Source organism: Pseudomonadota bacterium (assembly GCA_016195085.1).
In the GTDB taxonomy this organism is placed as follows: Bacteria; Pseudomonadota; Alphaproteobacteria; order SHVZ01; family SHVZ01; genus JACQAG01.
In genome coordinates this window covers 1-175,613 of sequence record JACQAG010000006.1, presented here as the reverse complement: position 1 = coordinate 175,613, position 175,613 = coordinate 1, and the positions used below count along the sequence as shown (strand labels likewise).

Below are 175,613 nucleotides of genomic sequence, written 5' to 3'. Positions count from 1 at the left end.
GGGATGCTCCTGTGCTGAGGGTGGGTCGAACAACCCGATCCTCAGACAAGACGCTCCTTGACCGTTATTGCCCCGCTGATCGCCTCAGGCACACGCCTGCGTGCAGCGCTCTACCGCGAAAGCGGTTTAGTCCCATGGCACAAAGCGGACTTAGCGGAACTCATCACTCTCGCGGTGGGAAACCTGCCAATTTCTCAGCTAACGGGTCGAAAAGGTCCGTGCTAAGCGGCTGGTGGATGGGGTGGGATTCGAACCCACGAGACCCTTGCAGGTCTGCCGGTTTTCAAGAACGAATCAGACCGGCGGAAACACTAGGGCAGGGGCGGCAAAGGTTAACAGGATCAGTGCAGAACGGTGCTGATCGATGCAGAGCGATGCAGATCAATTCACGCCGCACTGTCGCAAGACTGTCCCAAGAGCGCTTAATGCCGGGCATAGCCGCTCGGGCTTTCCGGGTTGCGCAAGCTCCTTCAGTAGTTCGGTGTGCTTTTTCCAGAAGCCGGAATAGATTGACCACCGCCGAGAGTGGTGTTGCTTCGCCGCGCTCGTAGCGTGATCGCGCCGTCGCTGGCGGGAACCTGCCGCCTCATCGGCTATGTCCTGCAAGGGGCACGGCCGAAGCGCCAAGCCACGCGGCGAGGAGCGCGCAATCTAGAGCTTCGTAGGGCTCTGTCAGGCGGCATATTGCATGATGCGAGTCGACGACGCCGAGGCCTAGTGCCGATGCCACACCACCACTGCTTTCGAGCGCCTGCAAGGAGGGTAACGCCATGACGCTCAAGGACAAGTCGGCCATCATCACCGGCAGCTCGCGCGGCATCGGGCGGGCGGTGGCGCTGCGCTTTGCCAGCGACGGTGCGAGGGTGGTCGTGAACTGCGTGGCGAACCGGACGAAGGCAGATGCTGTCGCCCAGGAGATCCGCAACCTCGGCGGCGAGGCCATTGTCATCCGGGCCGATGTCTCCAGACGCCGTGACGCCGAGCGGCTCATCAAGGGAACCGTCGATGCATTCGGCAAGCTCGATATCCTCGTCAGCAACGCCGGCATCATCATCGATAGACCCTTCATGGAAAGTACGGATGAGGATTGGGAGCGGGCCATCGGTACCAATCTCACCGGCTTCTTCAACGTAACCCGGGCGGCGCTTCCGCACATGATTGAGCGTCGCACAGGTCGCATCATTGCGACCGGTTCCTGCATCACCGAGATCGCCGACTTCGGCGGCAACAAGTACTCGGTCTGCACAGCATCGAAGGGCGGTATCACAATGATGCTGCGGCCGATCGCTGCCGAGGCTGCGCCGTTCGGGGTGACGGTGAATGCCGTATCCCCGGGATACATCGCGACGGAGATGCTCGGAGCGATCGATCAGGCCGGCCTCGCCGCCGCGCTCAAGCTAGTGCCGATGCAGCGCTACGGCAAGCCGGAGGAGATCGCGGCCGCCATGGCGTTCCTCGCCTCCGATGAAGCCGCGTACATCACGGGCCAGACACTCAGGGTCAATGGCGGTCTATCGATGGGCTGAGCCGGCCCAATGAGAGTGCTCTTCAATTGTCCCATCGATGATCCTGCGGGATGGATTCCGGAGCTTCGCGCGCAGCAACCGGAGATCGAGGTCGAGGTGTGGCCCAAGAACCGCTGGGTGATGGAACGGATCCACGAGGCGTTGCGGCCCGATGCCTAGCGCGGCGCTCGGCTCAATGGTGCCCCATCGCCGGCGGATTTTCCATCATCAGAGTTTGGCCGCAGATATAGCCCCAGGTCATGCAGGGGCCAATCGTGGTGCCGGCGCCGACCGCGCGCGTGCCGATCGGATTGGCCATGACGTTGCCGGCGGCAAACAGGCCGGCGACGACGCTGCCATCCGGTCGCAGAACCTGGCCGCGCTCATTCGTTCGCGCCCCGCCCTTGGTACCAACGGTCGATCGGTTGAAGGACAAAGCGACGAACGGGCGCTGCTCGATCGGCCCCAGCGTCGGATTGGGCGCGTTGGGGTTGTCCCAGCCGGACTTGTAGCGCTGCCACGTAGATTCGCCACGCTGGTAGTCAGCGTCTCGGCCGGCTGCGCAGAAGGCGTTGAACCGGGCGACGGTTTCAGCAAGCGCATCGGCCGGCACGCCGATCTTCTTGGCAAGCTCGGCCAAGCTCGAGACTCTATGAATCCATGACGGCTCGTTGCGGGCATACCAGCGCAGCATTGGCGAGCGGCTGAGATAGCGACTATCCCCGATCACCCAGCAGGGCAGATGCATCGGCTCGCCGCTCGCCGGGTCGCGTCGATCGATCGCCTCGCCGATGTTGTAGTCGTATTCACTGATGAAGCGCCGGCCGTTGCGATCCACCAGGATGGCATGGGGCTCGGCCTGAAACGTCGCAGGCATGCCGTGGCGCCGGCCCTCGTAGCGCGCCGGAATATTGGGGTAGATGTTGGCCTGGTCCATGCGATCGAGCCTGGCGCCGACACTCTGCGCCAACCGCTGCCCATCGCCTGTATTGCTGCGCGGGCTGCCGATGCGGTCGATAGGCCCGGGAAAATACCGGGTAAACAGCTCGTGGCTCCATTCGAAGCCGCCCGTCGCCAGGACGACGCCGCGACGCGCGGTGAACCGGGTCCGCACCTCCTGCTGATCGACGACGACGCCAACGATCCGGCCGCCTTGCGTCTCGGTTATCAGTTCGACGACACGGGCGCCGAGCTCGATGCGGCAGCCAAGGTCGAGGCATCCTTTGAGCAGGCCGACGACCAGCGAATTGCCCTGGGCGGCGCTGCCGGAGAGCCAGCGCCGGGCAAGCTTTGGAAGCAAGCGCAGCACGACGGCGATGGGGCGATGATAGGGATCGAGCTCGATCGTTTCGCGATAGGTGAGGAGGTGGGGAAGCGTCGAGCGGCGGATCAGCGCGCCGTACCGGCCGACGATCCGCCGCGACAGCGGCAGGGTCGAGAGCATGCGCCCTCTGAGCTTGCCGCCGGGGCGCTCGGCGATCGGATCAGGTTCCGCAATGAGTTCGAAACGCAGCGGCGTCTCCCGTTCCACGAACTCGAGCAGGCGCGGCGCGTTATCAACAAAGGCTCGCCAGAGGGCGTCCTCCGCGGTCTGCCATCCCTTCGGGGCGGTTGCCCGGAGATAGGTCAGCGCTTCCTCGGGGCTGTCCGCGAGTCCGGCGGCCTTCGCCAGATGGTTCGCCGGAATCCAGGTGCCGGCGCCGGACATGGCGCTGGTGCCGCCAAGCTTGTCGCTCTTTTCGAGGATCAGCACTGAGAGCCCGCCACGGGCGGCGGTCAGTGCGGCGGCGAGTCCCGCGGCACCGGACCCCGCCACGACGACGTCGAACTCCGTAGCCGATGCTGGCGCGCCTACCACGGGACTCCACCCAGCGATGCCGAATTTCATCGATTTTACCGCGAGATTCAGCCGGGCAATAGGCGCGCATCGCCACGCGAACCTCGCGCCCCACTACTCCCGCATCGGGCAGGGTCGAGATTGGCGGATGGGGTGGGATTCGAACCCACGAGACCCTTGCAGGTCTGCCGGTTTTCAAGAGCGAATCAGACCCGCGGAAACCTTGGGGCAGGGGAGGCAAAGGTTAACGCGATCAGTGCAGTACGGTGCAGATCGATGCAGATCGATGCAGATCAATTCGCACTGCACTGTCCCAGATTTGTCCCAAGGCGGGGCTCAAAAGAGCGTGTCCTAAGGAACTTCCGGGGCTTCAGGTCCGCTTGCTGAGCCAAGGGAAATGTTGACGCCCATTGCTTTGCGGTGGCGGACGTTCTCGGCGGTGTCGATCGGGCGTCGTCTCAGGTACTGATTGCGTCGACGATTTTAGAGTGACGGAACCGGCACACTTCATGAAATGCGTAACGCTGCAATGGAACGTGCACGCCATTTGGCAATTTCAACGTTCCGAGGAAGTAACCGCATCCCGAGAAATCGCATTCCGCCGCCACCTGGCCCCCGGCTGCATGACGCTGCAACAGCCCGGCCTTCAGCACGCATTCACACGGATGAAGCTGAGCCTCGCGTCTAGTATCGATGCCTGATCGCGCGGATTGATCGGACGAAGGAGCCACTTGCCCCACGAAAGGCTACTGCGCCGGCAGAATATGTCCTTGAACATAAATTGGAAGGATGGCTTTTGGGCTCGGAGCACAGTGCCCAACTAGAGTGGCGCACTCTGCGCGCGAGACCGCGGCGTATCCGGTGCGAGGAGACGATGATGACCAAGCGAATCGTGACGGTACTCGGTGCCACGGGCTTACAGGGTGGTGGCGTCGTTGACGCGCTCATGGGTGCGGACAGGTTTTCTGTGCGTGTTGCCAGCCGCAATCCCACGGGCGATGTGGCGCGGGCACTGGCGGCGCGCGGAGCCGCGGTGGTCAAGGCTGATCTCTTCGACCAGAGTAGCCTCCGCTCTGCGTTCGAGGGGGCGTATGGCGCCTTCGTCGTGACCAATTTCTGGGATCCAGCGCAGATGCCGCGTGAGACCGAGATCGGCACCGTGGCCGTGCAGACCGCCCGTGCGGCCGGGGTCAAGCACCTCATCTGGTCGACATTGCCCGACTGCGGGACGCTGACGGCCGGGCGCGTCAAGGTCGCGCACTTCACTGGGAAGGCCCGGGTCGACGCAGTCGTCGAGGCGGCCGGATTCCCGCGCCACACATTCGTAATGCCGCCAATGTACTACCAGAACTTTGTCACGATGATGCCGCCCCAGCCGCTGCCGAACGGCGGCCGCGGCTGGGCGTTGCCCATCGATCCGGCCGCGCGCGTGATGCATGCCGGCGACGCCACCGAGGTTGGTCGCGCCGTTGCCGCCGCGTTCGCAGCAGGTGACCATTTGCCTGACGGCAGCTATCTGGGCGTATGCGGCGGCGTTTACTCCTTCAACGACTTTGTCGGCACCCTGAACGCGCAAGGGCACAAGCTGCAGGTGTCGCGAGTGCCCCCCGACGTCTACGACGGTCTCTATGATGGCGCCCATGAAATGCGAGAGATGTTCCAGTACTTTGCGGAGCACACCTATTTCGGCCCCGAGCACGAGCGGTACATCGCTGCCGCCAACGCCCTGGTACCGGGTGGCTTTACGAGCTTCGCCGACTGGGCGCGGGTGCACATGAAGGCGGTCTGAGGCGCAGCGTCCGACACAGGGACGTCGTCTTCCGCGTGGGTCCCATGGGCACCTCGTGCAGAGACAACGTCGGCAATTCAGCAGAGCGATGCGGGACTACTTCCGAAGGGTGCGGCGGCGGCGATTGCGGGGCTCTGGGCGCGTAGAGGCCTGTCCACGACCATCGATGGTCCCGTCTTCGCTCCACCCGCCCAATTGAAGAGCCGTCTTCCTCGCGGCGGTGCGGATCGCGTCGGCGAGCGCGGCACTCTCGACCGAGCGTGCTACGACCATCCCGCCGACGCAGATCCCAGCGATCGCAAGCGCGCGGTTGCGATCGGCTCGCCCTTCGCGTTTCAAACTCTCCTTGAAGAGATCGGCCATAGACTTGAAAACGTTCTCGAAGGCGCGTCGAACGGTCTTGCCGCTGCGAGCCACGTCACCCGGAAGCGTGACCATGGGGCAGCTGCCCTCGACATCGCTGAAGTGCTCGCGGGATAGGTACGCATCCACGACCTGCCTTGCCGCATCGCGTGCGGCGAAATCGACACTCACTCCGTCCCAGCGCGACCACGGTGTCACCGCCAATGCGAGGGCGACAGCCTCCGCGTACAGCTCGCTCTTCGTGCGGAAATAGCTATAGAAGCCACCGCGCGTGAGGCCGGCATGCTCCATCACGTCGTCAATCGAGACACCGGTGAAGCCATGGCGATTGAAGAGTGCCTGGGCGCTCCGTATGATTCGCGCTCGAGTCTGTCCGCGGCGCTCCGGTGGATACGGCATGTGTCCCCCTGCTCGCAGACGTCGCTTCCGTCGGTCGACACCCCTCGAGAAGACTGTCTGAACAATGACGATTTGTCGACGATTAGAGCGGATCCGGTCGCTTGCGCCGCGGGTGCTCTGCCGGAGGGTCCGGTACCCGGCCGGCTCATTGAGCCGATACGGAATGCCGGCGCGATTCCAGCGGGTTGAGGCGGCATCGTGAGGTCCAGACCGCGGCGAAAGGAGGTTGCCGAGCCTCGGCGGCGCCTCGAGCAGGGCGAGCGCGAGGCGAAGATCCTGGCCGAAGGCGCAGCCTTCTTTGCGGAAGCCGGCTTCTCCGGCACCACGCGAGCGCTCGCCGAGCGTCTCGGAGTCACCCAAGCTTTGCTCTACCGCCACTCCCCATCCAAGCAAGCCATCATCGATCGGGTGTTCCAGGTCCGTATCGGAGACAGTCGGAACGCTGAGTGGGATCGATTGATCGCCGATCGCAGCCTGCCGCTCGCCGACCGGCTAATCCGCTTTTACCAAGCCTATCGCGCCCGCTCGCTCGCCAATATTCAATGCTCGTTGAGTCGAGGGAGAGAACATCTATGCCAAGCGTTACTGCTGCGCTGAGCGTTCGTGCCGACTTGACGGCCGCGCATGCGCGTGCGTGGCGGCGTCTGGCGCGCCCGGGCACCTGGTGGACCGGCAGCGAGCGTATCGCCATTGCCGCCGAGACGCGCCACGCCGATGACTGCCTTCTATGCCGCAAGCGGAAAGCCGCGCTGTCGCCGGACGCTTTGCTGGGCGCCCATGACCATCTGGGCCAGCTGCCTCTAGCAGCGGTGGATGCCATTCATCGCATCCGGACCGACCCAGCCCGCCTCTCGCGCTCATGGATGCAGAGGTTGTCGGCTTCGGGGCTGACTATGGAGCGCTACGTGGAGCTGATCGACATCGTTGCCGAAACGGTCGCAATCGATACCTTCGCGAAGGGTGTCGGAACGAGACAGCGAGAACTCCCAATCCCCGTCGCAGGCGCACCCACGCAACGCCAGCCCGAGGGTGCAAGGGCCGGCGGCGCGTGGATCGATTGGGTCGAGCCCGAGGATGCCAGCGCGGAGGAGGCGGGGATGTATCCCTCCGATCGGGCTCCTGCGAACATTCATAAGGCGATGAGCCTGGTCCCCGATGCGGTGCGTGGCTTCTTCGACCTGGTCGAGCATCAATATCTCCCAGGGCCGGCGATGCGCGATTTTGGACGGGAATACCGCGCCATTACTCATACTCAGATTGAGCTCCTCGCCGGTCGCGTATCGGCTCTCAACCGATGTCTTTATTGAACGACCAACCATGGCAACTTGCTCCGTGCGAGCAGCGAGCATAGCGGCGAATCTTACGATCTGAGCCTGTTGCTAGGTGCCGGCGAGGGCGATGGCGGCGTGCCCCATGGCCGCCTTCTCGTCGACCTCGCCGAGGCGGCGCTCGGCCAGGATGACGCCAGGCTGAACGATCTGCGCGGCAAGGTCCTCAACCGTTTGGGCCCCGAGGCCTTGGTCGATGCTGCCGGCGTGATCGGCTTGTTCAATGCCATCGATCGCGTCGCCGATGCGACGGGAATTCCCCTCGAGGCCGAGAAAGCCAAGATTTCGGCTGATTACCGAGCCGAGCTCGGCCTCGATGCGTTTGCGGCCGCGCGGGAGTAGCGACGCCAATCAAGAGTATTTGATGACGCGAAGGCCAGGCGCGGCGCTAGGCTCCACCCGCGGCTGAGATCCCGAGCGGCATGCCACGTTCATTCGCGACACTTCTCGTCATAGGGGTGCTGCTCTTCGCGGTGAAGGTCGGCCATGTCGCTGCGGAAGGCTCGGCTGTTTACACCCATGCTCGCCAGGCGATCGGGCTGACCGCCGGCGATCGCGCGGGCGCCATCGCCTGGCTCGTGGAAAATGGCGGCCCGGGCGCGATCGCGCCGCTCGTCCAGATTTTGCGGTTCGTGCCGGCCGCCCGCTATGCGCTGGTCGTGGACGGGCTCGCCAAGCTTGCCGGAGAGCGCGCCGGAGACGATTGGTTTGACTGGATGATTTGGCAACAGGCACACCCGGAAATCGCTCCGGACCCGAGCTATGGCCTATTCCTCGCCGACGTCCTGCAGGCGATCAACCCGGATTTTCTGAGTTTTCTTACGGCCGATAGTCCCCATACCATCCGCCTGGAGGAGATCGCCTGGGGAGGCGTCGTCCCGGACGGCATTCCTGCCCTCGATCATCCGACCATGATCGCGGCCGATGCGGCGAGCTATCTCAATCCCGACGATCAGGTCTTCGGGGTCGAGCTGAACGGCGAGGAACGGGCTTATCCGCTTCGCATCGTCAACTGGCACGAGATGGTGAACGACGTCGTCGGCGGCGTTCCGGTGAGCCTCGCCTATTGCACGCTCTGCGGCGCCGGCATCCTGTTCGATGGGAGGGTGAGCGGTCGGGAGCAGCCGCTCACATTCGGCACCTCCGGTCTGCTCTATCGCTCCAACAAGCTGATGTATGACCGGGACACGCGCTCGCTTTGGAACCAGTTCACCGGTCGGCCCGCCATCGGTCCGCTCGTTGGCTCGGGCGTCGTGCTTACCGTTCTGCCGTTGGTCACGACGTCATGGCAGGAATGGTATCGGCGGCACCCGAATACGACGGTGCTCGCCCTCGACACCGGCTTCGTAAGGGACTATGGGCCCGGCGTCGCTTACCGCGATTACTTCGCGAGCCCGAAGCTCATGTTTCCGGCGCTCGTGCCGGACGGCCGCCTCAAACCCAAGGACCGCGTCTTCGGATTGCGGGTTCCCGGTGGGTCCATGGCGTGGCCTTTGTCTCGATTCTCAGGCGGCGCGGTCGTGAATGATTCCGTCGGCCTTCTGGACCTGGTCATCGTCGGCGAGGCCGACGGATCCGGCGCCCGCGCCTATGAATCGGGCGGCCGTCGCTTCATCGCCGGCGCTGATCATGACCACCTCATTGCCGGCGACGAAACCTGGCTTGCGACCGAAGCGGCATTGCTCGGGCCGGCCGGGCAGAGCTTGCCGCGGCTTCCCGGTCATCTCGCATACTGGTTTGCCTGGACCGGGTATTTTGCCGACGCTCCGCTGGGCGGAAGTCCCTGATCGGCGACCAAGCATGCGCCGGATGAACGTCGCCTCAAGCACGCATCGGCACATCGGTGGACCATCTAGGAGCGCGTCGACCGCCCTTCGACCGGTACGGCCGGACCAGTCGTGAGAAAGTAGCAGCGGCAGCGAGCTAGACGACGGTGGTGCCGGCCCTTCACGGGGCAGATGTCCCATCGTGAGCAATTGGGTCGCCGATTGGCGCAGTCGCAAGCCACCGCGGGAGGTTTGCCAATATCCTCACGCGCGCAATGAACAATAGAGTCCGCGTTACGCAATTGGCGGATGGGGTGGGATTCGAACCCACGAGACCCTTGCGGGTCTGCCGGTTTTCAAGAGCGATTCAAGCCCGCGGAAACCCTAGGGCAGGGACGGCAAAGGTTAACGCGATCAGTGCAATACGATGCTGATCGATGCAGACCGATGCAGATCAATTCGCACCGCGCTGTCCCAGATTTGTCCCAAGCCCCCTGGGGCATAGGGGCGATTTTGTTCGCTTACGCACCGAGTCGCAGTCAGCCGTGGGTCTCTTGAGGCAGGTGGTCGCCGCGCCAGTGCCCGCCTCGGAGCTCGCCGCGGCCGACGCGGCCATACAGCACCTTGAAGCTTTCCGGCAACGGCCGGCTGTTGGGCGTCGATATCCAGATGCGGATCAGGTGCCGACGCTGCTCGTCGCTGTTGCCGTCGAAGAATTCCGTTCGGGAGTGCAGCAGCGTGTGATTGCAAAAGAACTCGATGTCTCCAGGCTGCAAGGCGAAGTGAAGGCAGCACTCCTCCGCGATGGCCGCATGCAATTCGAGCGCTTCGGCCTGCTCGGGTCGGAGGCGCGGGGCCTCAGGGAACTCCTGTGCGGCTCGCACCAGGCGGCGCGAAATGTGCGAGGCGAACCACCCATCCCTCATGCCGAAGACGGGCATCGTATAGTAGCGCGGCTCGCCGGGCCTCTCTTCGGTGTTGCGGGAGCTGTGATAGGGCTCGAACAGCAGCTCGAGTAAATCCGGACGGCGCTTCAGCATCTCGTTGTGGATCGTGATGGAGCTTGCGACCTTGCTGATACCGCCCTGGCGAGCGGTACTCAGACACAGCAGGCCGGTGATGTCGGCGGTGTCCGTATGGAACATCAACTCGGCCCGGGTTCGATTGCCGCGCGAGAACGGCGTGCCCGGCTTATCACCGAAATCCATGACGTCGTCGAACTTCGCGGCCTGCTGGGCGAAGGGCACCGCGGTCCCGAGATAGAGGGACATGCCCCAAAACATCTGCCGAAGCTCGTCTTTCGAATAGCGACGTGCCTCGATGCCGCGCAACAGCAACAGCCCTCGACCATTCTCGATCTCCTCGCCGATGAGCGCCAGCTGCTCTGCGGCTCGATCGAGGGGGAAATCGGTCTTGGTCGCAGCGTAGAGCGGAATGCCGCGGTCGATCACCTGCTTGGTGGCGCGGTGCAGCTCATCCAAGGCGGCGGGCGTGAAGGTGCGAATCCAGCGATCGTCGCGGCCGAGCTGGGCGCCGTGCCAGGCGGCTGGCGAGGAGGCGGCCCGATAGGCCATGAACATCTCCCATTCCTGGAACTCTCTGGCGACATTGTTGCAGATTTGCCGATTGTCGATAAGCTGTCCTGCTGCAAAATGCCAGGCGACCGTAGCATGATGCGTCGGCAGGGCCGAATAGGGAGAGGGGGCGCCTGAAACCGATGGGCCCCTCGGAGGATGTGCGCCAGGCACGATCTCGAGCAATCCAATGTGGGAGACGAGCGATGATTGCTAGAAATCCGTCCAATCCCGTGCTGGCGTTCGCAGCCGGCGTTCTGGCCACGTCGATCATGCTGGTGCCCTTTGAGGCAGGCGCGGCGGGCGAGCGGGTGCGCTCGCTGGAGCTCACGGCCGATACTAAGGATGCCAATCCGAACGCCAATCAGGCCGCTTATCTTCTGGCCGACATGTGGAAGAAGATCGGGCTCGACGTGAAGGTCAAGGAGACGCCCTACAAGCGGAAGCTGGACGTCGTCTACTTCGACCGCAGCACCTGCGAGGGCGCGGCCTGCTTCGACATGGCGATGTGGTCGATCGTTGGCAGGCCGGAGCGCAGCGACCCCGACGAGGTCATCTATAACATGTTCCACTCGTCGACCGCTGACAAGGGCTACAACTACCCTGGCTATCGCAATCCGGAATACGACAAATACGCGGCCGCCCAACAGGTCGAGACCGATCCGGCGAAGCGGCGCGAGCTCGTGTACAAAGCGCAGGAAATCCAGGCGGCGGATCCGTCCTACGTCTTCTTCGTCAACCCGATCGTCGACTACGCGCTTCGCAAGGATCTGTTCGACGAGAAATCCGTCGTCGAGCAGTCCGGCCTAGGCATCCTCAATTTCTGGACTCATGTCAATTTGCGGCCGTTCGGCGCTCAGAAGGACATCATCCTCAACACCTCCGACAACTTGCTCAATCTGGTGCCGCTGGCGATCGGTGGCGCAGCGGCGTCCTGGATCACCGACCTGGTCTGGGATCGGCTGCTGCGCATCAGTCCGAAGGGATTGCCGGAACCATGGGCGGCCGAGTCCTACAAATGGATCGATGACAAGACCATCGATGTGACGCTGCGTGTCGGCATGAAGTGGCATGACGGCAAGCCGGTGACGGTCGATGACGTCGTCTTCACCTTCGGCGAGGTGAAGCAGATGGCGCCGATGTACGCGCCCTTCCTCAGCATCGTGGCCAGCGTCGAGGTAGTGGGCGAGCGTACGGTGCGGATGCACCTCACGAGCGCCTCGGCGCCGTTCCTCACCTCGACCCTGGCCAAGGTAAACCTGACGCCCGCGCATATCTGGCGTCCGATCGGTCGGGAGCTGAAGGCCAAGGGGCAGACCTTCGACAACTACCAGCCGGAAGAGCTGATCGGCTCCGGCCCCTACAAGTTCGTTCATTGGCGTCGTAACGCCGAGGTGCTGCTGGCGGCCAATAAGGAGCACTGGTCGCCGCCCAAGGCGGAGCGCTGGATCCTCCGCATCGTGCCCAACCTGGAGGCGACGCTCGGCATGCTGAAGAATGGCGAGATCAACTTCCTCAGCGAGTACCGCGGCGACCACGATCCACTGCTGCAGGCCGCAAAGGATGGCGGCACCATTGCCATCAAGAGCGGCGTGACCATCGGCGTCGAATATATGGGGTTCAACCTGAAGCGAAAGCCGATGAACGACCGCGCCTTCCGCAAGGCGCTCTCGCTCGCCACCGACCGTGCGCTGCTGGCGGCGGCCGCGTGGAAGGAGCAGGGCGTGCCGACCAACTCGATCGTCTCGACCGTGCTCGACTACTGGCACAATCCGGCGGTCGAGAAGGGCATGTTCGACTTGGAAAAGGCGCGCCAGGTGCTCAAAGACGCCGGCTACACCTGGGTCGGCGGGAGGCTGCATTACCCGGACGGCGTCAAGGACACCGTCATGGCGCAGTAGGCCCGAGAGCGGTCTTCGGCGGCGGGTTAGCGACGCTTCTTTGGCCGGACGCCCGGCAGCGCCTCGCTCCCGTCGAGATCACCGACCATGTAGCCGTAATCGCCGGGTTCGACCAGATTCGCCGTCAGATGCGTGAGGATCATAACGCCGCGCTTGACCGGGTTGCAGATGACCTCGAGCTCTTCGAAGGTGTAGGGGCTGACCACGCGGCCGAGCACCGCGCCGCCGGCGATCTCCTCGCCGAGCGGCGGGGACTCCGTGTAAAGGAATCCGCCCTGGGTCGGGAAGATCGTCGGAATGGCGCCGAGCACCGTCTGCGTGATCGGCGGTGCGGGGGGCTCGTCGACCATATTCAAGGTCCGCATGATGTTCTTGATCCCTTCAACGCCGCGGGCGATGTAGGGCGCCTGATCAACAACGCCGCCGCCGAGCTCGATCGTGACCGACGGCACGCCGCGCGCCGTCGTCACCGCTTTCGACGTGCCGTTGAACACCGGGCCCTCGCGTTCCGCTTGCGGGCGGAAGAGGTAGCGCGTGCCGAACGCACGCGAGAGGTCGAGGGCATTGTGGATATAGGTGTAATCGACCGTCGGACGGTCGGTGCCGGTGTGAAAGTCGAGATAGACCTCGAGATGGTCGAGGAAATCGCCCTTGATCTTGGCGGCGAGCAGGTCGGTGAACATGCCCTGGGCCTTGCCGGGAAAGACCCGGTTCAGGTTTTGGCCGTCGACCGGCGTCACCCGCTTGTTGGCCTGGAAGGCGAGCGGGTTAGCGACCGGGAGGAGCCAAAGGCGGCCGCGGAAATTGCCGTCGGCATAATGCCGGGCAATCTCGCGTATGACGTAGGTCCCTGTCGGCTCGTTGCCGTGGATCGCCCCCGAGATCCCCAGCAAAGGCCCCTTGCCCTTCTTGCCGGCGATCTCATGGATGTAGAGGCAGACCTCTGCGCCATTGCTGAAGTGGCTCACGGCAACGCGTCGAATCTTGCTCATCGGCCGGTCTCCGCCTCGCTCAGGTTTTCTTGTTCTGCGCCGCCTCGCGGGCCGAGCGTTCGGCCTCGGCCGCCGACTTGATCTTGTCGGTGAGGCCCAGGCGATCGGCTGGCTTCTGGCCTTGGCGCATCCGCTCGAAATTGGCTGGCTGCCGATCCTGTCTGTCGAGCGCCATTTCCGCCAAGTAGCGCACGTCCTCGGGCGGCAACACGATGACGCCGCTCTCATCGGCGAGCACGGCATAGCCGGGGAGGACAGCCGCGCCACCGACGCAGATCGGGATGTTGATGGCTCCGCCGCTGCCATAGGGATGGCAGGTAATCGGCGAAAAGCCGCGAAGCCATGCCGGGAAGTCGAACTCGCGGAACCGCGAAGCTCCGGTGGAGGGCCCGTCGATGACGACCCCCGCCGCTCCGGTCAGCTTGGCCGCGAGCGTGGTACCGCCACCCCAGCAGGCGTTGCGATTGTCGCCCAACCTGTCGATCACCAGGATATCGCCGGGCCTCAGCATGCCGATGGCATAGGGGATCATGCTGGAGTCATGACCCGGGCAGGCGACGGTGACGGCGGTACCGACCACACGTCGCTCAGGCATGACCGGCTTGATCGAACCATGCACGCACCCCCAGTGACGATGGTGCCCGATGGACTCGGTTCGGCATTTCCTCAGCAGCTCAAGCAGCTCAGGTGCCACCGGGGCCGGCAAATCGTTGATCTCGTACATGAGACAGTTAGCCTCGCTTGCGTCCCCGCGCCTCGTCTTCGGCTGCTGCGGCCGCAGCGATGCGAGGCCCAAGACCGGAAATGTCAGCCATCTTCTCGCCAGCCCCGAGGCGGGCGTGCATGGCGGGATAGCCTGCCTGGCGCTTGATGGCGCCCTCGGCGAGATAACGCACATCGGCGGGCGGAACGAAGATCACGCCGCTTTCGTCCGCCAGCACGGCATAACCCGGTAGCACGACCGCGCCGCCGATGCAGGCCGGCACGTTGATCGCCCCGCCATTGCCGTAGGGGTGGCAGGTGATCGGCGAATAACCCCGAATCCAGGCCGGGAGGTCGAACTCGCGGAATTTCGACGAGCCCGTCGATGGTCCGTCTATGACCACGCCCGCGGCGCCGGCAACCTTGGCCGCGAGCGTGGTGCCGCCGCCCCAGCAGGAATTGTGGTTGTCGCCGAGCCGATCGATGCAGATGACGTCGCCCGGACGGATCATGTTCATGACGTAGGTGACGAGGCCGGAGTCGTGTCCGGGAATAGCAAGGGTGACGGCGGTTCCAACCACGCGCCGTTCCGGCATCACTGCCGAAATGGAACCGTGCACGCAGCCCCATTCGCGGTAGTGACCGATCGACTCCGTCCGGCATTGCGCCAGCAGAGCCAACAGCTCCCGGTCGACCTGGGAGGGCATCTCGTTGATCTCGTACATTGCCGTTCTCGCCCCTTGACCGATCGAAAGACATCCGTCAGTTCTGAATGCGCACCGTCGAGGCGCCGTCGATGACGAGATTGGTACCGGAAGTGTAGCCGGAGAGCGGGCTCGACAGGAACACGACTCCGGCGGCGATCTCCTCGGGCTTGCCGAACCGGCCGAGCGGATTGAGCGCGAGCATGCGCGCGTAGCGCTCGGGTTCGTTCTTCTTGCGCTGGTCCCAGACGCCGCCTTCGAAATAGATCGAGCCGGGAGAGACCGCGTTGACGCGGATGCCCTTCGCTGCGACGTCGTGGCTGAGATGCTTCATATAGGCGAGGAGCGCCGACTTGACCGATGGATAGGGCTTGCGGGGGCCATAGACCTGCACCGCGCCGGTCGTTGCGATGAAGACGACCGAGGCGCAGCTGGATCGTTCCAGCACCGGCAGCGCTGCCTCGACACCATTGATCGAACCCATGATGTCGACGTCAAGCGCATGCCGCCACCCCGCCTCGTCGGCACCGGCGACACTCAAGGCGCTGACGTTCGACACGTAGACGTCGAAGCCGCCAAGCGCCTTGTCCATGTTTGCGACCCAGCGACGTATGGAATCGCCGTTGGCAACGTCGACCGCCTCGCCGACCGCCTTCACCCCCCTCGCTTCGAGGGCGGTCACCGCAGCCTTGACGCCCGCCTCGCCGCGGGCGCAGATGCCGACATCGCAGCCCTCGTCTGCGAAGAATTCGGCGATGGCGCGGCCGATCCCGCGCGACCCGCCGGTGACAATCGCCTTCCGTCCTTTGAGCTTCAAATCCATGCCGCTCGCCTCCGGCCGCGTTCGGGGGGAAGTCTAGTGCAGATGCGGCGCGCGCGGGAATGCAGAATGGGTCACGGATTCAGGCTCTCCTTTTTGGTGTTCATGGCCGATGGCTAGAGCAAATGGCAGGCAGCCCGATGGCCGGACGCGAGCTCGCGCATCGGCGGCTCCTCCTCGGCGCAGCGCGCGAAGGCATATGGGCAGCGATCGCGGAACCGGCAGCCGCCCGCGGGCGCCTGTGCGCCCGGCAGGCTGCCCTTGATCGGCAGCGGGTCTCGGGATTGCTCGACATGCGGTACTGGTACGGCCTTCACCAGCGCCTGCGTATAGGGATGCAACGGCCTTCTAACGACCTCGGCGGAGGGACCATCTTCGACCATCTTGCCGAGATACATGACGACCGTGCGAGCGCAGACATAGCGGACCAGGGAGAAGTCGTGGGAAATGTAGACAGCCGTCAGGCCCATGGTCCGGTGTATCTCGCGCATGACGTTGAGGATGCCGGCGCGGACGCTGACATCCAGCATCGATACGGGCTCATCGGCGACGATGAAGCGCGGCTCCAGGACGAGCGCGCGGGCCAGGACCACGCGCTGAAGTTGGCCGCCGGAAAGCTGATGCGGGTATCTGTCGTAGTAGGATCCGACATCCGGCAGGCGCACCCGCTCCATGGCGAGGCGAATGCGCTCGGCCTGCTCCGCCTTCGGAACGCCGGCGTTCCGCAACGGCTCCCGCAGCGCCCGGAGCATGGTGAAGCGCGGGTTGATGGCATCAAAGGGATTCTGGAAGACGAGCTGGGCCTGCTGGCGGAAGCGCTGCAGCGCCGGCCCCCGGAGAGCGGTCAGGTCCTCGCCGGCGAACCGGATCGTTCCAGCCGTCGGCGTGGTCAGCTTCAGCAGAAGTCGACCGGTCGTGGTCTTGCCGCAACCGGATTCGCCGAGAAGGCCGACGGTCTCTCCTTCGGCGATGGCAAGATCGATGCCGTCGACGGCGCGAGCCACCGGCCATTCGCCGCGCAGGATCTCTGGGATTCCCCGCGTCGCCGGGAAGTGCTTGGTGAGGGCGGTTGCGTCTACAAGCGGAGCCATGTCGTGGGCTCTCCAGCCTTCAGACGCAAACGCTCCGCTTCCGGTGCCCTGAGACAGGCGGCTTTGCCGCCATTGCCGACATCGAGCGTCGGCGGCCGGCTCGTCAGGCAGTCCGACAATGTGAATGGGCAGCGATCGGCAAAGGCGCAGCCGACCGGCGGCTTGACCAGATCGGGCGGGCTGCCCTCGATCGGCACCAAGGTCCCGATCACCTCATGCAGGTCTGGGAACGCCTTGTAGAGTCCCATAGTGTAGGGATGGAACGGCCGGCCCAGCACTTCAGAGGTGGCGCCCGACTCGACGACCTCGCCCGCGTACATGACCACGACCCGGTCGCTCGCATAGGCGACAACGCTTATGTCATGGGTGATCAGGATGACCGACAGGCCGAGCTCAGTTTGTAGGGTCTTGAACGTATCCAGGATCTGCCGCTGGATGATGACGTCGAGCGCCGTGACCGGCTCGTCTGCGATCACTAAGCTCGGTCTGAGCGCGAGGGCGAGCGCGATGGCGGCGCGTTGGCGCATGCCGCCGCTGAATTGGTGCGGGAAGTCGCGGAGGCGAATGGGATCGAGACCGACCATGTCGAACAGCTCGGCGGCGCGACGCTTGGCCGCGCGCTTGTCCATGCCGCCGCGGTCGATCAGCACCTCCTCGACCTGGGTGCCGAGGCGGTAAACCGGGTCGAGCGAGTTCATGGCGCTTTGCGGAATGAAGGCGATGTCGCGCCAGCGCCGCGATGCCAGTTCGCTCGGGCTGAGCGAGAGAAGATCGACGCCTTGGAAGATCAGCCGACCGCCGGCGATCCAGGCGGCATTCGGCAGCACGCCGATGATGGCGCGCGCCAGCGTCGTCTTGCCGCAGCCGCTCTCGCCGACGACGCTGACCACCTGGCCTTTCGGCACCTCGAACGTGGCGCCGCGCACGGCCTCGGCGACGCCCCGGTCGCTCCGATAGTGAACTCGCAGATCCTGGACCGAGAGCACAGACATGGGCGTCAGTCCCGGAGCCGCGGAAACAGAACCTCCTCGAAGCCGCGGCTCACGAAGAAGCCGGCAACGACGACGAGGATGATGCAGAACCCCGGCGGCACGAACCAGTGATACCAGCCTCTGGACAGGGCCTGGGAGACATAGGCGTTTTGCAGCATCGACCCCCAGGAAACGGTTTCGCCGCCGCCGAATCCCAGAAAGCTGACGCTGGCCTCGGTCAGGATCGCCCATCCGACCGAGATCGAGCCGTAGACCAAGGAAAGGGGCAGCACGTTCGGTGCTACATGCACGAAGAGGATGCGCAATCGGCTCGACCCGGTGACGAGGGCGGCTTCGACGAAAGTGCGTTCACGCAGGCTCAGCACCTGGCTCCGGATCACCCGCGCCGTCGACGGCCAGACCAGGAGCGCCATGCCGATCACCACGTTCCACATGCTGGGCTCGAGGAAGCTCGCCAGCACGATCACGAACGGCAGGAATGGAATGCCGAGCGCGACGTCGGCCAAACGCATCAGTAGCAGGTCGGCCAGCCCGCCGAAGAAGCCGGCGACAAGGCCGATGAGGGTGCCGGTGAGGACGACGGCGACTGCGGCGGTCACACCGATGACGAGGGCGCTGCGGGCGCCGAAGACAAGCTGGGAGAAGATGTCGCGGCCGAGACTGGTGGTGCCGAGGAGATTGCCGGATCGCGGCGACAGGTTCGCCAGCACGCGGCCGTTCGGTTGGTAAAGAATTTGCTGAGGATCGTGGCTTGCGAGCTGTTCGGCGAAGACTGCGACGAACAAGAAGGTAACGTAGATCGCGATCCCGGCAATGGCGAACGGATCACGTCCGAGCCAGGCGAGCATCCACCACGCCTGCCGTCTGGCCGGCCCGGCCTCAGCGGCGGCTTGCATGGGAGATCCTCGGATCGAGCAGGCTGTAGAGCAGGTCGGCGACGAAGTTCATGGTTACGAGCGTGGCCGCGATCAGCAGGAACGCGCCCTGGGCCAGCGGATAGTCGCTGGATGCGACAGCGTCGACTAGCATGCGGCCGAGGCCGGGCCAGCTGAAGACGGTCTCGACCACGACATTGCCGCCGACCGACTGGCCGATGCCGAGAGCGAAGGCAGTGGCGACCGGCAGGAGCGCGTTGCGCGCCGCGTGACGCATGACGATTGCCCAGTTCGACAGGCCTTTCATGCGCGCCATGGTGACGAAATCCTCCTGCATTACCTCCAGCATGTTGGTACGCATCAGCAGGAGTGGCAGGCCCTGCAGGTAGAGCGCGAGCGCCGCGGCCGGCAGAAGCAGATGGCGGAGGAAATCGATTGAGAACAGCCGCGCCCATTCGCTGGTAAAGGACTGGCCCGCCGAATTGGCCCCGCCACCGGGAAACCAGCCGAGGCCGAAGCTGAACACCGCGAGCATGACCATACCCAGCCAGAACTCGGGGGCGGCGCGCGTGACTAGAACCACCGGAATTCCCACGCCTTCGATCCAGGTGCCGCGCTTCCAGGCGAGGAATGCCCCGGCGAGGGCACCGAGCAGATAGGCGACGAGCAACGAGCTGAGGGTGAGCGCCATGGTATTGGCGAAGGCAGTCATGACGACCTCGCCGACCGGGCGACCGTAAAAGAACGATTGGCCGAGATCGCCCCGCAGCAGGTTGCCGATGAACAATACGTATTGGTCATGCAGCGGTCTATCCAGGCCAAATCCTCGGCGCAGCGACTCCTGCTGCTCGGCCGTGAAGGTCGGGCTGACGAAGGCTGCCAACGGGGTTCCGGGCATCAGCCGGAACATCAGGAAGAGGATTGTTGCCACCGTCCAGAGTACGAGCAACGTCAGCAACAGCCGGCTGATAAGTCGCGACGCTCCGTGCATCCGACACCTTCTCCCAGTCGCCTCAAGCTGCGATGAAGCGGTCCAGCCCTAGGGCGAGATCATCAAAGTGCCGCGCCGTGCCGCGCACATTCCCCAATGTTGCGACGAGAGAGAGGCGATGTTCTTGAGGCTTGGGATCGCGGGAAAGGCATCACTCTTGGTTACAGGCGACCGTGATCTGTTGGCAACCGGTCTGGCCTTGAACGTGCCGATTGTCTCGTCGACGGAGGCTTTGCGCGCGTCGGCATGACGTGTGTGCTGAAGCGTTTGCCGCTTCGCTCTGTCCCAGGATCGTCCCAAACGAGCGCCTCATCTCTGTGGCCGGATTGTACGTCGGCGAAGCAGGCCGTTGCTCAGTATACGCTTTGGCGGATGGGGTGGGATTCAAACCCACGAGACCCTTGCAGGTCTGCCGGTTTTCAAGAGCGAATCAGACCCGCGGAAGCGCTAGGGCAGGGGAGGCCGGGGTTAACGGGATCAGTGCAATACGATGCTGATTGATGCAGACCGATGCGGATCAATTCACACCGCACTGTCCCAGATTTGTCCCAAAACGCATCCGCGCCGGGTCTACTGACTGGGTCGCGGAAATTGAAGCGCCAGGCCGTTCAGTCCCGCGGCACTCATTTGGGACGCCGGAAGGTGTAGTTCAGCCTCGGTGGTCGTTGCGTTCACGCAGATGCATGTCGCCTGCACCAGCAGCGGCGCCACCACATTCGGCAGAATGTCATTCCCCATGATGCCGATCGGCCGGGTTCCAGAAGCGATTGAGGCCTTTTCATAGGGCAGGGGGCCCAGGCCCCGTCCTCGCTTACCACCGCCCAAACGATGTAATTCGACCGCTGTTGACAAGGTCCAGACCTGGATCCATGCTACGGCTGAAATTTAAAATTTCAGAGTTGCTCGTGGCAATCATCCGGGAAACTCTTGCTGTTCAAAGCTATGCCGAGCTGAGACGCCGTATCCTGGCGCTCGAGTTTGAGCCCGGTCATCGCCTCGACGTCGATCGTCTCGCCGAAGAGCTGACGGTGAGCGTCTCCCCGATCAAGGAGGCGCTAAAGCAGTTGGAGAGCGAGGGCCTGGTCGAAGTGCTGCCGCGCCGCGGCACCGTCATCCGCGAATTCGATCCGGCCGACGTAGCCGATCTGTACGAGGCGCGCGAGATCGTCGAAACCGCCGCCGTGCGGCGTGCCATGGATCGGGGAGCCCACCGTGCCCTCCTTGGCGAGCTTTCCCGGACCATCGCCGATTTCACCGCCGCCTGCGATCGCGGGCGCATCGTGCGCGCCGACAAGGCGCTCGCCGCCGACAACCGCTTCCATGTCCTGATCGTGTCGGCGACCGGCAACCGCCGGCTTGCCGCCATCCATGCCGCGCTGATCGATCAGGCGCACCTGGTCCGCCGCTTCTCCATGCGGCTTGACCGGGCGGAGGGGACGATGGCCGAGCATCAATCGATTCTGGCCGCGCTGTCCGCTGGCGACCAGGACGAGGCGGAGCGTGCCATGCGTCGACACCTCGTCGAGGCCCGCGATGCGATCGTCCAGGAGACGCTCGCTCGATCCGTCGAGAAGACGGCGCCTGGGGCAAGCCGCCTCAGCCCGAAGCGACGAGGGAGTTGAGGCAAAAGCAAGCAGATAGGTTGACGCTAGGGTTGAAGGTGTCTTTAACTTGGACAATCGTACGCCAACTGAAACACCGACCACTCTTCATCGGGTGGCATCCAGCTGTTCGCGCCAGCGCGAAGCTTCGAGGCAACAGCCCGAGGCTGAAATGGTGATTGCAGCAAGAGGGAGGAAAACGTGAAACGTACTCGCAATCTTTGTCGCATCGCGGCTGTCGCCGCGCTCTTGACCGCCGTCAGCATCCTGAATTCCGTATCATCGCTGGCCGGTCCGAAGATCGTGGCTGGTCCGTCGGCGGATCCAGGTTGTTTCGTGCCATGGGCCCAGCAGACGAAGTTCTTCCAATATCCGGCCAAGAAGGGGCCGTACCGCATCGCACTCGCCAACGGCTTCATCGCCAATACCTGGCGCATCCAGATGATCCAAACGGCCAAGGCCTATGCGGCGCAACCCGAAATTGCCGCCAAGCTCAAGGAATTCAAGGTCGTCTCCACGGGCGAGGACGTCGCGGCGCAGATCGCGGCGATCAACAACTTCATTGATTCCGGCTTCGATGCGATCGTCGTCAACGCTCAGAATCCGGCCGCCTTCAAGCCGGTGATCAAGCGGGCCAATGACGCGGGCGTCATTCTCATCGCCTTCGACAATATCCTCGACACCGAGGATGCGATCAACGTCAACGTCGACCAGAAGGGCCTGGGCGTCTATTGGGCCGACTGGCTGATCAAGAATGTGCCGAATGGCGGCAAGATCCTGGAAGTTCGCGGTGTGGTGGGCACCTCCGTCGACCGCGACCGCCATGACGGCATCCACGAGACGCTCGGCAAGTCGGGCAAGAAGTGGGACGTCATCGAGGTCGTCGGCAAGTGGGACGATCCAACTGCGCAGAAGGCTACCGCCGACGCGATCGCGGTGCAGAAGCATTTCGACGGCATCACCGCGCAGGGCGGCGACACCGGCGTCGTGCAGGCGATGATCGACGCCAAGCATCCCATGGTTCCCTTCGGCGGCGAGACGGAAAACGGCTTCCGCAAGTTCTGCGCGAAGCTTTCGTCCGGCGGCCTGAAATGCGCTTCGGCGGGCACCGGGCCGGCACAGGTCGCGGTCGCCATTCACACCGCGATCGTGGCGCTGGAAGGTCAGGTGGTACCGCAGTCGGTTAAGCTGCCGCTGGCAAAGGTTGAGGATCCAAACCTCAAGGATGGGCAGGATTACTATTCGGCTCAGTCCGACAATTTCTTCGTCGGCAACTCGTTCCCGACGTGCCACATCAACTTCACCGCCCAGGAGATCATGGGCCAGTCAAAAGAGAACAAGTAACGACATCTGCTAGGATCGGCGCCGCGGGAGAGGGGATCCCGCGGCGCTTGTCTTAGAGGGAGAGGATGGAGCCCGTCGCAGTCCCGCTATTCCGCATGGAAGGCACGTCCAAGAGATACGGCGGCGTCAAGGCGCTGGAAAAAGCCGATCTGACGGTCGAAGCGGAACAAATTCACGCGATTCTCGGCGAGAACGGCGCCGGGAAATCAACGCTCATCAAGATCATGTCGGGGGTCGTCGAGCCCGATGAAGGCCGCATGCTGCTCGATGGACGCGAGATCAAATTCGCCTCTCCCGCGGCGGCCAATCAGGCGGGCATCGTCTGCATCTTCCAGGAGCTCTCGCTGATTCCCGACCTGTCGGTCGCAGACAACATCTCGATCAGCAATCCGCCGACAAAATTTGGCCTGATCGACAGGCATGCCCAGCGCAGGATCGCGGAAGAAGCGCTCGCCCGGGCTGGCGCCGAGGACATTCATCCTCTCGCGCCGGTTAAGGACCTGCCGTTGTCGCGCCGACAGATGGTGGAAATCGCCAAGGCGCTGGCGCGCGATCCGCGCGTGCTCATCCTCGACGAGGCGACCTCGGCGCTGACGGCGGCCGATGTGGCCAAGGTGTTCGTGGTGCTGAAGCGGCTGCGCTCCGAGGGCCTGGCGCTGCTCTATATCTCGCATCGCATGCATGAGATCGCCGAGCTCGCGGATCGGTGCACTGTCTTTCGCAACGGTCGCAATGTCGCGACCTATCGGGCCGGCGAGAAAAGCGACAATGAGGTCGTGGAATTGATGATCGGGCGTGAATACAGCCATGTCTTCCCGCCCAAGCTGGCACTCGCCGCAAGCGACAAGCCGCCGGTCCTCGAGGTGCGCAATCTGTCCTGGTCCGGCCGGCTGAAGGACATTTCTCTGGCCGTTCGCGCGGGCGAGGTCGTGGGTCTGGGCGGCCTCGACGGGCAAGGGCAGCGGGAGCTTCTGCTCGCGCTGTTCGGCGTGCTGCGCGGCATGTCGGGCGAAATCCTGATCGACGGCGTGCCGACCTCCATTTCGAGCCCGAACGCCGCCAAGGCCAGGAGCATCGGCATGGCGCTGATCCCGGAGGACCGCAAGATTGAAGGACTGGTTCTGCCGATGTCGGTCAGCGTCAATCTTTCCTTCGCCGCGTTCGACAGCATTGCCTCTCGCGGGGTCGTCGATCGCGCAAGGGAGCGTCAGCTGGTCGAGGAAATGATCAAATTGCTCGCCATCCGAACCGATGGGACGGATGTTCCCGTCGGTTCGCTTTCGGGTGGCAACCAGCAGAAGGTGGTCATCGCCAAGTGGCTGATGGTCAAACCGCGCATCATCCTGCTGAATGATCCCACCCGCGGCATCGACGTCGGCACCAAGGCGGAGATATATCCGCTCCTGCGCAGGCTCGCCGCGACCGGCGCCGCGATTGTCTTCTATTCGACCGACTACGACGAACTGATCGGCTGCTGCAACCGCGTGCTTGTCCTTTATGATGGCACCGCGAAACGCATGCTTGTCGGCGAAGAGATCACCGAGCGCGCGCTGATCAGCAGCGCCCTAAACATGGCAACGCACAGCGAGGGGGGCGATATGGTGTCGGCGATGAGAGGGTGAGGGACTGGCGCTATCGGCTGGGCGAACATCGGGGAACGCTGCTCGCATTCGTGTTCTTCATCCTCATGTTCGCCGTTTACGCCAGCAACCATCCCGCCGGCTTCACTGCCAATGTCGTTCAGACGGCGGCCAACAAGGGCGTACTGCTGGCGCTGATCGCGATGGCGCAGACATTCGTGGTCCTGACCGCTGGAATCGATCTGTCGGTCGGCATGATGCTTGTTCTCACCAATTGCCTCGCCTCCGCGATCGTGCTCGGTGCGCCCGCGATGGTCGGCTTGGGCGTCGCAGGTGTGCTGCTCGCGGGATTGGTCTGCGGCGCGATCAACGGTGCAATCGTGATCTATGGACGCCTACAACCGATCGTGACGACGATCGCCACCGGTGCGATCTATTTTGGGGTCGCGCTGGCGATAAGGCCGGTCCCCGGCGGCGATGTCGACTCGGACCTCGCCGACGCCTTCACCGGCCGCATTTGGGGCGTGGTCCCGGCGAGCCTGGTCGCGCTCCTCGTCGTCGTCCTTGTGATCTGGATTCCATTCCGGCGTTCGGCGATCGGGCGAGCGGCCTACGCGGTCGGCTCATCGGCAGCGGCCGCCTATATGTCCGGCGTGCCCGTCCGCGCTGCCAGCTTCCTCGTCTATGTCCTGTCCGGACTGATCGCGGCGGTCGGCGGCCTCTTCCTCACCTTCATCACCGCCTCTGGCGAGGCCTCGGCGGCGAACGGCGGATCCTACACGCTGTTTTCGATCGCCGCCGCCGTGCTTGGCGGCGTCTCATTGTTCGGGGGATCGGGCAGCGCGATCGGCGCGATATTCGGAGCCCTGATGTTTCGGACCATCGGCGACCTCTTGTTCGTCTTCGATCTCGAGCCTCTGTGGCAGCCCCTGTTCCAAGGCGTCGTGCTTCTGGCGGCCGTATGCCTTGGTTCGGTACGGCTGTTTCAAATCCGCAATCGTCTCGACCTGTTCTAATGAAGCCGCCCCCGATGACGACCCGAGGCGCACAGTGGCGAAGGGTCGATCCGGCGGTGGCAACCGCCTTCGGATGCATCATCCTGCTGTTGTTGCTCGGCAGCCTCTATTCCTCGCGCTTTCTGTCGCCCGAATATCTGCTGCAACAGCTCAAGGTCGCCTCGTTCCTTGGCATTATCGCCACCGGCATGATGCTGGTTATCCTGCTCGGGCAGATCGACCTGTCGGTGCCTTGGGTGGTGGCCGTCGGGGGCATGATGTCGACGGCGGCGACGGGATGGGGCCCGATCGGCGAAGCGCTCGCCATACCCTTCGGCGTTCTTTGCGGCGTGGGACTCGGCCTCGCCAATGGCATTGGCGTCGCCTACCTCCGCCTGCCCTCGATGATCATCACCCTGGCTGTGAACGCGGTCGCGCAAGGACTGATGGTGGTCCACACCGGTGGGTTCTCGCCGCAAGACTCGTCGTCGGCCGCAATGCGCTTCATCGCTACCGGAGATACGCTGCTTGGCGTGCCCAATGCACTCGTCGTCTGGGTGGTGGTCGGCGGCGCGACGGTCTTCGTGCTTTCGCGTACGACGTTCGGGCGCGCGATCTACGGCATCGGCAATGGCGAGCGCGCCATCTATCTCTCGGGGATCCAGACCCAACGCGTCGTTCTCGTCACATTCGCAATCGCGGGCGGCCTTTCCGCGTTCGGTGGCATATTGCTGGCAGGCTATGCGAGCAAGGCTGCGCAGGCTATGGGCGATGCTTATCTCCTGCCCTCGATCGCCGCCGTTGTACTGGGCGGCGCCTCGATCCTTGGCGGGCGCGGCAAATATATCGGCACTGTCGCCGGTGTCATTCTGATCACGCTCCTTCAGTCGATACTGTCCGTCGTTCAGATGGAAGAGACGGGACGGCAGATCATCTACGGCCTCGTCATCATCGCGATGCTGCTTTTGTACGGGCGAGAGAGGCTCGCGCGGTAGGAGAAGGGGCTGGCAGGTGGCCCAATGAGCACACAGAGCAGTCATCAGGGCTCGGCGCTCGTAATTGCTCGATGAGCGTATGGCGGCTGGCGCAAAGCGGACATCTGTGGAGATCGGTCGTATTGGCGGATGGGGTGTGATCCGAACCCACGAGACCCTTGCAGGTCTGCCGGTTTTCAAGAGCGAATCAGGCCCGCGGAAACCCTAGGGCAGGGGTGGCAAAGGTTAACGGGATCAGCGCAGGACGATGCAGATCGATGCAGGCCGGTGCAGATCAATTCACACCGCGCTGTCCCAGATTTGTCCCAAAGCGGGGCTCCGAGCCGCACGGCCCTTTTCTAGCTTAGCGGTCACGGAGTTGCGGCGCCCGGCGCTCCAGGAAGGCGCGGACAGCCTCGCCGCCATCGGCGCCCGTAGCGAGCTGAGCCGACGGTGCCTGGGCATCGAGGTAGGCTTCCATCCAGCTGCGCCCTTCGAGCCCGAGCGAGGCCACCTTGCGTGCCCGGATCGCCGGCAAGCTCTTGGCGGCGATGGCGATGGCGCTGGCGAGCTCGAGGGCATTCGGCACGACCTCGGCTTTTGGCATCACGTAGTTGAAGTAGCCAGTCGGCTCCAGCTCGCGTGCCGTGAACTTGCGGCCGGTGAACAGGATCTCTCGCATCTTCGCCTCCGGCATCTTCAACATCGCGAAGAGGCCGGCACCGCCGGTGACCAGCCCATAGTCGATCTCAGGACAAGAAAATTGCGCTTCCTCGGACGCCACGCGCATGTCACAGAGGCCCGCGAGAACCATGCCGATCCCGATGGCGTTGCCATTAATCGCCGCGATGACCGGCCGATCGAGGCGAGCAAAGCGAGGGATTGTGGCATTGATGAAGCCGTAGCGTTCCTTCCAGCGCTCCGGATTCATCCCCTTGAAGTCACGAAGATCAGCACCGCCGCACCAGGCACGCGATTCCTCCGGCGCCGTGAGAACAACGACCCGGATACTTGTATCGGCCTCAACCGTGTCCGCGAGCTTTCCGATGTCTTCGTAAACCGAGAGTGAGACGGCGTTGACCGGCGGACGGGAAAAGAGGACGGCTGCGACGCCATCTTCTTGCACCGTCACCTCGAACGATCCAATAGTGACAGACATGCAATCAGCCTTTCCGGCCAGCTGCCTTCTTCATCCGCTTCCCGGGCCTGAGCTCGTTCGTCGGCAGCAACGTCATGACGCGCTCGATCATTGAGTCGACCGCCTTCATTAGGTTCGATGGCTTTCGATAGAGCAGCCAGGTGATGATGACCTGGTTAACGCTGCCGGTGAGGATCGCAGCCATCTCATAGGGATTCCGCTCGGCCTGCCATTCGCCGCCGGCCGCGCCCTGGCGCAGTAGATAGACGATGACGCGGACGTAGTCGTCGAGCGCCTTGCGGACCGGTGTCTGTCCGATCATGACGCTCGGCCAGATCTCAAGGTAGAGCATCCGTGCCCATTCGGGGTTGCGCCGGGCGAAGTCGGCTGCGAGCCAGAGATAAAGGCGAAGACGCTCCCACGCGGTCTTCTTCCCGACCGCGGCTTCAGCATATTCGCTGAAGAACCGGCCGAGATGCGAGGCCGGCACCGCATAGGCAAGGTCTTCCTTGCTCTGGTAGTATTCGTAAATCGAGGAGACCGGCATGCCCGCCTCCGCGGCGACGTCGCCGATGCGGGCGCGAGAGATGCCGTCTCGGGCAAAAACCCGAATGGCGGCTCTCAGGATCTCCTGCTCACGCCGCTTGCTGCGGTCCTGCTTGCGCTCGCTGGTGTCCTCCCGGCAGCGATCGGCGGCGGCGGTGACGAAGCTTCCGAAATCGTCGCCCGTAATCCGGGCCTGCAGCGCCGTCTCGCGAAAATCCTTGGACATCGATTAACCCTTTAAAACCCGAAACATATTCGGATCCATTAGTATATTGCCTCTCCCGGTCACGGCGCAAGATTCCAGTAAAAACGCGGCTAATCACCGTTCCAACGTCTCCGTCGGTTTTCGCGTTCCCGATAAATTTTCGACTTTTGTGCTTGACAGCCTGCCTATCCAGTGGGCACTGTGCGTATCGCGAATGCAGCGCCGGACCTGTTGATTGTGCTGATTGCGGCGTTTGACGGTCCGGCTGGCCACCTATAGATGCGGAAATGAAGGCATGACGCCCAGCAAGGTAGCGGTGATTTCCTCCGCACAAACCGAACTTCGTTCGGCTTGGAGCGAGGCCCAGCACATTGATCTGATCTCCTCGGTGGTGGCGGGCGTGTTCAAGGGAACCGGGCTCGACCTGGACGACGTGGACTTCATCATCGACTCCGGCAGTGACGTCCTCGACGGCCGCAGCATCTCCAATTGCGGCTTCCTCGGCGCCATGGGGGCGCATCACAAGGAAGAGTCGCGGGTCGAGGAAGACGGTCTCTGGGCGGCGCTCTACGGTGCCACCAAGATCGCCGCCGGCGGCGCCGATATCGGCTTGATCATCGCCTATTCGAAACCGTCGGAATCCGACTTCAACGCCTTCTACGCGACCCAGTGCGAGCCGTTCTATCAGCGTCCGGTCGGCTTCGACCACCGCGCGGCCAGCGGCATGCAGGCGCAGCGCTATCTGGCCAAGCACAAGCTCGCGCCCAAAGATCTCGCCGGTCTCGCCGTCAAGCGGTGGTCCGACGCGTCGCGCTACGCCAAGGTTCAGATCCCGAGCGTCCCCAGCGAGATGGACGTGCTGGCTTCGGTCAACGTCGCCCGGCCGCTCACGAAGCTGATGATGTCGCGCCCGGTCGACGGCGCGGTCGCGGTGCTGCTGGTCTCCGAGGAGATCGCGCGTCGCATCAACCGGACGCCGGTCTGGATCACCGGGCTTGGCGCTTCGGCCGACCGCCATTCTTTCGCAGCGCGCAGCGCCGGCGCCCTTGAAGCCTGCGAGAAGGCGGCGAAGACCGCCTATGCGCGCGCCGGATGGAAGAGGCCGGAAGCCTCGCTCGCCGAACTTGGCGCGTCCTCGGCTGTCGGCGAGCTCATGGTCATGGAGGCCTTGGGCTTGGCCAAGCCGGGCCACGGCATCGATTTGCTGAAGAGCGAGGGCGGGACCGTGGTCAACCGCTCGGGCGGTTCACTGCCGGCCGATCCGATCATGGCGACCGGGCTCGTGCGTCTTGCCGAAGCGTCGCGTCAGCTGCTTTATCCGGACACTTACGACTTGCGGAACCCCTCCTCGGCGATCGTCCATGGCTGGGGCGGCGTCGGCATGCAGACGCATTGCGTCGTAACCCTGGAGGCCTGATCCATGGGTCGTCACGTTGGTATCGTTGGTCTCGGCCAGACGCATCACTCGCGCCGCCGAACCGATGTGAGCCAGGCGGGTCTGGTGCGCGAAGCGGTCGACCGCGCGCTTGCCGATGCGAAGCTTGCGATGGAGGACATCGACTCTGTCGTCGTCGCCACGGGTCCGGTGCTGTTCGCTGCGGTCAATCAGCCGGAGAAGTGGGTGTGCGACGCGATCGGCGCCTCGCAAAAGCCGCTCGTGCGCATCACCAGCGGCGGCGGCACCGGTCTCGCAGGGGCGCTTGCCGGCTACTACCAGATCGCCGGTGGCTTCGCCGAGCGCGTCCTCGTCGTGGCATACGACAAGCTGTCGGAAGGCGCCCTGCAATACTCGATCTCGACGCTCTACGATCCATTCTGGGGTCGCGAGTTCGCCGTCGGCATCATGGGATTTTCGGCTGCCTACTGGCGGGCGCGCATGGATGTGCTCGGTCATACCGAGGAAGCGGCGGCGATGGTTGCGGTCAAGAACCGTAAGAACGCCATGCGCAACCCTCATGCTCACGTAAAGAAGGAAGTCACGGTCGAGGAGGTGCTGGCCTCCAAGCCCTTGGCCTGGCCGATCAAGCTCCTAGACGTGCCGCCGATCTCCGACGGGGCCGCGGCGATCGTGCTGTCCTCGGAAAAGGCGGCCGCGAAGTCGACGGACCGGCCAGCCTGGATCCGCGGCATGGGCTATTTCTGCGAGGCGGACAACGCACCGTCGCGCTCGATGGTGGTCTCGGAGCCGCTGGCGATCGCGGCGCGCCGCATCTATCGCGCGGCCGGCATCACCAATCCGCGGCGGCAATTCGACGTGGTCGAGGTGCAGGAGCCCTATACCTGCTTCGAGCTCAGCTATTACGAGAGCCTTGGGCTCTGCGCACCGGGCGAAGCGGCCGCACTGATTAAGTCCGGCGCGACCCAGTTCGATGGCGACATCCCGGTCAATCCCTCGGGCGGCTGCGCCGGCGCAAATCCAATAGGCGCCGCCGGCCTGATCCGCGTGATCGAGGCCGCTTCCCAGGTGATGGGCAAGGCAGACCAGATGCAGATCCCCGGCGCCAAGCTGGCTCTTGCCCAGTCCGGCGGTGGTTGGGCGAATCTGCGCGGGCTTGCCGTGCTCGCGGCTTAAGGAGACCTGGCGATGCTACCGATCCCGAGCGCTCATCCGATCGACATGCCGGCGTTCAAAAGCGTCCTGTCGATGCCCTATACGCTGACGCCGGGCAAAGCGGTTGGGAGTTTCCTCGCCGAGATCGGCCGCCGTCGCATCGTCGGATCCAAGTTCAAGAAGAGCGGCAAGGTCGTGGTGCCCGCGCAGGATTTCTGCCCGTTCTCCGGCGACTCCGAGTTCGAGCTGATCGAGGCGCCCACGACCGGAGCGCTGACCGCATTCACCGAAACCGACGCCGGTATGATCGGGCTCATCCGCATCGATGGCTCGGATGTGGATTTCCCGCATCGACTGGTCGGCGCGGCCTATGGGGACCTTTCGGTCGGGATGCGGGTCGAGGCGGTTTGGGCGCCCGACGTCGAGAAGAGCATTCTCGGTATCGAAGGCTTCCGCCCCGCACCGAACGCGCCGGTCGGCAAGATCCGTTCCCTGGAGGCGCCCGCCGCGCCGATCGAGGTCGTCCCCTACACGCTCGACCTGCACTACGAGCACGCCTTCGGGCCGTACTACGGCCGTCTCTTCGACGAGATCAAGACCAATCGGCGCATCATGGGGGTGCGCGCACCGGATGGTGATGGCGCCTTCCTGCCGCCGCGCGAGATCTGCGACATCACGCACAAGCCGACCGGCACCTGGGTCGAGGTCAAGCAGACCGGCACGGTGCGCGCCATGTCGGTGATCTATCTCGAGTTCAAGGGGCAGAAGCAGCCGCCGCCCTATATCTATGCGGAGATCATGCTCGACGGCGCCACCACGCGGCTCATCCATACTGTGGCCGGCCTCGACATGAAGCGCGCGAAGGAGCTGGTGAAGCCGGGTACGCGGGTTCGTGCGGTTTGGCGCGACAAGCGGACCGGCTCGCTCGACGACATTTCCCATTTCGAGATCATCGACGACAAAGCAGGATAACTGCGGAAAACCGCAGCGCTTCGTGTGGGAGGAACGGCAGATGTTCGAGATCCACTCGCTCAGACTGGGAGAGCTGTTCATTCCCCAGGGTGGCGGCATCGTTCGCGAGCCGATCCACACGTGGTATGCGACGAACGGGAAGGTTCGGCTGCTCGTCGACACCGGCATGCCCGATCCGCCGGAGGTGAAGAGGCGCCTCAACATCGAGAGTGAGGGCGGTGGCCACGACGCGCTCCGCCGAGCCCTGGGGACGGTGGATGCGAAGCCCGAGCAGATTGACATCATCATCGTGACCCATCTGCATTTCGATCATGCCTGGAACCTGGATCTCTTTCCGCAGGCCTGCGTCGTCCTGCAGCGGGACGAGATGTTCCATGCGATCGATCCGGCTGCGACGCAACGGATCTTCTATCTGAAGGAAACCGTGATCGGTCTCCTCAACCGCAAACGACCTTCGCAACTCCGGCTCGTCGACGGAGATCTCGAGCTGATGGACGGCGTGCAGCTGCTCAAGGTGCCGGGGCATACGTTTGGCATGCACATTCCCGTCATCACCACGAAGAAGGGAAGAGCGGCGATAGTCACTGATCTGGGCGACCACTACTCGAACTGGTATCCGGCCGATCCGCGGGCGACGAAGAAGCCCATGCGGTTCCTCACCGGCACCTTCCTGCCGCCCTCGATCCGCAGCGAAAGCGAGCGCATGACGATCGCCAGCATGCAAAAGGTGCTGGATGCCTCGGATGTCATCGTGCCGGCGCACGACTTCCGCATTCCCAGGCACATGCCTGAGGAATGGTTCGACGTGCCGGACTCCACCGAGGGCGACCTGAAGCACGTTCCGCCGCCGCCGCGCGCGGCGGCGGAATAAGAGGCCACATATGGCCAATATCGCCGACCACCTATTTCGCCAGGCGCGGGAACGAGGTTCGAAGACGGCGCTCATCTTCGAAGAGCGACGCTATAGCTTCGCCGATATCGCCGAGCGCGTGCGCCGGCTTGCGGGTGGTCTTGCGATTTTGGGGGTCGATGTCGGCTCGCGTGTCGGGATCATGGTGAACGCGCGGCCCGAGTTCATCTTCTTCCAGCAGGCAGTCTTCGCATTGGGCGGAATCGTCTCCCCACTCAACATCTTTTATCGCAAGAACGAGATCGCGCACGCGATCCAGAGCTGCGATCTCCAGTTCCTGGTGATCGGGCGCGAGTTCCTGCCCAACCTCCCGGAGCTTGGTCGGGCGGGCACCGAGACGATGAGGCGTGTGGTCGTGATCGATCTGCCGCCGCAGGAGGAGTCGGGCATTCTCGTTTCCGCGGCGCGCCTGGAGAACGCCGGCAATCCGATTGCCGAGCCGGTCGATCTGGCTAGCGATGCCATCGGGCTGCTCCTCAACACCAGCGCCACCACCGGGAAAGCCAAAGGCGTGATGCTCTCGATCGCCAATATCCGGGCGAACTACGACCCCACACCAGCCTGGCTCGGGCTCGACGGATCGACCGTCACGCTTTGCGCACTGCCGCTCTACAACACCTTCGGTCTGAACCAGGGGATCAACGCGCTGATGGCGACCGGCGCCACCATGGTTCTGATGCGGAAGTTCGACGCCGGCCTTTGCCTGAAGGCCATTCAGGACCACCGCTGCACCTTCTTCCCCGGCGTGCCGACCATGCTGCAGAAGCTCTTCGACCATCCGGAAGCGCCCAGGTACGACTTGACGTCGATCCGTCGGGTCATGACCGGCGCGGCGCCGGTACCGGCGGCTCTCCTGGAGCGGATATACGCGTCCATGGGGCGCGATACCGTGGTCATGACCGGCTATGGCCTCACCGAGGCAACGGCAATCGTCTCGCTCGAGCACATCGAGCTCGGCCCTGACGGTCGAGTATTGCGACCGAAGTCGATCGGCAAAGTGCTGCCTGGCATCGAGATGCGACTCGTGGCCGAGGACGGCCGCGAGGCTACGCCGGGCGAAGTCGGCGAGATCTGTGTTCGTGGTCCAAACGTCATGCAGGGCTACTACAAGATGCCTGACCAAACCGCGATCGCGATCCGCGACGGCTGGCTGCATACCGGCGATCTCGGCCTCAGGGATGTGGACGGACACGGCTACATCGTGGATCGCAAGAAGGACGTGATCATCCGCGGTGGCCAGAATATCTACCCGGTCGACATCGAAGAAGTGATCTACCGGCATCCCGGCGTGAGAGAGGTCGCGGTCATCGGCGTACCGGATGACACCCTGGGCGAGACGCCCGTCGCCTTCGTGGCCCTGCAGACACCGCAGTCGACGACAGCCGAGGCGATCATCGCATACTGCAAGGAAGAGCTCGCCTATTTCAAGGTTCCATCCGCTGTCCATTTCCTGCCTGAGCTGCCGAAAGGGCCGACCGGCAAGATTCTGAGACGCGGTCTGAGGCCGCAGGGATGATTGGGGAGAACGATTTTGTCCTTTGAAACCCTGCTTTATGACGTGTCCGAAGGTGTCGCGACCGTCACCTTCAATCGTCCCGAGGTGTTGAACGCGACCAACGACCAGTTCTACAAGGAACTGTCCAGCCTCATCCGCGAGATGGCGGAAGACAAAAACGTCGTCAGCATCATCATCACCGGCGCCGGCCGGGGCTTTTGCGCCGGCGCCGACGTCAAGTCGATGAACCCGGACATGAAGCTCTTGGATCGGCGGAAACGGCACCGAGGAATTCTGGCTGACGTGCTTCGCCCTCTAGTCATGCTGGAGAAGCCGGTGATCGCCGCCGTCAACGGCCCGGCGGTCGGTGCTGGATTCAACCTGGCGCTGGCAGCCGACATTCTGATCGCCAGCGAGGCAGCCGTCTTCAGCCAGATCTTCACGAGGCTCGGACTCGTGCCCGATCTCGGCGGCTTCTACCTGCTCACCCGCGTCGTTGGGCTCAACAAGGCGAAGGAGCTGTGCTTCACCGCCAAGAAGATCGGCGCGGAAGAGGCGCGCTCGCTTGGTATCGCCAACCATGTTGTCCCGGCAGCGCAGCTGATGGACGAGGCACGGAAACTCGCCCGCGAAATCGCCGCAGGTCCGCCGACGGCGCTGGCGATGACAAAGTCGCTGCTTAATCGCTCGTCGACCTCGACGCTCGAGCAGATGCTTGACTACGAGAGCTACGCGCAGACGCTGGCCTATACGACGCCGGAGCATCGCGAGGGGGTCGCGGCGTTTCGCGAGAAGCGAGCCCCAAATTTTCGTCAGAGCGAGGGCTGACGATGGACTTCGCTTACAGCGCCGAAGACCTCAAGTTCCGCGACGACCTCCGTCGATGGCTGACAGCGAACCTGCCCGCGGGCTGGGGCAGGACCGTGTTCGAGCCAAAGGATGAGGATGAGCGCGCCCGCTTCCGTCTCGACTGGGAGAAGAAGCTCTTCAAGGGTGGCTGGAACGGCATCGCCTGGCCGAAGCAATACGGCGGTCGCGGCGCCACGCTGATCGAGCAGGGGATCTTCGCCGAGGAAATGGCGCGGGCGCGGGCACCCGAAGGGCTCAACATCATCGGCCGGAACCTGACCGGCTCGACCCTGCTGCATCACGGGACCGAGGCGCAGAAGCAGCGCTTCCTGCCGAAGATCCTGTCGGGCGAGGAGGTCTGGTGCCAGGGTTTCTCCGAACCGAACGCAGGATCCGATCTCGCCTCGGTCAAGTGCCAGGCGGCCCGCGACGGCGATCACTTCGTCGTCAACGGCCAGAAGATCTGGACCAGCTTCGCGCAATACGCGCAGTGGTGCATCCTGTTGGCCCGCACCGATCCGTCGTTGCCGAAGCACAAGGGCATCAGCTTCCTTCTCGTCGACATGAAGACACCGGGCATCACCATTCGGCCGCTGAGGCAGATCTCCGGCGAGAGCGAGTTCAACGAGTCCTTCTTCGATGATGTCCGCGTGCCGGCGCAGAACCTGGTCGGCGAGCTCAATGGCGGCTGGAAAATCGCCATGACCACGCTCGCCTATGAGCGGGGACCGGAGGATGCGCTCGGCCGCCAGATACGCTTCAAGCTCGAGCTCGATCAACTCCTCGAGACAGCGTCGACCCTGAAGCGCGGCGGCAAGGCAGCCATCGATGACCCGGTGCTGCGTCAAAAGCTGGCGAAGTCCGTGGTCGAGATCGAGCTGATGCGCCTCAACTGTCTGCGCAGCTTCAGCAAGTCGTTGAAGGGCGAACCGCCGGGCCCAAGCGCTTCGATGCTGAAGCTCTACTGGAGCCATGTGACGCAGTCGATGTACGAGACTGCACTGGAGACGCTGGGTCCGCTGGCGCCGCTCGGCGAAGGGGATTCATTGTCCCCGGCCGACGGACGCTTTCAGCTGAGCTTCCTGCAGTCGCGTGCCTTCACCATTTACTCGGGCTCATCGGAGATCCAGCGCAACATCATCGCCGAGCGCGTGCTCGGCCTGCCGAAGTAGCGCCCACCATGGATTTCGATTTCAGCTCCGAGCAGTACATGTTCCGAGAATCTATCCGCGGTTTCCTCGAGGAGAGCTACGATCTGAAGAAGGTCAGCGCCTTGATGGCGGGCGAAGGCCGTGATCCGCGCTTGTGGTCGAAGCTGGCGGAGCTTGGGTGCTTCTCCATGTTGGTGCCGGAAGAGCATGGGGGACTCGGCCTATCCTTCGTCGACCTGGCGCTCGTGATAGAGGAATTCGGCCGTGCCCTCGTTCCGGCGCCGGTGGTGGAGACCATCGTCTCGACCGACGCCGTCGCGCGCTTCGGCACGGAGGCACAGAAGGCGCAGCTACTGCCGTCGATCGCCGAGGGCAAGCTGACGATGGTGCCGGCGATCGCCGAGGCGGAGGCCGGTTTCAGCCCCGACGATATAGCGATGACAGCGGAAGTGGCCGGAAACGGCTGGAGCGTGAGTGGACGGAAGATCCTGGTTCCCCATGCGAAAACCGCCGATGTCCTCCTGGTTGCGACGCGCTTTGGTACTGACGGGAAACTCGGCCTCGTGCTGTGCGAACCGAGCCGCAGTGGCGTGAGCCTCCGCCGGCATGAGGCTTTCGACCCTGCCGGCCGCTTTTACGAGGTCTCCTTCGACAGGGTGCGGATCGTCCGCGACGAAATCCTCGGCGGCGATCCCTCCGGCCGATCGGTTGAACGGCTTTTGGATGCGAGCGGTGCCGCCGCCGCGATGCTGATGACCGGTGTGGCCGGCAAGATGCTGGACCGGTCCATCGACTATGCGGCCCAGCGCATACAGTTCGATAAGCCGATCGGCTCGTTCCAGGCGATCAAGCACAAGTGTGCCGACATGGCGGTGGCGATCGAGGCCAGCCAGTCCGCCGCCTATTACGCCGCCTGGGCCCTCGCCGAGGAGGCGCCGGAGCTGACCAAGGCCGTTTCGATCGCCAAGTCCTTCTGTGGCGATACCGCGCGCCAGGTCTGCAACGAGGGTATCCAGATCCATGGCGGGATCGGCTTCACCTGGGAGCTGGGCCTGCACCTCTACCTTCGGCGCGCCAAGGTGCTCGAATACTCCTATGGCGATGCTGCCTATCACCGTGAGCGCGTGCTCGCCTCGGCGCTGGCCGAGATCCAGAGGAGAGCCTAGCCATGCGCGCCGTGGTTCTTCCAAGGTTCGGCGGGCCGGACGTCTTTACCTGCGAAGAGGTGGCACGACCGATTCCCGCACCCGACCAGATACTGATCCGGGTGGCGGCCTGTGGCGTCTGCGGCCACGACCTGCTCAACCGTGCCGGCCACTTCCCGCACACCAAGCTGCCGGCGGTAATGGGTCACGAGATCGCCGGAACGGTGGTCGAAACCGGCGCGCTGGTCACGCGGTTTAAACCAGACGACCGCGTCGCCGTGATCCAGCGCCTGGCCTGCGGCCTCTGTGCACTCTGTCGGAGCGGGCGGGAGAATTTGTGCGTGTCGGGTCCCGGCTTCTATGGCGAGGGCATTTCCGGCGGCTATGGCGAGTTCGTCCTGGCGTCCGAGCGGAACGCCACAACGGTGCCGGCAGGCATCCCGCTGCATCTTGCGGCGATGGTGAGCTGCGCCATCGGCACCGGCTACCACGCCCTGCACCGTGCACGCCTCGCGCTTGGCGACACCGTCGTGATCACGGCGGCCAGCGGCGGCGTCGGTATCCACACGGTCAAGCTCGCCAAGCTCATGGGGCTTCGGACGATTGCGGTCTCCAGCTCGGCCTCCAAGGTCGAGCGATTGCGCGAGGCCGGTGCGAGCGAGGTGGTGGTGTCGGCGGACATGGCGTTTCACAAGGACGTGCGGGCGCTAACCAACGGCGATGGCGCGGACGCGGCCATCGAGATCGCTGGAACGCCCACCTTCAATGCCAGCGTACGGTCGTTGAAGGCCGGCGGTCGGATGGTCATCGTCGGTAACGTCGATCCGGGCAATGTTGCCATCAACCCGGCAATGGCGATCCTGAAAGAGCTCGAGTTCATCGGCAGCGCGCATGCGACCTTGTCCGACCTCAAAGCGGTCCTGGGTCTGGTGGCGAGAGGAGAGATCACGCCGGAAGTGGCCGCGAGCTTCCCTGTGGCCGAAGCGGCCGCGGCGCACAGCCTCATGGAGGCACGCAAGGCTGCCGGCCGCGTCGTCCTGATGCACGACCATGCTGGCTGACGGTAACGATCAGGTCCCGATTTATTCGACGCGACGGCCATCGCGCTGCGAACGGCTGTCGATTCGCGGTGTCGGCTACAACCTGCGCCGATGGGGCCGGGCCGACGCGCGACCGATCCTGTTCCTGCACGGGGGGAGGGACAGCTCCATCACCTTTCAGTTCGTAGTCGACGCGCTGACGCAGGACTGGTCGGTCATCGCCCCTGATTTCCGCGGGCATGGCGGCTCTGAATGGAGCACGCAGGGCTATTGGTTGCACGAGGTCCTCGCCGATCTCGACGCGCTTTTTCTCCAGGTTTTGAGCGACCGCCCGACTGCGGTCGTAGGTCACAGCATGGGTGGCAACCTTGCCAGCATCTATGCCGGACTGCGTCCCGACCGCGTGAGCAAGCTCGTCTCCCTGGATGCGTTCGGGCCGCCTCTGCACCAGGTGCCGGCGGACATGAGCGCCGTGCTGGGCAGGTATTTGGATCGAATAAGGCAGCCACGTGAGCCCATCGCCTATCCCTCGATTGCCGCCATGGCCCAGCGGCTGCGGCATGCCAATCGCAGGCTCGAACTCGACAAGGCGATGTTCCTTGCCGAGCATTCGAGCTCGCGGCAGGCCGATGGGAGCTATCGATGGCGCTTCGATCCCAGCTATCAGGGCTCACTGCCATCTCTCCATCACATGGATGAGTGGCGCGCTATTTGGTCGCGAATTCGTGCTCCGGTGCTGTGGATCGCCGCTGGCGATCACCGCGCCAATGCGCCGGGAAGCGATCCCGAGGTGTTGGCGGCGCGGCGGGAGATGATGCCGTCGCTGGCCTTCGAGCGAATACCCGATACCGGGCACAATCTTCACCACGACGCGCCGGCGACGGTCGGCCAGCTGATCGAGCGCTTCCTGTGCTAGCGCAACAGCTCGCCAATGGTCTGGTGCTCGGTGGCATCTACGCGCTGTCGGCGCTGGGATTCACGCTGATCTTCGGAGCCGCGCGCGTCGTCAATTTCGCCTATGGCGAGCTGCTGATGCTGGGGGCGTTCTTCACCTTCACCATTATGAGCTATCTGGACGTGCCGTTCTTTGCGGCGCTCCCATTCGCCATGGCCGGCATCGCTCTGGTCAGCGTCATCATGTTCTACACGACGCTGAAGCCGCTGATGCAAGGGTCTTTCACGTCCCTCCAGGGCGAGCTGCAGATCATTCTGGCCACGCTCGGTCTCCTCTACGTCTTCCGCGAGGCGGCGATCATCACCTGGGGTACGGCACCTCGCCAGATGAGCGCGGGCATTACCGGGATCGTCGAAGTCGGCGACGTCGTGATGACCAACCATCGCCTCGCGGTCCTCGGCATTACGGCGCTGCTCGTCGTCGGCCTCTATCTGCTGCTGTACAAGACCAAGATCGGGAAGGCGCTTCGCGCCATCGCCCAGAACCGCCATGGCGCCGAGGCGATTGGCCTCAACGTCGACCGTATCGTGGCCGTGGCCTTCGCCATCTCCGGCGCCATGGCATGCGCCGCCGGCGCGCTCCTCGGTACGCTTTATGCCGTCGAGCCGTCGATGGGCGGCTCGCCTCTGATCAAAGCCTTCATCATTGTCATCTTCGGCGGCCTCGGCAGCGTTCCCGGCGCCGTTGCCGGCGGTCTCGCGATCGGCCTCTTCGAGAACCTGACCGGTGCTTACATCAGCTTTGCCTTCAAGGACGTCTTCACCTTTTTCCTGTTGATCGCCATCCTACTCGTTCGCCCTTCCGGACTGTTCGGGAGGGTGCACTGAAGAAGGTCCTGATCGGCGGAGTGGTGCTTCTGCTGGCGGCGGCCCCGGCCGCGCTCGGCGATTACCAGATCTATCTGCTCACGCTGACCCTGATCTGGGCGATTCTCGCGCTCAGCATGGGGCTGGTTCTTGGCTTCGTCGGACAGATCAACCTGGGGCAAGCGGCGTTCGTTGCGATCGGCGCGTACGTCTCGGCCCTGTTGCGGATCAAGCTCGGCTTCGACTTCTGGCTTGCGGCTCCGATTGCGCTCGCAGCCGTGGTGATCGTCGCCGCGCTCGTCGGACTCTTGACCCTCCGGCTCCGGGGCCCGTTCTTCATCCTCGTCATGTTGGCCTTCGCCGAGATCGTCCGTCTCGTCATCGCCAACTGGCAGGATATGACCAATGGACCGCTCGGCTTGCGGCCGGTAGCCCCGCCGGAGCCGATCCTGGGGCTCAGCTTCGATACCAAGACGTCGTTCTACTACCTCGTGCTCGTCGTCCTGGGCGCGAGCCTGCTGGCACTCTGGCGGCTGGTGCTGAGCCGCACCGGCCGCATGCTGATCGCGGTGCGCGAGGATGAGATCCTGGCCGAATTCGTCGGCATCCCGGTCATGCGCCACAAGGTGATTGGGCTCTGCATTGCCGCCTTCGTCTCGGGATTGGGCGGGCTCTTGCTCGGGCCGTTCCTCACCGTGCTGGCACCGAGCCAGTTCACCATCTCCGCCTCGGTCGACATGATCGTCATGGTGGTGGTCGGCGGCGTCGGCACCCTCATCGGCCCGCTGCTGGGAGCAGTCTTCTTGGTCTATGTGCCGGAGCTGCTGAGCTTTACCACTCACTACCGCCCGGCGATGATGGGCGTGCTTCTCATCCTCGTCACGCTGTTCGCACCGCAAGGACTGGTCGGTCTCGCTCAAATCGCCCGTGCGAAATTGACTCCCTGCAAGCCGGCCAACGGAGCCAAGGAGCAGCGCCATGCCGGCTGATGCTCCGTTTCTTTCCGTCGACGCGATCGCCAAGGAATTCGGCGGCGTTCGCGCCGTCAACGGCGTTTCCTTCGATGTTGCCGCCGGTGAGATCGTCGGTCTGATCGGGCCCAACGGGGCCGGGAAGACGACGACCTTCAACCTGATCTCCGGTCGTTTTCCTGTGAGCGGTGGCGAGGTTCGACTGGAAGGCAACCGCATCACCGGCCTCCGGCCGGACCGCATTGCTGCGCTCGGCATCGCCCGCACGTTCCAGGGGACGCGTATTTTCCCCAAGCTCACCGTCGAGGAGAATCTTCGCACCGCGCTCCTGGCCGGCAACAGGGTCGGCTTCTGGGCGGACTGGCTGCATCTGGCACCGGCTCGCGCCGTCGAAGGGGAGACCCGCGGGCGCCTGCGGACGGTCCTGGACTTCGTGGGCCTCGGCTCCCAGGCGGCAAACCTGGCCGGCTCGATGGCCTACGCGCATCAGAGCCTGCTCGGCATCGGCTTGGCGTTATCGCTGAATCCGCGCCTGCTGCTGTTGGACGAGCCGTTCGCCGGCATGAATCCGCGCGAGACCATGGAAGCCGCTCAGATGGTGCGACGCATCCGCGATACCGGAGTCACTGTGCTTTTGGTCGAGCATGACATGGCCGCGGTGATGGGCGTCTGCGATCGCATCGTTGTCCTTGACCAGGGGCGGAAGATCGCCGAGGGCAAGCCGGCGGAGATCCGCACCGACCGCACGGTCATCGAGGCCTATCTGGGAACCGACGACGATGCTTAAGATCGAGAACCTGCGCGTCGCCTACGGCCCGGTGCTGGCTCTCCACGACATCTCGATCACCGTCGGCGAGGGTGAGATCGTCACCGTCATCGGCGCCAACGGCGCCGGCAAGTCGACGCTCCTGAAGACCATTTGCGGGATGCTGCAGCCGGTCGGTGGGACGATTTCGCTGCGCGGCAACGCGACCGCCGGCCTGCCGTCCTCTCAGCTGATCAAGCGTGGCGTCGCATTGGTGCCCGAGGGCCGCCACGTTTTCCCCGATATGACGGTTCGCGAGAATCTGGACCTCGGCGCCTACTACCGCACCGACAATGCGGTGAAGGCGGATATGGAGCGGGTGCTCGACATTTTTCCGATCCTGCGCGAGCGCTTGCGTCTGCCGGGTGGCAGCCTGAGCGGCGGGCAGCAGCAGATGCTCGCCATCAGCCGCGCCATCATGAGCCGGCCGAGCCTGCTCATGCTGGATGAGCCATCCCTGGGCTTGGCACCGGCGATCGTGCAGCAGGTCGGCCGCATCATCCGCGAGCTCAACCAGGCAGGCACCACGATCCTGCTGGTCGAGCAGAACGCGCGCATGGCGTTGAAGCTCGCCAATCGCGCCTATGTCCTGGCGACTGGCCGGTTGGTCAAAAGCGGCACCGGCAGGGACCTGCTCGATGATCCTGCCGTCCAGGAGAACTACCTCGGAGGGCTCGCCGCGTGATGCCCTCGGTCGCCTACACGCTTCAGTCGCACGCCGGCGCGACCGAAGCGCTGTCCCATTAAAGCGCGCACACCGGCAGATCTCTTACCAAACCCAGACTGATGGAGAAGGAAACGTCATGACCAAACGTACGAGATTCACCAACCCGATCGCGGCCACGCTGGTCGCCGTCGCGGCCCTGACAGCGCCTGCATCGGCTCAGGAGACCCTGAAGCTCGGCTCTATCTTCGCGCTCTCGGGTCCCAATGCGTCGATCGGCAAGGAGTCGCTCGGCGGCACACAATATGCCGTGGACAAGCTGAACAAGGCGGGCGGAGTCGAGATCGGCGGCAAAAAGTACAAGATCGAGCTCGTCAACGTCGACGACGAGTCGAAAACCGAGCGGTCGGTCGCCGCCGCGGAAAAGCTGGTCGGCCAGGACAATGTGCCGGTGATCTTCACCCCTCCTTCCAGCACCACGACCTTGGCGGTCCTGCCCATCGCCGAAAAGAATAAGCGCATCGCCATAAGCTTCGTTGCCGCCGCGCCACAGGTCGTTTCGCCCGAGTTCAAATACAGCTTCCGCACCACGCTCACCTCGATCATGAACGTCAGCCCGTCGGTCGAGTACCTGATCAAGGAGAAGGGCGCGAAGTCGATCGCCTATCTCGGGCGCAACGACGACTGGGGCCGTGCCGCTGGGCAGGCGATCGCTGCCAAGGCGACCGAGCTCGGCTCGAAGGTCGTGGTGGCGGAGTACTTCGACACCGGCTCGACCGACTTCTATGGTCTGCTCACCAAGGTGCGCGCCTCCAATCCGGATGCGGTCGTCGGCGCCGCCTTCGTCGAAGACGGCGTTTCGATGATCAAGCAATACCGCGAGCTGCAGCTGAAGCCGGCGTTCCTCAGCGTCGCCGTGATCTGGGCATCGCCGACCTTCATCAACGCCGCCGGTCCGGCCCTTGACGGCGTCTACATCTCGACCGGCCCGACCACCTCGACGTCGCCGGAGCTTGCCGCGTTCAAGGATGAGTTCAAGAAGGCGACGGGCGGCGAGGCGCTCCCGTTCGGCATCACCGGCTATGACAATGTGATGATCGTCATCGAGGCGATGAAGAAGGCCGGCACGACCGATCCGGAGAAGGTCGCTGCGACTCTCCGCAACTTCCAGCACAAGGGTCTGCTGCAGACCTATAAGTTCGACAACTCGCAGCAGTCTCAGGTCGTCATCAACGTGAACCAGATCAAAGGCAAGGACGTGAACGTGATCTCCTCGCTGGTCACGAATTGACGGCCTAAGCCAGACCTCGATGGAAAGCCGGTGCGGGCTACAGCTCCGGCTTTCTCATTGAGCGTTTACGACGATGACCAACCGCGAACCACTGCAGATCTCCATCGAGAATGGCTTGGCGGTCCTCACGCTCAACCGGCCGGAGGTGCTGAATGCGATCGACGTGCCTTTGGCTCAGGCGCTTTTGGCCGCGGTGGAGAGGATCGAGACGGGCGCCGGCGTTAGAGCCATCCTACTGAGAGGAGCAGGGCGAGGTTTCTGCGCCGGCGGCGATGTGTCCAAGTTCACCGGCATCGACGGCCCGCATGCCGAGGTCGCAGACCGAACCATGCGGCATTTCCACCCGGCGATCCGGGGCTTGGCGCTTTCGCCGGTTCCGACGGTCGCCATGGTGCATGGCGCGGTGGCCGGCGCGGGGATCGGGCTGATGCTGGCCTGCGACTTCGTCGTCGCCGCCGACACCGCGCGCTTCTCGCTGGCTTATGCCAAGATTGGCGCGTCGACCGATGACGGCGCGTCGTGGATCCTGCCTCGGCTCCTGGGCTTGCGGAAGGCCAAGGAGCTGGCGATGCTTTCCGACCGCATCGATGCTGCGGAGGCGTTGCGGCTGGGTCTCATCAATCGCGCTGTCGCAGGCGAGCGGCTCGAAGACGAGGCGATGGCTCTTGCGCGTCGCCTCGCTGCCGGCCCGACCACGGCCTTCGGCATGATCAAGCGCCTGATGGATGACTCCTTCTCGCGCGACCTCTCCGCTCATCTGGAGATCGAGTGCGAGGCCTTCGTCAAGACCGCGCGAACAGCGGATTTCGACGAAGGCCTTGCGTCCTTCTTCGGCAAGCGAGAGCCGAAGTTCAGCGGCCGATGATCAGGAGGGCGGCGGAATGCCGGTTCGAAAGCAGTTCAGGAAAATCGCCTTCCTCACGCCGCGCCCGGGCCTGTCTCTCGATGCGTTCTACAGCTATTGGCGCGGGACGCACGGACCCACCGTCGCCAATTCGCCCGGATATGCCGCCTATCGGACGCGGTATGCGCAGAATCATAAAATCACGGACGGACCGGTCGGCAATCCCTTCCCGTACCCCGGCATCGCCGAGTTCCACATCCCCGGCGACGGCTCGAACGAGGAAGCGTTTGCCCAGACGTCGATCTACCGCGACCGCATCCGCGTGGACGAGCTCAACTTCATCGACATGAACAACACCGTGTCCATGACCGCGGTCGAGGATGTGCGGCGCGTGGGCAGGGGCAAGGCCAAGCTCATGATCATTTGCAGCCGGGCGAGCGGGGTCAGCCGCGATGAGTTCGATGCATGGCTGACGGGCGCCTATGCAGAGGCGATCCTCAAGACTTCGAAATGTTTTTCCGGCAAGCTGAAGGGCTGGACCCTCAATCACGTGGTCGAGGGCTCGTTCCGGCTGCCGGGAGCGCGGCCGGTCGAAACGGGCGCCGTCGATTGCGTGCAGGAGCTCAGGTTCGACTCCGCATCGGAGATGGCTGAGGCCTACGCATCCCCAGGATATCGCGCCCTAATCGAGCCATTGTGGCGGCGCATCCTCTCAGACGGCCACACCTTCTCGTTCCTTGCCGAGGAGGTCGTCTTCTTCGATCAAGGCCGGTCACTGGTTGGTCGGCAATGACCACCGTGCTTCCCCTTTTGTCGACAGGTTGCTGACCGCCGCGCGGGTTATTGGCTCCAGCAACACGGGTAAATCCGAACGACATCCAGAGTTCGCGGGGCGGAGACCTGAACACCCTTGTCGGCTTCGACGAAGTCATCCTTCGGCGCCAGTGACGTTTGGCGGATGGGGTGGGATTCGAACCCACGCGACCCTTGCAGGTCTGCCGGTTTTCAAAACCGGCGTACCCGCAAGGGTACCGTGGGCACGTGATAGGATGTTGGGATCGCCGTGCTACGTCGATCGGCGCTTGCGCTTGGCGCTGGGCTCAAGCTTGGCGCGAAAGGACTCAAACTCCAGCGTGCCGAGAAACAGCGTCGGCTCGGGGCTGCTGAGCGGCTCCTTTAGATACTTGTGGCGCAGCATGGCCTCGAACTCAGAACGGTTTTTGTGGAAGAGCTCGACGCGTTGGGCCTGCGTAAACTTGTCGGCGCCGTAGCGGTCATCGAGTGTTTCACGACTGATGACACAGAAGATTGGATTGCCGTCCTGGTCACGGGCAGTAAAGACGACGCTTGCGCGTTCCAAGTCGTAGCGAGGACGGATGTCTTCAAAGTGAAGTGCCGCACCAGGCACAAGCGCACGGGGGGCACCAATGCGCTGGAGTAGCCGATCGCGGACCGCAAACCCCAATGAGGCGAGAGAATCAAAAAGTTCCTTGCGCCATTTGGGCCCGCGCTCATAGGCCTCGTTCCAGGCCGTGAGAAGACTGCCGTTTCGATCGGGCAAGATAGCATCGACGAGGGCTTCGGCTTGGATGAGGTCTTTCACGACCTTTCCCGAGCCTGTGTGTCGTCCTTGCGCGACGATGAGCTTGTGAATTGCATATCGGGCTGGGTCAGGCACCGTGACCCGGATGCCGGCGTCATAAAGAAGGACAGCGGGGACGGGCTGATAAATGAGATGGTCTAAGTGACGCAACGCGGTCGCATGCGTGCCGAGCGCGGGCAAAAGTTGTGGCGTATCGGTGTTAGGACCACGGTTAGTGGTTAACACGTCGACCTGAATTCCGGCCGCCGTGTAGGTAGTTGTAGCGGTCTTGCTGGCGCGGTGTGGATTGGCTCGCGCCTTCGGGTCAACACGGCGCAGCACGTCGAGAAGATTGAGATGTTCATCTTTCAGCGCAAGCGAGATTGCGGCGTCTTGCGCAATATCGAGATCATTGGTGGCGAAGGATTGAATTGGAAGGCGAACGCCGAGCATGGCGCCGTAGGTTTGATAGGCGATGGTGCCGACGAGGACACCGCGCAGGCGGAAGAAGCCCGCATCCGCCAGTGCCATCATGATCTGTGCAACCGCGTCGGTTGGTTTGACGAAATATCCCGACCTAAGAAGGGTCGAGACTAGATTCTTGCGTTCGGCAAGGTCGTCGCGGCGCTGCTTGTGATTTGCAATGCGCGTGAGCAGTTCATCGGTTTCGGGCCCGACATAGATCTGTTTGCGAGCTCCGTCTTTGTCACGTACCTGTCGGTACCAGTAGGTTCGATCTTTGATCCTCTTTGAAATGAAGGTGCCGGTTTCATTTGGAGGAAATTGTTGGTTGAAATCGGCATCGGATGTCCGTTGCAGCAACTCAGCGTAGGCGAGCTGAAGGATTTGGGGGACTGGTGATCGCATGGTGTGGTTATACTTAGATTCAGAAATGAGTATAACTCTCTAAGGTTCCCCATCGTCTAGCTAGTTATACGCAGGAATCCCTCTGCGTATAACAGAAGGTTCCCAAAACCGGCATTGGGGCAATCCAACCGCGGCCTCCTATGCACACCTTTTATACAGCGCGCCGCACTCACCTCTTGTTCCTGCAATGTTCTCGCGGTAGGCTTGATCCTATGGAGCTTGAGCCGCCGCCCCGCGATGACGTCATCTCCTTCATCCGCATGGCGCTCCGCTGCTCCCCGATGTTGACGCGCAAACAGCGCGAGCAGGGTGCGCTCGAGATTATCGCCAAAGACATTGCGGAGCATTTCGAGCTCTGCGGCTATCAAGTTTACGGCCGGAGGAGCCAGCATCCGGCGATGATCCGACATTAACCACCATAGCGTCGCGACTGGTAACGCTGATGCGCGTAAATCCATATCGGCGACGGTCGTTGTTTTGCTCGCAACTCTCTACCTTCTCTTAATCAGCATCGAGGCCGACGCCATGACACTCGCAGCAACCCGCCATCAGATCGCAGTTGTGCCGGTGCACCACGCGATCGCGCGACTGTCAGCAGCGCTCGAGCCGGAAAAGCGGGGCAGGGGGTGGTTGCGGTTGGGCATTGTTGCAGCCGTCGTCAGCGTTGCGCTCGTGGCCGCGTGGTGGCGCTTCTAGCCTAGCTTCCGCGCAAGATCCGTCGCCCGCAAATGCGTGTAGCGCTTCAGCATGACGAGCGTCTTGTGTCCGGTGATCGCCGCCACCTCCATGATACCGAGTCCCTTTTCAAAGAGCCTGCTCGTCGCTTCATGGCGGAGATCGTGGAAGGTGAGATTCTTGATGCCGGCACGTCTCACGGCATCTGAGTAGGCTTGTTTCAGCATATCGGGCGTGATGGGGAATACCTGTCCGTCGATAGAGCGCGGAACGCCCTTTAGGACTCGGACGGCCTTCGTCGAAAGCGGCACGTCTCGTGGACTGCCATTCTTTGTGTCTGGAAGCCGCGCAACACGAGCATCGATATCGACGTATTCCCAGCGCAAGTTCAGTATTTCAGACAATCGCATTCCCGTCTCAAGCGCAATTCCTACAACACCTTCAAGCCATGGGCTGCGGCTGGTGACGCAAGCTTGGAACAGCTTGGGTTCCTCTTCGCGCGCGAGCCTCCTCTCGCGTCCCTTGGGCAAGCTCGGCTTCCGTATCGTTGAAATCGGATTGACCAGTCCTTCTAGGCTCCATTCTCCGGCTGCGATCGTGAAGAGATGCGAAATCAGATTGAGATGATTTCGCACTGTGCTGGCGGCGAGGCCATCTTCGAGCTTCTTGTCGCGCCACTCGGCGAAATCCGCGCTGCGGAGAGAGGCGAGGGCGCGTTTCGCTAGCGGATCCGCTCGCCACTGTTTGATGCGATAGGTCTCCTGTCGCCAACCCTTCTTCTTGCGTGTGATCTCTTTCTCGTAGCGCTGTAGTGCGTCGCTCAACGATGTGCGTTCCGCTTCGATGCGCGACACGAACACGCCGCGATCCATCTCGTTCTCGACGCTGCGCGCCCACGCTTGCGCTTCGGCCTTCGTGTCGAAAGTTTTCGACTGCGATGGATATCCATCGCGTCGGATTTTCGCCTGCCATTGCCACGCGCCGCGCTTCGTGATGCTCGCCATCTTGGGACACCAGAGTGCGTTTTTACTGTCCCAAGTGTCCCAAAACTGTCCCAAAAAATCAAATCGCCGCCGGATGGTTTTTGGCGGCAATCTGTTAACATATTGATATTATTTGTAATTGGCGGATGGGGTGAGATTCGAACTCACGGTACCCTTGCGGGTACGCCGGTTTTCAAGACCGGTGCCTTAAACCACTCGGCCACCCATCCAATGCCAGGCGCCGGCCGATGCTATCCGCCGAGGGGTGCCGAGGGAAAGCCGCGCCTGCGCCGGCCGGCGCCCCGAGTCGGTTGCGGATGGACGCGGATCGGCCCGGCTGTCATGGGTGTGGCGGGCGCGCCTTGGCTCTTGTATAGAGCGGCTTCCCATCGCCCGGCTTGGCGAGGCTACCCTTCGTGGTGAATATTCCTCGCATGAGACCGAGTTCGCCTCTGTCGCTCTGGGTCGCGGTTGCATTTTCGAGCTTGGTTGCGATTGCCGCCTCGGCCATGCCCGTGCGGGCCAACGAGCTGTCCTTTGCCCAATGGTTGGACGGCTTCAAGCGCGAGGCTGAGGAGAAGGGCCTGTCTCCCGCCACCCTCGATCGGACGCTTGCCCGGGTGCAGCCGATTCCCCGCGTGCTCGAGCTCGACCGTCGCCAGCCCGAGGTCACGCTCACCTTTCAGCAATATATCGAGCGGGTGATCAATGACCGACGGGTAGAGACGGCAAGGCGGCTCTTGGGCGAGCACCGTCCGCTCTTGGCGCGTGTCAGCCAACGCTATGGGGTGCAGCCGCGCTTCATCGTGGCGCTCTGGGGTATCGAGACCGATTTCGGCCGGTTCACCGGCGATTTTTCGGTGTTTGCCGCCTTGGCGACGCTCGCCTATGACGGCAGGCGCAGCAATTTCTTTCGGGGCGAGCTGATGCAGGCGCTCCGTATTGTCGAAGCGGGCTATGCAACCCCGGAGCAGATGCGCGGCTCCTGGGCGGGTGCCATGGGCCAAAGCCAGTTCATGCCTTCGAGCTTTCTCAAATACGCCGTCGACTATGAAGAACGCGGCCGCCGCGACATCTGGACCTCGCTCCCCGACGTCTTTGCCTCGATCGCCAACTACCTGAAGGAGAATGGCTGGCAGGGGGATCAGACCTGGGGGCGGGCGGTGAAATTGCCCCAGGGCTTTGATGCAGCGCTTGTCGGTCTTACCGTCGCCAGGCCCCTGCCGGAGTGGCACGCGCTCGGCGCTAGACGGCCCGATGGCGGGCCGCTACCGGCGCGCGAGCTGCCTGCCTCGCTGGTGCTTCCCGGCGGCCCGGAGGGGCCGGCTTTTCTCGTCTACGGCAACTACCGTGCGATCATGCGCTACAACCCCTCGATTTTCTATGCAACCGCCGTTGGACAACTTGCAGATCGAATAGAGGGCGGTTAATCTACTAAATCTGCTATTCAGGCGGCCCGAGACCACTACATAATGCGTCGAATTCGATTTGCTGCGGTGCTCGCGGCGCTTCTCACAACCCTCCTCGGCGGCTGCGCCGAGACCCAGCTTGCTGCCCAGGCGGTCAAGGGCATTCCCAGCTCCGGCAAGGGCCAGGGCATCTACAAGGTGGGCGATCCCTATCAGATCGGCGGCGTCTGGTACTACCCGAAGGCCGATTACGGCTTTGACGAGACCGGGATCGCCTCTTGGTATGGCGAGGATTTCCACGGCAAGCTCACCGCCAATGGCGAGCTCTTTGACTTGAACCGGGTGAGTGCCGCGCATCGGACCTTGCCGATGCCGAGCCTGGTTCGAATCACCAATCTCGAAAACGGCCGCTCGCTGGTGGTGCGGGTCAACGACCGCGGGCCGTTCGCCCGTGGCCGCATCGTCGATGTGTCGCGCCGGACGGCACAGCTCCTCGGCTTCGAGCGCCCCGGCACCGCCAAAGTGCGGGTCCAGATCCTCGCCGATGAGAGCCGGCAGATCGCCGAAGCCATGACCAAGGGACAGAGCGAGCCGCAACTCGTCGCCTCGGCCGGCAATCCCATCGCCGATCCGGTGCAGAGCCGTCCTGATCTGCCGGTGGCGGCCCCCCGCTCGGCGGTCGCCGTGCAAAGCCTGCCGCTTCCCGGTGTGGCGGTGCCGGTGGCGCCGCCGCAGCTGCCGGCAGCGCCGCGAGGCGTGCTCACCGGGCCGGCACCGGCCGCCCCGGGGCCATCGGCCTCGGCGCAACCGACCTTGCCCGGGGCCAGCGAAACTGCCGTCACCATGGTGCCGGTCACCCCGACGCAGATCTTCGTGCAGGCCGGCGCTTTTCAGAATGTCGCCAACGCCGTCAGGTTGAGCGCGCAGTTGGCAACCGTCGGCCGCTCGATCGTGGCGCCGGCGACGGTGCGGGGCCAACAATTCTATCGGGTCCGTTTCGGTCCGTTCGACACCTCCGATGAGGCCGATCGGACGCTCGACCGCGTCATCGGCGCCGGTTTCCCCGATGCGCGCGTGGTCGTGGAATAGCGCCCCCGTTTCGGCGCTTTTGTCGGCTATTGCGAAGTGCCTAGGAAGAGCGAGTGTGATGCCATGAGCATGTCTTTCGCGATGCGTCCCATCGTCCTCGGGTTGCTGGCCTGGTGCCTCGCTACCGGGGGCGACGCGTTGGCCCAGACGCGCCGGCAGGCGCCGGCGCAAAAGCCGCCGGCGCAGGGTCAGGCGGCGCAGCCGCAGTCCTCGGCTCCCGCTTCCAGCGCTTTTCCGACGATCGAGACCCAGGCCCGGCAGGCCTTCATGATCGATTTCCAGACCGGAACCGTGCTCTTGGACAAGAATGGCGACGAGCTCATGCCGCCATCCTCGATGAGCAAGATCATGACCGCGCTCATGGTCTATGAGCGCCTGAAGCGCGGCGAGATGGCGCTCACCGACGAGCTGCCGGTGAGCGAGCGCGCTTGGCGCATGGGCGGTTCCAAGATGTTCGTGATGGTCGGGACCCGCGTCAAGCTCGAGGATCTGCTACGCGGCATCATCGTCCAATCCGGCAATGATGCCTGCGTGGTGGTGGCCGAAGCGATCGCCGGCAACGAGGAAGCCTTCGCCGAGATGATGACCAAGCGCGCCCGCGAGCTGGGCTTGACCAAGAGTGTCTTCAAGAACGCCTCGGGCTGGCCGCATCCTGAGCATCTGATGACGGCGCGCGAGCTCGCCATGCTCTCCAAATACCTGATCGAGAACTTCCCGGAGTACTACCACTACGATTCCGAGATCGATTTCACCTACAACGGCATCAAGCAGGGCAACCGCAATCCCTTGCTCTATCGCGGCCGCGGCGCCGACGGCCTCAAGACCGGACACACCGATGCCGGCGGCTACGGCGTCACCGCCTCGATGCAGCGCAGCGGCCGCCGGGTCATTTTGGTGGTGAACGGTCTGCCCTCGATGAAGGCGCGCGAGAGCGAGGCCGAGATGCTGATGGAATGGGGATATCGCGAGTTCGAGAACTACACCCTGTTCAAGGCCGGCGACACCGCGCAGACCGCCGCCGTTTGGCTGGGCGGCGCCAAAAGTGTGCCCATGGTCGCCGCCCAGGATCTGAGCGTGACCTTGCCGCGCCGCGCGCGGCGCGACATGAAGGTGACGGCGGTCTATGAGGAGCCTATTGCCGCTCCGATTGCCAAAGGCCAGGAGATCGGCAAGCTGGTGGTGACCGCGCCGGGCATCGAGAGGCGGGAGCTGCCTCTGGTCGCCAGCGCCGCAGTCGACAAGCTCGGTCCGATCGGGCGCATCGGCGCGGCGGTTTCCTATCTGATCTGGGGTGCTGCACCGATCAAGCAGTAGCGCCAAGCGGTTTCCGCGGCCAAGATCCGGAAGGTCTTCCCTCGGGATTGCGGTCTCCCCTGTTGTAGACTGCGGGAGATATGCGCGCACGTTTCATCAGCTTCGAAGGCGGGGAGGGGGCCGGCAAGACCACCCAGGTCCACCGCCTGGCCGAGTGGCTGGGCGCCCAGGGGATTGCCGCCATCGCCACGCGCGAGCCCGGCGGCTCTCCGGGAGCCGAGGCGATCCGGGCACTCCTCGTCTCCGGGGCGACCGGCCGCTGGGACGGCGAGACCGAGGCGTTGCTGATGACGGCGGCGCGCCGCGACCATGTCGTTCGCACCATCGAACCGGCCCTGGCGAGCGGGCGTTGGGTCGTCTCCGACCGCTTCACCGATTCCACCACCGCCTATCAAGGCTATGGGCGCGGCGTGAAGCTGGCGTCGATCGAGGCTCTGCATCGCTTCGCGGTCGGCGATACCAGGCCCGACCTGACCCTGGTGCTGGATTTGCCGGTGGAAGTGGGCCTCGGCCGGGCGCTCGCCCGCAGCGGCGAGGAAACGCGCTTCGAGCGCATGGATCGCCGCTTTCACGAGCGGCTGCGCCAGGGTTTCCTTGCCATCGCCGCGGCGGAGCCTCAGCGTTGCCGCGTCATCGATGCCTGCCTCGACGCCGAGGGCGTGCACCGGCGGGTGATCGAGGCGGTCGCGCGCACCTTCAGCCTGGCTTTGACATGAGCCAGACGGCGCGCGGCGCATCGGCCTCGGGACCGCCCGAGCCCAGGAACAATCCTGACCTGATCGGCCATGACGGCGCCGAGCAGAGCTTGCTGCAGGCTTGGCGCAGCGGGCGCATGCCGCACGCCTGGCTCATCGAAGGCCCGCCTGGCATCGGCAAGGCGACCCTCGCCTACCGCTTCGCCCGCTTCGTGCTGGCGCAGAAGCGAACCCAGCCCGCAACCGCGCTGTTCCAGATGGAAGCAGCCGGTCTCGGCGTGTCGAAGGTGGATTCGACCTTTCGTCTGGTTGCGGCCAACAGCCACCCCGATCTCCTGGTCGTGGAGCGCCAATACGACGAGAAGCGAAAGCGCGACCGCCGGGTCATTCGCGTCGATGAGACGCGGGAGATCGCGCAATTTCTGCACCTGACGCCCTCCCAGGGCGGCTGGCGGGTGGTCATCGTCGACGGCGCGGAGGAGATGAACCGCAACGCCGAGAACTCCATCCTCAAAGTGCTCGAGGAGCCACCGGCGCAGGCGCTCATTCTCCTGGTCTCGCACGCTTCGGGACAGCTCCTGGCGACCGTGCGCTCGCGCTGTCGCCGCCTCCAGCTAAGGCCGCTGCCGCCGTCCGCCGTCGAAGGCCTGCTCGCCCGCTACGCCCCCGATCTGCCCGAGGCCGAGCGCCAGCCCACGGTGCGGCTGGCCGCCGGCAGCATCGGCCGGGCGTTGGCGCTCATCGAGGGCGGCGGACTCGAGCTCTATCGGGCGGTCGTCGGCCTCCTCGAGCGGATTCCGGGCATGGATGTAAAGGCGCTGCACGGCCTCGCCGACAAGACCGCGCGCGCCGGGGCCGAGGATGTGTTCGCCACCGTGACCGAGCTGTATTTCACCCTGCTGCGCCGCGTGATGCTCGAAGCCGGCGGCGCTGCCGAAGTCGGCGAAATCCTGCCCGGGGAGGCGGCGCTCTTGCGAAGGCTCGCCCGGCGCCGCAGCCTTGATCGTTGGCTCGAGCTGTGGGACAACAGCCGGCGCCTCGTCGCCCGAACCGACAGCATCAATCTCGACCGCAAGCAGGTCATCCTCAACGTCTTCCTGGCGCTGGAAGACGAACGGGCATGAATTGGCGATCGGCGAGCGGGTTCGTGACGGGGGTATTTGAGGGAAGGGGTGGCAGCCCCGGAGTGAAACCATGACCGCCCCGCGGCGTTATTACGTCACGACCCCGATCTACTATGTGAACGACGCGCCGCATATCGGGCATGCCTACACGACGCTCGCCTGCGATGCGCTCGCCCGCTTCATGCGCTTGGATGGTTGCCAGGTGCGCTTTCTCACCGGCACCGACGAGCACGGGCAGAAGGTGGCGCAGGCGGCGGCCGCATCCGGCATGGATCCGCAGGCGCTCACCGACAAGGTGTCTGAGAATTTCCGCGATCTCTGCGGTCTCATGAACTATTCGAACGACGATTTCATCCGCACCACCGAGCCCAGGCACATCAAGGCCTGCCAGGCGCTCTGGCAGCGCTTGGTGGAGTCGGGCGACCTCTATCTCGGCCGCTTCTCCGGCTGGTATGCGGTGCGCGACGAGGCCTTCTACGACGAAAGCGAGCTCATCGACGGCAACGCGCCCACCGGGGCGGCGGTGGAATGGCTGGAGGAGGAGAACTACTTCTTCCGCCTGTCGGCCTGGCAGGACCGCCTGCTGAAGTTCTACGAAGCGAATCCTGCCTTCATCGCTCCCAGGACCCGTCGCAACGAGGTCGTGAGCTTCGTCTCCGGCGGCCTCAAGGATCTCTCGGTCTCGCGCACCAGCTTCACCTGGGGCATCCCGGTGCCGGGTGACCCCAAGCACGTGATGTATGTGTGGATCGACGCGCTCACCAACTACATCGCCGCCTTGGGCTATCCCGATCCCGCGGCACCCGACTACAAGACGTTTTGGCCGGCCGATCTGCACATGGTCGGCAAGGACATCATCCGCTTCCACTGCGTCTATTGGCCGGCCTTCCTGATGGCCGCCGGGGTCGAGCCGCCGCGCCGCGTGTTCGCCCATGGCTGGTGGACCAATGAAGGGCAGAAAATGTCGAAGTCGCTGGGCAACTTCATCGTGCCCAGCGATCTGGTGAACCGTTTCGGGCGCGATCCCGTGCGGTATTTTCTGTTGCGCGAGCTGCCCTTCGGCGCCGACGGGAATTTCAGCCACGCCGCCCTCATCCGGCGGATCAACACCGACCTTGCCAATGATCTCGGCAATCTGGTGCAGCGCGTGCTGACCCAGGTGAACCGCAATTGCGAGGGCAGGTTGCCGACCCCGGGCGCGCTCAACGATTCCGATCGGACCTTGCTCGACGCCGCGGGCGGGCTCTTGGCGCGGCTCCAGGCGGAGTATCGCGAGCAGGCCTTCCATCGCGCACTCGAAGCGGAGTGGGAGGTGGTTGGCGCGGCCAACCGCTACGTCGATGAGCAGGCGCCCTGGGCGTTGCGGAAGACACCCCGAGCGCATGGCGACCGTGCTGTGGGTGCTGGCGGAGACCATCAGGCACCTGGCGGTGCTGGTGCAGCCGATCATGCCGGAATCGGCGGCGCGCATCTTGGATCAGCTTGGCGTGCCTGAGGATCGGCGCAGCTTCGCAGTACTCACGCCCGCGCACGCGCTGGTGCCGGGGACGGTCCTGCCGAAGCCTGAAGGAGTGTTCCCGCGCTATGTCGAGGCCGGCGAGGAACCGAAGAGCGCCGAGGTCAAAACCAAAGCGAAGGGGAAGGGGGCTGGCTGATGCTGGTGGACAGCCACTGCCATCTGGACTTCCCCGAACTCTACGCCGAGCTCGACCAGGTCATCGCCCGGGCCCGCGCCGCCGGGGTCGGGCGCATGGTGACGATCTCGACCAAGGTGACGGAGTTCGACCGGATCATCGCCATCGCCGAGCGGTTTCCGGAGGTCTATTGCTCGGTCGGCATCCATCCCCATGAAGCCGGGAGCGAGCCGGCGGTGGATGCGGCGCGCCTGGTCGCTCTCGCCCGCCATCCCAAGGTCGTCGGCATCGGCGAAACCGGCCTCGACTTCTATTACGAGCACAGCCCGCGCGATGCCCAGGAGCGCAGCTTCCGCGCCCATGCCGCCGCCGCCCGGGAGACCGGCTTGCCGCTGATCGTGCACAGCCGCGACGCCGACGCCGAGACCGCCGGCATCTTGGCCGATGAGCAATCGAAGGGAGCCTTCACCGGCCTCTTGCATTGCTTCAGCTCTGGCCGCGAGCTTGCTGAAAAAGCTGTGGAACTTGGCTTTTACATCTCACTTGCCGGCATCGTCACCTTCAAGAAGGCCGAAAATCTCCGGGACACGGTGCGCGGCGTGCCCTTGGATCGCCTCTTGGTCGAGACCGATGCGCCCTATTTGGCGCCGGTGCCGCTTCGCGGCCAGCGCAACGAACCAGCCTTCGTCGTGCACACCGCCGCGACGGTGGCTGGGCTCAAGGGGCTGGGCAGCGCCGAGTTCGCCAAGGCCTCGACCGAGAACTTCTTCCGGGTATTTGCCCGCGTCCCGAGCTGATCCATGCGCGTCACGATCTTGGGCTGCGGCAGCTCTGGCGGTGTGCCGCTGGTGGGCGACCAGTGGGGCAACTGCGATCCCAAGAACCCGAAGAACCGGCGGCTGCGCGTGTCCATCCTGGTGGAGGAGGGCGACACCAAGGTCCTGGTGGACACCTCGCCCGATCTCCGCGAGCAGCTCCTGCGGGTGGGCGTGGGGCGGTTGGATGGCGTCGTTTACACCCATGGCCATGCCGATCACCTGCATGGGATCGACGATCTCCGCGGCGTCAACCAGATGATGCGGACGCATTTGGACATATGGGCGACCGAAGCGACCCTCGAGACCATTCGCCAGCGCTTCGGCTACGTGTTCAAAGAGGTGGGCACCGACTTCTTCTACAAGCCGGTGCTGGTTCCCCGTGTCATCGACGGGGCCTTCGAGATCGGATCGGTCGCTGTCGTCCCGTTCCGCCAGGATCACGGCTACTCCGAGACGCTGGGGCTCAGGTTCGGCCGCATCGCTTATTCCACCGACGTGCACCGCCTGGACGAGGCGGCCTATGTCGCGTTGGCGGGCATCGATACCTGGATCGTCGATTGCGTGCGCGAAGAGCCGCATCCGACCCATAGCCATCTGGCGCAGACCCTCGAATGGATCCGGCGGGTGCAGCCGCGGCGCGCGGTCTTGACCCATATGGGCCAATGGCTCGACTACGAGGAGCTGAGGGCGAAGCTGCCGCCCGGGGTCGAGCCGGGCTATGACGGCATGGTGCTGGAGGCTTGAAGAGCAATGGTCGAAACCTGGCGCCGTAGCGATGGCACTGAGGTGTCGGATGATCCGGCCCGGCTCGACCGGGAACTGATCCATCGTTTCCTGGCGAACGAGGCCTATTGGATCACTTCGATATCCCCTGAGCTGGTTCAGCGGATCATCGATGGCTCGCTATGCTTCGGGGTCTACGCCGAGGGCGGGAGCCAGGTGGGCTTCGCCCGGGTGGTCACCGACCGGGCGACCAGGGCCTGGCTCGCCGATGTGTTCATCGTCAAGGAACAGCGCCAGCGCGGGCTCGGCCGATGGCTGATCCAATGCATCATGGCGCATCCGGATCTTCAGGGGCTCCGGCGATGGATTCTGTCGACCACGGATGCGCACGAGCTTTACCGGTCCTTCGGTTTTGCCGAGCTGGCGGAACCGGAGCGGATGATGGAATTCCGGCCTGCGTGAGGCAGCTAAGCCCACGCCGCATTGTTGCGCAGAGTTATCCAAGGGAGACGGAAGTGGCCACCAGAACGCTCCGCATCACCGAGCCGGTCCAAGCGCTTGGGCAGCTAACGAAAGCCATCGCCGATCTTGAACGCGACCGCCAGCAGGTGACCGGCTTGGTCATTCCCAGATCGTTCAATGTTCGCTTGGGCGTCAAGCACGACAAGATCGAGATCCAGGGCAAGAGCTATCGGACACGGCCGCAGATAGACCTCGCCAACACCGAGATCGTCATCGAGTACGGACCGAAGGGCTGATCGGCCATATATCGTGGGTCACTGAGCCAGTTACGTTATCGCCAATGAATTAGCGATGTTCGACTTCCCATACCCAGCCGCAAGGGGTATGTTGAGTGGGTTTGTTTCACCCCTCTCAATTGGTGAGTCTCTTGGATCTTCTTCGAGACTATGCCGCCAGATATATCCATCTCGGACGCCGCATTGAATATGCGATGACCGTCTTTTACATGGCTAGCAATACGACCGTTAAGATGGATGAGTCGGCCGGCATTCAGGCCGGACTGGGGCCCGCTCCGGTTGGGCTAGGAGCTTTGGCTCAAGCCGCACGGTCAAAGGTCATCACCGAATATGAGGAGTTGTCTGCGTCTGAGAAGGAATCGTTAAAAAGCAGCCTCACAGAAATGAGCAAAATCTGCGGCAAGCTGGGACTCGAAACATCTGCCGAGCTGTTGGTGGAAAGGCTCGATGATCTGCCGCAAACAGAGCGGGAATTTCAGATCCTTGTCGATGCAATGATGGGCGAGCTGCGAAGCACGCTGTTCTTATTCGTGCCACCCCATCGAACCCAATTTTTTGGGGACCGCCTGAAACTGGGTGAGGGATTGAAGACGAAGTTTCCGGTCGCGTCGAAGGAGATAGCGGCGTCTGGAGATTGTTTGGCTGTTGGTAGTTATACAGCCACGGTGTTTCACGCCATGCGAGCGGCCGAAATCGGCCTAAGAGCCCTGGCAAGAACCCTCAAAGTATCCTTTCCATCATCGCTGGATCTCGAAAACTGGAAGAACATCATCGACCAGATCGAATCCAAAATTAAAGGCATGGAACAGCTTACGAAATCGAAAAAGAAAGTGGCCGATCTCAAGTTCTATTCAGAGGCGGCGGCTCAGTTCAGATACTTCCGAGAGGCATGGCGCAACCACGTCATGCACACGCGCGAGAACTACCAAGAGGGACAAGCTCTAGACGTCTTCAACCACGTCCATGGGTTTTTCCTGACCCTTTCGACGCGGCTCGAAGAACCGAAGCGGTCCCCTTAATGGGAACAATCTTTTTGAACACCCGATCAAACGCCTCTGGACTTTCGTCCGTCCCGAGTTCGCGGGCCATCTTTATGAACCGCTTGGACTGTTCGGGGTCATCGGGCTTGGGCGCAGGCTTCCGTGCCATGCGCGCCTATATAGGCTCGTCATCGTCAAACGGCAATTCCAACTGCGCCCGCTCCGCTTTCCAGCGGCGCCAGTACCGCATGAGCCAGCGTCGATCAGGCCCCTTGGCTACCAGTCGTTTGATAGGTCAGGCGCTTGCCTTTGGCGCCCTGGATCGCGCGGCGGGTCCGCTCCGCGTCATCAACCCCGAGCTTGGCCCGGTTGTTCTGCCGGAAATCGAACTCGGCCAGGTAGCGGTCGAGATGCTTGGCGTCCATGTGCTGGTAAACGCCGATCATCCCGCGCTTGAAGATCGAAAAGAAGCCTTCGAGGGTGTTGGTGTGAACGTCGCCGCGGACCCATTCCTTCTTGGAGTGGTCAACGCTCTCATGCTTCGCCACCGGCGCACCCTTGTGATAGGCGGCGGCGTCGGTGACCAGCCGGGCCTCAGGGCTAACGTGCCGGTAGATGCCGGCCCGAACGCTGGTCATGTTGCTATGGTCGATGAACATGGACCGGGTTTCGCCATCGCGCTCGACCAGGCTCAGGACCTGCATATACCGTCGCTGGCCGTCCGCCCGCTTGCGGGTCTTGGGCGAGTTGGTCAGATACATCTCGTCGGCTTCCACGGTCTTGCCGCCGGACCCGAGCGGGCCGGAAGCCTCGGGGAGGGGCTTCATGGCCTCGCGGATGCGGTGGCCCATGAACCAGGCGGTCTTCAGGCTCACGCCCAAGGTTCGGTGAAGCTGGCGGGTCGAAATGCCCTTCTTGGACGAGCACAGAAGGTGCATGGCCTGGAGCCAGGTCCGCAAGGGGGCGTGGCTGCTCTCGAAGACGGTTCCCATGCGCACGGTGAAAGGCTTCCGGCACTCGTAGCACTTCCGCAGGCCCGGACGGGTAGTCTTGCCCTGGAGGCGCCCAATCCGCGCCGCATCGGCGTTGCCGCAATGCGGGCACACAGGGCCGGTAGGCCAAAGAAGCGCCTCGACGTATTCGAAAGCGGCTTCTTCAGTGTGGAAACGAGCGGCAGAAAGAATGGGCGCCATGGCGGAAACTCCTTATGGCGCAACACTAACTGAGGTGTCTGGGTATGTCAAGTCAAACATCGCGAATGAATTTTCCATAATATACATTATGCGATAAATGGACGGATCCGCTTTGGTCGGATCCGCTCGGCTCGGCTACCCTCGCCGCCCTCCCTTGCCCGTCACTCGAGTGAGCCCATGACCGACCAGCTCGACCGTCTTCTGCAGATCATGGCGAAACTCCGCGATCCCAAGGGCGGCTGTCCCTGGGATTTGGAGCAGACCTTCAAGACCATCGCGCCCTATACCATCGAAGAAGCCTACGAGGTTGCCGATGCGATCGAGCGCGGCGACGTCGGCGATCTCAAGGACGAGCTGGGCGATCTCCTGCTCCAAGTCGTCTTCCATGCACAGATGGCGCGCGAGGCCGGGCAGTTCGACTTTGGCGAGGTGGCCAGCGGCATCGCCGACAAGATGGTCCGGCGCCACCCGCACGTGTTCGCCGACGCTAAGGTCGCCGGCGCCGAAGCCCAAACCGCGTCCTGGGAGGCGCAGAAAGCCGAAGAGCGCACCGCCAAAGGCAAGGATAAGGATGCGGACATGAGTGCGCTGGCCGGCGTCGGCCTCGCCATGCCGGCCTTGGTTCGCGCCGACAAGCTGCAGCGTCGCGCCGGCCGCGTCGGCTTCGATTGGCCTGAGGCAAACCAGGTTGTCGACAAGATCGAGGAAGAGATCGCGGAGCTGCGCGCCGAGCTCCCCGAAGGAGATCCGGATCGCCTGGAGGATGAGATCGGCGATCTGCTCTTTGCCGTGGTCAACCTGGCGCGGCATCTGCAGGTCGATTCCGAAGCTGCCTTAAGGCGTTGCAACGGTAAATTCGAGCGGCGCTTCAGGAGCATCGAGGCTCGCCTGGCGGCCTCGAAGCGCAGCCCCAAGGAGGCCAGCCTGGCCGAGATGGAAGCCCTCTGGGAGGCGGTGAAGCGCGACGAAAGGCGGGCGAATAGAAACGCGTAAGTGCCGATCCCGACCTTACGTCTTGGCTTCCGTCGTCTCCGGCAGGGCGATCTCCGCGACCGCGGGCTTTACGATCTCGAGATAGGAGCGTGTGGCGAGAAACATCGAGCGATCGAGGCGCCCGGCATTAAAGGCGATCTCATTGTGCTCGAGCAGCTTCGGGTCGACCAGGACCGGGAGCTCCGCAGAAAAACTGAAAGGCGGCACGGCTCCCATGTCGCATCCGGTGAGGCGCCGCGCCTCCTCGGGTGCCGCGAAGGAAGCCTTCGTGCCGCCGAATTGCCGGGCGATCGCGCCGAAGTCGACCCGGCGATTGCCCGGCAGGATCGCCAAGGCGAAGCGCCGACCTTCCCGGGTCTTGACCGCAACCACCATCGCTTTCGCCGCCTGCGAGGGCAAATTGCCGCGGATCCGGCTGATGTGCTCCGAGCGTCCTTCAGGTGGGTGCTCGATCACCCGGTAAAGAGCGCGGCCGGAGTCCAGGAGGGCCACGATGCGCTCGAAGACGCCGGTCTCGGCTTCCCCTGCCCGTGCCTCTGCCATTCGCATGGTGCGAACGAAGCTCCTCAGATATTGGCCAAGAGTTGGATGAGGCTGGAGGTATCCCAGCGCCCGCCGCCGCGCCGCTGCACATGGTTATAGAACTGGTCGACGAGGGCGGTCATCGGCAAGAGCGCTCCGTTGCGGTTGGCCTCGGCGATGCAGATGCCGAGGTCCTTGCGCATCCAGTTCACCGCAAAGCCGAATTCGAACTTGCCTTCGAGCATGGTGTAGCCGCGGTTCTCCATCTGCCAGCTCTGCGCCGCCCCCTTGGAGATCACGTCCACCACCCGCTTGCCGTCGAGCCCGGCCCGCGCGGCGAAGTTCAATCCTTCGGCCAGGCCCTGCACGACGCCGGCAATGCAGATCTGGTTCACCATCTTGGTGAGCTGCCCGGCGCCGGCCGGGCCCATGAGGGTGACCGCGCGGGCGTAATGCGCCATCACCGCCTCGGCATTCTTGAAGGTCGCCGGCTTGCCGCCGACCATGATGGTGAGCTTGCCGTTGACCGCACCGGCCTGACCGCCGGAGACAGGGGCATCGAGGAAGCCCACCCCCTTCTTGCCGGCAGCCGCCTCCAGCTCGCGGGCGACCTCGGCCGAGGCGGTGGTGTGGTCGACGAAGATGGCCCCCTTCGCCATGCCGGCGAAGGCGCCATTCTCGCCATAGACGATGCTGCGGAGATCATCATCATTGCCGACGCAGGCCAGCACGATCTCCGCACCCTTCGCGGCCGCGGCGGGCGTGGCCGCGGTCTTGCCGCCGTATTTCTTCACCCACTCCTTCGCCTTGGCGGCGGTGCGGTTGTAGACGGTCACCCGGTGGCCGGCGGAAGCCAGATGCCCCGCCATGGGAAAGCCCATGACGCCCAGGCCCAGAAACGCCAGGGAACGCGGCTTGGTGGTCGTGGCCTGCTCGGACATGGGAACTCCTCGGCTGTGCGGATTTGTGATGGCGGGCTAGAGCTATAGCCGCCGTCGCCGTCACGGGCAACGGCGGGTTAGGTCGCGAACAGGGTCGCCTTCAGCCTCTGCCAGCTCTCCGGGTCGGGCGCGAACAGGATCGGGCCGTGGATCACCGCCGGATCATAGGGGCTGCCATCGAGGCGACGGCCGAAGCCGCCCGCCTCCTTGTGCAAGAGCCAGCCCGGCGCATGGTCCCAAGGGAAGGTGCGGTTGTAATGGGCGAAGTGGATGCGGCCCTCGGCCAGAAGCAGATATTCGTGGGCGACACAGCGCAGGCTCAGATGCGAGGCGACTTTGGGCGTGTTGCGCGCAACGGTCTCCGCCAGCGTCCGCTCTCCGGTGCGGAAGGTGAGAATGCCGCTCATACGTTCAGGCTCGCGTGCGGGCGCCACTTCGAGCCGACGGCCGTTCAGCCGGGCCCCCGCCCCCGCCTCGGCGATCGCCATGCGTTGGCCGGGCGCATCCCAGATCCAGCCGGCGACGACGCTCCCGCGACGGATGAGCCCGACCATGACCCCGAAGAGCGGAATGCCGGCGGCGAAATTGGCGGTGCCGTCGACGGGATCGATGACCCAGACCGGCGCCTCCCCGGAGAGACGGGCGAGGATGCCGGGATCGCTCGCCGCCGCCTCCTCGCCCACCACGACCGAACCTGGCAGGAGCTCTGCCAAGGCGGGGCCGAGACGCAGCTCGGCCGCCCGGTCGGCGACCGTCACCAGGTCGCCCGGCCCCTTTTCCTCGATCTCGCCGGCCGCAAGCCGGTCGAACCTGGGCATGATCTCGGTAGCGGCGACGTCCCGGATGAGACGACTCACGGCATCGATATTGACGCTCATGAGCAGGGTCCGAGGCATGCAGGCTCTCTCAAAATCGAAGGGCCGCGAATTGGCGGCCCTTGGGATCCTTGGGACAAAGCGGGCGTCAGCCCACGATTCCCATGATGTCGCTCTCCTTCATGATGACCAGGTCTTCGCCCCCGACCTTAACCTCGGTGCCGGACCACTTGCCGTAGAGAACGGTATCGCCGGTCTTCACGCCGGGCGGGACGAGCCTGCCATTGGTGTCCCGTGCGCCGGGCCCGACCGCGATCACCTTGCCCTCGACCGGCTTTTCCTTGGCGGTGTCGGGAATGATGATGCCGCCCCTGGTCTTGCTCTCCCCCTCGGCCGGCTTGATGACGACGCGGTCATGCAACGGTTTGATCTTCATCGATGACATCTCCAGCAGCAGCGGTTTCGGACGGTCCGATCGAACTCCGTCGGGACCCGACGGACCGATCGACCGCAACCCTATTCAACGTAAAGAGAACCTGTCAACGAGGCTGGGAGGTTTCATCCGCGCGGCGCTTCTCAAAGCGCTGCCAATCGGCCGGAGCCATCCCCACCGTCAGATGCGCTCTGGTCTCGCCATCGGTGCGGTTCAGCACCTGCCCATGCCGGTAGAGCCAGGCGAGCGAGGCGCCATCGGCGAGATCGACATCGACCTCGGCCACCCGGCGCTGCAGGGCCAGCAGGCGATCGATCTCGGCCAAGAGCCGGTCGATCCCCTCCCCGGTCGTCGCCGAAACCGGGATGAAATGCGGTGCGCGCCGGGCTTCGTTCATGACCGCCGCACGCCCCTCCCCGTCAAGCCGATCGATCTTGTTCAAGGCCTCGACCAGCCCGTTTTCGACCCGCTGTTCCAGACCGAGCTCGCGTAGCACCGCTTCGACATCGGCTTTTTGCGCGATCGTCTCCGGATGCGAGACGTCGCGGACGTGCAAGATGATGTCCGCTTCCGTCACCTCTTCCAAGGTGGCCCGGAAGGCGGCAACCAGATGGGTCGGGAGACTGGAAATGAACCCGACGGTGTCGGAGAGGATGATCGAGCGGCCGGACGCGAGATCGACCCGGCGCATGGTCGGATCGAGGGTCGCGAACAAGAGATCCTTGGCCATGACCGCCGAGCGGGTCAGGCGATTGAACAGCGTCGACTTGCCGGCATTGGTGTAGCCGACCAAAGCCACGACGGGATAGGGCACGCGCCGCCTGGCCTTGCGATGCAGGCCGCGCGTGCGCTTCACCTCTTCGAGCTCGCGCTTCAGCTTGACGATGCGCTCGCCGATGAGCCGGCGGTCGATTTCGAGCTGGCTCTCGCCCGGGCCGCCCAGGAAGCCGAAGCCGCCGCGTTGCCGCTCGAGGTGGGTCCAGGATCTGACCAGCCGGGAGCGCTGGTAGGTCAGATGCGCCAGCTCCACCTGCAAGCCGCCTTCATGGGTGCGGGCACGGGCGCCGAAGATCTCCAGGATGAGGCCGGTGCGGTCGATGACCTTGCACTTCCAGGCGCGCTCGAGGTTGCGTTGCTGCACCGGGCTCACGGTCGCGTCGACGACGGCAACGCCGACCTCCTCGGCCAGGATCAGCTCCTTGTAGCGCTCGACCTGTCCCATGCCGAAGAGCGTGCCGGGTCTGGGCGCCAAGAGCTTCACTACCTCGCCATGGGCCACCTCGAGGTCGATCGCCCGCGCCAGCCCGACCGCCTCCTCGAGCTTGGCTGCAGGCGAGCGCGGGTCGTCACCGCGCGAGCGTCCTGCCGGCTCCAGGACCAGGACCCGACCGTTGGACGCTCGCCCGTTGTTGGCCCCGCGCTCGGCCGTGGCGCCGCTCAAGCTCAGGCCTCGACCGCCTCCTTCGCCGGCTCGAAGAGCTGGACCGGCTGCGCCGGCATGACGGTGGAGATCGCGTGCTTGTAGACGAGCTGCGAATGCGCATCGCGCCGCAACAGCACGGAGAAATTATCGAACCATGTGACGATGCCTTGGAGCTTCACGCCATTGATCAGGAAGATCGTGACCGGCGTCTTGTTCTTGCGGATGTAGTTGAGGAAGACGTCCTGGACATTCTGGTTCTTTTCGGTGGACATCGCGTACCCCTTTTCATTGGTGTTGTTGGAGCCCTTCCGGTGGCCCGCCCTCGTCCGGCTTATATGGTTCATGGGCGCCCTGCCATGGAGGCCCAAGTGCAAGAAATTTACATCCTGCCGTGCCGGGGTCAATCGAAGCGCGCAGCATAACGCGCTAAGTCACTGAACGATCATGCTGTTGCCGGGATCTCAGCGGTGTAGGCGTCATAGGCCCGCCTGAGGCGCATGCTCAAGGATCCGGCCTTGCCATTGCCGATGACATCATCGTCGATCTGGGTTACCGGCAGCACGAACGAGGTGGCACTGGAGATGAACGCTTCCCGCGCCGTCTTCGCTTCGGCCACGCTGAACGTCCGTTCATGGAAGCGGAGTCCCTCTGCCTTGGCGAGCTTCAGAATCGTCAGCCGCGTGATGCCGTTGAGAATGGCGTTGGAAGCCGGTCGGGTGACGAGCTCGCCGTCCTTGGTCACGATCCAGGCGTTGGTCGATGTGCCTTCCGTCACCGCGCCCGTTCGGTCGACCTGCCAGGCTTCATAGGCACCGGCTTCGCGCGCCTGCTGCTTGCCCAGCACGTTCGGAAGCAGGCCTACGGATTTGATGTCGCAGCGCTCCCAGCGAATGTCGGGAATGGTGATCACCCGCACACCGGCATCGACCGCGTCGGCCGACGGCAGCGCCAGGCGCCGGGCGGTGACCACGAGCGCCGGGGTCGCATGCTTGGGAAACGGGTGATCGCGCCGGGCGACACCGCGGGTGATCTGCGTGTAGATGTGACCCGTCCGGATCCGGTTGCGTCGGGCCACCTCGCGCAAGATGAGCTTGAGCGCCGTCCGCGTCATCGGCATCTCGATGCGCAGCTCGCGGAGACTGCGCTCGAGCCTGTCGAGATGCGGCTCCTCGTCCACGGTTCTGCCGTTGATCAGCGCCACCACCTCATAGACACCGTCGGCAAACTGGTAGCCGCGATCCTCGATATGCACCGAGGCGTTGCGATGCGGGAGGTAGCGGCCATTCACATAGGCGATGCGAGACATCCTGGCTTAGGCCCCAACCTTGATCGGTGCGCGATCGATCGGCCGGTCGAGCGGTCGATCCATGCCGGCGACGCCCAGCGACTTCAGCTTGCGATGCAAGGCCGAGCGTTCCATGCCGATGAACGAGGCCGTGCGGCTGATATTGCCGCCGAAGCGGTTGATCTGGGCCAAGAGGTATTCGCGCTCGAACAGCTCGCGGGCATCCCTGAGCGGCAGGCCCATGATCTCTCCGCCCTTGTCCCAGCGTAGCACGGCGGGTGTGATGGCGCCGATCTCCGGCGGCAGCATGTCGGCGCGGATCGGCATGTTGGGATCGCCTGGCGTCATGATCAGGAGCCAGTCGGCGACGTTGCGCATCTGCCGGACATTTCCCGGCCATTCGTAGGATTGCAAGGCCGCCATGGCGTCCTCGCCCACTTCGCGCATCGGCAGTCCGGCGGCATCGGCCGAGCGGACAAGGAAATGCCGGATCAGCATCGGAATATCCTCGCGGCGCTCGCGCAACGGCGGCACGCGAACCGGAAGAACGTTGAGCCGATAATAGAGATCCTCGCGGAATCGCCCGGCGGCGATCTCCAGAGCGAGGTCGCGATTGGACGTGGCCACCACGCGCACGTCCACCTCGACGGGCGTGTCGCCGCCCACCCGGCGGAAAGTCTGCTCCTGCAGCACGCGCACGATCTTGCCCTGGGTCTCCAGCGGCATGTCGGCCACTTCATCCAAGAGCAAGGTACCGCCGTGGGCTTGCTCGAAGGTGCCGATCTTGACGCCGGTGGTGCCGCCCGGCTCGCCGTTGGCGGGCCTGGCACTCTCGACGCCGAAGAGCTCCACCTCCATGCGCTCGGGCTGCATGATCGCGCAGTTGAGCACGACGAACGGCCCATGGGCGCGCCTGGAATTCGCGTGCAGCATGCGGGCCGCCACCTCTTTGCCGACGCCGGCGGGCCCAGTGATGAGCACGCGGCGGCCGGTCGGCGCCACCCGCTCGATGGCGCTCCGGACCTGCTGGATCGCCGGCGAGGACCCCATGAGCTCGCTAAGCGAGCCGGCGCGCTGTCTCAGCTCTTCGTTCTCGCGCCTGAGCCGCGCCGTCTCGATCGCGCGTTGAACCACCAGCAGCAGGCGATCGGCCTGGAACGGCTTCTCGATGAAATCGTAGGCGCCCTTCTGAATCGCGGCGACCGCCGTCTCGATGGTGCCGTGGCCGCTGATCATGACCACCGGAACCGGCGGCATTTCCCGGCGCAGCAGATCCAGGAGCTCGAGGCCGTCCAGGCGGCTGCCCTGCAGCCAAATGTCGAGGATGACCAGGCTCGGCCGCCTTGAGCGGATGGCGACGAGCGCACTGTCGGCATCGGCGGCCAGCCTCGTGTTGAAGCCTTCGTCATCGAGCACGCCCGCGAGTTGCGCGCGGATATCGACTTCGTCGTCGACGATCAGGATGTCAGATGCCATGCGCTGCTGCCCGCTTTTCTGATGCTTTCAATACCGGATCCGATGGTTCCGCAAAGCCGCCGCCGGGGAGCGTCATGCTTACCTGGGCGCCGCCGCCCTCGCGATCGGCCAATTCAAGCCTTCCGCCATGGTCCTCGGCAATCTTGCGGACGATCGCCAAGCCAAGGCCGGTGCCTTTCGTACGGGTGGTTACATAGGGTTCGGTCAGCCGATCGCGGCCTTCCGGAGGCAGCCCTTTGCCGTTGTCGGCGACGGTGATGACGACGGAACCATCGAGAAGACGCGCCGACAAGTGGATGCGGCCGGGCGGAAGCGTGGTGCCGGGCTCGGCTTCGCGGCTTTCGATCGCATCGGCGGCATTCTGCAGCAGATTGGTGAGCGCTTGGCGTAGCTGGCGCGCATCGCAGGTGAGCAAGAGCGGCCGCTCGGGCATGTCGAGGTCGACCCGCGAGAGCCGCTTGCCGGCGTTGCGCTGCAGGAACACCGCTTCCTCGGCGATCGACTGCACGACCATCGGCCGCAGCACGGGGGCAGGCATCCGCGCGAAGGCGGAGAACTCATCCACCATGCGGCCGATATCGCCGACCTGGCGGACGATGGTGTCCGTGCACGCCTTGAAGGTTTCCGGGTCGCTCTGGATCTCCTTCAGATAGCGGCGCTTCAGCCGCTCGGCCGACAACTGGATCGGCGTCAGCGGGTTCTTGATCTCGTGCGCGATGCGCCGGGCCACGTCTGCCCACGCGGCCTGCCGCTGCGCCGTCAACAGCTCGGTCACGTCGTCGAAGGTGAGCACGAAACCGGTCGCATCCTCGCCGCGGCGCTCGGCGGCGAGCCGCACGATGAATGTGCGGCTTCGTCCCTCGCGCGTGACCGAGATCTGCGTCTCGACCAGCCGCTCCGGACGCCGTCGCGCGGCGCCGACCAGCTCCGCCATCTCCGGCACGGCCTCATCAAGGTGCTTGCCGATGAAGGCTTCGAGCTCGACGCCCAGCAAGGTCGAGGCATGGCGATTGGGCAGGTGTACGCGACCCTCGTCATCGAGCCCGATGACACCGGCGGAAACGCCGGCCAGAACCGCTTCGGTGAAGCGGCGGCGTGCGTCGAGCTGGCGGTTGGCCTCGATCAGCTCCGAGCGTTGCGCTTCCACCTGGTCGGTCATTCGGTTGAAGGCGCGGCCGAGCGTGGCGAGCTCATCGTCGCTGGGACCTTCGACGACGCGCGCCGCCAGATCGCCGGCGCGCACGCGTTCGGCCATGGCGATGAGATGGCTGATCGGCCGGGCGAGGCTGGTGGCGAAGGTAAGCCCGGTCCAGATCGCGGCAAGCAGCAGCAGGAGAGCGACCACGGCGAACAGCAGCACCGAGGTGATCTGCATTCCCGCAGCCTCGATCTCGGTCTGCTGGTAGGCCTTGACCGCCTCCTCCGCACGTTGCGTGTGGGCGAGCACCAGCGGCTCGACCAGACGGCTGACCAACAGGAACGCATTGGGGAAGACATCAAGGCGCACCAAAGCGCGAACGCGGTCTTCGCGGCCGCTCGTCAGGATCACGACCTCGCCAGGCTGTGCCTGTTCCATCGCCCATTCCGGCGCGGGATTCTCGAACTGGATGCCGAAGCTGAACATCGAATGGGCGAGCAGCTGCCCATCGGGCGTGAACACCACTGCTTCCGCGAGGTTGCGGAACGCCGCCTGTGCAGAAAGCACGCGGTCGAAGCCAGCCGGGTCATCGATCAGTCTGGCGAAGGCGCGGTTGATGTCGTTCGCCATCGCCAAGGCTTCGTAGCGCACCGCCTGTTGGTGCTCGTCCAAATAAGCACGGGCCACCACCAGCGACTCGTTGACGGCGGTCCTGACTTTGTCGGAGAACCAGCTGTGAATGCCGAAATTGAGGAACAGCGCGGCGAAGATCGTGACGATGATCGTCGGCGCAACGGCGACCAGGCTGAACAGCAGCACCAGGCGGCTGTGCAGTCCGGAGCCGGCCAGACCGCGCCGGCGCTCGACCCAGACCCGCACCAACCGGCGCGCGACCAATGCGCCGAGCGCCAGCAGCAGCACGAGATCGGCATTGAGCAGCAGCAGCACCAGGCGCGGGTCCCGCGCCAGCGGGCCGGCGCCGGTCAACGCCGCATAGGTGGCGATCCCCGAGGCGAGCGCCGCACCGGCGAGCGCAACCGCCAGCTTTCGACCCAAATCCACCCGGACCGCCCAGCGGGACAAGGCTCCCCACAGGCCGGATACCGGGCGTGCCAATACGTCACTCATAGATGCAAGACTGTCACAGCTGTCGCATTACTGCGACACTGATTTTGCGAAGTGAGCTATTTCAAGACGCTGAGACCACGCACAACGTGGATTTCGAGCTCGCGAATCTTCTTGCGCAGCGTATTGCGGTTGAGTCCCAAAAGCTCGGCGGCACGGATCTGATTGCCCCTCGTCGCTGACAAGGAGAGGGTGATCAGCGGGCGTTCCACTTCTCGTAGGACACGGTCGTAGAGGCCGGAGGCCGGCAAACCATCCTTATGGGCCGCGAAGAAACCGCGGAGATGGCGCTCCACCGCCTGGCTCAACCCCTCATTCTCTGGGGCCCGCTCGCTCTCTTGCGGCGGCCGCGATTCCGCGAGCTCGGCTTCGATCACTTCGGCGCCGATCACCGCCTGGGCATAGAGGGCCGCCAAACGCCGCACGAGGTTTTCGAGCTCGCGCACATTGCCCGGCCAGCGATAGCTCTTGAGGCGCTCCATCGCTTGCGCGTCCAGCGTCTTCGGCGGCAGCCCCTCGGCTGCGGCTTGCGCGAGGAAATGGCTGGTCAGAGTCGGAATGTCCTCGGTGCGCTCGCGCAAGGGCGGCAAGCGGATCGGCACCACGTTCAGGCGGTAGAACAGATCCTCGCGGAACAGGCCTTGGCGGGTCAGTTGCCGCAAATCGCGATGCGTCGCGGCGATGATGCGGACATCGGCTTTGATCGGCGTGCGCCCGCCGACCGTGTGGTATTCGCCTTCCTGCAGCACCCGAAGCAGCCTTGTCTGTGCCTCGAGCGGCATGTCGCCGATCTCGTCCAGGAAGAGGGTGCCGCCTTGGGCTTGCTCGAAGCGGCCGGTCGAGCGCGTGGTGGCGCCGGTGAAGGCGCCGCGCTCATGGCCGAAAAGCTCGCTCTCGATGAGCTCGCGGGGGATCGCCGCCATGTTCACCGCCACGAATGCGCCGCCGCGGCGCTTGCCGTAGTCGTGGAGCGCGCGCGCTACCAGCTCCTTGCCCGTGCCCGACTCCCCGGAGATGGTGACCGTGAGATCCGTCCCCATGAGCCGGGCCAGCACGCGGTAGATCTCCTGCATCGCCGGCGAGCGGCCGATGAGGGGCAGCGCTTCTTCGCTTTGGCCGTCCGGCGGCGGCGCGTTCGCACTGGGGCCATGATCGGCGAGCGCCCGCTGCACGACACGCACCAGCTCGCGCAGATCGAATGGTTTCGACAGATACTCGAAGGCGCCGCGCTCAGTTGCCTTCACCGCCGTGAGCAGGGTGTTTTGCGCGCTCATGACGACGATGCGCAGCTCCGGCCTGGCTTTCTTGATGCGAGGAATGAGATCGAGGCCGTTGCCGTCCGGCATGATCACGTCGGTGATCACCAGGTCGCCCTCGCCGTCCTCGACCCAGCGCCAGAGCGTGGCGGCGTTTCCCGTCGTGCGAACCTCGTGCCCGAGCCGTGCTAGAGCTTGGGTCAGCACGGTGCGGATCGCCCGATCGTCATCGGCCACGAGAATGGTGCGAGCGGTATCCATCATTCGCTATGCCCCTTGGCGTGCACCGGCAGGAGCACGCGAAAGATCGTTCGCCGCGGCTGGCTGTCGAACTCCACCACCCCGCCATGGTCGCCGATGATCTTGGCGACGAGCGCCAGGCCGAGCCCGGTGCCGTTCACCTTGGTGGTGACGAAGGCATCGAAAAGATGCGTTCGCAGATCCTCCGGGATTCCGGCGCCATTGTCCTGCACGGTTGCCACCAGCGGCAGATGCAGCCGCGTCGAAGCGCCGGGCACGGCCAGACGCACCCCCTGCTGGTAGGTGGTCGACAGCACGATCTCCCCACTCTGCTCCGGCACTGCCTCGGCGGCGTTCTTGATCAGATTGAGGAACACCTGGATCAGCATGTCGCGGTTGCCATGCACCGGGGGCAGCGAGGGATCGTAGCGTTCGATGAAATGCACGCGCTGGGCAAAGCCGTTCTCGGCCACCTTGCGCGCGTGCTCGATCACCTGGTGGATGTTGACGGCTTCGCGCTTCAGCGGACGTGGATCGGAGAACGCCTCCATGCGATCGACCAATGCGCATATGCGGTCGGTCTCATCGCAGATGAGGCGGGTGAGCTCGCGGTCTTCGGGCTTTCCCGACTGCTCGAGGAGTTGGGCCGCGCCGCGAATGCCGGACAGCGGGTTCTTGACCTCGTGGGCCAGCATCGCCGCCATCGCCGTGACCGACCGGGCGGCATTGCGGTGCGTGAGCTGGCGATCGATCTTGTGCGCCATAGAGCGCTCATGGATCGAAAGCACCACGGTATCGGGCGCTTCGGCGAGCGGGGCCACCTCCACGGTGACGAGATGCGTTCCGATTCGCGGCGTCTCCAAAGTGACCCCATACTCCGAGATGCTGGCGCCGCTGGCGCAGACTTGTTCGATCAGCGCGAAGACCGGACTGTCGGCAGGAATGAGATGGTTCAGCATGCGGCCGATGAGGTGGCTGGCGCCGAGCTCGAAGAATTGCTCGGCCGCGGGATTGGCGGCGCTCAGCCGGCCGGCGGCGTCCACGACGATCACCGGGTGCCTAAGCGCATGCAGGATCGCCAGCGGATCGATCTCGACTTTGCCGCGGTGACGTCCGAAGGGAACGGTTGCGCTCATGCCAACGCTGCCCGGCGCGCCAGGAGGGGCTCATAGAAGCCCCGAATGAGCTCGTGAACTTGGCTGGGATCGAGGGAGCGATTGATTTGGGAGCGAAACTCGGCCGAGCCATCCAGACCCTTCGAATACCAGCCGATATGCTTGCGCGCGATCTTGAGCCCGGTGGCGATTCCATAATGCTCCAGCATCGCCGCCATATGCTCGTAGATGAGGGCGAGCTGTCGGGCGAGCGGCGGATCGGGCAGGCGCTCGCCGGTCTTGAGATAGTGGCTGACTTGGCGAATGAACCAGGGCCGCCCATAGGCGCCGCGGCCGATCATGACGCCGTCGGCACCCGACAGCGCCAGCGCCCGCTCGGCCTCTTCAAGGCTGGTGATGTCGCCGTTGACGACGACGGGAATGCGGACGGCTTCTTTGACCCGGCGCACGAAGCTCCAGTCGGCGCTGCCCTCGTACATCTGGCAACGGGTGCGGCCATGCACGGTCACCATCTGGATGCCGGCGTCCTCGGCGATCTTCGCCAGCCTGGGGGCGTTGCGGTCGGCGTCGTCCCAGCCTGTGCGCATCTTGAGCGTGACCGGCAAGCTGACCGCCTTGACCGTCGCCTCAATGATGCGCTGGGCATTCTCCTCGTGGCGCATCAAGGCCGAGCCGGCATAACCGTTCACCACCTTCTTCACCGGGCATCCCATGTTGATGTCGATGATGTCGGCGCCGAGATCGGCATTGAGCTTGGCAGCCTCGGCCATCACTGCGGGCTCGCAGCCGGCAAGCTGCACCGACATCGGATGCTCCTCGGCGGATTTCGAGACCATGTGCAGAGTCTTGCGGCTCTCGCGGACCATGGCCTCGCTGGCGATCATCTCGGAGACCACCAGCGCCGCCCCGCAGCGCTTGACCAGCCGTCGGAACGGCATGTCGGTGACCCCCGACATCGGCGCCAGGATCACCGGGTCGGGTAAAGAGATCGTGCCGATGCGAATGCCTAACATTTAGGCAGGGACCTTCTGTGCATAAAATACAAGCATATTGGCAAAGGACGGAGGCCGATGCAACTCTTTTGCTGCATTGCAGCAGAATCGGCAGGTTACGCCATCAAGACCCCGGTTACGAACTTCACTCCGGGATAGGCAAGGGTGAGCAGCAGCCAAGCCAAGAGGACGAGCCGGGCGGCTCTCCTGCCGCGAAGCCCCACCCGATAATGGGCAACCAGGAGTACGGCGATCAGCACGAAGGTGGCCAAAGACAGCACCGTCTTGTGATCGAACGGGATTAGCCGTCCGGTTGCCAGGTAATAGACGCTGATACCGGTGGCAAGGCCGACCCCCAGGACGATCTGGGAGGCAACCAGGAGGCGAACCTGCAAGGCTTCGGCATCGGCCACGGCGGGCAGCAGCCGGACGAGCCAGGACGGCCGTTTCCGCTTGAGGGCCCGCTCCTGCAGGAATACGGCGAGGCCGGCGACGGCGGCCAGATTGACGAGCCCGTAGGTCACCACCGAAACGAGGATATGGACGACGATCCAGGCGCCATGGCTGCCTGAGCTCAGCATCGGTTCCGGCAGGCGCTCCCATATGGTGGCGAGCGTTCCCAAGACCAGGAGGTAAGGCAGCAGCAACGTCGTCAGCCGCCACGCCGCTTCCGTGACCATGGTGAGACCGGCAAACAGCAGCATGGTGACCGCAATGGTGACCCACAGCGTCACCGCCAGTCCGGTGCGCCAGGCATCGTCGACTTGCAAGAGCGCCCAAGCCGACGGGCCGAGAACGGCGAGCGCCAGCGCTGCCCAATAGCGGGTGTTGCGCGCCTCGCCTCGCAACGCCAGCACGGTCGCTGGCACCAATGCAAAGAGCGCCAGGAGGCTCGGCAACACGGTGTGAGGCATGGGCAGACTATAGTCGTTTCTCGGTTGCTGGCGGAAGGTGCCCTAGACTAGCGTTCGCCCGATGACCGACATCGCAGCGCTCGTGGTCGCAGCCGGACGTGGGACTCGCTTCGGCGGCGAGGCGCCCAAGCAATACCAACCGCTCGCCGGCCAGCCGGTGCTGCGCCACTCCCTCAGAGCGTTCTCGGAGCATCCGCGCATCGGCGCGGTGCGTGCGGTCATACACGGCGACGATCGCGAACGCTATGAAAGGGCGGCCTCCGGCCTCGATCTGCTAGCGCCGGTAATCGGCGGAGCCTCGCGGCAAGAGTCCGTTCGCCTCGGGCTCGAGAGCCTGGCCGCGCAGCCGCCTTCCCTGGTGCTGATCCATGACGGCGCCCGCCCCTGCATCGCGGCCGATGTGATCGACCGGGTGATCGACGCGCTGGCGACCGCAGCCGGCGCCATAGCCGCGGTTCCCGTGGCCGATACCCTCAAGCTCGGACGCGATGGCTACGTCGCCGATACCGTCGATCGGGCCGGGCTGTGGCGCGCGCAAACCCCGCAAGGATTCCGCTATCCGGATATTTTGGCCGCTCATCGTTCCGCGTCCGACTTGTCGCTCACCGACGATGCGGCGGTGGCGGAACATGCCGGTCTTGCCGTGGCGCTGGTGGCCGGCAGCGAGGAGAATCTGAAGATCACATCGAGCGGCGACCTCCTGCGCGCGGAGCAAGCGCTCGGCGCCGGCGAGACGCGGGTGGGCACCGGCTTCGATGTGCATCGCTTCGGCGCCGGCGATCACGTGATGCTCTGTGGCGTGCGTGTGCCGCACGAGCACGGCCTCATTGGCCACTCCGATGCCGATGTGGGGTTGCATGCGCTGACCGACGCCGTGCTGGGCGCCATTGGTGCCGGTGATATCGGCGAGCATTTCCCGCCCTCCGACCCGCGTTGGCGCGGCGCCGACTCGGCCGCCTTCCTCGCCCATGCCGCGGGGCTGGTCGAGGCGCGGGGGGGCCGCATCCTGCATGTGGACCTAACGATCGTGTGCGAGCGGCCGAAGGTCTCCCCGCATCGTCAGGAGATGGCAGAGCGCATCGCCGCCATTCTTGCCATCGAGCGCGGCCGCGTCAGCGTGAAGGCGACCACGACCGAGGGCTTGGGCTTCACCGGACGACGCGAAGGCATCGCCGCCCAAGCCGTGGCGACCGTTCGCGTGCGATGAAGGAGCTCGGCTTCTGGCACCCGGCGACGCTCATTGCCACGTGGTTCGGCGTCGGTCTCATACCGCTCGCACCCGGTACCTGGGGCTCGCTCGCCGCGCTCCCCTTCGCCTGGGCGATCGAGCGAAGCTTCGGCGCTCCAGCGCTGCTGGCCGCTGGTGTCGGCGTGTTCCTGATCGGCGTTTGGGCGACGGACCTCTTTGCCAAGCGGTCGGGCATGGCGGATCCGCCCCAGGCTTGCGTCGATGAGGTGGCGGCGATGTGGCTGGTGCTGGCTTCGTTGCCGCAGACCTTGCTCGGCTATGCGCTCGGATTCTGCGCCTTTCGCGCCGCCGATATCCTGAAGCCGTGGCCGGTGAGCCTGGTCGACCGCCAAGTGACCGGCGGGCTGGGGATCATGCTCGACGATGCCGTCGCCGCCCTCTATGCGATCGGCGCCGCACGGCTGGTGCTGTGGATCATGAAATGACCAAAACCTTTCATCGCGAGGCCGAGGAGCTGCTCGCACGCTGTCGGGCGAACAAGCTCAAGCTGGCGACGGCCGAAAGCTGCACCGGCGGCCTCATCGCGGCGAGCCTGACGGAGATTGCCGGCTCTTCCGATGTGGTCGAGCGTGGCTTCGTCACCTACTCGAACGAAGCCAAGATCGAGCTGTTGGGGGTTGCCGAGGCGCTCATTCGCGCGCATGGCGCGGTCAGCGCCGAGGTCGCCCGCGCCATGGCCGAGGGTGCGGTTGCCCGCAGCCATGCGGATATCGCCGTCGCCGTCACCGGCATCGCCGGCCCGGGCGGTGCTACGGCGACGAAGCCGGTCGGATTGGTGCATCTCGCCGCGACACGTCGCGGCGGCGCCACACGGGATGTCCGCGCCGTCTTTCCGGGCAACCGACGGGCGGTGCGCGAGGCGAGCGTGCTGGCGGCCTTCGCGCTCATCGGCGACCTGATCTCTCATCCATAAGAGACGCCGCTAGGAGCGCTCCGGCGCCGATGCCGGTGCGTCCATGGCGCCGTAGAGCTGACCTGCCCGCGCCTCGAAAGCGGCGACCATCCGGCGGACTGCTTCGTTGAAGAGCACGCCGATCAGCTTCTGCAAGAGGCTGCTCTTGAACTCGAAGTCGACGTAGAAGTCGATCAGGCAGCCGCCATCTTGGGTCGGCTCGAAGCGCCAATGATTGGCCATGTGCTTGAACGGGCCGTCGGCATAGGAGACGTTGACGGTCCGCCCCGGCCGATCGAGGACGACGCGGGACGTGAACCGCTCCCGTACCATCTTGAACCCGATCACCAGATCGACAAGCAAGACATCGCTTTGGCGCTCGCGAATGCGGGCGGCCAGACACCACGGCAGGAATTCCGGATAGCGCAGCACGTCAGCCACCAGATCGAACATCTGCTCGGGCGAATAGGGAACGAAGCGCTTTTCCGCGTGCGTCGGCATGCGTTGGCTATAGGGCGACCGAGCCGAAGCGGCAACCAACCTCGTGCGTTCGGCGGGCCCCGCGATGCCTCACGGCGTTTGGGCGAGCTTCTGGGTCCGGGCTTGCCGCAGCCGATCGAAATCCTGACCGGCATGATAGGAGGAGCGGGTCAGAGGCGAGGATGCGACCAGGAGGAAGCCTTTGCCTTCGGCCATCGCCTTCAAGGCCAGGAATTCCGCGGGCGTGACGAAGCGCTCGATTGCGTGGTGCTTCGGCGTCGGCTGCAGATATTGACCGATGGTGAGGAAGTCCACATCGGCTGAACGCAGATCGTCCATCACCTGATGCACTTCTTCCCGACTCTCGCCCAACCCCACCATCAAGCCGGACTTGGTGAACAGCGCCGGGTTCAACTGTTTCACCCGGTCCAGGAGCTTAAGCGAGGCGAAATAGCGGGCCCCCGGCCGCACCGTGTGATAGAGGCGGGGCACGGTCTCGAGATTGTGGTTGTAGACGTCGGGGCCGGCCTCGACCACGGTCTCGATCGCTCCGTCCTTGCGCAGGAAATCCGGCGTCAGCACTTCGATCGTGGTGCCTTGCGCCCGGGCGCGGATCGCCTTGATCACCTTGGCAAAATGTCCGGCACCGCCATCGTCGAGATCGTCGCGGTCGACCGAGGTCACGACCACATGGGCGAGGCCAAGCTCGCCCACAGCCTCGGCGACGTGCTCGGGCTCATGCGGATCGAGCGCCAGCGGCTTGCCGGTCGCCACGTTGCAGAAGGCGCAGGCCCGCGTGCAGATGCTGCCCAGAATCATCACGGTGGCGTGCTTCTGCTGCCAGCACTCGCCGATATTGGGACAGCCGGCTTCTTCGCACACCGTGTTGAGATTGAGCCGGCGCATGAGCTGGCGGGTTTCCTGGTACTCGCGGCTGACCGGCGCCTTCACCCGAATCCAGGCGGGCTTCCGCAACATCGGCTGGTCGGGCCGGTGCGCCTTCTCGGGGTGTCGAAGCGGCGTCGAGGTCATGGGCCCCTGGATTCCACCGGCATCGCCGGCCGGCACGCGTCGAGGACTGTCTAGAAGTGGAGCGCCTTGCCATAGGCGTCAAGCACGCTTTCATGCATTGCCTCAGAGAGTGTCGGATGCGGGAAGATCGCGTGCATGAGCTCGGCCTCGGTGGCTTCGAGGGTGCGGGCGATGGTGTAGCCCTGGATGAGCTCGGTCACTTCCGCCCCGATCATATGCGCGCCCAGAAGCTCGCCGGTCTTGGCGTCGAACACGGTCTTGACCAGGCCTTCGGGCTCGCCAAGCGCGATCGCCTTGCCGTTGCCGAGATAGGGGAAGCGACCGACCCGGACCTCAAAGCCCGCCGCCTTCGCCTTGGCCTCCGTCAGGCCGACGCTCGCCACCTGGGGCGAGCAGTAGGTGCAGCCCGGTATCAGGCTCATATCGAGAGGATGCACATCGTTGAGCCCGGCGATCTTCTCGACACAGAGGACGCCCTCATGCATCGCTTTATGGGCCAGCCAAGGCGGGCCCACGAGATCGCCGATCGCATACACCCCGGGCTCGCCGGTCTCCATGTAGGGTCCGCTCATCACATGCGTCTTCTCGACCTTCACCTTGGTGCCTTCAAGGCCGATATTCTCCACGTTGCCGACGATGCCGATGGCAAGGATCACCCGCTCGAAGGAAGGCTCGCTCGCTTTGCCGCCGACCTCGATCTGGGCTGCGACCATATTGCTGCTCTTCTTCAAACCCTTCACCGTGGCCCCGGTGTGGATCTTCATGCCTTGCTTCTCGAATGCCTTGCGCGCGAAGAGGGATATCTCCTCGTCCTCGACCGGGAGCACCCGATCCAGCACCTCGACGACGGTCACCTCGGCGCCGAGGGTGCGGTAGAAGCTGGCGAACTCGATGCCGATGGCGCCGGAGCCGACGACCAGCAGCGACTTCGGCATGCTCTCGGGAACCATGGCCTCCTTGTAGGTCCAGATGAGCTTGCCGTCGGGCTCGAGCCCGGGCAGCGATTTCGCCCTGGCGCCGGTCGCCAGGATGACGTGCCTTGCCGTGAGATCGGCGACCGGCTTGCCGTCCTTGCTCACCGCGACCTTGCGCTCGCCTCCGGCCATTCCGGCGAGCCTGCCGTGGCCATCGAACACGGTCACCTTGTGCTTGCGCATCAGGTGCTTGACCCCGGCCGATAGCTGGCCGGCGACGGCGCGGCTCCGCTTGATCACCTTCTTGATGTCGAAGCCGACATTGGTGGCGGTGAGCCCGAACTGATCGAGGTTGTGCAGGAGGTGGTAGAGCTCCGACGTGCGCAGCAGCGCCTTGGTCGGGATGCAGCCCCAGTTGAGGCAGATGCCGCCCAGGTGCTCGCGCTCCACCAGGGCGGTCTTCAGCTTGAGCTGGGCGGCGCGGATGGCGGCGACATAGCCGCCGGGTCCGCCGCCGACGACGATCACATCGAAGCTGGTGTCAGCCATGCCTCAGATCCCATGCTATCCCGGCGTTATTCTCTTGATCGCCTCGGTCCCGGCAAGACCCTCGGCGTCGTCCCTGGCATGCACGCAATGAATGGGAAATCGGGTCAACCCCAAAGACGCGATGACGCAGGTTCGGCCGGCATTCTTACAGGAGCATGCTGATGGGATCTTCCACCAGCTTCTTGAACGCCTGCAGGTACTCTGCGCCGACCGCGCCGTCGACCACCCGGTGATCGACCGACAAGGTCGAGGTCATGACCGTGGCAATGGCGATCGCACCCGCCTTGACCACGGGGCGCTGCTCGCCGGCGCCGACCGCGAGGATGGCACCCTGGGGCGGATTGATGACGGCGGCGAACTCGCGAATGCCGTACATGCCGAGATTGGAGATCGAGAAGGTGCCGCCCTGGAATTCTTCCGGTTTCAGCTTGCCGGCGCGGGCGCGAGCGGCCAGATCCTTCATCTCGGCCGAGATCTGCGCCAATCCCTTCTGGTCCGCCTTGTGGATGATCGGCGTAATGAGGCCGTCGGGGATGGCAACGGCCACCGAAATGTCGATATCGGTGTAGCGACGGATCGCTGCTTCGGTGAAGGAGGCATTCGCCGCCGGCACCTTTTTCAGCGCCAGCGCGGCGAGCTTGATCACCATGTCGTTGACCGAGATCTTGATGCCGTCCTTCTCGTTCTTGGCATTGAGCTCGGCACGCAGCTTCAGGAGCTGATCGATCTCGCAGTCGATCGTCAGGTAGAAATGCGGCGCGTGCTGCTTCGATTCGGTGAGCCGCCGCGCCACCACCTTGCGAATGTTGTTGTTCGGAAACTCGACATAGGCGGGACCGCCCGGGAACGCCGCCGCCGCGACCGCCCGCGGCGACGGCGCGCCGGCAGGAGGAGCGGCCGCGGCTGGGGCGGGCGCCGGCATGCGCCCACCGCCGCCGAGCGCGCGCTCGACATCGGCTTTGACGATGCGGCCATGGGGACCGCTGCCCTGGAGCGGGCCCAGGTCGAGCTTGGCTTGAGCGGCCATGCGCTTGGCGAGCGGACTGACGAAGATGCGGCTCGCGGGTGCCATCTGGTTTACCGTCGAAGCCACGGCGGTCGGGGCGGGTGCTGCCGGCGCCGGCTGCGGGGCCAGGCTCGGTGCCGGCGAGGCGGATGGCGCCGGCTTGGCGCCGTTCGTCGACTGGCTCAGCGCCGAGGGGCTCTCGCCTTCGGCCAGCATCAGCGCGATCGGCTCGTTGACCTTCACCGCCTGGGTTCCCTCTGGAACGATGATCTTGCCCAGCACTCCCTCATCGACCGCTTCCACCTCCATCGTCGCCTTGTCGGTCTCGATCTCGGCGATCACGTCGCCCGGCTTGACCGGGTCGCCCTCGCGTTTGTGCCACTTGGCGAGGTTGCCTTCGGTCATGGTCGGTGACAGCGCAGGCATTAGGATCTTGATCGGCATGGGGGCGGTTCCGAGGTCAGGACCGATAGAGAGCAGACTTCGCCGCCGCGACGACGCGCTGCGGCGACGGCAGGACCAGCTTCTCCAGGTTCGCTGCGTACGGCATTGGCACATCGAGGCCGGTCACCCGCACCGGAGGGGCGTCCAGGTGATCGAACGCGCGCTCCATGATCATGGCCGAGATTTCCGCGCCGATGCCGGCATAGGGCCAGCCCTCCTCGACCGTGACCAGGCGGTTCGTCTTCACCACCGATTGCACGATCGTATCCGTGTCGAGCGGACGCAGCGTTCTGAGGTCGATGACCTCCGCCTCGACGCCTTCTTTGGCCAGCAAGTCGGCGGCGTCGAGTGCGAACTTCACCATGAGCGAGAAGGCGACGATGGTGACGTCCTTGCCCGGACGCACGACCCGCGCCTTGCCGATCGGCACGAGGTGATCGCCTTCGATCGGCACCTCGAAGCTGTGCCCGTACAGGACCTCGTTCTCGAGAAAAATGATGGGATTGGGATCGCGGATGGCGCTCTTCAGCAGTCCCTTGGCGTCGCCGGCGCTAAACGGCGCCACCACCTTGAGGCCGGGACAGTGGGAAAACCAGGACGCATAGCACTGGCTGTGCTGGGCGGCGACGCGCGCTGCGGCGCCATTGGGGCCCCGAAATACCACCGGGCAAGCCATCTGGCCTCCGGACATGTAGCGGGTCTTGGCCGCGGAATTGATGATTTGGTCGATCGCCTGCATGGCGAAGTTGAAGGTCATGAACTCGACAATCGGCCTCAGGCCGAGAAAGCCGGCGCCGACCGTTAGGCCGGTGAAACCCTGTTCGGTGATCGGCGTGTCGATGACGCGCCTGGCGCCGAACTCTTGCAGGAGCCCTTGGCTCACCTTGTAGGCGCCTTGATACTCGGCAACCTCCTCGCCGATGAGAAACACGGATTTGTCGCGGCGCATCTCCTCCGCCATGGCATCGCGCAGCGCCTCGCGGACCGTCATCGGCTGGGTCTTGCCGGTATACTCCTTCTCCACCGGCGCCGGCGGCGGCGAGGACGGCCGGGGCGTTGCCGCGACCGCGGCGGCCGGCGCCGGTTTCAGCGTCGGCGCGGCGGATGCCCCGCCATTCGTCAGCTTGCTCGCATCCTCGCCGTCGGTCACCAGCACGGCGATCGGGGTATTGACGGCCACTCCCTCGGTCCCCTCGGGCACGAGAATCCGTCCGAGCGTGCCTTCGTCCACCGCCTCGACCTCCATGGTGGCCTTGTCGGTCTCGATCTCCGCCAGTACGTCGCCGGAGCGAATGGGATCGCCCTCATGCTTGAGCCAGCGCGCGATCTTGCCTTCCGTCATGGTCGGCGACAGCGCCGGCATCAACACCTGGATCGGCATGCGTTCCCCTTAACCTTCGGCCTCAGGCTTCGACCAATACATCAGTCCACAGCTCGGATTCTGGCGGTTCGGGACTCGTCTGGGCGAAGTCAGCGGCGTCCGCGATGACGTCGCGGATCTCCTTGTCGAGGCGTTTCAGCTCCTCCTCGCTCGTCCCGGCCGCCTGCAGGAGATCGCGCACGCGGCTGATCGGATCGTGCTCGGTGCGCATCTTCTCCACTTCTTCCTTCGAGCGGTATTTCGCCGGATCCGACATGGAGTGGCCCCGGTAGCGATAGGTCATCATCTCCAGGATGTAGGGCCCGGCTCCGTTCCGCGCCTGCTCGACCGCCTCGTCGCCCGCTTCCTTGACGGCCAGCACGTCCATGCCGTCGACCTGCTTGCCGGGGATGCCGTAGGGATGCCCCCGCTCGGCCAAGGCGGCACCCGCCGCCGCGCGCTGCACCGATGTGCCCATGCCGTACTTGTTGTTCTCGATGACATAGATGACGGGCAGCTTCCAAAGTGCCGCCATGTTGAAGCTCTCATACACCTGGCCTTGGTTGACGGCGCCGTCGCCGAGATAGGTCAGGGATACGCGTTTTTGGTCGTTGTACTTCTGGGCGAAGGCGACGCCGGTGCCGATCGGGACCTGGGCGCCGACGATGCCATGGCCGCCATAGAAGTGCTTCTCGCGGCTGAACATATGCATCGAGCCGCCCTTGCCCTTGGAATAGCCGCCGATGCGTCCGGTGAGTTCGGCCATGACCCCCCGCGGGTCCATCCCGCAGGCGAGCATGTGGCCGTGATCGCGATAGCTGGTGATGACGGCATCATCGGGCGTGATCGCCGACTGCATGCCGACGACGACGGCTTCTTGGCCGATATAGAGATGGCAGAAACCACCGATGAGGCCCATGCCATAGAGCTGTCCGGCGCGTTCTTCGAAGCGCCGAATCAACAGCATTTGTCTATAATATTTCAACAGTTCGGCGGGCGCAGGCACCGCCGATTCCGCGGCGCGTGCGTCGCGCTTGGTCTTCGCCATCAGGAGTCTCCCTCTTCCTCGACGGACGACGTGAAAATCCGCCGAGGGCGCTCGCGCTTAGACCTACCGCGAAAGGTCAGGCGATACAAGGCTAGCGCAAGTATTCATTGTGCGCTGCACAATAGAACACTCGGGCATTCCTGCATAATTTCTGCGCAGATGTAGGTAAATTTCGAAGCAGTTGGACACGCCGCAAGGAATGGAAAGCTTCGATGGCGCGAACGCATTGCCGACGTCGCTCCGACCTGAACCATAGCGCTGTGCTGTTGCAGCAAAGTGAAGCTTCTGTGGCCCAGCCACGAAGATGGCAGGTGTCGCCGGAACCCTCGACGGGAGGGTTTTTGGCCATCCACGAACCCTGCGGCGAGGGCAACGGCGATGAAAGTAGACCGATCGGTCTAGGGGAGTGATCCGGATCGGCGGCTGAGCCGGACGGTGGTGGCGTCGGCGGCGTTAGTTCCGCGCCGGTGCTCGAGGCGAAAGGATGACGACCTCGTCGGGACGCGAGAAGTTGAGGATGGCGCGCGCGCGCTCTTCCAGCATGTCGGGATCGAGATTGTCCGGGCGCAGCAACGAGACGCGATGCTCCAAGGTCTGGCGCTCTTTGGCGACGACACCGAGGCGGGCCTCGGCCTCAGCGATCTCGACACCCATCCGGCGCCAGGCGAGCAGACCGCGGTCGCCTTCGACAGCGTGATAGGCGAAGTAGCTTGCGACCAGGATGCCGAGCACCGGTCCGACGACATGACGCGCACGACGGCGCAGCTCGCGAGCGATCGACATGGCGGAAAAGAATCATAGCGATCCGCCATGGTCAACGAAATCTGCGGGTGAGTCAGATGCTTATCACCCGAATTTGGCGGAATGACTCAGATTCGGGCGCTAAATTCATTTCGCAAAGCGGGCGAAAATCGATCGTCCGGCATAGCGCGCATCCGGCCCAAGGATCTCTTCCACGCGAATCAGTTGGTTGTACTTGGCCGTCCGATCCGATCGGCTGAGCGATCCGGTCTTGATTTGTCCGCAGTTGGTGGCGACGGCAAGATCGGCGATGGTGGCATCTTCGGTCTCGCCGGAACGATGCGACATGACCGCGCCGTAGCCCCGGTGCATCGCCGTTTCCACCGCCTGCAGCGTCTCGGAGAGCGTGCCGATCTGGTTGACCTTGATCAGCACCGCATTGGCGACACCATCGGCGATGCCGCGTTCGATGCGTTCCGGGTTGGTGACGAAGAGATCGTCGCCGACGAGCTGGACACGGCTGCCGATCGCCTCGGTCAGCGCCTTCCATCCGGCCCAATCGTCTTCCGCCATCCCGTCCTCGATCGAGACGATCGGATAGCGCCCCACCAGCGTCTCGTAGAGCTTGACCATGCCGGCGGCGTCGAGGGTCTTGCCGTCGCCTTCCAGCCGGTACTTGCCGTCGCGGAAGAACTCGCTGGCGGCCGGGTCCATCGCCAAGGCCACATGCTCGCCGGGCTTGTAGCCCGCCGCTTCGATCGCCTTGACGATGAAGCCGAGGGCAGCGTCGGCATTCTTGAGGTTGGGAGCGAAGCCGCCTTCGTCGCCGACATTGGTCGACTCCCCGGCATCCTTGAGCAGCTTCTTCAGCGCGTGGAAGACCTCGGAGCCGATCCGCACCGCCTCCGCCATGCTGTCGGCGCCGTAGGGGACGATCATGAACTCCTGCATATCGAGCGGATTGTCCGCATGCGCGCCGCCATTGATCACGTTCATGAGCGGCACCGGGAGCGTGCGCGCATGCACCCCGCCCACATAGCGGTGCAAGGGCAGCTTCAGGTCGTTCGCCGCCGCCTTGGCGACCGCGAGGCTGACCCCGAGCAGCGCATTGGCGCCGAGCCGCGCCTTGTTGGGCGTGCCGTCGAGCGCAATCATGGTGCGGTCGATCGCTTCTTGCTCGAACGCGCTCAGCCCGGACAGCGCATCGAAGATCTCCCCATTGATCGCCTCGACGGCCTTGAGCACGCCCTTGCCGCCATAGCGCTTCTTGTCGCCATCGCGGAGCTCGAGCGCCTCGTGGGTGCCGGTGGAGGCGCCGGACGGCACGCCGGCCCGTCCGCAGGCTCCCGATTCGAGCACGACATCCACCTCCACGGTCGGATTGCCGCGGCTGTCGAGGATCTCACGCGCCTTGATGTCGACGATGGCGGACATGGGGATGCACCGGCTCAAGATGAGGGGGAGCCGGACAGATAGCGGCGCTTGGCCCGCTTGGCAAGCAGGCCTGCCGTCACCGCAGTTTCACAAACCGGCTCCGGCCGCTACCCTCGGCCCCCCGCCTGCCTGTTGGATCCATGGAAACCGCAATCCAAACCGTGCTGCCGATGTTCGGCCTCGTGCTCACCGGCTATGTCGTGGCGCGGCTGCGGGTCATCGCGTCCGAGGGGGTCCGGGGGATCGGCAGCTTCGTCTATTACCTGGCGATCCCAGCCCTGCTTTTCCGCACGATGGCCGAAGGCTCCCATGGGACCAGCCTCGATCTCGGCATCCTCTGGGCGTATTTCGCCGGCGCCTATGGGTCGTTTGCCCTGGCGATGGCGGTAGGCCGCCTCGCCTTCCGCCTCCGCCTCGAGGAGCAAGCGATCCTCGGCATGGGAGCCGCCTTCGCCAACACAGTGCAGATCGGCATTCCGCTCATCTTCACCCTGTTCGGCGAGGCCGGCGTCGTGCCGATGACGCTCTTGACCAGCTTTCACTCGATGACGCTTTTCCCCATCACCATGATCATCATCGAGTTCGCAAGGGGCGGCCACTCCGGCGGCTTGCGGGTGCTGCTGGCGACGGCGAGGGCGCTGGCGCAGAACCCGATCATTGTGGCGGTTCTGTTGGGGCTCGGCTGGAGCCAGCTCGGTCTTGTGCAGCCCCGCGCGCTCGACACCTTCACGCGGCTCCTGAGCGGGGCGGCGACGCCGTGCGCGCTCTTCGCCTTGGGCGCCAGCCTCTCCGGGTATAGTGTCGCCGCCAATCTGCCGCCGACCCTGACGATGGTCGCCTTCAAGCTGTTCGCGCATCCGCTCTTCGTGTGGCTGCTCGCCCGCTTTGTCTTCCACGTCGATCCGCTCTGGGCGGCGATCGCCACCATCACGGCGGCGCTTCCGGTCGGCGCCAATGTCTTCATCATGGCTCAGCGCTACCAAGCGCTGCTCGGGCCGACGACGGCCGCGATCGTGATATCGACCGCCGCTTCGATGCTGACGGTTGCCCTGCTGATCGCCGCTCTGGTCCCCGTCGGATAAGGGCCATGGCACGCATCCTTTGCCTCGGCATCGTGACCTGGGATTTGCTGTTTCGCGTGGATGCGATCCCGACGACGCCGACCAAGGTGCAGGCTCTCGACTGCCTTGAAGTCGGCGGCGGCATGGCTGCGAGTGCCGCCGTCGCGGTGGCGCGTCTGGGCGGCGAAGCGCATTTTTGGGGACGCTGCGGCCAGGACGAGCTCGGCCGGCGCATCATCGCGGAGCTTCGCGGCGAGGGGGTCGATGTGTCGCGGCTGCGCCAGGTGGCGAACGGTCGTTCGCCGATCTCTGCCATCTTGATCGACCGCCGGGGCGAGCGCCTGGTCGTTCCCTATTACGACCCGCATCTCGATCCCTCGCCGGACTGGCTGCCGATCGAGGAGATCGGCACGTTCGATGCGGTTCTGGTGGACGTCCGCTGGCCACCCGGGGCCGAGCGCGGCCTCAGCGCCGCGCGTGCGGCCGGCAGGATTGCGATGCTGGATGCCGATTTGGCACCACGCTCCGTATTGGCGGCGCTCATCCCGCACGCCTCCCACATCGTCTTCTCCGAGCCGGCGCTAAAGGACTACGCGTGCAAGCAGGACCTCGCCGAGGCGCTCGACGTCGTCAGCCGCGAGGTGACGGCGATGCTGGGCGTGACCGCCGGGCCGGCGGGATTCTATTGGCTGGAAGCGGGCGTCCTCCGCCACGAGCCGGCACCGCTTGTCGAGGCTCAGGACACCCTGGCGGCGGGTGACGTTTTCCATGGCGCCTTCGCGCTCGCCCTGGCCGAAGGCAAGAGCCTCGCCGCGGCTGGTCGCTTCGCCACCATCGCGGCATCGATCAAATGCACGCGCTTCGGCAGCCGCCTGGGTTGTCCCACCCGCGCCGAGGTGGAAGCGTTCAGCCCTGGCTGACGGTCGCGCGGGCGAGCGCTTCGATCGCTGGCCAATCCCGGGCCTCGACCAGCTTCGCCGGCGTCATCCAGGTGCCGCCGACGCACACGACATTGGCGAGCGCCAGGTAGTCGCGGAAATCCTCGGCCGTCAATCCTCCGGTCGGGCAGAACGCCACATCCGGAAATACCGGCGCCAGGCTCTTGAGCGCGGCCGCCCCGCCGGCGGTTTTGCACGGGAAGAACTTGAGCGTGTCAAAGCCCCATTCGCGTGCCGCCATGACCTCGGAGGCGGTGACGGCGCTGGGCAGGTAAGGCATGCCGCTCTCCGCACCGGCGACCGCAAGCCGCTGGGTGAGGCCGGGGCTCACGGCAAAACGCGCCCCGGCATCGCGCGCCCGTTGAAACTCCTCGACTCGGGTGAGCGTGCCGACGCCGACGACGGCATCGGGCAAAGCCCGGGCGATGGCAGACACGGCGTCCAGCGCCTGGGGGGTGCGCAAGGTCACTTCGAGCACCGTGAGGCCGCCGGCGAAGAGCGCGCGGCAGAGCGCGACGCCAGCGGCGACGTCGGTGACCGTCAGCACCGGGATCGCGGTCGATCCTTCTATCAGCTCGCGAATGTTCATGGCCGCGCCTGCTTGGCCACGCGGTCGAACTCGATCAGCGTCTGCAGCAGCCGCGGCATGTCCTTTAGATGCACCATGTTCGGGCCATCGGAGGGCGCGTTGTCGGGATCCTGATGCGTCTCCATGAATACCGCGGCTACCCCGACCGCCACGGCGGCTCGCGCCAACACGGCCACGAATTCCCGCTGGCCCCCGGAGCGCTCCCCCTCACCGCCCGGCTGCTGCACGGAGTGGGTGGCATCGAAGACGACCGGGCAACCGGTCTCGGCCATGATCGGCAAGGCCCGCATATCCGAGATCAGCGTGTTGTAGCCGAAGGAGGCGCCGCGCTCGCAGACCAAGACCTTATCGTTGCCGGCGGACTCGATCTTCTTCACCACGTTCCGCATGTCCCAGGGTGCCAGAAACTGCCCTTTCTTGACGTTGATCGGCCGACCGGTCCGGGCGGCGGCGACCAGGAGATCCGTCTGGCGACAGAGGAAGGCCGGGATCTGCAGGACATCGACGGCCTCGGCGACCGGACGGCACTGGTCGGGCTGATGCACATCGGTCAGCACCGGACAGCCATAGCGCTCGCGCACGTCTGCCAGGATCGGCAGGCTCTCTTCCAGGCCGAGGCCGCGGTCCGAGCCGATGGAGGTGCGGTTCGCCTTGTCGAAGGAGGTCTTGTAGATGAGCCCGATACCGAGCTTGCCGGTGATCTCCACCAGCGCGTGCGACATCTCCAGCGCGTGCGCCCGGCTCTCGAGCGCGCAGGGCCCGGCAATGAGCGCCAGCGGCCGGTCATTGCCGACGAGCACGTTGCCGATGGCGACGGAGCGCGGGGCGACCATCGACGGCTCAGACCAGCCGCGAGCGGTCGACGGCGGCCTTGACGAAGCTGGTGAACAGCGGATGCGGGGCGAACGGCTTCGATTTGAGCTCGGGATGGAACTGCACGCCGACGAACCAGGGATGGCTCGGTATCTCGACGATCTCCGGCAGCTCGCCATCGGGCGACATGCCGGAGAACCTGAGGCCCACCTGTTCCAGGCGATCTTTGTAGTTGATGTTCACTTCATAGCGATGGCGATGGCGTTCGCTGATGCGCTCGGCCCCGTAGATCTCGCGCACTTGGCTGCCTTCGGCGAGCACGGCTTCATAGGCGCCGAGGCGCATGGTGCCGCCCATGTCGCCATTGGCGTTGCGGCGCTCGATGGTGTTGCCGCGCGTCCATTCCGTGAGCAGGCCGACGACGGGATGCGCGCAAGCCCCGAATTCGGTCGAGCTGGCGCCGTTCAAGCCGACCAGCGAGCGTGCCGCCTCGATCACCGCCATCTGCATGCCGAAGCAAATGCCGAAATAAGGAACCGCGCGCTCGCGCGCGAAACGGGCGGCGGCGATCTTGCCTTCCGAGCCGCGCTCGCCGAAGCCGCCGGGCACCAGGATTCCGTTCACGTCCTCGAGGTGGCGGACGGCATCCTCGCGCTCGAACACCTCGCTGTCGATCCAGTCGAGCTTGACCCGCACATTGTTGGCGAGCCCGCCATGGGTGAGCGCCTCGGCAAGGGATTTGTAGCTGTCCTTGAGCACGGTGTATTTGCCCACCACCGCGATCGCCACCTCCCCCTCGGGATGGCGCGCGCGGTTGACGATGTCGGTCCACCGCGCGAGATCGAGCTGGGGATCCGCGGGCAAGCCGAAATGCCGGCAGACCTCGGTGTCGAAGCCTTCTTCGTGATAGCTGATCGGCACCTGATAGATCGTGTCGACGTCGAGCGCCGGGATGACGCCTTCCTTGCGGATGTTGCAGAAGAGCGCAATCTTGCGGCGCGCATCCTCGGGGATCGGTCGATCCGAACGGCAGAGAACCATGTCGGGCTGGATGCCGACGCTCTGCAGTTCTTTCACCGAATGCTGGGTAGGCTTGGTCTTGAGCTCGCCCGCCGAAGGGATGTAGGGCACCAGTGTCAGATGCACGAACAATGTCTGCTCGCCGCCGAGCTCGTTGCCGAGCTGGCGGATCGCCTCGAGGAAGGGCAGGCTCTCGATGTCGCCGACCGTGCCGCCGATCTCGCAGAGCACGAATTCGGCATCGTCGGTCTCGGCGCCGATGAACTCCTTGATCGCGTCCGTCACATGGGGAATGACCTGGACCGTGGCACCCAGATAGTCGCCCCGCCGCTCCTTGCTGATGACGGTCGAATAGATCTTGCCCGTGGTCACGCTGTCGAAGCGACGTGCCGGCACTCCGGTAAAGCGCTCGTAGTGCCCGAGATCGAGGTCGGTCTCGGCACCGTCGTCGGTGACGTAGACCTCCCCATGCTGGTAGGGGCTCATCGTGCCGGGATCGACGTTGAGGTACGGGTCGAGCTTGCGCAGGCGCACCTTGTAGCCGCGCGCCTGCAGCAGCGCGCCCAGCGCTGCCGATGCCAATCCCTTGCCTAACGATGACACGACGCCGCCGGTGATGAAAATGAAGCGCGCCATGGACCTCGGTTCTACACCAACAAGCCGTCCCGACCCAAGCACGCTAGGCGACAGGCCGCGCCCGGAGGGTCCGACGCCCGGCGAGCCGGGGAATCGGTCGCGCGTCCCCGGTAAATTGCGTCAGCGCGTGGGAGGAGCGGGACCCTGCCCCTGGGGCGGCACCGGCTGCGCCGGAGTGGTCGGGATCGGCTGCGCCGGGGCCGCCGGTGCCGGCACCGCGGGGACGCTCAAGGGCGTGCGCAGATCGTCGACGATCGAGCGGGGGCGGCCGGACTGGCTGCCTAGCACCACCAGCAACAGGCTGGTGGCCATGAAGCAGGTCGCGAGAATCGCCGTCATCCGCGTGAGCAGATTGGCGGTTCCCCGCGTGGTCATGAAGTTGCCGCCGCCACCGCCGCCGCCGAACCCGAGCCCGCCGCCTTCCGTGCGTTGCAGCAACACGACGCCGATGAGGGCGATCGCCATGAGGATATGGATGAGCAGCAGCACGGTCAGCATGTCGGTCCTCGGAGCCAAACCTTCGCCGGCAGTGCCGCGAAGGGGGCGGTTTTAGCCTGTGGCGGCGGGCGTGGCTAGCGGCAACTGCGGCAGATCGCCCAGAACTCGTCCAGCTTCAGGCTGGCGCCGCCCACCAGCGCCCCGGCGACGCCCGGGATCGCCAGCAGTTCCGCGGCATTCCCGGCCTTGACCGAGCCCCCGTAAAGCACCCGCAGGCGGTCCCCCCGGGGACGCCGGGTCAGCCTATCGATGATATAGGCATGCACCCGGGCGACGTCATCGTTGGTCGGGGTACGGCCGGTGCCGATGGCCCAGATCGGCTCATAGGCAATGACCGTGTTGTCGGCCCGGGACCCCTCGGGCAGCGAGCCGCCGAGCTGCGCGTCGACCACCGCCAGGGCGGTACCGGCCTCGCGCTCGGCCGCGCTCTCGCCCACGCAGACGATGGCCGTGAGGCCGGTGGCGTGGGCGGCCGTCACCTTCGAGCGCACCACGGCGTCGGTCTCGCCATGGCCGACCCGGCGCTCGGAATGGCCGAGAATGACCCATCGGCAGCCCAAATCGGCGAGCATCGGGGCGGAAACATCCCCGGTGAAGGCGCCAGCGGGCTCGGCATGGCAGTCCTGCCCGCCGAGGCCGATCCCGCTCGAGCCCAGCCGGCCGCCCACCAGCGATATCAGCGTCGCCGGCGGGCACAGCACGATCTCGGCCGCCAGGTCGGGAGCCGCGCGCTTACGGTCGGCAAGACCGCCCGCAAGCGCGATGCCGTCGCTGCCGAGCCCGTTCATCTTCCAATTTGCGACGATCAGAGATGCCATCGGCCGGACCTCAAGCTTGGTTTGCATCTAACATGAGCATGGATCCAACACCATTTCTGCGTTGCGGCGGCGTTCCGCCCGCCCCTATCATGCGCGCCATTTCGCCGGGAGCGGTCCGGGCCCCTGCCCCTATCCACGCTCCCCAAGGTTCCGATCATGTTGAAAGCCCTTCGGTCCAGCGTCGGCTCCTATCTTGCCAAGATCATGTTCGCGCTGCTCATCGGCAGCTTCGCGCTCTGGGGCGTGGGCGACATGGTCACCCGCTTCGTGCGCCCGGAACGCCCGGTCGCCACCGTCGGCGGCACCGAGATCGCCGGCCCCGAGGTCATCCAGAGCTTTCAGCGGCGGATGGCCCAGCTCCGCACGCAGTTTGGCGGCAGACTGACGACCGAGCAGGCGATCCAATTCGGCCTCTTGGACCAGACGGTGCAGGAGATCGTCGCCGAGCGCCTCTACGACCTGGAATCCCGCCGCGTCGGCATCTCGATCGGCACCGATCTTATCCGCCTGCGCATTCGCAGCGAGCCGGCGTTCCGCGACATCACCGGACAGTTCAGCCCGGTGCAATTCGAAGCCGCATTGCGCAACGCCGGTTTCAGCGAGGCGACCTACGTCAGCTTGCTGCGCCACGATCTCGCCCGTGAGCTGATGGCTGGCGCGGTCGTCGCCGGCTTGACCGTGCCGGCGCCCTTGGTCGACCAGCTCTACCGCTACCGCTTCGAGCGCCGCGTGGCGGAGCTCATGACGGTGACCAGCGCGTCCATCGCGGATATTCCGGCTCCGAGCGCCGAAGATCTCGCCAAGTACCACCAGGACAATGCCGGCCGATTTACCGCGCCGGAATACCGGCAGGGCTACTACGTATCCTTGAAGCCTGGCGATCTCGCGGGCGAGGTCACCGTGGATGAGGCCAAGCTGCGCGAGGAGTACGACCGGCGTCAGGCCGAGTTCGTCACACCGGAGCGGCGCGAGATCTCGCAGATGCTGGTTAGCGATGAGGCGACGGCCCGCAAGGTCGCCGACGCGATCAAAGCCGGCGGCGAGTTTGCGCAAGTCGCCAAGGATGTGGCCGGCCTTCCCGCCGATGGCTTGAGCCTCGGCCTGGTGTCGCGGGGCGATCTCTTGCCGAGCCTGGCCGATTCCGTCTTCGCGCTTCCGCTCGGCGGCACCACCGAGCCGCTGCAGAGCCCGCTCGGTTGGCATGTGCTCAAGCTCGACCGCACCGAGCCCGGCTCAACCCGGGAGTTTGCCGAGGTGCGCGAGACCCTGAGGCGCGACGTCGCGATCGAGCAGGCGAGCGAGCTCGCCTACAAGCTCTCGACCAAGCTCGAGGATGAGATCGCCGGCGGCGTCAGCCCCCGCGATGCGGCGGCGAAGCTGGCGCTCAAGATTGTGGAGCTTCCCCAGATTGATCGGCAGGGCGTTGATCCGGCTGGCAAGGTCGTCGACGCCGTCAAGGCGGACAAGACTCTGCTCGATGCGTTCTTCCAAACTTCCGAAGGCGCAAACAGCCGGCTCACGGAGACCCCCGACGGCGGCTACGTCATGGCGCATGTCGACAGGGTGACCCAGCCGGCGCTGCGCCCCTTGGAGACGGTGCGGAGCGAAGTCGAGGCGGCGTGGAGGGCCGCGCGCCAGGCAGAGGCCGCCACAGCGAAGGCGCAAGCCCTGGCGGGGCGCCTCAAAGCCGGTGAGGATTTCGCCAAGGTCGCCCAGGATGCCGGCATGTCGATCACGACGACGACGCCGGTGACCAGATCGGCCGGTCCTCGGGCCGATGCGCCGCCCGCCCAAGTCGTCGCCCGCATGTTCCAGCTGAAGCCCGGCGAGATCGGCGACACCGCCACGCCTGAAGGTCATGTCGTGCTGAGGGTGACCGAGATTCAGCCGGCGGACCCCGCCCAGGCCAAGGACGAGGTTGCAGCCCTCTCCGACCAGCTCAAGCGCACGATCTCCCAGGAGACGCTCGAGGCCTATGGCGCGGCGCTGCGTCAGCGCTATCCCGTGTCGATCGACCGGGATGTTATGCAGCGGCTCTTCTAGTCCTTCGCGATTGATGCAGCTTCAGCCCGGCTTCGAGCAATTCGCGAAAGTGTATCGGTCCGGACGTCCTCAGGTCGTCTGGACAACGCTGGTGGCGGACCTCGAGACACCGGTATCGGCCATGCTCAAGCTCGCCGACGGACGGCGCAACAGCTTTCTCCTGGAGTCGGTGGAAGGCGGTGCGGTGCGCGGCCGCTACTCCTTCATTGGGCTCAAGCCCGATCTCATTTGGCGCTGTCGGCGCGACCAGGCGGAGATCAACCGCCGCGCCAGGACCCAACCCGATGCCTTCGAACCCTGCTCCGACGGGGCGCTCGTCTCCTTGCGCGCCCTTATCGAGGAGTCCAGCATCGAGCTCCCGACGAAACTGCCGCCGATGGCCTCGGGCCTCTTCGGCTATATGGGCTATGACATGGTCCGGCAGATGGAACGCCTGCCGGACGGCAACTCCGACCATCTCGGGATCCCCGACGGCATGTTCGTCAGGCCGACGATCGTCGCCGTGTTCGATCGCCTGGACGATGTGGTGACGGTGATCACGCCGGTTCGACCTGCGGCCGGCGTCGATGCCGGTGCTGCCTATGACCAGGCCGGCGAGCGCTTGGGCGAGGTGCTGGCGGACCTCGAGCGCAATCTGCCCTACCGTCGCGAGGCGCCGACCGTGGTCGCTGACTTGCCGCAGCCAACCTCGAACACCACCCGCGACGAATATCTGACCATGGTCGCCAGGGCGAAGGAGTACATACGGGCCGGCGACGTCTTCCAGGTCGTGCCCTCGCAGCGCTTCGCGGTGCCGTTCAAGCTGCCGCCATTCGCCCTCTACCGGTCCTTGCGGCGACTTAACCCCTCGCCTTTCCTGTTTTTCCTCGATTTCGGCGGCTTCGCCATCGTCGGCTCCAGCCCGGAGATCATGGTTCGCCTGCGCGACGGCATCGTCACCATTCGGCCGGTCGCCGGCACGCGCCGTCGGGGTGCCACCGATGAAGAGGATCGCGCACTCTCCGAAGAGCTGCTGGCCGATCCGAAAGAACGAGCCGAACACCTCATGCTGCTGGATCTCGGGCGCAACGATGTCGGCAGGGTCGCCACCATCGGCAGCGTGCGTGTGACCGAGCAATACGCAATCGAGCTCTACTCGCATGTGATGCATATCGTGAGCAACGTCGAAGGCACGATCCGGCCCGGGCTCTCCGCGCTCGACGCGCTTATCGCCGGGTTTCCCGCCGGCACCGTCTCGGGCGCGCCCAAGGTCAGGGCGATGGAGATCATCGACGAGATGGAATGCTCGCGCCGCGGCATCTATGGAGGTGCGGTCGGCTACTTCTCCGCCAATGGGACGATGGACACCTGCATCGCGCTGAGAACCGCTCTGGTGAAGGACGGGGTCATGTATGTGCAGGCCGGCGGCGGCGTCGTGGCCGACAGCGATCCAGATGCCGAATATGAGGAGACGCGGGCGAAGGCACGGGCGCTCATTCGCGCCGCCGAGGAAGCGGTCCGCTTCGCTCAGAGCGGGGCTTGAGTGGGTCCCTCCGTTAGCCCGCCGGTCACAGCCAAGCCGGCGCGCATGCGCTCGAAATGGCTCACGACCTCCCTCACCCGTGCCTCGGTGAGGCGCTCGCCCTCGAACGCCAGGTGCCGGTAGAGCGCTCCGGTCAGCCATTTGCTGGCGAAATAGAGAATGTCCTGGACTTTGACGAGCTCCAGCGCTTGGTCTGCCTCGACATTCGAGGCGCCGGTGTCATGCGCACCGCGCGCGGCGCCGACCACGTGCACACTCCAGCCGCGGGCCCTCGCGGTGAAGCAGTAGTCGCTGTCCGAGCCGAGAAAGCGCATGTTGCTGTCGAACAGCCCGATGTCCCGGATTGCGTCCACGCGCAGCAGCATGCAGGCGCCGGAGACCCAATGGACCTCGCGATCGCCAGTGAAGGCTTCGGGCGGACCGTTTAGGTAGAAGCCAAGAGGAAAGGCATCTTGGCCTGCGGCGAAATCAACATGGTTCGGCTGCGCTGTCGAAAGATGCAGGGGCGCTGCGATGCCGGCTCGCGGAGTGGAATCGAGAAAGTCGGTAAGGCGCTCCACGGCGTCAGGCTCCAGATACATGTCCTGGTTCAGCACCAGCGCGTAGGTCGCCTCGGAAGCGAGCACCGTGCGTAGCCCGGAATTGACCGCTTCGGTGAAGTAGCGGTTGACGACGTTGTTATCGATTACGACCGGCCGCACCGGCCGCGTTTGGCGCTGGAGATGCGAAAGGCAGCGTTCGAGCTTCTGGCGCTCACGATAAAACGGGATGATGGCTGGGGTCATCGCCTGCACGCTCGAGCCACTGGGGGCCTCCGGGTCGGTCCGGCGGTTCGCACGGACTAGTCCGCCTCGGCGGGCCTGCCGATGCTGGCCGGCACGCCCCGGTCTGAGGCCGAGCCGTCGCGCGGCAGCATGAGCGCCGCTGCCACCGCCACGCCGGCGAGTCCGGCCATCGTCGCAAACAGCCAATCAAACCCGCCGGTGAACGCATAGATAAATGAGACGAGCGGCACACCCGCCGCGCTCACCCCGATGGAAAGCACGAATTTGGCGCCGAAAGCGGTCGAGCGCCACTTTGCCGGCGAATAGCGGGCGAGCAAGCTCGACTCCGCGGGAATGCCCAAGGTCTGCGTGACCACCAGCAACGCCGCGGTGCCGGCGATCGCCGCACCGCCGAGATCGGCGGCGATGAGGAAGAGCGGCGCCTGGAGCGCGAAGGTGGCGATATAAACCATGCGCAGGGGATAGCGGTCGGCCAGATGCCCGCCCAAAAGCTGACAGGCGCCCGACAACAGATAGATGACCGAGACCACCGCTCCCACGCCCATGGCGCCGTGGCCCAGGAGTCCGTGGCTGCGCTCCTCGAACAGCTTGGGCAAAGCCAAGGAGGTGCATTGATAGATCAGCCCAGCCGCCGCCATGGTGACGGATAGGATGATGAAGGCACGCCACATATCGGCCCGGCTCGCATCCGCTTCAGGCGTGATGTCGGCCTTGCTCCGCATCATCGTGCCGCCGCGCACCAGCAGCATCATCGCAAGCCCGATCGCAAAACACACCACTCCCGGCACGATGAAGGCGGCGCGCCAGCTGATGAGATCGGCAAGCGCGCCGGCCAACAGCGAGGCGAGGCCGACACCGAGCGAGCCGAAGACGCCGTTGAGTCCGAGGGCCTTGCCGCGGTTCTTGGCGTTCTGCACCAGCCAGGCGATGCCGACGGGGTGATAGATCGAGGCAAACAACCCGGTCAGCGCCAAGCCAAGCCCGAGCTCGAAGGGTGTGTTCGCCAGACCCGTATAGATGGCCGAGGCGCCGGAACCCAGGAAGAACACCACCATCATTCCGGCAGCACTCCACCGATCGCCCAGCCATCCTGCCGGCAGCGCGCCTACGCCGAAAAGCACCGAACCCGCCAGAGCCAAGGCCAGGAGCTGGTCGTAGGGCATGCCCCACTCGTGCTCCAGCACCAGCACGACGGTGGGATAGAGCAGCGTCAAGACATGCGAGAAGCTGTGGCCGACGCAGGAGAATCCAAGCGACAAGCGAGCGGAGCGGTCGGTGAGCACGGGAATGGATGGCCTCGTCGCCGAGATTGGTGTTGCAGAATGCCAGCATCGTCATATGCCGGCAATGCATCGTCCTGCACAATATGCATGTGGACGCTTGGCGGCATGCGAGCCGGCTTGGCGAAGCTGCCGCATTTCCCTAGAGTGTCGGCCGAGCCAATCGGAGGGCGGTTCATGGGGCGCGCAGCCGAAACGGTCGAGACTGTCGAAAAAGCGGTGCTCGGCGCCAAGCCGACTTCGGCACAGCTCGGCTGGCTGAGGCGCGGCCTTAGGCAACCCGGCGGCAAGCTGCCGCTGTTCGATGAGCAGGGACAGCGGATGAATCTGCGCACCATTCGCGCCTGCCTGGAGCAAGGCTGGGCCGAGCCCTGGTTCGACAATCCGGTCAAGCCCGACTGGCTCGTTTGCAAGCTCACCCAATCCGGTCGCCGCCTGGTGGAAGCCGTCCCGGGCTGATCCGATCCTACATGCCGCGGGGAAGATAGCGGGCGAGCGCCGAAGCGCCGAGCGATGCGACCCCGCTCGCCAAGAAGACCGCAGGCAGATCGAAGAAGGTCAGCAAGAGGGCGAACACCGCCGAGGAGATCAGATCCGCGCCGTCGAGATTGGTGCGGTAGACGGTCGTCATCTGCGGGCGCTCATAGGCGTGGACGGAGCGATAGAACGGGATGCTGCCGACGCCGTCGAGCCCGACCGCGCAGAGTGCCGCCAGCAGCAGAATGACAGCCGCGAGATAGGGCTGGGCCGCCGATATCCCGGCGATGAAGGTGGCTAGGCCGAGAACGACGAAGGCGCCGAAGATGACTGGGCGCAGGCCAAGCCGGGCGGCGAGCTTGCCCCAGAAGCGCGCCAGCAGCAGGAGGCCATTGCCCGCGGCGACCAGGAGCGCTGCCCAGAACGGGTCCACTCCGCCCCGCACCATGAGCAGCGGCGCATAGACCATATAGACGCCCCACCAGCTGCTGCGGGCAAAGGCGATGGCCCAGGCAAGCCGCAACCTCGGCTGCGCCGCGAAGCGTCCGATGCTGGCGAGCGGGCTTGGCGGCGGACGGGTCGCCGGGGCAACCGCGGGGTTGTCGCTGAGCCTGAGCCGCCAGAAATTCGCCAAGGTCAAAACGGCGAAAAAGGCGCTGAAGGCGCAGGCCGACCAGAGACCGTAGCGGCCGGTGAGCCAGACCCCGAGCGGCGGCCCGATGAGCCAAGCGGCGGCGCCGAACAGGAACTTGCGCGGTTCGGAGACCACGAGGTCGCGCCGGTGGATGTAGTCCATGACGTAGAGCGACAGCGTGATGTTGAGGCATGCTCCGCCGAACACCCGAACCAGCATCCCGCCGACCTGTCCGAACGCAGATTCGGTGACCAGCAGCAGCGACGTCAGGATCAGGAGCCCGGCGCCGAGCGTGTAGACCCAGCGGCGGCGGATTTGGCGGATGAGCCAGGGAATGAGGAAGCTCGCCACCAGGCCGGTGCAGCCGACGGCGAGAAAGGCGATGCTGACGGCGCGCGCTTCGTGGAACAGCGCATAGGCCTGGAGCGGAATGACCGTGGCCAGCGTTGCCCGGGCCATCGACTCGACCGCGTACATGAAGGCAAAGACCGTCGCGCCGGGCCGGTCGGCGGTCTTGATCCAGGCTGGACTTGCGATGCGCATGCGACCAATGCCGCGAGGCGGAATCTAGCCTTGCGGAGCATCCTTCTCGAGAGTTCCTCCCGGGACCGGCCAACATTCCGGGATTGCTGCCGACGGGTTGGAGGAATTGGTCGGGGCGGCGGGATTTGAACCCACGACCTCCAGTCCCCCAGACTGATGCGCTACCAGGCTGCGCTACGCCCCGATCCTCGCCCGCCGTCGCCGGGTGTCGGCAGGAGCGCGGCACTATAGCCATCGTCTTTCGGCGAGGCAACGAGAGCGGGCATGGCTGGCGATGCCAGGAACATCGTCTGCCTCGTTCCTGCCGAGCGCTCAGCGCCGCTTGCGCGCCTCCGCAAGGAGCCGCTTCATTTGCGCCAGCTCCTCGAGCACGGTCGCCAGCGTGGCGCGCGGCCGGGCTTCGGGTTGCTGGGCCGCGCTCTGGGGGGCGGCCGTCGGCAGCGGATGCGGGCCTGGATCCTCGCCATCCCCAGCGAAACCGAGTCGCCCGTTGCGTTCGCGCAAAAGCCGCTGCACGCCCTTGATCGTATAGCCGTCGCGGTACAGGAGCTCACGGATCCGCCTGAGCAGGTCGACATCCTCGGGCCGGTAGTAGCGGCGGCCGCCGCCACGCTTCAACGGGCGGATTTGGTTGAATTTGGTTTCCCAGAACCGCAACACATGCGAGGGCACGTCGAGCTCGTCAGCGACCTCGCTGATGGTGCGGAACGCCGTCGCCGACTTACCAGCACGCCGTATCGGGTTGGATCGCCCGGCTTCCAACGTCATGCCTTAGCCCCCCCGTTCGGCAGCCCTACCCTTGCGGCTTCCCGGCCAGTGCGGCGTTGATGCGGTTCTTAAGCACATGCGAGGCGCGGAAAACGAGAACCCGGCGCGGCAGGATCGGAACCTCCTCGCCGGTCTTCGGGTTGCGTCCGATGCGCTGGCCCTTCTGGCGCACGGAGAAGGTCCCGAAGGACGAAATCTTCACCATTTCGCCCTTGGACAACGATCCCGCGATCTGATCCAGCACAGACTCGACGAGGTCTGCCGATTCGTTTCGCGAGAGCCCGACCTCCTGGTAGACGGCTTCACTCAGCTGCGCGCGCGTGACGGTATTACCGGTCATCTTCGCCTCCCTTAAGAGGAAAGATTAACCCAGCTTAAGAAGTCGGTCAAATACAGAGGGATGAGGAATTTTGTTAATTGATCAATTAACTCCGGCTCGGACGCGCATCTCAGATTCGCAGAAGACCGGCGCCCCACGCCAGGCCGCCGCCGATGGCTTCGAGCAATACGAGGTGCCCAGGGCGGATGCGGCCGTCGTCGATGGCCTCGGCCAGCGCCAGCGGAACCGATGCGGCCGAGGTGTTGGCATGGCGGTCGACGGTCATCACCACCTTCTCCATCGGCATTTGGAATCGCTGCGCCATCGCCTCGATGATCCGCCGGTTGGCCTGGTGGGGCACCAGCCAGTCGAGATCGGCAGGACTGAGCGCGTTCGCCGCCAGCGCCTCCTCGATCACGTCCACGAGCTTGGTCACCGCGTGGCGGTAGACCTCGCGGCCGTGCATGCGGACATGGCCCACGGTGCCGGTCGAGGACGGGCCGCCATCGACATAGAGGCAGTCGTGGTGGCGACCGTCGGAGTGGATATGGGTCGATAGGATGCCGCGGGCTTGGCCATTGGCGCCCCTGGCCTTTTCGGTGCCGAGCACGATCGCGCCGGCGCCGTCGCCGAAGAGAACGGCGGTCGACCGGTCCTCCCAGTCGAGGATCCGGCTGAAGGTCTCGGCGCCGATGACCAAGGCCCGATCGGCCTGGCCGAGCTTGAGGAAGTTGTCGGCAATGGCGAGCGCATAGATGAAGCCGGCGCAGACCGCCTGCACGTCGAAGGCCGCTCCCCGGGTCATGCCGATTCCGGCCTGCACCCGGGTGGCGGTCGCCGGAAAGGTTTCATCGGGCGTGGTGGTGGCAAGCACGATGAGGTCGAGGTCGGAGGCGCCGATACCGGCCGCCTTCAACGCCCGGTCGGCGGCCTTGGTGGCGAGATGGGAGGTGAACTCGCCGTCGGCCGCGATGTGGCGCTGGCGGATGCCGGTCCGCTTCGCGATCCACTCGTCGGACGTATCCATGCGGATGGCGAGGTCGCCGTTCGGCACCACCCGTTCGGGCAGGTAGGCGCCGCAACCCAGGAGCACCGAGCGAGTCGTCATCCCGATGCCGCCGCCGGCTGCCTTCCCCCTTCGCCGGCGAGCGGACCGGCGGTGGAAATCTGCTCCAGCTCGTCCTTGACCCGGTGCAGAAAGCCATGGGTCGCCATATCGACGGCAACACCGATTGCATTGGCGAAGCCAAGCGCGTCGGTGCCGCCGTGGCTCTTGACCGCGATGCCGTTCAAGCCGAGGAACACCGCACGCGGCTCAGGAGGTAACCGAGGCGCGCCAGCACCGAGCTCTTGAAGGCCTCGCGTACGAAGTTGGTGTATAGCCGCGCCGTGCCTTCCGCGGTCTTGAGCGCGATGTTGCCGGTAAAGCCGTCGGTCACCACCACATCGACCGTGCCGGCGGGAATATCATCGCCCTCGACGAAGCCATAGAAGTGGATCGGCACCGCACCTTCGCGCAGCAGCTGTGCCGCCTTCTTGACCTCGTCATGTCCTTTCAGATCCTCCGAGCCGACATTGAGGATGCCCACGGTCGGCTTCTGGATGGCAAGCACCGCACGGGCGAAGACATCGCCCATGATGGCGAATTGCACCAGGTTGCGGGCATCGCATTCGATATTGGCGCCGAGGTCGAGCATCACGCTCTCGCCCCGCTCGGTCGGGAAGAACGAGGCGATTGCCGGCCGGTCGATGCCGGGGACCATCCGCAGCACCAGCTTCGACATGGCCATGAGCGCGCCGGTGTTGCCCGCCGAGACCACGCCTGCCGCCCGCCCGTCGCCCACGGCGTCGATGGCAAGCCGCATGCTGGAATTGCGGCCCGCCCTGAGCGCCACCGACGGCTTATCCTCGTTGCGGACGATGTCGTCCGTATGGTGCAGCGTGCACCCTTCGCTAAGCCGCGGCATCTTGTCGATCAGCGGCCGAACCTGGCTCTCGGCACCAAAGATCAGAAAGTCTACGAACGGAAAACGCTCGCGGGCCATCGATGCCCCGCGCACCACCGTTGCCGGCGCCCCGTCCCCGCCCATGGCGTCCAGTGCCACTGTCATGCGCTGGGACACGGGGATCAATCCCTCGAGCGAGGACTCCTCGGCTTAGGCCTTGGGCGCGACCACTTCGCGCCCGTCATAGTAGCCGCAGGCGCGACAGACGTGGTGCGGCCGCTTGAGCTCGCCACAATTGGGGCACTCGACCATCGCGGCGGGCTGCAGCGCGTGGTGCGATCTGCGCATGTCGCGCCGCGACTTCGAGGTCTTCTTCTTAGGAACCGCCATGACACTCAACCTTTGGTGGGGGTGCGGCGCTGCCCACGGCCTCGCGGCGCCCGAAAAGAGGCGCCTTGTTAGCCAAAAAGCCGGGTTGCGGCAAGCCGATAGATTTTTAGTCTTTTTTCCGCAACGGCGCCAGCGCGGCAAAGGGGTTAGCCGAGGCCTCGGCGTCGCCCAGGTCGCTCACCCCAGCCTCGAGGCTGGCGCCCGGCTTCCGCGGATAGGGATCGAGCGCCAGAGCCAAGCCCTGAGCCACCGCCTCGCCCATATCGATATCGCCGCTAACGATGGGCTCCGGGGGATCCTCCTCATCGATTGCGATGTCGATCTCCGTCGCCTGGGCGCCATCGGCGGCCGTGGCGCGGCCGAATTGCAGCACGATGCGGTCTTTGACGTGGCTCTCGATGGGCTCGAGCGTCACCACGCAGGTCTGCACCAGTTCTGCCTCGAAGCACGCTTCGAAGTGAATGAGGCCTTTGGAGTTGGGACGCTGCAGCCGGACCACGGCGAGGAGGGATTTGAGCTCGGCCAGCTCGAAGCGCTCGGCCAAGGCACGGCGCTCGGCGGCGCTCGCCTCGATGCGATGCTCCTGGACCTGCGGACCGATGAGGTCTGCTGGAACGGTTCGCGAAAACTCCGGTGCCGGATCGACCATGGCCGTCTCGTCGCCCCCTGCCTAATATAAAGGCGCCGTCTCGAAATGCACGTCTCCGGCAAGCAAGAGAGCGGTCGCCTGGCCTTTGAGACCGACCGCGGCGCGGCTCACATAATCGGCCATCAAGCTGAGCTGCGGGGCGCTCGGTTGCGCCGTGCCGAATAGGTTGCGGCCGAGTGCGGCCTCCAGCACCGTCAAGGAGCCCTTTAGCCCTGCATCATAGGCCGCGACCCGCCCGTAGAAGCCGCTGGCCATGCGCTTGATCCTGGGCGCGACGCCGAGGTCGCCGGCGCCCAGCTCGCGCAAGGACTGATCCAGATTGGCGAACATGAGATCGATCAGCGCCTGCGCCGTGGCACCGCCATCCTGGGCCTCGCCCTTCAGTCGATGCAGCAGAAAGAAGACGTGCAGCGACACCATCTCGAAGCGGCCGTCGACGGTGTCGGGCACGCCGCCGAGGCTATAGAAGGTCGGTTGGCGCGCTTGCGCCACCGCAGTCTCGAACAGCCTTCGCGCCGCCTCTTGCTGCGGCTTCCTCAAACTCCGAAAAAGATGTCTCAGCAACGGGTTCTTCCCCCTGGCGAAGGTCGATGTTGACAACAGGCGCCGGGCGGATCAACTAGGGCTGAAAATGGGCGCATGGACAGAGGGGGTCAATCCGATGCCCGGCGCCCCCCGCGAGTCCCAGGGGGATCGATGTCGTTCAACGCGTGCCGCAGGATTTTTTCGATTGCGGCAGTTCCAGCACTGGTCATGGGCCTTGCCTGTTCGGGTTGCACGCCCCTCGTCGATGCGCGCGGCAATCTGCCCGATGCGCAGTCCCTCGACAGCATTCAGCCCGGAATCGCCACCAGGGCCGATGTGACGGGCACTTTGGGTTCGCCATCCAGCATGGCGACATTCGATCCCAACGTCTGGTTCTACATCTCCAAGCGCACGGAGACCGTCGCCTTCTTCGACCCCGACGTGCTGGACCAGAACGTGGTGCAGATCACCTTCGATGGAGACGGCCGGGTCGCCTCGATCAAGCGTTACGGCATGGACGATGCCGAAAACGTCCGGATCGCCGAGCGCGTCACGCCGACCGCGGGACAAAGCCTCACGCTGCTGCAGCAGCTTTTCGGCAATCTCGGGCGCTTCGTCGGCAACAACTCCTCGACCGGCGGGCGCAGCGGCCCCTAGGCGGGGCTGAACCGCGGGAGCGGCCGGATTCCCGTAGATCGAACCTCCGCGATCCTGGCGCCGCCGCCCTTAGCCGTGGGCGAGCGCCGCCAGCAATAGCAAGGCCACGATGTTGGTGATCTTGATCATCGGGTTGACTGCCGGCCCGGCGGTGTCCTTGTAAGGATCGCCGACGGTGTCGCCGGTAACGGCGGCCTTATGGGCCTCGGAGCCCTTGCCGCCGAAATGGCCCTCCTCGATGTACTTCTTGGCGTTGTCCCAAGCGCCACCGCCCGCGGTCATCGATATGGCCACGAACAGTCCGGTAACGATGACGCCGAGCAGCATCGCGCCCACCGCCGAGAGCGCCGCGCCCTTGCCGCCGATCGCGCCGATGACGATGTAGAGCGCGATCGGCGAGAGCACCGGAAGCAGGCTTGGAACGATCATCTCCTTGATCGCCGCCCGCGTCAGCATGTCGACGGCCTTGGAATAGTCGGGCTTGGCCTTGCCTTTCATGATGCCCGGTATTTCCTTGAACTGCCGGCGAACCTCGATCACCACCGAGCCGGCCGCACGTCCGACCGCGGTCATCCCCATGGCGGCGAAGAGATAGGGCAGCAATCCGCCCAGGAGCAGGCCGACGACGACATAGGGATTGGAGAGCGAGAAGTCGAGCTTGACGCCGACGAAGCCGGGAAACTGGCTCGGATTGGCGATGAAGAATTTGAGGTCTTCGGTGTAGGCGGCGAAAAGCACGAGCGCGCCCAATCCTGCCGAGCCGATCGCGTAGCCCTTGGTGACGGCCTTGGTCGTGTTGCCCACCGCGTCGAGGGCGTCGGTGGTCTTGCGCACGTCCTTCGGCAGATCGGCCATTTCGGCAATGCCGCCCGCATTGTCGGTGACCGGTCCATAGGCATCGAGCGCGACGATCATGCCGGCCAGCGCCAGCATGGTCGTGACCGCGATGGCGATGCCGAAGAGCCCGGCAAGCAGGTAGCAGGCGATGATGCCGACGCAGATAATGAGCGCGGGAACCGCCGTCGCCTCCAGGGAGATGGCAAGCCCTTGAATGACGTTGGTGCCGTGACCGGTACGCGACGCCTCGGCGATGCTTCGAACCGGGCGGTAGGCGGTCCCGGTGTAGTATTCGGTGATCCACACGATGAAGCCGGTCACCAGCAGGCCGACGAGCCCGCAATAGAACAGGTATCGCCCGGGGTAGGTCATGCCGCCCGAGCTGAAGGTCGTCCCCATGCCGATGACCCAATCGGTCACCGGCCAGAGCACGATGGCGGACAGTATCGCGCTGACGATGACGCCCTTATAGAGCGCCCACATGATGTTGTTGGACGCATCCAGACGCACGAAGAAGGTGCCGATGATCGAGGTGATGATGCAGGCCGCGGCGATCGCCAAGGGATAGGCCATCATCTGCAGCTGGTTGGCGCCCGGGAAGAAGATGGAGGCGAGCACCATCGTCGCCACCACGGTGACGGCGTAGGTCTCGAACAGGTCGGCGGCCATGCCGGCGCAATCGCCGACGTTGTCCCCGACGTTGTCGGCGATCACGGCGGGGTTGCGGGGATCATCCTCGGGGATTCCGGCCTCGACCTTGCCGACGAGGTCGGCGCCGACATCGGCGCCCTTGGTGAAGATGCCGCCGCCAAGGCGGGCGAAGATCGAGATGAGCGAGGCACCGAATCCGAGCGCGACCAGCGGGTCGACCAGCGCGCGGCCGGTGGCGCCCGAGCCGAGCAGCACGAAGTAGTAGCCGGAGACGCCGAGCAGCGCCAAGCCCGCCACCAGCATGCCGGTGATGGCACCGGAACGGAAAGCGAGGCTGAGCGCATGAGCGAGGCCCTGGCGCGCGCCCTCGGCGGTGCGCACATTGGCGCGCACCGACACGTTCATGCCGATATAGCCGGTCGCCGCGGACAAGACCGCGCCGATGAGGAAGCCGATGCCGACCATGATTCCCAGGAGCGCGGTCAGCACTAGGAAGATCACCCCGCCGACGATGGCGATCGTGGTGTATTGGCGGTTGAGATAGGCTTGGGCGCCGATCTGAATCGCCTGGGCGATCTCCTGCATGCGTGCATTGCCGGTGCTCGCCGCCAAGACGCCGCGAACGGTATAGGCGCCATACAGCAGGGCCAGGCCCCCACAGGCAATGATGAACACGTAGAGACCGGTCATGGCACCTCACCCCTCCAGGAAGATCTCCGAACCAGGCGGTTAAGATACCGCCCGGCGACGAAGCGGGCGGAACATAGCAGATAAATCCTCCTGCGCAACCCGCTGATCGGACTTGGATCTCGGCTCTTCGCCGGGATGGTCGACAGCCAGCACACCGGCGCCGGACCGGCTATTGCAACGGGCGCTCGAAGGCGTTCTTGAAGAGGATATCGCGGACGACGCCAGGCCCGGTCACACGCTCGCAGACGATGAGCAGCCGCTGCTTGACGAAGTCGAGGTCGGTAAGGCCGGGCTCGATGGAGAGCTGCGCCAGGGCGTGCAGGTAGAGCACGAAGGCATCGACGATCCGCGGCCTGAGCCGGGTTGCCGTCTGCAGCCCCTCGGGCCCGGCCACCACCAGGACCATCTCCAAGATGAGAAAGCGGTCGGGTTGCCCGTCCTTGAACAAAGGCACGGTAACCGGTTCCAGGAGCAGTTGCAGGCTCGGCGGCTCTTTCGCCTTCAGCAGGTTCTCCACCACACCCTGCAGCGGTGCGCGATAGAAGGTCCAGGCGACGAACCCGCCACCGCCCAGAACCGCCGCCAGGACCACCAGCAGAATCAACAGCCGCATGGCAGCATCTTACCAGGCCGCCCGTGCGAGCGGAGCGGATTGGGGCGCTTAGAAATGCCGGTACCCGCTGGCCGTCAGCCGCAGGGGCCGGCCATCGCCGTCGAGCGCCTGCACTCCATCCCCGCCACGGATATGGCCGATCGCGGTGACGGCGACGCCGGCCCGCTTGCTCGCCGCCTCGATCGATTGCTCCGCTTCCGGCGGGGCGGTGAACAGGAGCTCGTAATCGTCACCGCCGGTGAGCACGCGTTCGATCGCCGCCGGCCGCCCCGCCAGGACCACCCTCGCGGCCGCCGAGAGCGGGATGCGGTCGGTGTGGATCTCCGCCCCAACATGCGAGGTCTCAGCGATATGCCCGAGATCGGCGACGAGCCCATCGGAGATGTCGATCGCGGCACGGGCATGGCCGATGAGCGCTTGGCCCAGACCGGGCCGGGGTCGAGGTAGCCAATAGCGGTCCTTCAGATAGGCGCCGTGAACGGCGTCCAAGCCGGCGAATTCACCCTCGAGGACGGCAAGACCGAGCGCGCCATCGCCGATCGTGCCGGAGACGTAGACGACGTCGCCGGGCCTGGCCGTCGAGCGCAACAGCGCCCGGCCTGCCGGCACACGACCGAGAGCGGTGATGGAGAGCGTGATCGGCCCCGGTGTGGCGGTCGAGTCGCCGCCGATGAGATGCACCGCGAATTCGGCCTGGTCGGCCGCCAATCCCAGCGCAAAGCCTTCGAGCCAATCCTCGCCGACGCGCTGCGGCAGAACCGCGGCCAAGGTATAGGCGAACGGTGTCGCACCCTTGGCGGCGAGATCGGAAATATTCACGCGAAGCGCCTTGCGGGCGATGAGATCTGCGGCGTCGGCGCTGCGAAAATGCACGCCTTCGACCAAGGCATCGGTGGTGACCACCAGATCCTGACCCGGCACGGAAGCGATGAACGCCGCGTCGTCGGCAAGATCCAGCGCGCCGGGGAATCCGGTGGCAAGGGGCGCATAGAACCGGGCGATGCGCCCGAATTCATCCAGCCGTTCGGGTTTGTTGGGAGCGATTGTCGTTGTCCAGCTCTTGCGGGCGCAGCTCGCGGGCGATGCGGTCGAGCACGCCATTGACGAACCCCGGCTCCTTGCCGGCGTAGAAGGCGTGCGCGACGTCGACGTATTCATTCAAGGTGACGCGCGGCGGCACGTCCGTCCGGGCCAAGAGCTCGAAGGTGGCGGCGCGCAGGATCGCCGCCAGGACCAGCTCGAGGCGGTCGAGTGCCCAGCTCTCGCTCAGGTGCCGGGTGAGCAGGCTGTCCAGCTCCGGGCGCCGGGAGGCAACGCCGCGCACGAGCTCGGCGAAAAGCGCCTTGTCGACGGACGCCGCCTCGGGCTCGGCCGTAGCGGGGCTGAGGCGGTGGGCGAGGAATTCGCCGACGACCGCCTCGACCTCGGCGCCGGCAAGCTCGATCTGGTAGATCGCCTGCACTGCGGCAAGCCTGGCGGCGCTTCGGGTCCGCCTGCCGAGATTGCGATCGGGCCCGGTCATCGTGGGCTCCTGCGAAACTGCCGCTTGAGCGCCACCATCGCCAGGCAGGCGCGGGCTGCATCGCCGCCCTTGTCGAGGCGGTCGACCTTGGCTCTTTCCCAGGCTTGCGCCTTGGTATCCACGGTCAGGATGCCGTAGCCGATGGCGAGCCCGTGCTGCACCGCCAGGTCCTGCAGCCCGCGCGCGCTCTCGCCGCAGACATAGTCGTAATGGCTGGTCTCGCCCCGGATGACGCAGCCCAACGCCACATAGCCGTCGAAGCGCCGCCGCCGCCGCACGCTGGCGAAACGCAGTGCGGCTGGAATCTCGAAGGCGCCCGGCACGGTCGCCATCTCCCAGCTGGCACCCGACGTCGCCAGCACGGCGGTGGCACCCCGGACCAGTTCGTCGGCGATGTCGTCATAGAAGCGCGCGATCGCCACCAGCACATGCGCTTTGATGCGGACGGTCTGGATCGAGACTTTGGCTGCGCGCTTGACCATGGGCGCGCCCCTCAGACCTTGCGGCGCGGGATCGGCCGCTGCTCGACCAGGTTCAACCCATAGCCGTCCAAGCCGACGATCGTGCGCTTGGTGTTGGACAGGAGCACCATGTCGCGAACGCCGAGATCGATGAGGATCTGGGCGCCGACGCCATAGTCGCGGAGATCGGTTTCGGGCCCCTTGCCGGGTGCCTGGCGCGCGCGGACCCGATCGGAGAGGCTGGTGCGATGCGGCTCGCGCAAGAGCACGACCACGCCCCTGCCCTCCTGGCCGATGAGATCCATGGCCGCTTGCAGCTCGCCGCCGCGATCGCGCGAGCGATCGTTCAGCACGTCATCCAGCACGTTCAAGGCGTGCATGCGCACGAGCACCGGACCGGATGCCGCCACGTCGCCTTTGACGAGCGCGATATGCTCCGCATAGGCGACCTTGTTCACGTAGATGATCATTCGGAACGTGCCGCCGTGATGGCTGTCGAGCACGCTCTCCATGAGCCTCTGGATGGTGGATTCCGTGCGCCGGCGATGGGCAATGAGATCGGCGATGGTGGCGACCTTGAGCCCATGAAGCTGGGCGAAGCTCACCAGGTCGGGGAGCCGCGCCATGGTGCCGTCGTCTTTCATGATCTCGCAGATGACGCCGGACGGATTGAGGCCGGCGAGGCGGGCGATGTCGACGGCTGCCTCGGTATGGCCGGCGCGCACGAGCACGCCGCCGTCGCGGGCGACCAGGGGAAAGATGTGGCCGGGGGTGACGATGTCATCGCGACCCTTTGCCGGATCGGTTGCCACCTGGATGGTGCGGGCGCGGTCATGCGCCGAGATGCCCGTCGTTACCCCTTCCCGCGCCTCGATCGATACGGTGAAGGCGGTCTGATGCCTGGTCGCGTTCTGCCGCGGCATCAAGGACAGATCCAGGCGTTCGACCCGTTCGCGCGTGAGCGCCAGGCAGATGAGGCCGCGGCCATAGCGGGCCATGAAGTTGATGGCCTCCGGCGTGGCTTTCTCGGCCGGGATGATCAGGTCGCCCTCGTTCTCCCGATCTTCATCGTCGATAAGGATGAACATGCGGCCTTGACGTGCCTCCTCGACCACTTCCTCGATGTTGGAGAGCGCGCCCTTGTAGAGCGTGGCCAAGGCGGCGGACTGCGACAAAGAGCTCACTCCCGGTGTAAGAGCCGCGCCACGTACCGCGCCAGCATGTCGACCTCGAGGTTGACCCGGCTGCCCGGCTGCAACTCTTGAAACGTCGTGTGGGACCACGTGTGGGGGATGATGTTCACGCCGACCCGCACTCCGTCAACTTCATTGACCGTCAGCGAAACGCCGTCCAGCGCCAGCGCGCCCTTGGCGGCCACGAACCGGGCGAGCGGCTCCGGCACGGCAAAGACCAGGCGCCGGCTGCCGCCTTCGGGCGCCGCCGAAACCAGCTCGGCGACCCCGTCGACATGGCCCGAGACGAGATGGCCGCCGAGCTCGTCACCCACATGCAGCGAGCGCTCGAGGTTGACGCCCAGTCCTTGCCGCCACTCGCCCAAGGTGGTTCGCGCCAGGGTCTCGCCGGAGACGTCGACGGCGAACCAACCCGGCCCTTTGTCCACGACCGTCAGGCAGACGCCGGCGCAGGCGATCGAGGCGCCGAGCGCGATCAGGCCGGTGTCATAGCCGGTTCCGAGCGTGAACCTTGCGTCTTGGCGCCGCTCGACGCGTTCGAGGCGGCCGATATCCGTGACGATGCCTGTGAACATGCTGCCCGGGTATTAGCCCGCCCGGGCATAGGTTTCCATCACATCTTCGCCGATGCGGGCGACGTCGGTCAGGGTGAACGCCGGCGCATCGGCAAGGTGCCGGAGGCCGAGGGGTGCGGCAACCGGCACGCCGTCGCCGCCGATGAACCGCGCCGACCGGCACCAGACGACCCGGTCGACGAGATCGAGGCGGAGCAGGCTGGCGACGATCTGCGAGCCGCCTTCGACCAGGAGCCTGGTGATGCCGCGATCGCCCAGCTCGCGCAGCAGGGCGGCGAGATCGACCCGGCCGCCGTCGTTGGCGGCGGCTTGAATGATGTCGACGCCGCAATCGCGGAAGGCTTCTTTGCGATGGCGGTCGGCGTTCTCCAGGCAGGCGATCCAGGTCGGCGTCGTCGTAGCGGAGGCGGCAAGCGCGCTGGTGAGCGGCAGGCGCAAATGACCGTCGACGACGATGCGCACCGGGGAGTCCTGGGCGAGGCCCGGCAGGCGGCAGGTGAGCAACGGATCGTCGATCAAAGCCGTGCCGACCCCGACCAGGACCGCGTCGTGATTGGCGCGAAGCGCATGCGCCAGCGCACGGGCCGGCTCGCCGGAAATCCAGCGGCTCTCGCCGCTATGGGTGGCGATGCGTCCGTCGAGCGTGGTGGCGATCTTGAGCGTCACCATCGGCCGGCCGATGGCGAGCCGGGTCAGGAAGCCGAGATTGATCTCCTTCGCCTCGGCCTCGCCCAGGCCTACGTCAACCGGTATGCCAGCCTGCTGCAGCCTGGCCATGCCGCGGCCGGACACGCGCGGGTCGGGATCCTCGAGCGCCACCACGGCGCGCGCGATCCCTGCCTCGACCAGCGCATCGGCGCAGGGCGGCGTCTTGCCATGATGGGCGCAGGGCTCCAGGGTTACGTAGATCGTCGCGCCGCGGGCCGCCGGCCCCGCCCGGCGGAGCGCCTCGGTCTCCGCATGCGGCCGGCCGCCCGGCTGCGTCCAGCCGCGCCCAACCACCCGACCGTCTTTGACCAGGACCGCGCCAACCGTCGGGTTCGGCCACACGCGTCCACGCCCGCGCCGTGCCAGCGCGAGCGCCCCAGCCATGTAGTCCCGATCGGAGGCCGTCATTACCGCCCAGTACCGGATCGCGCAAATTCGTGGGCCGTGGTCGACTCACGAATTTGCGCGTGAATCAGGTACTTGCCTAAGCCGATTTGTACCGACCTTCTACGAAAGTCGGTACTAGGTGGCATCGCCGCCGAGCTTGCCCAAGAAGTCTTCGAAGTCCTTCGCTTCCCGGAAGTTGCGATAAACCGATGCGAACCGCACGTAGGCGACGGGATCGAGATTGGCGAGCGCGTCCATCACCAGTTCGCCGATCACTTGCGACTGGATCTCGCTCTCGCCCATGCTTTCCAGCCTGCGCACGATCGAGTTGATGACTCGCTCGAGGCGGTCGGGATCGACAGGACGCTTGCGCAGAGCCACCTGCATCGAGCGCGCGAGCTTGTCGCGATCGAAGGGCGCCCGCTTGCCGTTCTTCTTGACGACCGTGAGCTCCCGCAGCTGCACACGTTCGAAGGTGGTGAAGCGTGAGCCACAAGCCGTGCAGAACCGCCGCCTCCGGATGGCGGAATTATCCTCCGTCGGCCGCGAGTCTTTGACCTGCGTATCCTCGTGCCCGCAAAACGGACAGCGCATCGCCCCCCTCCTCTCCTAACAACCCCGAGCTAAGGCAGGATCGGATAGATCGGGAACCGATCGCAGAGCTCGGTCACCCGAGCCCGCGCCCGAGCCTCGGTTGCTGCATTGTCGTTCGGATTTCGCGCCAATCCGTCAAGTACATCGCCGATCAGCCCGCCGACCAGGCGAAATTCCGCCGGTCCGAAGCCGCGTGTGGTGGCCGCCGGCGTCCCCAGTCGGATGCCGGAGGTGATTGTCGGCTTCTCCGGATCGAACGGGATGCCGTTCTTGTTGCAGGTCATGCCGGCGCGCTCGAGCGAAGCCTCGGCAGCCTTGCCGGTGAGCCCTTTCGGCCTGAGATCGACCAGCATCAGATGGCTGTCGGTGCCACCGGAGACGATGGCCAGGCCGCGCTCGACCAGGCTGGAGGCCAGGATCTGCGCGTTGGCAACGACCGCGCGCGCATAGGACTTGAATTCGGGCTTGAGCGCTTCGCCGAAGGCGACCGCCTTGGCGGCGATCACATGCATCAGCGGCCCACCCTGGAGACCGGGGAAGACCGCGGCGTTGAGCTTTTTGCCGAGCTCCTCATCCATGCTGAGGAGCATGCCGCCGCGCGGACCTCTCAGCGTCTTGTGGGTCGTCGTGGTGACCACATGGGCATGAGCGAGCGGGCTTGGATAGGCGCCGCCGGCGACCAGCCCGGCGAAATGCGCCATGTCGACCATGAGATAGGCGCCGACCGCATCGGCGATGCGGCGGAAACGGGTGAAGTCGATGATGCGCGGATAGGCGGATCCGCCGGCGATGATGAGGCGCGGCCGGGTTTCGCGGGCGAGCCGCTCGACTTCCTCGAAGTCGATGAGCGCATCCTCGCGGCGCACGCCGTATTGCACCGCCTTGAACCATTTGCCGGAGATGTTCGGGGCGGCGCCGTGGGTCAGATGACCGCCGGCGGCGAGCGACATGCCGAGCACGACATCGCCGGGGTTCAAGAGGGCGAGGAAGACCGCTTGGTTCGCCTGCGCGCCGGAATGCGGCTGAACATTGGCGAAGCGGCACCCGAACAATGTCTTGGCGCGCTCGATCGCCAGCAACTCGGCCTCGTCGACGAACGCGCAGCCGCCATAGTAACGCTTGCCTGGTAGACCCTCGGCGTACTTGTTGGTCAGCACCGAGCCTTGCGCGGCCAAGACCGCGCGGCTGACGATGTTCTCCGAGGCGATGAGCTCGACCTGGCTCTGCTGGCGGTTGAGCTCCCGCCCGATCGCCGCGTGGAGATCGCGATCGGCGGCGGCGAGCGGGGTCTCGAAAAAGCCGCGTGCGGCGGCGCTCTCCTCAGTCAGCTGTGCTCTCGTCTGCTTCAGGGTCATGCGATTGCGAATTCCAGTCTGGGCATGTCGGGAGAGCGTGGCGACGCGATTTGCGCGGCGCTCCCAATGATTTCCGGGGTCATAATGCTCGGATGGTCGTCGTGGCGGCACTCTACCATATGTCCGTTGCGCGATGCCAGATCATACTAGGTATTGAATATTTGCCCTGGTGGAGATCCCGCGGCAAAACTTGCATCAGCGAGACCCTTTTCAAGGCATAACCGGGCGGTGCCGGATGGGAATTACTACGGTTGACCGGTATCAGTTGATGTAATGCCAATGCTCAGCATTTTGCTCATTGACATCTAAATTGCATCATGTGAAAAATTCGGCGACCGCAGCTTTACATTTCGGACATTGATCAGATGAGCGACCTCGCAGATCAAGTCACGATTTCACATGGCGAGCTACTGCGCATGACCACGGATGTGGTGGCAGCGTATGTTGGCAAGAATGCCGTCGGCACGGGACAAATCTCCGACGTCATCAACCTGGTTTTCGGCTCGCTTTCTCAGTTGAACGGTCATTCGAAAAGTGCTCAGCCGGAGCCGCTTAAGCCGGCGGTGGCAATTCGTCGCTCGGTGACCCCGGATTACATCGTCTGTCTGGAAGACGGCAAGAAGCTGAAAATGTTGAAGCGTCATCTCCGCACGACTTACGGCATGACGCCTGAAGAATACCGTGCGAAATGGGGATTGCCGCCCGACTATCCGATGGTGGCGCCGAACTATGCCGAGCAACGCTCGATGTTTGCTAAGAAGATCGGCCTCGGGCGCAGTCCAGCCAAACGTTAGTCTTGGGCCGGCCGGCTGGCTGGTCCCTTCGCCCCCCTCGCAAGCGCGTATTTCGCTCAACCACGCCCGATCCAGGCGCCCCGCCATGGGTTCGCCCGCCTCTTGGCGCGCCCAACGGCACCGGGACCCGACGAAAACGGCCCGGCGGAATTGCCGCCGGGCCGCATGTTCGTGGGATCAGCTCCCAGCCAGCGCCGGATTACATCTCGGCGTATTTGCCTTCCTTGAAGATGTACCAGACGTAGGAAGCGTTCTTGATGTCGCCCTTCTTGTCCCACTCGATCGGGCCGATCACGGTGTTGACCTTGTTCGAGCGGAACCACTTGGCGAGATCGGCGGTCTTCAACGACTTCGTTGCCGTCGCGGCCGCGGCCCAAGCCTGGATCGCCGCATAGGTGTAGAGGGTGTAGCCCTCCGGATCGTAGTTCTGCGCCTTGAACTTGGCGACCACGTCCTTCGCCGTGGACAGCTTGCGCGGATCCGGCGGGAAGGTCATGAGCGTGCCCTGCCCGGCGTTGCCGGTGATCTTCCAGAACTCGTCGGTCACCAAGGCATCGCCAGAAACCAAGAGCGCATTGAAGCCCTGCTCGCGCGCCTGGCGGACCAGGAGGCCGGCCTCGGTGTGATAGCCGCCGAGATACATGACGTCGATGCCGCCCGCCTTCATCTTGCTGATGACGGCCGAGAAGTCCTTGTCGCCCTGGGTGATGGCCTCGTACATGGCCTCCTGCAGTCCCGCGGCGTTCATCGCCTTCTTGGTCTCATCGGCGAGGCCCTTACCATAGGCCGACTTGTCGTGAATGATGGCGACCTTCTTGGCTTTGTATTGCTGCGCCAGCCACTTGCCGGCGACCAGGCCCTGCGCGTCGTCGCGGCCGCAGGAGCGGAGCACGTTCTGCCAGCCCTTTTCCGCCGCGCCGTCGGTCAAGGCCGGGTTGGTCGAGGCCGGCGTCATCTGCAAGACATCGGCTTCGTTGTAGATAGCCGAGGCCGGGATCGAGGAGGATGAGCAGAAATGCCCGGCTACGAACGCAACCTTGCGTCCGACCAGCTGGTTGGCCACCGCCACCGCCTGCTTCGGATCGCACGCGTCGTCGCCGATCTGGATCGTGACCTTGCGGCCCAGCACGCCGCCCTTCGCATTGATATCCGCAATCGCCATGTCGGCGCCGCGCTTCATCTGTTCGCCGAACGCCGCATATTGGCCGGTCATTGGGCCGACCGTGGCGATGAGGATGTCCTGCGCCTTGGCCGGCGCAGCAGTGAATGCTGCCACCGCCGCCGCGGCGAGGAGGGACGAAGTCCATCTACGCATGTGGGGTTAACTCCCTGTCAGTGATGACTGCCCTGGGGTGCTGGAATCCATTGACCAGCCACCCACGGGCCGAGGACGAAACTGCTGCCGTAGCAGCCTAGCGAGGTTGTAGCAAAGCCTTGATGCGCCTGCTAGTACCTCGCGCGCCAGCGGAACAAACCGTGACGTTCGTACAACCAGGGATACTGGTCGACCATCTTGCGGGCGAAGGTCAAGCGGTGGCTGAGCGCGCTCAGCCCAATGAGCACGATCGCCGATGCCACGAAGCCCGCGACCGACAGCAACGGTGCCTCGAAAAGCATGAAGCTAAGCAGCCGATTGCCCACCGCCATCAAGAGACCATAGGGCACCACCTGCCAGAGCGGACGCCAAGTCTGCGCCATCGCCTGGCCGGTCATCACCGCCGCACCGCCGAACATGACCACGGTGAAGCCAAGGAACACGCCGAGCTTGGCCCCGAGGATGGCTTCCATCAGTGCCCGCCCTCGAGATAGGCGGCCCGCACCTCACGATTTGCGAGGAGCTCGCGGCCGGTGCCGCTCAGCATGACTGAGCCATTGGCCATCACATAACCGCGATGGGCGAGCTTCAAGGCATGGTAGGCGTTCTGCTCGACGAGGAAGACCGTCACCTTCTCCCGGCGGTTGATCTCGCCGATCACGTCGAAGATCTGCTTGACGATCATCGGCGCCAGGCCGAGCGAGGGTTCGTCCAGAAGCAAGAGCCTGGGCCGGCTCATCAGCGCCCGGCCGATCGAGAGCATCTGCTGCTCGCCGCCCGACAAGGTGCCGCCGCGCTGGCTCTGGCGCTGCCTGAGGATGGGAAACAGCGTAAAGACCCGCTCGCAGTCTTCGGCAAAATGCTCGGGCGCTGCCGTCGTGGCGCCCATCTGCAGATTCTCCAAGATGGTCATGCGCGGAAAGATCCGCCGGCCCTCCGGTGCTTGCGCGATGCCGAGGCGGACGATCTCGAAGGTCGGCATCGCCGTGATGTCGGTGCCTTCGAACAGGATGCGGCCCTGCTTGGCGCGCGGGTTGCCGCAGATGGTCATCAGAAGCGTCGACTTGCCGGCGCCGTTGGCGCCGATCAAGGTCACGATCTCGCCCGTCGCCACCTCGATATCGACGCCCCTGAGCGCCTCGATATGCCCATAGAAGGTGTGGACGCCGGCGATCGACAGCATCAGCGCCTCGCCGCCTCGACGCCGAGATCGACCGCCACTTCCGGCGGCAGGGCATCCGTCTCCTCTTCGCCCAGATAGGCGCGGATGACGTTCGGATCGTTGCGCACCGCCTCCGGGGTCCCGTCGGAGATCTTCTTGCCATAGTCGAGCACGACGATGTGATCGGAGATGCCCATGACCACGCTCATGTCGTGCTCGATCAGAAGCACGCCGATCCGTTGCTGCTCGCGAATGTCGAGCAGGAGCTGGCGCAGCTCCGCCGACTCGCGCGGATTGAGGCCGGCGGCCGGCTCGTCCAGGCAAAGCAGCGTCGGCCTGGTGCACATGGCGCGGGCGATCTCGAGCCGACGCTGCGAGCCGTAGGGTAGATTGCCCGCTTCCCAATCCGCCTGCTTCGTCAGCCCGATACGTTCCAGCCATTCCAACGCCAGCGCGACCGCCCCACGTTCGGCGTTGCCGTAGCGCGCCAGCCCGAAGAGTCCGGCAACGGTGAAGCCCGACGCGCGCATCAGTACGTTGTGCTGGGCCACGATCAGGTTCTCCAGCACGGTCATCCGCGGAAATAGACGGATGTTCTGGAAGGTGCGCGCCACCCCGGCGCGCTGCGCGATGCGGAATCCGGTCATGCGCTCCAGCAGAAATTCCCCGCGCGAGCCCGTTAGCCGCAACCGGCCCACGGGCGGGCTATAGAAGCCGGTCAGGCAATTGAAGACGGTCGTCTTGCCCGCGCCGTTCGGTCCGATGATGGCGGTGATCTCGCGGTCATAAGCGGTGAAGCCGACGTCATCGACGGCGACCAGGCCGCCGAAACGCATGGTCAGGTGCTCGACCTGGAGGAGAGGCTGGCGTGCGTTGCCGCTCATGGCGAGGAGCCGGCCTTGTTGAGGCGGATCGAGGGCTCGCGGTGGGCGAAGAGGCCGCGCGGCCGCCAGATCATGATCGCGATCATCGCCGCGCCGAAGGCGAGTATGCGGTATTGGGCGAGCTCGCGGAAGAATTCGGGAATTCCGATCAGCATCAGGGCGGCCAGCACGATGCCGATCTGGCTGCCCATGCCGCCCAGCACGACGATGGCCAGGATCAGCGCCGATTCCGTGAAGGTGAAGCTCTCCGGGCTGATGAAACCTTGCCGGGTCGCGAAGAAGGAACCGGCAAAGCCGCCGAACATGGCGCCGATCGCAAACGCGGTGAGCTTGGTGTTGGTGGGATTGATGCCGAGCGCGCGGCAGGCAATCTCGTCCTCGCGCAGCGCCTCCCAGGCGCGGCCGATCGGCAGCCTGCGAATGCGGAGCGTGAACAGGTTGGTGACGAGCGCCAGGGTGAGAATGACGTAGTAGAGAAAATAGACGCGGTGGTCGGGGGAGAACTCGAGACCGAAGATCTCGTGGAACGCGGTGACGCCTTCCGGCGGGCTGGCGGCGAAGGGATGGCCGAAGAAGCTCGGTCTGGGGATCGAGGAGATGCCGTTGGGACCGCCGGTGAAATACCACCAGTTGAGCAGAATGATGCGGATGATCTCGCCGAAGCCGAGGGTCACGATGGCGAGATAGTCGCCCCGCAGACGGAGGACCGGAAAGCCGAGAATGACGCCGGTGACGGCCGCGAACAAACCGGCCAAGGGCAGGCATGCCCAGAATGACAAGCCGAAGTGCTGGGCGATGAGCGCGTAGGAATAGGCGCCCATCGCATAGAAGGCGACATAGCCGAGATCGAGGAGGCCGGCGAGCCCGACCACGACATTGAGGCCCCAACCCAGCATGACGTAGGTCAAGACCAGAATGCCGAGATCGATCAGGTAGCGGCTGGCGAAGGGCGTGAACGGAAAGATGATGGCGAGGATGAGCGCCGCCGGGCCGAGCCAGCGCCCCAAGAGCACGCCGAACTCGCCGAGCTTGTCCTCGGAGTCGGCGCTCGGCGCCGTGGTCCGCCCTTGCCATAGCTTGATGCCGGCCCGGATCGCGATCACCGCTGCGCCGAGACTGACCAGCCACTGGATCGCCGGGTTCGGCAGGCCAATTGTCGGCAGCAGCACCGCGACACCGGCGGACACGGCGAGCACCGGGACGGCATGGCCGGATTGCAGGAGTCCGAAGGCTATCTGGCCGAGGAAGACGACGATCACGGCTACGGCGACGTCGCCGAAGCGGGTGTTGACCGTGATCGCCATGCCGCCGCTGACATCGGCAGTCTCGAAGCCGATCATCGGCAAGGCCAAGGCGAGGCAGACCAGCGCCGCGATCGCGGCGTCTCTCAGCACCCGGCGCGCATCCGGGGCGGCCCCATGCGGCTGGCTGAGCGCGGCGGTCGCCACCGGCTCAGACCTTCTCGATGTCGGGCTTGCCCAAGAGCCCGGTCGGCTTGAACACCAAGGTCAGGATGAGAATGCCGAACACCGCCACGTCCTTGTATTCCACGGTGAAGAAGCCCGACCAGAACGCCTCGATCAGCCCGATCAGGAGGCCGCCCAGCATGGCGCCCGGGAGCGATCCGATACCGCCCAGCACCGCCGCGGTGAAGGCCTTAACGCCGGCGAGGAAGCCGATATAGAAATCGATGACGCCGTAGTAGAGCGTGACCATCATGCCGGCCACCGCCGCCAGCGCCGCGCCTAAGACGAAGGTGAGCGAGATGGTGCGATCGACATTGACGCCGACGAGCGCGGCCATGCCCATGTCTTGCTCGGTCGCGCGCTGCGAGCGCCCGAGGGCGGTGCGTTGGATCATGACCGTGAACAGCACCATGAGCGATAGCGTCACCACCATTATGATGATCTGGATGTCGCTCAGCCGAACGGCGAAGCCGTCCTTCTCCATGATGATGTATCCGCCGGTCACGACCGGCGGCAGCGGCTTCACCCGCGCCCCTTGCACGAGCTGGACGTAGTTCTGCAAGAACAAGGACATGCCGATCGCGGAAATCAACGGCGCCAGACGCGTGGAGCGGCGTAGCGGCCGATAGGCGATGCGTTCCACGGCCCAGCCATAGGCCGCCGTGAAGATCATCGCGGTCACCAGGACCACGACCAGCGCCAGGGGCACAAAGGTGACGCCGGCGATACCGAGGATGATGAAGGTGATGATCGAGATGAAGGCGCCGATCATATAGATCTCGCCATGCGCGAAGTTGATCATCCCGATGATGCCGTAGACCATCGTGTAGCCGATGGCGATGAGACCGTAGATCGCCCCGAGGGTGAGCCCGTTGATCAGCTGCTGGACGATATATTCCATGGATCCGGCTTAACGAGGGGGCGAAGCGACGGCTTCATCGGCGCGGGCATCGTCCGGTCGCTTCAAGCGCTCGTGTGGCTGGCAAGCGTGGCGTCCCTGATTGGTCCCTGGCCCGTCGTGCGCGGGCGGCAGCTTAGCGAAAAAACCTAGTCGTGCATTGGGGGCGACGCAAGGCGAAAGTCACCGGCCTCGCCCGGAGAGTGCCGTTGGCTCAGGCGCTTAGCTGCCCATGCTTGCGCAGCACGTAGATGAGCTTGCTGAGCGCAGTGCGCTTCAGCATGGCCTCGCCGGCGCCGGCCGCGCCAACGATCGAAACCTCGACGCCGGTCTTGGCATCGACGGCGCTCACCTTCACATAGGCGCCGACGCGGTGGAATTCGAACAGGACCTCGCGGTCGCCGGAGGTGTGATCCATAGTCGGAAAGTTTGCACCCGGACTCCGCTCCTGTCACTCCCGCCATTGGCTGGCCGAGCGCCGTCAAGCGCGTATATAGTAAGAAAGATCTCCGGAGAGACCCCATGACTGCTTTGCGCGCCGACAAGCCGGCCGAGAAACCGACGTTTCAGTGGGATGATCCGCTGCTCCTGGACGAGCAGCTCAGCGAATCGGAGCGTTTGATCCGCGACACGACGCGCTCCTTCGCGCTAGAAACGCTGATGCCGCGCATCGTGGATGCGTTTCGTCACGAACGCGTCGACCGCGACGTGCTCGGCGAGATGGGCAAGCTCGGGCTTCTCGGCTCGACCATCAGCGGCTATGGCTGCGCCGGGGTGAATTACGTCTCCTATGGCCTGATAGCCCGCGAGATCGAGCGGGTGGATTCCGGCTATCGCTCGACCTTGAGCGTGCAGTCGAGCCTGGTCATGCATCCGATCCACGCCTACGGCACCGAGGCGCAGCGGCAGAAGTACCTGCCGCGGTTGGCGACCGGCGAGCTCGTCGGCGCCTTCGGCCTGACCGAGCCCGATCACGGCTCCGATCCCGGAGGCATGACCACCCGCGCCCGCAAGGTGCAGGGCGGCTATCTGCTCAAGGGCGCCAAGACCTGGATCAGCAATGCGCCCATCGCCGATGTGTTCGTGATCTGGGCCAAGACCGAAGACGGGGTCATCCGCGGCTTCGTCGTGGAGCGCGGCGCCAAGGGTCTCTCCACGCCTAAGATCGAAGGCAAGTTCGCGCTCCGCGCCTCGGTCACCGGCGAGGTGGTGATGGACGATGTCGAGCTGCCGGAAGATGCGCTGCTGCCGAATGTGAGCGGTCTCAAGGGGCCGTTCGGCTGCCTCAACAATGCGCGCTTCGGCATTGCCTGGGGAGCCTTGGGCGCCGCCGAGTTCTGCTGGCATGCGGCGCGGACCTACACTATGGAAAGGAAGCAGTTCGGCCGTCCGCTGGCGGCCAATCAGCTCATCCAGAAGAAGCTCGCCGACATGCAGACCGAGATCACCCTCGGGCTGCAGACCTGCCTTCGGGTCGGCCGGCTCAAGGACGAGGGACGCTGCCCGCCTGAGCTCATCTCGATGGTCAAGCGCAACTCCTGCGGCAAGTCCCTCGACATCGCCCGGGTGGCCCGCGACATGCACGGCGGCAACGGCATCGCCGACGAGTTCCATGTCATCCGCCACGTGCTGAATCTGGAGGCGGTCAACACCTATGAGGGCACCCACGACATCCACGCCCTCATCCTCGGCCGTGCCCAGACCGGCATCCAGGCCTTTACCGGCGCCTGACCCGCTCCGAGCCTACGCTATGAGCCCGCGTCAATGCGGCAGTCACGGTTCCTTGGTGCCGCGCGGCGCCAGCAGCTCGGTTAGGCTGCGCACGATCCGGTCGGGGCGGATCGTGCTGCCGGGTGGCAGGCCGGCATCGTAGGCATCTAGCCAGATTGCGTGAATGCCCAGGCGCTGCGGGGCCGCGACCTCCCACTCCAAATTATCGCCGACCATCCACGCCTCGTTCGGGCGCACCTTGAGCACCATCATAGCGTGGGTATAAGCACGCTCCTCGGGCTTGCCAAATCCGCACTCTCCCTCGATCTGGATATGATCGAACCGGTGCTCGAGGTCGAAGCGCCGGATCTTGGCCCGTTGCGTCTCGGCCGCGCCGTTGGTGATCAGCGCCAAGCCGACGCCCAAGAGACGCAGCCGATCGAGCGTCTCGGCGGCGCCGTCAAACAGATGCATCTCCTCCTCCCGCAATGCCGTGAAGCGGTCGGCCAGGACGATCGCCAGCTCCGCCCGATCCTCTGGGTTGCGGTCGGGCGCTAACCGGGCGAGCGCGGTCGCTGCGATACGCCGGCGCGCCTCGCCCAGATGGCCGCGCCAGAATTTGTGCGCCGCTGGATCGCTCCAGAACGCGCGGGCAATGTCGGCGACCGCAGTGGCCACGGTGGGCGACGACAGGGGCAGTAGAGCGCTTGCGAACGAAGCCGTCACCTTCGCCCAGGCGATCTCAGGTCGTCCGTAGGAGGACAGGATGGTGTCGTCGAGATCCAGCAGGATCGCCCGGGGGAGCGTGTTCATGCTCCCGAGGGTAGCGCCGGCGTCGCGTACGCGCTACGCCGGCTTCAGAGCATCCGGTGATGCCTGAGCACGTCCGTCAGGGCGTCCAGGGAGGTGTGACGATGCGCCTGGAGACCGGCCTGACGGGCCCCCGCGACATTCTCTTCCAGATCGTCGATGAACAGCGTCTCGGCCGGCGCCATGTCGAGCCGCGCCAAGCAGCGTCGATAAGCTTCGGCGTCGGGTTTCGCCGCCCCCAGCTCGGCCGAAGCGTATACGGCCTCGCCGAAATGCGATCTCAGCTCCGGCAGGAACTCGTCGATGTGATCCGTCACCAAGGTCGTGTTGTTCGTCAGGACCGCGACCCGGGCCTTCAGCGCCACGGTCTTGACCAAGGCGAGCACGGCCGGCGCCGGCCTTGTCGTTGCCTTGCGGCCGGCGACCCATTCCAGCCGGGTCAGCTTATAGCCGATGCGCGCGTGAATTCCACGCAAGTACTGATCGGCATCGAAGGCGCCGGCATCGGCCTCGGCATCGAACCCTGAAGCCCAGATCGCCCTGTGGACGTCTTCCGGCTGTTTGCCGGCGAGCGCTGCGATCCGGGCGATATGAGCCGGCCGGTCATAGCTGCACAGGACATCGTCCAGATCGAATAGAACGAGAGCGATGCTTGGCATCGCGGAAGGGCTAGGCGTTGCCGCTCGCCCCCTTACCCTGTTCTTCCTCGATGCCCGTGCGCTCGCTCTCTTCTTCCTCCGCCTCCACCTCGGTGTCGACGTCCTCATCGCGCATGGCGATGGTGACGCCAGGACGGCGGTCGAGGAGTCCGGCGGCGCGCAGCTCCTCCACGCCAGGAAGATCGTCCAACCGGTCGAGGCCGAAATGGTCGAGGAAGCCTTCGGTCGTGACCCAGGTCGCAGGCCGCCCCGGGGTCTGCCGTCTTCCCTTCGGACGGATCCAGGCGGCAGCCATTAGCATGTCGAGGGTGCCTCGGCTGAGGGCGACGCCGCGGATCTGCTCGATCTCGGCGCGGGTGACGGGCTGGTGGTAGGCGATGATGGCCATGGTCTCGATTGCCGCCCGGCTCAGCTTGCGGGTGACGGTGATCTCGGCGCTGAGCGCCTCGGCAAGATCGGGCGCGGTGCGGAACGCCCATTTGCCGGCGACCTGCAGCAAGGTGACGCCGCGGCCTTCGTAGTGCTGAGCCAGGCTCTGCAGCAGCGCCTTCACGTCGCTGCCTTCGGGCAAGCGCTCGGCCAGGTCTTCCTCGGCGATCGGTGCGGCCGAGGCGAACAGCATCGCCTCCAGCATGCGCAGCCAGCGTTGGGTGTCGGTGTCGGGAGCTGCATCGGTCATTGCGTCGACCTCATTGCGCGAAGATAGATCGGCCCGAAGCGCTCGAGCTGGCGAAGCTGCAGTTTGCCCTCGCGCGCGAGCTCCAGGCTGGCGACGAAGGTGGAGGCCAAGGCCGAGCGCGCGATCAACCCGTCCTTGATGGCAGCCGGCAGGAAGCTGGTGAGCGTCTGCCAATCGGGCGAGCGCCCCACCAGCTCTTGCAGGCGCTCGAGGGCCTGCTCGACCGCATAGAGCTCGGTCGGCGCGATGTGGAGCGTCTGCCCCTCCTCCCGCGCCTTGTGCTCGCCATAGGCGGCGAGCAGCTCGTAGAGCGTGACCTCGAAGATCGGCCGTTTGCGGCTGCGAAAGCTCTGCGGCTCGCCGCGCGAAAAGCGATCGACGCCAAGACGCGCCCGCGCCATCAGCCTGACCGCCGCGGTCTGCATCGCCTCCAGGCGTTGCAGCTGGAAGGTCAGCTGCGCCGCCAGCTCCTCGCCCGAAGGCTCGTCGTCGTCCGGCGGCTCGGGCAGCAGCAGACGGGACTTGAGGTAGGCGAGCCAGGCGGCGATCACCAGATAGTCCGCCGCCAGCTCCAGCCGGAGCCGTCGCGCCGTTTGCACAAAGGTGAGGTACTGCTCGACCAGCTGCAGGATCGAGATGCGCTTGAGGTCGACTTTCTGCTCCCGAGCCAAGCTCAGGAGCACGTCGATGGGGCCCTCGTAGCCGTCGACGTCGACCACCAGCCGCTCGGGCTCCGGGGCGGCGCCCTTGGACTCGAAATTGTCGAGTACGTCCGTCATTGCCAACCGAAGCCCGCGAGCTTGGCGATGGCGCGGAACAGCACATCGACCGGCTCCGCTAGGAGCCAAGGCAGCACGTTCAGGTTCATTCCCAGCTCCGCGCCCAGCGTCGGCAGCAAGACCAACAGCGCCAGCACCAGCAGAATACCGTAGCGTTCCAGCCGGCCGAAGCGTCGTCCGAGTGGTGCTGGCAACAGCCCCGTCAGGACGCGCCCGCCATCGAGCGGCGGGATCGGCAGCATGTTGAACACCGCCAGCACGAGATTGATCATGATGGCGTTCTGCAGATTCTCCGCGACCCAGTCCTGGGCCGTCTCCGGTACGAACGGCAATCCGTGGAACAGGAGTGCCGCCAGGAAGGCGAGGAGGATGTTGATCGCCGGGCCGGCGGCCGCCACCAAGATCATGTCCCGGCGCGGCCTGAGCAGGCGACCGAAATTCACCGGAACCGGCTTCGCATAGCCGAATAGAAACGGGGCGCGCAGCAGCAGCAAGAGGCCCGGCAGCAGGATCGTGCCGAACGGATCGACATGCCGGAGCGGGTTGAAGGTGACGCGCCCGAGGCGCATCGCCGTGTCGTCGCCGAGGCGCCAGGCGACGTAGCCATGGGCCGCCTCGTGCAAGGTGATGGCGATCACCACCGGCACCACCCAGACCGAGGCGAGATAGAGGGCGTTCGTAAGCGATGCCATCACGCCGCCACGGCCAGCAAGCGTTCGAGGCGCCGAACGAGCCCCGCCATCTCGACGGAAGCGGCCGGTGCGATGCACTGGGCGCCCGCCGCCAGGCGCCGGCCCGACTCGTCCGTCAGCCTCCGCACACCCGCCATGACCTCGGCCATCTCGCCCATGTCGCCCGAGCAATGCAGGACGGCATCGCAACCGGCGGCCAGTGCCGCCTGGGCGCGATCGGCAAATCCCCCCGGCAGCGCCTTCATGCCGAGATCGTCGGAAATGAGAAATCCGCCAAACCCGATGCTGCCGCGGATCACCCGGGAGATCGCCGTGGGCGACACCGTCGCCGGCAACGCATCGATCGCCTTGTAGACGACATGGGCGGTCATGCCCCAGGGCAGATCGGCATTGGCGCGAAACGCCGCGAAGTCCGTCGCCTCCAACACCGCCGCTGCGGTCGTCACCACCGGCAAATCATGGTGGCTGTCGACGGTGGCGCGGCCATGTCCAGGCATGTGCTTGATCACCGGCAAGACGCCGCCCTCGATCAGGCCGTCGGCGGCGGCGCGGCCGAGTGCGGCGACCAGCATCGGATCGGCGGCATAGGCCCGGTCGCCGATCGCCTTGTGGGTTTCCGGCAGGCTCAAATCGAGGACCGGCAGACAATTCACGCTGACCCCAAGCGGCGCCAATTCCGCCGCCAGCAGCCGGGCATTGAGACGGCAAGCCTCGAGCCCGGCGGCGCGGTCTCTCTGCGCAAGCTCGCCGAAGCGTGCGGCGGCGGGAGCCGCTCGCCAATGCGGCGGCTTCATCCGGGCAACACGGCCTCCCTCCTGGTCGATCAGCACCGGCACCGCGCGGCCGACGGTGGCGCGCAGCTCCAACACCAGCGCCCGCACCTGCTGGGGGTCCCGGCAGTTGCGCTGCATGAGGATGAAGCCCAGGGGATCGGCATCGCGGAGGAACCGACGTTCCTCGGCTGCGAGCGTGACACCGGCGACCCCGAAGACGACGGCTGTCGGCAGACGGCCGGACGGCTCAGGGTTTGACAACGAGACATCCTTGGTTGCGGGTCTTCAGCGCCTCGCACAGGAGCTTGGCGTTCTCGCCGCTGAGCGGGCCGGCCTGGATGCGGAAAAACACCCCCTTTTCGCCGCCGAGATCGGCACGCACCACCGTCAGCTGCATCGGCGCCACCTCCGGCACCGTCCGCTTCAGGCGTTCCCATTCCTTATTGGCGGCATCGGCCGACTGCACCGAGCCGAGCTGCACGCGGTACTCCCCGCTTCCCGGAGCGAGCGCAGCCGTCTGCGGCTTGGCCGCTTGTGCCGCCGCCGGAGCGCTTGCTTTTGCGGCGGCCGGCGGCGCGCTGCCCGACGCGGTCACCGGCGGCGGCGCCGGCGGCGGCGGCGGCAAGGAAGCGGCCGGGGCTGGCGCCGCACTCGACGGCGGCGGGGCGGCGGCGGCGCTCGGCACCGTGGCCGGAGCCGGTGTCGCGGGAACGGAGATGACCGCCGGCGGCGGTGGCGGGATCGGAGTCGGGGCACCGCCGGCGGCAGCTTGTGGGCTCGCCGGCGGGGCGGCAGCGGGCGCCGGCGGCACCGGGCGCGGCACCGGCGTTTCCGGCGGCGCCAGCAGGCGCTCCACCTGGCCCGTACCCTGGGCGCCGGTCGGCTGCTGCATGTTGTTGAGCACGAGCTTGTCTTGATTGGGAACGGTCATGCCGCCGGGCTGGCTGGGCTTGACCTTGGTCGGTCCCTCTTCGGCCTTGAGGATGGGCGCCACCGCGCCGCCCTTCGAGGATGGCCCCTCGCTATAGGCGTACCAGACCACCCCACCGAAGGCGCCGACCACGAACAACGCGATGAGGACGGCCAGGGCGCGGAAGCGCCGGCGCTTCGGCTGCGCTTCGGGCTCCTCGCCTTCGATCTCGTAGTCCTCGCCTGTCATCCGCGCATCTCCTCTACCGGCTCGACGCCGAACACCGCGAGCCCGGAAGCCACCACGTATGCCACCGCTTGTACCAGTGCCAGCCGGGCGAGCGTCAAATCCGTATCTCCGGCGACGATGAATCTAAGTGCCGCATCGTCCTTGCCCTTGTTCCAAAGCTGGTGGAACTCGGCTGCGAGGTCCTGCAGATAGAAGGCCAGACGGTGCGGCTCATGGGCCTCCGCCGCGCCTTCGACGATACGCGGCCAGTTCGCCAGCATTTTGACTAAACCAAGCTCGCCCGAGTCGGTCAAGCGGGCCAGGTTTGCTTGGGCGAGCGCCTGGGGGCCGAGATCGCGATTTGGCAGCGATTCGGCGGCGAGCCGCATCACCGAGCGGGCCCGCGCATGGGCGTATTGGACGTAGAAGACCGGGTTGTCGCGGCTCTGCTCGGTCACCTTGGCGTAGTCGAAGTCGAGGGACTGGTCGTTGCGGCGGGTCAGCATGATGAAGCGCACGACATCCTTGCCGACCCGCTCGACGACGTCGCGCACGGTGAGGAACATGCCGGCCCGCTTCGACATCTTCACCGGCTCGCCTTTGTCGGTGAGATTGACCAGCTGGCACATCTTCACGTCGAGGGCGGCGGTGCCGTCGGAAATCGCTTTCACTGCCGCCTGCATGCGTTTGACATAGCCGCCATGATCGGCGCCCAGCACGTCGATCATCTCGGCAAAGCCGCGGCGAAACTTGTCGTAGTGATAGGCGATGTCGGCGGCAAAATAGGTCCAGCTGCCGTCGGATTTGCGGATCGGCCGGTCGACGTCGTCGCCGAACGCGGTCGAGCGGAACAGCGTCTGCGGCCTGGGCTCCCAATCATCCGGCGTCTTGCCCTTGGGCGGGTCGAGGATGCCGGTATAGAGGCATCCCTTCTCCTCCAGCAGCTTCAAGATCGCCTCGACTGCCCCCCCGGCGACGAGCACGCGCTCGGAGGAAAAGACATCGTGGCGAATGCCAAGAGCAGCCAGATCCTCGCGGATCATCGCCATCATGTGGGCGACGGCAAAGTCACGCACCGGCTCCAGCCATGCTTCGTCGTTGCAGCCGAGCCATTTATTGCCGTCGCGGGCGGCCAACGCCTGGCCGGTCTCTTTCAGGTAGTCGCCGGGATAGAGGCCATCGGGGATCGGACCGATCGCCTCACCCAAGGCCTCGCGGTAGCGAAGATAGGCAGAGCGCGCCAGCACATCGACCTGTGCCCCGGCGTCGTTGATGTAGAACTCGCGGGTGACGGCAAAACCCGCCTTCGCCATGAGCGAGGCCAAGGCATCGCCGAACACCGCGCCGCGCGCATGCCCCACATGCATGGGCCCGGTCGGGTTGGCGGAGACGTACTCGACATTGACCGGCTGGCCCCGGCCGAGCTCGGAATCGCCGTAGCTGGGGCCTGCCCTGAGGATATCGAGAAGACAGCCGCGCCAAACCTCGTCCACGAGCTTGACGTTGATGAAGCCAGGACCCGCGACCGTCGCCGATACGACCTGGGGACGCTGGCGCAAGCGTTCGGCCAGGCTCTCGGCCAGATCCCGCGGTTTCAAGCCCGCCGGCTTGGCCAGCACCATGGCGGCGTTGGTGGCGATATCGCCATGCTCGGCCGAACGCGGCGGCTCGACCCCGACCCGCGTCAGGTCGAGGCCGGAGAGGAGCCTGCCGGCATTCGTCAGATCTTCGAGTTGCTTGACGATCTCGGCTCGGAATTCACTGAAAACGTTCATTTATGTCGTTGCATAGGGGTCGAACAACCGGCGGTGCTCGTCGAGCGCGTAGCGATCGGTCATGCCGGCGATGTAGTCGGCCACGACCCGCGCCGTCACGGCAGTTCCCGGTCGATCCGTCGCCTCGCACCATTCCGCGGGCAAGCAATGCGGCTCGGCCAGGAACAATCGAAACAGCTCCTGGACCACCCTCCGCGCCTTCCAGGCCATGCGGTTGACCTTGTAATGCCGATACATCCGTTCGAACAAGAATTCCTTGAGCGCCCGGTCATGGGCCCGCATCGTTTCGGAGAAGGCGACGACGGGTTGTCCGAGGCCCCTGACCGCGGCCGCCGAGCCCGGCTTCAGCGCGGCCAGAAGCTGGCGCGTCTCCGCCAACAGATCGGTCACCATGGCGTTGATCAAACGGCGGACGACCTCGTGCACCAGCCGCGATGGCTCCAGCCCCTGGTAGCGTTGGGTGAGAGCGGCGTGGATCGGCCCCACCAGATCGAGATGGGTCAGATCCTCGAGCTTGAAGAGCCCAGCCCTGAGGCCGTCGTCGATGTCGTGATTGTTGTAGGCGATATCGTCCGAGAGTGCCGCCACCTGCGCCTCGGCGCTGGGATGGCTGGTGAGTTCGAGGTCCTGCACGCCTTGATAGGCGGCGATGGTCGGCGGCACCGGCTTGCGTGCGCCGGGGCCCGCCAGCGGGCCGTTGTGCTTGACGGTGCCTTCGAGGGTTTCCCAGGTGAGGTTGAGCCCGTCGAATTCCGCATAGCGGCGCTCGAGCTGGGTCAGCACCCGGAAGGTCTGATCATTGTGATCGAAGCCGCCGAAGGGTTGCATGACCTGATCGAGCGCCTCCTCGCCGGCGTGGCCGAAGCAGGTGTGGCCGAGGTCATGGGCGAGGGCCAAGGCCTCAGCCAGGTCCTCGTTCAAGCCGAGCGAGCGGGCGATCGAACGGGCGATCTGCGCCACTTCGAGAGAATGGGTGAGCCGGGTCCGGTAGTGGTCGCCCTCGTGATAGACGAAGACCTGGGTCTTGTGCTTGAGGCGGCGGAAGGCAGTGGAGTGGATGATGCGGTCGCGGTCGCGCTGGAATTCCGTGCGGTCGGCCGGCGCGGGCTCGGGAAAGCGCCGTCCGCGGCTGGTCTCGGGCGTAGAGGCATAGGCGGCGTGGGTCGTCATGATGAGGGCGACCCTACAGGGGGCCCGGCAGGCCGGCAATTCACGCCTGACCCTACCTGCCGTAAGGGATTGCCCAGGCATTTGACATTGCCGGTGTACTGCTTACATACGGACGGTGTTACATTAGCAAGACCGCCTTACGGGAATGCGTCCATGTCTGAGACCCTCCTCGAGGATCGTCCGCAGTGCTTCAATTTGACCGAGAGTGCGGCCAAGCGCATCCGCTTCCTGGCCCAGCAGGAAGGTGGGGCGACGACACTCCGGCTCGCCGTCACCGGCGGCGGCTGTTCCGGATTTCAATACAATTTCAGCTTCGATGACGCCGTCACCGGCGAGGACAAGCTTTTCGAGCGCGACGGCGCCGCCGTGGTGATCGACGAGACCTCGCTCGAGCTTCTGGCGGGCTCGGAGCTGGATTTCGTCGAGGATCTGGTCGGAGCTGCCTTCCAGGTGAAGAACCCCAACGCCACCTCCAAGTGCGGCTGCGGCAGCTCGTTCTCGGTGTGATCCCCTCCGCCGTCGGGCCGGAGCCGGCGATGCAAGATCGCCGGCGAGGATAGACACGATTACCAAGATCGCTACCTGGAACGTCAACTCGGTCAAGGCGCGCATCGTGCATCTAACCGAGTGGCTGGGCTCGTTCCAGCCGGACATCCTCATGCTCCAGGAGATCAAATGCACCAGCGCCGAGTTTCCGGCACTCGAGCTGCAGGCACTGGGCTATCACGTGAGTTGCGTCGGGCAGAAGACCTATAACGGCGTCGCCCTCCTCACCAAGTCGCCGGCGAGCGACATCGTCACGGCGCTGCCCGGAAATCCCGAGGACAGCCAAGCCCGCTATCTCGAAGCGACGGTCGGCGATCTCCGCGTGGCCTCGATCTACCTCCCCAACGGCAATCCTGTCGACACCGAGAAATTCACCTACAAGCTCGCCTGGCTGGACCGGCTGGGTCGGCACGCAAGCGGCCTCTTGGCGAGCGAGCGCAAGATCGTGCTGGCCGGCGACTTCAACGTCTGTCTGACCGACGTCGACGTCTACGATCCCGAGGCCTTCCGCAACGACGCGCTTTGCCGCAGCGAGAGCCGCCAGCGCTTCCGCGCGCTGGTCAACCAGGGCTATACCGATGCCTATCGGGCGCTCTACCCGCGCAGCCACGCCTATTCCTTCTGGGATTACCAGGGTGGGGCCTGGCAGCGCGATCTCGGCTTGCGCATCGACCACCTCCTCTTATCCCCGCAGGCGGCCGACCATCTGGTCGCGGTCGGCATCGACCGCAAGCCCCGGGACCAGGAACGCGCTTCCGATCACACGCCGGTTTGGTGTGAGCTCGGCGATTGAGGGTGGCGAGGGAGGCCCGCTCCGGCGATCGACCCCTTGGGCGCGGTCAAATGATGGAATCGCGCGAAGAGATGCCGCCGTCGATGGTGACGATCGTCCCGGTGATGTAGCTCGCCCGGGGCGAGGCTAGAAAGACAATCAGATCCGCCACCTCTTCCGGCGTCGCGGCGCGGCCGCCGGGATATTTCGCGTGCAGCTCCTCCCAGCGCGCTTCGTCGCCCCAGAGGTCGAGAGCCCGGCGCTTCATGATCTTGACCATGCGCTGGGTGGCGACGGGTCCTGGATTGACGGCAAGGACGCGCACACCGTAGTCGAGGCTGGAGCCGCCGATCGCGCGCGTGAACGCCATCAACCCGGCATTGCCGGAGCTCCCGGCGACGTATCTCGAATCGTAGTGCTGGCCGGAATTGCCGATGTCGTTGACGATGACGCCGCTGCGGCGCGCTTTCATGCGCGGCAAGAAGGCCCGCGTCATGTTGATGTAGCCGAACACCTTGAGCTCCCAGCCGGCGCGCCACTCAGCCTCGTCGATGCTGTCGAGCGGACCGGAGGGGATCGCGCCGGCATTGTTGACGAGGATATCGACCTCGCCGCAGCGATCGGCGATCGCGGCGACGGCACCCGGGCTGGTCAGGTCGATCGGATAGAGCTCGACCTCGACCTTCCGGCGCTGGCGGGCGTCCTTGGCGACGCTTGCGAGCGCCTCGGCATTGCGCGCGGTCAGGCAAAGGTGGCAGCCCGCCTCGGCGAAAGCGATCGCCGTCGCCCACCCGATCCCCTGGGAGGCTCCGGTGATCAGGACGGATTTGCCCTCGAGCTGCAGATCCATTTTTGGTCCCTTTCCTGCTTTGGCATCAGTATGCGGTCGGATTGCAGTTGCACACAATCCGTGCCAAATTGTGTACTTAATTGAATGCTCGAGATCCATGCCGAAGAAGCGCAACACCCTGTCGGATGAGGTGATCCGCTCTCTCGAGGAGGAGATCCTCCGCGGCGTGCTCAAGCCGGGCGAACGCCTGGACGAAGCCGAGCTCAGCCAACGCTTCGGAGTGTCCAGAACCCCGGTGCGCGATGCGCTTCGCCACCTGGCCGCCTCCGAGCTCGTGGATATTCGCCCGCATCAATCCGCCGTGGTGGCGACGCTGACGATCCCCCGTCTCATCGAGATGTTCGAGGTGATGGCGGAATTGGAAGGCATGTGCGCTCGTCTTGCCTGCGGCCGCATCAGGGGTGAGCAGCAAGAGACCTTGAAGCAGGCGAATGCCGATTGCGCGGCCGCGCTGGAGACCGGCGACATCGTGCGCTTCTATGCCGCGAACAACCGCTTCCACGAGACGATCTACGAGGCCGCCGGCAATCGTTTTCTCCGCGAGCAGACGATCCAGCTGCGCAACCGCCTCTCGCCCTATCGTCGGCAGGTGACATATCAGCCCGGCCGCATGAAAGCCTCGATCGTGGAGCACGACCGGATCATGAGCGCGATCCAGGAGATGAAGCCGCTCGCCGCCGACCAGGCCATGCGTTTCCATCTCGAGCTGCTTGGTAGCGGCGTCTCCGACTTCGTCTCCAACCTCGACATCGAAGCCGGCGGCGACGGCGCCGATCTGCTCCCCTTCGCCTCGAGCCTGGGTTGACGGGTGCCAGGATGATTGATGGCAAGATGATCGGCGACAGGTCTGAGCCCGACAGCCCGATCCGGCTGGTCCACCGCCGGACGGAGGGAGCGCCGGCCATCGCCGTCAATCGCTTGACCAAACGATTTGGCGCCTTGCCCGGCGCCGCCGCCGTGCTCGCCGAGGTCGATCTGTCGATCGAGACCGGGAGCTTCGTTGCGATCGTCGGGCCCAGCGGCTGCGGCAAATCGACGTTGCTCAGGCTCATCAGCGGCTTGATCCAGCCGAACGAAGGCAGCGTGCGCCTCTTTGGCCATGAGCCGGCGGCGTTCCGTCGCCGCGAGCACATCGGCTTCGTCTTCCAGGACGCCACGCTCCTGCCCTGGCGCAGCGTGCTTGGCAACGTCACCCTTCCCCTCGAAATCCTGCATCTCGGCGATGCAAGGGAGCGGCGCGCAAGGGCGGTCTCCGAGCTCGACCGCGTCAGGCTGTCGCAATTCCTCGATGCCTATCCGAGCCAGCTTTCGGGCGGCATGCGCCAGCGCGTCTCGATCGCCCGCGCGCTGGCCTACGACCCGCCCATCCTGCTCATGGACGAGCCCTTCGGCGCGCTCGATGAGATCACCCGCACGGAGCTGAACGGCGAGCTGTTGCGCGTCTGGTCGGAGACCGGCAAGACCACGGTCTTCGTCACCCACGCGCTATCGGAGGCGCTGTTTCTCGCCGATGAGGTCGTCGTCATGGGCATCCGGCCCGGCCATATCAGAGGCACCCATCGCGTCGATCTGCCGCGTCCGCGGCTGCCCGGCGTCAGACGCAGCGTCGCCTTCCTCGACCAGCTGGGCCGGCTCGAAGCCCTCATGGCGGCGGCGACTGACGCCGGCCACAGGGTGCCCGCGATGGGCGAAACCGGGAGGCCGTGATGGAGGACAGCATCCGATCGCGGCTGCCCGCCATTCTGCTCTTCCTCATGGGGCTGGTGTTCTGGCAGTTCATCGTCGGCGCGCTCGAGGTGCCGCGCTATATTTTGCCGGCGCCGACGACGATCCTCGAACGGATCTGGCTCGAGCGCCTGATGCTCATCGACAATCTGCGCGCAACCATGCTGGCCGCGGTCATCGGCTTTGCCATCGGCGTCGCCGCGGCGCTGGCTCTGGGCACGTTGTTCCTTTATTCCAAGACCGCCGAGAAGGCGCTGATGCCCTGGACCATCGTCATCAAGACGATTCCCGCACTCGCCATCGCCCCTCTCCTCACCATCTGGCTTGGCTTCGGCCTGGCGCCGAAGGTCGCGATCGCGGCCATCGCCAGCTTCTTCCCGATCCTGGTCAACTTCCATCGCGGCCTCGGCTCGATCAGCTCGGAGATCGGCGAGCTGCTCGACCTTTTGGGCGCCAGCACCGCGCAGAGCCTCTTGAAGGTGCGCCTGTTCGCCTCCCTGCCCTTTACCTTCGCTGCCTTCAAGATCAGCTCCGGTGCCGCGGTTCTGGCTGCCATCGTTGCCGAGTTCACCGGCGCCAATCGCGGCATCGGCACATTGATCGTGACCTCGGGCTATCAGCAGGACGCGGTGATGCTGTTCGCGGCCATCATCGTCTCCTGCGCTGCGACCATCCTCTTCTACTACCTCGTCGTCATCGCCGAACGCGTCTGCCTGTATTGGCCCGACGCGGTGATGCGCACATAGCCGGATTTCGGAAAACGCAACGATCCAACCAGTGGGGCTCATCATGCTACGAACCATCCTGAACGGGCTCGCCGGCAGCATGCTTTTCGCCTTTTCCGTCTTTGCCGCGGCTTCAGCCGACGCCGCCGACAAGGTCTCGATGCGGTTGCCCTGGATCTACAACGTCCAGGCGGCCGCCTACATCATGGCCTTCGAGAAGGGCTTCTACCGCGATGCCGGGCTCGAAGTGGAGATCCGACCGGGCGGCGTGCAGATCAATCCGAACCAGCTCGTCGCCACCGGCCAGGACACCTTCGGCTCGAACGATACGCCCAACCTCATCATCGGCCGCGGCCAAGGCATGCCGCTGGTCGCCGTCGCCGCCTGCTGGCAGCGTCATCCGGGGGGCGTCTACGCGCTGGAGAAGAGCGGCATCCGCGAGCCCAAGGACATGATCGGCAAGACCCTTGCCTACGATGTCGGCGGTCCCTGGACCCTGGTCCAGGCGATGCTGGCCAAGACCGGCGTGCCGATCGACAAGATCAAGCTCATCAACGCCACCGGCAACGAGATCCTGATGAACGGCACCGTCGATGTGCGCACCGGGTTCGTCATCAACGGTCCGGTCGCGATCGAGCTCGCCGGCATGAAGACCACTTCGATCCGAGCCGCCGACTACGGCGTGCCGGCCTCCGCAGAGGTGGTCTTCACCACCGAGAAGGTGGTGAAGGAGCAGCCGGACCTCGTCCGCCGCTTCGTTGCCGCGACGATCAAGGGCTATGAATACGCCTATGACAAGCCCGATGAGACTCTGAAGGTCGTCATCGCCGGCAACCCGCAGCTCAAGGACGACCAGCAGCGCCAGCAGCTGGCCCGGCAAAAGGAGCTGATCTTCACCGAGCGGGCGGCGAAGGAAGGTCTGTGCAGCTTCGGCGCCAGCGACATCGAGGAGACCTACAGCATCCTCAAGACCTTCGGCGGCCTGACGACGAACATCGACGTCGCCACGATGTTCACGACCGGCTTCCTGCCACGCAAATGAGCGGATCCAGGCAAAGATGCCGGTTCGGGTGAGCGGCGACCGGGCGGAGCCCGCGCCGCGCCGCAAGCGGCATGTCGGCATCCCGGCTTCGGGTGTGCCGCGTTACCTGCTGGTGCCTGGCGACCCGGCGCGGGTGCCGCTCATCGGCAGCGTCTGGGACCGCTATGAGGACGTCTCCTTCGAGCGTGAATTCCGCCTCGGACGGGGCTCGATCGGAGGCGTGGAGCTTGCCGCCTGCTCGACGGGCATCGGCGGCCCGTCGACGGAAATTGCCGCGCTCGAGCTCTTCGCCGGAGGTGCCGACACCTTCATCCGTGTCGGCACCTGCGGAGCGCTGCAGACCTCGATCGCCTGCGGCGACCTCGTCATTCACACCGGCGCCGTGCGCCTCACCGGCGCCATCGATGCCTATGCCGGACGCGAATATCCGGCCATCGCCGATCTGGCCGTCACCCAAGCGCTCATCGAGGCCTGCGCCGAGCTCGGCTTCAAGGCGCATGTCGGCCTGACGGCCAGCGTCGATTCATTCTACGCGGGCCAAGAGAATCCCGTGCCCCGCGGCCAGGCGCTCGCGGGCACGGAAGGTCAGGTCGCCTATCTCAGCACCCGCCGGGTCCTGACCTTCGAGATGGAGGCGGCAACCCTCTTCGTACTGGGTTCGATCTACGGCTTCCGCAGCGCCAGCATCTGCGCCGTCGGCTCGAACCGTGCGACCGGCGAGCGGAAAGACCCTGAGGCGGCGATCATGGCCGCCTGCCGTGCCGCATCACGGGCGGTGCAGCGTCTGGCTGCGGGTGCCGCCAAACTCAGCGATTGACGGATGTGTGGTGGATATCAGCCGCGGATCTTGGTGATTTTCCGCCGCGGTTGCGGGCTTCGCAATGAGAGCGGCACTGATATCTTTTGCGGCCTTGTCGGGGCGCGATGCCTGTCTCACCGTCCCGGTCCCGCGCATGCGTGGGGTGGGACAGCCCTGGAGCACCCCGGGGAGGGTTGGGGAGGGGGTGGAAACTACCCCCTCCCAAAGTCCACCCCCGGGGGTGAGACACGGACTGTCTCAGCGTCCCCGCCCCGCGCACGCGCCAGCCGGGACAGCGGCGCTCAGGCCCCGAACACCGGCCCGTTCGGCGCGATCTTCAAGCCCGGGCGGAGCTTCTTCCAGGCGAACTTGGTGGGATCGGCGATCATCGGCCCGGGGGCGGCGGCCACGATCACCTCCTCGGAGATCGGCTGGAAGTCGGCGCGGAAATGCACCGAGCTCTTCAAGACCAGGATCTTCTCGGTCGTCGGCTCGATGCCGACATGGCGAAACATCGCCTGATCAGCCGCCTGCACTTTGCGGCTGCACACGGCCACACGAACGCCGCCGATCTTGAGGCACGCCATCGGGCCCAAGGTCATGCGGGCGCCGCCATACATGGGGCCGGTGCCGAGCACCTTGCCGTCGCCGAGCTTCTCGACGGTGAAGCGGCCGATGAAGGGCTTGTCGCCGGGAATGTTGGACTTGCCGCCGAGCGAGAGGCCGATGGTGGCGCCCACCCCGGCGCGGTGCGCGGCTTCCGCTGCTTCCGGATCGCAGAGCACGCCCAAGGCGGCCCCTTGCGCGTTCTGGGCGACCAGGGCCGCCAGCATGCCCGTGGTGTCGCCGTTGCCGCCGGCGCCGGGATTGTCCTGGGTGTCGGCGATGGTGATCGGCCGCTTGGCCTGATTGCCCTTGCGGATGGCATAGGCGACGGCGTCGGCGGGCTCGTAGATCTTGCCGGTCCACTCCGCCTCGCGGCGCTCGATCTCGTCGGCCAGCACGTCGACGGCGCGCTGGGCCGCCGCCTGGCTGTTGCCATAGGCGAAGACCGCCGCACCGCAATGGTGGATGTCGGCCGCGGGAAAGCCCGGCGAGAACGAGACGGTGGCCACCTCGCCGCCTTCGAGCGTCTCCAGATGCTCGTAGATCGACTTCGCCGGCTCCATCAAGGTGCACTGGAAGTTGATTGGGATGATGAAGGGGATCTGCCGAAACGCCTTGTGCACCGCGCCGGAGCCGCCGAGCAGCGCCTCCAGGTGCTGCGCCACCCGCTTGCCGGTATCGGCCATGTCCACATGCGGGTAGGTCTTGTAGGCGATCAGCACGTCGGCGAGATCGATCATCTCTGGTGTGGTGTTGGAATGGAGATCGAGGCTCGCCACCACCGGGATCTTGTTGCCGACGACCTTGCGCACCCGCGCCAGGAGCTCGCCCTCCCCGTCCTCCAGGTGCTCGGTCACCATGGCGCCGTGCAGGCAGAGATAGACCGCATCGAACGGCCCTTGGGCCTTGAGATCTTCGATCAGCATGCCGACGATGCGCTCATAGGCATCCTCGGTCACATGGGCGCAGGGGCTGGCCGCGGTCCACAACAGCGGCACCAGCTCGTGGCCGTTCGCCCGTGCTGCCTCGATGAATCCCGCCAGCGGCAAATTGTAGCCATGCACGGTCTCGAACAAGGTCGGGCCACGCGTCAGCGCCGGCCAGCCGCCGCCGCGGGCGAAGTCGTCATAGGTCGCCTTCGAAGGCGCGAAGGTGTTGGTTTCGTGCTGAAAGCCGCCGACGGCGATGCGTGCCATGACGCTAGGTCTCCGATAGTGACGTGTGTAGCCGAGGAACTCCTACGAGCCAGGAGCGCACCCGAGGCGAAGCAACCAAGTCTCCATGCAACCGGTTCGAGCCAGAGACTCTAAGCGATTCCATCATGCCCTTGATCTCATAACCCATATTAGTCTGGAAGCGGCCGCCTCGCGTCAACGTCGTCGACCGAACAACATCGTTACATTGATGCGCCTATTTTCGTAGCCCGGCCTGAAATGCAGCGGTGCGGTCGCATGGAACAAATCGGAATCGAAGATGACCGCCCGATTTTGCCGATAGGGAATGTTGACGGGCTTGCTCTCGGCCAAATTGACGAAACGGATGATTTCGTCCGTGTCTTGATTGATGGCGGCGAAATTCCAGGTTTTCGGCGCGGCGAGCGGAAAAACCACGAGGCCGCCGCCCTCCGGATCGAGATTGGCATCATCGGGCGTGATCCAGAAATTGACGTTCACGGCGGCCTCGTCGCCGTGAATATGGATGCCCTCCAGCGTCTCGTCATATTTGTACGCCCACATATTGCGTAGTTCGTGGTCCTCGAATACGGCCGGTAACGCCCGGGTCAGCTCTTCAGCGATCTGGAACAGCAGAGGTGCGACGAAGCCATCGGCGACATAGGCGCCGATGTAGCCGCGCGGGATCTTGCCGGACTGGAAGTCATGGCTGACGTCGTTCCAAATCGTTGCTTCGAGACAGAACCGGCGGAGTGCCGACAAGGCCTCGGGTTTCAGGAGGTGATCGATCCAACAGATCCGAGGCGCCGGCTCATAGCGCTCCGATGCCGCCCTTCTGTCCCAGACGTCGGCCAGAGCGCCTCCCTTGATCGTCTGCGGCGAGTTCCAAACGACGATCCGGCCGTAGATCTCGCCGATGGCGGCGAGGTCTTCCCCATCGAGATGCGCCATTGCCCCGTTGCCGCTGCGGGCGACAAATCGCTCGAGGGTCGTTCGCAAGCCGCCTCGCATTCCGTCGAATGAGGCATCGAGGACGCCACGACGGCGAATGTAGTCGAGCTGTTCGATGTCGTGGCGAAGCTTGACGGTATTGGTGAGCGTCTGCGGCTGGACGCCGGCGTGCGCGCGGTCATCTGGCCACCAGCGGCTGCTGCGTCGCATGGCGAGCGATCGGGCAAAGGCCTCGAACGAAGCCCCATAGCGACGCTGACGCATGGCGGACATTCCCAATCCGGACCACGCTTGGGAGTACCGTGCGTTGCGGCTGAGGGCGGCAAGGAAGGCGCGGCTGCCCTGAACGTAGTCGCCGAGTCCCAGCGACGCGTTGCCGAGATCGTGCCAAAGCTCGGCCAAGGCGGGGTCGAGGCAAATCGCCGTACGAGCGGCTTCTGCTGCGGCGGCGTCATCGCCGATTTGGCATTGCGAAGCGGACAGGGTGTTCCAGTTCACCAAATTTTCCGGCTGCAACCGGATCGCGATGCGGGCTTCCGCAATCGCCTTGGACCAATAACCCAGCGCTTTGAGCGCAAGAGCGAAGTTGCTGTGGAAGGACCCGGATTCGGGACGTAGATGGGTCGCCTTGCTCAAGAGCTCAGCCGCACGCTCCATGTCGTCGCGGCCGGCGGCGAGGATGCCGAGAATGTTGAGCGCATCGGGTTCGTCGGCATTCCGCAGCAGCGCTTGCGTTGCATAGTCCTCTGCCAGCCGCAAATCGCCCAAGGCGCAGGCGCGTATCGCCAGTTCGACTAATGACGCGTCCGATGCCCTTCTCGGGTTCTCTGAAGACGACGCCGGCCCGGTTCGTTGTGCCGCCTCCGCCATCATTATCGGCTCGCAATCTCCTGCGATGGCACTTTGATCACGGCCGTGCGAACAGATGTCTTTGATCCGTTCGCTCTCCCGCTCAGATGTCGGCGTAGACGAAGCTCTCTTCCCGGGCGCCGGGATGCACGACCGCGCCCTTCTCGGCATCGCCCACGGTCTGCGCATAGCGCCAGATGGCACCCGAGGTGTATTGCGTCACCCGCGGCTTCCACGCCTTGCGTCGGCGCGCGAGCTCGGTGCGGCTCACCTCGACGGCGACCGTGCCCTTGACCGCATCGATGGCGACAATGTCGCCATTGCGGAGGAGCGCGATCGGCCCGCCGACCGCCGCCTCGGGTCCGACATGGCCGATGCAGAAGCCGTGCGTCGCCCCAGAGAAGCGCCCATCGGTGATGAGCGCCACCTTTTCGCCCATGCCCTGGCCGTAGAGCGCGCCGGTGGTGGCCAGCATCTCGCGCATCCCCGGCCCGCCGCGCGGCCCCTCATAGCGGATGACGAGGACGTCGCCCACCTTGTATTGCCGCTTCTGCACGGCGGCATAGGCGTCCTCCTCGCAATCGAACACGCGTGCGGGGCCGCGGAAGCTCTGGCGCTTCATGCCGGCGACCTTCACGATCGCCCCTTGCGGGGCAAGGTTGCCGACCAGCGAGACCAACCCTCCGCTCGGCGCCAGCGGTCGCGCGGTCGGCCGCACGACGTCCTGGTTCTTCGGCAGCACGATCTTGGCCAGGTTCTGGGCGATGGTCTTGCCGGTGACCGTCAGGCAATCGCCATGCAGATAGCCTCCCTCCAGCAGCGCCTTCATCACCACCGGAACCCCGCCGACATCGAATAGATCCTTGGCGACGTAGCGTCCGCCCGGCTTCAGATCGGCGATCCAAGGCGTGCGCTTGGAGACCTTGGCGACGGCATGCAGGTCGAAATCGATGCCGGCCTCGTTGGCGATGGCCGGCAGATGCAATCCGGCATTGGTCGAGCCGCCGGTGGCGGCAACGACGGCCGCAGCATTCTCCAGGGCCTTGCGGGTGACGATATCGCGCGGGCGGATGCCCCGCTTCAGGAGATTCATCACCGCATGCCCGCAGGCTTCAGCATAGGCATCGCGGCTGTCGTAGACCGCCGGCGGCCCGGCCGAGCCCGGCAAGGCAAGGCCGATCGCTTCCGATACGCAGGCCATGGTGTTGGCGGTGAACTGCCCGCCGCAGGCGCCGGCCGAGGGGCAGGCCGCGTGTTCGATGATGTCGAGATCCTCGGCGCTCATCTTGCCGGCCGAATGGGCGCCGACGGCCTCGAACACGTCGCCGATGGTGACGTCCTTGCCCTTGAAGCGGCCGGGGAGGATCGAGCCGCCATAGAGAAAGACCGAGGGCACGTTGAGCCTGACCATTACCATCATCAGGCCCGGCAGGGTCTTGTCGCAGCCGGCGACGCCGACCATGGCGTCGTAGCAATGGCCGCGCATGGTGAGCTCGACCGAGTCGGCAATGACCTCGCGCGAGACCAGGGACGACTTCATGCCGGCATGGCCCATGGCGATGCCGTCGGTGACCGTGATGGTGGTGAATTCCCGGGGCGTGCCGCCGGCCGCCTTGACGCCCTTCTTGACCGCCTGCGCCTCGCGGGCAAGGGCAATGTTGCAGGGGGCCGCCTCGTTCCAGGTGGTGGCGACGCCGATGAAGGGCTGCGAGACCTCTTTGTCGGTCATCCCCATCGCATAGTAGAAAGCGCGGTGCGGCGCGCTGCTGGGCCCGACCGAGACGTGGCGCGAGGGCAAATTGGCCTTGTCGAAGCCGCGACGGACGGTTTTCGCTGAGGTTTTCTTGCTGACATTGCGGCGTGTAGCGGCCATTTTCCTACCCCGAGATCCTGACGGTTACGGGCGGGGACCATACAAGGCAGGTGTCGCGCTTGCCTAGCCGGTTATTGGCCGCCTGGCGCAAGGTCAGCGAAACATTGGGACCAGCAGCAAAATACCCGAGACAACCGCAACGGTGCCGCCGATCCGGCCATACCACTCGCCGCCAGGCAGTAGTTTCTCACCGAGCACGAAAGTCGACAGGGCTGCGATCCAAAGCAGGTTCATCACGCCGGCGAGAAACAGCAGCAGCATCAGCGGCCAGCAGCAGCCGACGCAATAGGCACCGTGCCGCGCGCCCATGGCGAAGGCGCCGGCGCGTCCTGGCCGCCATTGCTTGAAGATGAATTCGAGGGGGCCTCGGCAATGCGCGAGGCAGACACGCTTCAGGCGTGTGAATTGGTAGAGCCCGGCCAAAACGAGGATCGCCGCGCCCAGCGGCCGTTCGACCTCGATCATGCCGCCTGGTGCGCCCGTCCAGGAATTGAGGGCGCCCTGCCCGAGCGTGGCCAACACGCTGAACGCGGCCCAGAGAGCCAAGTAGCCGGCGACGAACAGCGCCGTCGACAGGTGGTCCACTCCGCTAGCGCGCTGGCGCTGAAGGGCGGCATAGACCAGCACCATGGGGACGGCGGATGGCACCATCATGGCGGTCATCATCACCACCCACATGACCAGGACTGCGAGTAGATCGACTGCGCCCCATGCCATGGCCGCCGGCATCGCCATGTCGGCCATCGAGGCCATATCGGCGGCCTCGCTCGCCATGCGTACCGTATAGGCCCAGGCAAGCCCGGCGATGACCGCAAGCCCGGCGGCGACGAGCATGCGATCGCCAAGCCGCAGTCTTTCCGGGATTGTTCCGGTCACGGTGCTGCTAGCCCGATGCACATCCACCGAGTTAGGCCACGACGCCCTTATTGCTGAGGTGAATGTGGGCGAATTGGCCGTAGGACGCGGTGAGCTCGAGCTTGATGGCGCCGGTCGCCTTCGTGGTGCCGCTCCCGACTTCGGCGATGCGGTACTCAAAACCCCGGGGAAGATCGATGCGCGCCCGAGTTTCCGCGCCCGTGACCGGATTGCGTATGGGCTCGCCCGAGGATTCGAGGATCCCCGGCACCTCGAGCTTCGCCCGCCTGGCGTCGATGTCCACCTCGAACTTAATGGGCTTGAACAGCGGCTCCAGCTTGGTAGGGCACATGGCGGCATAGACCCACCACATCGTGGCCATATCGTCCGTCTCTTGGCCGCTCATGATCTTGAGGAGCGCGTCGCGTTGCTTTGCATCCGCCCGCTCCTCGACGATGAGCTGCATAGTGCCGCCGCCCTTGTGCACCGGACCGGGCCAGGCATAGAGACCCGCGGCTCGCAATCCGTCGAGACGAACCTCGCCGAAGTGGCCCTCGTCGATCTGAAATCCGACGGCCGCCTGACAGTTGCCATATGTGGGAAGGGCATTGAACTGGCAAGGGCATCCATAGGCGCAATTGCAGTTGGCGAATTCCCGCGCGCGCATCCTCCATTGAACAGATGCCATGATTCCCCCCTGTTCGACGCTGTGCCGAAGGCAACGCGCAACGATCGATTGCGCAATGTCGATATGTGTTGCCGATCATCACGTGCGGATCGATTTTGCGCAACTGTTGATTAAAATGCGCTCTTCTTCGCCTGACCGCCGCCTCAAACGGACTCCCGCCGGGCGACGTAGATGCCGGCGGCGAACACGATGACGCCCCCGATCCAGGTCCAGACATCGGGAAGCTCCTGGAACATCGCGAAGGCGATTGCGGCTGCGATCGGCAGCTTCAAGAAATCGAAGGGCATCACCAGCGAGGCTTCGGCCGCGGCATAGGCGTAGGTGGCTGAGATCTGGCCGCCGCTGGCGCAAAACCCGATGGCGAAGAGCATGAGCCAGCCTTCCCAGCTCGGTGCCTGCCACACGGGAAGGGCAAGCAGGAGGGCCAGCGGCTGCGACACCGCCAAGGTGTAGAACACGATCGTGCTTGGATGGTGATCGGCGGACAGGCTGCGGCTGACCAGCACGAAGGCGGCATAGGAAAACGAGCTGCCGAGCACGAGAAGGATGCCCGGCGTGATCGTCTGAAACCCCGGCCGGATGATGATGATGGCACCGCCGAAGCCGACCAATGTTGCCAGCCAACGCCTGAGCGGGACGGCTTCGCCCAGGAACAAGACCGCCAACCCCGGAACGATCAAGGGCGTGATGAATCCCAGCGCGGTTGCGTCCCCCAAGGGCACGCTCGCCATGGCAATGAACCAGGCGATGTTGGAGACCACCTGGAGCACGCCCAGGCTGCCGGCCAGCCATGGCCGTGTCGCCTTGGTCACCGCCAGCCCGTGGCGAAACAGCATGGGCGACAGAACCGCAAAGGCGATCATATTGCGTGCCAGCATCATCTCGAAGGCCGGCAGCGCGGCCGATCCCTGGCGGATCAAGGCCGACATCAGCGAATAGCAGACGCCGGCCACGATCATCCAGAAGGCGCCGCGCACGACCGGCGGCAGGCGTCCAAAGAGCGGGCTCACGTCAGATCCAAGAAGTCTTTCGAATGCCTGGCTAGTGCTTCAAGCCGATCAGCTCCGCCGCGTTGTCGCCCAGGATCCGGTCCTTCTCCGCGGCGCTCAGAAAGGTACAGTGCCTGCGCACATAGTCGACACATTGGCGATAGGTGCAGAAGCGCTCGACATTCGGCATGTCCGAGCCCCACAGCAGCTTCGATGCGCCAAAGAGATCGCGCATCTGGCGAATGAGCGCCTGCGCCTCGGGGTATGGGTAGTCCCATATCCCGCCCCAGACGATCGGGAACATGATTTCGATCTGCAGATTGTCGCGCTTGTAGACGGCAAGCGCATCGGTGGGGAAGTCCCAAGAGCCCTTGGGCGCGAGGTAGCCGACCGAGGGGCCCATCACGAAGAGGAATCGCGTCCCCCGGTGGCGCAGCAGGAGCGCATCGAGGGCCTTCAGATTGGCAAGATAGCTGGCCCGGTCATAGTTCGGCGTGGCGTAGAGCTCGAGGAACACCGGCAGCTTGTAGCCGGCGATCTTCTCCCAGAACGGCGCGAAATCCTTGTGGTCGAGGTTGCGGGCATAGCCGTGCCGCGACATGTCATGGGCGTAGTAGAGGCCCTTGAGGCCGAGATTGTTGACGGCGCGGTCGACCTCGGCCAATTGCTCCGGCCGATCCGCGATCCCCTCATCGATATGCAGCAGGCCGGAGAACCGCTCCGGATGCTGGGCTTGCGCCAGCGCGTTGTAGTCGTTCATGGCGCCGTAGCCGCCGCCGGCCTGCAGGATGCAGTGATCCACCTCGGCATTGATCATCTGCGCGATCATGAAGTCGGGCGCGCACACCATGTTCTGCATGCCGACGGGCATGTACTGGACGTAGTAGTCCTCTCCCTCCCAGGTGAAGGCGAGCTGGCCGTGATGACCGACGCGGAAGCCGACATCGGTCAGGCCCGCCCAGGTGTCGTCACCGGGACGGAACAGCATGTCGGTCTTGACCTGTTTGCCGTCGCGGGCGCGAAAGGCCTTGGCCGAAGGGCGGGTGACGGTCTTCTGCAGGTATTTGAGGTGGATCGCCACCGACGGATGACCGGCGGTTCCCTGCCAATCCTGGAACACATGAGCATGACAGTCGATGATCATGGAATCAGCCGCTGCCTTTCTTGGCACAGCCTCATGGCAGATCTCCTCGGTACGCCGCCAACTGTCGGAAACATTTTTTTCCTTCCCGCAACGTTAGCGCCGGTGGCTGGTTCGGCACAAGACCGCCGCCGGGCGCAAGTCCGCCGCGTCAGTGTTTCAATCCGATCAATTCGGCCGCATTGCCTCCGAGGATCAGCTCCTTCTCCGCCGCGCTCAGGAACGTGCAGTGCTTGCGCACGTAGTCCACGCATTGTCGGTAGGTACAGAAGCGTTCGACATTCGGCATATCGGAGCCCCAGAGAAGCTTGGATGCGCCGAAGAGGTCGCGCATCTCTCGGATGAGCTTCTGGGCTTCTGGATACGGGTAATCCCAGGTGCCGCCCCAGGTGATCGGGAACATCACTTCCAGTTGGAGGTTGTCGCGCTTGTAGACCTTGAGCGCCTCCTCCGGAAACTCCCAGGAGCCTTTCGGCGCGAAATGGCCAACCGAGGGCCCCATCACGAACAGGAAGCGCGAGCTTGGATGGCGCTGCAGCAGCGCATCGAGCGCCTGCAAATTGCCGAGATAGCTGGCGCGATCATAGTTCGGGGTCGAGGACATCTCGAGGAACACCGGCAGCTTGTACCCGGCGATCTTCTCCCAGAACGGTGCGAAGTCCTTGTGGTCGAGGTTACGGTCGAAGCCGTGCCGCGACATGTTATGGGAGTAATAGAGACCCTTGAGGCCGAGCCTGCCCACGGCGCGGTCGACTTCGGCCAATTGCTCCGGCCGATCGGCGATCCCTTCATCGATGTGCAGCAGACCGGAAAACCGCTGGGGGTGTTGGGATTGCGCGAAGGCGTTGTAGTCGTTCATGGCGCCGTAGCCGCCCCCGGCCTGCAGGATGCAGTGATCCACCTCGGCGTAGATCATCTGGGCGATGAGAAAATCCGGCGGGCAGGCGATCTTCTGCATGCCGACCGGCATGTACTGGAAATAATAGTCGTCGCCTTCCCAGGTATAGACGAGCTGGCCATGCCGGCCGACGCGGAAGTTGACGTCGGTCAGCCCCGCCCAGGTGTTGTCGTCCGGACGGGCCAGCACCCTTAGCCGCATTTGCTTGCCGTCGCGGGCGCGGAAAGCCTTGGTTGCGACCGGATGCGCGAAACCCCTCTGCAGGTATTTCAGGTGTATGGAAGCGGAGGGGTGGCCCGCCGGACCACCCCAATCCTGGAACACGTGCGCGTGACAATCGACGATCATGCGGGTCCGCGGTGATCCGCCGCGTCGTCGATCGGGTCAGCCGGAGAAGTAGACGTTGGACATGCGCGGGATGCGATAGGACCGGAAGTTCTGCACGTTCGCCCGGAACGCTTGCGCCTTCGTCATGGAGCCAAAAGGCACCACATAGACCTGTTCCAGGAGCCGCGCCTGGGCCTTGGCGAAGGCGGCCTTGCGGATCTCCGGCGTGGTGCCGTTGATCATCTCATCGAAGGCGGCGTTGAACACCTTGTCGATGTCGTCGGGCGTCTTCGGCTTGTACATGTTCTGCGGCGTTGCGAACTTGCGGACGCTGGAAATCGGCCCGATCAAGGGATTGTTGGCGAAGGCGTCGAAATAGAAGTTCCAACCGGTATTTGATTTCTCGAACATCGCCGTCGCCGCCGGCCAATCGACGACCAGGAGCTTCGCGTTGATGCCGACCGCCTTGAGCTGCTCCGCCATGACCAGAGCCGCATTGTACATGCTGGTGTAGTCTTTGTTGGTGAGCAGGATCATCTCCTCGCCCTTGTAGCCGGACTCGGCGAGCAGCTTCTTGGCCTTCGCCGCGTTCTTCTGGTTGTAGGTCTCCTTGCCCGCCTCGGTGTAGGCCGCCTGCCCGGGATACTGCAGGCCGATGTTGAGCTGATAGGAGTCATCGGTCGCGGCTTGCATGATCTCGTCCATATCGAGAGCGGCCTGCGCTGCCTGGCGGAACTTGAGATTGTCGGTGGGTGCGGCCGCAGTGTTCACCTCGGCCAGCTGGATCCAATAGTTCTTCAGCTGCTTCAGCACGATATCCTTGTTCTGCTTCAGCCGATCCACCGCCTTCGTCGGAACGTCCTCGACCCCATGCAGCTCGCCCGTCTCCAGCCCGGCAACCCGCGCGCCGGGTTCGCTCACGATGCGGAACTTGACGCTGTCGAGGCAGGCGACCTTGTAGCCGCCGAAGCCGTCGAGGTCCTTGGAGCGGGCGTCCGGGGTATAACCGTCGAAACGCTTCACCGCGACGTGACTGTCGGCGACGAACTCGACGAATTGCCACGGACCGGTGCCGACGGGCTCGAGCTGCATCGCTGGCGCCTTGGCATTCTCCGCCGGCACGATCACGATCGGCACCAGGAACGAACTCAGATTCTCGAGGAAGGTCGGCTGCGGGGCCTTCATGTGGAGGATGAAGGTCGAGGCGTCCGGAGCTTCCCATCGCTCGACGACGTCCAAGATGCCCCGCTCGATTCCGAACTGCTTGTAGCGGCCGAAGGTGGCGACGACATCGGCCGAGGTCATCGGCTTGCCGTTGTGGAACTTGATGCCCTGGCGCAGTTTGAAGACGTAGGTCTTGCCGTCCTGGCTCGCATCGATCGAGGCGGCCAACTCGGGTATCGGATTGAAATTCTCGTCGCGGGTGATCAGCGACTCGTACATGTTCAGCGTGATGTTGCGCGTCGACACCGAGGCCGAGGTGTGCTGGTCGAGGCTGTTGACCTTGGCTTCCTGAGCGAAGACCAGCTCTCCGCCCTTCTTCGGGCAAGTGAATTGCTGCGCGACCGCGTCCCCGGCGACGAGTGCGGAGGCTGCAGCCGAGGCCAGGAGCATTGCGCGACCGCTTAACCGCATGAAGGTCATGACCGATCTCCTCTTCGGTGAGCCGTTACCTGTCGGAAACATTTTTTCGTTTCCGCAACGTTAGCGCCGGAAGGAGGGTCGGCACAAGAGAGCCGGCGGACGCCGGCCGGGCGGATCAGCGCCTTATATCGGTGGCAAGGTGGGCCAGACAATCGCCGCGCTCGCAACGTCCGGGATGGCGCGTGCAGACGAGGAGCCCCGAGATCTTGAAGCGCACCTCGGCGGGTGGGCGCAGCGGGTCGTCGACGAAATGCACCTGGCCGTAGAGCTGGTCCTTCTTCACCATGCGGCCCAGCTTCACCTTCGGCTCGAACAGCCCGGCTTGCGGCGCATAGACGTAGTAGTCGCGCGACGCGATCTCGACCCAGCGCAGCTTTTTTGGCGCCGGCGGAATAGGCAAGCGTTTGTTGCGTCGCGAGAGATGGCCGAAATGCGCCAGCGCGCGCAGCGTCCCCTCATAAGCGAGCTTGACCCCATCGGGGTTGACGTTGCCGGTGCCGCCGGCCTCGGTGCCGAAGTAGATCGCCTTGTTTCTGGTGGCGGCGCTATTGGCCATGTTGGGCTCGTCGGAGAAGGCTTGGATCACGCTGATGGGCGAGCCGAAAGCCTTGAGCGCCGCCAGCGCCCGCTTGTTCAGCTTCGCGTCCTGGGTGAGATGGGTCGAAGCGAAGGGCACATAGGCAAGCGAGCCGCCGCCGGAATGCAAGTCGAGCCAGGACTCGCACATCGCCGCGAGCACCGCCTCGATGTAGTAGGCGATCTGCTCGGTCGGCGTGCCGTTGGGATTTCCCGGAAACGAGCGGTTTAGGTTGCGATCGTCGACGGGCGAGACGCGCGTGCCCGCCATGGCGGCCGGGAGATTGATCGCCGGCACGACGATGATGCGGCCCTTGATGTCCTCGGCGTGCAGCTCGCGGATGATCCTGCCGAGCGCCACCTGCCCTTCATATTCGTCGCCGTGGTTGCCCGCCATCAGCAGCGTCGACGGCCCGGCACCATTGCGGATGACGGCGCAGGGAATGGCGATGGTGCCGTAGGCCGAGCGGGTGACCGAATGCGGCAGGTGCAAATAGCCCACCTGCTTGCCGTCCTTCTCGAAGTCGAGCTCCGTCCAGATCCGCGATTTGGCGTAAGCCATGATCCGTCCCCTCCCCCGAAGTTTGGATGGCTGCGATCGGCGCCGACCGCTTCTCCCCGCTGGTCTATGCCCTCTCGATATGCCGGAGGGCCTGCTGCAGCTTGGCCCTGACCTGGTTTGCTTCCATCAGCCGTTCGCGCTGCTCCTCCACCACCTCGGGCGGCGCCTTGGCGACGAAGCTCTCATTGCCGAGCTTCTTCTCGCTCTTGTCGATCTCGCCCGTGAGCTTGTCCACCTCCTTCGCCAAACGAACCCGCTCGGCGGCGAGGTCGATGACGCCGGCCAGCGGCAAGGCGAAGCTCGCCTCCTCGAGAATGAGCTGGACCGAGCCCTTCTCGAACGCGCCTTCGACCGCCTGCGGCTCCTCGACCCGCGCCAAGCGCCGGACGAGATCGCCATAGGTCGCGAGCCGCATGAGCGTCTCGCTCGAGGCCCCCTTCACCTGCAAGCGGATGACGGCGCCGGCGGGCACGTTCATCTCGTTGCGCAGCGAGCGAATGTCGGAGATGAGCCGGACCAGCCAACCCAGCTCGCCCGCCGCTTTGGCATCGACGAGGTTTGGTGATGGCTCGGGCCATGCCGCTTGGATCAGGAGACCGCCGCCGCACTGCTCGTAGATCTCCTCGGTGATGAACGGCATGAACGGGTGCAAGAGGTGCAAGAGCCAGTCGAGCGCCCAGGCGGTTGCGGCCCGGGTCTCGGCCGCAGCGGCGGCATCGGAGCCGGCCAGGATCGGCTTGGTGAACTCCAGATACCAATCGCAAAAGGTGCCCCAGACCGCCTGGTAGAGACCGAGGGCCGCGTCGTTGAAACGGTACTCCTCGAGGGACTCCGAGGTGCGCCTGGCCGCACTCGCCAGCTCGCCCACGATCCAGCGGTTGACCGGCAGCTTGCAGAAGGCCGGATCGAAGCCGGGGACCGGCTTGCATCCGTTCATGTCGCAGAACCGCGCGGCATTCCAGAGCTTGGTCGCAAAGTTGCGATAGCCCTCGACCCGCGATGGCGCGAGCTTGATGTCGCGGCCCTGCGCGGTCGAAGCGGCGATGGTGAAGCGGAGCGCGTCGGCACCGTATTTGTCGATGAGCTCCAGGGGATCGATGGTGTTGCCCTTGGTCTTCGACATCTTCTGGCCCTTGGCGTCGCGCACCAGGCCATGGATGTAGACCGTGTGGAACGGCACATCGCCCATGAAGTGGATCCCCAGCATGATCATGCGGGCGACCCAGAAGAAGATGATGTCGAAGCCGGTGACCAGCACGTCGCCGGGGTAGTAGCGCTTGAGGTGCTGGGTCGCCTCGGGCCAGCCGAGGGTCGAGAACGGCCAGAGCCCGGAGGAGAACCAGGTGTCGAGGACATCGGGATCGCGGACCAGATCCACCTTCCGGCCGTAGTGCTTCGCCGCCTCCGCGGCGGCTTCGGCCGCGTCGTGGGCGACGAAGATGTGCCGGTCGGGCCCGTACCAGGCCGGGATCTGGTGCCCCCACCAGAGCTGGCGCGAGATGTTCCAAGGCTGGATGTTGCGCATCCACTCGCAGTACACCGCCTCGAACTGCTTTGGCACGATCCGGGTGCGGCCCTGCTCGACCGCCTCGATCGCCGGCTTCGCCAGCGTCTTCGCATCGCAATACCACTGATCGGAGAGCCAGGGCTCCAAGGGCACGCCGGAGCGGTCGCCATGGGGCACGGTGTGCACCAAGGGCTCGATCTTCTCCACCAGCCCCTTGGCCTCGAGGTCGGCGACGATGCGCTTGCGCGCCTCGAAGCGATCGAGACCGCGATAGGCGGCGGGCACGGCGTCGTTGAGCTTCGCCGCCGCGTCGAAGATGTTGAGCATCTCCAGCTTGTGCCGGCGTCCGACCTCGAAATCGTTGAAGTCGTGGGCCGGAGTGATCTTGACCGCGCCGGAGCCTTTGGTCGGGTCCGAATAGTCGTCGGCGACGATGGGGATGCGGCGGCCGACGAGCGGCAGCACCGCATGCTTGCCCACCAGGGCACGGTAGCGCTCGTCGTCGGGATGGACCGCCACGCCGGTGTCGCCCAGCATCGTTTCCGGGCGGCTGGTGGCAACGATAATATGTTGGTTTTCAGCGCCTTCTATCGGATATTTAAGGTACCAGAGAAAGCCCTTAACCTCCCGCGGCTCGACCTCGAGGTCGGAGATCGCGGTCAGCAGCTTGGGGTCCCAGTTGACCAGCCGCTTGTCCTTGTAGATCAGGCCTTGCCGGTAGAGGTCGACGAAGACCCTGCGGACGGCGGCCGAGAGCCCGTCATCCATGGTGAAGCGCTCGCGCGCCCAGTCGGGCGAGGCGCCCAAGCGGCGGAGCTGGTTGGTGATGGCCCCGCCGGACTCGCCCTTCCACTTCCACACCCGCTCGATGAATGCCTCGCGCCCGAGCTCCTGTCGGCTCTTGCCTTCGCTCTGCAGCTGGCGCTCCACCACCATCTGGGTGGCGATGCCGGCATGGTCGCTGCCGGGCTGCCACAGCACGTCGCGGCCGCGCATGCGCTGATAGCGGATCAGCACGTCCTGCACGGTGAAGGTCAGCGCGTGGCCCATATGCAGGCTGCCGGTCACGTTCGGCGGCGGCATCATGATCGTGTAGGGCTTGGCGTTGGAGTCGGCCCGGCTGGCGAAGCGGCCGGAGTCTTCCCAACGGGCATATTGGCGGGTCTCGACCTCGTTCGGTCGATAGGTCTTGTCGAGCATTGTGGAAGCAGTCCTCACGTCTGGGCCCGCCGGCCTAGCGGAGGCAAGCCCGGCAAATCTATTGGCGGCGCGTCGCCTTATGTACCATCCGCTCGATTTCTTCCTGCACCAGACGCTCGACCAGGTCGGGCAAATGCGAGTCGAGCCATTCCTTCAGCATCGGCCGCATCACTTCCTTGGTCATCTCTTCCAGCGTCTTGTAGCCGGCGCCGATCGGCGTCTCCGGCCGGTGCAGCGCATCGGCGAGGTCGGTGAAATGCCCGATCGCCTCCGCGCGGACCGGTGGCGAAACCAATCCCTCGAGGGTGCGCTCCGGGGCCGGCGGCGGCGCCCGTCCGCGGGTGCGCTGCTCGGCGAAGAGCGGCTCAGGTGCCCCTTCCGGCTCCGGCGGCGCCTCGGGCACGGGTTTCGAGAGATTGACGATGGAGCCGTCCTCTTCCACCACATCGGTGAGCTCGAGGACGTCTTCCTGAGGGGCCGGCTCGGGCGGCGGTGGCGGTGCCTCGGCCTTGGGTTCGGGCTTCGGCTCCGGCTTAGGAGCGGCCGCAGCCGGCTTTGGCGCTGGTTTCGGTGCTTCTGCGGGCGCTGCTGCGGCAGGAGCGGCGGCCGCCGCCTCCCCCTCCCCGGCGCCGTCTTCGGAAATAATGCGTCTTATCGACGCAAGAATTTCCTCCATTGACGGTTCTTGGGACTTCGGGTCACTCATTGCCTACAGATCCAAAACAGCAGCGTGACAACATAAAACACCCAGAGACGATCCGCCAGCGCTAGAAATAGCCGTGCAAGTCCAGGGCCCTATCAGGGCAAAGCGTCGAGGATGCCCCACCAGATATTGCGAACCACCCTGTAATGGGCATCGAAGTCATAGAATTCCACTGGAAGATTCAAGTCACGGGCCGTCAAGCGGCCCGTGGCCGAGATGAGCGTATAAGTATTCACGGTCAGATCGCGCTGCGTATTGACCAAGTTGACCTGGGCTGTCAGCAGCGCCTGCTCGGCATCGAGCACGTCGAGCACCGTGCGCGAGCCGACCAATGCCTCCTGCTGCACGCCTTCAAGCGCGATCTCCGCCGCGTGGATCTGTGAGTGCAGCGAGACCAGCTGCGCCTTGTTCGACAGCACGGTCTCGAAGGCGGCGGTGGCGGTATTGATCGACTGGCGCCGCTGGTCTTCGATGTCGGAGCGGCGCTGGGTCTGGGTTTCGCGCGCCTGGCGCACCTGGCTGGTGATATTGCCGGCTTCGTAGAGCGGCACGGTTACGAGTGCCGTCGCGTTCGCGGAATTGGTGGCGCTGTGGTTCGAGCTGCCGGTGTTGCTGTCGCGCCGGGTTTCGCCTTGCAGGCTCAGCTGCGGCAGGAGACTCCCCTGGGCCAGACGCACCCGGAACGATTGCGCCTGCTCCTCGAATTGCGCGGCGACCACGTTCGGATTGTCGTTGGCGGCCTGGTTGAGGGCATCGTCCTTGGTCGGCAATTTCTCCGGCAGCGTCGTCTCGGTGAGCTTGCTGGCGGGAATGCCGACGACGCGCTGGAACTGCGCGCGTGACGTCTCGAGCGTGCCTTCCGAGGAGATGCGCGCGGCGGTGGCTCCGGCAAGCGCCGCCTCGGCCTGCGCCACGTCGGTACGGGTGACCTCGCCCACCCGGAACCGGTCCTGGGTGGCCTCGAGCTGGCGCCGCAGCCGCTGCTCGTTTGCGGTGTTGAGCTCGACCGTGGCCTGGTCGCGCACCACCGTCGCGAAGGCTGTCACGGTGTCGAGAAACACACTCTGCTCGGTTGCGAACAGGCGCGCGCGCTCGGCCTGCACGCTCGCCTCGGCGACGCGAATTTGCGCCACCGTGCGGCCGCCGCGATAGAGCGGCTGGGTCACCAGCAAATCCGCCGTCGACGGCGTGCGTCCCTCGTCGGCCGTCTTCTTGTTGTTGGTGTTGGTCTCTAGCTTGCGCTGCCCGATATTGCCGGAAAAGGTGACGGTCGGGCGCCAATTGGACAGGGCCTGGGGCACGCCTTCGTCGAGGGACCGAAGCGAGGCACGTCGCGCCTGCAGCACCGGATTGTTGTTGTAGGCCTGCACCAAGGCTTCCTCGAGGGTCTGCGCGGATGCCGGCACGACACCAAGGCCGGGCAGCACCAAGGATAGAAAAAGCCCGGCCCGAAGGCCGCGGCGGCGCCACGCCAGAATGGCGTCGCTGGGCAGAAGCGTCATGACGATAAGGCCTCCAAAGCTAGACGATCGTTTGGCAATGTTGGTGTTCGGTCGGCGCATGCAAGGGCCATCTAATACACGGCCATGCTGTGGTCGATCTGTCGCGCCCACGCATCGATGCCGCCGGCAAGATTGAAGGCCTGCCCGATGCCCTTGCTGCGCAACCAGACCGTTGCTTGCAGGCTCCGCATGCCGTGATGGCAAACCACCACCAGCGGACGATCCTTGGGAACCTCCTCGAGGCGAGAAGCGAGCTGCCCCATTGGCACCACGAGGCTGTCGGCGATCCGGCAAATCTCGGTCTCCCAAGGCTCGCGCACGTCGAGGACCGCATGCGCGCGCTTGCTCTCACGCCAATCCGCAAGCTCGGACGCCTCGATCTGCAGAGGTGCTGCTTCACGCGCTTGGGCCGTGGTCACGCTGATCGCCTCAGAATACGAAACCCGGCTCAGCCTGGAATCCAGGCAAGGGCGCCACGGCGGCATCGAAGGCAATGCGGCTCGACGCCGTGCCGCTGACACGCTGCATCAGCGTCGCCCTGCCGATGCCTGCGGCGCCTTGCGACGGCCCGACCACGCCCACGAGCCGCCCACCTTCGGCGAGCTGCTCGACGATGGCGGGGGGTACTCGCTCAACTGCGCCATTCAGCAGGATCGCTTGGTAGGGAGCCTCCTTCGGATATCCGCCGGCAAGATTGCCGGTCACCACCTGGACGTTGCCGATACCGAGCTCCGCCAAATTCCGCTTCGCCGCCTCGGCCAAGCTTGGATCGCTTTCCAGCGCCACGACCCGCCCGGCGAGGCGCGCCAGCACCGCGCTCGAATAGCCGGAACCGGGGCCGATATCGAGCACCCTGTCGCCAGGGTCGATGGCGGCGAGCTGAACCAAGCGGGCCAGCACCATCGGCTCCATCAGGAACCGCCCCTGACCGATCGGCAGGTCCTCGTCGACATAGGCCACACCGCGCTGGGCGGGCGGGACGAAGCGCTCGCGCGATATTTCGGAAAGCGCATCGAGGAGGCGGCGATCCGTCACCTTGTTGGTGCGAAGCTGCCCCTCGACCATGTTGCGCCGCGCGGCGGCATAGTCCGTCATTGCTGTTCAACCTCGATTACCGTGACCGCGGCCACCCCGGTGGCCAAACGCCGCATCGCCTAGGATATACGTCGGCCCGGCCGCGAGACAACCATCGCCGGCAGTCGCCGGGCGGGGCGGATCGAACCATGGCCAGCCCCGGGCGATCGCCGTCCCAGTTGCTTGACCCGCCGGTCGCCGCGCACTTATTGTCCCGGCCCCAGCGCTTCCAGGCCCGGTGGCAGAGTGGCCATGCAGGGGACTGCAAATCCCCGTACGTCGGTTCGATTCCGGCCCGGGCCTCCAGCCTGGAGGCGGCGATGCGGCCCGGCTGCGTCGATCATTGGTTGCTCGCGGCAGCCTCGTCGTCCCAAAAGTGCCGTTGCAACCAGGCGCGGCGGGCGAACGCCTCGGCCTTCGCCGAATCGGGAGCGACACCCAGCTCGCCTTCTTCGTAGACCTCGGCGAGACGGACGATGGCCAAGGCATTGTCGGCCGCGGCCGCGCGCTCGAGCCAGGCGAGCGCCAGCCTCGGATCGGCGCCAATCCCCTCCCCGCGCTCGAAGGCGCGCGCCAAATCTACCATGGCCGTATCGTCACCGAGCTCAGCGGCCTTGAGCAGCATCGGGAACGCATCGGCGTCTCGGCGCAACGCCTGCAGGATGAGCAGCGCCAGTCGATTGGGAGCAAGCGCGGCTGGATTGCGCCGCACGGCTTCGAGCGCAGGAGCCACGGCACGGTCATACCGGCTGAAGGTGGCGTAGGCCGCCGCGGCATCGAAATGCGCCGACCAGTCCTCGGGTGCGAGCTCGAGAAGACGCCGGTAGGCGGCGAAGCTCGGTTCTGCTTCGCCCAGCGACAAGAAGGCGAAGCCGAGCGCTCTGAGGCTTGCCGCGTCGTTCGGATCGGCTTCGACCGCCCGCTCGCAAATGGCAATCCCGCCGCTTGGCGAGGCGGCGAGGCAGGCCTCCTTAAGGCTCTCCGCTTGAGCCGGAGCGGCACTGAGTGGCGCGAAGACGAGTGCCGCCGCAGCGAGAAGGCTCAGCCGTCGAAGCGATGATTGCGGCAATGCGCCAGCCGGCATGGCTTCATGCTAGCAGCGGCGAGGCCCAGGGGCGATGCCCGCTTCGCCGCCAATCTAGGCGCGGCGGACGCCTGGAATTTGTAGCTCTCCCGACTCGATCGCCTTGCGGAGCGCCTCGATGCCGCGCTGCATCTCCTCGGACATCTCCCGGGTGCGCGCCAACTCCTTGGTCTCGAGATCGCCGAAGGGCCGCTTGTTCGTAGCACCGGAATCGAGAACCTTAGCGAGATAGCGACCCTTGAGCCGCGCGGCGAGCCGGATCGCGGCCTCGACCTCGGCCGGCGTCACAGTCATGACCGTCTTGCCGATCTCGCCCTGGAACTGCAGACGCTGGAAGCTCTCCAGCTCGCGGAGATATTGGGGAGCGCTGACGGCTTGCCGGGTCGGGTCGACGGCGACCGCCCGCTGCGTCCGCTCAGGCTCGGCCTCGAACACCTGCGCTGCGCGCAGTCGCATGGCCGAACGGGCGGCCGCGGCGGCCATTTCCGGCTTCTTCTGGCTCTGCTGGCTGACGGAGGCACGGACCGGTTCCGGATAAGGTTCCCAGGCCGGCGCCGGATCATTGGCGGCCGCGGCGTTTGCCGCCTTGCGGGCGAACGGGGCGAAAGCGACGCTCATACAGTCTCCTCCCGACGGCACCTGAGACGGGCGCGCTTGATCTGGTGCAACCGCCATGCCGTTGTCCGGAAGCAGCGGAATCCACAATCGTTCGCTGCGAACCCGGCAAAAAATGCCGCATGAGCGCCCGCCGGGAGGAAGGCTCTGCCGGGCCGGTTCGGCGCCGGCAGCCGGCTCGGGCGGCTACGGGTCTCGTAACCGAGCCGGCTTCCGTGTTAAGCCGCCCCTCGTGCGGGACCATAGGAACGGGGGCACGGGAGACGATGCAGCCTAGGGACGTCAAGACTGCTGCCGATGCGCGCCGCATCGTCAGCGAGCGCGGCTTGAGCCACGTCAAGGTGGCGGTGAGCGATATCGACGGGATCATGCGCGGCAAATACATGTCCCGCGACAAGTTCTTCTCCGCGCTGGACGGCGGCTTCGGCTTCTGCGACGTGGTCCTGGGTTGGGATTCCAACGACCAGCTCTATGATAACGTCACCTACACCGGCTGGCATACGGCTTATCCCGACGCGCCGGTTCGGGTGGTGCCGGAAAGCTGCCGCGAGCTGCCGCTTGAAGGAAACGGCCTATTCTTCCTGGCCGAGTTCGCGCCCCCCGCCGACGTCCTTTGTCCCAGAGGTGTGCTTGCCCGCACCGTCGAGCGGGCGCGCAAGCTCGGGTTCGAGCCCTTCAGCGCCGTCGAATACGAGTTCTTCCTGTTCGAGGAGACGCCCCATAGCATCCGCGAGAAGAACTATCGCGGGCTGAAGCCGATCACGCCGGGCTTCTTCGGCTACTCGCTGTTGCGCAACTCCGTTTGGTCGGACTTCCACGGCGAGCTCTTGCGCCTGTGCGAGCAGATGGACATGCCGCTCGAAGCCTTGCACACCGAGACCGGCGCCGGCGTGCTCGAGGCGGCGATCACCTACGATCGGACCCTCGCTTCGGCCGACAAGGCCGCCTTGTTCAAGACCTTCGCGAAAGTGTTCGCGCAGAAGAAGGGCCTGATGGCGACCTTCATGGCGAAATGGTCGAGGGACTGGCCGGGTCAGAGCGGCCATCTCCACGTCTCGCTCAAGGACGGGAAAGGCCGTTCCGCCTTCCACGATCCGAAAGCCGATCACAGTATGAGCAAGCTCATGCGGCATTTCGTGGCAGGCCAGCAGGCGCTGATGGGCGAGTGCCTGGCCATGGTGGCGCCGACGGTGAATTCCTACACGCGGCTCATCCCCGGGTTCTGGGCGCCGACCCATGCGACCTGGGGGGTGGAGAACCGCACCTGCGCGCTGCGCGTCATTCCCGGCTCATCCAAGTCCCAGCGCGTCGAGTATCGGATCGCCGCGGCCGACGGAAACCCATACCTGGCGCTCGCCGTGGCGCTCGGCAGCGGGCTCTGGGGCATCGAGAACAAGCTCGAGCCGGGGCCGGCGATCGAGGGCAATTCCTATGCGAAGGCGCATCCGCGCAAGCTCGATCTGCCAGCGACCCTCTGGGAAGCGGCCCAGCGCCTGAAGGCGAGCAAGCCTGCCAGGGCGCTTTTCGGCGATGCCTTCGTCGACCACTACGCCGCCACCCGCGAATGGGAGGAGCGCGAAGCGCGCAAGCAGATCACCGACTGGCAGCTGCAGCGCTACTTCGAGATCATTTAACCACAGAAGGGAGAGGATCGGTGGCGGAGACGCTGAAGACGATTTCGCCGGCGGACGGCCGCATCTACGTGGAGCGAACGCTTGCCGGCCCGGCGGACATCGCCAAGGCCCTGGCGACCGCCCGCCTGGCCCAGGGGGCGTGGCGCACCGTGCCGCTGGCGAAGCGGAGGGAGCTCATCGAGGCGTTCGTCAAAGCCTTCGAGCGCGAAGCGCCTGAGGTCGCCCGGGAGATCTCCTGGCAAATGGGGCGCCCGATCCGTCACAGCCCAGGCGAGATCCGCGGCCTGGCGGAGCGGGCCCGCTACATGGCCGGTATCGCCGCGGACGCGCTTGCCGATACCCGGATCGAGCCGAAGCAGGGCTTCACCCGCTTCATTCGCCATGATCCCCTTGGCGTGGTCTTCGTCGTAGCACCCTGGAACTATCCATTGCTGACCGCGGTGAATGCCGTGGTGCCGGCGATCCTTGCCGGCAACGCCGTGCTGCTCAAGCACTCGCACCAGACCCCGCTCGCGGCCGAGCGCTTCGGCCGAGCGTTCCGCGAAGCGGGTCTGCCCGAGGGGGTCTTTCAGTATCTTCACCTCGACCATGGGGCGACGGAAGGTCTGATCGCCAGCCCGGAGATCGACTTCGTCGCCTTCACCGGCTCGGTTTCCGGCGGGCAGGCGGTGAGCCGGGCCGCCGGCGGCCGCTTCATCGGCTTGGGCCTGGAGCTGGGCGGCAAGGACCCGGCCTATGTGCGCCCGGACGCCAATCTCGACCACGCCGTCGAGAATCTCGTCGACGGCGCCTTCTTCAACGCCGGACAATCCTGCTGCGCCATCGAGCGCATCTATGTGCATCGCGATCTCTATCGGCGCTTCGTCGACGGCTTCGTCGATCTGACCAAGCGCTACCAGCTTGGCGATCCTCTGGAGGAGAGCACCACCTTGGGGCCCATGGTCCGGGCGTCTGCTGCCGATCATGTGCGCCGGCAGATCCATGACGCGGTCCGAGCCGGCGCGAAGGCGCTCATCGACGCCAAGCATTTCCCCGCCGCCAAGGACGGCACCCCCTATCTGGCGCCCCAGGTCCTCATCGAGGTGGATCACCGCATGGCGGTCATGACCGAAGAAAGCTTCGGTCCGGTCATCGCCATCATGCAGGTCGACTCCGACGACGCGGCCATCCGGCTAATGAACGACAGCCAATACGGTCTGACCGCCGCGATCTGGACCATGGACGAGGACAAGGCGATCGCCATCGGCGACAAAATTGAGACCGGTACCTGGTTCATGAACCGCTGCGACTATCTCGATCCGGCGCTGGCATGGACCGGCGTCAAGGATTCCGGCCGTGGCTGCACCCTCTCGCGTCTCGGCTTCAGCTATCTCACGCGCCCGAAATCCTTCCATCTCCGGACTACGCTATAAAAGGCGAACGCCGAGCACGTTGATCGACCGCATGCCCCCACCCCAACCCTCCCCCGCCGCAAATGGCGAGGGAGGGAGCATGAGGCTCGTGCTCCCTCCCCCGCGAATGTGGGGGAGGGTTGGGGTGGGGGCTTGTCGCAGGACCAAGTTCAGAACGCGGAGCAGCCAATGCCACTGACCCCCGAGACCATGCGCGGCAACTGGTCGTTTCCGACCTCGGTCCGTTTCGGTGTTGGCCGTATCGGCGAGCTGGCGGCCGCATGCCGCGAAATCGGGATCAAGCGGCCGCTCTTGGTGACCGACCCCGGGCTGGCGAAGCTCGCGATGATCACCGAGGCCCTCGCCCAGAACCAAGCAGCGGGCGTGCCGACCGGACTCTTCGCCGACATCCGCGGCAACCCCGTCGCCCGCAATGTCGAGGACGGGCTCGCCGTCTACCGCTCCGGCAAGCATGACGGGGTGATCGCCTTCGGCGGCGGCAGCGCCCTCGATGCCGGCAAGGCGATCGCCTTCATGACCGGGCAGAAGCGGCCGATTTGGGACTTCGAGGATATCGGCGACTGGTGGACGCGCGCCGATCCCGACGGCATCGCCCCGGTGGTCGCCGTGCCGACCACGGCGGGCACCGGTTCCGAAGTCGGGCGCGCCGCGGTGATCACCGACGAGACGACCCACACCAAGAAGATCATCTTCCATCCGCGCATGCTGCCGCGCATCGTCATCTCCGATCCGGTGCTGACGGTGGGCTTGCCGGCGCGCATCACGGCAGCGACCGGCATGGACGCGCTCGCCCACAATCTCGAAGCCTATTGCGCTCCCTCCCACCATCCCTTCGCCGACGGGATCGCGGTCGAAGGCATGCGGCTGGTGAAGGAGTATCTGCCGTTGGCGTTCGCCGACGGCACTGACCTGGTCGCGCGCGGACAGATGCTGGCGGCATCCAGCATGGGCGCCATCGCCTTCCAGAAGGGTTTGGGCGCCATCCACGCCTTGAGCCACCCGGTGGGTGCGGTCTACGACGCCCATCACGGGCTGACCAACGCCGTGTTCATGCCCTATGTGCTGGCCTTCAACCGGCCGGCGATCGAGGGCAAGCTCACCCGAGCCGCGCGCTATCTCGGCCTCCAGGACGCAAGCTATGACGGCTTTCTCGCTTGGGTCATGGATCTGAGGAAACGGCTCGGCATTCCCCACGACATCGGCAGCCTTGGCGTCGAGGCCACGCGCCTGGACGAGCTATCGCTGATGGCCGAGGCCGATCCCAGCGCCGGCGGCAACCCCATCAAGGTCGGCGCCGCCGAGCTGAAGCAGCTCTACCGCAACGCCCTCGACGGCCGCGTGGCTTAGGTCTCCCGCGGGTGGAATTTGGGAGGAGGCGCGCCCCTCCCCGACCTTTCCCGGGCGCATTGCGCCCCGGCACCTGCGTGCTACGATGGCGTTTCCAATAAGAAAGCTGCGGCGGCGCAACCTGGTCGATGTGGACCTGGCCAAGCAACGCCGAGAAAACCAGAAGGAGGCTCGACGATGACGACATTGCTAAGGCGTCTCATGTTGACGGCCGCGCCCATTCTCGGCGTCTTACTGCTGTCGGCTCCGCTGGCCGCCCAGCAGAAAGTACTCAAGGTCGTGCCGCACGCGGATCTCCGCGTGCTGGACGGCTATCAGACGACGGCGACCATCACCGCCATGCACATGGCCTCGGTCTATGACGCGCTGTTCGCCTGGGATTCGAAGTTCGAGGCGAAGCCGATGATGGTGGAGGCCTACACCGTCTCGCCCGACGGGCTCAAATACACCATGACGCTCCGCTCCGGGCTGAAGTTCCACGACGGCACGCCGGTGACCTCCAAGGACGTGGTCGCCTCGATCAAGCGCTTCGTGCAGCGCGAGGCCCTTGGCCGCACGCTCGAGAGCTTCATGGCCAGCATCGAAGCGGTGAACGAGAAGACCGTACTGCTGACGCTGAAGGAGGCGTTCTGCTGCGCGACCTTGACTCTCGCGGGCATCAATCAGGCCGGCGGCATCTATCGCGAAAAGGAGGCGATGACCGACCCGGCGACGCCGATCACCGAAACCATCGGCTCCGGCCCGTTCAAGTTCGTGAAGTCCGAGTATGTGCCGGGCTCCAGGGTGGTCTACGAGAAGAACCCGGACTACGTGCCGCGCAGCGAGAAACCGGACGGCTTTACCGGCGGCAAGGTCGTCAAGGTCGACCGGGTCGAATACACCGTCATACCCGACGACACCACCAAGTTCGCGGCACTGGTAAGGGGTGAAGTCGATCTCCTCGACCAGCCTTCCCTCGACAACGTTCCGACGATTGAAAAGAATCCAGACATCGTGGTCGAGACAATCTTCAATGCCGGTGTCTACGGCATGCTGCGTCCCAACCATCTGCTGCCGCCTTTCAACAACATCAAGGCGCGTCAGGCCCTCGCCCTCATGGTGGACCAGCGCGAATATGCGCAAGCGGCCTATGGCGGCGAGCAATTCTGGAAGGACTCGACGCCCTGCTTCTCTCTATGGATCTGCGGCACGGCCTACGGCACCCAGGCCGGCTCCGAAGCGTTCCAGCAGCAGAATATCGCCAAGGCGAAGCAGCTCCTGGCCGAAGCTGGCTACAAGGGTGAAAAGATCACCCTCATCGGCGCCAGCGACATCGGCTTCCTGAAGGCGCTGACCCTCGTCACCGGGGAGAACCTGAAGAAGGTCGGCATGAACGTCGATCTGCAGCTGATGGAATGGGGCAACGTGGTCGCCCGCCGCGGCAAGAAGGACGCGCCGGAGCAAGGCGGCTGGAACATCTTCCACACCACTTCGGGCGGCGCTTCGCAGTCGCTCCCCTTCTCCGCTCTCGGCACCCTAACTTCCTGCGACGCGGCATGGTTCGGCTGGCCGTGCGACCAGGAGGCCGAGAAGATGCGCCAGCAGTTCCTGCGCGCCGCCGAGCCGGCGCAGCAGAAGCAGATCGCCGACGCGCTGCACAAGCGCCTGTGGGAGAACATTATTCCCTACGTCCCCGTCGGCCAGTACAACCAGCCGACCATCCATCGCAAGAACGTGACCGGCCTCCTGCGCGCCAGCATGGTCGTCTGGTGGAACGTCGAGAAGAATTGACGCTCGGATATTGTTTGCTCTGACGCAGGGCGGCGCGCCTTCATCCGGGGGCGCGCCGCTCGGCTTTTGGGCCCGCGGTTGACACGGAGCCCACCCTCAATGATCGTTGATCTGCCGAGACCCGGTCGGCCAAGACGTGACCGAACAGCGGAGGCTCAGATGCGCTCCACCTCGACGCTTGCAAAACCGGTAGCGGCCACATTGCTGGCGCTCGCTCTCGGCTGTGGCAGCGCGTACGCCCAGGGCACGCAAAAGGTGCTGCGGGTCGTACCCCATGCCGATCTCAAGGTGCTGGACCCGAACCAGACCTCGGCCACCATCACCATCATGCATGGAATATCGGTCTACGATATGCTGTTCGCCTGGGATCGCGGGCTCGGCGTCAGGCCGCAGATGGTCGAGGCCTACGCCGCCTCATCCGACAAACTCGCCTACAGCTTCTCGCTGCGCCCCGGGCTCAAGTTCCATGACGGCACGCCGGTCACCGCCCGCGACGTGGTGGCCTCGCTCAAGCGCTGGATGGCGCGCGACGTCATCGGCCAGAAGCTAAAAGAATTCACCGTATCGCTCGAGGCCAAGGACGACCGCGTCTTCCAGCTCATCCTCAAGGAGCCCTATGGCTGGGTCGAGTTCTCGCTCGCCGCCAGCGGCGGCATTCCTGCCTTCATGTTCCGCGAGAAGGAGGCGAATGTCGACCCGTTCACCGCCTTCACCGAGACCGTGGGTTCGGGGCCGTTCAAGTTCAACAAGGCCGAATGGGTGCCGGGATCCAAGGTCGTCTACGATCGGAACCCCGATTACGTGCCGCGCGCCGAGCCGGCCGACGGGCTATCCGGCGGCAAGATCGCGAGGCTGAACCGGGTCGAGTACAAGGTCATCCCCGATGCAGCGACCGCCGCCGCGGCGCTCAACGCCGGCGAGGTCGATCTGGTCGACCAGCCGGCGATCGACATGGTGCCGGTGGTCGAGCGCAACAAGGACATCGTCGTCGAGGTCGTGGGGCCCATTCCCGCCTATGGCGTGCTCAGGCCCAATCACCTCTATCCGCCGTTCAATAACGTCAAGGCGCGCCAGGCGCTGGCCCTCATGGTGAACCAACGCGACTACCTGCAAGCCGGTTTCGGCGACGAGAAATGGTGGCAGGAGTGCCGCTCCTACTTCGTCTGCGGCGCCCCCTTCGGCACCACGCTCGGCTCCGAGAGCTATGGCAAGCCGGACATGGCGAAGGCAAAGCAGCTCCTGGCCGAAGCCGGCTACAAGGGCGAGAAGATCGTGATCATCGCCACCAGCGAGATCGCCTCCCTGGGTGCGATGGCGCAGGTCACTGCCGGCAAGCTCAAGGATCTCGGGGTCAACGTCGATCTGCAGATGTCCGATTGGGGTGGCGTGGTGACGCGGCGCTCGAAGAAGGATGATCCCTACCAGGGCGGCTGGCATATCTTCCATACCACCGCCGGCGGCACCTCCATGCATCACCCGGTCACGAATTTCGCCGTCAACACCGCCTGCGGCGGCGGCAATTGGTTCGGCTGGCCCTGCGATGAGGAGGCCGATCGCCTGCGCAACCACTTCCTTCTGGCGAGCGAAGAGGCCACCAAGAAGCAGGCTGTTGAGGCTCTTCACAAGCGCTTGTGGGAAGTTCAGCCCTTCGCGCTGACCGGCCAATACTTTCAGCCGACCTTTTGGCGCCGCAACGTGACCGGCGTCTTGAAAGCGAACCTGCTCGTCTGGTGGAACATCGACAAGGGGTGAGCCGGTCCCGCCTCGTCAAGACCCCGTTGAAACGGGCGGGCTGAAGGCAGATATCTTAGAAGCGGACGGCTCTCGGGCCCTCTGTCCATCCTCTACCGGAATGCCCGATGGGCCGCCTGGAAGGAGGATGAGCATGATGAATCTTCTGCGAACGGGTCTGGCAATCGCGACGATTGCGGCGATCGGACTCTTGCCGCTGGCCGCGCAGGGAGACCCCACCGCAACCGGACCGCCTTGTGGCTTCCATGCGCAAATGACCGACTATCTAAGGACGGTATACGGCGAGATCCCTATCGGTCGTGGGCTCCGCGGCGACGGTATGGTGCTCGAGGTCATGGCGGCGCCAGTGGGCTCGTGGACGATCATCGTCACCGGTCCGAATAGCGTGAGCTGCTTGGTATCCGCCGGAGAGTCATGGGAAATGTTCCCATTGGGGCCGAGCAGCGGTAGCGGCCACCGACTGACGGCGGCCGTTGGCGCCGACCCGGAGTGATGCGGCATTCGGTTCAGTCGGGCCGCCTTGGGGTCCCGGCGCGCATGACCCGATAGCGCCCGTCCTCAATCTGCGCGCCGGCGACGATGCTCGTGAGCGCGCTGCCCCCATCAAGGCCGAGGCGATCGAACATGAGCAGGTGCGGATCCTCCTGGCCTGTCAATGCACGGTGCTTGGCGGGCGGCGTGTGACCGTGAACCACGATCCGGCCGCCGAAGCCGCCTTGCCAGTCGAGAAAACCCTGCATGATCCAGGCCCACGCTGCGTCGGTGAACGACGTCCAGGGACGCGATAGAAACTCTTCGGGCTCGACCTTCGGATCAAGGCCGCCATGGACGAATAGCGCGTTGCCGACGGCACTATGCGAGCGCATTCCATGGAGGTGACCGACGACGTCCTGGCCGAGCACGTCGGTAAGAAGCGCCAGGCTCGGGCGGGCATTCGCATCGCCGGAGCTCGCCCGCATCTCCTCCAGCACCCGCTCACCACCCATCCGCTCGCTCAGCCACATGGCCTCTGCCTTCCGCGCGTGCGGACCGTCGGAGGTCGTGAGCAGCAGGAGCTGCTCGTGATTTCCCATAATCCGGTCGATGCGATCGACCCCGCGGCAAGCCTCGCCCTCGGCCCAAAGGCGCAGCACCTCGAGATTTTCCGGGCCGCGATCGATCATGTCGCCGAGATAGACGAGGCGTCGCCGGCTGGCGCCCGGAGTGGCCGTGGCGGCGATGGTCGCGAGCAGCATCTGCAGCTCTCGGGCGCATCCATGGACGTCGCCGACGGCAAAGATGCTTTCGCCCTCGACGTCGAACCGCGCCGATCGCCATTCCGAGACCTCGAGCGCAGCGTTGCGGTCCATCATGATCCTGAGCTTGCTATGGCGAGACTAGTCGACCGTCTCGCTCTTCGGCACGAAGAAGGCGAGCGCATTGGCGATGAGTACGGTTGCCGCCAGGAAGTAGAACACCACGACCAGCCCATAAGCATCGGCGATCATGCCGCCGACCACCGGCATCAACGCCGACAAGACCGACTGTGTGCCGAACATGGCGCTGGTCATGGTCGCGGCCAGCTCCGGCGGCGAGCGGTCCATGAGCCAGCTATGGATCACTGGCCGCATCGCATACATGCAGAACCCGAGGACGGAAACGGAGATGGTGAAGAAGACGCCGCTGCCGATGAAGGCAAGCGCCACCACCAGCACCGTCGTTCCCATCATGCCGGCGAGCACGATCGGTCGCCTGCCGATGCGATCGGACAAGGTGCCGGCCAAGGGAGTGGCGATCATGCCGCCGACCTGCAGCATCATCAGCGTGACGCCGATCCAGAACGGATTGAGCTTGAGGTCGTTGGCGATATAAAGGGGCAGGAACACCAGCAGCCCGCCCTGGGTCATGGTGCGGAACCCGGCCATGAGGCAGAGGGTCCACACCGCCCGAGCCTTGAAGGCGCGGACGAAGCCGGCAAGATAGGCGCTGGGATCCATCACAGCGACGTGTCGGCGCTGTCCCAGATCGCTGCGGCCGAGCACCGCCAGCAAGAGCACGGCACAGACGATCCCTGAGATCGCGTTCAAACCTGCGGTCGCCCGCCAGCTCACGCTGAGCAAGAGCCAGCCGGCGACCAAAGGCGCCATCGCATCGCCGAGATTGGCCCCGAGCGCGTGCACGGACAAGGCATAGCCCTTGTTCTTCGGCAGGTGGCCGGAGAGGAAGGCAATCGCCGGCGGGTGCCAGAGCATGTTGGTGGCGCCGATCACGGTGACCGAGGCCGCGATCAGCCAGTATTGCGGTGCCAGCCCGACGCCGACCAGGCCGATGCTGCCGCCGATGAGCGCTACGATCTGGAACAGGATTCGCCGTCCCGTCAGGTCGACCACGGCGCCGCTCGGAAAGTTCGCGGCCACCGAGCCGATGTAGAAGCAGGTGACGATGAAGCCTGCCTCGGCGTAGCTGAGCCCGAAATCCCGGGTGATGAACGGCAGCAGCAGATAGAAGGTGGCGGCGATCCAATGGGTGGCGCCATGCCCCAGGCTCACCAGGAAGACCGGCACCTGGATCTGGCGCGAGCGCAAGGACGGAACGGCGAGATCGGTCATCGGCGGCTTCGGCTCCCCATGGGATCGCGCGGATATCGTAATGCAGGAATCCCTAAGGTACTACAGCCTGTAGCATGTCTCGTTGACACGCGATCGGGAGCTGCATCGGCCTGTCAGCCACACAAAAACAGCCACTGCCCAACGACTTCGCGTCTCTCGATTTCCCCGCCAACTGGTGATAATTTGTTCCAACAAAAGGAAAGATCGGAGACGCATCGTGGAAGAACCTGTCTATCGAAGGCTGGAGGGGGAAGCACGCTTTGGTCGTTTTGCCAGCCTGCTATTTGGAAGCTCGTGCGCACGGCCTCTATATGACGAGGTTCTCTGTGCCATCGACGGCTGCGTCGTCGCGCCGACGTTGGGGTCGATTCTTCCCAATTGGCTTCTCGTCGTACCGCGCATCCCTTCCGTAAATTTTCTTCAGTGGCGCGCCGAGACGGGTATCGAGCCGCATCAGCTTATGAGCAAGGTGCTTGTTGAGTTGGGCATTGATCGCAACCAGGCGCTTTGGTTTGAGCACGGTCCAGTTGACGGGAATTCACCGGTGTCTTGTGGCGCCGATCACGCTCATCTCCATTTGATCGTTGATGCGCCCTTCGTATTCGATGATTTCGTATCCGCTGCGACCCGTGCGACGGACTTATCGTGGAGCGAGTCGCCGATCGCGGACATGTATCGAAATGTTCGACCGGAGACATCCTACCTTGTGGCAGCATCGACTGATCGTGCTGTTTTGGCAGTGGACGTTGATTGCGTCGGATCACAATTCTTTCGCCGCGTAGTAGCCGAACTTATAGAGCAGCCACATACCTGGGATTACAAGGCGTATCCGTATATCGACAACATTCGTAAGACCCTCACCAACTTTCGCGATCAGTCTCGAATCGCTTGTCACAGGTGAACAAGACTCCCCACGCCCAGGAGGACGCAGCCAGCGCGCCCACGCCGGCTTCCCCCTCTTCGCCGCCGGATCAATTTGCTGTGCCGGGTGCTCCGAAGAGCCAATACACGGATGATCGTGGACGCTGGGAGTGGGGCAGCAAATATCCTTGGCAAGCACGACGCGGAATAAACTGTGAGGCTTCGTTTCTAGTCGTTGAGCTACTGCTTTTTTTGGTGTTGTGTGGGCTTTTCTTGGCCTTCGGAGACCAACGTGTCCCGGTGCCTTTGTCTTGGTTTAGTAGCCAACAGCCAATGCCTGCGGCTGCGAACGCGATGGGAAGCTCAGCCCTAGTTCTGACCTTCGATTTTCGCATACTGGCGATCTTCTTCGCTGGAGGGGTGGGAGGTATTACGTTCTCGATCAAATGGCTCGTACATGCGGTAGCGTGGGGGAAATGGCATCTGGACCGACGGTATTGGCGTTTGCTCGTTCCACTGCTCGGGGGTGTCTATGCCTGCGCGGTATTGACTCTATTTGATGCAGGGTTGATTGGTGGTGGGCAGGCCACAGAGCGGTTACGGCCTCTCGCGATATCTGCCGCAATTGCTTTCTTGATCGGCTATTTTTCTGATGGTGTCAGCGGTCTACTTTCCAATGTAGCGAATGCGGTGTTTGGCACACTTGAAAAGAAATGACCGAGGAAATTCTTTTTTCCGAAGACGGCCCACCATTTGATTGGTCTGACGCGGCTTCCTATAAGGTTTCATTTGGGCCCAAGGGTGCGTTGCTCGCAACGTTACCGAGGCTATGGACGCCACCCTTTGTGCTAGTGCCAGCTTCAGTCCTGACACATAGCGAAAATTGGAAACATCTTGCTCTGGGGAAGGCATTCATCGCCCGCGCACGTTTGATGGCGGCCTCCAGCGGCCTCATAGTCCGTTCGAGTGTTCTCGGAGAAAGCATTTGGGATCGCGGTAGATACCAAAGCGTGATCGTTAACGCAATTGGCAAAGCCTTCAAGGCCAAACTCCATGATGCGGCTGCCGAAGTGCTGGCTTCGGCCTCTGGAAAACCAACAGCTCTAGTTATTCAGCGTTACGTCAAAGCCCAGTCACGTGGAGAGTTTGGGAATCTGTTTCGTATCTCAAAAACGCGCGATCAATGGGAACTTAGTACGGAAAATTCGGACGGAACAACGTTTCGTACTCGATTCAACACACAAAGGGATGAGGCCGCGTGGGCGAGCACCGAACTACAGATTAGGACAGGTCTGTCTCGAGAGCGGCTGTTCGGATCGATCGGCGCCTGGCTTAACAACGTTCTGTTGCGTGGCCGTCAACGGCGGATTAACTGCGAGTGGATCGCGGAAAGCAAACGCGTTCATCTTGTTCAAATTGACGAAGAAGACGAGGACGCTTGGGGTATCAACCCGTTTCAGATTCCGATTGCCGCGGCGCACAGCCCAAGCGCCACAAGGGGTGCATTTCTAGCACGTGCAGAAGGGCAGTCGCTACAGCATTGGGACAAGCTGAAGGTTCTTGATGAGCTTTGGGAACCAGAAGCATCCCACAAACCAGTTCTTTTCTTTGTTGCCCTTTCTGACTTGGTTAGCGCGGGTCAGGGAGTAGCGAAACGATTGGAGCATGACTTTGCGACGCTCATCGGCCCGGACAACATAGTTGTAAGGACGAGTGTTCGTGCCGGAGATAAGCCTCCAAACTTACCACGAACTGAATGCCTCCAGCCCAAGGCCGCCGCCGCATGGTGCCTTGGTACACTAAAGGCTTTCGAGTGCGCGGGATCAGATCTGGATGGCCTTGCATTCGTGGCGCACCGGTTTATTGCCGCGCGAGCGAGCGCTTGGGTTCGTGCCGACCCTCAAAGCCCAATTGTTGAAGTTCACAGCCTGTGGGGCCTCCCTGACGCATTGCAATATTGTCCCTACGATATTTGGGAAATCCACGTCCGCACAGAACTTGCGACGGATTACCCGGAGTACAAATCGAACATTTTGGTTCCGGGAGCGGACGGTGTGTGGAAGTACGAGCGGGTTAAGAACGAACTTGCCCGTGCCCTAAGCATCGGAAGGCGAGAAGCTGTCGAACTTGCGACAAGAACAGCCGCCATCGCCGAACGCATTGGGGGTGCGTGCCATGTCATGTGGTTCGTGGGGTGCGTAGATCGTCACGGAACGCGCTTCAATATCCCGTGGTACTGGACGAAAGCGCACGACATTGAGAGGAATGTCGATAGAGCCAATTATCAGCTTCTGACCATATCCGATTGGAATAACCTAACTGCGTTTAAGAATTTCCGCGGTTCGAGATGGAGGCAAGCTGTTGAACTTCGGCCAAACCTGAATCTGTTGCGTGACATGGGTTTCATTGAAGCTGTTGGTCGTGCCGCTGGTGAGCACGGAGTGCCGGTGATATTGGCCGGCTCAACTCTTGCTCACGCATATTACCAACTCAGGCGGACGGGTTGCGCAGTCGTGACTCGTGGAGAGAAAGAGCATTCAAGGGTTCGGCAAAGCACCATCTTTGGCAAACTCATTCGGGACAAGATACCTGGACGAATCGCACAACGTCGCGAAGCGGAAATCACGCGAGCTGTCCCGAATGAGTTTCTCAAAGGTTATTTGACAGGCAAGCTAATCGAAGAAGCTATGGAAGTCCGTGGTGCGGATGGCCGTGTGGAAAAGACCTTAGAGCTGGCGGATCTCTACGAAGTTGTGCGTGCCTGGGCTAATCTCGAAGGCGTTTCCATTGATGAAGTTGTAGAGGCCGCTAATAGGAAGAGAGCCAAGGCCGGAGGCTTCGAAAAGGGGATTGTCCTTCTTCAGACAGGAATCCTAGGCCGAGATAGGGCCGCAATACCGGAATCGGACAGACCGATTGCACATGTCCTCGCGCGAAGGATTTCTGGCAGCTCTTACGAAATTCCATTTTCATTTTTCGGCTTCATGGAGCTTGATCAGCCCCGATTGTTGACATTCGAGGACTCGGGTGTCCGACTGTCGATCAAGCTCAAGAGCGATAGGATTGAAGTTCAATTGTTGGAGCAGTCCGAACAGTTGGAACTCCCAATCGATCTTGCATCTGGCCAGGATAGTAGCGCAAAGCTCTACTCTGAGACCGTTCCACTCAAGAAGCAGCCAAAACGATCTGCGTGAGGTCAGGTGACGTGAGGCAGACGGAGGCTGATCCTAACTGAAATCTTCTTATATGGCTGTGCTCGCATCTGCCATAAGATAGGCCGCCCGCCCGCCCGCTCGAGGATTCCATGGCCAGACATCACGAAATCCCCGCCTCGCCCGAGACGGTGCATTGGGGCGTGTTCTCGGCGTCCCTGCCGCCGGTGCTCAGTGTCGAGTCCGGCGATCGGGTAACCTTGCACTGCGTCTCCGGCGGACCGGAAACGCTGCCGCCGCCGCCCATGGAAGTCTTGCCGGAGCACCGCCAGATCCACGCCAAGGTCAAGATGGGCCCTGGCGGGCATATCCTGACGGGTCCGGTTCGCGTCAATGGCGCCATGCCCGGCGATACCCTCGAGATTCGCATCCTCGATGTGGCGCTCAGGCAAGATTGGGGCTGGAACGCGTTCGGCCCGACGAAGGGCACCATTCCCGAAGACTTTCCCTATCGCCGCCTCATGCACATCCCTCTCGACCGCAAGACCATGCACGCCCAGATGCCGTGGGGCATGCGCATTCCGTTGAAGCCCTTCTGCGGCGTCATGGGCGTGGCACCGCCGGCGAATTTCGGCGCCATCGATACCATCGTGCCGCGCCAGCATGGCGGCAATCTCGACAACAAGGAGCTGGGCGCCGGCGCCACCTTGTTCCTGCCGGTGTGGACCGAAGGGGCGCTGTTCTCGGCCGGGGACGGCCATGCCGTGCAGGGCGACGGCGAAGTCTGCGTGACTGCGCTGGAGACGGCGGTATCGGGCACCTTCGAGCTCATCTTGCGGAAGGATCTGCGTCTCCTCTTCCCGCGCGCGGAGACGCCGACGCACTACATAACCATGGGGCTCGACCCCGATCTCGACGATGCCGCCAAGCAGGCGCTTCGCGAGATGATCAAGTTCATTTGCGAGCGGGTGAACGTGTCGGCGGAGGATGCTTATACGCTGTGCAGCCTGGCCGTCGATTTCCGGGTGACCCAGCTCGTCGACGGCAACAAGGGCGTGCATGGCATGCTGGCGAAGTCGCTCCTCGCCTGACCTTCGATCATCGTTACCGGGAGTTCCGAATGGCGCACCTCTTCGATCCCTTGAGCTTGCGTGGGAGGACCGCGCCCAACCGCATCGTGGTTTCGCCCATGTGCCAATACTCCGCGATCGATGGCAGCGCCACCGACTGGCATGTCATGCATCTCGGCCAATTCGCCACCGGCGGCCCAGGCATCGTTTTCACCGAGGCGACCGCCGTCAGTCCCGAAGGCCGGATCACGCCGGCCTGCCTCGGCCTCTATTCCGAGGCGAATGAGCGGGCATTGGTTCCCGCGCTGCGTTTCTTCCGCCGGCACGGCGCCGGCCTCATCGGCATCCAGCTCGCCCATGCCGGCCGCAAGGCTTCGACGGCACCGCCTTGGCAGGGCGGTGTGTCGCTTGCGCCACCGCAGGGTTGGCAGACCGTGGCGCCCTCGGCGGTTCCCTTCAAGAACGAATGGCCCACGCCGGTAGCCCTCGACGCGACGGGCATGGCGAAGGTGAAAAGCGACTTCGTTGCCGCCACTGAACGGTCGCTGCGGCTCGGCTTCGACGTGATCGAGCTGCACGGCGCCCATGGCTACCTCATCAGCGAGTTCCTGTCGCCGATCGCCAACAAGCGCACCGACTCCTATGGCGGCGGCCTCGCCAACCGCATGCGCTTTCCCCTGGAGATCTTCGATTCCGTGCGCAAGGTCTGGCCGGCGGACCGCCCCCTCGGCATGCGCCTCAACGGCAGCGACTATGTCGAGGACGGTTGGACGATCGAGGATGCCGTGACCTTCGTGGGCGAGCTCAAGCGTCGCGGCTGCGATTTCGTCGACATGTCGGGCGGCGCCCAATCGCCCGACCAGAAGGTGCCGCTCGCTCCGGGATATCAGGTTCCCTTCGCCGAGCGGGTGCGGCGCGAGACCGGCATCGTCGCCATGGCAGTGGGGCTCATCACCGAGCCCCGGCAAGCGGAGGCGATCATCGCCTCCGGCCAGGCGGACTTCGTCGCCCTGGCCCGGGCCATGCTGCGCAATCCCCATTGGGCCTGGGAAGCGGCGGCCGAGCTCGGAGCCGAGGCCTACCACCCCCCGCAATATCTGCGCGCCAACCCGGCCGTGCCGCGCGACACGCGGGTCCCCGAGCGCAAGGTCGGCTAGCGCCTATTTCTCACAAGGATCGGGGCAGCGATGGGACTCATGCGGTCACAGGCGAGGAAAGCTGCGAAGAGCGATGCCCAGCACTGGGGGTGGGATTTGGGAGGGGGTGGGGACCACCCCCTCCTCAAGCCTCCCCTGGCGAGCGGCTTGACGCGGCATGTGACCGCAGGAGCCCATCCCTTCGGGTCGCGCCGCGCGGGTCGCCCGTCCACGAGGGTTCCTACCCTCGTCGGACCGTCGCGGACCTCAACCGTAGCTATGCTACGCTTTTC

General features: G+C 64.8%; 167 protein-coding genes, 3 tRNA genes and 3 pseudogenes. 73 read left to right on the top strand and 100 right to left on the bottom strand.

The genetic code is table 11. From position 1 onward, the window contains the following. Positions 1-770 precede the first annotated feature (770 nt). Entirely contained in the window at positions 771-1,526 is a 756-nt protein-coding gene (locus HY058_02380) for a 3-oxoacyl-ACP reductase FabG (GenBank protein MBI3496131.1), read from the top strand. A gap of 9 nt (positions 1,527-1,535) precedes the next feature. Further along, entirely contained in the window at positions 1,536-1,685 is a 150-nt protein-coding gene (locus HY058_02375) for a hypothetical protein (GenBank protein ID MBI3496130.1), read from the top strand. 13 nt (positions 1,686-1,698) lie between these two features. On the opposite strand, the gene HY058_02370 is transcribed toward HY058_02375, so the two are convergent. Continuing rightward, positions 1,699-3,393, bottom strand: coding sequence for an FAD-dependent oxidoreductase (locus HY058_02370; protein MBI3496129.1), 1,695 nt, complete (start codon positions 3,391-3,393; stop codon positions 1,699-1,701). A gap of 826 nt (positions 3,394-4,219) precedes the next feature. Here HY058_02370 and HY058_02365 point away from each other — a divergent pair. Continuing rightward, entirely contained in the window at positions 4,220-5,131 is a 912-nt protein-coding gene (locus tag HY058_02365) for an NmrA family NAD(P)-binding protein (protein MBI3496128.1), read from the top strand. Between the two features lie 96 nt (positions 5,132-5,227). Here the strand turns inward: HY058_02365 and HY058_02360 are convergent, their stop codons facing one another. Beyond that, positions 5,228-5,893 (bottom strand): TetR/AcrR family transcriptional regulator, encoded by a 666-nt coding sequence (locus HY058_02360; protein MBI3496127.1) that lies wholly within the window; start codon positions 5,891-5,893, stop codon positions 5,228-5,230. A 198-nt stretch (positions 5,894-6,091) separates the two neighbouring features. Here HY058_02360 and HY058_02355 point away from each other — a divergent pair, with 198 nt between their 5' ends. The 4 genes from HY058_02355 to HY058_02340 all read left to right on the top strand — a co-directional run bounded on the left by HY058_02355 (position 6,092) and on the right by HY058_02340 (position 9,008). Further along, positions 6,092-6,490: a helix-turn-helix transcriptional regulator gene (locus HY058_02355; protein MBI3496126.1), complete on the top strand. Its 399-nt coding sequence runs from the start codon at positions 6,092-6,094 to the stop codon at positions 6,488-6,490. After that, entirely contained in the window at positions 6,436-7,200 is a 765-nt protein-coding gene (locus tag HY058_02350) for a hypothetical protein (protein MBI3496125.1), read from the top strand. Before HY058_02355 ends, HY058_02350 begins: the two co-directional genes overlap by 55 nt. Before the next feature lie 18 nt (positions 7,201-7,218). Next, positions 7,219-7,563, top strand: a complete 345-nt coding sequence (locus tag HY058_02345; GenBank protein ID MBI3496124.1) for a hypothetical protein — start codon at positions 7,219-7,221, stop codon at positions 7,561-7,563. Between the two features lie 80 nt (positions 7,564-7,643). After that, positions 7,644-9,008, top strand: a complete 1,365-nt coding sequence (locus HY058_02340) for a DUF3179 domain-containing protein (protein ID MBI3496123.1) — start codon at positions 7,644-7,646, stop codon at positions 9,006-9,008. Between the two features lie 518 nt (positions 9,009-9,526). Here the strand turns inward: HY058_02340 and HY058_02335 are convergent. Beyond that, a complete protein-coding gene (locus HY058_02335) occupies positions 9,527-10,561 on the bottom strand; it encodes a TauD/TfdA family dioxygenase (GenBank protein ID MBI3496122.1) in 1,035 nt (344 codons plus the stop codon). A 206-nt stretch (positions 10,562-10,767) separates the two neighbouring features. On the opposite strand from HY058_02335, the gene HY058_02330 reads away from it, so the two are divergent. Further along, positions 10,768-12,462: a twin-arginine translocation pathway signal protein gene (locus HY058_02330; protein ID MBI3496121.1), complete on the top strand. Its 1,695-nt coding sequence runs from the start codon at positions 10,768-10,770 to the stop codon at positions 12,460-12,462. A gap of 26 nt (positions 12,463-12,488) precedes the next feature. Here the strand turns inward: HY058_02330 and HY058_02325 are convergent, their stop codons facing one another. The 8 genes from HY058_02325 to HY058_02290 form a co-directional block, all read right to left on the bottom strand. Then, on the bottom strand, positions 12,489-13,454 hold the full coding sequence (locus HY058_02325; protein ID MBI3496120.1) for a succinylglutamate desuccinylase/aspartoacylase family protein: 966 nt from the start codon (positions 13,452-13,454) through the stop codon (positions 12,489-12,491). Positions 13,455-13,473: 19 nt separating this feature from the next. Beyond that, complete coding sequence (locus HY058_02320) at positions 13,474-14,178, bottom strand: RraA family protein (GenBank protein ID MBI3496119.1); 705 nt, start codon at positions 14,176-14,178, stop codon at positions 13,474-13,476. Positions 14,179-14,185: 7 nt separating this feature from the next. After that, positions 14,186-14,881, bottom strand: a complete 696-nt coding sequence (locus HY058_02315; protein ID MBI3496118.1) for an RraA family protein — start codon at positions 14,879-14,881, stop codon at positions 14,186-14,188. Positions 14,882-14,918: 37 nt separating this feature from the next. Beyond that, positions 14,919-15,683 carry an SDR family oxidoreductase gene (locus HY058_02310; protein MBI3496117.1) on the bottom strand — a complete coding sequence of 255 codons (765 nt, stop codon included), beginning with the start codon at positions 15,681-15,683 and terminating at the stop codon, positions 14,919-14,921. Positions 15,684-15,796: 113 nt separating this feature from the next. After that, positions 15,797-16,771 (bottom strand): ABC transporter ATP-binding protein, encoded by a 975-nt coding sequence (locus tag HY058_02305; protein MBI3496116.1) that lies wholly within the window; start codon positions 16,769-16,771, stop codon positions 15,797-15,799. Beyond that, positions 16,756-17,763 (bottom strand): ABC transporter ATP-binding protein, encoded by a 1,008-nt coding sequence (locus HY058_02300; GenBank protein ID MBI3496115.1) that lies wholly within the window; start codon positions 17,761-17,763, stop codon positions 16,756-16,758. Before HY058_02300 ends, HY058_02305 begins: the two co-directional genes overlap by 16 nt. A 5-nt stretch (positions 17,764-17,768) precedes the next feature. After that, on the bottom strand, positions 17,769-18,659 hold the full coding sequence (locus HY058_02295) for an ABC transporter permease (protein ID MBI3496114.1): 891 nt from the start codon (positions 18,657-18,659) through the stop codon (positions 17,769-17,771). Continuing rightward, a complete protein-coding gene (locus tag HY058_02290) occupies positions 18,643-19,629 on the bottom strand; it encodes an ABC transporter permease (GenBank protein ID MBI3496113.1) in 987 nt (328 codons plus the stop codon). The genes HY058_02295 and HY058_02290 overlap by 17 nt, the downstream gene beginning before the upstream one ends. Positions 19,630-20,534: 905 nt before the next feature. Here HY058_02290 and HY058_02285 point away from each other — a divergent pair. The 5 genes from HY058_02285 (at position 20,535) to HY058_02265 (ending at position 26,144) form a co-directional block, all read left to right on the top strand. Continuing rightward, positions 20,535-21,251 (top strand): GntR family transcriptional regulator, encoded by a 717-nt coding sequence (locus HY058_02285; GenBank protein ID MBI3496112.1) that lies wholly within the window; start codon positions 20,535-20,537, stop codon positions 21,249-21,251. A 180-nt stretch (positions 21,252-21,431) separates the two neighbouring features. After that, positions 21,432-22,574 (top strand): ABC transporter substrate-binding protein, encoded by a 1,143-nt coding sequence (locus HY058_02280; protein ID MBI3496111.1) that lies wholly within the window; start codon positions 21,432-21,434, stop codon positions 22,572-22,574. A gap of 65 nt (positions 22,575-22,639) precedes the next feature. Beyond that, on the top strand, positions 22,640-24,196 hold the full coding sequence (locus HY058_02275) for a sugar ABC transporter ATP-binding protein (protein MBI3496110.1): 1,557 nt from the start codon (positions 22,640-22,642) through the stop codon (positions 24,194-24,196). Continuing rightward, complete coding sequence (locus HY058_02270; GenBank protein ID MBI3496109.1) at positions 24,193-25,170, top strand: ABC transporter permease; 978 nt, start codon at positions 24,193-24,195, stop codon at positions 25,168-25,170. Before HY058_02275 ends, HY058_02270 begins: the two co-directional genes overlap by 4 nt. Then, the gene (locus tag HY058_02265; protein ID MBI3496108.1) at positions 25,170-26,144 is read left to right on the top strand and encodes an ABC transporter permease; all 975 of its coding nucleotides are present in this window, start codon (positions 25,170-25,172) and stop codon (positions 26,142-26,144) included. The genes HY058_02270 and HY058_02265 overlap by 1 nt, the downstream gene beginning before the upstream one ends. A 343-nt stretch (positions 26,145-26,487) precedes the next feature. Here the strand turns inward: HY058_02265 and HY058_02260 are convergent, their stop codons facing one another. Further along, positions 26,488-27,282, bottom strand: coding sequence for an enoyl-CoA hydratase/isomerase family protein (locus HY058_02260; GenBank protein ID MBI3496107.1), 795 nt, complete (start codon positions 27,280-27,282; stop codon positions 26,488-26,490). Positions 27,283-27,286: 4 nt separating this feature from the next. Beyond that, positions 27,287-28,033, bottom strand: a complete 747-nt coding sequence (locus tag HY058_02255; GenBank protein ID MBI3496106.1) for a TetR/AcrR family transcriptional regulator — start codon at positions 28,031-28,033, stop codon at positions 27,287-27,289. Positions 28,034-28,307: 274 nt separating this feature from the next. On the opposite strand from HY058_02255, the gene HY058_02250 reads away from it, so the two are divergent. The 17 genes from HY058_02250 to HY058_02170 all read left to right on the top strand — a co-directional run bounded on the left by HY058_02250 (position 28,308) and on the right by HY058_02170 (position 45,254). After that, the gene (locus HY058_02250) at positions 28,308-29,429 is read left to right on the top strand and encodes a thiolase family protein (protein MBI3496105.1); all 1,122 of its coding nucleotides are present in this window, start codon (positions 28,308-28,310) and stop codon (positions 29,427-29,429) included. A gap of 3 nt (positions 29,430-29,432) precedes the next feature. Further along, the gene (locus HY058_02245) at positions 29,433-30,584 is read left to right on the top strand and encodes a propanoyl-CoA acyltransferase (GenBank protein MBI3496104.1); all 1,152 of its coding nucleotides are present in this window, start codon (positions 29,433-29,435) and stop codon (positions 30,582-30,584) included. A 12-nt stretch (positions 30,585-30,596) separates the two neighbouring features. After that, positions 30,597-31,535: an OB-fold domain-containing protein gene (locus tag HY058_02240; GenBank protein ID MBI3496103.1), complete on the top strand. Its 939-nt coding sequence runs from the start codon at positions 30,597-30,599 to the stop codon at positions 31,533-31,535. A 40-nt stretch (positions 31,536-31,575) separates the two neighbouring features. Then, positions 31,576-32,406, top strand: a complete 831-nt coding sequence (locus tag HY058_02235; GenBank protein ID MBI3496102.1) for an MBL fold metallo-hydrolase — start codon at positions 31,576-31,578, stop codon at positions 32,404-32,406. Positions 32,407-32,416: 10 nt separating this feature from the next. Beyond that, complete coding sequence (locus HY058_02230; protein ID MBI3496101.1) at positions 32,417-33,961, top strand: AMP-binding protein; 1,545 nt, start codon at positions 32,417-32,419, stop codon at positions 33,959-33,961. Between the two features lie 12 nt (positions 33,962-33,973). Then, positions 33,974-34,768, top strand: a complete 795-nt coding sequence (locus tag HY058_02225; GenBank protein ID MBI3496100.1) for an enoyl-CoA hydratase/isomerase family protein — start codon at positions 33,974-33,976, stop codon at positions 34,766-34,768. A gap of 2 nt (positions 34,769-34,770) precedes the next feature. Further along, complete coding sequence (locus HY058_02220) at positions 34,771-35,961, top strand: acyl-CoA dehydrogenase (GenBank protein ID MBI3496099.1); 1,191 nt, start codon at positions 34,771-34,773, stop codon at positions 35,959-35,961. An 8-nt stretch (positions 35,962-35,969) separates the two neighbouring features. After that, on the top strand, positions 35,970-37,106 hold the full coding sequence (locus HY058_02215) for an acyl-CoA/acyl-ACP dehydrogenase (GenBank protein MBI3496098.1): 1,137 nt from the start codon (positions 35,970-35,972) through the stop codon (positions 37,104-37,106). 2 nt (positions 37,107-37,108) lie between these two features. Further along, on the top strand, positions 37,109-38,146 hold the full coding sequence (locus tag HY058_02210; protein ID MBI3496097.1) for an alcohol dehydrogenase catalytic domain-containing protein: 1,038 nt from the start codon (positions 37,109-37,111) through the stop codon (positions 38,144-38,146). After that, the gene (locus tag HY058_02205) at positions 38,136-39,041 is read left to right on the top strand and encodes an alpha/beta hydrolase (protein ID MBI3496096.1); all 906 of its coding nucleotides are present in this window, start codon (positions 38,136-38,138) and stop codon (positions 39,039-39,041) included. The genes HY058_02210 and HY058_02205 overlap by 11 nt, the downstream gene beginning before the upstream one ends. Further along, positions 39,035-39,907, top strand: a complete 873-nt coding sequence (locus HY058_02200) for a branched-chain amino acid ABC transporter permease (protein ID MBI3496095.1) — start codon at positions 39,035-39,037, stop codon at positions 39,905-39,907. Before HY058_02205 ends, HY058_02200 begins: the two co-directional genes overlap by 7 nt. A gap of 20 nt (positions 39,908-39,927) precedes the next feature. Beyond that, positions 39,928-40,875, top strand: coding sequence for a branched-chain amino acid ABC transporter permease (locus tag HY058_02195; protein ID MBI3496094.1), 948 nt, complete (start codon positions 39,928-39,930; stop codon positions 40,873-40,875). Beyond that, positions 40,865-41,644 (top strand): ABC transporter ATP-binding protein, encoded by a 780-nt coding sequence (locus tag HY058_02190; protein ID MBI3496093.1) that lies wholly within the window; start codon positions 40,865-40,867, stop codon positions 41,642-41,644. The genes HY058_02195 and HY058_02190 overlap by 11 nt, the downstream gene beginning before the upstream one ends. Further along, positions 41,637-42,347 (top strand): ABC transporter ATP-binding protein, encoded by a 711-nt coding sequence (locus tag HY058_02185; protein ID MBI3496092.1) that lies wholly within the window; start codon positions 41,637-41,639, stop codon positions 42,345-42,347. The genes HY058_02190 and HY058_02185 overlap by 8 nt, the downstream gene beginning before the upstream one ends. A gap of 118 nt (positions 42,348-42,465) precedes the next feature. Next, positions 42,466-43,617, top strand: a complete 1,152-nt coding sequence (locus HY058_02180) for an ABC transporter substrate-binding protein (GenBank protein MBI3496091.1) — start codon at positions 42,466-42,468, stop codon at positions 43,615-43,617. A gap of 73 nt (positions 43,618-43,690) precedes the next feature. Further along, positions 43,691-44,482 carry an enoyl-CoA hydratase/isomerase family protein gene (locus HY058_02175; GenBank protein ID MBI3496090.1) on the top strand — a complete coding sequence of 264 codons (792 nt, stop codon included), beginning with the start codon at positions 43,691-43,693 and terminating at the stop codon, positions 44,480-44,482. A gap of 16 nt (positions 44,483-44,498) precedes the next feature. After that, positions 44,499-45,254: an EthD domain-containing protein gene (locus HY058_02170; GenBank protein MBI3496089.1), complete on the top strand. Its 756-nt coding sequence runs from the start codon at positions 44,499-44,501 to the stop codon at positions 45,252-45,254. Positions 45,255-45,527: 273 nt separating this feature from the next. On the opposite strand, the gene HY058_02165 is transcribed toward HY058_02170, so the two are convergent. Beyond that, positions 45,528-46,910, bottom strand: a complete 1,383-nt coding sequence (locus HY058_02165) for a DUF1488 family protein (protein MBI3496088.1) — start codon at positions 46,908-46,910, stop codon at positions 45,528-45,530. A gap of 212 nt (positions 46,911-47,122) precedes the next feature. On the opposite strand from HY058_02165, the gene HY058_02160 reads away from it, so the two are divergent. Next, positions 47,123-47,323: a hypothetical protein gene (locus tag HY058_02160; GenBank protein ID MBI3496087.1), complete on the top strand. Its 201-nt coding sequence runs from the start codon at positions 47,123-47,125 to the stop codon at positions 47,321-47,323. A 279-nt stretch (positions 47,324-47,602) separates the two neighbouring features. Here HY058_02160 and HY058_02155 read toward each other — a convergent pair whose 3' ends face one another. Both HY058_02155 and HY058_02150 read right to left on the bottom strand, forming a co-directional pair. Continuing rightward, complete coding sequence (locus HY058_02155; GenBank protein ID MBI3496086.1) at positions 47,603-48,589, bottom strand: site-specific integrase; 987 nt, start codon at positions 48,587-48,589, stop codon at positions 47,603-47,605. A gap of 119 nt (positions 48,590-48,708) precedes the next feature. Beyond that, a tRNA-Ser gene (locus tag HY058_02150) sits at positions 48,709-48,798 on the bottom strand. A 204-nt stretch (positions 48,799-49,002) separates the two neighbouring features. Between HY058_02150 and HY058_02145 the strand changes: the two genes are divergently transcribed. The 11 genes and pseudogenes from HY058_02145 (at position 49,003) to HY058_02095 (ending at position 59,151) form a co-directional block, all read left to right on the top strand. Further along, positions 49,003-49,998: a lytic murein transglycosylase gene (locus HY058_02145; GenBank protein ID MBI3496085.1), complete on the top strand. Its 996-nt coding sequence runs from the start codon at positions 49,003-49,005 to the stop codon at positions 49,996-49,998. Positions 49,999-50,037: 39 nt separating this feature from the next. Continuing rightward, complete coding sequence (locus tag HY058_02140) at positions 50,038-51,066, top strand: septal ring lytic transglycosylase RlpA family protein (protein ID MBI3496084.1); 1,029 nt, start codon at positions 50,038-50,040, stop codon at positions 51,064-51,066. 81 nt (positions 51,067-51,147) lie between these two features. After that, complete coding sequence (locus HY058_02135) at positions 51,148-52,380, top strand: D-alanyl-D-alanine carboxypeptidase (protein MBI3496083.1); 1,233 nt, start codon at positions 51,148-51,150, stop codon at positions 52,378-52,380. An 80-nt stretch (positions 52,381-52,460) separates the two neighbouring features. Further along, entirely contained in the window at positions 52,461-53,096 is a 636-nt protein-coding gene (locus HY058_02130; GenBank protein ID MBI3496082.1) for a dTMP kinase, read from the top strand. Then, positions 53,093-54,199, top strand: a complete 1,107-nt coding sequence (locus HY058_02125; GenBank protein MBI3496081.1) for a DNA polymerase III subunit delta' — start codon at positions 53,093-53,095, stop codon at positions 54,197-54,199. Before HY058_02130 ends, HY058_02125 begins: the two co-directional genes overlap by 4 nt. A gap of 70 nt (positions 54,200-54,269) precedes the next feature. After that, positions 54,270-55,854: pseudogene (locus HY058_02120) on the top strand (methionine--tRNA ligase). Beyond that, on the top strand, positions 55,854-56,630 hold the full coding sequence (locus HY058_02115; GenBank protein MBI3496080.1) for a TatD family hydrolase: 777 nt from the start codon (positions 55,854-55,856) through the stop codon (positions 56,628-56,630). The pseudogene HY058_02120 and the gene HY058_02115 overlap by 1 nt, the downstream one beginning before the upstream one ends. Positions 56,631-56,633: 3 nt before the next feature. Further along, entirely contained in the window at positions 56,634-57,395 is a 762-nt protein-coding gene (locus HY058_02110) for an MBL fold metallo-hydrolase (GenBank protein ID MBI3496079.1), read from the top strand. Positions 57,396-57,401: 6 nt separating this feature from the next. After that, positions 57,402-57,836 (top strand): GNAT family N-acetyltransferase, encoded by a 435-nt coding sequence (locus HY058_02105; protein ID MBI3496078.1) that lies wholly within the window; start codon positions 57,402-57,404, stop codon positions 57,834-57,836. Between the two features lie 53 nt (positions 57,837-57,889). After that, on the top strand, positions 57,890-58,132 hold the full coding sequence (locus HY058_02100) for a hypothetical protein (protein ID MBI3496077.1): 243 nt from the start codon (positions 57,890-57,892) through the stop codon (positions 58,130-58,132). 194 nt (positions 58,133-58,326) lie between these two features. Next, a complete protein-coding gene (locus HY058_02095; protein MBI3496076.1) occupies positions 58,327-59,151 on the top strand; it encodes a HEPN domain-containing protein in 825 nt (274 codons plus the stop codon). 224 nt (positions 59,152-59,375) lie between these two features. Here the strand turns inward: HY058_02095 and HY058_02090 are convergent, their stop codons facing one another. Further along, positions 59,376-60,305: an IS1595 family transposase gene (locus HY058_02090; protein MBI3496075.1), complete on the bottom strand. Its 930-nt coding sequence runs from the start codon at positions 60,303-60,305 to the stop codon at positions 59,376-59,378. Positions 60,306-60,482: 177 nt separating this feature from the next. Between HY058_02090 and mazG the strand changes: the two genes are divergently transcribed. Next, complete coding sequence (mazG, locus tag HY058_02085; protein MBI3496074.1) at positions 60,483-61,298, top strand: nucleoside triphosphate pyrophosphohydrolase; 816 nt, start codon at positions 60,483-60,485, stop codon at positions 61,296-61,298. 15 nt (positions 61,299-61,313) lie between these two features. Here mazG and HY058_02080 read toward each other — a convergent pair whose 3' ends face one another. The 13 genes from HY058_02080 to ccsA all read right to left on the bottom strand — a co-directional run bounded on the left by HY058_02080 (position 61,314) and on the right by ccsA (position 74,973). Beyond that, positions 61,314-61,841 carry a YbaK/prolyl-tRNA synthetase associated domain-containing protein gene (locus HY058_02080; GenBank protein ID MBI3496073.1) on the bottom strand — a complete coding sequence of 176 codons (528 nt, stop codon included), beginning with the start codon at positions 61,839-61,841 and terminating at the stop codon, positions 61,314-61,316. A gap of 23 nt (positions 61,842-61,864) precedes the next feature. Continuing rightward, complete coding sequence (locus tag HY058_02075) at positions 61,865-62,761, bottom strand: NAD(P)-dependent oxidoreductase (protein MBI3496072.1); 897 nt, start codon at positions 62,759-62,761, stop codon at positions 61,865-61,867. A gap of 77 nt (positions 62,762-62,838) precedes the next feature. Further along, positions 62,839-63,639: an inositol monophosphatase gene (locus HY058_02070; GenBank protein ID MBI3496071.1), complete on the bottom strand. Its 801-nt coding sequence runs from the start codon at positions 63,637-63,639 to the stop codon at positions 62,839-62,841. 85 nt (positions 63,640-63,724) lie between these two features. Continuing rightward, positions 63,725-64,012, bottom strand: a complete 288-nt coding sequence (locus tag HY058_02065) for a co-chaperone GroES (GenBank protein MBI3496070.1) — start codon at positions 64,010-64,012, stop codon at positions 63,725-63,727. A gap of 103 nt (positions 64,013-64,115) precedes the next feature. Further along, positions 64,116-65,450 carry a GTPase HflX gene (gene hflX, locus HY058_02060; GenBank protein ID MBI3496069.1) on the bottom strand — a complete coding sequence of 445 codons (1,335 nt, stop codon included), beginning with the start codon at positions 65,448-65,450 and terminating at the stop codon, positions 64,116-64,118. A gap of 2 nt (positions 65,451-65,452) precedes the next feature. Continuing rightward, a complete protein-coding gene (hfq, locus tag HY058_02055) occupies positions 65,453-65,704 on the bottom strand; it encodes an RNA chaperone Hfq (GenBank protein ID MBI3496068.1) in 252 nt (83 codons plus the stop codon). Between the two features lie 170 nt (positions 65,705-65,874). Next, positions 65,875-66,738, bottom strand: coding sequence for a D-amino-acid transaminase (locus tag HY058_02050; protein MBI3496067.1), 864 nt, complete (start codon positions 66,736-66,738; stop codon positions 65,875-65,877). A gap of 6 nt (positions 66,739-66,744) precedes the next feature. Then, positions 66,745-68,193: a sigma-54-dependent Fis family transcriptional regulator gene (locus HY058_02045; GenBank protein MBI3496066.1), complete on the bottom strand. Its 1,449-nt coding sequence runs from the start codon at positions 68,191-68,193 to the stop codon at positions 66,745-66,747. Beyond that, positions 68,183-70,447: a PAS domain-containing sensor histidine kinase gene (locus HY058_02040; GenBank protein ID MBI3496065.1), complete on the bottom strand. Its 2,265-nt coding sequence runs from the start codon at positions 70,445-70,447 to the stop codon at positions 68,183-68,185. The genes HY058_02045 and HY058_02040 overlap by 11 nt, the downstream gene beginning before the upstream one ends. Positions 70,448-70,515: 68 nt before the next feature. Continuing rightward, positions 70,516-71,973 (bottom strand): nitrogen regulation protein NR(I), encoded by a 1,458-nt coding sequence (ntrC, locus tag HY058_02035; GenBank protein ID MBI3496064.1) that lies wholly within the window; start codon positions 71,971-71,973, stop codon positions 70,516-70,518. Further along, complete coding sequence (locus HY058_02030) at positions 71,973-73,088, bottom strand: PAS domain-containing protein (GenBank protein MBI3496063.1); 1,116 nt, start codon at positions 73,086-73,088, stop codon at positions 71,973-71,975. The genes ntrC and HY058_02030 overlap by 1 nt, the downstream gene beginning before the upstream one ends. Next, positions 73,085-74,080, bottom strand: a complete 996-nt coding sequence (dusB, locus tag HY058_02025) for a tRNA dihydrouridine synthase DusB (protein MBI3496062.1) — start codon at positions 74,078-74,080, stop codon at positions 73,085-73,087. The genes HY058_02030 and dusB overlap by 4 nt, the downstream gene beginning before the upstream one ends. Before the next feature lie 95 nt (positions 74,081-74,175). Beyond that, entirely contained in the window at positions 74,176-74,973 is a 798-nt protein-coding gene (ccsA, locus tag HY058_02020; protein MBI3496061.1) for a cytochrome c biogenesis protein CcsA, read from the bottom strand. Positions 74,974-75,034: 61 nt separating this feature from the next. Here ccsA and HY058_02015 point away from each other — a divergent pair, with 61 nt between their 5' ends. From HY058_02015 to HY058_02005, 3 genes are read left to right on the top strand one after another with little or no spacing between them, the layout of a single operon-like run. Beyond that, positions 75,035-76,180 carry a bifunctional 2-C-methyl-D-erythritol 4-phosphate cytidylyltransferase/2-C-methyl-D-erythritol 2,4-cyclodiphosphate synthase gene (locus HY058_02015; protein MBI3496060.1) on the top strand — a complete coding sequence of 382 codons (1,146 nt, stop codon included), beginning with the start codon at positions 75,035-75,037 and terminating at the stop codon, positions 76,178-76,180. Next, positions 76,177-76,647 carry a phosphatidylglycerophosphatase A gene (locus HY058_02010; protein MBI3496059.1) on the top strand — a complete coding sequence of 157 codons (471 nt, stop codon included), beginning with the start codon at positions 76,177-76,179 and terminating at the stop codon, positions 76,645-76,647. The genes HY058_02015 and HY058_02010 overlap by 4 nt, the downstream gene beginning before the upstream one ends. Next, positions 76,644-77,135 carry a CinA family protein gene (locus HY058_02005; protein ID MBI3496058.1) on the top strand — a complete coding sequence of 164 codons (492 nt, stop codon included), beginning with the start codon at positions 76,644-76,646 and terminating at the stop codon, positions 77,133-77,135. Before HY058_02010 ends, HY058_02005 begins: the two co-directional genes overlap by 4 nt. A 9-nt stretch (positions 77,136-77,144) precedes the next feature. Here the strand turns inward: HY058_02005 and HY058_02000 are convergent, their stop codons facing one another. The 8 genes from HY058_02000 to eno form a co-directional block, all read right to left on the bottom strand. Beyond that, complete coding sequence (locus tag HY058_02000; protein MBI3496057.1) at positions 77,145-77,615, bottom strand: type II toxin-antitoxin system RatA family toxin; 471 nt, start codon at positions 77,613-77,615, stop codon at positions 77,145-77,147. A 69-nt stretch (positions 77,616-77,684) separates the two neighbouring features. Next, positions 77,685-78,626 (bottom strand): lipoyl synthase, encoded by a 942-nt coding sequence (lipA, locus tag HY058_01995; protein ID MBI3496056.1) that lies wholly within the window; start codon positions 78,624-78,626, stop codon positions 77,685-77,687. A gap of 50 nt (positions 78,627-78,676) precedes the next feature. Next, complete coding sequence (gene lpdA / locus HY058_01990) at positions 78,677-80,089, bottom strand: dihydrolipoyl dehydrogenase (GenBank protein ID MBI3496055.1); 1,413 nt, start codon at positions 80,087-80,089, stop codon at positions 78,677-78,679. Between the two features lie 145 nt (positions 80,090-80,234). Next, positions 80,235-81,539 carry a pyruvate dehydrogenase complex dihydrolipoamide acetyltransferase gene (locus HY058_01985; protein ID MBI3496054.1) on the bottom strand — a complete coding sequence of 435 codons (1,305 nt, stop codon included), beginning with the start codon at positions 81,537-81,539 and terminating at the stop codon, positions 80,235-80,237. 16 nt (positions 81,540-81,555) lie between these two features. After that, entirely contained in the window at positions 81,556-82,920 is a 1,365-nt protein-coding gene (locus HY058_01980; protein ID MBI3496053.1) for a pyruvate dehydrogenase complex E1 component subunit beta, read from the bottom strand. Positions 82,921-82,942: 22 nt separating this feature from the next. Continuing rightward, entirely contained in the window at positions 82,943-83,947 is a 1,005-nt protein-coding gene (gene pdhA / locus HY058_01975) for a pyruvate dehydrogenase (acetyl-transferring) E1 component subunit alpha (GenBank protein ID MBI3496052.1), read from the bottom strand. 453 nt (positions 83,948-84,400) lie between these two features. Beyond that, positions 84,401-84,730 (bottom strand): septum formation initiator family protein, encoded by a 330-nt coding sequence (locus tag HY058_01970; protein ID MBI3496051.1) that lies wholly within the window; start codon positions 84,728-84,730, stop codon positions 84,401-84,403. 105 nt (positions 84,731-84,835) lie between these two features. Next, on the bottom strand, positions 84,836-86,122 hold the full coding sequence (gene eno / locus HY058_01965) for a phosphopyruvate hydratase (protein MBI3496050.1): 1,287 nt from the start codon (positions 86,120-86,122) through the stop codon (positions 84,836-84,838). Positions 86,123-86,262: 140 nt separating this feature from the next. Here eno and HY058_01960 point away from each other — a divergent pair, with 140 nt between their 5' ends. Then, positions 86,263-87,204, top strand: coding sequence for an AEC family transporter (locus HY058_01960; GenBank protein ID MBI3496049.1), 942 nt, complete (start codon positions 86,263-86,265; stop codon positions 87,202-87,204). After that, positions 87,201-88,103, top strand: a complete 903-nt coding sequence (locus HY058_01955; protein ID MBI3496048.1) for a sugar kinase — start codon at positions 87,201-87,203, stop codon at positions 88,101-88,103. The genes HY058_01960 and HY058_01955 overlap by 4 nt, the downstream gene beginning before the upstream one ends. Here the strand turns inward: HY058_01955 and eda are convergent. The 5 genes from eda to HY058_01930 form a co-directional block, all read right to left on the bottom strand. Beyond that, positions 88,090-88,710, bottom strand: a complete 621-nt coding sequence (gene eda / locus HY058_01950) for a bifunctional 4-hydroxy-2-oxoglutarate aldolase/2-dehydro-3-deoxy-phosphogluconate aldolase (protein ID MBI3496047.1) — start codon at positions 88,708-88,710, stop codon at positions 88,090-88,092. The two genes, HY058_01955 and eda, sit on opposite strands and share 14 nt — an antisense overlap. Further along, complete coding sequence (gene kdsA / locus HY058_01945) at positions 88,707-89,543, bottom strand: 3-deoxy-8-phosphooctulonate synthase (GenBank protein ID MBI3496046.1); 837 nt, start codon at positions 89,541-89,543, stop codon at positions 88,707-88,709. The genes eda and kdsA overlap by 4 nt, the downstream gene beginning before the upstream one ends. 7 nt (positions 89,544-89,550) lie before the next feature. Further along, the gene (locus HY058_01940) at positions 89,551-91,179 is read right to left on the bottom strand and encodes a CTP synthase (GenBank protein MBI3496045.1); all 1,629 of its coding nucleotides are present in this window, start codon (positions 91,177-91,179) and stop codon (positions 89,551-89,553) included. A 120-nt stretch (positions 91,180-91,299) separates the two neighbouring features. Continuing rightward, a complete protein-coding gene (secG, locus tag HY058_01935) occupies positions 91,300-91,677 on the bottom strand; it encodes a preprotein translocase subunit SecG (protein ID MBI3496044.1) in 378 nt (125 codons plus the stop codon). A gap of 74 nt (positions 91,678-91,751) precedes the next feature. Beyond that, complete coding sequence (locus tag HY058_01930; protein MBI3496043.1) at positions 91,752-92,495, bottom strand: triose-phosphate isomerase; 744 nt, start codon at positions 92,493-92,495, stop codon at positions 91,752-91,754. 156 nt (positions 92,496-92,651) lie between these two features. Here HY058_01930 and HY058_01925 point away from each other — a divergent pair, with 156 nt between their 5' ends. Together HY058_01925 and HY058_01920 are read left to right on the top strand one after the other, a co-directional pair. Then, positions 92,652-94,538 (top strand): peptidyl-prolyl cis-trans isomerase, encoded by a 1,887-nt coding sequence (locus HY058_01925; protein MBI3496042.1) that lies wholly within the window; start codon positions 92,652-92,654, stop codon positions 94,536-94,538. Positions 94,539-94,551: 13 nt separating this feature from the next. Further along, positions 94,552-96,060 (top strand): anthranilate synthase component I, encoded by a 1,509-nt coding sequence (locus HY058_01920; protein ID MBI3496041.1) that lies wholly within the window; start codon positions 94,552-94,554, stop codon positions 96,058-96,060. On the opposite strand, the gene HY058_01915 is transcribed toward HY058_01920, so the two are convergent. Both HY058_01915 and HY058_01910 read right to left on the bottom strand, forming a co-directional pair. After that, positions 96,045-96,845 (bottom strand): glycosyltransferase family 2 protein, encoded by an 801-nt coding sequence (locus HY058_01915; GenBank protein ID MBI3496040.1) that lies wholly within the window; start codon positions 96,843-96,845, stop codon positions 96,045-96,047. The genes HY058_01920 and HY058_01915 overlap by 16 nt on opposite strands. A gap of 56 nt (positions 96,846-96,901) precedes the next feature. Beyond that, entirely contained in the window at positions 96,902-98,155 is a 1,254-nt protein-coding gene (locus HY058_01910) for an MFS transporter (GenBank protein MBI3496039.1), read from the bottom strand. Between the two features lie 147 nt (positions 98,156-98,302). Between HY058_01910 and HY058_01905 the strand changes: the two genes are divergently transcribed. Then, positions 98,303-98,584 (top strand): hypothetical protein, encoded by a 282-nt coding sequence (locus HY058_01905; GenBank protein MBI3496038.1) that lies wholly within the window; start codon positions 98,303-98,305, stop codon positions 98,582-98,584. Positions 98,585-98,591: 7 nt separating this feature from the next. Here the strand turns inward: HY058_01905 and HY058_01900 are convergent, their stop codons facing one another. The 9 genes and pseudogenes from HY058_01900 to HY058_01860 all read right to left on the bottom strand — a co-directional run bounded on the left by HY058_01900 (position 98,592) and on the right by HY058_01860 (position 104,415). Beyond that, positions 98,592-99,779: an MFS transporter gene (locus HY058_01900; protein MBI3496037.1), complete on the bottom strand. Its 1,188-nt coding sequence runs from the start codon at positions 99,777-99,779 to the stop codon at positions 98,592-98,594. Between the two features lie 107 nt (positions 99,780-99,886). Beyond that, positions 99,887-99,963: transfer RNA gene (locus tag HY058_01895), tRNA-Pro, on the bottom strand. 128 nt (positions 99,964-100,091) lie between these two features. Next, entirely contained in the window at positions 100,092-100,547 is a 456-nt protein-coding gene (locus HY058_01890) for a MerR family transcriptional regulator (GenBank protein MBI3496036.1), read from the bottom strand. A 25-nt stretch (positions 100,548-100,572) separates the two neighbouring features. Then, positions 100,573-100,887, bottom strand: coding sequence for an integration host factor subunit alpha (locus HY058_01885; GenBank protein MBI3496035.1), 315 nt, complete (start codon positions 100,885-100,887; stop codon positions 100,573-100,575). 109 nt (positions 100,888-100,996) lie between these two features. After that, positions 100,997-101,974: a ketoacyl-ACP synthase III gene (locus HY058_01880; GenBank protein MBI3496034.1), complete on the bottom strand. Its 978-nt coding sequence runs from the start codon at positions 101,972-101,974 to the stop codon at positions 100,997-100,999. Then, positions 101,971-102,989: pseudogene (gene plsX, locus HY058_01875) on the bottom strand (phosphate acyltransferase PlsX). The gene HY058_01880 and the pseudogene plsX overlap by 4 nt, the downstream one beginning before the upstream one ends. 33 nt (positions 102,990-103,022) lie before the next feature. Then, the gene (gene rpmF / locus HY058_01870; GenBank protein ID MBI3496033.1) at positions 103,023-103,202 is read right to left on the bottom strand and encodes a 50S ribosomal protein L32; all 180 of its coding nucleotides are present in this window, start codon (positions 103,200-103,202) and stop codon (positions 103,023-103,025) included. Positions 103,203-103,308: 106 nt separating this feature from the next. Next, positions 103,309-103,851: a DUF177 domain-containing protein gene (locus HY058_01865; GenBank protein ID MBI3496032.1), complete on the bottom strand. Its 543-nt coding sequence runs from the start codon at positions 103,849-103,851 to the stop codon at positions 103,309-103,311. 21 nt (positions 103,852-103,872) lie between these two features. Further along, entirely contained in the window at positions 103,873-104,415 is a 543-nt protein-coding gene (locus HY058_01860) for a hypothetical protein (GenBank protein MBI3496031.1), read from the bottom strand. 132 nt (positions 104,416-104,547) lie between these two features. On the opposite strand from HY058_01860, the gene HY058_01855 reads away from it, so the two are divergent. Beyond that, complete coding sequence (locus HY058_01855; GenBank protein MBI3496030.1) at positions 104,548-105,033, top strand: outer membrane protein assembly factor BamE; 486 nt, start codon at positions 104,548-104,550, stop codon at positions 105,031-105,033. A gap of 69 nt (positions 105,034-105,102) precedes the next feature. Here the strand turns inward: HY058_01855 and HY058_01850 are convergent, their stop codons facing one another. From HY058_01850 to HY058_01805, 10 genes are all read right to left on the bottom strand, one after another. Continuing rightward, positions 105,103-107,211: a sodium-translocating pyrophosphatase gene (locus tag HY058_01850; GenBank protein MBI3496029.1), complete on the bottom strand. Its 2,109-nt coding sequence runs from the start codon at positions 107,209-107,211 to the stop codon at positions 105,103-105,105. Positions 107,212-107,380: 169 nt separating this feature from the next. Further along, complete coding sequence (locus tag HY058_01845) at positions 107,381-107,824, bottom strand: flagellar basal body-associated FliL family protein (GenBank protein MBI3496028.1); 444 nt, start codon at positions 107,822-107,824, stop codon at positions 107,381-107,383. Positions 107,825-107,872: 48 nt separating this feature from the next. Continuing rightward, entirely contained in the window at positions 107,873-108,925 is a 1,053-nt protein-coding gene (gene thiL, locus HY058_01840) for a thiamine-phosphate kinase (protein MBI3496027.1), read from the bottom strand. After that, positions 108,837-109,346, bottom strand: coding sequence for a transcription antitermination factor NusB (gene nusB / locus HY058_01835; GenBank protein MBI3496026.1), 510 nt, complete (start codon positions 109,344-109,346; stop codon positions 108,837-108,839). The genes thiL and nusB overlap by 89 nt, the downstream gene beginning before the upstream one ends. Then, positions 109,343-109,828, bottom strand: a complete 486-nt coding sequence (locus HY058_01830; GenBank protein MBI3496025.1) for a 6,7-dimethyl-8-ribityllumazine synthase — start codon at positions 109,826-109,828, stop codon at positions 109,343-109,345. Before HY058_01830 ends, nusB begins: the two co-directional genes overlap by 4 nt. A gap of 11 nt (positions 109,829-109,839) precedes the next feature. Beyond that, entirely contained in the window at positions 109,840-110,895 is a 1,056-nt protein-coding gene (gene ribB / locus HY058_01825; protein MBI3496024.1) for a 3,4-dihydroxy-2-butanone-4-phosphate synthase, read from the bottom strand. A 92-nt stretch (positions 110,896-110,987) separates the two neighbouring features. After that, positions 110,988-111,575 (bottom strand): riboflavin synthase, encoded by a 588-nt coding sequence (locus HY058_01820; protein ID MBI3496023.1) that lies wholly within the window; start codon positions 111,573-111,575, stop codon positions 110,988-110,990. A gap of 12 nt (positions 111,576-111,587) precedes the next feature. After that, positions 111,588-112,667 (bottom strand): bifunctional diaminohydroxyphosphoribosylaminopyrimidine deaminase/5-amino-6-(5-phosphoribosylamino)uracil reductase RibD, encoded by a 1,080-nt coding sequence (gene ribD / locus HY058_01815; GenBank protein ID MBI3496022.1) that lies wholly within the window; start codon positions 112,665-112,667, stop codon positions 111,588-111,590. A gap of 138 nt (positions 112,668-112,805) precedes the next feature. Continuing rightward, the gene (gene nrdR / locus HY058_01810; GenBank protein MBI3496021.1) at positions 112,806-113,264 is read right to left on the bottom strand and encodes a transcriptional repressor NrdR; all 459 of its coding nucleotides are present in this window, start codon (positions 113,262-113,264) and stop codon (positions 112,806-112,808) included. 29 nt (positions 113,265-113,293) lie between these two features. Next, positions 113,294-114,619: a serine hydroxymethyltransferase gene (locus HY058_01805; GenBank protein ID MBI3496020.1), complete on the bottom strand. Its 1,326-nt coding sequence runs from the start codon at positions 114,617-114,619 to the stop codon at positions 113,294-113,296. A gap of 365 nt (positions 114,620-114,984) precedes the next feature. On the opposite strand from HY058_01805, the gene HY058_01800 reads away from it, so the two are divergent. Then, positions 114,985-115,413 carry a MucR family transcriptional regulator gene (locus HY058_01800; protein MBI3496019.1) on the top strand — a complete coding sequence of 143 codons (429 nt, stop codon included), beginning with the start codon at positions 114,985-114,987 and terminating at the stop codon, positions 115,411-115,413. A gap of 199 nt (positions 115,414-115,612) precedes the next feature. On the opposite strand, the gene HY058_01795 is transcribed toward HY058_01800, so the two are convergent. The 7 genes and pseudogenes from HY058_01795 to HY058_01765 form a co-directional block, all read right to left on the bottom strand. Further along, positions 115,613-116,728 carry a branched-chain amino acid ABC transporter substrate-binding protein gene (locus HY058_01795; GenBank protein MBI3496018.1) on the bottom strand — a complete coding sequence of 372 codons (1,116 nt, stop codon included), beginning with the start codon at positions 116,726-116,728 and terminating at the stop codon, positions 115,613-115,615. Between the two features lie 131 nt (positions 116,729-116,859). Next, entirely contained in the window at positions 116,860-117,201 is a 342-nt protein-coding gene (locus HY058_01790; protein ID MBI3496017.1) for a hypothetical protein, read from the bottom strand. After that, positions 117,201-117,911 carry an ABC transporter ATP-binding protein gene (locus HY058_01785; GenBank protein MBI3496016.1) on the bottom strand — a complete coding sequence of 237 codons (711 nt, stop codon included), beginning with the start codon at positions 117,909-117,911 and terminating at the stop codon, positions 117,201-117,203. The genes HY058_01790 and HY058_01785 overlap by 1 nt, the downstream gene beginning before the upstream one ends. Beyond that, positions 117,911-118,774, bottom strand: a complete 864-nt coding sequence (locus HY058_01780; protein ID MBI3496015.1) for an ATP-binding cassette domain-containing protein — start codon at positions 118,772-118,774, stop codon at positions 117,911-117,913. Before HY058_01780 ends, HY058_01785 begins: the two co-directional genes overlap by 1 nt. Continuing rightward, positions 118,771-120,147, bottom strand: a pseudogene (gene livM, locus HY058_01775) (high-affinity branched-chain amino acid ABC transporter permease LivM). The gene HY058_01780 and the pseudogene livM overlap by 4 nt, the downstream one beginning before the upstream one ends. Positions 120,148-120,226: 79 nt before the next feature. Continuing rightward, positions 120,227-121,141, bottom strand: a complete 915-nt coding sequence (locus tag HY058_01770) for a branched-chain amino acid ABC transporter permease LivH (protein ID MBI3496014.1) — start codon at positions 121,139-121,141, stop codon at positions 120,227-120,229. Positions 121,142-121,352: 211 nt separating this feature from the next. Continuing rightward, positions 121,353-121,556, bottom strand: coding sequence for a hypothetical protein (locus HY058_01765; GenBank protein MBI3496013.1), 204 nt, complete (start codon positions 121,554-121,556; stop codon positions 121,353-121,355). A 104-nt stretch (positions 121,557-121,660) separates the two neighbouring features. Here HY058_01765 and HY058_01760 point away from each other — a divergent pair, with 104 nt between their 5' ends. After that, the gene (locus tag HY058_01760; protein MBI3496012.1) at positions 121,661-122,869 is read left to right on the top strand and encodes an acyl-CoA dehydrogenase; all 1,209 of its coding nucleotides are present in this window, start codon (positions 121,661-121,663) and stop codon (positions 122,867-122,869) included. 42 nt (positions 122,870-122,911) lie between these two features. On the opposite strand, the gene HY058_01755 is transcribed toward HY058_01760, so the two are convergent. The 9 genes from HY058_01755 to HY058_01715 are packed head-to-tail and all read right to left on the bottom strand — an operon-like array spanning position 122,912 to position 131,323. Continuing rightward, positions 122,912-123,661 carry an HAD family hydrolase gene (locus HY058_01755; GenBank protein MBI3496011.1) on the bottom strand — a complete coding sequence of 250 codons (750 nt, stop codon included), beginning with the start codon at positions 123,659-123,661 and terminating at the stop codon, positions 122,912-122,914. Positions 123,662-123,705: 44 nt separating this feature from the next. Continuing rightward, positions 123,706-124,317: an HAD family phosphatase gene (locus tag HY058_01750; GenBank protein ID MBI3496010.1), complete on the bottom strand. Its 612-nt coding sequence runs from the start codon at positions 124,315-124,317 to the stop codon at positions 123,706-123,708. A 10-nt stretch (positions 124,318-124,327) separates the two neighbouring features. Beyond that, positions 124,328-124,996 (bottom strand): SMC-Scp complex subunit ScpB, encoded by a 669-nt coding sequence (gene scpB / locus HY058_01745; GenBank protein ID MBI3496009.1) that lies wholly within the window; start codon positions 124,994-124,996, stop codon positions 124,328-124,330. Continuing rightward, complete coding sequence (locus tag HY058_01740; GenBank protein MBI3496008.1) at positions 124,993-125,775, bottom strand: segregation/condensation protein A; 783 nt, start codon at positions 125,773-125,775, stop codon at positions 124,993-124,995. The genes scpB and HY058_01740 overlap by 4 nt, the downstream gene beginning before the upstream one ends. Beyond that, positions 125,772-126,467, bottom strand: a complete 696-nt coding sequence (locus HY058_01735; protein MBI3496007.1) for a site-2 protease family protein — start codon at positions 126,465-126,467, stop codon at positions 125,772-125,774. The genes HY058_01740 and HY058_01735 overlap by 4 nt, the downstream gene beginning before the upstream one ends. After that, positions 126,467-127,501, bottom strand: a complete 1,035-nt coding sequence (gene nagZ, locus HY058_01730; protein ID MBI3496006.1) for a beta-N-acetylhexosaminidase — start codon at positions 127,499-127,501, stop codon at positions 126,467-126,469. Before nagZ ends, HY058_01735 begins: the two co-directional genes overlap by 1 nt. Further along, complete coding sequence (locus tag HY058_01725) at positions 127,488-128,399, bottom strand: SPOR domain-containing protein (GenBank protein MBI3496005.1); 912 nt, start codon at positions 128,397-128,399, stop codon at positions 127,488-127,490. The genes nagZ and HY058_01725 overlap by 14 nt, the downstream gene beginning before the upstream one ends. After that, entirely contained in the window at positions 128,396-130,153 is a 1,758-nt protein-coding gene (locus HY058_01720) for an arginine--tRNA ligase (protein ID MBI3496004.1), read from the bottom strand. The genes HY058_01725 and HY058_01720 overlap by 4 nt, the downstream gene beginning before the upstream one ends. After that, positions 130,154-131,323, bottom strand: a complete 1,170-nt coding sequence (locus HY058_01715) for a deoxyguanosinetriphosphate triphosphohydrolase (protein ID MBI3496003.1) — start codon at positions 131,321-131,323, stop codon at positions 130,154-130,156. A gap of 153 nt (positions 131,324-131,476) precedes the next feature. Here HY058_01715 and erpA point away from each other — a divergent pair, with 153 nt between their 5' ends. Beyond that, positions 131,477-131,830 carry an iron-sulfur cluster insertion protein ErpA gene (erpA, locus tag HY058_01710; protein MBI3496002.1) on the top strand — a complete coding sequence of 118 codons (354 nt, stop codon included), beginning with the start codon at positions 131,477-131,479 and terminating at the stop codon, positions 131,828-131,830. Between the two features lie 58 nt (positions 131,831-131,888). Beyond that, positions 131,889-132,662: an exodeoxyribonuclease III gene (gene xth / locus HY058_01705; protein MBI3496001.1), complete on the top strand. Its 774-nt coding sequence runs from the start codon at positions 131,889-131,891 to the stop codon at positions 132,660-132,662. A 46-nt stretch (positions 132,663-132,708) separates the two neighbouring features. Here the strand turns inward: xth and HY058_01700 are convergent, their stop codons facing one another. Next, positions 132,709-133,491 (bottom strand): SDR family oxidoreductase, encoded by a 783-nt coding sequence (locus HY058_01700; GenBank protein ID MBI3496000.1) that lies wholly within the window; start codon positions 133,489-133,491, stop codon positions 132,709-132,711. A gap of 97 nt (positions 133,492-133,588) precedes the next feature. Between HY058_01700 and HY058_01695 the strand changes: the two genes are divergently transcribed. Genes HY058_01695 through HY058_01675 form a run of 5 tightly spaced genes read left to right on the top strand, consistent with a single transcriptional unit; the run spans position 133,589 to position 137,800 of the window. Further along, positions 133,589-134,296 carry a GntR family transcriptional regulator gene (locus HY058_01695; protein ID MBI3495999.1) on the top strand — a complete coding sequence of 236 codons (708 nt, stop codon included), beginning with the start codon at positions 133,589-133,591 and terminating at the stop codon, positions 134,294-134,296. Between the two features lie 26 nt (positions 134,297-134,322). Continuing rightward, the gene (locus HY058_01690; GenBank protein MBI3495998.1) at positions 134,323-135,198 is read left to right on the top strand and encodes an ABC transporter ATP-binding protein; all 876 of its coding nucleotides are present in this window, start codon (positions 134,323-134,325) and stop codon (positions 135,196-135,198) included. Next, complete coding sequence (locus tag HY058_01685) at positions 135,198-135,962, top strand: ABC transporter permease (GenBank protein MBI3495997.1); 765 nt, start codon at positions 135,198-135,200, stop codon at positions 135,960-135,962. Before HY058_01690 ends, HY058_01685 begins: the two co-directional genes overlap by 1 nt. A gap of 43 nt (positions 135,963-136,005) precedes the next feature. Further along, positions 136,006-136,983 (top strand): ABC transporter substrate-binding protein, encoded by a 978-nt coding sequence (locus HY058_01680; protein ID MBI3495996.1) that lies wholly within the window; start codon positions 136,006-136,008, stop codon positions 136,981-136,983. A gap of 16 nt (positions 136,984-136,999) precedes the next feature. Next, positions 137,000-137,800: a nucleoside phosphorylase gene (locus HY058_01675; GenBank protein ID MBI3495995.1), complete on the top strand. Its 801-nt coding sequence runs from the start codon at positions 137,000-137,002 to the stop codon at positions 137,798-137,800. 284 nt (positions 137,801-138,084) lie between these two features. On the opposite strand, the gene HY058_01670 is transcribed toward HY058_01675, so the two are convergent. The 15 genes from HY058_01670 to HY058_01600 all read right to left on the bottom strand — a co-directional run bounded on the left by HY058_01670 (position 138,085) and on the right by HY058_01600 (position 156,920). Then, on the bottom strand, positions 138,085-139,584 hold the full coding sequence (locus tag HY058_01670) for a M81 family metallopeptidase (protein MBI3495994.1): 1,500 nt from the start codon (positions 139,582-139,584) through the stop codon (positions 138,085-138,087). A 174-nt stretch (positions 139,585-139,758) separates the two neighbouring features. Next, the gene (locus HY058_01665) at positions 139,759-141,531 is read right to left on the bottom strand and encodes a tetratricopeptide repeat protein (protein ID MBI3495993.1); all 1,773 of its coding nucleotides are present in this window, start codon (positions 141,529-141,531) and stop codon (positions 139,759-139,761) included. Beyond that, complete coding sequence (ilvD, locus tag HY058_01660; GenBank protein ID MBI3495992.1) at positions 141,464-143,233, bottom strand: dihydroxy-acid dehydratase; 1,770 nt, start codon at positions 143,231-143,233, stop codon at positions 141,464-141,466. The genes HY058_01665 and ilvD overlap by 68 nt, the downstream gene beginning before the upstream one ends. A 93-nt stretch (positions 143,234-143,326) precedes the next feature. Continuing rightward, on the bottom strand, positions 143,327-144,067 hold the full coding sequence (locus HY058_01655) for a DUF2182 domain-containing protein (GenBank protein ID MBI3495991.1): 741 nt from the start codon (positions 144,065-144,067) through the stop codon (positions 143,327-143,329). Positions 144,068-144,140: 73 nt separating this feature from the next. Next, entirely contained in the window at positions 144,141-144,776 is a 636-nt protein-coding gene (locus tag HY058_01650; GenBank protein ID MBI3495990.1) for a DUF1326 domain-containing protein, read from the bottom strand. 143 nt (positions 144,777-144,919) lie between these two features. Then, positions 144,920-145,786 carry a DMT family transporter gene (locus HY058_01645; protein ID MBI3495989.1) on the bottom strand — a complete coding sequence of 289 codons (867 nt, stop codon included), beginning with the start codon at positions 145,784-145,786 and terminating at the stop codon, positions 144,920-144,922. Positions 145,787-145,817: 31 nt separating this feature from the next. Next, positions 145,818-146,909: an amidohydrolase gene (locus HY058_01640; protein ID MBI3495988.1), complete on the bottom strand. Its 1,092-nt coding sequence runs from the start codon at positions 146,907-146,909 to the stop codon at positions 145,818-145,820. A gap of 148 nt (positions 146,910-147,057) precedes the next feature. Further along, positions 147,058-148,152, bottom strand: a complete 1,095-nt coding sequence (locus HY058_01635; protein MBI3495987.1) for an amidohydrolase — start codon at positions 148,150-148,152, stop codon at positions 147,058-147,060. A gap of 36 nt (positions 148,153-148,188) precedes the next feature. Beyond that, positions 148,189-149,775, bottom strand: a complete 1,587-nt coding sequence (locus tag HY058_01630; protein ID MBI3495986.1) for an ABC transporter substrate-binding protein — start codon at positions 149,773-149,775, stop codon at positions 148,189-148,191. Positions 149,776-149,890: 115 nt separating this feature from the next. Continuing rightward, a complete protein-coding gene (locus tag HY058_01625; GenBank protein MBI3495985.1) occupies positions 149,891-150,913 on the bottom strand; it encodes a succinylglutamate desuccinylase/aspartoacylase family protein in 1,023 nt (340 codons plus the stop codon). A 64-nt stretch (positions 150,914-150,977) separates the two neighbouring features. Next, positions 150,978-153,620, bottom strand: coding sequence for a valine--tRNA ligase (locus tag HY058_01620; protein MBI3495984.1), 2,643 nt, complete (start codon positions 153,618-153,620; stop codon positions 150,978-150,980). 58 nt (positions 153,621-153,678) lie between these two features. Further along, positions 153,679-154,326: a DUF2497 domain-containing protein gene (locus HY058_01615; GenBank protein MBI3495983.1), complete on the bottom strand. Its 648-nt coding sequence runs from the start codon at positions 154,324-154,326 to the stop codon at positions 153,679-153,681. 92 nt (positions 154,327-154,418) lie between these two features. After that, complete coding sequence (locus tag HY058_01610) at positions 154,419-155,825, bottom strand: TolC family outer membrane protein (protein ID MBI3495982.1); 1,407 nt, start codon at positions 155,823-155,825, stop codon at positions 154,419-154,421. 71 nt (positions 155,826-155,896) lie between these two features. Next, a complete protein-coding gene (locus HY058_01605; protein ID MBI3495981.1) occupies positions 155,897-156,310 on the bottom strand; it encodes a sulfurtransferase in 414 nt (137 codons plus the stop codon). Next, positions 156,255-156,920, bottom strand: a complete 666-nt coding sequence (locus HY058_01600; protein ID MBI3495980.1) for a protein-L-isoaspartate O-methyltransferase — start codon at positions 156,918-156,920, stop codon at positions 156,255-156,257. Before HY058_01600 ends, HY058_01605 begins: the two co-directional genes overlap by 56 nt. Positions 156,921-157,131: 211 nt before the next feature. Here HY058_01600 and HY058_01595 point away from each other — a divergent pair. Further along, positions 157,132-157,205, top strand: a tRNA-Cys gene (locus HY058_01595). 34 nt (positions 157,206-157,239) lie between these two features. Here HY058_01595 and HY058_01590 read toward each other — a convergent pair. Further along, on the bottom strand, positions 157,240-157,983 hold the full coding sequence (locus HY058_01590) for a sel1 repeat family protein (protein ID MBI3495979.1): 744 nt from the start codon (positions 157,981-157,983) through the stop codon (positions 157,240-157,242). Between the two features lie 54 nt (positions 157,984-158,037). Then, the gene (locus tag HY058_01585; protein ID MBI3495978.1) at positions 158,038-158,601 is read right to left on the bottom strand and encodes a hypothetical protein; all 564 of its coding nucleotides are present in this window, start codon (positions 158,599-158,601) and stop codon (positions 158,038-158,040) included. A gap of 263 nt (positions 158,602-158,864) precedes the next feature. On the opposite strand from HY058_01585, the gene HY058_01580 reads away from it, so the two are divergent. The 6 genes from HY058_01580 (at position 158,865) to HY058_01555 (ending at position 167,006) form a co-directional block, all read left to right on the top strand. After that, a complete protein-coding gene (locus tag HY058_01580; GenBank protein MBI3495977.1) occupies positions 158,865-160,232 on the top strand; it encodes a glutamine synthetase in 1,368 nt (455 codons plus the stop codon). Further along, complete coding sequence (locus tag HY058_01575; protein ID MBI3495976.1) at positions 160,163-161,644, top strand: aldehyde dehydrogenase family protein; 1,482 nt, start codon at positions 160,163-160,165, stop codon at positions 161,642-161,644. The genes HY058_01580 and HY058_01575 overlap by 70 nt, the downstream gene beginning before the upstream one ends. 168 nt (positions 161,645-161,812) lie before the next feature. Then, positions 161,813-162,991, top strand: coding sequence for an iron-containing alcohol dehydrogenase (locus HY058_01570; GenBank protein MBI3495975.1), 1,179 nt, complete (start codon positions 161,813-161,815; stop codon positions 162,989-162,991). 177 nt (positions 162,992-163,168) lie between these two features. After that, complete coding sequence (locus HY058_01565) at positions 163,169-164,761, top strand: ABC transporter substrate-binding protein (GenBank protein ID MBI3495974.1); 1,593 nt, start codon at positions 163,169-163,171, stop codon at positions 164,759-164,761. 159 nt (positions 164,762-164,920) lie between these two features. After that, the gene (locus tag HY058_01560; protein MBI3495973.1) at positions 164,921-166,513 is read left to right on the top strand and encodes an ABC transporter substrate-binding protein; all 1,593 of its coding nucleotides are present in this window, start codon (positions 164,921-164,923) and stop codon (positions 166,511-166,513) included. A gap of 133 nt (positions 166,514-166,646) precedes the next feature. Next, a complete protein-coding gene (locus tag HY058_01555; GenBank protein ID MBI3495972.1) occupies positions 166,647-167,006 on the top strand; it encodes a hypothetical protein in 360 nt (119 codons plus the stop codon). 13 nt (positions 167,007-167,019) lie between these two features. Here HY058_01555 and HY058_01550 read toward each other — a convergent pair whose 3' ends face one another. Both HY058_01550 and HY058_01545 read right to left on the bottom strand, forming a co-directional pair. Then, positions 167,020-167,862 carry a metallophosphoesterase gene (locus tag HY058_01550; protein ID MBI3495971.1) on the bottom strand — a complete coding sequence of 281 codons (843 nt, stop codon included), beginning with the start codon at positions 167,860-167,862 and terminating at the stop codon, positions 167,020-167,022. Positions 167,863-167,889: 27 nt separating this feature from the next. Beyond that, the gene (locus HY058_01545; protein MBI3495970.1) at positions 167,890-169,101 is read right to left on the bottom strand and encodes an MFS transporter; all 1,212 of its coding nucleotides are present in this window, start codon (positions 169,099-169,101) and stop codon (positions 167,890-167,892) included. 217 nt (positions 169,102-169,318) lie between these two features. Here HY058_01545 and HY058_01540 point away from each other — a divergent pair, with 217 nt between their 5' ends. From HY058_01540 to HY058_01520, 5 genes are all read left to right on the top strand, one after another. Further along, positions 169,319-170,002 (top strand): hypothetical protein, encoded by a 684-nt coding sequence (locus tag HY058_01540; protein MBI3495969.1) that lies wholly within the window; start codon positions 169,319-169,321, stop codon positions 170,000-170,002. Between the two features lie 293 nt (positions 170,003-170,295). Continuing rightward, positions 170,296-170,679, top strand: a complete 384-nt coding sequence (locus HY058_01535; protein ID MBI3495968.1) for a hypothetical protein — start codon at positions 170,296-170,298, stop codon at positions 170,677-170,679. Then, on the top strand, positions 170,676-173,156 hold the full coding sequence (locus HY058_01530; protein ID MBI3495967.1) for a nucleoside triphosphate pyrophosphohydrolase: 2,481 nt from the start codon (positions 170,676-170,678) through the stop codon (positions 173,154-173,156). Before HY058_01535 ends, HY058_01530 begins: the two co-directional genes overlap by 4 nt. 110 nt (positions 173,157-173,266) lie before the next feature. Further along, positions 173,267-174,205 carry an acetamidase/formamidase family protein gene (locus HY058_01525; GenBank protein ID MBI3495966.1) on the top strand — a complete coding sequence of 313 codons (939 nt, stop codon included), beginning with the start codon at positions 173,267-173,269 and terminating at the stop codon, positions 174,203-174,205. Positions 174,206-174,234: 29 nt separating this feature from the next. Next, positions 174,235-175,341: an NADH:flavin oxidoreductase/NADH oxidase gene (locus HY058_01520; protein ID MBI3495965.1), complete on the top strand. Its 1,107-nt coding sequence runs from the start codon at positions 174,235-174,237 to the stop codon at positions 175,339-175,341. Positions 175,342-175,613 lie beyond the last annotated feature (272 nt).

Excerpts from the sequence above, each read along its gene's own strand:
- HY058_02380 (MBI3496131.1), top strand. The coding sequence starts at position 771 with ATGACGCTCAAGGACAAGTCGGCCATCATCACCGGCAGCTCGCGCGGC.
- HY058_02375 (MBI3496130.1), top strand. The coding sequence starts at position 1,536 with ATGAGAGTGCTCTTCAATTGTCCCATCGATGATCCTGCGGGATGGATT.
- HY058_02370 (MBI3496129.1), bottom strand. The coding sequence starts at position 3,393 with ATGAAATTCGGCATCGCTGGGTGGAGTCCCGTGGTAGGCGCGCCAGCA.
- HY058_02365 (MBI3496128.1), top strand. The coding sequence starts at position 4,220 with ATGACCAAGCGAATCGTGACGGTACTCGGTGCCACGGGCTTACAGGGT.
- HY058_02360 (MBI3496127.1), bottom strand. The coding sequence starts at position 5,893 with ATGCCGTATCCACCGGAGCGCCGCGGACAGACTCGAGCGCGAATCATA.
- HY058_02350 (MBI3496125.1), top strand. The coding sequence starts at position 6,436 with ATGCTCGTTGAGTCGAGGGAGAGAACATCTATGCCAAGCGTTACTGCT.
- HY058_02340 (MBI3496123.1), top strand. The coding sequence starts at position 7,644 with ATGCCACGTTCATTCGCGACACTTCTCGTCATAGGGGTGCTGCTCTTC.
- HY058_02335 (MBI3496122.1), bottom strand. The coding sequence starts at position 10,561 with ATGGCCTATCGGGCCGCCTCCTCGCCAGCCGCCTGGCACGGCGCCCAG.
- HY058_02330 (MBI3496121.1), top strand. The coding sequence starts at position 10,768 with ATGATTGCTAGAAATCCGTCCAATCCCGTGCTGGCGTTCGCAGCCGGC.
- HY058_02325 (MBI3496120.1), bottom strand. The coding sequence starts at position 13,454 with ATGAGCAAGATTCGACGCGTTGCCGTGAGCCACTTCAGCAATGGCGCA.
- HY058_02320 (MBI3496119.1), bottom strand. The coding sequence starts at position 14,178 with ATGTACGAGATCAACGATTTGCCGGCCCCGGTGGCACCTGAGCTGCTT.
- HY058_02315 (MBI3496118.1), bottom strand. The coding sequence starts at position 14,881 with ATGTACGAGATCAACGAGATGCCCTCCCAGGTCGACCGGGAGCTGTTG.
- HY058_02310 (MBI3496117.1), bottom strand. The coding sequence starts at position 15,683 with ATGGATTTGAAGCTCAAAGGACGGAAGGCGATTGTCACCGGCGGGTCG.
- HY058_02305 (MBI3496116.1), bottom strand. The coding sequence starts at position 16,771 with ATGGCTCCGCTTGTAGACGCAACCGCCCTCACCAAGCACTTCCCGGCG.
- HY058_02300 (MBI3496115.1), bottom strand. The coding sequence starts at position 17,763 with ATGTCTGTGCTCTCGGTCCAGGATCTGCGAGTTCACTATCGGAGCGAC.
- HY058_02295 (MBI3496114.1), bottom strand. The coding sequence starts at position 18,659 with ATGCAAGCCGCCGCTGAGGCCGGGCCGGCCAGACGGCAGGCGTGGTGG.
- HY058_02290 (MBI3496113.1), bottom strand. The coding sequence starts at position 19,629 with ATGCACGGAGCGTCGCGACTTATCAGCCGGCTGTTGCTGACGTTGCTC.
- HY058_02275 (MBI3496110.1), top strand. The coding sequence starts at position 22,640 with ATGGAGCCCGTCGCAGTCCCGCTATTCCGCATGGAAGGCACGTCCAAG.
- HY058_02265 (MBI3496108.1), top strand. The coding sequence starts at position 25,170 with ATGAAGCCGCCCCCGATGACGACCCGAGGCGCACAGTGGCGAAGGGTC.
- HY058_02260 (MBI3496107.1), bottom strand. The coding sequence starts at position 27,282 with ATGTCTGTCACTATTGGATCGTTCGAGGTGACGGTGCAAGAAGATGGC.
- HY058_02255 (MBI3496106.1), bottom strand. The coding sequence starts at position 28,033 with ATGTCCAAGGATTTTCGCGAGACGGCGCTGCAGGCCCGGATTACGGGC.
- HY058_02250 (MBI3496105.1), top strand. The coding sequence starts at position 28,308 with ATGACGCCCAGCAAGGTAGCGGTGATTTCCTCCGCACAAACCGAACTT.
- HY058_02245 (MBI3496104.1), top strand. The coding sequence starts at position 29,433 with ATGGGTCGTCACGTTGGTATCGTTGGTCTCGGCCAGACGCATCACTCG.
- HY058_02240 (MBI3496103.1), top strand. The coding sequence starts at position 30,597 with ATGCTACCGATCCCGAGCGCTCATCCGATCGACATGCCGGCGTTCAAA.
- HY058_02235 (MBI3496102.1), top strand. The coding sequence starts at position 31,576 with ATGTTCGAGATCCACTCGCTCAGACTGGGAGAGCTGTTCATTCCCCAG.
- HY058_02230 (MBI3496101.1), top strand. The coding sequence starts at position 32,417 with ATGGCCAATATCGCCGACCACCTATTTCGCCAGGCGCGGGAACGAGGT.
- HY058_02220 (MBI3496099.1), top strand. The coding sequence starts at position 34,771 with ATGGACTTCGCTTACAGCGCCGAAGACCTCAAGTTCCGCGACGACCTC.
- HY058_02215 (MBI3496098.1), top strand. The coding sequence starts at position 35,970 with ATGGATTTCGATTTCAGCTCCGAGCAGTACATGTTCCGAGAATCTATC.
- HY058_02210 (MBI3496097.1), top strand. The coding sequence starts at position 37,109 with ATGCGCGCCGTGGTTCTTCCAAGGTTCGGCGGGCCGGACGTCTTTACC.
- HY058_02205 (MBI3496096.1), top strand. The coding sequence starts at position 38,136 with ATGCTGGCTGACGGTAACGATCAGGTCCCGATTTATTCGACGCGACGG.
- HY058_02190 (MBI3496093.1), top strand. The coding sequence starts at position 40,865 with ATGCCGGCTGATGCTCCGTTTCTTTCCGTCGACGCGATCGCCAAGGAA.
- HY058_02185 (MBI3496092.1), top strand. The coding sequence starts at position 41,637 with ATGCTTAAGATCGAGAACCTGCGCGTCGCCTACGGCCCGGTGCTGGCT.
- HY058_02180 (MBI3496091.1), top strand. The coding sequence starts at position 42,466 with ATGACCAAACGTACGAGATTCACCAACCCGATCGCGGCCACGCTGGTC.
- HY058_02175 (MBI3496090.1), top strand. The coding sequence starts at position 43,691 with ATGACCAACCGCGAACCACTGCAGATCTCCATCGAGAATGGCTTGGCG.
- HY058_02170 (MBI3496089.1), top strand. The coding sequence starts at position 44,499 with ATGCCGGTTCGAAAGCAGTTCAGGAAAATCGCCTTCCTCACGCCGCGC.
- HY058_02165 (MBI3496088.1), bottom strand. The coding sequence starts at position 46,910 with ATGCGATCACCAGTCCCCCAAATCCTTCAGCTCGCCTACGCTGAGTTG.
- HY058_02160 (MBI3496087.1), top strand. The coding sequence starts at position 47,123 with ATGGAGCTTGAGCCGCCGCCCCGCGATGACGTCATCTCCTTCATCCGC.
- HY058_02155 (MBI3496086.1), bottom strand. The coding sequence starts at position 48,589 with ATGGCGAGCATCACGAAGCGCGGCGCGTGGCAATGGCAGGCGAAAATC.
- HY058_02145 (MBI3496085.1), top strand. The coding sequence starts at position 49,003 with ATGAGACCGAGTTCGCCTCTGTCGCTCTGGGTCGCGGTTGCATTTTCG.
- HY058_02135 (MBI3496083.1), top strand. The coding sequence starts at position 51,148 with ATGCGTCCCATCGTCCTCGGGTTGCTGGCCTGGTGCCTCGCTACCGGG.
- HY058_02130 (MBI3496082.1), top strand. The coding sequence starts at position 52,461 with ATGCGCGCACGTTTCATCAGCTTCGAAGGCGGGGAGGGGGCCGGCAAG.
- HY058_02125 (MBI3496081.1), top strand. The coding sequence starts at position 53,093 with ATGAGCCAGACGGCGCGCGGCGCATCGGCCTCGGGACCGCCCGAGCCC.
- HY058_02115 (MBI3496080.1), top strand. The coding sequence starts at position 55,854 with ATGCTGGTGGACAGCCACTGCCATCTGGACTTCCCCGAACTCTACGCC.
- HY058_02110 (MBI3496079.1), top strand. The coding sequence starts at position 56,634 with ATGCGCGTCACGATCTTGGGCTGCGGCAGCTCTGGCGGTGTGCCGCTG.
- HY058_02105 (MBI3496078.1), top strand. The coding sequence starts at position 57,402 with ATGGTCGAAACCTGGCGCCGTAGCGATGGCACTGAGGTGTCGGATGAT.
- HY058_02095 (MBI3496076.1), top strand. The coding sequence starts at position 58,327 with ATGACCGTCTTTTACATGGCTAGCAATACGACCGTTAAGATGGATGAG.
- HY058_02090 (MBI3496075.1), bottom strand. The coding sequence starts at position 60,305 with ATGGCGCCCATTCTTTCTGCCGCTCGTTTCCACACTGAAGAAGCCGCT.
- mazG (MBI3496074.1), top strand. The coding sequence starts at position 60,483 with ATGACCGACCAGCTCGACCGTCTTCTGCAGATCATGGCGAAACTCCGC.
- HY058_02080 (MBI3496073.1), bottom strand. The coding sequence starts at position 61,841 with ATGGCAGAGGCACGGGCAGGGGAAGCCGAGACCGGCGTCTTCGAGCGC.
- HY058_02075 (MBI3496072.1), bottom strand. The coding sequence starts at position 62,761 with ATGTCCGAGCAGGCCACGACCACCAAGCCGCGTTCCCTGGCGTTTCTG.
- HY058_02070 (MBI3496071.1), bottom strand. The coding sequence starts at position 63,639 with ATGAGCGTCAATATCGATGCCGTGAGTCGTCTCATCCGGGACGTCGCC.
- HY058_02065 (MBI3496070.1), bottom strand. The coding sequence starts at position 64,012 with ATGAAGATCAAACCGTTGCATGACCGCGTCGTCATCAAGCCGGCCGAG.
- hfq (MBI3496068.1), bottom strand. The coding sequence starts at position 65,704 with ATGTCCACCGAAAAGAACCAGAATGTCCAGGACGTCTTCCTCAACTAC.
- HY058_02050 (MBI3496067.1), bottom strand. The coding sequence starts at position 66,738 with ATGTCTCGCATCGCCTATGTGAATGGCCGCTACCTCCCGCATCGCAAC.
- HY058_02045 (MBI3496066.1), bottom strand. The coding sequence starts at position 68,193 with ATGGCATCTGACATCCTGATCGTCGACGACGAAGTCGATATCCGCGCG.
- ntrC (MBI3496064.1), bottom strand. The coding sequence starts at position 71,973 with ATGGATACCGCTCGCACCATTCTCGTGGCCGATGACGATCGGGCGATC.
- HY058_02030 (MBI3496063.1), bottom strand. The coding sequence starts at position 73,088 with ATGAGCGCAACCGTTCCCTTCGGACGTCACCGCGGCAAAGTCGAGATC.
- dusB (MBI3496062.1), bottom strand. The coding sequence starts at position 74,080 with ATGTTAGGCATTCGCATCGGCACGATCTCTTTACCCGACCCGGTGATC.
- ccsA (MBI3496061.1), bottom strand. The coding sequence starts at position 74,973 with ATGCCTCACACCGTGTTGCCGAGCCTCCTGGCGCTCTTTGCATTGGTG.
- HY058_02015 (MBI3496060.1), top strand. The coding sequence starts at position 75,035 with ATGACCGACATCGCAGCGCTCGTGGTCGCAGCCGGACGTGGGACTCGC.
- HY058_02010 (MBI3496059.1), top strand. The coding sequence starts at position 76,177 with ATGAAGGAGCTCGGCTTCTGGCACCCGGCGACGCTCATTGCCACGTGG.
- HY058_02005 (MBI3496058.1), top strand. The coding sequence starts at position 76,644 with ATGACCAAAACCTTTCATCGCGAGGCCGAGGAGCTGCTCGCACGCTGT.
- HY058_02000 (MBI3496057.1), bottom strand. The coding sequence starts at position 77,615 with ATGCCGACGCACGCGGAAAAGCGCTTCGTTCCCTATTCGCCCGAGCAG.
- lipA (MBI3496056.1), bottom strand. The coding sequence starts at position 78,626 with ATGACCTCGACGCCGCTTCGACACCCCGAGAAGGCGCACCGGCCCGAC.
- lpdA (MBI3496055.1), bottom strand. The coding sequence starts at position 80,089 with ATGGCTGACACCAGCTTCGATGTGATCGTCGTCGGCGGCGGACCCGGC.
- HY058_01985 (MBI3496054.1), bottom strand. The coding sequence starts at position 81,539 with ATGCCGATCAAGATCCTAATGCCTGCGCTGTCACCGACCATGACCGAA.
- HY058_01980 (MBI3496053.1), bottom strand. The coding sequence starts at position 82,920 with ATGCCGATCCAGGTGTTGATGCCGGCGCTGTCGCCGACCATGACGGAA.
- pdhA (MBI3496052.1), bottom strand. The coding sequence starts at position 83,947 with ATGGCGAAGACCAAGCGCGACGCACGCGCCGCGGAATCGGCGGTGCCT.
- HY058_01970 (MBI3496051.1), bottom strand. The coding sequence starts at position 84,730 with ATGTCGATCGCTCGCGAGCTGCGCCGTCGTGCGCGTCATGTCGTCGGA.
- eno (MBI3496050.1), bottom strand. The coding sequence starts at position 86,122 with ATGTCCGCCATCGTCGACATCAAGGCGCGTGAGATCCTCGACAGCCGC.
- HY058_01960 (MBI3496049.1), top strand. The coding sequence starts at position 86,263 with ATGGAAACCGCAATCCAAACCGTGCTGCCGATGTTCGGCCTCGTGCTC.
- eda (MBI3496047.1), bottom strand. The coding sequence starts at position 88,710 with ATGAACATTCGCGAGCTGATAGAAGGATCGACCGCGATCCCGGTGCTG.
- kdsA (MBI3496046.1), bottom strand. The coding sequence starts at position 89,543 with ATGGTCGCCCCGCGCTCCGTCGCCATCGGCAACGTGCTCGTCGGCAAT.
- HY058_01940 (MBI3496045.1), bottom strand. The coding sequence starts at position 91,179 with ATGGCGCGCTTCATTTTCATCACCGGCGGCGTCGTGTCATCGTTAGGC.
- secG (MBI3496044.1), bottom strand. The coding sequence starts at position 91,677 with ATGCTGACCGTGCTGCTGCTCATCCATATCCTCATGGCGATCGCCCTC.
- HY058_01930 (MBI3496043.1), bottom strand. The coding sequence starts at position 92,495 with ATGGCATCTCTGATCGTCGCAAATTGGAAGATGAACGGGCTCGGCAGC.
- HY058_01925 (MBI3496042.1), top strand. The coding sequence starts at position 92,652 with ATGTTGAAAGCCCTTCGGTCCAGCGTCGGCTCCTATCTTGCCAAGATC.
- HY058_01920 (MBI3496041.1), top strand. The coding sequence starts at position 94,552 with ATGCAGCTTCAGCCCGGCTTCGAGCAATTCGCGAAAGTGTATCGGTCC.
- HY058_01915 (MBI3496040.1), bottom strand. The coding sequence starts at position 96,845 with ATGACCCCAGCCATCATCCCGTTTTATCGTGAGCGCCAGAAGCTCGAA.
- HY058_01905 (MBI3496038.1), top strand. The coding sequence starts at position 98,303 with ATGGGGCGCGCAGCCGAAACGGTCGAGACTGTCGAAAAAGCGGTGCTC.
- HY058_01900 (MBI3496037.1), bottom strand. The coding sequence starts at position 99,779 with ATGCGCATCGCAAGTCCAGCCTGGATCAAGACCGCCGACCGGCCCGGC.
- HY058_01890 (MBI3496036.1), bottom strand. The coding sequence starts at position 100,547 with ATGACGTTGGAAGCCGGGCGATCCAACCCGATACGGCGTGCTGGTAAG.
- HY058_01885 (MBI3496035.1), bottom strand. The coding sequence starts at position 100,887 with ATGACCGGTAATACCGTCACGCGCGCGCAGCTGAGTGAAGCCGTCTAC.
- HY058_01880 (MBI3496034.1), bottom strand. The coding sequence starts at position 101,974 with ATGACGACTCGCTCGGTGCTCCTGGGTTGCGGCGCCTACCTGCCCGAA.
- rpmF (MBI3496033.1), bottom strand. The coding sequence starts at position 103,202 with ATGGCGGTTCCTAAGAAGAAGACCTCGAAGTCGCGGCGCGACATGCGC.
- HY058_01865 (MBI3496032.1), bottom strand. The coding sequence starts at position 103,851 with ATGGTCGATCCGGCACCGGAGTTTTCGCGAACCGTTCCAGCAGACCTC.
- HY058_01855 (MBI3496030.1), top strand. The coding sequence starts at position 104,548 with ATGTCGTTCAACGCGTGCCGCAGGATTTTTTCGATTGCGGCAGTTCCA.
- HY058_01850 (MBI3496029.1), bottom strand. The coding sequence starts at position 107,211 with ATGACCGGTCTCTACGTGTTCATCATTGCCTGTGGGGGCCTGGCCCTG.
- HY058_01845 (MBI3496028.1), bottom strand. The coding sequence starts at position 107,824 with ATGCGGCTGTTGATTCTGCTGGTGGTCCTGGCGGCGGTTCTGGGCGGT.
- thiL (MBI3496027.1), bottom strand. The coding sequence starts at position 108,925 with ATGGCGTGCTCGACCGCATCGCCCGCGAGCTGCGCCCGCAAGAGCTGG.
- nusB (MBI3496026.1), bottom strand. The coding sequence starts at position 109,346 with ATGACCGGGCCCGATCGCAATCTCGGCAGGCGGACCCGAAGCGCCGCC.
- HY058_01830 (MBI3496025.1), bottom strand. The coding sequence starts at position 109,828 with ATGGTCAAGCGCGCAGCCAAAGTCTCGATCCAGACCGTCCGCATCAAA.
- ribB (MBI3496024.1), bottom strand. The coding sequence starts at position 110,895 with ATGTTCATCCTTATCGACGATGAAGATCGGGAGAACGAGGGCGACCTG.
- HY058_01820 (MBI3496023.1), bottom strand. The coding sequence starts at position 111,575 with ATGTTCACAGGCATCGTCACGGATATCGGCCGCCTCGAACGCGTCGAG.
- ribD (MBI3496022.1), bottom strand. The coding sequence starts at position 112,667 with ATGGCTGGGGCGCTCGCGCTGGCACGGCGCGGGCGTGGACGCGTGTGG.
- nrdR (MBI3496021.1), bottom strand. The coding sequence starts at position 113,264 with ATGCGCTGTCCGTTTTGCGGGCACGAGGATACGCAGGTCAAAGACTCG.
- HY058_01805 (MBI3496020.1), bottom strand. The coding sequence starts at position 114,619 with ATGACCCTGAAGCAGACGAGAGCACAGCTGACTGAGGAGAGCGCCGCC.
- HY058_01800 (MBI3496019.1), top strand. The coding sequence starts at position 114,985 with ATGAGCGACCTCGCAGATCAAGTCACGATTTCACATGGCGAGCTACTG.
- HY058_01795 (MBI3496018.1), bottom strand. The coding sequence starts at position 116,728 with ATGCGTAGATGGACTTCGTCCCTCCTCGCCGCGGCGGCGGTGGCAGCA.
- HY058_01790 (MBI3496017.1), bottom strand. The coding sequence starts at position 117,201 with ATGGAAGCCATCCTCGGGGCCAAGCTCGGCGTGTTCCTTGGCTTCACC.
- HY058_01785 (MBI3496016.1), bottom strand. The coding sequence starts at position 117,911 with ATGCTGTCGATCGCCGGCGTCCACACCTTCTATGGGCATATCGAGGCG.
- HY058_01780 (MBI3496015.1), bottom strand. The coding sequence starts at position 118,774 with ATGAGCGGCAACGCACGCCAGCCTCTCCTCCAGGTCGAGCACCTGACC.
- HY058_01770 (MBI3496014.1), bottom strand. The coding sequence starts at position 121,141 with ATGGAATATATCGTCCAGCAGCTGATCAACGGGCTCACCCTCGGGGCG.
- HY058_01765 (MBI3496013.1), bottom strand. The coding sequence starts at position 121,556 with ATGGATCACACCTCCGGCGACCGCGAGGTCCTGTTCGAATTCCACCGC.
- HY058_01760 (MBI3496012.1), top strand. The coding sequence starts at position 121,661 with ATGACTGCTTTGCGCGCCGACAAGCCGGCCGAGAAACCGACGTTTCAG.
- HY058_01755 (MBI3496011.1), bottom strand. The coding sequence starts at position 123,661 with ATGAACACGCTCCCCCGGGCGATCCTGCTGGATCTCGACGACACCATC.
- HY058_01750 (MBI3496010.1), bottom strand. The coding sequence starts at position 124,317 with ATGCCAAGCATCGCTCTCGTTCTATTCGATCTGGACGATGTCCTGTGC.
- scpB (MBI3496009.1), bottom strand. The coding sequence starts at position 124,996 with ATGACCGATGCAGCTCCCGACACCGACACCCAACGCTGGCTGCGCATG.
- HY058_01740 (MBI3496008.1), bottom strand. The coding sequence starts at position 125,775 with ATGACGGACGTACTCGACAATTTCGAGTCCAAGGGCGCCGCCCCGGAG.
- HY058_01735 (MBI3496007.1), bottom strand. The coding sequence starts at position 126,467 with ATGGCATCGCTTACGAACGCCCTCTATCTCGCCTCGGTCTGGGTGGTG.
- HY058_01725 (MBI3496005.1), bottom strand. The coding sequence starts at position 128,399 with ATGACAGGCGAGGACTACGAGATCGAAGGCGAGGAGCCCGAAGCGCAG.
- HY058_01720 (MBI3496004.1), bottom strand. The coding sequence starts at position 130,153 with ATGAACGTTTTCAGTGAATTCCGAGCCGAGATCGTCAAGCAACTCGAA.
- HY058_01715 (MBI3496003.1), bottom strand. The coding sequence starts at position 131,323 with ATGACGACCCACGCCGCCTATGCCTCTACGCCCGAGACCAGCCGCGGA.
- erpA (MBI3496002.1), top strand. The coding sequence starts at position 131,477 with ATGTCTGAGACCCTCCTCGAGGATCGTCCGCAGTGCTTCAATTTGACC.
- HY058_01700 (MBI3496000.1), bottom strand. The coding sequence starts at position 133,491 with ATGGATCTGCAGCTCGAGGGCAAATCCGTCCTGATCACCGGAGCCTCC.
- HY058_01695 (MBI3495999.1), top strand. The coding sequence starts at position 133,589 with ATGCCGAAGAAGCGCAACACCCTGTCGGATGAGGTGATCCGCTCTCTC.
- HY058_01690 (MBI3495998.1), top strand. The coding sequence starts at position 134,323 with ATGATCGGCGACAGGTCTGAGCCCGACAGCCCGATCCGGCTGGTCCAC.
- HY058_01685 (MBI3495997.1), top strand. The coding sequence starts at position 135,198 with ATGGAGGACAGCATCCGATCGCGGCTGCCCGCCATTCTGCTCTTCCTC.
- HY058_01680 (MBI3495996.1), top strand. The coding sequence starts at position 136,006 with ATGCTACGAACCATCCTGAACGGGCTCGCCGGCAGCATGCTTTTCGCC.
- HY058_01675 (MBI3495995.1), top strand. The coding sequence starts at position 137,000 with ATGCCGGTTCGGGTGAGCGGCGACCGGGCGGAGCCCGCGCCGCGCCGC.
- HY058_01670 (MBI3495994.1), bottom strand. The coding sequence starts at position 139,584 with ATGGCACGCATCGCCGTCGGCGGCTTTCAGCACGAAACCAACACCTTC.
- HY058_01665 (MBI3495993.1), bottom strand. The coding sequence starts at position 141,531 with ATGCCGAGAAGGGCGCGGTCGTGCATCCCGGCGCCCGGGAAGAGAGCT.
- ilvD (MBI3495992.1), bottom strand. The coding sequence starts at position 143,233 with ATGGCCGCTACACGCCGCAATGTCAGCAAGAAAACCTCAGCGAAAACC.
- HY058_01655 (MBI3495991.1), bottom strand. The coding sequence starts at position 144,067 with ATGCTCGTCGCCGCCGGGCTTGCGGTCATCGCCGGGCTTGCCTGGGCC.
- HY058_01650 (MBI3495990.1), bottom strand. The coding sequence starts at position 144,776 with ATGGCATCTGTTCAATGGAGGATGCGCGCGCGGGAATTCGCCAACTGC.
- HY058_01640 (MBI3495988.1), bottom strand. The coding sequence starts at position 146,909 with ATGATCATCGACTGTCATGCTCATGTGTTCCAGGATTGGCAGGGAACC.
- HY058_01635 (MBI3495987.1), bottom strand. The coding sequence starts at position 148,152 with ATGATCGTCGATTGTCACGCGCACGTGTTCCAGGATTGGGGTGGTCCG.
- HY058_01630 (MBI3495986.1), bottom strand. The coding sequence starts at position 149,775 with ATGACCTTCATGCGGTTAAGCGGTCGCGCAATGCTCCTGGCCTCGGCT.
- HY058_01625 (MBI3495985.1), bottom strand. The coding sequence starts at position 150,913 with ATGGCTTACGCCAAATCGCGGATCTGGACGGAGCTCGACTTCGAGAAG.
- HY058_01620 (MBI3495984.1), bottom strand. The coding sequence starts at position 153,620 with ATGCTCGACAAGACCTATCGACCGAACGAGGTCGAGACCCGCCAATAT.
- HY058_01615 (MBI3495983.1), bottom strand. The coding sequence starts at position 154,326 with ATGAGTGACCCGAAGTCCCAAGAACCGTCAATGGAGGAAATTCTTGCG.
- HY058_01610 (MBI3495982.1), bottom strand. The coding sequence starts at position 155,825 with ATGACGCTTCTGCCCAGCGACGCCATTCTGGCGTGGCGCCGCCGCGGC.
- HY058_01605 (MBI3495981.1), bottom strand. The coding sequence starts at position 156,310 with ATGCCGCCGTGGCGCCCTTGCCTGGATTCCAGGCTGAGCCGGGTTTCG.
- HY058_01600 (MBI3495980.1), bottom strand. The coding sequence starts at position 156,920 with ATGACGGACTATGCCGCCGCGCGGCGCAACATGGTCGAGGGGCAGCTT.
- HY058_01590 (MBI3495979.1), bottom strand. The coding sequence starts at position 157,983 with ATGCCGGCTGGCGCATTGCCGCAATCATCGCTTCGACGGCTGAGCCTT.
- HY058_01585 (MBI3495978.1), bottom strand. The coding sequence starts at position 158,601 with ATGAGCGTCGCTTTCGCCCCGTTCGCCCGCAAGGCGGCAAACGCCGCG.
- HY058_01580 (MBI3495977.1), top strand. The coding sequence starts at position 158,865 with ATGCAGCCTAGGGACGTCAAGACTGCTGCCGATGCGCGCCGCATCGTC.
- HY058_01575 (MBI3495976.1), top strand. The coding sequence starts at position 160,163 with ATGGGAGGAGCGCGAAGCGCGCAAGCAGATCACCGACTGGCAGCTGCA.
- HY058_01570 (MBI3495975.1), top strand. The coding sequence starts at position 161,813 with ATGCCACTGACCCCCGAGACCATGCGCGGCAACTGGTCGTTTCCGACC.
- HY058_01565 (MBI3495974.1), top strand. The coding sequence starts at position 163,169 with ATGACGACATTGCTAAGGCGTCTCATGTTGACGGCCGCGCCCATTCTC.
- HY058_01560 (MBI3495973.1), top strand. The coding sequence starts at position 164,921 with ATGCGCTCCACCTCGACGCTTGCAAAACCGGTAGCGGCCACATTGCTG.
- HY058_01555 (MBI3495972.1), top strand. The coding sequence starts at position 166,647 with ATGATGAATCTTCTGCGAACGGGTCTGGCAATCGCGACGATTGCGGCG.
- HY058_01550 (MBI3495971.1), bottom strand. The coding sequence starts at position 167,862 with ATGGACCGCAACGCTGCGCTCGAGGTCTCGGAATGGCGATCGGCGCGG.
- HY058_01545 (MBI3495970.1), bottom strand. The coding sequence starts at position 169,101 with ATGACCGATCTCGCCGTTCCGTCCTTGCGCTCGCGCCAGATCCAGGTG.
- HY058_01535 (MBI3495968.1), top strand. The coding sequence starts at position 170,296 with ATGCCTGCGGCTGCGAACGCGATGGGAAGCTCAGCCCTAGTTCTGACC.
- HY058_01530 (MBI3495967.1), top strand. The coding sequence starts at position 170,676 with ATGACCGAGGAAATTCTTTTTTCCGAAGACGGCCCACCATTTGATTGG.
- HY058_01525 (MBI3495966.1), top strand. The coding sequence starts at position 173,267 with ATGGCCAGACATCACGAAATCCCCGCCTCGCCCGAGACGGTGCATTGG.
- HY058_01520 (MBI3495965.1), top strand. The coding sequence starts at position 174,235 with ATGGCGCACCTCTTCGATCCCTTGAGCTTGCGTGGGAGGACCGCGCCC.